This window comes from Soonwooa buanensis, from assembly GCF_900167905.1.
Classification (GTDB): Bacteria; Bacteroidota; Bacteroidia; order Flavobacteriales; family Weeksellaceae; genus Soonwooa; species Soonwooa buanensis.
On the sequence record NZ_FUYZ01000002.1, the window covers coordinates 115,344 to 346,029 of the forward strand.

Sequence of the window (230,686 nt, forward strand, 5' to 3'; positions counted from 1 at the left end):
TGCTACTTTGGTCTCAGATGGCATGGATGAAGAAACTGCTAAAAAGCAAGCACCGTCTATGTTGGCTGTTCAAAAAATGCTTTTAGATTGGGAAAACGGAAATCCAGATGTGAGAATGCTTTGGGGAATAATGAACTCTTGGGTTTATTCTGGATTTAATCAAACTTACCAAAGATTGGGTGTTGAATTTGACCAAGTTCAGTACGAAAGTAACACTTACATTTTAGGAAAAGATATTATTCAGGAAGGTCTTAAAAAGGGTGTTTTATTCCAAAAAGAAGACGGTTCTGTTTGGGCAGATTTAACGGACGAAGGTTTGGATCAAAAGTTACTTCTTCGTTCTGACGGAACTTCAGTTTATATGACGCAAGATTTAGGAACTGCGGTTGAGCGTTTCAAAGATAATGATATTCAGAAATTAATATATACTGTTGGTAACGAGCAAGATTATCATTTCCAAGTTTTATTTTTAATTCTTAAAAAATTGGGATACGAGTGGGCTGATCAACTTTATCATTTGTCTTACGGTATGGTTGAACTTCCGAATGGTAAAATGAAATCTCGCGAAGGGACGGTTGTGGACGCTGATGATTTGATGCAAGAGATGTATCAAACGGCAAAAGATAAATCTCAGGAACTAGGAAAATTAGAACATTTAACTGAGGAAGAAAAGGAAATTTCTTACGAAAAGGTTGGGATTGGAGCGCTTAAGTATTTTATGCTTAAGGTTGATCCAAAGAAAAAAATGTTGTTTAATCCAGAGGAAAGTATCGATTTTAATGGTAATACAGGACCGTTTATCCAATATACTTATGCCCGAATTCAATCGTTGTTAAATAAGGCGAATTTCGCTGAATCTGCTATTACAAAAGATTATGCGATTAATGATAGTGAGAAAGAGTTGGTGATGACTTTGTCAAATTTCAAAGAAGTAATTGCGCGAGCAGCCGAACAACTAAGTCCAGCATTGGTGGCGAATTATGTTTACGAATTGGTGAAAGTTTATAATTCGTTCTATCAAAACAATCCAATTTTGAATCAAGAGGATCAAAATACAATTCAATTTAGATTACAGGTTTCCAATTTAACAGCTAAAACTATCAAGAAGGCTTTGGCTTTAATGGGAATTGGTGTTGTTAATAGAATGTAATTTTAACAAAATAACTTTATGAAAGAGCTTTCAAATTTGATGGCTCTTTTTTTACGAATAAAAAAAACGGATTTCAGTTAAGAAATCCGTTTTACTGATTTTCTAATAGTTTAAAATTTCAGTTTAGTTTCGTCCGTTTTGTAATTTCAAATTTCTTAAAAATAAATAGGTTATGTTATATTTTGTAATCGACACTGTATTTACATTTGTAGATTTTTTGTCTACAAAATATATACGATACTTTATAATGTATTATTAATCAATTATTTATATTTTTGCAGGAGTTGTACGAAATTAACACTCAATTATGAATTTCGATTTTTTGTTTTTTGTTAAATTTTGTAATATTTAATTCATTGATTATAAGATGCTTTAAGGTTTTTTTATTTAAAAAAAGGTGTTTTATTCAATATAAAGAAGATAAGTTATAATGCTGAGATTGATATTTTCTAGGTTTTTGCTGTTAATGTTTTTAATTCCAATTTGTTATTTTGGACAAAGTGATTTGGATAAAAGTCAACAAACTGTATATGCGTATCTTTATGCAAAGGAGAACGAAAAGGCTAGAAGTCTTCTCGAAAAAGATTTTCTTCCTAGCCAAGATCTGCGTCGCAAAATAATTGGGCTTGTCTATTTGTCCGATTATTTTTCGGTGACTAAAGATGAGCAAGCGCAGGTTAATTCTTTAAAAAAAGCAAAAGATCTACTTGACGAGGCTAATGATAATCTGTCTAATGCTTATGTTGATTATGGATATGCGAGATATTATTTAAAACTTAATAAAAAAGATCAATTTGTAAAGGCTATTAATAGTAGTATTTCGGTTTTTGAAAAGGCAGATCGAGAGAATTTTATTTTAACCCAACTGTATTTTCTTAAATTTTCATATCAAGTCAAAAATGCAGCTGATGTCCAAGAGTATAAGGATTCGGCTTTCAAGGCTCTGGATTATGCTAAGAAATCTAAGAATAATTTGTTGTTAAATTTTACTTTTAATAATGTTGGTTTTTATTACAAAAATCTAAGTACGGCAACACGCGAAAAGAAATACTTGGATTCTGCGGATGTTAATTATCGTCGAGCTTTCGATGTTATTTCTAAAATCGAACCTAAAGTCGCACAAAAGCGTTCTCTCATTGCTTATTACATCAATTATGGAAGTTTAGTTCCGTTCATTCGTACAAGCAATGCGAGTAAGGAAAGTTTGGATTTAGCTTTCAAAGCTTTAGATTTAACAAGTAACGATGCTAATTACGGAGATCTTACCTCACTTATTTATAATAATATTGGATACAATTATGAGAATGAAGGTAATGTTAGTTTAGCAGAGAATTACTATCAAAAAGCCTACGATCTTGGTCGAGCAAATACAGAGATTATGTTAAGCTCAAAAATCTCTACAATCGACAATTTGTCTCGTGTTTATTCTAATTCTGGTCGTTTTGAAAAGGCCTTGGCCATCGAGCGTGAAGCTAAAGATATGATTCGTCAAGAAAGTAAAGAGCGCTTTGATAATAATACAAAGTCTTTGGAAATTTTTTATGACACAGAGAAAAAGAATGAACAAATCCATCAGCTAGAACAGATTAACAAAGGTCGAACTCGTCAATTATGGATGTTGTTGGCGATTGTTATTATTGCAGTTGCTGGATTTATCGTGCTTTTCAATAATCACCGATACAAACAAAAACTCATTAAACAACGTGCAGATCTATTAGAGTCAGAAAAAATTGAAACCGAGTTAAAACTCCAGCTAGAATCTGAGGAGAAAGCAAGATTGGAAGCTGAGCAAAGACTTTTGGAAATAGAACAGGAGCGTCTGCATAAACAGGCCTTGGCAAAATCGATCCAATTGGATCAGAAAAACTCTATTATTAATGAATTAACAGAAAAGATTAAAACCGATGCAGATGCTGATTTAGATAAGCTTCTTCGCGAAGACAAACTTGTAGATCGAGATTTGACGCGTGTCAAAGATATGCACGAGGAAGTACATCCACAGCTTTTCAAAAAGTTGAATGAAGCTTCCAAAGGAAAGCTAACGACACAAGATTTAAAATATGCATCCTATATTTATTTGAATATGGATAATCAACAGATTGCAAATCTTCTAAAGGTTGAGGTTAAAACTGTTAGAATGACGAAATATAGATTGAAAATAAAACTTGGTCTTGATAAAGAAATGGATTTACAAAGTTTTATTCAGAATTTGGTTTTATAAGAAAATAAAAAAACGCAACTTAATAAGTTGCGTTTTTTATTAATTAAATTATTTTTATTCCTCAGCGTTTTCGTCATCACTCCCAAAATAGAAATCAGTTAAGTTAGTAACTATTTCTTCATAGATATTTCCACTGTTGTAATATATTTTCCCTTTTTCTTTTAATTGGTACAAGCTAACTTGACGGTCAATACTTTCTTCTTTAGTCGCGTTGCTATAGGTGTTTTTAAGCGAAATTAAAAGTTGTTTAAGTTCGTCCGCTTTCAGTGTTTTAGGATTTTTATTTTTGTAGACAGATAGGATGTCGTCAGAAGCTTCGTTCGGCATTTTGAAAGTGACACGATAAGAAATTTCTGCTATTTTTTCGCCTTTTACATATTCGTTATCTACCAACTTTGCACTGCTTATTTTATAAGTAGCTTCATTGAAGTTTTTAATCATTGCAGCGAAATAGTCTTCTGCCTCTTTTTTGTTGGCTTTTGCAGCAGCAGGAGAAAAGATGCTTAAAAAGTTGTCAGACATATTGGCGATCATTTCCGAATTTCCTTCAGTAAAATCAATTGCGTACATATCTTTTCCTTCAACGGTTGGTCGCATGTAATCGTTAAGTGCTTTCAGCGCGTTTTCGTTTTTATTAACAAAAGCTTTGAAATAAAGGTCGAAAGCATCAGATGGCTTTTTAACTTCAGTCTGTGCCGAAAAGATTTGAATGGTTAAAACACAGAATAGTGTCCAGATAAGTTTGATTTTTGTCATTTAATTATTTTTAGCATGTTTCGCCAAAAATAAAGTCTTTGTTATTTGAATGCAATTATTTTATTGAAAATTTTAGTTAAATTTTCTTATTCTGTCGTCCTTGGCGCTGTTTTTATTAAATTAATAATCACAGCTTTAAGTTTTTATTTATTGTTGAATAATTTTCGGAGTTTGTCAGAATAAATCTTGCCACCATTTGGAAGACTAAGCTTAAGTATTACAAGGTGAAATTTAAATTTAGAATAAATTATTTTGAAATAAAGCATAAAAAAATAGCTTGCTAAATTTAGCAAGCTATTTGGATAATCGTAGACCCACAGGGATTCGAACCCCAACAGACGGTACCAAAAACCGGAGTGCTACCGTTACACCATGGGTCTGTCGTTTATTGTGATGCAAATGTAGGCCTTTTTTTCTAACTTCCAAAATATTTCGCAAAAAATTTCATAATTTTATACAAAATAATTTCATAAAAAAATCAATGTTAATCGACTGTTCTGATATTCAGCTAGATATAATGAAACCTAAAAATGACTTCGAAACAAAAGTTTTTGAATTTTTTCAAGAATGCCTTTCCGATAAGCTTACAACAAGCATAAAAAGTTCTGGTTCGACAGGAATTCCAAAGCTTTTTGATGTCGAAAAAAGCAGAATGTTTGCTTCGGCAAAGATGACTTGCGATTTTTTAGGTTTAAAAAAAGGAAATTCTGCTGCGTTGTGTCTTCCGATAGAATATATTTCTGGCAAAATGATGGTGATTCGCGCTATCGAACGTCAACTTATTCTTAATGTCTTAGAACCTAAGTCGGATGCGCTTGCTAATTTAGAGACAGAAGTCGATTTTTGTGCAATGACGCCTTTGCAAGTGGAGCATTCACTAGATAAGTTACATTTAATTAAAAAACTGATTATTGGCGGAGCAGCTGTTTCGGAAAGTTTAAAAAAGAAAATTTATGACAGTTTAAAAACTTCAAATCAAGAGATTTTTGAGACTTACGGCATGTCCGAAACCTTGTCTCATATCGCATTACGAAAGATTTATCCAATTACGGAAGATTATTTTACTTGTTTTGAAGGTGTTAATATTAGCATTAGTCCGAGCGGATGTCTTATTATAAATGCACCAAGTATTAGTCCGGATCTTATTGTAACCAACGATTTGGTCGAGATAATTGGGGAAAATCAATTCCGATTCTTAGGACGAATTGATAATGTGATTAATTCTGGTGGTGCCAAAATTTTTCCTGAAGAAGTTGAAGCTTTAATAAAGAAAGAAACACCTTATGAAGTTGTTGTTACTGCGATTCTTGATGACGTTTTGGGAGAAAAAATGATCGCTGTTGTTGAGGCTCCGCCGAGTGAAGATTTAAAACTAAAGATTTTAAATATAAATTACCGTCGTAAGCTTGATCGTCCAAAAGATGTTATCTTTATTGAAAATATCCCGAGAACTCCAAACGGAAAAGTGAACCGAATAGATTTGAAAGCGATAATTAATAGATACAAAGATGAATGATTTTTCTAAGGAACTTAGTTTTAAAACATCAAGAAGTGGTGGTGCTGGCGGTCAAAATGTAAATAAAGTTGAGACGGCGGTTACTGCGATGTGGAAAGTTTCGGAAACTAAATTTTTTTCTGATGAGCAAATTGAGTTGATTTTGGAAAAATTAAAAAATCGTATTAACAACGACGGAGTTTTGCAATTGACGTCTACCGAAGCAAGAACGCAACTTGAAAATAAAGCGATTGCTATCGAAAGAATTCTTAATATCGTTAATGCTTCTGTTGTTGTTCATAAACCCAGAAAACAGACAAAACCACGTAAAAGTCAGATTGAAAAACGATTGACAGCGAAGAAAATTTTGTCAGAGAAAAAAGATAATCGGAGATTTCGTTACTAAAGATTAAAAATAGTTTTGGGATAACTAAAAAAGGCGTACTTTTACCCTCCGATTTTTGAAAAATGGAAAAAGAAATCAAAATCAGTTTTCACGTGATTCCTTCATATAAGGATCTTGATGAAACTGAAAAGAAACTTTTTGACGCTGCAAAAGCAGTTCGAGAAAATGCCTATGCAAATTATTCTAACTTCTTGGTAGGTTGCGCACTTTTGCTTGATAATGGTGAGATTGTTACAGGAAGTAATCAAGAAAATGCAGCCTATCCTTCTGGTCTATGTGCTGAAAGAACAACCATCTACTGGACTTCTGCGAATTTTCCTAAAGCACAAATTACTAAAATGTTTGTGATTGGTGCACCTCGTAATATGCTTAGTTCTCAGCCAATTCCGCCTTGTGGCGCGTGTCGCCAAAGTATTTTGGAGTATGAGGCTAAACAAGATCAACCTATCGAAATCTATTTTGCTTCCTTAGAAGGTGAAATTTTTAAAACAAAATCAGTTCGAGATTTATTACCTTTCTCGTTTGATTCTAGTTTTTTATAGGCTTTAAATTACAAAATTATCTTCGTTATCGAACTTTTTACGAAGTCTTTGTTTAGACTTTTTAACACCATCAACGCTTAGTCCTAATAATTGAGCGATTTCTAAGTTGTTGAGATTTAGTCTATTAAGGAGAATGATTCTTAAGTTTGACTCTGTTAAGCCTGGGAATGAGGTGAGGATGTATTGATAATATTCTGGCTCTTCTCGAATAAAAACTTCTTTGAATTTGTTCCAGTTTTCATCAGTAACTAAATGCGAAATTTTTAATTCCTCCATAGCGGAAAGTGTTTTTGTTGCTTTTCCTATTTGACGGAGTTTATTAATTTCGTTATCAATATCATCGATATGTTTATTTCGGTCGACTAAATAGGCTTTGAAACTTGCTAGAGAGTTATTGGTGGTTTGCAGTCTTTTATCAGACTCAACTTGGTCTAATTTGAACTTTAAAATCTGCTTTTCGTAACTACTTTTCAGTAAACGAATTTTTCTTTTATTAAGTTGATAAATACTTGCAACAAGACCACAGAGCAAAAGACTGACCGCAAGTAAGGACCATTTGATAACTTTTGACTTTTCCGCTTTGTTTTGTTCGGCTTCTAATTGCCATTCTACACGCTCTTTTTGGCTTTGCCAGTTTGCCATTTTTACGGCTTCAACACCGTCTTGTAATATGATTTGATCACTCAGACTTTCAATTCTTCTTCTTGCAGCTAACTCTGCATTATCATTTTTTTCATATACTGCGATTTGCAAAAGTAGTTTTTGGATATCTAGCTCATTACTAGCTAAATAAGTTTTGGTTTTAATATAATCTAAAGCATCTAATAATAATGTTTTTGCGTTTTGATACTGTTTAGTTTCAACATAGATTGTAGCTAATCTTATTTGAGCAAACATAGTGTTTTTATCACTATTTTCAACCTGAGAAATTTCGATGTCTTCCTTTAATAAGCTAATTGCTTTGCTGTAGTTTTTTCTATGAGCTTCAATGTATGCAATGTCTCCTAAAGCTTTTGCATAACGGACTTTATCATTAATTGTTATAGACGCAGTTTTGGTCTTTTCTAGATATGTCAGTGCTTTTTGAAAATTATTTAACTTGATGTAATTAAGGGCAATGTTGTTAAGTATTGTCCCATAGTTTTGGTTATTAGTCGAGCATTGTTGTAAAGCGCGCTCAAGATATTCGTTACTTTTATTGTTATCTTCAATTGTCGACCAAAAGAAGCCATTTAATTTTAAAGTATTACAAGGATCGATAATGTCCTGGTCGCGATTGTTTTCTAATAGTTTTGATGTTTTTAAAAATAAAGGTAATGCGTTGGGATAATCATTGTAGGTGTAATAATAGAATCCAAAGCTTGTATAAAACCATATCAAAAAATTGTTGTCTTTGATATCTGACGATAATTTTAACGCATCTTTGTAAAGTTGAAGACTTTTAGGATTAGATCTGTCTAATTGTTTTGAATAAAAGTTTGCTAATACAACTTTGTTTATGATTTCTTTTTTGTTACTTATTATTTTGTAAGAATCTGAGTTTAGAAATGTAATTAGTTCTTTTTCGCTGTTTATTTCTGAGGCTTTTACAACATATTTTGTCTCGATTGTAGACAGATTTTCGAGTTGTTGTGCTTTGTAAGTGGCTCCGCAAAATGCAAAAAAGAAAAAAAAGAGGTATATTTTTACCATATTAACAAATATATCCAAAAAAAGTGTATCAAATTATTTTTTTTGAAAGTCTGTATGTAGTTGATAATCAGTATTGCTTATTTGTAAAATAATTTGTCCACCCCAATGTCCACCCCTAAATTTTGCATTTTTTGAATATTTTTTGAAATTTTGATGGAAATATTTAGACAAAGACTACTACTAAGCTTTTTTCAATTACCATGAATGTCTAAATGTGATTAATAACCATTCTATTATATGCGAAATGCCAGATATATTCTGGCATTTTTTATTTTTAGATTTCGTAGATGTTGATTGGTTCTTTTATGTCTTTCAAAATACTTTCTGTACGTTCTTTATGTGTGTCTGTAATAAAGATTTGTCCAAAATTTTCTTGATTAACAAGATCAATTAACTGTGTTACGCGTTTATCATCTAGTTTATCAAAGATGTCGTCCAATAAAAGGATTGGGGTTTTGCCTGTCAATTCTTTAATACGAATCATTTGTGCTAGTTTAAGAGCAACCAAAAAAGTTTTTTGTTGTCCTTGCGATCCTACTTTTTTGATGGGATAATGCATCATTTCAAAAAGCAAGTCATCTTTATGTATGCCTTTTGATGTATAGGTTAGCACACGATCCTTCTCTAAAGATTGACTAAGCAAATCAGAATAATCTTGCTCTAAGTCCGATTGATAAGTGATGTAAACTTCTTCTTTTCCGCCAGAAATACTTTGATAAAAGTTTTGCATAACTGGATTAAGAAGTTCAACAAAGTTTTTACGTTTTGCAAATATTTTTTCGCCGTGTTTTATCAAAGGTTCATCATAAATCTCGAGGCTATCTTTGTCGAAATATCTATTTTTTGCGAAATTTTTTAGAAGCGCATTTCGTTGTTGTAAGGTCTTTTGATATTGTATTAAAGCAAAAAGATAATCGCTGTCAGTTTGAGAAATCATCGCATCTAAAAATTTTCTGCGGCTTTCTCCAGAATCCGAAATTAAATTTTGATCATAAGGCGAAATAATAACAGATGGTAAATAACCAACATGATCTGCGAGTCGGTCATAAGATTTGTCATTTTTTTTAATAACTTTCTTACTTTCCTTACTAAGAATTATTTTGAGAATATCTTCTTTTTCCTCATTTTGAACTTCCGCTTCGATGCTAAAGAAATCGCAATCGTTTTTAATATTGTTAAAATCGGAGTTTCCGAGGAAGCTTTTACCAACAGAAAGATAATACAAAGCGTCTAGGATATTCGTTTTTCCCACGCCATTATTCCCGACAAAACAGTTGATTTGTGCAGAAAGATCTAGCTGTAGATGATCGTGATTTTTAAAATTATGAAGACTGAGTTTATTAATTCTCAAAATAGAAATTGATTTAGTCCTACAAAGATAAGTCAAATCGGATTCTTAAAAAAGAAGGTAATATTTAATCGCCAAGTAAATAATGAGCGGAAGTGCGGAACAACTTTCTATCCAAAAAGAAAAATAAGCATCAGTTTTGTTTTCAGATGCGAAAAATATCAAAATACAACTTACAAAAGATGTTAACAATAATGCAATAATGCTATCAATTCTAAAAAATAGAATACTTATGATATTTGCTAAAATAATCAAAAAATAGGCGAGTAATTTTGTGTTTTTGATACCAATTAATTTCGGAAAAGTCACGACTGTATCGTATTTCATATCACGAATATCAAAAGGTAAAACAAGTGCGGAGATGAAAAAAAAGCTAAAACCGATAATTGGCCAATTAACTTCTGGCAATCCTAAGAATCCAAAGGATAAGGCCCAAACAAGTCCAACGTAAAAAATCTTGACAAATGGTATGTTACGAATGGTATTCGCAAGAAAATTACTGTTGTACAAAAGTCCAAGAACAACTATTAATAACCATTTTAATAAGACAATTTCGTTATGATTTCTGATGATCAGGAGGACGCAAATAATACCAGTAAAAAAATTGAATATTAATATTTTTTTAAATATTCGACCTTGTCCTTGGTATTTTGTGTAAAGATAACCACTGAAAAATGTTAGAAAAATGAGGTACAGCTTGGGAAAACGGAATGTATTTTGTTCCAAAAAGAAAAAAGCAGCCAACATTGTTCCCATTAAGGAAACATAAATTTGGCTGTCTACAATATATTTTTTTGCTAATTTTAAAACTGACATTATATTACAAAGTAAACAAAATTATAGCTTTTGTAATGTGATTTTGATAAATAAAAGTTTATGAAAAAACTCATTCCTACTTTAGGATTGTTGTTCTTGACTAGTTTTTCGGCTCCAATTTTTGGACAGAATTACTACGAGCAACAATGGAAAATCATTAAAGAACAGGCGAAGAAAGGAAACTTTAAGTCCAACCAGACGATTTTTCAAAATATTCAAAAACAAGCCATGAAAGATAAAAATCTACCAGAGTTAATTAAAGCGCTGAAAGGTGATTTTAGCATTGTTAAAACCACTTTTGACGATACCGAAAATGATAATGCCAGTCGTTTTTTTAAAAAAATTGAAGAAACAAAGAATTCTTTTTCTGGGAAGGAAGCTTTGATTTTGGAAGTTTTGAAAGCCGAATTTATCAAAGATTATTACGATTCTGTACAATGGAAAATTAGAAGTCGTACCAATGTTGACAATCAAGATGTTTCTCAGATTGAGACTTGGACTAATCTCGGTTTCAAAAACTATTTATTAAAACAATATCAACTGGTTTTTGACAAAAAGGATGAACTTAAATCGATTAATCTGAGTTCCTATAAAAGCATTTTTGATGGCGCTTATGATGAAGAATATTTTCCGACGGTGTTAGATTGGGCGTCGACGCAATATGTTCGATTTTTAAATGATTCTAACTTGTTTACAAAGAATGAATTAGATGCGAATCAACCAAAAATTCTTCAAGTTTATAATGATTTAATAACGACAAATTCAGGGAATGCAAAATTGTATTTTAAGTCTGAAAAGTTAGCTTATCAAATCCAAAGAAATCCTAATGATAAAAGTTTAAAAGAGCAATGGCAAGTCTTGTATAATGATGAGACGGAAGGCGATTACAAAGTGATGATTGCGTCAAATCTTGCCTCGGATTTAATAACAAATAAAAAGCAAAAAGAAGCTTTAGAAATTATTAAAAATGCAAAATCAAAATATCCAAAATCTGGATTTTTAGGAAATCTTCAAAATGTAGAAAACAGCATTATTCAGCCTAACGCCAATCTTTATCTAGAACCGACAAGTTTAGCTAACAAACCAATTCATGTGGTTGTTGAAGCCAAAAATGTGAAAAACATTCAGTTGAAAATTTATCAAGTTAAAGACGATATTTTAGGATTTTTAAGCTTTGTTTCCGATCCGTATAATTCGAAGTTTTCAAGTGTTAAAAAAACATTAGTGAAAACTGAAAATTTTGAAGTTCCAACAAAAGATGATTTCCAAACGCATAAAACATCATTTGAAGTTAAAGCGCTTCCAGCAGGAATCTATATGCTGGAATATTTGGTTGATGGCGACAATCCAATTAATTACTATGGCAATTATTTTTTAGTGTCTGATGCGAAGTCGATTTATAAAAATATTTCGAATAAAAATCAAGATGCTTCTGAGTTGTTGTGGATTAATTCTGACAACGGAAGTTTAATAAAAAATCCAAGCTTAAAGGTTTTCGAATATCTTCCGAACGCAAAATCTATATCCAACAATGTGGTGACGATTAATAAAGATTCAAGCTTTCAATTGCCGATTACCACAAAGAAATCTTACTATCGTTATCATCTTTTGCAAGATACCAAAACTGGTGACGTTGAGTTGAGACAAACTTATGGCTCTAACAATGATTATCGAAACGAAAATAGAGCGAAAAAAGAATATCGCGCACAGATTTTCCTTGACAGACAAATCTATCGTCCTGGACAAATTGTTTATTTCAAAGTCATAAATACCAAGCTAGAGGCAAGTAAAGAATCTGTTGTAGCAAAGCTTTCGCAAGAAATTGTTTTGGAAGATGCGAATGGCGAAGAAATCGCAAAACAAAGTTTTACAACTAACGATTTTGGTTCTTATAACGGAAGTTTTACGCTGCCAAAGTCGAAGCTTAATGGAAATTTCACTTTAGTGATTGATGATGGAAAATTAGATATTTCGGAACAAAAAGATTTCTTGGTCGAAGAATACAAACGTCCAACTTTCGAACTAAATTTTGAACCTATAAAAGATGAATATAAATACGGTCAAAAGATTGAATTAAAAGGAAAAGCGACGATGTTTTCAGGCGTTCCGTTGTCAAATTCTAATATTCAGTACGAGATTAAAAAACAAAATATTCGTTGGCGATATTTCTCTTGGTATCCGAGAATTTATGATAACGAAAATTCGATTTTGGGAGAAACAAAAACCAATGACAAAGGCGAATTCACGATTGTATTGGATTTAAAAAAGGATGAAAAACTAGAAGGTGTCCAAGTTGATCAATACAACATAAATGCAAGTGCAACGGATATTGCTGGCGAAACGCAATCTGTAGATACAAGTTTGACGGTGTCGTCGGTTTCGCATTATATCGATGCAACGCCACTTAAAGACCAGTTTTCGGATGATGATATTAAATTAAATGTTGAAACGAAAAATTACAACAATCAAAATCTCAAAAAATCGTATCATGCAAAATTGACGAAGTTGGAAGAGCCACAACGCGTTTTCAGAAGTCAATTTAAAGATCAAATTCAGGATTTGCCGAAGATGTCGAAATCTGAATTTGTAAATCTTTTCCCAAATGATCGATTTGATAAATCTGATCTTCCAAAAAACTGGAATTCAGAACGTGTTTTATTTGATAAAACTGCGCAAGATTCGGTATTTAATATTGGTAAATTAAATGCTGGTTATTACCGATTAGATTTTTATAATATCGAAGGAAAAGATAGCATCAAAACAAGTCAGGATTTCCAAGTTTGGAGTAAATCGAGTTTGGATTCTAAACAAAAAACTTTCCTTAACACAAGTTTTGACAAGAAAGAATACAAAGTTGGGGAAACGGCTAATTTGATGATTTATTCGGCGGTTCCAGATGCGATTGCGAATATTTATGTTCAAAATGGTGATGGCAATACAGTTTTCGAAAGAAAAGATTTGAAAAATGGTTTCCTAAATTATCCAATAAAAATTTCTGAAAAATCGGAAGTCTTAAATGTACAAGTTGTTTTAGTAGGTTTTAATGATGTTCAAACTGAAACTTTGTATGTTCCGATAAAAGGAAAAGATGATGCTTTGAAAGTTGAAACCACAACGTTCCGTGATAAGTTACAACCAAATTCTAAAGAAAAATGGACGTTGAAAGTGTCAGGCGCAGAAAACGAAAAAGTGATGGCTGAGGTTTTAGCGAATATGTATGACATGTCTTTGGACAAATTTGCCGCGAACAGATACTCGTTTAATAATATATTTTATAGAAGCGACATCATCAACGATTATCGAATTAATACAGCTTTGAAGCAATTGTATTATAATAAACGTCTTAAATATTCGAATACTAAAAATATCCGTGAGCCGCAGTTTAATTGGATGAATTCTGATCTTTACTCAGTGTCATATGAAAGCATTAATGGTCTTGTTAATCAAGAAGGTGTTAAAGGTATGGCACCAGCACCATCAATGCGTAGTGCACCAAAAATGGATGTTGCCAATGATAAAATAGAAGTTGTACAAAACATGATTGCAGAACCTAAAAAAAATTCTGCTGATTATAAAACTGATAATGTAGAATCCGATACTTCATTAGAAAACATCAAAGTTCGTGAGAATCTTAACGAAACAGCTTTCTTCTATCCAAATTTAGTAACTGATGACAAAGGCAACGTAAGTTTCGAATTTACAACGCCTGAAGCTTTGACCAAATGGAAATTGATGTTGCTTGCACATACCAAAGATGCAAAATCTGCTTATATGGAAAAAACGGTGGTAACGCAAAAAGACTTTTCGGTGACGCCAAATTACCCGCGATTTTTGAGAGAAGGCGATGTGTTGACGTTCCAAACAAAAATCAACAGTTTGGTATCGAAAGCTTTGACTGGTTATGCAAAACTTCAGATTTTGGATGCATTTACCAATGAAGATATTTCGGAGAAGTTTAAACTTAGTAATTTGACGCAAGTTGCTGGTTATAATGTTGAACAAGCTTTTAGTTTAAAAGAAAATTCGAGTACCGCTTTGTCTTGGACTTTGACAACACCGAAAGATGTTTCGTCAATTATTATAAAAGTTGTTGCGAAAGCTGGCGAATATTCTGACGGTGAACAAAAAGCCATTGCAGTGCTTCCTAACAGAATGTTGGTGACAGATGCGACACCGATTTTTGTAAAAGAAGGCGAAACTAAAACTTTTGAAATTGAGAATTTAATTAATAACAATTCGACGACAGTTTCTAATGTAAGAAATACTTTGGAGTTGACGACCAATCCTATTTGGGAAGTGATATTTGCATTGCCAAGTCTTAAAAACGAAACTAAAAATTCGGCAGATGTTATCTTTAATAAATGGTTTGCTGATGTTATCGCTTCTGAGGTTTTCCGTGCTAATCCAAGAATGAAAACGATTTTTGACGAATACCAATCAAAAGGACTTTTAACATCTAACCTTGAAAAAAATCAAGAATTAAAACAACTTCTTTTGGACGAAACGCCTTGGATGTTGGAAAGCAAAACCGAGGAAGAACAAATGACTAAGTTGGCAAGATTGTTTGATGCGAACACAATGCGCAATTCGATTCTTGATGATTGGCAGGCTTTGTTACAACTTCAGAATCCTGATGGTGGTTTTAGTTGGTACGCAGGTTATCCGAGTTCTTACTATTCGTCGTTGTATATTCTTAAAAATTTAGGAAAATTAAACCTTTGGTTAAAAGACAATGTTAAAGATTATCAATCGGATTCTCAAAAACAAATGATTTCGAAATTGATTAATTATGTGGATAGCAATGTCAATCGTTATTGGGATGTTCGTAAGGAAAATCCGTGGAGCAATGCTTCGCTAGAATATTTGGATGCGAGACATTATTGGGAAAAAGATTATCCTTTGACTGCTAATACAAAAGCTTTGAAAAATCTTGTTATTAAAAAAGCGAAAACTGCAAAAATTTCGGAATTTACATTCTTTGGATTACATAGAGCCGCGATGTTGTTTGATCAATATGGATTAAAGGATGTGTCTACAAAATTGATGACTTATCTTAAAGAAACGTCTACAAATTCTAAAACGCAAGGTGTATACTGGAAACAAAATCTTGATGATTGGGGTTGGTATTCTTCAAAAGTTGTGAATCATGCAGGCGTTTTGGAAGCTTTTAATACTTTGAAACCAAATGATATTCAGTTTATAGAAGATTTAAAAATTTGGTTAATTACTCAAAAAGAAGTTAACTCGTGGGGAACTTCGAGAAGTACAGCTGAGGTTATTTTTACAATTTTAAACTCTGGTAAATCTTGGACAACGCCAGAAAGTGATAAAGCAACCATTGTTTGGGGAAATAAAGATATGAGCCAAGCGCAGCAAAAAGCGACTGGTTATATCAAAATGAGCGAAGCTTCTTCTAATGTTGATAAATCTTTAGGAAAAGTAACAGTAACCAAAACAGGCGCTGGAATTGTACAAGGTGGCTTGTTCTGGCAATATTATGAGGATTTGGATAAAATAAAATCTTCTGAGAATTATATTTCCATTAAAAAAGAGTACTTCAGAAAAATTAAAACTGAAAATGGTGAAGAATTAAAACCAATTACTGCAAATACGCCATTAAAAGTTGGTGATAAAATTACAGTAAGAATGATTCTTAACACCGACCGAAATATGGAATATGTTCAGTTAAAAGATATGCGTGCAGCAGGAACGGAGCCTTTGGATGTAATCTCTGGTTATCAATGGAAAAATAATCTTGGATATTATCAATCGACAAAAGATGCGTCAACTAATTTCTATATCGAATATATGCCGAAAGGAAAATATGTTTTTGAATATGATTTGGTGGCAAATGCTTCTGGTGTTTTCTCAACAGGGATTTCAACTTTGCAAAACTATTACGCACCTCAAATGAACAGCCACACAGCAGGTTCTAAAATGGAAATTAAGGAATAGGTTTTTAAGTTATGAATTATGAATTAATTTTGCTAAACGCTAAACGCTAAACGCTAAACGCTAAACGCTAAACGCTAAACGCTAAACATAAAACCAAATGAGCGACGGATTAATCTGTCGCTCATTTTATAACCTAAACTTAAAAAATATGATTTAACCTATTCTTTTACGATTTTATGTGTCGTTGTTGTAGTCGCATCAGTAACTCTTACAATGTAATTTCCTTTTGGAAGGTTAGACACATTAACTTGATTAGTTGTTGCAGAAGCAACTTTCTGTCCTGTCATATTAATAACTTCAACAGATTTAATGTTTTTAGCATTAGTGATGTTTAAGACATCTTTTACAGGGTTCGGGTAGATTTTGATATCAGATTTTGCGGATGTATTTCCAGTCGCAAGATAAGTTGTAAGATCGACCATAAAGCCATAAGTTTTAAAATCTGGAGTTCTTGCAACACCAACAATTTTGGTTCCGTCACCAGAAATGGCTAGTGGTAACGCTAAAGTGTAATTTCCTAAATCGATGCCAAAACTTGACACATAAGTATTAAGATTAACCAAGCCATTTGTCTGCGACCAGATGAATCCGTCACCACCGTATGGACTTCCTGGGAAGTTTCGGAAAAACCCAATAACTTTTTTCCCGTCAGCGGTTACGTCAGCTGCGCCACCTCGATAGAAATTGCTAGATAATTCGTGTGTAATAGATTGGTAACCTGACTCTTCTGTGTAGATAAAAGGGTAGATGCCATCAATGCCAACTATAACTTTTCCGTCTGCTGACACACGATTGGCTTCACCAAAAGTTGGTATTCCTTGCTCATTATTGATAACCGTTTGTACGCCATTTTTCCAATATGTTGCTGCACGTTGGCCAGATGCTAAATCTTGAAAACCAACAACAACAGATTTATCAGCACTTATGCCATTAGCTCTTGTACTTTTTTCAGGGAAGAGGCTTCCTAGATTTTCGATACCGTTTTCAGCAGTCCATTTTATAGCTCTGGTAACAGTATTCGATAAGATACCATAACCTACAAGTGTAGATCCATCCGCAGAAACACCCCAAGTCGAGCTATTAAGACCATCTTGACTTTGACCAAGACCTCCATGATAAGTCCAACTCGCACTATTTTTGTCATAGCTCGCCATTTCGTTAAGGTTATTTTGAGGATTGGTCATATAACCAGCGATTCTTGAACCATTATCAGAGACAACGACATTCCCGATTAGGTTACCAGTCGTTAATCCGCCCATATTAACTATTGACTGAGTTGGGCTCCACATCCATTGGGTTTTTCCGCCTTGGCTACCTACAACTGTTCCGTCAACGCTAACATCCATTGGTTGTAATCCTTCGCCAATGATATAAAATTGTCCATAAGACATTGTTCCGAATAACGAAATTGCCATCACTTGAAACAAACGCTTGTAACTCTTTTTCATATTTTTTCTTCTTTAAATTAAGTTTTACAATTTTAAAGGCTTTATTCATTTTTTCAAAATAGATGTGTTTTAAGATTCATGAAATTTTAAAGTATTAAATATTTAAATTGTTTAAAATCAGTGTTTTATGTATTTGTAAATTCTAAAATTTGAAAAAAATATTTTAAGAATATTAGTCAGCAATCACTTAAAAAGCTATTTTTGTTAGATGTTGCGTCCCCAGAATCTAATTCTTTTAATGTTTTTGATATTTTCGTTGTTAAACGGACAAAAGAATAATGACTTTTCGTCATTGGTGGATAAGAGCGTGCAAAAGATTTATCAGAATCCAGATGAGGCCATTAACTTTATACAAAGCTTTATAATAAGTGAGCAAAATCCGGAGCATCGTTTGGTTTTACAAAACCTAATGGCACAAGCCTACGCGATGAAGGGCGATTATGTGCAATCTGTGAGAATGTCTTTGGATAAAGAAAATAATATTCTGCACCAGAGCAATCAAGACTTTGCAAACCTTATTAGAGATTATGCTTTGGCAGAACAATATCAAAATTTAAAACTCTATAAACAATCTTCAAAATTAATTTCAGAATTGTTGAAAGATCAATCTTTATACAAATCGGACGAAAACTATAACATTACGATTGCGAAGATCTATCAACTACAAGCCATTAATTTTTCGGTGAATAAAAAAACGGATGAAGCTCTCAGTTCGTTTCAGAAAAGTAACACTTATCTTAAAAGTCAGACCGCTGAGAATTTTATTATTAAAACAGAAAATGACCTTTTACAAGCAAGTATTGACCTGAATCGCAAAAAAATTGACAAGGCAAAAACTGTATTATTTGCAACAAAGCAAGTTGTCGATAATAAGTCGGAGCAAGTGTTTTTATATAGTTTAACTTACGAAAGATTGGCGCGACTTAGCTTTTTGGATAAAAACTATTCGGAAGCGATTTCTTTGTTAGAAAAAGCTTTAGCAAATGTGGAAGGTGTCGATTATTTGGTTTTAAAATCTAGGATTTACGATCAGATGGCAAAGAGTTATCTCGCACTTCAAAACGAAGATAAGTACAGGTTTTACGAAAAACTTTTTGTCGATAGTAAAGCAAAAATTGATGCCAGTCAAAAAGAAGGCATCCGATATTTGTTAAAATTGACAGAACTTCGGGAGCAACAAAGTCTGGAGCAAGGTCGTAAAGATGCTAGTTTTTTAACAAGATTTTTATTAATTGGTTTTGCTGTTGCTGTTGCGGGATTAGCGATTTATTACTTTTTTGAATACAAAAGAAAAGAAGAACTTGCGAAACAATTAGACTTTTTTAGAAATCAAAAATCGTATTTTAAAAAATTGTCCGACGCAAAAGCAGATTTGTCCAAGCCAGCTGTGGAGCCTCAAATTGAAGACAACAACAATCTACAAGAGTCGGAAGTTAAACAACCGAAGAAGAGTATTTTAATTTCTAAAGAGAAAGAAGACGAGATTTTGCAAAAGTTGGACGAGCTAGAAAAGTCCGATCGATTCTTAAATAAAGAAATGTCGTTGGCAGTTCTGGCGGGACAATTAGAAACCAATACCAAGTATCTTTCAGAAATTATTAACAAATATAAAGGCAAGAATTTCAATCTTTATATTAATGAATTACGAGTTAATTATATAGCTTACATGTTGAAAACCAATCCGATATATCTTAATTATAAAGTAAGTTATTTGGCTGAGGTTTCGGGCTTTTCGTCGCACAGTGCCTTCACGACTGTTTTTAAATCCATTACAGGGATGTCACCCAATGCGTATATCCAACAGATTAATCAAAGCAACAAATGAAAAAATTATTAATATGTTTTATGCTTTGTAGTTTTGGGATTTTGACATTGGCATCTAATCCTCGCGAAGCCTTGTTTAATAAAGCTAAAGACAATCTTTTTAGAAATCCTGAAGAGACTATCAAAATCTCGAATCAGTTATTAAAAGATGAAACTGATGTTAACAAAAAGGCAGAACTTTATTTAACACTTTCCAAAGCATACATTGCAAAACGGGATTTTGATAAGTCATTAACTTACGTCACCAAAGTGCAGGATTTGTTGGGTGAGATTACCAACTCCGATACCAAAGCTCAGATTTTGATATCGATTGCGATTCAGTATCAACAGATGGAGGTTTTTAATAAAAGTCTAAGTTTTCTTGACGAAATTGACCAACATAGTCAAAAGATGCCTGATAGTTCTAGGATAAAATTTTCCGTTTTAGGAAAGGCTTATGCGGTGCGAGGTATGATTTATAAAAGTCAACTAAATCCGGAATTGGCGCTTTCTAAATTTACAATTGCTGTCAAAAATTTTGAAAAAATTGCACCAGCTTTGCAATCTAATGCTAATCTAAGTGTCGTTTTTTATAATATCGGATATTGTTATTTGGATCTAAATGATAAAAATAAGGCTGAAGAATCATTTCTCAATTCCATTAATTTTGCGCAGAAAGAAAAAGCCAGAAGCCTAGAAGCATTTGCTTACAAAGGACTTTCGGATGTATACATGAAGAATGCAAAACATCTAGAAGCGTTACAATTGCTGAGTAAAGCGGATAGTTTGGCTGCTAATATTGGCGATTTACTTTTGAATGAAGGGATCTACAAAGTGATTGCGGAAAATTATTTGGCTCTTAACGATATTAATAACTATAATATTTACAATCAAAAATACTTGCAAACGCGCTTTCTAAGAGAGCAAAACGAACTGCAATCTATTAATACGAGTATTGACAATATTCAAAAAGAAAACAAAAAAAATCTCGATGAGATAAGCCAAAGTCAAACAAAACTGGATAGTTTTATAATAATTTTTGGAGCAATTTTGGTCATTTTATTCTTGTTTTTAATTTGGAAAAAAAGACAAGCTAATCGTCTTCTTCAAGAGAAAATTAAAGTAATTTTAAATTCATAAAATTTTATCATGCGAAATATATTTAATGCTTCAGATGTTGAGGTTTACATCAAAGCGATTAATCAGTTAACACCAGAAACGTCGGCAAAATGGGGCAAAATGTCCGTTGACCAAATGTTAGCGCATTGCAATGTGACTTACGAGTTAATCTATGAGCCACAAAAACACAAAAAGCCTGGTTTTTTTGCAAGATGGATGATGAAAAAATTCGTGAAACCTAAAGTAACTAACGAGCTTCCGTACAAACAAAATTTGCCGACGGGACCAATGTTTGTAATCAAAGATCGCAAAGATTTTGAAACAGAAAAAAAACGATTAATTGGTTTTCTTCAAAAGACGCAACAACTTGGTGCAAGTGCTTTTGATGGTAAAGAAAGTGCGAGTTTTGGTACGCTCAATTCTCAAGAATGGAATAATATGATGGCCAAACATCTCGATCATCACTTAGCGCAATTTGGGGTATTATGAGATTAATTTATCTTTTTGTATTTCTATTTTCCACCTTGTTTTTTTCACAAACGAAAGAAGCTTTGGAAACTTATTTATTAAATGATAAAAATGCTTTTGTCGGAAAAATAAATAATGGAGCACCGATTTTAGTTAATATTACAGAAGTTGATGTTAAGGCTTTTCCAAACGAAATAAAAGTGAAAGGAAAATCTGATGTCGAAGGAACAGTTTGCGAATTTACAGGAACTCTAACGCTTGAACCTAATTCTCAAATGGGAAATTCTAAGATGTCAACTCTCTTTTATAAATTCGATTTTCAAGAACAAAAACTTCATGAGCATACAGGCATTTTTACTGGAAGTTTAGCGATGAAAGTGCTTACCGATAATTTGGCTTTGGTTGTTTTTGAAGGTAATTGGGAAAGTTATAGTAAGAAAATGCGCTTCCCTGTTTATTTTGATAACAACGAATTATTAAAAACTAAACTTTTAGAACTCTCGAAATAATGAAGTTGTATGAGCCAATAAGTTTTCGAAATGTCACGTTAGAAAACCGAATCGTTATGTCGCCGATGTGTATGTTTTCGGCGGAAGATGGTGTTGCTAATGATTTTCATTTTGTACATTACGCTAGTCGCGCGCAAGGTGGCGCTGGACTTATTATGATTGAGTCGACGGGCATTATTCCTGACGGTCGCATTACGTCAAAATGTCTAGGACTTTGGAACGATGAGCAACAAAAGTCGATAAAGAAGATTGTCGACTTTGTACATAAGTTTACGAAATCCAAAATTGGGATTCAGTTAGCGCATGCAGGACGGAAGTCCTCAACTTGGGGCGGAAAACAATTGTCTAAGGAAGATGGTGGTTGGGAAGTCGTTGCACCAAGTGCGATTCCGTTTCAGCCGAGCGATTGTGAGCCAACAGTTTTAAGTGTTGATGCTATAAAAGATTTAGTTCAAGATTTTAAAAAGTCAGCTAAACGTGCTGTAGAAGCGGGTTGCGATGTTATCGAAATTCATGCGGCGCACGGCTATTTGGTACATCAATTTTTGTCGCCTTTATCGAATGTGAGGACAGATGAATATGGCGGAAGTTTCGAGAATAGAATTCGCTTTCTTTTAGAAATAGTCGAGGCTATTAATGAAGTTATCGACGAAAATGTTGCTTTGTTTGTTCGCGTTTCGGGCTCCGATTATGCTGATGGCGGTTGGGATATTGATGAGAATGTCAAATTGGCGGAAGTCCTAAAAACCAAATCTGTGGACTTAATTGATGTTTCTTCAGGCGGAAATATTTTTGGTGCTAAAATTACGTTGTTCAATTCTTATCAAGTGCCGTTTTCGCAAAAGATAAAACAACAAACTGGTATTAAAACTGGCGCTGTTGGTTTGATTACCGATGTTAAATCTGCAGAAGAAATTCTTAAAAACAATGAAGCGGATTTAATTTTCCTTGCAAGAGAGCTTCTCAGAAATCCATATTTTCCAGTGCTTAATAGTTTTGAAAATAATGAAAATTGTTTCTTTCCAAAACAATATGATAAAGCAAAACCTGAAAATTAAAAACTATGAAAACTAAGGTAGAAAAAGAAATTATCATAAATGCGTCAATTGATAAAGTTTGGAAAGCTTTAACCAATAAAGACGACATGAAACATTGGTATTTTGATATTCCAGATTTTAGTTTAGAAAAAGCTGCAGTTTTTAATTTTTATGAACCTGGCGTCGAGAACAAATTTTGGCATCGTTGTCAAATTGAAGAAGTGATTCCTAATCATATTTTTAAACATACTTGGGAACATCCTGATTTTAGTAAAGCTGTAACACATTTAACTTGGACGCTTTCAGAAAAGGATGGTCAAACGGTTGTAAATCTAAATCACGACAATCTTGATGGTCTTGCTGAAGCTGGAGACGATTTTAAAACAGAAAATTACGATGCGGGTTGGACAGAAATTCTGAAAGGTTTAAAAGAATACTTAGAAAAGTAAATTATTTTTATTCTATCAATAACAAATAAAGAGCTTGTCATTTGACAAGCTTTTTTTATGTGGATAATTCTTTACTTAGTTTTAATTTCGTTTGTTTATGTGGAATTTGTGACGTTTTTGGGTTTATTTTTGTTTTGTATTTAAATATTTTCAATTATTTCGATTTATTTAATATTTATATCTTCGCTGGGACTAAAAATAAAATTTATATGAAGAAGTTTTTATCGACTCTCGGACTTTTATCGTTCGGGACTCTTATGCATGCGCAGATTACTGGTTGTACCATTGCTCCCAACGGAGCTTATCCTTCAGGAGTTGTAACACCTGTTTGTAATAATTCTAATGAAATTGTAGCAGAATGGGGTTTTACTGGTGAATATACGATGGTGAAGCTCACCAAAAATGTTAGTTACGAATTTGCTGCAGCCCTAGATAATGGTCCAGCTTTTATTACGATTTCAGAAAATACAGCTAATCCAACAATTCTAGCGTCGGGTAGTGGCAAAGTTGTTTTCAAACCAGCCGAAGATATTGTTATTAGATTCTATACACATCTTAATTCTAATTGCGGAAACAATGATTATGAATTTGTAGATAGAAAAGTAAAATGTTTCTTAGATGTTCGAGATGTTTACTGTGAGCCAACATTGGACTGTTCGGATGGGGCAGTTATAAAGAATGTGAAGTTTGCAGATCTAGTTAATGCTTCAGATTGTTCTACAAATGGTTTTAATGATTTTACTGCAAAAAAAGCCAATGTTAAAAAAGGCGAAACCTATAATTTTGAAGCTGAAATAGGTTACGGTTGGTACAATCAGTCGGTTTCGGTTTGGATCGATTATAATAAAAATTTCTTGTTTGAGCCACACGAGTTCACTTATATTGGTACGATTGACCAAGGTGTTTTATCAAAAGATATTACAATCCCAGACAATATAGTAAATGGAGAATACAGAATGCGTGTAAGATTAGCAACTGTGACGCAATCTGGAGCAACGGCGGATAAAGCTTGTGATATGAATGATGCTTACGGCGAAACTGAAGATTATACTTTGAATGTTGTTGATTATTTGTCAACACAAAATCACAAAGATTCCGAAATTAAATTGGCACCAAATCCTGTTGTAGATATTCTTAATATTTCGACAAGTGTAAAGGTATCAGAAATTAATATTGTTGATATAAGTGGTAAAGTCGTAAGTAGCGTAAAATCTAAAAATAGTATAGATTTCAAATCTCTGCCTTCTGGTATTTACATTGTTAATGTGACATTAGAAAATCAAAAAACGCTTAGTAGAAAAGTTGTTAAGAAATAACAAAGAAAAATCCCCAATAATCTTGGGGATTTTATTTTATCTAAAATTCGAATCTTCGAACCGCTTCTAGAGTTTTATCAATTTCTGCATCTTGGATCGCAGCGGAGATAAACCAAGTTTCGTAACCACTTGGTGGAAGATAAATTCCGTTTGCTAACATCTGTTGGAAGAAGTTATTGAAAATACAAGTGTAAACGGAATCGTAAGCCTCTTGGAAGTTAGAAACTTTGTTGGTTTCAAAGAAGATGGACATCATACTTCCTTTTCGGTTGATGCGATGTTTTAGACCTTTTTCGTTAAGGATTTTTCCAATTTCGAAATCTAAAGTTTCGGTCGTTTTATTGATTTTATTATAGAAATCTTTATCCGATTTAATCAATTCTAAAGTTGTTAAACCAGCGCGCATCGCCAGAGGATTTCCGCTCAAAGTTCCAGCTTGATAAACTGGACCATTTGGCGCCAGATAATCCATGATTTCTTGTCTAGCTGCAAATGCACCAACTGGCATTCCGCCACCGATAACTTTCCCGAAAGTGACAATATCAGCGTCAACACCAAAAGTTTCTTGTGCGCCACCAAAAGCCAAACGGAAACCTGTCATCACTTCATCAAAAATTAGTAAAGCGCCATTGTCTTGACAAACTTTTTTAAGATTTTGAAGAAAATTATTTTCTGGCAAAACACAACCCATATTTCCTGCAACGGGTTCTACAATAACGGCAGCGATTTCGCCTTGGTTATGACGGAAAATATCAGCAACATTTTCGATATCGTTATAAGTAGCAATCAAAGTATCTTGCGCGGTTCCTTTGGTAACACCAGGCGAATTTGGATTTCCGAAAGTTGCGGCGCCGCTTCCAGCTTTTATTAAAAACGAATCCGAATGTCCATGATAACAACCATCGAATTTGATGATTTTATCTCTTCCTGTAAAACCTCTAGCCAAACGAATCGCGCTCATACAAGCTTCAGTTCCCGAAGAAACCATACGGATTTGGTCGATATTTGGAACATTGTCGACGATAAGTTTCGCAATTTCAGTTTCTAATTCGGTTGGAGTTCCGTAAGAAAAACCATGTTCTGCTTGTTTCTGAATTGCTTCTAAAACAACAGGATGTGTGTGTCCCAAAATCGCAGGTCCCCAAGAGTTGATGTAGTCAACATAGTTGCGATCATCAGCATCTGTAAGGTAAGCGCCTTTTGCAGATTTCATGAAAACGGGAACGCCTCCAACAGATTTGAAAGCTCTTACAGGTGAGTTAACACCACCGGGAATATACTTTTGTGCCTCGTCAAATAAGGCTGAACTTCTTTGATATAACATGTTTTGTTATGAATTTATTATTGTCTGAAAAACAGTTTTTATTGAATTAAAATTTCGAATCTCGAATCTCAAATTACAATCAAAACTAGCTTCTCGGTTTTTTATTTTTAAGATAGATCACTTGCCCAACGCGCGGTTGTTGACCTTCATCCATTCTGTTTTTTGAATAAAGTTTGGAAAGTTTAATTCCAAATTTTTGAGAAATGTCGTGCATATCCTCACCAATCTCGGCTTTGTAAGTATCAACATTACCAGAAGATGACTTTTTGTCTAAGAAAACAATGTCATTTTTCTTCAAAGTATTGCTATTAAGTTCATTAAATTTAATGATTTTCTTTTCGCTAATTCCGAATTTTTTAGAAATCGTCGCAACATCCGTATCTACTGGAACTACGAAAAACTTCATACCACCATTTGGATGATTTTTCACCAAAATATTTTTAAGTAAAGCTGGAGCAGAAAGTGTCTCGCTCTGTTTGTTAACGTCTTTTTGATATTGTGCATACGAGGTTTGCTCGTAAGTTGCTTTAACAGTCGCAGGCGTTACTTTAGAGTTGGCTTTGTTTTGATCCATTTGCGCCATAAAAACCGCATCGTTATTAAGCGCAGGATATAATTTTAGAACTGCGTAATAGACTTGATCTGTCGACGTATTATCAAATTCGTAGAGTTTGTATTTTTCGATTTTATCAATCAAAATATAAGCATAGCGCGGATTGGTCGCATAACCAGCTTTTTTAAGACCATGTGCCCAAGCACGATAATCTTTCATGTCTAAATCAAAAAGCTTGGTATAATATTTACGAGTCGCCAAGAAAATAGAATGATCTTCATAAGATTGACGTGGATCATCATAAACACGGAAACACTCATTAGGTGCGTCATCCGTATGCTTCATGCTTTTACCAGTCCAGTCTTCTTTACATTTGATACCGAAATGGTTGTTACCTTGTTGAGCCAATCGACTTTGTCCGCCGCCAGTTTCCAAAAGGCCTTGCGCTAAAGTTATACTTGCTGGGATTTTATATTTTTCCATTTCTTCGACTGCGTATTTCGCAAATCGTTGGATGTATTGATCTTCTGTTTTCCAAGTTTGTGCTTTGGCAAATCCAAGCGTCATGATACAAACTAAAGCAAATATTCTCTTCATAATTGTTTTAAGTTTCAAAATTTTTAAAAGAATTAAAACTGAATCAATGTTTTATTCTTCTTTTGAAGTTGTTGGTTAGCACCCGCAATCGCTTGCAATCCTCCAGTATGAAATGCTAAAATTTTTGTCCCTTTTTCGAAATAATTATCATCGATAAGTTGTATTAATTTTTGCATCATTTTTCCTGTATAGATTGGATCCAGCGGAATCTGATATCGTTTATAAAAATCATTTATAAAACGAATATTATCGTCGGTTATTTTGCCATAACGAGCTTCTAAAGCATTTAATAATTCAAAATTTGATTGTCCTGACCAATTTTTAACAAGATTTTCGAGGCTGTCGTCTTGGACAACTTTTATCCCGATAACTTTTTGATGAGGTTCTGCAACTTTTGAAATCCCTGCAATCGTTCCGCCTGTGCCAACTGCAGTGCAAAGATAATCAAAATCTTTAGTATGCTCATTGAGCATCCATTGGACACCTTCAACCGCCAAATTGTTACTTCCTCCTTCTGGAATGATCAAAGCTTCGGGGAAGTTTTGTTTTAAAGTTTGGTTTAAAAAAGATTTGTCGCGGTAACTCTCCCTTGAAACAAAATTAAATTCCATTCCATTGTTAAAAGCTTGATGAAGAGTAGGATTGTCGTAGATTTTATCCTTTAATTCCTCACCTCGGATAATACCAAGATTTGATATGTTTAAAGATTTTCCTAAAGCTGCAACCGCTGCAATATGATTGGAAAAAGCACCACCAAAAGTGATGAGTTTTGCATTACTTGGATTTTGGTCCAAATAATATTTAACGTTATAAAAAAGCTTCCAATATTTATTGCCAGAAATATCAGGGTGGATGAGGTCTTCACGTTTTATCCAAAGTTCTACACCATTAAAGTTTCCGATCTTCTCAATCGGGATATTGTGCTCGGTTGTCAGCATATTGAAAAAAAATCCGCAACTAAGTGCGGATTTAATTTATTTGGTTTTGTTAATGATTGTCTTAACCGCTTCGATCACTGCGTCCGAATCAATTTTGTATTTCTTCATCAACTCAGCTGGCGTACCAGACTCACCGAAAGTATCGTGTACTGCAACAAATTCTTGAGGCGTTGGTCTTCTTCTCGCCAACATTCCTGCAACAGATTCGCCCAAACCACCTAGATAGTTGTGTTCTTCAGCAGTTACAATTTTACCAGTTTTTTCAACAGATTTAAGAATGATTTCTTCATCCAAAGGTTTGATGGTGTGGATGTTGATAATTTCACAAGAAATGCCTTCTTTCTCCAAAGCTTCAGCAGCCAAAAGACTTTCCCAAACCAAGTGACCAGTCGCAACAATCGTCACATCTGTACCTTCTTGCAAAAGAATACCTTTTCCGATTTCGAAAGGCATATCTTCAGGAATGAAAACTGGAACTACAGGACGTCCAAATCTTAGATAAACTGGACCTTCGTGTTTAGCCGCTGCCAAAGTCGCTGCTTTAGTTTGGTTGTAGTCACAAGGATTAATCACCGTCATACCAGGAAGCATTTTCATCATACCGATGTCTTCTAAAACTTGGTGCGTTGCGCCATCTTCACCCAAAGTAAGACCTGCGTGAGATGCTGCGATTTTTACATTTTTACCAGAGTAAGCGATAGATTGACGGATTTGGTCGTATACACGAGAGGTTGCGAAATTCGCGAAAGTTCCAGCAAAAGGGATTTTTCCGTTGATAGTAAGACCTGCAGCCATACCCATCATGTTAGCTTCTGCGATACCAACTTGGAAGAATCTTTCTGGTGCTTTCTCAATGAATTTTTCCATTTTAAGAGAACCAATAAGGTCGGCACAAAGTGCAACAACGTTAGGATTAGTATCTGCTAATTCTGCCAAACCTGCTCCAAAGCCAGATCTTGTATCTTTTTTTTCTGTATATGTATATTTCATGAGGATTTCTTTTTTGTTTCGATTATTAGATGTTTAGTAGTCTGTAATTTCGTCAAGTTGAAGTTGCTGAAGTGCACTTGCCAATTGCTCATCGTTTGGCGCTTTACCATGCCAAGCGTGAGAACCCATCATATAATCGATACCTTGTCCCATTTCTGTATGTAGAAGAATAGCAACAGGTTTTCCGTTTCCAGTTTCTGATTTTGCTTTTTCTAAAATTGCGATAACTGCTTCTAGGTCGTTTCCGTTTTTCTCTTCAAGAACCAACCAACCGAAAGCTTCTAGTTTTGCATGAAGATCACCAAGGCTTAATACATCATCTGTATCGCCATCGATTTGTCTTCCGTTGTAGTCAATAGTTGCGATGATGTTGTCAACTTTTTTAGCCGCTCCATACATCAAAGCTTCCCAGATTTGACCTTCTTGTAATTCGCCATCACCGTGAAGTGAATACACAATTGACTTGTCACCATCTAACTTTTTAGCTTGTGCAGCGCCTAAAGCGACAGAAAGTCCTTGTCCTAAAGATCCCGATGCTACACGAATACCAGGAAGTCCTTCGTGTGTCGTTGGGTGACCTTGTAATCTAGAATCAAGTTTTCTGAAAGTTGCTAATTCTGCTACTGGAAAGAAGTCAAATCTAGCTAGTGTACTGTAAAATACCGGAGAAATATGTCCGTTTGATAAGAAGAATAAATCTTCGTTTTTACCTTCCATTGTGAAAGGCAAGTTGTAGTTCATTACTTTTCCATAAAGGGCTGTGAAGTATTCTACACATCCTAAAGATCCGCCCGGATGTCCACTGTTAACTGCGTGAACCATTCTTACAATGTCTCTTCTGATTTGTGTACTCAAGCTTTTTAGCTCTTCGATATTTTTACTCATTTTTAAATTTTTTCGTGTTGCGAATTTACGATTTTAGTTTTTGTTTTCGAAACTTAACAGGTGTTAATTGCTTGTTAATTTAGACTTTAGCAACCTTCGTTCATTCCGACCATGATTTCAACAACAATATTGTTTTCCATCACAAAAGTTAAGTAAGTGCCAGCATCGTAATCATTTAATGTGAAAAAAGATTGTTTGTCATTTTTACCGTTTTCATCTTTATATTGATGAACTTCAAAATTTGCATAATTTCTATAAGTGTCGATAAGTTGATCTCTTGTATTACCAACGCCCATTCCGCTTTTTGTTTTGAATTTTGGACTTTTCGTTTTAAGTGAATAGACTTGCTTTTGCATTGGTTTGTTTTCGTCAACCCATTGATCCATCAGCGTCACATCAACATTTTCTCCATTAAGACTAACCTTATTTGTTTTTTCGTAATCTTCAAAAGTTTGAAGCGCTTTTTTCGCAATTTTATCAGCTTCACTTTTTGGCATAAAGACTTTAAAATCACCAATTCTTAAAGTAGAAACTTCAAAATTTTGAGCAAAAAATAATTGACAAAATCCTAAAAATAAAAAGATGCTAAGCTTTTTCATATTCGATAGTTTTATTGTTTTTAATTAAATATAATCCGATGAAAGTTAGTAGTCCGTTTAACACAATTAACTCAACGCCGATGCGGTAAGACGTATAATTGGTTACTAGATAATTGATAATATAAGTCAAAACTGGCGCGATTAAAGTCACCGCCAAAATGCTTCCTTTTTTTGAAATTTGATATTTAGTAAAGATTCCAAAAGCGAATAATCCTAGAAGTGGTCCATAAGTGTAACCAGCAACTTCCATGATGAGATATACGATGGATTTATCATTAATTGCTTTAAAAATCATAATTAAAATAAAGAAAACAATCGTGAAAATTAAATGCACCTTCATACGAAGACGTTTTTTCTGTTTTTCAGATTTTGTTTGATCTTCATTAATGTTAAGAATGTCGACACAATAAGAACTTGTAACGGCTGTTAAAGCGCCATCAGCAGAAGGAAACAATGCCGAAATAAGTCCAATAATAAAAATCACCGAAATAAAAATTGGAAAATAACCTTGCAATGACAAAGCAGGGAAGAGGTCGTCACCCATAATGTTGTTAACATTTCCTGCTGCATCTTTCATCCCGAAAAGGTTTTGTATCGTTTCTTGTCCGTTAACCAATTTGGTGATTTGCATATATTCAGCGCCATTTTGTAACGCAAATAGGTATAAAAGTCCACCAAGAAATAAGAATGCGAAATTGACAATCAACAATGTTCCTGCAAAAGTTAACATGTTCTTTTTTGAATTTTTAAGATTGTCAACAGAAATGTTTTTCTGCATCATTTCTTGGTCAAGTCCAGTCATCGCAATCGTGATAAACATACCGCCAATGATGGTTTTTAAGAAAAATGTTTTAGAATTAATATCCGTATTGATGAGGTGCGTGTAGTTTTGTTTTTCTAAAAGTGTATAAGCATCGCCAACAGAAATATTAAGATGATTAAGGATATAAATAATACAAGCTGCCAAACTGATAATCATAAAAGAAGTCTGCAAAGTATCAGTGATGACAATGGTTTTTACACCGCCTTCAAACGTATAAAGTAGCACCATTAAAAGTAAAACTAAAGCCGTTAACCAAAACGGAATTCCGATTTGCTCTAACAAGAAAATTTGCAACACATTAACTACCAAATATAATCTTGCAGTCGCACCAATTGCTCTCGAAATAATAAAAAATACAGAGCCAATTTTGTGTGCTTCAACATTGAATCTTTTACCCAGATAAGTATAAATCGAGGTCAAATTCATTCTGTAATAAAGCGGAAGCAAAATAGCTGCAACAATAAAGTAGCCTATGAAAAAGCCGACAACCATCATGTAATATTCGAAGCCACCAAACGGATAAGCGCCGTCCGTCATCTTGCCAACCGTCCCCGGAACCGAAATAAAAGTTACGCCCGAAAGACTCGTTCCAATCATCCCAAAAGCAACGAGCCACCATTTACTTTTTTTGTTCCCGATAAAGAAAGATTGATTGTCAGAATTACGACTTGTAAAATAAGAAATCACAAGTAATCCGATAAAATATGCGAATACGAATAGTAATAATAAAGTTGCAGAACTCATTCTTAAAATTTATTAAAAAACAAAAGTAAACTTTTGCCACGATTTATTATCATACATCAAGTAGCTTTTTTAGTTATATTACTAATTTTGCAGTTCATTTTAAAACTCAATTATTATGAAAAAATTATTCTTATCTTTTATGTTAATGTTTGCCGTGACAATGTCATTTGCGCAATCAACTTGGACAATTGATCCAATGCACTCTTCATTTAATTTTAATATCAAACATATGGGAATTAGCTTTGTACAAGGGCGCTTTGATAAGTTTGATGCTTCAATTTTAACAAGTGATGCAGATCTTAAAGATGCAAAATTTGATTTTACAATTGATACCAATTCTATTGATACCGATGTTGAACCTCGTGACAAACATTTGAAAAGTGCTGATTTTTTCGATGTTGAAAAATTCCCAACGATGACTTTTAAAAGCACATCGATCCACAAAGCAAAAAATAACGCTTATGTGTTGCAAGGTGATTTAACAATAAAAGGCGTGACCAAGCCAATTGTTGTGACTTTAACTTATGGTGGAAAAGCTAAAGATCAACAAGGGAATGAGAAGCTAGGTATCCAAACTAAGTTTAAAATTAATCGTTTCGATTATGGTGTAAGCTATGATCCATCAGGAGCAGCTGTCGGTAAAAATGTTGACATCACTGTTTTTGCAGAGTTTACAAAAAAATAAATTTATAGTTATGTGTGTGTGAATCCGTTTCTTGAAATTCTCGAGAAGCGGATTTTTTTTGAATTATAAACTTTGTTAAAAATTAGTTTTAAATAATTATTGATGTTAATTTTGCAATGATGAAGACTTCGATTTTACACCGACAATTCTTTAAAAGCTTGAGCATTTTATGTTTAAGCCTTGGTATTTTGGTGGCATCTTGCGGTATCAAAATCGCATTGACGCAAAGCCTTAATATCGAAAACTATTGCGGACAAAGTCTTAAATCGGTTAGTTCTTGTAGTTTTGCTGCTTTAGAAAATAAACAAGAAAAGTTTTCTATTCAACAGAAGAAATCGGAAGATTTAAGCTTCGGTTTTAATTCAAAAATTCTTTTTCAAGAACATCAACAATTAGAAAATGCTAATGTTGATTTTCCACTTTCGCGATCTATTCCGCTGTATATACTGTATCAGCAGCAGCGTGATGCACTCTTTTCATAATTTTTTATTCGTTTTTTCCTACTTAAAATTTGAATTGATATTCAAGTTAGAAACTCTTTTAAAATAAATTATTATGAATCCGAAAATTAAAAATATAATGAAAAAATCATTCAATATCATGTTGATTGGACTTGCATTGTCCATCGTTTTTGTCCCAGAAGTTAAAGCTTATGCCCAACAAGGCCTTATGAAGCTAGGCTTTTTTCAACCAAAATTAGAATTACCTGCCGAAATTACTGGAAATGCGAATGAGCCGAAACTTGTAAAAGAGTCTAATTTTAAAATGTCTTTTGTTGATGCAAAAGGAAAATCTTTAAGCCTTGAAGAACTAAAAGGAAAAGTTGTTTTTATGAATATTTGGGCAACTTGGTGTGGACCTTGTATTGCCGAAATGCCTTCTATCCAAAAGCTTTATGACAAATTTAAAGATAAAGAAGATGTCGCTTTTGTGATTTTGGAAGCAGAATCTAATAAAGACAAAGCGGTCAAATTTATGACTAATAAAAAGCTCGATTTACCAGTTTATTTCCCAATAGGGAATATCCCATCAGAGTTTTTCCGAGGAAGTCTCCCAACGACGGTTATCTTCGATAAAAATGGAAACGTTGCACACATCACTGAAGGAATGGCAGATTATTCTGGTGACGATATTGTTGACTTTCTTAACGAAGTCCGCAATATGAAATAAGAAGCGTATTTAAAAATAAAATCCGAGTTTAATGCTCGGATTTTTTATTTTGTAGCATGAGGTTGCTGATCCACCAAAGTCCTACAGCTGCAATTGCAAGGATAATTCCTGAGCCAATCCAAAGTGTATTAAAACCGAGTTCGCTGGCAACATTAGTTCCTAAAATCGGTGTGATAATAAATGAAAACGAAAATGCCATCCCGTTAAGTCCCATATATGCCCCTTTGTTACCGCCTTCGGATCGCATCGCAGTAACCGTTGACATAAATGGAAGTGCTAAAATTTCACCAACACTTAAGATCGTCATTGATAATAACAAGGTGAAAATATGATGATCAAATGCCAGTAACGAATACGAAATTCCGCATGCCAAAGCACCAACAAATAAGGTTTGTCCAATGGTAAAATGCTTTTCTGCAAAGTTGACAATCAACATTTCTAAAACAACGATGATAAAACCACTATAACCCAAAATGTATCCAATGCTGGTTTGGTCGAGATGCGCAACTTCTTTATAAAAAATCGGAATCGTATTAAAGAATTGGAAAAAACAAATTGAAAACAACATACACAGCAATGAAAATATAATGAATTTCACGTCTTTGTAAGGTGATTTTCCAACTGGTTTTATGATGTCCTCTTTTTTTCTAAGTTTTTGTTTAGCTTTAAAAATGATGTTTCTTTTTCTAAAAAATACAACGTACATAATGCCTGCAACAAGCGCAGCAACAGTATTTACACCAAATAAAAAGTTATAAGAAATTGCCGATAGAATTCCGCCCAAAGCTGGACCAATTGAGAAACCAAGATTAATCGCCATTCTGTTTAATGAAAAAGCACGTGTAATATTTTCTGGTCTAGCATATTTTGTGATCGCAACAGAATTGGCTGGACGAAAGGATTCGCTGATGATACTTTGTATTAATATAATGCTCATCATCCCTTCCAAAGTTGGAAAAAATGGAATGAACATAAATAGCGGCGCACTCAAAAACAAACTAAAACTCTGGACACGATATTCTCCAAGTTTATCTGTGAGATAACCGCCAATCCAAGAACCGATAACCGAACCAATGCCGTAAAACATCAATACCAATCCCGCTTCTTTTAATCCGAATCCTAATTTGTCTGTCATGTAAACACCTAAAAAAGGCAATACCATCGATCCTGATCTGTTGATTAACATGACAATCGATAGCATCCAAGCTTCTTTGGATAAGCCTTTGAAGGAGTCAACATATACTCTGAAAAGTCCCAATATTCTGTATTTTTTGCAAAGTTAGGACTTATACATTGGAAATAAAACCGAAAGCGACCTCAATTTTGAAGTCGCTTTTTTAATATTCGTTAATGTTGATTTAGTAGGCTGTTTCGTGGACTTTAACCGCACGACCACTCGGATCATTCATTTTTTTGAAAGCTTCGTCCCACTCTAAAGCGATTGGTGTAGAACATGCAACTGACGGAACAGACGGCACACAAGATGCAGCGCTATCACTCGGGAAATGTTCTTCGAAAATACTTCTGTAGCGGTATTCCTCCTTGCTCATTGGCGTGTTAATTGGGAAGCGGTATTTTGCGTTTGCCATCATGTCGTCACTGACAGTTTCTTCAGCAACTTGCTTCAATGTGTCGATCCATGAATAGCCAACGCCATCGCTGAACTGTTCTTTTTGACGCCAAGCGACACTTTCTGGTAAAAGATCTTCAAAAGCTTTTCGGAGTACCCATTTTTCCATACGATCAGGTGTAATCATTTTGTCTTTTGGATTGATGGTCATCGCAACATCCATAAATTCTTTATCCAAAAACGGAACACGACCTTCGATGCCCCAAGCCATTAAAGATTTGTTAGCGCGAAGGCAATCATAAAGATGAAGTTTTCCTAATTTTCTAACATTCTCTTCATGGAAAGCTTGTGCAGATGGCGCTTTGTGGAAGTATAGATATCCTCCAAATAATTCGTCGGAGCCTTCGCCAGAAAGAACCATTTTAATCCCCATCGATTTTATAGCTCTTGCCAAAAGATACATTGGCGTCGATGCACGAATCGTCGTGACGTCATAAGTTTCTAAATGATAAATTACATCTCGAATAGCATCCAATCCTTCTTGAACAGTATATTTAACCTCATGATGAACCGAGCCGATATGTTCTGCAACTTTTTTTGCCGCTACCAAATCGGGGGAGGTTTCTAGTCCAACTGCAAAACTGTGCAATCTTGGATACCACGCTTCTTGCGTATCTCCACTTTCGATGCGTTGACGCGCAAATTTTGCAGTAACTGCTGCAATAATGCTAGAATCTAAACCACCAGAAAGCAAAACACCATAAGGAACATCACTCATCAATTGTCGATGGACAGCTTCTTCTAAGCTTTTTCTAATTTTTGCAATGTCGGTTTCGTTATCTTTAACTTGCTCGAAAGTTTCCCAATCGCGAGCATAGTGTTTTTGCGGTTCGTGACCTTCTGGGCTAAATAATAAATGTCCAGCTGGGAATTCTTCAATCTTGTTGCAAAAGCCTTCCAAAGCTTTTAATTCCGAAGCGACATAATAATGACCTTGCTTATCCCAAGCTTGATAAAGTGGTACAATTCCCATATGATCGCGACCGATGAGGTATTCATCTTTTTCGATGTCGTAAAGAGCAAAGGCGAAAATACCATTAAGTTTTTCTAAAAAGTCTTTTCCATATTTTTGATAAAGAGGCAAAATAACTTCGCAGTCAGATTTTGTTAAAAATCCGTATTCTGGAAATTCTTTTCTAAGTTCTTGATGGTTGTAGATTTCGCCGTTGACTGCGAGAACCAGTTTTCCATCTGTTGAAAACAAAGGTTGTTTTCCAGAAGTTGGATCGACAATCGCTAATCTTTCGTGTGAGAATATTACTTTTTCGTTTTGGAATATTCCTGACCAGTCTGGTCCACGATGTCTGATTTTTTTGGACATTTCTAAGATTTGAGGTCTCAGTGTCTCTGTTTTTTGTTTTGCATCAAACAAACATACAATTCCGCACATATTTTAATAGTTTTTGAAGTTTTTATTAATAAATATGAGTCAAAATTATAAAAGTGATTATTTTTATACAATAAAAATTTCAATTACGTTAATGAAATAATTAAAATAAATTATTTTTTAGAATTTTATTCGTTTTTTTAATTGAAATCCTAATTAATTGTGAATTATATTTTTTCTCGCAAAAATTATTTATGCATAGCATGGTTTTAAAAAAATGGAAAAAAAAGTTTGCATTTAATAAAAAATACTTTAAATTCGCTGACGTTAAGATTCTCGAAAAATTCTTTTTTCATTTCTTAACATAGATCAATGAATTGGAGTTTAATTACTCTTAATTTAGGATCTCAATAATTTTTTTCATCATTTGTGTTTTTGCCTCCACCTCGTGTGGAGGTTTTTTTATGCCTAAATATTGATGAATAAAAGGATGTTAAGGATATACTTGTTTAATAATCCTTTGGAGTTCTTGTTGTTCTTGAGTGTTCATTTTTTTCCAAACAAATCCATTTTTTAAGTCTTGACCTATTTTTTGGGGAAAGATGCCCGCTTTTTGATAATCGAGAAGATAATCGGGCGAAATTGCGGGTAATGCAGTGTCAAACGAGAATGGATAATCTTTAACAATATCGAATTTCAGATTTCCGATTTGATAAGTTTTGTATTTATTTAAAGAAAAACTAGATGGACGCACTAATTGTTTTGTATCCCAACCTGTCATCATTTTTCCTAAACTGAAGCTTGGTATTGAATTTTGTAAAGTTTGCGGAATACTTAAAATGATAATGGCTACAATCGATAAACTGATGAAACCTAATTTCGCAAATGAAAACCAAGTTTTAGCAAAAATTAAAATCCCAGCGACTAAGAAAACGTCCAAAAACAAACGATATTGAGCGGAAAATATAAGCACTAAAATACTTTTCAATAAAATACATCCGACTAATAAACTGATTATTTTTTTCTTTTTTAAAACTGATAAAAAAACGAGTCCAACAAGTGTCAACACAAATAATTTGTGGATAATGCCTTTGATGCCGTCAAGATTTAGCCAATTAAAAACATAATCTTTAAAACTGAATTTTTGTATATCCTGATAACTGTATTGTAAATCGTAGCTTAGCTCTGTGCTGGTTTGTTTAGAAAGTTCTAAAAGTAGAGGATTTGCTTGCCAACTTAATCCTAAATCTGGAAAACCAACGGGGAAAAATGGATGTCCAAACGTCCAAATGTTTTTTAAAAAATAGAGTAGGATTAAACAAAAACCTGGTAATAATGAAATGATTTTGTTGCGCTTGATAAACCAAAAATAAACGAAGCAAAAGATTATTAACCAGAAGGATGTTGGTTTTATAATGAATGCTAAACATGACAATAGAAACAAAAACTTTGCATGTCGCGATTGGCTGAGAACTTCTTTTACAATGATAAAACTTAAAATCAAGGTTGGTAAATCTGGACTAGGCGATTGCGCAAAAACAAAAAATATTGGCGTGAAAACTAGACCGATCCAAGCTCGAGATTCGAAAATGTAGACTAAAAATACAATCAGTAAAAAAGTATTTAATCTTAAATAAGGATCGATAAAATTTGAAAATCCCGTTTGTAAAATATGCCAAGGCGAATATTGTCCCAAAAGCATATCAAGATTAGAAATACCTTTAACCAAACCAAATTCTTGCGTCCATTTAATTGTTGGAACATAATATCCAAAATGATCAAGAATGAAAGGGTAATAACTACCGACAAGCAATATTACTAACAAACAGAAATAGAAAAACTTTGACTGTCTTTTAAAAAAGATAAAAAACTTTTGATAGGCTTTAAAATAGATGAAAGAAATAATACCTACAATAGAAAAAACTATTTCTACTATATAATTAATAGGAATGAAAAATGCTGCTAATGTCCAAATTGCTGTCGTAATCGAAAGTCCAATAAAAATATTAGTCGAAATTCTTTCTTCATAAAAAGGCAACAACTTTTGATACAGATTTCCTAATCCGTAAAAGATAATAAGTAGTAAAGTCGTTGTCAGCAGTAGATACAGCATAAAAAAAGATTGCCTAAAAATAGACAATCTTTTCATAAAAATATATAACTAACTACTACTTTCTTTGTACACGACCAGACTTTCGGTCTTCGGATCTACCAATGGTATAACCAGTTGCGCCACCTACAACGCCGCCAATTACAGCGCCAAGTCCTGGATTTTTCTTAGAAATAATTGCCCCAGCTGCAGCACCACCAACTGTACCAATAATGGTACCTTTAGCAGCAGAACTCATACCTTTTTTCTGAGGCGCCGTGGTTGTTGTACCAGACGACGCTCCTGTGTTAGAGTTACCAGATGAGCTTGCATAACTATTATTGTTGTTATAGCTAGATGAGCCAGAACTTCTTTTCTTTTTAGTAGACGTTGACGTATTGCTAACAACGGCTTTTTTGTTATCTTCAGCTTTTGTAATGCTATCTTTCATTTTTGTTTTTTCAAACTCCATTTTTTCTTTTTCGATAGCTAGCTTTTGTTTTTCAATGTCCAATTGTCGAGCTTGATATTCAATTTTTTGTTGCTCTAAAGATTTTTCAACCTGCTTATCTTGTTTATTACAAGAAACAACCAACATTATCGTAGCGAATCCGCTTAAAAATATCTTTTTCATAACAATCTCCTTTTATAATTATATCGTTATGATGAATAACGAAATAATTTTGTTTATCGTGTTAGCTATGACAATTACAATTCCAAAGTTGTTAAAAAGAAATGTTAAAAAACTTAAATTTTCTTAAATTAAATAAAAAAGCTCCGAATAATTCGAAGCTTTTAAAAGGGTTTGTATTTTAGAATAACTCTTTTCTGATAATGTTTTGCGAACGTTCTGGTCCAACAGAAACTAAATATACGTTGATGCCTAGATAATTTTCGATAAACTCAATGTATTTTTTAGCATTAGCAGGAAGTTCATCATAAGATCTTGCCTTTGTGATGTCTTCTTCCCAACCTTCAAGCTCTTCATAGATAGGCTCGTAATTGTACAGTTTTGTTGTTGAAGATGTGAAGTAGTCGATAACTTTTCCGTCTTCAGTTTTGTAATGTGTAGCAATTTTTAGTTTTCCGATATTTGATAAAACATCCAATTTTGTAATCACAAGATTATTAATACCATTGATCATACAAGCGTGTTTTAGCGATACCAAATCTAACCAACCAGTTCTACGAGGACGACCTGTTGTCGCACCAAACTCACCTCCGATTTGACGAATATTTTCACCTAGTTCGTTGTCCAATTCTGTCGGGAAAGGTCCGTTACCAACTCTTGTTGTATAAGCTTTTGCAACACCAATTAAGTTTTGTAAAGCCGTTGGCGGCACACCAGCTCCTGTACAAACGCCACCTGTTGACGGCGAAGATGATGTTACGTATGGATAAGTTCCGAAATCGATGTCAAGCATTAGCGCTTGTGCACCTTCGAACAAGATATTCTTGTTGTCACGAATTGCTTCGTTAATTTCTAGCTCTGTATCAACGATTCTATCTTTTAATCTTTCACCTAAAGCAAGGAATTCATTATAAATTTCTTCAACATCTAAAGTTGGTTTTTCGAAATATTTTTCAAAAATTGAATTTTTTACTTTTAAGTTTTTTTCGATTTTTTCACGAAGAACTTCAGGGTTCAAAAGGTCAATCATTCGGATACCAATTCTAGCAATTTTATCCTCGTAGCAAGGGCCAATTCCTTTTTTTGTAGTTCCGATTTGTGTACCACCGTTTTCTTCTTCGCGGTAAGTGTCCATCAAGATATGATAAGGCATGATAACATGCGCTCTACGGCTGATGAATACGTGGTCAGTTTTTAGACCTTTAGATTCGATAGTTTCAATTTCTTTGATGAATGCTTTAGGATTAACAACCACACCATTCGCGATGATGCATTTTCCTTTACATTGTAATACGCCAGAAGGCAGAAGGTGAAGTACGAATTTTTCCTCGCCTACGTATACGGTGTGACCTGCGTTATCGCCACCTTGGAAGCGTACAACATAGTCAGATTTTGCAGACAGAACGTCGGTTATTTTACCTTTTCCTTCATCTCCATATTGAAGACCAACAACTACGTAAGTTGACATATATTTTTACTTTTTTTATTAGATTTCTACAAATTTACTTTTAATTCAGTGCTTTACAAAATTATATTAAACCTAATTTTTAATTTATTTTTTATTAGTCGCTTGCTAGGTTTTTTTTCCGAGGAGAAAATCTTATCTTTGAGTATCAACATTAATATTTTAACACAATGCCGGAGTTTCTTCATCCCGATAAAGACAATTATTCGCCTGAAGAGTTGATGAGTGAGGAGCAAATTCGTCCCCAGTCGTTTCAGGATTTTGCGGGACAACGTAAGACTTTAGAAAATCTAGAAGTTTTTGTCGCAGCAGCCAAAAACCGTGGTGCAGCCTTAGATCATGTTCTTTTGCATGGACCACCAGGTCTTGGGAAAACGACTTTGTCGCACATTATTGCAAATGAGTTGGGCGTCGGTTGCAAAATTACTTCTGGACCAGTTCTTGACAAACCTGGAAGCCTTGCTGGTTTGTTGACCAACCTTGAAGAAAACGATGTTTTGTTCATTGATGAGATCCATCGACTTTCACCTATTGTTGAAGAATATTTGTATTCTGCGATGGAGGATTTCAAGATCGATATTATGTTAGAAACTGGACCTAATGCTCGAAGCGTACAGATTGGATTAAATCCTTTCACTTTGGTTGGCGCTACGACAAGATCTGGTATGTTGACAAAACCTTTGTTGGCGAGATTTGGGATTCAGTCGCGATTAGAATATTATAATATCGAATTGCTGTCGACAATTATCGTTAGAAGTGCTCGAGTTTTGGGTATTAAAATCTACGAAGATGCTGCAATCGAAATTGCAAGACGTAGTCGTGGTACGCCGAGAATTGCTAATGCTTTGCTTCGTCGTGTACGCGATTTTGCAGAGATAAAAGGTAACGGCGAAATCGAAATTAATATTACTAAATACGCTTTGGATTCTCTTAACGTTGACGAATTTGGTTTGGACGAAATGGACAATAAGATTTTGTTGACGATGATTCAGAATTTTAAAGCAAAACCTGTTGGTATCAGTGCTTTGGCAACTTCGATTGGCGAAAATCCTGAAACTTTGGAAGAAGTTTATGAACCTTATTTAATTCAGGAAGGTTTTATTATTAGAACGCCGCGTGGTCGGGAAGTGACTGAGAAAGCTTATACGCATCTTAATTTAACCAAACCTAAAAGTCCAGGCGAATTATTTTAAATTTAAATCAAAGAAAAAAAATATATGAAATTATATCCCATACAATGTGGAAAATTCAAGCTAGATGGCGGTGCAATGTTTGGCGTCGTCCCAAAATCTATTTGGAACCAAACCAATCCTGCTGATGAGAAAAACCTTATCGAACTCGGCACGCGCTCTTTGTTAGTTGAAGATGGTAAAAAATTAATCTTAATCGATTGCGGACTTGGTAATAAACAAGATGATAAATTCTTTGGACATTATTCGCTTTGGGGTGATGACAGTTTGGACAAAAACTTGTCAAAGTATGGTTTCGTAAGAGAAGATATTACGGATGTATTTTTGACGCATTTGCATTTTGACCATTGTGGTGGCGCTATCGAATGGAATGATGACAGATCTGGTTATCGTCCTGCTTTCAAAAATGCACATTTTTGGACTAACGAAAACCATTGGGATTGGGCGGTTAACCCAAATCCTCGCGAGAAAGCAAGTTTCCTAAAGGAGAATATTTTGCCAATTCAAGAAAGTGGTCAACTTAACTTTTTGCCGATTCCTAAAACGGGTAATTATGGATTTGCACCAGAATTGAAAATGGATGTCATCTTTGTGGATGGCCATACAGAAAAACAAATGTTGCCTGTTATCCAATATCAAGAAAAAACGATTGTATTTGCAGCGGATCTTATTGCAACTGCAGGGCATATTCCGTTGGTGTATGTGATGGGTTATGATACAAGACCTTTGTTGACGGTAGCTGAGAAGGAAAAATTCTTAAAACAATGTGTGGATAACGAATATCTTATTTATTTTGAACATGATGCACACAACGAATTAGCAAGTCTAAAAATGACTGAAAAAGGTGTAAGACTGGATCAAACTTATTCTTTCAACGAAGTTTTTGGTTATTAAAATGGAAGAACAAAGGACAAGGAATATCGTTGGATTAACTGGTGGTATTGGCTCGGGAAAGACTAGTGTAGCTGAGATTCTTGAGAGCGAAGGTTTTGCGGTTTATTATTCTGATGATCGTGCGAAAGATATAGTTAATGAAGATGAAGTTTTAATTCAGAAAATAAAAGAATTACTAGGGGAGAAGGCTTATGTTGACGGTGTATATAACCGAAAATATGTGTCGGATATTGTTTTTAATGATAAGTCAAAACTAGAGCAACTTAATCATTTGATCCATCCTGCCGTGGCTATCGATTTTGAAAATTGGGTTAAAAATCATGATACAAGATTTTTGTTTAAAGAGACTGCTTTGTTGTTTGAACTTGGACTTCATAAAAAATGTTTTAAAAGCTTGTTAGTTACGGCGGACGAAAATACAAGGATAAAACGTGTCATGGATCGTGATGGGAAAACTTATCGTGAAGTTGAGAAAGTTATCGAAAAACAAATGCCAGAGCGTGAAAAAATTAAAAAAGCGGATTTCGTAATCTATAATAATTCGAGTTTTCAAGACTTAGAAATTGCAACCAAAGATTTTATCGAAAAGCTAAATTCACTTTAGTTTTATTTAAAAATTTAAAAAAATAAAAGCCCTTCCAAAATCTGGAAGGGCTTATTTATTACTAAGAATTTATGTATTAATATTAATTCTTGATGAATTTAGTTTGAGATTTTTGACCATTAGATTCAACAGTGATAATGTATACACCTTTATCTAATTTTGAAACCTGAACTTTACCGTCTGTCGCACCGTTTGCTACAACTTGACCAGCCATATTTACGATTTGGTAAGTAGACTTAGCTGCAATATTAGAAATGTTAATCATATCTGTTGCAGGGTTAGGATATACTTGTAACTTATTGTTAGTTTGTACATCATTAACTGCTAAAGTTCCGATATTAAGTGTGTAATCTTCAACCTGACCGTAATTGCTACTTCCACAAGGTGTTGCGTTAGGACCGAAAGAAGTATCTTGTAGACGAACTCTCATTCTTGTTGCTCCTGTAGCTGCGGTTGCTGGGATTGTAATACTACCAGTCCAAGGAGATTTCTTTTTAGCCGTTACTAATACTTGCTCACCTGCATCATCGAAGTCGCCATCTTTATTGTAATCAATCCAAACAAGTACTTGGTCAGTATCATAACTTGTACCAGTAAACTTAGCTGTGAAATCGTAAGAAGTACCTTTCGTCACATTACCTACCACACTTGTGAAATCTTCGTAACCAGCCGTAGAAGTAGAACTTTTGTTAATGTCTGCAAAAGTAACATTACTAATACTTTCGAATGTTGCATTTCCTGCTGTAGCAGTACAATATTCGACACCTTTTGTTGTAAAGTTATAGTTTGCAAATGCGCCAACCGTACCGTTACAAACTGCTGCTACACTAATGTCATAAGACGTATTAAGTGTCAACGAAGCTAGGTTGTATGAGTTTGTTGTTAAACCATTAGCTTCTGTCCAGTTACTATCAGCAGTTTTTTTGTATTTGAAGTTATAGGTTGCATTAGCAATAGGATCCCAAGTTGCTTGCGCAGATGTTTGGGTGATACCAGTTGCTGTAAGACCTGCAGGAGCAGTTCCATCGCATCCAACCATCGACGATACCGTTACATTAGAGACTGCGTAGAATACATTTCCAATTGCAGAAACTCTTAATATAATATTGCTTCCCGATGTTAAACTTGTTAAATCAGCATTTGCAGTTCCTGTATTTGGTGTTGAAGCAACTAATGTCGTCCAAGTTGTTCCATTGTCTTTTGTATAGTCAATTTTTACATTAGCAACATTATAAGGTGTTGCTGTTGTATTAACAACATCCCATTGGATTGGCGATGGTGCATTGGTATATACTTTAGTCGTGTTAACTTTAAAAGGACCGTCGTTACCTACAGTTACCTTTTGAGCTCCAAATTGTGTTTGTTGTTGCTTAACATCAGGGTTGTTGTCTCTAACAGTTACACGGAAGTTCATAGGTCTCGCAACATTAGATACAGCTTCCCATTCAGTAGCGCTACTTAGTGTACCAGCTAATACCATTGATTGTTTAGGGAAGAATCTTGTTGGATTTGAAGTTCCCATTATTGAGCGAAACTTTGGTCCTTGTGTATTATTGCCTGTAACTGTTGTAACCGCGGCGGTCGAACTATCATATTGTTCCCAAGTATAGGTTAGGGCATCGTTTTCCGCATCAGTTGCAGAAGCTGTTAGTACGAAAGCAGTTCCTTTAGGAATAGTTACGTCTGGCATTGCAGCAACTACAGGTGGGTTATTAGTAATAGGCGTGTTAACATCACAATTTTGCGTATTTGCATAGTCCTGAACTTGCTTTACACTTATAGCGTGGAAATAAGGATCAGAGTGTTGTTGTACATCATAGTTGGTTATCCCAGCATATCCCATAATTGTAGATCCTGATCCAGGTTCCATATGTGCTATGCTTCCTGCATGTAAACCATGTGAAAAGGTATGCCAAGCACCAAATTGGTGGCCCATCTCATGCGCTACATAATCGATATCAAAAGAATCTCCAGCAGGAGCTCCAGTACCAGGTGATGTAAATGCAGAACCTTTAGAAGTAGAATCATTAGATGCAGCTGCATCACGACAAACATTTCCAATATCTCCTGCAGAACCTCCACCTCCAGATCTACCGAAAAGATGGCCTATGTCATAGGCTGCATTTCCGATGGTATTGGTTAAAGTTGTTTGGATCTCTTTATTCCATGCGCCCGCTGCACCAGTTGAAGCTGGAGAATACGGGTCGGTATTAGGATTTGTATAGATAAGTTGTGGGAAATCTTGAAGATTTAAATGAATAGCAAAGTCTTTTTCAAAAACACCGTTAACACGAGTCATCGTTGCATTAATTGCAGTAATCGCTTGTTCTACACCTCCGAAATATTGTGTGTATTCGCCCGTTACAGAAATCGCAAGTCTGTAGGTACGATATTTTTTATCACTAGCTTTTGAGAAATCACTTGGTAGATTAGTGAAATCCGAGTTTTTAGCCAATTTTGCAAGATCTTGTTTAGATGCAAAAGTTTCATTCACCTTACATTCAAAAGCTTTTTCTGTAGAGTTTTTATTTGTTTTTGGGAAAACACCATATACAGTTTTTGCAGCATTTTGAGGCTCAATAAATTCGTACTTTCCATTTTGATAAAGCATCGATTGGAAGTCATTAGGAGCAGTGCTAAATCTAACATATTTCGTAGGATCATCGATACCTACACCAGAATATGAACCTAAGTCATATTTGTCAGCTAAAGATTTTACAACAACAGGTAAGCTGTATACCGCGAACTTTTCCATTTTACCATCCATTGTTGGTAAAGAGATAATCACAGCCTTTGCGCCATTGCCCATTTCTTGCGCATTTTTTAACTGAGAACGTAGCTGAGCTAGATCTAATGAGTAGTAGTGTTGAGAGTTAACTTCTGGACGTAACTTTTCACCTTGCATAGAAGTTGGACTCCATTGTGCAAAAGCTGTAGTAAATAATCCGCAAGCTAAAACACTTGTAAAGATTTTTTTCATATAAATTATTTTAGGTTGATGAGGCTAAAGTAACAAATAAATCTTATATAATCTTTACTGATATGAAAAAAACGTTTAGAATTTCTAAACGTTTTTATCTTTTAAGTGTATTAAAACTTATCTTTTAGTGGTAAGTTTACTATAAATGAAGAGTAGTAAAACAGCTCCTGCTATTGAGAAAACCCAATTCGAAAAGCTCCAAAAACTATCAGGTTTTGCAAAGCCAATAACGCCCGCGATAAAACCTCCTAGCATACTCCCTAGTATACCAATAATAATGGTGATTAACCATCCTGCAGGATCATTACCTGGTCTTAACATTTTTGCAATTGCTCCAGCAATTAATCCAAAAACTATCCATCCTAGCCAACTCATAATTTAATTTTTTTAAGTTAATATTTTGTGTGATTTTGTGTGTAATGAAAAAATATTATTTCTTCTTAAAAAATGAGTCAACAAATTCCATACCATTGAATAGCTGTAAATCTTCCATCTTTTCTCCCACACCAATATATTTTACAGGAATCTGGAATTGATCCGAAATGCCGATAACCACGCCACCTTTTGCTGTTCCGTCCAATTTGGTAACCGCTAAAGCATTAACTTCTGTTGCCGCTGTAAATTGTTTTGCTTGTTCAAAAGCATTCTGTCCAGTAGAACCATCAAGAACTAATAAAACCTCGTGTGGCGCATCTGGAATAACCTTTTGCATAACACGTTTAATTTTAGAAAGTTCGTTCATCAAATTAACTTTGTTATGAAGTCGACCTGCGGTATCAATAATCACAACATCCGCATTTTGTGCAACCGCCGATTGTACGGTGTCAAATGCAACCGAAGCAGGATCTGACCCCATGGCTTGTTTTACAATTGGTACACCAACACGTTCGCTCCAGATAACCAACTGGTCCACCGCAGCAGCACGGAAAGTATCGGCGGCACCAAGAACAACATTAAGACCTTGGGATTTGAACTGATGTGCCAGTTTCCCGATAGTCGTTGTTTTTCCAACGCCGTTAACGCCAACAACCATGATAACATAAGGTTTTTTGCTCATGTCAATATTCTCGGTTGAGGCATGAGGATTGTCTAACAACAAACCCGAAATTTCTTCTCTTAATATATTGTCAAGTTCGGATACGTTAACATATTTGTCTCTTGCAACACGGTCTTCAATTCTTTTGATGACTTTAATGGTTGTTTCTGCACCAACATCGGAAGCGATTAGCACTTCTTCTAGATCATCCAGAACCTCGTCATCTACAGTGCTTTTACCAACAACTGCACGAGAAATTTTATCAAAGAAACCTTCTCTAGATTTTTCGAGCCCTTTGTCAAGACTTTCTTTTTCTTCTTTTTTAAATATTTTTTTGAACCAACTCATTTCAGAGAATTTCGAATTTTAATTTTTGATTGTAGATTCTTCGGAAAGCAAATGTTTGATCTTTGTTTCAGAAAATCTTTCCTCAAAGATAATAAAAAAACTACCCAAAAATTGAGTAGTTAATTTATACAATTACAAATCTTGTAGAATTATTTTTTCAAATAAGACTCTACGTCGTCTGCATTCATTACTTTTTCTTCGAAAACGTAAGCTCCTGATTTTGGAGATTTTACCATTTTCACAACTTTAGTCATCTTTTTAGATGAACCATCTTTAAGGGTTGCTACAACTTTCTTTGCCATTTTTAAATATCTTTAATGGATTAGATTACTTGATTTCTTTGTGTAGAGTGTACTTCTTAAGAACTGGGTTAAATTTTTTAAGCTCCAATCTTTCAGTAGTGTTCTTTTTGTTTTTGGTAGTGATGTATCTTGACATCCCAGCCATACCTGTTTCTTTGTGCTCTGTGCACTCTAGAATTACTTGAACTCTGTTACCTTTTTTTGCCATTGCTTAAAATTATTTAATAAATCCGTTTCTTACAGCTCTTTCAATAGCTTCTTCGATTCCAATCTTGTTGATTACTCTTAATCCGTGAGCAGAAACTCTTAGAGTTACATGCTTACCATGCTCAGGAAGAAAAAATTTCTTCTCTAATAAGTTAATTTCAAAACGTCTTTTCGTTTTGTTATTTGCGTGAGAAACGTTGTTTCCTACCATTGCACGCTTACCTGTTATTTGGCAAATTCTTGACATATCTCGATGTTCTTTTTACTATATGATATTTGAGGTTGCAAAATAACGAATTTTTTTTCGTATTGACAAATCTTTTTAAAAATAAATAGAATATTCTATGTTAATTTTTTTCAAGTTTTTATCAAAGTCCTTTTGTTATGTGTTTTCAACAAAGAATTTGATGTTGTCAATCGGTGTTCCGAGCATTGCTACTTGTCCTTTTATTAGGATTGGACTTTCTATCAAATCTGGCGTTGTGTGTAGGATTTCATAGATGTTATCGTCGGTTAAAGCTTCTATTTTAGCCCCAATTTTTTCTTTCCATTTGTTGATTCTGTCTAAGAAATATTGTGGCTTAATATTTAGTTTTTTAACCAAATTTTTAAGTTCTAAAACAGATAATTGGTGCGTCTTTAGATCAATTAATTGGAACTTGATGTTGTGTTCGTCCAAGTATTCTAGAATAGCTCGGGATTTCGGGCAATTACTGTTGTATATAACCTCTAACATGATAAGGTTTTTTAGGATTTTTGTAATAATAAAGTGTCAATCTTCATTGTTGGCAGTTAGCCATATCCTTCAACTTGCCGAAATTTTGTCTAGAACAAACCGTTCAGTTCTCCGTCAATTCTTTCCAGAATGTAACCAAAATCTTCAGGTTTTTCAACGAAGTCTAAGTTGTCAACTTCTATAACTAGAAGTTTTCCTTCTTTGTAATTAGAAATCCAACTCTCGTATTTGTTATTAAGTTTTGATAAATAATCGATGCTGATACTTGTCTCGTAATCGCGTCCTCTTTTCGCAATTTGACGTACCAAAGTTGGTATTTCGGCTTTTAAATAAATTAGCAAATCTGGTGCCGAAACAAAGTCTTTCATCAAGTTAAAAACGGATAAATAATTCTTGTAATCGCGCTCCGAAAGTAGATTCATCTCTGCAAGATTTTCTGCAAAAATGTGTGCATCTTCGTAGATTGTACGATCTTGGATAACGTTTTTCCCACTGTCACGAATCTCTTTAACTTGACGGAATCTGCTTCCCAAAAAGTAGATTTGCAATGCAAAAGACCATTTTGACATATCACCATAAAAATCGTCCAAATAAGGGTTGTGATCAACGTCTTCGAACTGCGCTTCCCACTCATAATGTTTAGAAAGCATTCTTGTTAAAGTCGTTTTTCCTGCGCCAATATTTCCAGTTACAGCAATATGCATGATCTTATTTTGTTCTAAGTTATTGATTATTAAGCTTGAGTGTTTTACGACTCGGGCTTGTAAAGATATAGCTTGTTTTTGCTGCGAACCAAAAATCCTGACTTATTTTTATCCACAATTTCTGAGTCTTGTTTATAACTCAATTTTTTTACTTTTTTGTCGGTAGAATATTGGATGAGTTCGGGTTTTGTAAAAACTAAAATAGTCTCGTTTTCACGCTTTAGTTTTGTTGGTAGATTTAGTTCGATTTTATCAAGAATTTCGCCTCTTAAATTCAAAACTAAAAAAGAATTTTTCTTTAATAAGTAAACTTTATTTTCAAACACCAGCATGTCGAGAATGTCTTCCATGTTTTGATAAAAAGGGAAGCTGTTGACAATTTTGTTGTTTCTGTAATTGTATTGAATTAACTTTTTCGAGCTATCATCCAGTAACCAAAGGCTTTGTTGATCTTCAATATAAACGCTTTTAATAAAATTAAAATTCTCCGAAAGTCGTATGTTTTGGATATCATTAAGATTGGCGTCCGTTAGTTTAATCTCTTGTGTGTTCTCGGAAAAGAAAACGATGTTAAGCGGATTGTTAATCGCTTGTGCTCGGAAAGGTCTTGGCAGCATTTGTTGTGCGGTTTTTTGACCAAGTGTATCATATTTAGTAAAACTAAAACTTCTTGCATTGTATAAATAGATGTTATCATAGTCGTCAAAATAAATCCCTTGGCTGTCTTTTAAGTTAAGACTGTCGGATTTTATTTCGGTTTGACTAAACAACCAAAAAGGCAATAAGCAAAACAAAAACAATAAGTTTTTCATTTAATAAATAAGATTAGCGATTTCTGATTCAAAAATAAATAAAAAAGTCCAAGCATCAACTTGGACTTTCTGAATTCTTATTTCGAGAAATTATTTGAATTTTACTTCATAGATTTTTGGCCAATTTTTACCAGTAACTAGCATGTTTTCACCTTTGAAGGCGATGCCGTTAAGGACATTGTCTGTGCTTGTTGTATTTTCTTTTGCAATGTTTGTGAAATCCATTTTACCAACAACTTCACCGGTTTTTGGATCGATTTTCAAGATAATTGGTTTCATCCAAACATTCGCGTAGATGTAGCCTTTATAATATTCTAGTTCGTTGATTTGGTCGTAAGATTCTGTATTGCCAGCAACTGCGATTTCGCGAACGATTTTAGAAGGATTTTTCGGATCTAAGAAATAAATGCTTTTTGTTCCGTCTGATAAAATCAAATATTGTCCATCATAAGTTAAGCCCCAACCTTCGCCAATCTCGTCTGGATATGCAAATTCTGAAAGAAGTTTTAAACTTGCTTTGTCATAAATAAAACCTTTTTTATTCTTCCAAGTTAATTGATAAACTTTATCGCCGATAATTGTGCTGCCTTCAGCAAAAACATCTTCTGGATTTTTAGTTGCAACAATTGGCGTTGTTGATCCAAGCGTGTATTTTAAGATTTGTGAAGCACCATTTTGACCATCACTTTCGTAGATTGTGTTACCATCAATTTGGAAACCTTGTACAAAGTTTTGTGGGTTATGCGGATATTCTGCAATTATGTCGTAGGCGATTGTAGCTTCTGGATTTTTAGCAAAAACGTTGATGGTGGCATCTTGTGTCAAAACTTGACCATCTTTCTTCTTGATATTAAAAGTTACCGCATTGTCACCAAGTGTAAAGAATTTAGGATCGATAACTAAATTGCTCGTTTCTTTGTCGCCAAAATTAATACTAATACTTTCGGCGTTGTTAAGAACCTCTTGCGGAATATTAAGCTTGTCACCGAAGTGATAACCTTTGCTTTCCATAGAGATATTGTAGTCGTTGAGATTATTAAGAATTTCCTTGTCCTTATTACATGATACCAACATCATAAAAGCAACTGCGGAAAGGATGAAATATTTTTTCATAAATGATTTTTCTAAAATTTTAAACATCAAAATTACAAAAATTAAAAATCTAAGTTGTATAAATTTTTTTTAAAACTGTAGAAGATGTAGTTTTGTAAAATAAGCAATTTTTTCAACATGGTAAGTATTGTTGTAGCAATGGGGAAAAATAATGCCATTGGAAAAGATAATCAACTTTTGTGGCATCTTCCCGAAGATCTAAAACATTTTAAAAATCTAACATCTGGACATCCTATTATTATGGGGCGCAAAACCTACGAAAGTATTGGTCGTCCACTTCCTAATCGTACCAATATTGTGGTTAGTAGAAAGGAGAATTGGTTTGAGGAAGGGATTTTGATTGTGCCAAGTTTGAAAGAAGCTTTAAAGCATGCTAAAAAAATTGATAGCGAAGTTTTTGTAATCGGTGGCGGAAATATATACTCGCAAACGATAGATTTGGTGGATAGATTGGAAGTGACAATTGTTGATGGTGAAATGGATGCTGATGTTTTCTTTCCTAAAATTGATTCTAAAATTTGGGCAGAAACCAAAAGAGATTGTCATAGCAAAGACGAAAAAAATGCATTCGATTATTGTTTTGTAACCTACGAAAGAAAGGAAAGTCTTAAGAAGTAGATGGATTATCCAAGTAAAGTTTTGGCTAAAGCGGTTGATGAGATTTCTGGACTTCCTGGTATTGGGAAAAAGTCAGCATTGCGTTTGGCGTTGCATCTTCTTAGACAACCAGCGTCGCAAGGTGTGGCTTTAGGAACTGCGATTCAGAATTTAGTGATCGATATTAAATACTGCAAAGATTGTCATAATTTTTCGGATAATGATATTTGCGAGATCTGTGCGGATGACAAAAGAAATGCGGAAGTACTTTGCGTTGTCGAAGATGTTCGCGATGTTATGGCGATTGAGAATACGTCAAAATTCAAAGGAAAATATTTGGTGCTTGGTGGTAAAATTTCGCCAATGGAAGGTGTTGGTCCTGCACAATTGCATATTGATAGCATCGAAAAAAAGCTGGAAACTGGCGAGGTTAAAGAATTGATTTTTGCGCTAAGTGCTACGATGGAAGGCGACACGACGGCTTATTATATTTATAAAAAGTTTAAACAATTTAATGTTCAGTTTTCGAGTATTGCACGCGGAATTTCCGTTGGTGATGAGCTAGAATATGCCGACGAAATATCGTTAGGAAGATCGATTGTCAATCGTTTACCTTATAACGAAAAACTATAGAAGAAGGAATTTGATGGTAAAAATAAGTGTTGTTATTGTTCATTATAATGTTGCGGATTTGCTTCGCAACTGTATTGTGTCGATTAATAAATATTTTACTGATGTTAATTTCGAAATCCTTGTTGTTGATAATTTGTCTCCAAATGAAGATTGGAAGAATTTGATTCAAGAATTTCCGAAAGTTAATTTCATTGCTTCTCAAAAAAATCATGGTTTTTCGATCGCGAATAATATCGGTGTCGAACATGCAAAAGGCGAATATGTTTTAATCCTAAATCCTGATACAGAAATCGAAGGTTTTTATATTAAAGAACTTTTGGATTTTGCAGATTCTAAATCAAAATTTGGTTGTCTTGGTGTAAGAATGCATGATAAACAAGGTGTTTTTTTACCAGAAAGTAAAAGGTCTGTGCCTGATATGCGCAATTCTTTTGAGAAGTTGTTTACACCTTTTTCTAAAAAATCGGATGCTAAAACATATTACCGTAACGACATCGGAGAATTTGATGTCGCTGAATGTGAGGTTTTTACAGGTGCTTTTTTAATTGTTAAAAAATCTGTTTATCAAGAGGTTGGCGGTTTTGATGAAGCTTACTTTATGTACGGCGAAGACATCGATTTGTGTTATACTATTGCGCAACACGGCTATCAAAATTACTATTACGGAAAACATTCAATTCTGCATTATAAAGGGGAAAGCACGATGAAAGATGAAGTTTATCTTCAAAGATTTTATGGTGCGATGCAGATTTTTATTGGAAAATATTATAAAAAGCAAAAGCCGTTTCAGTATTTTATTTTGAATTTAGGTTTAAAATTGAGACATTTTTATGCTAAATCTAAACTTCCTCGTTAGGTTTCATTTCATGTGGAAGTGTCGATTCTTCCGCGAATTTTCTTAACTTTTTCATTTCTTCTTTAGAAAGTCGTTGTCCAATTTGTGCGGCAATATAAGTTCCTAAAACCAATGCCAAAGCCACAAATGACGCGCTTAATGCCCAAGGAAAATCATTAGAGTTGATTTGTTTTTCGACATAATACATGGTGAAAAATGTCATCCACAAAATCGAAAATATAAAGTACAAAAACATGAAAAACGTCCACACAGCCGAGCTTGGTCCAAAAATACCACGAATGTAGGTTTGTCCCTCTTCGATTTCGGTTCTCAAAGCGAGGTTAGGCTTCCAGTAATTATTATTGTCATTTTTTACAAAAATAGTAGCTACTTCACGGTTGATGTTTCCTGTGAATTCTTCGTTGTTTTCTTTTAAATAGTTTTTTATGTTTTCCGAATATTCATCGGGCGTCAAGCTTGTTTTTAGTTTGAATCTTACCCTTGTCCGGATGCTCGTAAGTGTATCTTCCATATTAGTGTTCTTCGTAAGGGATTGGGTCTTTTAAGGTGATGTTATATATGACAGTTGTGCCATTTCTTTCTGCTTCGATTTTAATAATCTTACCTTCTTGTGATTTTAGGATCTTATTAATTTTTGATAAGGTCATGTCTGATGTTTTTTTATCATCAATTTTCACTAAAATATCGCCTTTTTGTAATCCAGCAAGTTGAGCTGGAGAATTTTTCCGTGTTCCAGCAATAATGAATTTTGGCTTTAATGTAAATTTGTATTGAAAATCTTCTGTGTTAGTAAATGTGCTTCCTATTTCGAGGGAATTAATATTTTTGGTTTTTGTTTCTATTTTGACAAGGTCTTTTTCCCACGAAAGTCCATTTTGTCTTACTTCGAGTCCACTAAGGTCAAACAAAAATGGATCGTCATAATATTTATTTTTCTTGAAGTAAACTTTCTCATTTGGGTAATCAAAAACCATATTGAATCTTCGGAAAATCTCCGAGCCGATTGATCCTTTTCTGTCGGGTACTAGTTGTAGATGTGCAATCGATGTTGCGTCTGGCATTGCGACCAAGGGCGTAATAAATTCGAATCTTCCAAAATACAAACCGTGAATTCTACTTCGTTTTCCGTAAATATCACCACTAAAACCAGCGCCAAGATAATCGTCAATATTTGGACGATTGTAATTAAAACCAGGAATTAAAGTTGGGAAAAGCCAAATAGAATCTGTGTTCCCCGAATCCAAAAGTAGCTTGGAGCTTTTCTTTTCGCGCGTCATTTCAACATCAGCAAACATGTAAGGCTTGTTGAGTTCTAGACTTATATTAAAAACTTCATGTTTTTTTACTCGTTTTGATAATTTATTTTCGTTCTGATAGATTCTTAGCTTTTCGCTAACATAATCAACTTCGATTGGGTAGTTTTTAAAAAAAGAGTAACCAATTATGCCATTAACAGGATAACCAAGGCTTGTTGAGATGTTGAAACTTTCGTCAAGGATGATATTTAAACTTTGTGTTGAATCTACAAATTGGTTACTGATGCTAAGTCTATTGTTAATCGATCTTAAGGCTTCGATGTCAATGTTTTCGCCAAGTCCAGTGAATTTTAATTTCTCAACATTTTTAAAATTCACTTCTTTGTTTTCTAAACTAAATAACACGGTTTCTGATACGCCGGTGTCCAGAAGAAAATTAAGATCAACGCCATTGACATTAATCGGGATAATGATAAGGTTGTTGACATTAACGAATTTGATTTCAATTTTATCTAATTTTTTATCTACAAACTGAAATCCATCTTGCGCATTTAACAAAAAGTGAAATATTGTGAAAACTAAAATTAGTGTGGATTTCATGTTTTGAAAATACTAATTATTTTCATTAAATGTGGTTTTTATTTTAGTTAAGTTTTTAAAATAATGCATTATCGTTAAATTTTGATTGCAAAAATATATTATGAAGTATATAGTTAAAGTTTTAAATATTTAAAATTTTAACTATCAAATGGTATTCTTTTTGGTGAAGTGATAGTTAATATAAAATATTATTGAAGAGCGGATTTATTTTTAATGATTACTAACTATTAATTTTTATGAAATGGAAAATTTATTAAAGGAACTTCAAAAAAGAGGTTTAGGATTGGATGAAGTTGTTTTCGAACATCGTAACAAAGCTTATGGCGCTTATCAATTGAGACATGGTTACGGAAGTAATCTGTCAAAAGCAATGTTTATCGGTATAGGCTTATTCATTAGTGTTGCTGCTCTTCCTTTTATTATTAACTCTTTTAAGTCTGATGCTATTATTGAGGATGTTATAACAGGTCCTCCAACGATGGTTCATATCCAACAAGATATCGAGGAGCCAACGCCGCCACAGGCTACAACACCGCCACAACAGCAGCAAGTTGTTAATACTGTTGAATATATTATTCCTACACCAAGTCGTCATGTTGATAAAGAAAAACCAATTGCTTCAACAACTGAGATTAATGATGCTGCAATTGGGATACAGACTATCGATGCGCCAACAGCTCCTAATACATATGTGCCAATAACGCCGCCAGTGATTGGGACGGGTAATGTACCAACTGTACCAACAACAAGTACCGCTCCTCCAAAAGATCCTAACGCAATCCCATCACATGTAGATGTTGAAGCAAGTTTTAGAGGTGGAGTAGAGGCTTTCCGACGCGTAATTGGTGAGAATTTTGACACTTCGGAGGTTGATCAAAGTGGGGTAATTAGTACAGTTGTGACTTTTGTTGTAGAGAAAGACGGAAGTATTTCTAACGTCAAAGCAAAAGGTACTGATGCTGATTTTAACCGTGAAGCAGAGCGTACTATTAAAGATATCAGAACAAAATGGACGCCTGCTAAACTAGATGGCGAATCTGTAAGATCTTACTTTAGAATTCCGATTTCTATGAAAATTGAGTAAACCCTTCTTTTTTAAATATTTAAAATTTTATCCACATTAATTTAAAAATGTGGATAATTTTTTTCACATCTATTCCGTTGAATAATAATGCTTTATGTAATCTCTAAACATCCCTGTGGATATAGCATTTTAAAAAATTGTATTTTTGAGAATTAATTGAATTTTATGGCAAAGATTATAGGTGTAGCGAATCAAAAAGGTGGTGTGGGCAAAACGACAACTGCCGTTAACTTAGCATCGGCATTAGGTGTTTTAGAAAAAAGAATTCTTCTTATCGACGCCGATCCACAGGCGAATGCAACTTCGGGTTTAGGCATCGAAGAGGTTAACGCGTCAACTTATGATTTGTTAGAGCACAGTGCAGAAGCTAGAAAATGCATCTTGCCAACCAGTTCTCCTAATGTGGATATTATCCCATCGCATATCGATTTGGTTGCTGCCGAAATCGAATTGGTGGATCGTGAAAACCGCGAATACATGATGCGCAAAGCTTTAGAATCGGTTAAAAAAGATTATGATTACATTATTATCGATTGCGCGCCGAGTTTAGGTTTAATAACGATAAATGCTTTAACGGCTTCGGATTCTGTTATTATTCCGATTCAATGTGAGTATTTTGCATTGGAAGGTTTGGGCAAATTATTGAATACGATTAAAAATGTTCAAAAAATTCATAACCCAAATTTAGATATCGAAGGTCTTCTTTTAACAATGTATGACAGTCGTTTGAGATTGTCGAATCAAGTTGTGGAAGAGGTTAATTCGCACTTTCCAGAAATGGTTTTCGAAACAATTATCAGCCGAAATGTTAGATTGAGCGAAGCGCCAAGTTTTGGAGAAAGTATTCTTAAATATGATGCTGAAAGTAAAGGTGCTATCCAATATATTCAATTAGCGGAAGAAGTTTTATTGAAAAATGAAAAATTAGTAAAATCTTAATTATTGAAAGTTTTTACTAAATCAATTTAAAATATGAAAGATAAAAAAAGAGCAATGGGTAGAGGTTTGGGAGCTATCCTAAACGCCGAAAGCAAAAGTCTTATCAACACAGCTCAGGATGCTGGCGCAGAGGATTTGGTGGGGAATATTGTTGAGGTTGCTATCGAAGATATTTACCCAAATGCCAACCAACCAAGAACTTATTTTGACGAAAAAGCACTGAATGAGTTGGCGCAATCTATCACAAATCTTGGTGTTATTCAACCAATTACCTTGCGTAAAGATGGCGAAAAGTTCGAGATTATTTCTGGAGAACGTCGTTATCGTGCTTCAAAATTAGCTGGACTAAAAAGTATTCCGGCTTATATTCGTTTGGTTAATGACCAAGAGTTGCTAGAGATGGCGCTTGTGGAGAATATCCAACGTGAAAATCTAGACGCAATCGAGGTGGCTTTAACTTACCAAAGATTGTTAGAAGAAATTGGTTTAACACAAGAAAAATTAAGTCAACGTGTTGGTAAAGAACGTAGTACGATTACTAATGCAATTCGTCTTTTAAATTTGGCGCCTGATATTCAGAATGCAATTAGAAGTGGTCAAATTTCTGCTGGTCATGGTCGCGCAATTATCAGTCTTGAGTCTGAAGTTGATCGCAAGAATTTATTTGATAAAGTTTTAGCAGAAGGACTTAACGTTCGTCAAGCTGAGAAATTAGCAACGCTTCTTAAAAATCCTGAGAAAAAGGAGAAAGTTGAGAAAGTTGTTAATCTTCCGAATCATATTAAAAAAGCTCAGAAAACCTTATCCGATATTTTTGAAACAGAGGTAGAAATTAAATCTTCAGGTAATGGTAAAAAAGGTAAAATCGTTCTAGATTTTAAAAATGAAAACGAATTAGAATTCATTCTTTCTAGATTAAAAGTAGATGAAGTATAAAATTGTTTGGGTTTTGATGTTGATGCTTTCGGGTTTTAGCTTTGCGCAAATTACGACGGACACCATCAAAACTGATACTCTAAAAGTCAATTCAGGAATCACAAAAATCGACAAATCGGAGGTTCAAGTTCTTGATGAAATTAACAAAAAAAACGCTCCACAAGGCGTTGTCAAATACAGTCCTATGAAAGCAGGACTGTATTCTGCTGTTTTGCCAGGGCTTGGTCAATATTACAATAAAAAATATTGGAAAATCCCAATCGTTTGGGGAGCTGTGGGGACGGGTGTTGGTATCGCACTTTGGAATCAAAAAAATTACAATCGTTATCGAAATGCCTTTGTAGCCGAACTTAACGGACAACCGCATGAGTTTTCGAATATTCCTGGAGTTGACAAAACTGTTCTTGGTAATGCGCAAGATCAGTACAAAAGACAACGCGATTATGCAATTGGTATTGCTGGACTTATTTATATTTTAAATATTGTCGATGCTGTTGTGGACGCGCATTTGTATGAAGGTCGCAAGGATCCCGATTTGGCGATTTCGCCGACGGTAATTCCTGATCAATATAGTGTTCAGCCGACGAAAGCTGGACTTAGTTTTAACTATAGATTTTAAAAAATTAACATGAAGATAGCATTAGTTGGATACGGAAAAATGGGGCAAATTATTGATGAAATTGCTCAACAAAGAGGACATGAAGTTGTTGCAAGACTTAAAGAAACACCTACAGTTGAGTCTTTAAACAATGCAGATGTTGTCATCGAGTTTTCTAATCCAGAAGCGGCTTTTAACAATATTAAATTCTGTCTAGAACAACAGATTCCTGTCGTTTGTGGGACAACGGGTTGGCTGGATAAAAAACCTGAAATTGAGAAAATAGCGATCGACAACGAAACAGCTTTTATCTACGGATCCAATTTTAGTTTGGGTGTTAATCTGTTTTTTGCAATGAATGAAAAACTTGCACAATTGATGCAACCTTTCAAAAATGAATACAATTGTCAGTTAGAAGAGATTCATCATATTCATAAAAAAGATGCGCCGAGTGGTACAGCGATTTCAATCGCGGAAGGTATTATTAAGCATTCTGATTTTAATTCTTGGAAGTTGGAAGAAACACAAGGTTCCGAATTGGGAATTTTTGCAATCCGCGAAGACGAAGTTCCTGGGACGCACAGTGTTTTTTACAGATCCAACGTTGACGAAATCGAATTAAAGCACACCGCTTTCAACAGAAAAGGTTTTGCGCTTGGAGCAGTAATCGCTTCTGAATGGATTGTGGGCAAAAAAGGCATTTTCGGAATGAACGATGTTTTAGGTTTGTCCTAAAATTGTAACATTTTTTAAATTTGCTTACTAATCATTAAAAAATATCAAATCATAAAATAAATTTCTATGGATTATATATTACAATATAGCATTTATGTCTTGATTGTTAGCGTATTGATGGGGCTTTCGACTTGGAAGCTTTTCAAGATCATGGGTTACAATCCGCTATTTGCATTTGTTCCGTTTTATAACTATCTCATTATTCAAAAAGAAACAAAACATCCGAAGTGGTGGGTTGCTATTGCTTATTTTCCGATTGTTGGACCAATTATGATGTCGGTTTTTCATGTTTTTTTAATGAAAAAATTCGGGAAAACAGGACCAATTAATGCTTTGTTGACGGTGATTTTGCCATTTATTTTTATGGCAACTGTTAACTATTCCAAAAATCCAGAAATCGAAGAAGAAGATATTGATGAGGAAGGCAAAAAGAAAGAAACTTTTATTGGTTCGGTGACTTTTGCTGTGGTATTTGCGACGATTATTCACGTTTTTATCACGCAGCCTTTTGGGATTCCGACTGGATCGATGGAAAGAACGCTTCTTGTTGGAGATTTCTTGTTTGTAAATAAACTTAATTATGGTTACAGAATGCCAATGCGTCCTGTTGCATTACCATTTTTACAAGGAACTATTTTTGACACTGGACAAAAAGGGAATCCAAAAGATGATCCTAAATCTTATGTTGAAGCCGTTAAGTTACCATATTTAAGATTGCCAGGTTGGGAAAAACCTGAAAAAAATGATATTGTTGTTTTTAACTATCCAGACGATTCTGTGCATGTTGCGACTGACAGAAAAGATCCTTATGTTAAGCGTCTTGTAGCGGTTGGTGGTGATGTTGTAGAATTCCGTGCGGGAAGATTATTCATCAATGGAAAGCCAGAGTTTGTAAAAGGCGATCAAGAAGTTCAGCATAAATATATTGTAAGAAGTGCTTCGCAATTGGATATTCCGGGACTTTACAAGACTTTCGGATTTTTACCAGTTGTTGAAGGTCAAGATGATAAAGGCTTTGTGTATCAATTCCAAGGTTTGACGGATAAAATCAGAGATGAAATCAAGCAAATTCCTGGTGTTGAAAGTGTTGACGAAGATGTTATGAAACAAGGTTTGGCGTCATTAGCTTATTACAAATATGCGACTGATGCAACCGGAAATTATATGCGTGATGCAAATGGTTACCCAGTTCCTGCTTCAAGAATTGACTCAACTAACAGTATTTTCCCAGTTAATAAAGCTTGGAATCAAGATTGGTACGGACCTTTGACAATTCCTAAAAAAGGAGATGTTATCAATTTAACACAAGATAATTATCCTGAATATCAAAGATTAATTCATGTTTACGAACATAACAAACTAGAAAACAAAAACGGAAAATTCTTTATCAATGGTAAAGAAACTAGCCAATACACGGTTCAACAAGATTATTATTTTATGATTGGTGACAATCGTGATGCGTCGTTGGATGCACGTTTCTTTGGTTTCGTTCCTGAAGAAAATATCGTTGGAAAGCCGATGTTCACATGGATGAGCGTACAAGGGCTTTTCCCAGATGCTAACTCGAGTTACCAAGCGGACAAAAAAATCCGTTGGGACAGAATGTTCAAAGCAACCAATACTGGAGAAGCTAATAAAACATCCTATTGGTGGGTTGCAGCGCTTATTCTTGTCGTGTTCTTTGGGTGGGATTACATCATGAAATTATTTAGAAAGAAAAAAGAAGACGAATAAAATGTAATAAAGGTTCAATATTAAAGTGTAAAAACTAAGATTTTGAACCTTTACTTTAATATGAAGAATATGAAAGTTGTATTACCTCTGTTTTACTTTCCGCCGATTTCTTGGTTTAAAGAATTTCTAAAATCGGATAATGAAGTTGTTTTGGAACAATTTGAACATTTTCCGAAACAAACCTATCGTAACAGAACCAATATCTATGCGGCCAATGGGAAATTATCATTAATAATACCGACGCAGCATAAAGGTAAACAAGCCATGAAAGATGTTGAAATTTCTTATGCTGAAGATTGGCAAAAACAACATTGGAAGTCGATAACGTCAGCATATCAAGCCTCGCCATATTTTGAATATTATGAATTAAAATTGGCGAAAATCTTCAATAGCCAACCCAAAACTTTATTTGAATTAAATTTGAAATGTTTAGAAATTGTTCTGGATATTTTAAAAATTGAAAAAGAATTTTCTTTGTCAAGTGATTACGAAAGCTTGCCAGCGGAAGAGGATTTTAGAAATGAATTCTCTGCAAAGGTTGAGTCTGAAGAGGTTTTTCCAGAATATTATCAAACCTTTTCGGACAAAGATGGTTTTATTAAAAATCTTTCGGTCTTAGATTTGATATGTAATCTCGGGCCTGAAAGTAGAGCTTATATTAATAATTTATAAATCTTATTTAATATGAAAAAAATTGCAGTTGCAATCTGTTATTTAGCAGGATTTGGATGGGCGTTTGCTCAATCGACGCCAGCAGCAGATCAAGACAAAGATCTTATGACTTGGTATCATAAGGATTTTGCAAGTACAAAAGTATATGGTGTTAACACGCAAAATGCGTACAAATATTTGGAATCTAAAGGTCTTAAACCTAAAAGTGTTGTCGTTGCTGTATTGGATAGCGGTGTGCAAGTTGATCACCCAGGTTTAGCACCAAATATGTGGAAAAACCCAAACGAAATTCCTAATAACGGTATCGATGATGATAAAAATGGTTATGTTGATGATGTCTATGGTTGGAATTTTTTAGGAAATAAAACTAAAGACGTTGATGTTGACAATCTAGAAGTGACTAGAGTTGTTAAGAAATATAAACCGCTTTTTGAAGGTGCGGATTCTACACAGAATAAAGCCAATCAGGCGAAAATGCCAGAAGATTTCGCAATGTATATGAAGGCAAAAGCGGAGTTTTCAAAAAAAGGAACAGAAGCAAAGCAAGGTTACCAAACTTATTCGATGATCGAGCAAGTTATTCCGAACGCTGAAAAACTTCTTGAAGGTAAAACTTTATCTGGAGCGACTTTAGCTAGCATAACGCCAAGTACACAGCAAGATGCCATGGCATTGCAAGTTTTGGCTCAGGTAGCTCAAAATCCAGATATGCAAGGGAAGACATCGAAGGAAGTTGGTGATTTTTTAAGAAAAGATATTAAAGAAGCTTTAGATTATTTTAAAAATCAAGCAGAGAAGCAATATAATTTAGATTTTGATCCTCGTGCAGAAATGGTTGGTGATAATTACGACGACTATTCCGAAAAATATTATGGCAACAACCATTATCAAGGTCCAGATGCTTTACATGGAACACACGTTGCCGGGATTATCGCTGGTGTGCCACAAGGTAAAGAAATCCAATACGGTGTAGCCAGTAAAGTTGCTAAAATTATGACAGTTCGTACGGTGCCAGATGGTGATGAGCGTGACAAAGATGTTGCAAATGCAATTCGTTATGCTGTTGATAATGGCGCAAAAATTATGAATATGAGTTTCGGAAAACCAGTTTCTCCTGGTAAAACACATGTTTGGGATGCTATGAAGTATGCAGAAAGCAAAGGCGTTTTGATGGTGAAAGCTGCTGGTAACGACAACGAAAACTTGGGAGAACACGCTTATTATCCAACCAACTTTGCAACACAACAAGATGTTAAACCGTTTGTAAATAATATGATTGTTGTTGGTGCTAGTACTAATGATAATGCGGCTTTGCGTGCTGATTTTTCTAACTATAATCAATATATGGTTGATGTATTTGCGCCAGGTGATAAGATTTATTCTTCGATTCCAACATCGACTTATAAATATGAACAAGGAACATCTATGGCTTCACCAGTTGTAGCTGGTGCTTCGGCAGTGTTGCTGGCGTATATGCCAAACTTAACACCTGCTCAGGTTATAGAATCTTTAACAAAATCTGTTAACAAAAGTTCGGCAAATGATTTTGCTAAACAATCTGTTGCAGGAGGTGTTATTGATGTTAAAAAAGCTGCAGAATATGCTTATACTCATTTTTACAATGGAAAAAATGAAACGTCAAGCCAGAAAGCGCCTGTTAAAAAAGCAACTAAGAAAATAATAAAAAAAACTGTTAAAAAGTAAAACTTTTTGATAGATAAGTATTTAATTAAGAAAATGTCAAAATTATTTTGACATTTTTTTTTGTAATTCTATTTTGGCATAATTTTTAATACTTATAGAACATCTAATTGTTTTGACTATGAAAAATTTACTTTTATTAGGAGTTTTAGGAACGAGTTTGTTCTTAACTTCATGTAAGACAGCTAACACTGGAGATTCTAACACGGTTTCGGCTAAAGAAGCACAAACTAGAAGAGCAGAAGCTTTGAAAATGAAAGGTACTTGGGAAATAACAAGTGTGGACTATGACAAGTCTTTTAAGATTAAACCTTTTGACGAAGGTGCGGACGCACAATGTTTTGTTGGAAGTCAATGGAATTTAATTCCAAACAATTACACAGGTACTTATACGATTAACGGTGGGGGAGATTGTCCTACTGTAACGCAGCCAATATCTTTTGAAGTAACTAAGTTTAATGAATTTAAATTCAAAAAAGTTATGACAGGAGAAAAAGCTAAACACGTAACTGCTGGTTATGTTATGGAACTTCAAAACTTATCGCAAAGTAATTTTACTTTAGTACAGAATGTTAATTTTGAAGGTAATACAATTAAAGTATATTACAATTTCCAAAAAGTTCAATAATCAAAAAAATAAATTATGAAATATCTAAATAAAACAAATATTGCAGCGTTATTTATTAGTTCAACTTTAATGTTGACAAGTTGCGAAAGTGTGAAAAACGCTAATAACACACAAAAAGGTGCAGCAATTGGTACTGCAGCTGGTGCTATCCTAGGTGGTATCCTAGGTAATAACATTGGTAAAGGTGGTAATGCGCCTCTAGGAGCTGTTCTTGGTGGTGTTGTAGGTGGTGTTGCTGGTGGTGTTATTGGTAACAAAATGGATAAACAAGCTAAAGAAATTAAAGAAGTTCTTCCAGGTGCTGAAGTTGAAAGAGTTGGTGAAGGTATCAAAGTGACTTTGCACGAAAATACGGTTAACTTTGACTTTAACTCATCTAACCTAACGTCTGCTGCTAAAACTAATCTTGATAAATTGGTGACAGTTCTTAAAAATAATCCTGATACTAATATTAATATTTATGGTCACACAGATAATATTGGTACAGAAGCTGTTAACTTGAGAATTTCTCAACAAAGAGCGGCGGCTGTTAAAAATTATTTTGTGGCTCATGGTGTTGCAGGATCTAGAATGTTTACAGAAGGATTAGGTAAAGGAAGCCCAATCGCGTCTAACGATACAGATGCTGGTAGAGCACAAAACAGAAGAGTAGAGTTTGCAATTACAGCAAATGAAAAAATGATCGAAGATGCCTCTCAAGGTAAATAAGAATTAATACATAAAAGATAGAAAAACCGCAACTTGCGGTTTTTTTTATTATCAGATAATTCTTAATTTTGGGATCTAATAATACAAATGGGAAAATATCTAAAACTTATTCGGGTAGAACAATGGGTCAAGAATCTCTTTGTTTTTCTTCCGCTATTTTTCTCGGGCAATATTACCAACGTTGATTTATTCATCAAAAGTATATTTGCTTTCGTAGTGTTTTCGTTTACAGCAAGTTCCATCTACATCATTAATGATTATATGGATATTGAGTCAGACAAAAAACATCCAGAGAAAAAAAATCGACCTCTGGCAAGTGGAGCGATTTCGAAACCTACAGCAATTGCCATGTTCTTTGGGCTTTTGATTTCGGTCGTTTTAATAGTCATTTTTGGTGCTTCGTATTTTAATTACGATTTTACAAAATTTGCGATTATTATCGGCGGTTACTTCGTGATGAATCTTCTCTACACTTTTAAGCTAAAACATGTCGCTATCATTGATGTTTCAATTATAGCGGTTGGTTTTGTATTGAGAGTTTTGGCAGGTGGTTACGCGACAGGTTTAGCAATTTCTCAATGGGCAATTTTGTTGACTTTTGTGTTGGCATTGGTTTTGGCTGTTGGTAAAAGACGTGGAGAACTGATCAATGCGCAGGTTTCTGGAAGAACAAGAAAAGCTTTAGATGGTTATAATATTCAATTTGCAGATATTGCGTTATGTATTTGTGTGACATTAGCAATTGTTTGTTATTTGATGTTTACGTTGTCACCAGAAGTGCAGCACAAATTTCATCAAAGAGTATTTTACACTGTATTTTTTGTGATTTTTGCATTTTTAAGATATTTACAACAGACTTTAGTTTATAACAAAACAGAATCTCCCACCAAAATCGTTTACAAAGATCACTACATCCAAGTGACTTTGTTATTGTGGGTTCTTACTTTTTTATTACAGATTTATTATAAATAATTATGAAACCGAACTTTATTCAAAAAGTTTCCAATTGGGGAAATTATCCAATTGTGGAAGTTGAAATGAAATCTGAAGATTCGCTTTCACAAATTAAATCTTTTGTCGCAGAACGTAACGAAGTTATCGCACGTGGTAACGGTCGTTGTTATGGCGATGCCTCGCTTGGGCAACATGTTTTTTCAACAAAAAGATTAAATAAATTTTTATCATTCGATCGTCTTAATGGCGTTATCGAATGTGAATCTGGCGTGCTTCTATCAGATATTCTTGACGTTGTTGTATTACAAGGTTATTTCCTTTATGTGACGCCAGGTACAAAGTTTGTCAGTGTTGGAGGCGCAATAGCTTCTGACGTCCATGGTAAAAATCATCATGCTGAAGGTTGTTTTTCAGAATATGTTATTGAGTTTAAAATTTTAAATCAAAACTCACAGGTAATCACTTGTTCGCGAGAAGAAAATTCTGATTTATTTTGGGCAACTATTGGAGGAATGGGACTTACAGGTATTATTCTTTCTGCTAAAATCAAACTTAAAAATATTGAAACCGCTTACATTCGACAAGAAAGTATAAAAGCTGATAATCTTGATGAGATTTTCCAACTCTTTGACGAAAGCGAAGATTGGACATATAATGTCGCTTGGATCGATTGTTTACAAAAGGGGAAAAATATTGGACGTTCTATTCTTATGCGTGGCGAACATGCTTTGAAGGCTGAGGTTAGTAAGTCTAAAGGTCAAAATCCTTTACGTTTAAAATCAAAATTTAGCCCGAATGTTCCTTTTTATTTTCCAGGATTTGTCTTAAATACGTTGTCAATCAAGATTTTTAATTGGTTGTATTTTAACAAACAAAGAGCGAAGCAAGTTAACGGTTTTGTCGACTACGAGACATTTTTCTATCCTTTGGATGCTATCAAGAATTGGAACAGAATCTACGGCAAAAAAGGCTTTATTCAATACCAAATGGTCATCCCAAAAGAGAAGGGTAAAGAAGGTATGAAACGTATTTTGGAATGTATCGCGAAAAGTGGAAATGGTTCATTCTTGGCGGTTCTTAAATTGTTTGGGAAAGATAATCCACAAGCTTACAACTCCTTCCCACAAGAAGGTTACACGTTGGCTTTAGATTTTAAAGTTAATTCTAAACTTAAAAAATTGATTGCACAATTGGATGAAATTGTAGAAGAATTTGACGGAAGAATTTATCTTACCAAGGACAGCATGAGCAAAAGTAGCTTGACAGATTATCTCAAAAATGTTGAGAATTCCAAATTTGTGTCGCTACAACATCAACGTATCCATAATCCCTCTTAATTCTACAAAATGATAGTAATAGGTGCTAATTCGGAAGTGGCGCAAGCTTTTGTGGAATGCTGCTTAAAGAAAGGTGAAAAGTTCAAAACTTTATATTTATTAAGTTCGAATACTGCGACTTCGGAGAAGTTTGCGAATCATATCAATGTTAAATATCTTCAACATACAGAAGTTCTAGAATTGGACGTTCTTAAAGATATAGACTATAAAAATTTTGACCATATCGAGTCTGATTTGTTGTTTTGCGCAAGCGGATATCTTGGTTTAGGGACGGAAGAAGGTCTTTACGATGATAAAAATACAGAACGAATTTTAGATATTAATTTCTCTAAATTGGTTCCTGTTCTTAACCATTTTGCAAAAAAAATGGAATCCAAAAGACAAGGTAACATGATTGTTTTGTCGTCTGTTGCAGGCGATAGAGGTCGTCAAAGTAATTTTATCTACGGAAGTGCAAAGGCTGGTCTTACGGCTTATCTTAGCGGACTTAGAAATTATTTATTTGATAAAAAAGTTCATGTTATGACGGTTAAGCCCGGCTTTATGGCAACCAAAATGACCGAAGGTTTACCGCTTAATCCAGCTTTGACAGCAACGCCAGATCAAGCAGCTTTAGCTATTTTTAAAGCTTACAAAAGCAAAAAAAACACAGCTTATGTATTGCCAATTTGGAGTTTGATAATGATGATTATCAGAAATATTCCAGAATTTATTTTTAAGAAATTGAAACTTTAATTGTTTTAAAAAATGAAAAAATTGTATGTATTCGATTTTGATGGGACTTTAACTTACAAGGACACGATGTTTTTGTATCTTAAATATTTTAATCCATCGAAGTATAGATTTCAATTTTTGAAACATGCACCGCTTTTTGCTTTGGTTAAATTAAAACTTGCTGATGCAGAAACTGTCAAGAAGAGTTTTATAGCATCAATTCTTAAAGGTCAAACGGAAACAAAACTTAACCAAGTTGCCGATCAATTTTTTGAACATCAATATCCAAAACTTATTCGTGATAACGCTTTAGATTTTATTGATAAAATTAAAAAAGAACAAACGGATTCTTACATTGTCACGGCGTCTTTAGATATTTGGGTGCGACCATTTGCAGAAAAATTTGGGATGCAATTGTTAGCAACCAAAGCAGATTATCAAAATGGCGTTTTTACAGGTAAGTTTGCTACTAAAAATTGCAACGGCGAAGAAAAAGTAGTTAGAATAAAAGAAGCAATTAGTGGGCGAAAATTCGATAAAACCATAGCTTTTGGTGACACTTCGGGAGATAAACCAATGTTAAAATGGGCAAATGAAAGTTTTTATCAATTTTTTCACTAATTTCGTATCAACATAAATGAGGCACATCGCTTCATTTTTTTTTAAAATTTTTTAGTAAAAATGGAAAAGGTATATTTAGACAACGCAGCAACTACGCCGCTTAACGAAGAAGTTATTGACGCAATGGTGTCCGTTCTTCGTGATAATTATGGTAACCCGTCTTCTACGCACAGTTTTGGTCAAGAGGCAAAAACGCTTTTGGAAGAAGTTAGGCGAAAAATTGCAGAAGCGCTGCGTGTTACGCCAGGTGAGATTGTTTTCACGTCTTGCGGTACCGAATCCAACAACATGATTATCAAATCTTGTGTTAATTATTTAGGCGTTCAACGTATTATTACATCGCCGTTGGAGCACAAATGTGTTGCAGAGACTTGCTTAGAAATGAAACGCCTTAATGGTGTTGAGCTTGTCTATTTGCGTCCTGATAACAAAGCAAATTTAAGTTTAGAAAAACTTGAAGAGCTTCTTCAAAATTCTGAGAAAAAGACTTTAGTGACTTTAATGCACGCTAACAACGAAGTTGGTAATCTTCTAGATTTAGAAAAAGTTGCAGAACTTTGTAAAAAATATGACGCTTTATTCCATTCGGATACGGTGCAAACGATGGCGCATTTGGATTTAGATTTTTCTAAAATCCCAGTTGATTTCGCATCTTGCAGCGCGCACAAATTCCATGGTCCAAAAGGAAGTGGTTTTGCATTTGTGAGAAAAGCGTCTGGTCTTAAAGGTATTATTACTGGAGGTCCACAAGAAAGAAGTCTTCGCGCAGGTACAGAAAATGTTTGTGGTATCGTTGGACTTGGCAAAGCTTGGGAATTGTCGATTGACAATATGTCGGAGTACAGTTCTCATATTAAAGATATTAAAAACTATTGTAAATCTGAAATAGAAAAGAATTTCCCTGAAGCTAAATTTAATGGTGAATCAGCAACAGAAAACAGTCTTTATACGGTATTGAATATTTTGTTGCCATTCAAAAATCCGTTAATCGGATTGCAATTGGATATGCAAGGCGTTGCAATTTCGCAAGGAAGTGCTTGTAGTTCTGGTGCAGCGAAACCGTCAATGGTTTTGATGTCTATTTTGGATGAAGAAGAGTTGGAGAATTGTACACCACTTCGTGTATCTTTCAGTCATTATACGACTAAAGCTGATATTGATAAATTTATTTCGGCATTAAAAGAAGTTTCAAAAGATTTCATTATAGAAAAACAAAATACCGAGCATAGATAATAATTTATCCGATTAGGTATATTTTTTGTAATTTTGTAGAGTATTAAACAAAGAATAAAATTATGGCAGTAGAGATTACAGATCAGTCTTTTCAAGAAGTAGTATTAGCTTCGGATAAGCCTGTATTAGTAGATTTTTGGGCAGCATGGTGTGGTCCATGTAGAATGCTAGGTCCAATCGTAGAAGAATTAGCAAACGATTTTGATGGAAAAGCTGTTGTTGGGAAAGTGGATGTTGATAATAATCAAAATATATCAATGGAATATGGCATCAGAAATATTCCAACACTATTAATTTTCAAGAACGGAGAAGTGGTTGATAAGTTAGTTGGTGTTAGCCCGAAAGAGCTAATTGCTGAGAAACTTTCAGCACACATGTAAAAAAAATAATACTGAAAATGAACGCTTTCCTAATAGGAGAGCGTTTTTTTTGTAAAAAATTTGTAGGATTAAAATATTGTCGTATTTTTGCAACCACAATAATCAAGGCAATTATGCTGAGGTTGGTTGAGATCCGGTAGTTCAGCTGGTTAGAATGCCGCCCTGTCACGGCGGAGGTCGCGGGTTCGAGTCCCGTCCGGATCGCAATTACAAATACAAAGTAATATAATATGCTGTAAAATAGATGTTTTACAGCATATTTTGTTTTGTGGGTTATCCAAAGAATGTCATAATATCGCAAGATGTTAGTGACCTATTCAGTGACTTAAATTACATTGACAAAAAGGTCACTGAAAACTTAGGAGAAAGCTTGTTCAAAGGCTTTTTCAAAATTTGAATATCTTGTGGTAAGATCGAAATAGTAATAGTTTCAATTCTTAAAGACACCACGATATGAACAAGACTTTTAATCTTCTCTTCTATGTGAAGAAAGCCAAAGTTAACACAGTTGGTAAAGCACCAATCTATGTTCGCATGACATTGGATGGACAAATATCAGAGCTTAGCACCAAACGCACTATTTCACCTCAAAAATGGAATTCTACAGCACAACGAGCATCTGGTTCATCGGAGGAAATTAAAGCTCTTAATTTCTACCTTAAATCGTTTGAACAAAAGATTTACGATGCATATCATTGTTTATTGCGAGAGAAAAACCTCATCACTTCACAAGATTTGAAAAATCATTTGCTTGGCGTTAAGGAACGAAGCAGAATGTTGGTGTCAATCTTCGAAGATCACAACAATCGAATGGCGCAGCTTCTTGACAAAGAATTCTCAAAAGGAACCCTTCAACGTTACAAAACTTGTTTGTCACACCTTAAAGATTTCCTTAATTTAAAATTTCATGTTAATGATATTGCAATCACTAAAATTGATTTAGCATTTATTAATGATTTCGAATTTTATCTAAGAACAAAACCAATTAAACCTTGCGCCAATAATTCTGCAGTAAAGTACATCAAGAACTTTGGAAAGATTATTCGGATATGCTTGGTGAATAGATGGCTTAGTTTTGACCCTTTTATGGGATATAGTTCTAAATTATCCGAAGTTAATCGTGGTTTTTTAGATGAAGCAGAATTACTATGTTTGGAAAATAAAGAATTCTCAATCGAACGAATTGAACAAGTTCGAGATATCTTTGTTTTTAGTTGTTATACGGGGCTTGCATTTATAGATGTATGGAACTTAACTACTGATAATATTGGGATAGGTCTGGATGCAAATAAATGGATTTTTACTTCACGTCAAAAAACAAAAATAGCGTCTCATATTCCTCTTTTACCTAAGGCAGAGGCTATTATCCAAAAGTATCAGAACCACCCTCGTTGTGTTTCAAAGAGAAAGTTATTGCCTTTGTTAAGTAATCAGAAGATGAATGCCTATCTCAAAGAAATTGCAGATCTCTGTGGGATTTCTAAAGAATTGACGTTCCATATCGCTCGTCACACGTTTGCCACAACTGTTACTTTAGCCAATGGTGTTTCTATCGAAAGTGTTAGCAAGATGCTTGGGCATAAGAGCATAAAAACGACACAGCATTACGCTAAAATTCTTGATAAAAAAGTAGGTGAAGACATGTTAGCGCTTCAAGTGTTGTTACAAACGAAAAACGATGACGCAAAAATAGGATAAAACCACGGAAATATAAAGATTTTTATCTTTGAAGATTGTTAATTTTAGAATCTACTAATGGTTATGAACATTAATACTTGTTTAAAAGAGGAAAATGAAAATTTCCGAATGTTTAAAAGGAGAAATACAAAGATTGTAATTTAACACATTTGAAAATTATGATTTTACAAAAGTGAGATTTTAAGATGACTTTAAGATTTTTATATTTGTAGCCAAAGTAATTTTATAGGCATATAAATTGCAGGTCAAGTTCACACCATATTTTCTAAAAAACGTCTAATAATTATGATCAACTATCTTTGGACTAATATAGATAGCTTGTGAAAAAGTAATATTCAAGTGTGGCCTCAATTGGAACAAATGTTCAATTTAAAACCGAGCGAAGCCGATGCTTTTTCAGATTGTATAAATTAAAGAAAAAAACAATATGAAAAGCAGCGGCGGATAAATATTACAAATCTTTCTCTTAAATATATAATCCCGCATTTTGCCAATACCAAGTTAGCTGCATGCTTATTATTTTTTTAACATAAGCATTAATACTCTTGGAATTGAGGTTTCATTATCAAAGTATTCATTTATATCAAGTAATTTCAAGTTATTCTTCTTAGCTAAATTTGTATATTCAGAAATATGATGAATAAATGATGAAACTTCTTGTTCACCATTTTTTTTGATCCACTATATTGCTTGAATGGGTGAAATTCACCGATATAAATAATTCCATCTGATTTTAGGTAATCATTCATTAATTGAAAAATTCTTTCAATGTTTTCAATGTGTTCTTAAACTAAACTAAAAACAATTAAATTAAATATTTTTTCGGTGAAATTCCATTCTTGATTTATATCGAGGTTCAAAAATTTTACCTTCTTGTTGTCAATTTTCTGGTTTGCTATTTGTAACATTTCATCAGATAAGTCAATAACGAGAATATTTTCTCCCTTATTTATAAGCCATTCCGTATTTTTCCCACTTCCACAACCAATTTCTAAAAAGTTTTTAAAATTTATATTATTTAAATTTTCTCTTAAAACTTTGGTTTCTAAATCTCTAGTTTTATTTAAATTATCGTCATATTGATTTGCCCAATATTTATACGCCTCTTCTGCATGCATATTTGTTCACAATATATCTACTAGTATTGTGAAAAGCTTGCAGATAACTAAAAATTAGCACAACTTTAATTATTTAACCATTTTGAAAATCTTACACTTAATAGGGTGTTGATTTAATAAGTCTGCAATACCGACGTAGTCAAAGTCGTTTGTGCCATATCATTGGAAAGACTTATTTGATCCATAGCTTTACCTATACCTAATTTTGTTGATGGAACAGATGTTAAATTAAGGTTACGATTAGCGCATGCCGCTCTTACTGTATAGATTCCTGGTGAAAGTTCGTCTAAAGTAACATTAAGATTGTATACCTTGTACGCGCCAGATGGACCTCTTACTACATCATTTCTTACAGCTTTAAGCTGTTCGAGACCTCCGTCTTTGGAGACGAAGATACCACAGGCAAAGCTAGCTGAAGATGTTGTATTAGCAGTTATTTGTACCACGGTTTGCAAAGATAATATTGCCTTAGATTTATTATCTGATTTAGTAACGGTGAAAACATCTTTAGCATTTTTTATCCATGCCCAGTTTTTTTTGGTAGAATCATTATTAGGATTTGGTGCTGTAAAGCTTTCATTTAAGACATACTGGGCTGCAAGATTGTTTTTATCAAATTCAACTCCTTCAGTGTCTTTGACAGTATTTAAATAAAATAAAGATAAACTCCCTGTTCCTTTAGCTATTTGTACTGTTTTCCACGAGTCGGTCAATATCTGGTTAGGTAATACGGTTTTTACTTTGTAAAGTTGTCCCATCGAACCTGAGTTTCCTTTGATAAGATCCGTTCCCTCGACTCGCAATTCTTTGCGTATATTAAGATCTCCATTAACATCAAGCATTTTTTGAGGAGATGTTGTATTAATCCCTACTTGCGCTTTTAATGCTATATTTATAAAAATTCCTAATATGTACAGTTTATTTTTCATATTATGGGGTTATTATGGGACTGAAATTTTGAGGTATTTCATATACGTCAACTTTTAAGGAAGATTGAGTCATGAAGTTATTCATGTTTGTTACTCCAGATGCCGCTGGACTACCAATTCCAATTGTTCCCGACTGGTTAATAAAATTTAGTCTAGCACAAGCTACCTTTACGGTATGTGTACCTGTAGAGAGATTGTCTACAGCTCCTATCTGAGTATGGGTTACAAATCCTGAAGCATTAGAATTTGTAACGCCATTTATACGAAGACTTTTTAAAATATCATCTACAAAAATTCCACAAGCATATTTAGTCGTCGCTGTGGCACTACTACCTCCAGTATTCTGAACAACTGTCTCGAATAAAAAGTAAGTTGTGCTAGTAGTGCTATTAACAGTAAATTGTTTACGAAGACCACTGATCTCCTTATAACGATTTACACTATTGGTAAGAGTTGTAAAATTAGCGGTAGGAACTAAGTCTGTGCTTGCGATTGCTCCACTCACATCAGCATTACTTGCCGCGAAACTTATACCTTGGCCCGTAGTTCCACTTCCATTTGAGTTTGTTCCTACCGTGAAATCTCGAAAAGAATCATTAAAAATCAAGTAGTATTTATTTACCTCATAATCTGGCACTCTTAGCGTTTTCCATACTGGAGATAAACCTGGGCCTTGCGAAACTAGTATCTGCCCATCCTTCCCGGGACTAGGATTACCGCTCGCATCTGCTGTATACAATTTTTTGCGTATACTTACGTCCCCGTTAACATCTAATACAGATTGTGGAGATCGTGTTCCAATTCCTATTTTTCCCGTTTGAGCATAATTGGTAAAGATGCAGGCAATAAAAAATAAAAAGCCAGCAATTTTCTTTTTTTTAATCATTGTTAATTACTATAGATTACTAATTCGGCGACATCTACTTTTAAAATAGATCTTAACAAAAAAGCATTCGATTGATTATTTGCATTAGAAATATTTACTCCAATACTCATCGAATTATTACTATTACTTGTATATACTTTTCGGCACGCTACATCTATGGTATAATTTCCGACAGGTATATTTATCTCATTGTAATTCAGTGTGTAAATTCCTTGCATGGGAGTGCTGTTATCTATTGTTATTAGACCATCCGGGCGTAATGCTGCTAATACATTGTTTTTGAAAATACCACAGATATATCTAGTGGATTGTCCTGCTCCAGACGATGATGTATTTTGTATTTCAGCTCCTGTTTGCAATTGGTAAGTAATATTGTTGTTTGCATTTTTGATCTCAAGATTAAATGATAATCCTGCAATTTTATTCCATGATGCAGATAAGGTTTCACCCACCACACTTGTTTCAGGGGACAATACTGAGCTCGAGAAATTTGCTGCAGCAATTCCTGCTTGATCTGATTTTAAATAGGTGTTGACAAGCCTGTATTGTTTATCTTCCATAAAAGGTACAGAAACACCTTTCCAAGCAGGAGAAAAATTGTTGCCTTGTGAAACAAGTACCTGTCCCACGAGACCAGGGTCTCCATTTGTTGTATCCGTACCTCCAACTTTTAATTCTTTACGAACGAACAAATCACCATTAATGTCCAATGTTGACAATGGTTTAGGAGTACCTATCCCAACTTGTGCATTTAAACCAGTAGATAATTGCAAAAAAATAATAATAGAAAAATTTTTTCTGTTTAAAAAAAATCGCATTTTTTATTTTATAATAAATTAAATATTTGTTTTTTGAAGTATTTAAAAGCTTTTTGAATGAAAAAAAAACTTTAAAGTCTCGCCACATTAAAATCTTTATTTCATATTCTTGCAATAAACATTGTAGAGAATAAAATTCGAAATATATAAAGATGTTTTATAATGCAAATATAACAATATTTATTAATTTATATGTTAATATTAATTATTACAAATTTTAAGATATAAATACAGCCCTATAAAAATTAAATTTATTTTTTTAAAGTAATTAGTTAATTTATCCTTACCCGTTGTGCATTATGAATTAAGAAATGAAAAGTTGTTCATTTGATTGAAAATCAGTAAATTGGATTAGCTATAAAGCATTTGCAATGAACAACTTAACTGCAAATTACGAAAGAATTTTGGAAATTCTTCGAAAAATATCTTCAGAAACACTTTTATCCTATCAAAGACGGGCGCCGAAGCTGAGTGATTTACAGTTGATAAGCCTTTCTTTGACTGCCGAGTATATGGGAATAGATAGTCAAAATCACCTTTTCCGAAATATTCCCAGTTCACTAAAAAGCAAAATAGAGCGAAGTGTGTATAATCGTCGAAAACATAGACTATCGGGAAAAACTAATAATTTACGTCTACAATTAGTTCGAGTATTTAACGAGTTTGAAACTTACTTCATCATTGATAGCATGCCCTTGAAAGTTTGTAAACTTTCCAGAAGTAATAGCTCAAAAATATGTAAAGAATCAGAATATTGTTATCCAAACAGAGGTTTTTGTGCATCTCAACAAATGACTTTCTATGGTTATAAACTTCATGCGGTTTGCTCTATAGTAGGCGTTTTTCGAAGTATAGACATAAGTCTATCTTCTGTACATGACATCCATTATTTAAAAGATATTAAAGATCAATTATCTGATTGCACTTTACTAGGAGATAAGGGATATTTGTCGTCCAATATTCAAATTAACTTATTTAATTATGCAAATATAAAATTAGAAACACCTAAAAGAATTAATCAAAACGACTATCAACCCCAATTCTACCTTTTCAAAAAGCAACGAAAAAGAATCGAGACGTTATTTTCGCAATTGTGCGACCAATTTATGTAATACGCAATTATGCTAAAACATTCGAAAGCTTTAAAAAGAGGTTATTGGCTAAAATAACAGCTTTGACAGTTATTCAGTACATCAACAAAATCTACTTCAATCGAAATATAAATAATTTGAAAATTAATATTATTTAAAATGCACAACGGGTTTTATCCTTATGTTAATTTGCACTTTTTTTGATTTGTTATCTAAAAATGTAAAAAGTGTATTTTAGCAATGTTGTTACAAAGAATAGTATAAAACAATTAATCATACTAATAAAAAAAAACATTTTGGGTAATTATTTTGGAGTATACACTTATTATTATATAAAGTTACATTGTTAGTAATTAGCAAGTGCTACTAATCCTAATTTTATAGATAGATATCATCTTTACTAAGGAAATCAATTTTCTTTTTCCAAATTATAAATTATTAGCTATGATGTTTTGCAAAGTCTTTTTAGAAACTTATCCAGCTTTTATTTGAGATATCATGCCTTGTGTATATTTGATTAGAAATATGCTGCCGATATTTTTGGAAAAAGTTTAAAGTTTATTCGTTTTCTACAGGGTATATATATGTAAAAAAAATGAGACGGTGTTAGCTCTGCTTAATTTTGTTTCATTATAAAGCTCGATACAAAAAGAACTAATTGTTTTATAACGGTCGATCCCAAAGAGGGAGAGATGCACGTTAAAAATTTCTAATTAATAATTGTAATACGGAAGAGATAAAAAATGTTAAGTTTTTTTTTGGTGAACTTACAGAAAGTGAAGTGATTTTTTGAAAACCACAATTTTAACAAAATAGAGAAACAAGGGAAGAAATTTTTCTGACGGCTATATTTATATTTAATTTATGCAAATTAATATAAATTAATCGTGAAAATTTTAATTTGCTATAAAAGTATATAATGAAATTTTAATAAAATAGGATGAAAAATTAAACACAAATTATTAATAACGAAAACACTGCGGATAACAAATAAGTAAACTATTTCTCTATTTGAAAATAAATATTTTTTTCAAGATATATATGAAAATAAAAATACTCCTTACTGCTATAGATGTAAATTCCTTTTAAAACCTACACATTTAAAAATTATTTGAGAGACGTAATTATGGATTTAAAAAGTTTTTATTCGACGGTTATTAAATATGTTTTAGTAATGTGGATAATCATTAAATATAAGTTATTATAATAATGTAAGTAAATTATATACATTTAGTTTATATTAAATTTAAAAAAAATTGAACTAAACAAAAATTACTCTCTACATGTGAATGATTCTACTTTTTGAGAGAGTTTAAAAAAGATTAAAGATCTTTAATTTGATATCAAATTTTCTTAAATTCGGAATAGTTAATAACAGCCTTTAATGATCGGAAAAATGAAGCTTTGGATTTTAAAGAAAAGCTAGAGTTTAAAAAAGATTTTAACGGACATTCCGAGCAATTATTCAACTTTTTCAATTATGGTGAGATTTTCAATAATTCTTTTTCTACGGTAATTATTTTTTCTCAAATTAAGTATTTTTTTAATTAAAAATCCCACTAAAAAGATTGTCAGAATAATAGTAAGCCAGTTGTAGAGATTAAACTGTTTTTTTATTTTTTCGGCAATTGCTTTTTGATCTAGATCTTGTGCATTTGCATACCTATTGAATGATTTTAGTTCATCATTCTCTAATATTTTCAGAATCTGCGCGTATTTTTGGTTATAGTATTGAAATTGTTGAATATTGTTGATGGCTAAATTAGTATTGGCTAACAAATTATATATTTCACTATTCAGAACCAAATCGCTAAAAGGTTCAGCTCGTTTCTCAGCTAAATAAAGTGCTTTCAAAGCTTCTGAATGTTGATTGGTAAGAAAAAAAACTTCACCTTCACCTTTCAAGTTATATGCTATCAAAATAGCATCATCGTACTTTTGAGCATAATTTTTTGCTTCCGCAAAATAGGTCAACGCTTGTTGCAATTGTGATAAATCTAAGTAGCAACTAGCCATATTGTGGTATGCGATACTTAAGTTGGCTGCATTTTTTTTATCCAAGGGTAGCTTTTTAAAATTTTCTACCGCCATTTTTAGTTTTTGTAATGCCAAATTGGAATTCGCTTGATTGCGATAAATAATTCCTCGAGTATTGTTGATAAAGGCAGTATTGTAAAAAAAAAGCGGGATTTTATCGGATAATTTATCTGTTGTTACTTGAGCTTCATCCAAAATTTTAAGAGCTTCTTCATACAATTCCATCTGTTGATATTGCACCGCAATCGAATTTAGAATTTTTAATTTTGTAGAGGTAAGATTGGTTTTTGCAATAAGGTTTTTTGCCTTTAGATTATAAAAAAACGAGCTGTCGTTATTTTTTTTTGCTATGTAGGCATTAGAAATAATCATGTAAAGATCAGCCATATCATCTACTTTTTTTTCCGTTGTAAGTAGTTTTGAAGCTATTGCAATAGCTTCATCTGGTTGTTCATAGATCAACGAATTTGCTTTGTTTTTAGACAAATCTGCTTTTTTTTGAGCTGCAAAAAATGCAGTTCCAAGATATATGAACAAAAATAAAAATAGTGGTTTTTTCATCAGGTTGAACTTTTTATATTCTGGATAAATTCGAAGGGAGAAAATCCCGTAACGGATTTAAAAACTTTTGTAAAAACACTATGTGAAGTAAAACCACAAATTTCTGCGATATAACTAATTTTGTATTGATGATAGCTTTTATCTGCAGAGAGCAATTGAATTGCATAGGTAATTCTAAGCTCATTAATATACGAATTGAAATTTCTGTCTTTATACTTATTAATTATTTCCGAGAGGTACTTTGTATTTGTACCGAGTTGCGCGGATAAAGTTGCCAAAGACATATTGTTATCGAGAAATTTCTTGGACTCTTCGAATAGATTAAGATTATCCAAAATTTCCTTTTCTTTTTCTTTAGGAATAAAAAGGGTCTTTTTCGATAAGTCTTTTTCCTTAATTTCTGCATTTTTTTGATTGTATAAAACAACAATTGAACGTAAGAATTTAATTTGTTTTGCCAAAGCTTTTGCCTTCTGGATCTCTTTTATGTAAAAAATACCAGCAATACATATAAGCAGAAGCGAAATACTAATTGTAAGTACATATTGAGATTTCTTTTTTTGTGCGAGTCTGATGTTTTTTTCTACACCAAAGTTGGTATTCAATTCGATTAATTGTCTTCGTGCTTCCTTTATGTTTTCATCTAACAATTTGGAACTTTCTGTATATTTTTTCTTGTAAAAATCATATTGATTATTGTTGTTTACTACCAAATAATTTTTCATTAAATCGCCGTATATGTTTTTCTTTAGAGGTTCGAAAGAGATGTTTTCAATGGGCGTAATGGCAAGTTGCAAAAATTGGATTGCTTGATTGTACTGTTGTTGTTTAAATAACAAATTTCCCTGTAATTGATAGGTTGCAGAACGAATATAAGAAGCATGTGGTAGATTTTCTAAACTTTTCAAAAGCGATTTTGTTAAAAATAAAGCTTCTTTATCTTGCTTTGTCTCCGAAAGAATAACGGCAGAAAGTAATTGGTTTTCTTTACTGATGATGTCGGAAGATTTTTTTGCATATTCTGAACTAAGAAGTAAGCTTTTCTGTGCATTTTTCCATTGATGTAAAGCGATAAAATTTTTAGCTTCCAATTGATAAACGGCAGCATAGAAAACGTTTTTATCGGAATTTTTACTTGCGGTTTTTGAAGAGAGAAGCGGAGAAATGATAAAAGATGTTTGATTATAAAAGCCGAGTTGATAAAATTCTCGTGCGATCATAAAGGTTTGCAGCAAGGCTGGATCAGCGTTTTTAGCATCTGTTTTTTCGAAAGTGACGCGCACAGATTCCACATAATTCCCTTTTAGGAAGTTGGCTTTTGCTAAAATATTTTTTATCGCAAGATGGTTTTCAGTATTTCGAATTTCTTTTGCTGCTTGTATAGCTACGTCTGGATTTTCGTACAATTTGATAAAACTATTTTCCAATCGCATTTCAAAATCGGTACTGCTTTGAGCCGAAATAAAATGTATTCCTAAAAACATCACGAAAAGAAATTGAAAAAATAGCAGCATCTGACAAAAATACAGATTTTAGTACCGAAATCAATTCTTATTTTAAAAAGAAGAATAAGTAAATCAAGTATTTTATTGTTGAGGTATTTTCGAGCAAAAAACGCCGCCCAATGAAGAACGACGTTTCAGTTTAATAAAAAAGAGATTACTTTTTGATAAATTTTATTGATTTGCTTCCTTTTTCCGAATTTATATTTATTATATAATTTCCTTTTGATAACGAAGAAATATTTACTTCTTTTTGTGATCCTGCACTAATTCCTTTTTTAGAAATTTTGCCACTCATCTCATAAATTTCGTAAGACACTTTACCTTCTGGTGTGATTATTTTCAGATAAGAATCTGCATTTGTAGGTGCTACCACTACATCAATTACATTTGATTTTTCCGTATTCGCTACAGACAAAAGAGGTTGTGAATTTAGATAAGGATAGCCGTTATTAATATTCGGATTGATGGACCATGCTCCGGTGGCAGAACCTCCATTCATCGTATTTTTGAAGGTCTCTGTTTTCATATCAGCTGTTGAATGACCAGTAATGTCAAGCGTTATTGGTTCGCCCTGAAATCCACCAACAGCCTCCAAAGGTGCATTTGTAGCATCAAAATGAGCGTTTGCAATAGTGAGATTTCCTACTTTTCCTAAAAATCCACCTGCGTCAGTGACTACAGTAACTGTTCCTGTAGAATACACATTTTTAAAATCGCCCGTAGTTTGCGCCCATCCGTAAAATCCACCTACAGTGTCTGAAGTTGCAGTAACATTAGAACGGCTGTAAGAATCTTGTATTTTATTTACCGTTGGCGGGCCGAAAGCAAAAGTTACAAACCCAGAAAACCCACCAACAATGTATTGCCCTTCAACCGTACCTTCGCAATACGAATTTTTGATCAAGGAATTGCTCCAAGAAGTACCAGCAAATCCGCCTACTTGATTTACGCCGACTACGCTTCCTTTTGCAGAGCAGTTGTCGATTTCTGATCCTGTAAGAACACCACCCGTAAATCCACCAATGTTGTAAGAAGTGAATACCAAATCCACGTTTTTTACATGGCAATTGGTTGCTTTACTATTAATTGCCATGTTTGCGATAAAGCCACCAGATGTATCTTTACCATAAATTTTAGAACCATCTAGCGTAAGATCTTTTACGGTTGCAGTTACGAACTGACCAAATAATCCTAGCCAATCTCCATTAGCTCTGTTAATTTGGAGGTTGCTAATGGTTTTGTGATTACCATCGAAATTTCCAGAAAACGGATTATCGTTGTTGTATCCAATGGGATCCCAAAGATGTGCTTTGATATCTATGTTTTGCATCAATTTGAATGTTTTTCCAACCATTTTGTTGCCTGCTTTGGTTAATTTTGCCAAACCTGCCAATTGTTCTGGAGTAGAAATTTCAAAATTTGTATCCGTTGCATTGTACCAACTTACATCTGCATTATCGCTCCAGTTTGTTGTTGGGAATTCTGCTAGGAAGGCAGGTTTTTCTACTGGTTTGACTATAGCTCCTTTTGGTAATTCGTTAGGAGCTTTTCCTTCTTGAGCATTAAAAACTCCGACCGTGATGACGGAGATCATCAACATAGTAATTCTTTTTTTCATAAAATTATTTATAATTGTTCATAGGCAATATTACTGCTTATAAACAGTTTAGGGTCGAATAAAAACGTAGAACAATTGTGAATTTCATGAAAATGACAATTGTTTTCGATACAACATCGGTAAAAAATGCAATTTGAAGAATCTTTGTATATACATCAACTTTTAACATTAGTGATTTTAGTTTTTCGAGATAATTATTTCGAAATCTTGAACCTGAAGAAAATAATGGATTATAGCTGAATGAAATAATTCTAAAATTCAGCTATTTTTAGAATTGGAAACAAAAAATGGAAACTTTAAGTATTGACCTACTAAAAATGTAGATTTTTCAAATTACGAATTAGTATGTTGAAATTTTATTTTTTTGTTTTTCCTGACTACTATTTCAAATGTTGATTTAATTATGGGAAAATATAAAAACCATCTTGTCACAATTAATTCTAAAAAACGGCAGCCAGTCTATACCAATAAAAAAGTAAACGAATATCTAAAAACGATTGCGGAAAATTGCGAAATCACTAAAAAACTAACTTTTCATGTTGCGAGGCATAGCTTTGCCACAACAGGCACTTTAGCTAACGGCGTTTCTATCGAAAGTGTTAGCAAGATGCTGGGACACAAAAACATAAAAACCACTCAACATTACGCCAAGATTCTTGATAAAAAAGTAGGCGACGATATGTTGGCGCTTCACGCCTTGCTTCAAAAAAAAGAAGATCAGAAAAAGCAAGCCTAGCTAAGACAAGCTTTTTCTATTGTCATAGCAATATTGTTTGAAAGACAAAAGCTGTAATACAAAATTTACGGCGCAATCAATTACCTCAACTTTTTCATTAACCATGAGATTGTCAAAATGACTAGTTGATAGTTTTTTCTTCATATTAGCGCTAATAGAGTTTTGCTCCAATTCAAATGTAGTAGTATGTTTAAATGCTTTGGTTTCAACTAAAAAGCGATTAAAATTATGGTGTTCTAATCCAGAAATAATACCGTAGATATAGAACATGTTTCTTACTTTATCAATATTGAAAAAGAATTGATTTCCCGCATTTAAAGCAAAAGAACCACCATCCCATCGACAAGTAACATTTAGTTGTAACTCCTGTTGCAGTATGTTGATAAGTACGCTGGTAAATTTTTCCTTAGATAAGTACAACTCATCATCTGTAGGTAATTGTTTTTCAACATTTGGAGTAAGGTAAGATTTTACGAAAGATTTTAGCTCGTTTAGCTCGTCGATGCTATCATATATAGCCCCAAACTCAATACTGCTCAGATTAGAACTCAGTAATAGATTCATGGATGTTACCAAACCTCTGTTTTCATTGAAGTAAACCTTCGCATGTAGATTTTTGACCAAAAGGGGCTTTATACCAAGCGCTTCTAATTGCTCCCAACTTTTAAAGTTGTCACTTTCCAAGCGAGCATAAGCCTTTATTTTTACACCTCTATTTTTCGCTTTCACAAGCTCAGATTTTAGAACTTCCCATTTACCAATCTCCCAGTAAGGACTTACTAAAATTAAATACTCTCTTGATTGATGAATAATCTGTATGATTTCGCTGCTAATTTGATAAGGTGGTATAACTTTCATGGTGGATTAACACAAGAGCTTGATATACTATCGCGTTGGACAATATTTGATCTATTGAATGATTTTACTAGGGGCATTTCTTCCTCTGTTTCAACCATTTCTGATGTTCGACAAGAGTAACAAACGAAACCAATTACACTTAAGCTAAAAAATGAGATAATTTTTTTCATAATCTTAAAAATTTTAAAAATTATCCCGACGTCAGGTTTTATTATTCTTTCAGAATTCTTGAGCTAAAAGTATTTTAGGAATACTATCAAAAGCAAATACTTATTGTTTCAGATTATGAAATGATGCATTGTTTCATGAATCAGAGCATCACAGAAATATATGTAATACTCTCATTTCGTTTGATTTAATCTCATTTTTAATGAGTTGTTAATTTTCTAAATGTGTTTTGATAATATTTAGCTAAATTTGATTGTATTGCTAGCATTGTTTTTATCTTATGGTTAAGCTTTATTCAATATTTTTCGTTTTTGTTTCAATTTTCAGTTATTCTCAGCTGAAAGGACTAGCTTTTTATGAAAATTTGGAGAATAAACTGAATAACTTTCAAAAGAATGATGAGAAAGCTTTTGTATACATAAGCCCTTACCTCAATAGAGCAAAAAAAGAGAACAACTTAACGAAAATGGCTACAGGCTACAGAAATGCGTTGTTTTTTGTAGCGGCTCCTCAAAATAAATTGAGGTATGCGGATAGCACTATATATACAGCTTTGAAAACCAACGATCCAGATTTAATTGCTATCGCTTATTTAGGGAAAGGGATTGTCTATTACTCTACTTTTAGGAATTACAAAGCTGCTTTGAAAGAGTATCAGACAGCAAATCAGTATCTTAAAAATTCAAAAGATGAATACTTAAAGCATAAAGTTCTTTATCAGCTGGGTGTTATAAAAAGCTATCTAGGATATAATACCGATGCAATCGAAAATTTTAACAGATGCGCATCATATTTTAAACAGCAGATCGAGAATGATTTTAATCCCAACGCGTTGTTCAATAATAAAAAAGGTTATCTAAATAGTTTACACCAACTTGCGATCTGTTATGCAAGTCTTGAGAGAAAAACTAAGGTCGACAGTATTATTAATATTGGTTTGTTTGTAACGCATCAACAAAATGATTTTTTACTAGAAAGAGCTTATTTTAAAAAATGTAAAGGTATTCTCGAGTTTCAGAATGAAAACTTCACGACCGCTCAAATGGATTTAGGAGAAGCGATGAAAGAAATTTCTAAAGTGGATGACTTTGCTTGGTTGTCCGTGATATATTTTTATATGGGAAAGAATCAACTGATTCAAAAAAATGAGAAAAAGGCTATCAGTTACTTTAAAAAAGTTGATTCAATATATCAAGAAAGAAATTTCATTTTACCCGAGTTGGTTCAAAATTATAGGTTCTTAATAGATTATTTTAAAAATAACAATGATAAAGCGGAGCAGATACATTATTTGGAAGAATTGATTAAGGTTGATCAAAGAATAAATAAAGATTTCCATTTCTTGTCTTTAAAGGTTAACAAAGATTTTGATCGAAAGAGTCTTATTGACGAAAAAAATAAGCTCGAAAACAAATCGAAATTTAATCAATATGTAGGTGTCACATTTATTATTTTGTTTGTAATACTGCTATCTCTTTATATTAGACATATCAGAAATCAAAAAGATATTCAGCGCGCTTATGATGAGCTTCAAGTGAAACTTTTAAATTTTGAACAAGATACTAGTTTGAATAACCAACCTACGAAAAGCACCAAAAATGTAAGGTCATCTATTTCGCCAGATTTATTGAAAGAAATACTCTTGAAATTAGACAATTTCGAAGCAAATAATGAGTATTTGCATAAAAATCTAACGCTTGCTAAGCTAGCTGTTAAGTTTAAAACAAATCATCATTACCTCTCAACAATTATTAATGAACAGAAAGGGAAAAATTTCAATCAATATATCTCGGAACTTCGTATAAATTATATCACGCAACAACTATATTCTAACAAAAAATTTCTAAGCTATTCGACACAAGCTTTGGCAGATACATGTGGGATGGGATCGAGAAATAGCTTTACATCTTATTTTTATGAATATAATGGAATTAAAATTGTCGATTTTGTTCGTAAAAGAAAAGAAGAATTGGGTATAAAATAAAATGCATTTTCAATTTCCATTGCAGTAAATTTTGATACATCTAACTATGGAAGCAAAAATATTTTTTAGAAAAGTAGAAAACTTAATCTACACATTAAATCGTGATTTAGACCTTAATTCGGAAGGCAAGAAAGATACCATTGCAAAAGCTGAATATGCGTTAGTAATTATTGATGCTTGTATTTTGAAGTTGAAAGAACTATTGTCTACCTATGATTTTACTTGCATTGCGGATGAAATTGCTTTTTTTAAAGATTTAAAACCAAAAGTTATATCTCAATTTATATACTATTCTCAAACTTTACAAATTGAGAGTTCAAAGCCTAAAGGTGGGCATAAGACATTGTTGAAATATTATTCAAATGAGTTATTAAAACTGAGATATTTTTATAATGAGCATAAAGAGTTTTACAATTATTACCGTAGAAAAGCAACTTATCTTGATACCAAGTATTTTTTACGCAACAATTTTGATTTAAAAATGAGACTTTCTAGCCATCACTACAATTTTGATCAAAATTTCACGACACCTTATGACAATATATTGGCAACAATCATAGCTAATGATTTATTAGAGCTTGATCTCCACATCGCAATCACAAAGGCGGGTAAATTTGATGTCTTTGAAAATAAATCATCATTGTCGTGGACAGGCAGCAAATCGAGTTTGGTAGAATTAGTCTTCGCCCTACATCATTCTAAATGCATTAATTCAGGCAATATTGAGTTGGTCGAACTCATGTCTGCTTTTAGCCAACTTTTTAATATTAACGTGGGGAATTTTTATAAAACGATCACCGAAATTAAAAATCGTAAGACTGGCCGAAATAAATTTTTGCAGAATTTAAATGATAGTTTGAATCAATTATTTCTTGACGATATGTAATTTATTCAATTCTAGCGAATTTTCCTTCTTTTCTTGATTTTAGTATTATCCATTTTTACAGGAGTATTTTGTGGTTTATACAAATGTGGCTTTAGTTTTCGATTTTTACATAGCTTGATATCAGTTTGTTATAGAAAATCTTTCGGTAGTACGAAAAACTACCGAAAAGTATTCGATTGGATTTCTAAACTTTGAAAACACAAAATCACCACAAAATCCAACAATATGAACAACTCCTTACTACCAACAACCAACCCTATTTCTCGAATCGTAAATTTCATATCTCAAATCGTAAATTTTAACTCGTCATTTCGAGTGGGCATCGCCGTATCGAGAAATCATAACTTGTAATTAACAACACATAACTATATTACCCATGTCTGTATCAATCATCACCAAAGAAGATCTTCAAGAATTCAAAACCGAATTATTGGAAGACATCAGAAATCTATTCCAATTCCGCAGCACAGAGCAGAAGCTTTGGCTCAAGTCATCGGAAGTCAAAGAATTGTTAAATATCTCAGCAGGAACATTACAAACCTTACGAATCAATGGAACATTAACTTACTCAAAAGTGGGCGGTACGCTCTATTACAACTACAAAGACATCGAAAAACTATTAAATAAAACCTAAAACCAACCTTAAAAAATAACAAACATAGAAAACTAGACTAAAAGGAAAAAGGGCATTTATGTTTTAAACGTTAAGAAAATTCTTGTAGAGAACGTTAAGAAATTTCTCTTGTTTGAGCAAAGCGAGTTTTAGAAATTTTAGTGAAAGAAAAGAATTTTTAGTTTAAAATATACAGCCTTGATTTTTTGTAACTTTTGCATCAAGGCAAATCGACCAAGGAGATTCGCTGATTCCATAAAAGACAAATAAAAAATATAGAAGCAAAAGTTAATAGGCAAGGTTTTATTTTTTGGTTCTCTTGTTTCAAGAAACCTAACGAAGTTCGACATAGTCACGAAAGAACATTTCATAAACCTAAAAAAATGAATTACATCAGCCACCTCACAGCTTTTTTTGAGCGAGCATCAATGGATACTCGGCTCAATACCACTCATATCAGCATGTATATGTCCTTATTTCAATTCTGGAATTTCAACCGATTCAAAAATCCAATTAGCATTTCTCGAAGCGAAATAATGAAAGTCAGCAAAATCAGCGCAATTGCAACCTACCACAAATGCATTAAAGAATTAAATGCTTTCGGTTATATCATCTATGAACCAAGTTATAATCCTTTTAAAGGTAGTTTGGTTAAAATGCTGGATTTTGAAAAAGGCAAAGTCGCGCAATCACCGCAGCAGGCTATTCACCAGTCAAGTTCTGAACAAGCATTGAATCAAGCCTCACCAAAAAATAAACATGTTGAAGACAGCTTGCAGTCAGGTATTGAACAAGCATTAGTACCATATATAAACAATAACAAACATATTAAACCAAATAAAACATTATTTGTAGACACCCAAACATTTTTTTTAAATATTGAAAAATTAAAAAAAGTAAATTTTCAAAAAAGAAAAGTTGCGCCAAAAGAAAAAAGTACAAATTCAGAATCAAGAACTTCTATCATTCCAAATGCACCTGTCATTCCGAGCACAATTGTTATTCCGAGCGAAGCGAGGAATCTCCAAACCCCTCAATTCAAAATCCCACACATCTCGGAAGTTAAATTATACTTCGAAGAAAAAGACGCACCAATCGAAGAAGGCGAAAAATTCTATAACCACTATGAAAGCAACGGTTGGCTGGTAGGAGGGAAGTCTAAAATGAAAAACTGGCAAGCAGCCGCTCGTAATTGGCTTTTAAATTCCAAAAAATTCAATAATAGGCAAAATTTACCATTAACTGATAACCACCAACTACCAACTAAAACCAACCACCTCAGTGCCTCCATCAAAAAATCCTATCAAGATCCATTGTAAAGATTCGATCTTAAAGATTGTTGACTAATCGAAAATCCTACATCATTAATCGTACATCGTAAATCCTACAACCGTCATTTCGAGTAGGCATCGCCGTAGCGAGAAACCATAAATCGACGTTTGCACATCGTACATCACTCAATTCCTAACTCCTAATTCATCACTATTTAACATGCATCTCCCCACAAAAGAAATCCAAATGCGCTATGACTACTGCAAAATAGTTCCTTGGTTTTTAAAGAAAGCAAGTCTATTTCTAGGAAAAGAATATGTAGTTACCGAAGAAGAAAAACCCATTATATTCGCAATGATTGCTTATATGCTAAATGATGATTTAGTCGCAAAAGAAATGAACTTTAATCTTAATAAGGGTATTCTACTTTCGGGTCCAATAGGCTGTGGTAAAACAAGCTTATTTAAAATTCTAAGACATTGCAAATTTCCAAAAGCAAAATATAATATACCATCGACAAGAACTATTGTATCAGAATTTATGCGCGAAGGCTATCCAATTTTAGAAAAATACACGAATGGTATATTGATTGGAGATTTATCAAAGCCAAAGATTTACTGTTTTGATGATCTGGGCATAGAAACCTCATCAAAATTCTATGGCAACGATTGTAATGTCATGGCAGAAATACTCTTATCGCGTTATGATCTATTTGTTGAGAAAAATTTATTAACCCATCTAACTACCAATTTAACAGCTTCCGAGATTGAACACCAATACGGCAACCGTTTACGCTCCCGCATGCGCGAAATGTTTAACCTGTTTGGCTACGAAACTTTTACAGTAGATAAGCGAGCTTAATATAAGACACATTTCGCATTGTAATAATAAATATGTATAATATCTAAAATAGGTCCATACTCGAACAGTACAAATTAAACATTTTTTCAAACAACTTTGAAGTAAAGACCATATATAAAAAAAATCCATATATAATCTGTGTATATGGATTTTTTTTATTCAGTAATTTAAGGATTCTCCGCTGTAGCATTTCGTGCTAATTCAGCTTCATCTGGCATACTGCCCAAGGTTTTGTCCAAATTGAAAAGAGATTCGTCACTGGCTTGATCGCCTCCTGCGATTTTCAGTTTGTCGATTAAATCCATGGCAAGCGTTTCTTCTTCTATTTGTTCTTTCACAAACCACTGTAGGAAGTTCCATGTAGCCCAATCTTTTTCTTCGAAAGCCATATCAACTAAAGCATAAATTTTCTCTGTATTATCTACTTCGTGTTTAAAAACTAAATTAAAACAGTCGGTTAAATTTTTGGGATCTTTCCCAGGAGCGGGAAGCGATTCAATTTTTGGTTTTCCGCCACGATTCAGGATGTATTGCATAAATTTTATAGCATGATTGCGCTCTTCCTGAGCATGTCTAAATAAAAAATTTGAAATTCCTTCATAACCTTCATCGCTAGCCCAAATCCCATAAGAAAGATAAACATGTGATTGTAAATCTTCAACGTTCATTTGTGCACTAAGGGCTTTTTCTAATTGTGCAGATAATCTTTTAGTATTCATAATTTTTTCTTAATAGTGAAACAAAAATAATTCCAAAAAAAATAAGTGTATAAGTTTGTTAATATTAATCATCAAAACTTCATATTCTCCTTTTAAATCACTATATATGCAAATGGAGATGAAATTTTATTCTCCACAATACAAATGAAGATTTACAATCAGTGTTCTGATGAACCGATAAAAATTCCTGGAAAAATTCAAAACTTTAGTCTACTAATCGGTCTAGATGAAAATTTTTGCATACAATTTTATAGCCAAAATGTTCTCGATTTATTCCAAATTGATACAATTTCCTTAGGTTCTCCAATCCAAAATTATGAGGCAATTGTTGAATTTTTAGTAAATGCTGATGTATACAAAAAGTGTATGGCGAAAGATACTTCTGTAAGCTCACAACTTAGCCTTATTAATATACTAGAATCACAATACTACCTCACTATCAAGTTCCATGCACCTTATTATTTCTTAGAATTGGAAAAATCCTATAATGTGGATTACTCTACTGAAATGCAATTTATCGATTTTGAAAGTTATTCTCAGTTATCTGAAGAGTCACTCGTTTGGAATAAACTTGCAAAAGATATTTGCGAATACATCGATTATGACCGCGTAATGATTTACCAATTTCTAGAAGATGGTTCAGGTAAAGTAGTTGCTGAAAGTGTAAAGAATAATATGGAAGGTTTTCTCAACCTTCATTATCCCGAAGATGATATTCCGAAACAAGCAAGAGAATTATACTTAACGAAAACTAGAAGAATTTTTAGTGATGTAGATGCAGAGACAATTCCCATAATTTCTAACATCGAAAATTTGGATTTAAGTAATGCCGATGCGCGCGCAATGTCTCCTATTCATGGGCAATATTTAAGAAATGCAGGCGTAAAATCTAGTTTTTCCACTTCTATTATTGTCAACGGAAAATTGTGGGGTTTGGTAACGTGTCAAAATACACTGTCAAAACATGTTGATCTTCGAAATCGAATCAAGGCAGAAATTGTTACCAAATGGGCAGCAAAAGTGTACAGCAACATTTTGTCTGCGGAAATCGTTAATTTTAGTATAGAGATTGATCAAAAAATTTCTGAACTTAAAGAAAGATTGTCCATGTCATCGGTGCTTACAGAAGGAATTATTGAAAATCTAAATAATTTCGCGCAACTGGCCGATGCTGATGGAATCGCTTTCGTAATTGGCGACGAAGTTTTTGCTTACGGAAATACACCGCCCAAATCTTTAGCCTTAAAAATTGTTGAACACTACAAAACCAATGTACAGAATAATGACAAGGTAATTTACGACGAAAGTTTTGCGAAAAGTTACCCTGAAATGATGCAAGGAGATACGTCTTTTGCTGGTTTAGCGATAGCGCAAATTAATAAAGAATTGCAAAAACATATTATCTGGTTCAGAAAAGAATTTAAAGAAACGATACATTGGGCAGGAAATCCCCAGAAACATTACGATATTATCCTGAAAGATGGCCAGCAAGAAATGGAAATTTCGCCGCGAAAATCATTTAAAGTATTTATCGAAGAGAGCAAAGGAAAATCCAAAATATGGACAGAGAAATACCGAACCACCATTACCAAACTTCTTACACTGATTTTTGAAATTTCTTATGATCATTATACTAAAATTAAGCAGCTAAATGATGATTTAGTAGCTCTTAACGAGGAGCTAGACAGCTTTTCCTACACCATTTCACACGATTTAGGAACACCCTTAACCGTTATGAAGCTAAATCTTCAAATGTTAGGAAGAAAATTATTAGATGGTGGTACCAAAGAAAATGCTCAAAAAATCGATAATGTCCTTGAGCAGATTAATAATATGGAAAACCTAATGCGAGATGTCCTAAATTTGAGCCGTGCCAAATCTGTTGAATTAGGTCTAGTGAATGTAAAAATGAAACCTCTGATAGATCGTATTGTTGACGAAACCCAAATTGTGTACGGTAATAAAAATACTAGCATACAAATAAAAAATTGCATAGATATTACTGCCGACCAAACATTTGCTTACCAAGTTTTTCTAAATTTAATCAGCAATGCGATAAAATATTCTTCCAAAGAGGATTTTCCAATTATTAAAATTGATTCCGAAACGAATGATGATTATGTGATTTATAAAATTTCAGATAATGGAATTGGAATTCCTGAAACAGAAAAAAGCCAAATGTTCAAAATTTTTAAAAGGATGGACAATGCAAAATCATTTTATGGAAACGGTGTTGGACTGAATATTGTTTACCGAATTATGGAGCGTTTGCAAGGGAAAATAGATTACGAAAACCACTACGATTCCAAGGGCGTAACCTTCACAATTCAATTTAAAAAATAAAAATGCTCGCAGAATATTTAAAACAAAATACAAGACACCAACACGATCTTTTGGAGGAAAAATTCAATTCTAAAAAGATTTTTGAGAAATCCTATTTACTGGAAGATTACAAACGTTTAATAGCACTGAATTATCAGTTTTTATTGAATTATGAAGAGAAAATTAATGATGCAATTTCTGACAAGTTTAAGGCGAAAATCAGACAAAATCTTCGTTCAAAACTTCCGTTGATAAAGAAAGATGCAGAACTTCTAGGAATTGATTTAAAAACAAATTTGGAGTTAGAAAAAATAAATTCTGAAGCCCAAGCTATCGGAATGTTGTATGTTATTGAAGGTGCATCTTTGGGCGGAAATGTCATCAAAAAAAATCTGGAAAAAAATCCGAATTTTGAAGGAATTGATTTCCATTATTTCGGGATGTACAACCAAGCTATTTCCGAATTTTGGAAAGAATTTATCCTTGCCTTAAACACCTATTTTCCTGAAGAAAAATATCCTGAAGTTTTAAAAGGCGCTGAAAGAGCCTACGCAGAACTGATCAATTACAAAATCTAAATTTCATAAATCCCTTCTTCTGTAAAAAAATAATAGCGAGAATTTTTTGGGTGATTTTTTGTGTCCAAACCCGTGAACGAACTAAAAGCTGGTAAAATTAACTGAGAATTGGTAACAACAAAACTTGGAAATTTCACAAACCTTCCGACAGAAGTTTTCATCCGAATTCCAGGGTGAATGTGACCCAAGATAGTAAATTTTTCTTCCGATTCAACTTCTTCATGGGAGAAAATAAAATGAGCTTCGGCATGATATTCACAAATTTCCGTAACGCCAATTTCATATAATTTATCTTTTGAAATTCGGTCGTGATTGCCTTTCACTAAAATAATTTTTAACTCTGGAAACTGGCATTTCCATTCAGAAAATAAATTGAATTCCGAATTTTTTCCTGCATGAACAAAATCACCGACAATAATCAGTTTCTGAGGTTCAAAATGCTTGACTAAATCCGACAAACGTTGCAAGTCCTTCTCAATAATTTCGGATGGTAAAGCGATGCCATTTTTTCTGAAATGAGCGGTTTTGCCCAAATGCAAATCCGATAAAATTAAGCTTTTTGCTTCCTTCCAAAACAACGCTCGTTGGTTGGTTAATACAAAAGTATGTTGCTGTATGACAATCGTTTTCTCCGCTAAAATCATTTTCGCTTGGTTTTTTTCTTCAAATTTGCCTCTTGCATTTTTCTAATTCTCGTACCCAAATCTTCACTGGTAAGCGATTGGCGCAAACTGTCCACTTTTATCGGAAAACTCAGTGGTGTAAACTGATCCGAATCCACATAGATGATTTTACTTTTACTAATCCTTTCAAAAGCCGCTGTCAATCGTTGTTCTTCTAATTGTTGATTAAAAACTTCGGTATAGGCTTGTCGCAGCAACACATTTTGCGGGTCATAATCTTCCAAAACCGAAAAAATAATGCCCGATGAAGCCTGCAAAGATTTGTTATTAACTTGTCTTCCAGGCATCGTTTGCACCACCATTCCTGAAATTACGGCGATATCTCTAAATTTTCGGCGCGCCATTTCAGTCGCATTAACGCTGGCTACCACATCTTGCATTAAGTTGTCTTTCGATAAAATGTGGTATAATTCTGCTTCTTTCAATTTAATTTCTTTATCCGAAAAAAGTTCGAAACCATAATCGTTCATCGCCATAGAAAAACTAATCGGATATAATTTCGAAATCCGAAATGCCAATAACGCAGCCATCACTTCATGCACCAAACGCCCTTCAAATGGATAAAAAAACAAATGATAACCTTCTCTTGTTTTAATGCGTTCCACCAAAAATTCATCTTCTTTGGGAATGTGCGAATTTTCATTTTGATTGATTAATAAAGGATGTAAAAATCGCAGTTCCTTTTCTCGAGCGTTTGGCGAAAGCGATTCGGCTAATTTTTTCCTTAAAAAGAAACTTAAATTGGAGGACAAAGGCAATCTTCCACCTAGCCAACTGGGCGTAATGGCTTTTCCACTCGAAGATTTTACGTAGACCGTCATGTCTTTTAGCATCTTGTACTCTAACACGCGTCCTGCTAAAACAAATTTGTCGCCTTTATGCAATTTGGATATAAAATATTCTTCGATCATGCCGATATAACCGCCTGACAAAAATTTTACTCTCAACATCGAATCGCTGACTATGGCACCAATGTTCATACGGTGAAGCATGCCGATTTTTCGTTTTTCAACAACTAATTTTCCATCTTCTTGTTTCACCACTTTATGAAATTCTTCGTAGTTCTTACCCGTTTTTCCGCCTTGGGTGATGAAGAAAATACACCATTGCCATTCCTCGTCCGTTATTTCAGAAAAAGCATAGGTGTTTTTAATAATTGGATAAATTTCATCAGGATAAAACCCGCCGCCCAAAGCCAAAGTTACCAGAAATTGCACCAAAACATCATACGCCAAAACAAAAGGTTCTCTTTTTTCAATCACCTTATTTTTAACGGCTTCTTTTAAAGCTGAAGCTTCAATCAGTTCCAAGGAATGCGTGGGTACAAAATAGATGTTGGAGGTTTCAAACGGCGAATGTCCGCTTCGTCCTGCACGCTGCATAAAGCGCGCAACGCCTTTGCTGGAGCCAATTTGGATGACTGTATCTACAGGTTTAAAATCGACACCCAAATCCAAAGACGATGTGGAAACAACCGCTTTTAATAATCCCGAACTCAAATTCTCTTCTACCCATTGACGCAAATTCGCATCGATAGAACTGTGATGCAACGCAATTTGTCCCGCAAAATCGGGATGAGCCTCCAACAAAAGCTGATACCACATTTCGCTCTGACTTCGCGTATTCGTAAAGATTAATGTTGACTTACTTTTTAAAATGATAGGAACGACTTCCTGAACTAACTTTCCGCCCAAATGTCCTGCCCAAGGCAAAATCTCTACTTCTGGAGGATACACGGAAAGAATTTCTATTTTTTTTTGCTCTTTCGCGACAACTTTTGTTCTTTTTTTAGCATCGGGAATTAAAACCTCTAAAGCTTCATCCAAATTTCCGATGGTGGCAGTAATTCCCCAAATTTTTACTTTTGGTTGTTGAAATTTCAGTACCGCCAAAGCCAACTCTGTCATAACACCACGTTTGGTGCTCAACAATTCATGCCATTCATCCACAACAACAGATTGCAGATTTTTGAAGAATCTTTCGTGGTTTTTCTGAGCCAAAAGAAGGTGCAAACTTTCGGGCGTTACCAAAAGTACATCGGGCATATTTTTGGTTTGTCGGGTCTTCTGTTTTGCATCCGTATCGCCGTTGCGCACTTCTACCACCCAATCCAAGCCAATTTCGTCAATCGCTTCTTGCATGGCTCTCGCCAAATCTTTTGCCAGCGACCGAAGTGGTGTGATCCAAAGGAGTTTTAAGCCATTTCCGAATTTTTCGGGATGATTAAAAAAATCGATGACAACCGCTAAAAATAGGGAATAGGTTTTCCCAAATCCTGTTGGCGCAACAACCATCCCAGAATATCCGCTACCAAAGCGTTGCCAAGCTTCCTTCTGAAAAGAAAAAGCCGACATACCTTTGGCTTCCATCCAATTTTTGATGAGTTGATAGCCTTCGGATTGTTCAAATTTTTCGGTCATTTGATTAATTTTTTAATATCTTCAATATCGTCTATTTCATCCACTTTTTTATCCCGTCGCCAACGTAAAATTCTTGGAAAACGCAATGCCACACCCGATTTATGTCGGCTGCTAAAGCCGATTCCTTCAAAAGCCAACTCAAAAACCAATTGGGGTTTCACCGTTCGTACAGGACCAAATTTTTCAACGACGTTTTTAGAAATAAATTTGCTAACCTCCTGAATTTCTTTATCCGTCAATCCAGAATAGGCTTTGGCGATAGTGACTAATTGATCATCTTTTTTCACAGCAAAAGTGTAATCGGTGTAATAGCCGCTTCGTCGTCCGCTACCTTTTTGAGCGTAAATTAAAACAGCATCAATTGTTAAAGCATCGAGTTTCCATTTCCACCAGTCGCCCTTTTTGCGGCCGGTATGATAAGGTGAATGCGCATTTTTTAACATCAAACCTTCGCTGTTAATTTCTCTTGCGTTTTCTCGAATCGCAGGAAGTTGCCTCCAATCTTCAAAAACAATTTTTTCCGAAATTTGAATTCTTTCTGACGAATTATCCTCCAAAACTTCTTCTAACTTAAGACGTCTTTCCGCCATAGTTTTTTCTCGGAAATCTTCGTATTCATATTCTAAAACGTCGTACGCAAATACAACAATGGGAATTTCTTCCAACATTTTCTTCGTTAAATTTTTACGATTCAAGCGTTTTTGAAGTTCCGTAAAATTCAAAACTTGACCGTCTTTATATACTAATATTTCGCCATCTAAAACAAAATTGCCTTTCCATTGCAAAAGTTCATCTCGAATTTCGGGAAATTGATCCGTCACCAATTCTTCACCTCTGGACCAAATAAAAACTTCGCCATCGCGCTTGATAAGTTGTCCGCGAATGCCGTCCCACTTATATTCTACCAACCAATCTTCGGTTTCGCCCAAGTCTTCGATAGCCTTTTCCAATGCATAAGCCAAACAAAATGGATAAGGTTTGGACAAATGGGTTGCGGTATATTCTCCTTTAATTAGTTTTTCAAAATCGACTTCTTCTATCGTCCAAGTCCCCATAATGCTGTGCGTAACGGCATTTGGGTCTAAATTATAATATTTTGCAAGCGTATTGATTAAAGTTTTACTGGAAACACCAATTCTGAAACTTCCGCCCAAAAGTTTATTGAAAATAAACCGCTCCACATAATCCAAACCGCTCCAAGCTTCGAGAACAAAATCTTTCTTCTCAGTTTCGGTTTTATCTTTGAGATTGATGATGTTCTGCATCCATTCGGACAAAGAATAGTCAATCGTTTTGCTTGGTGGTGGTAAAATCAGGGAAATGGTTTCTCCTAAATCGCCCACGCTGGAATAACTTTCTACAAACAGCCATTCTGGTATTTGCGCAACTTCCATTGCCCATGTTTTCATTAAGGTGGAATTGACATTTCGCTTGGGTTTTCTACCAGTAAACAAAGCCAAAAACCACATCTTATCCTGCGAAGACGCCACTTTCAGAAACTCGATAATCGCCTCTTGTTTCAAAGAAGTTTTGTTGGTGCTATCAAGTGCATTGATTAATGTGGCGAAATCTTTCATTTATATTTTTACTTAAAAACTTACTTTGTAATCATTGCTTTTTTAAATTGATTCATCGATTTCCGTTTTTTCTTCATCATCGCCGTATTCGGTTTTTACTTCTTCGGATTGTATTCCGATTTCATTTAAATATTTAGAGAAAACAGCGGTCTGACCGTGAGTTACGTACACTTTTTCAGCTTCAGTCGCTTTTATTGCTGTTAATAAGCCTTGCCAATCGGCGTGATCGCTAATCGCAAAACCTGCATCGGCACTGCGCCATCTTCGAGCACCCCGAATTTGCATCCACCCTGAACAAATAGCGTACGCCATATTCGGGATTTTTTTCATTGCTGGATTGTCGACCAATGCGGGCGGTAACAGAATTATTTTTCCATCCAAATGTTTTTTATCGTCACGTAAATCAATGGTTGTGTAATCTGGAAGTTTTACACCCACACTTTCATAAGCTTCATTGAGTTTCGCGATAGAATAATGAACATTTAGCTCACCCAAATCTTCCAAAGCTTTCATAATTCGCTGAGATTTCCCTAATGAATAACCGATGAATACGGATGTTTTACCATTTTTACGGTTTTGCTCTACCCAGTTTTTCATTTGATTTTCTTGTTCCTCAACATAAAGCCAATTGTAAATAGGAAGTCCGAAAGTACTTTCAGTAACAAATTCATTGCATTTTACAGCTTCAAAAGGCGTTGAAAGTCCATCATCTTGAATTTTATAATCGCCAGAAATTACGGAGACATAGCCTTTGTATTCCATCCTAATTTGCGCAGAACCAATAATATGTCCTGCCGGATGCAAAGAAACTTTTACGCCGTTAATGTTTATCACTTCACCATAGGCTACACTTTCACATTCTATATTTCGACCAATTCGTGAATACAAAATAGGTTTTGTAAAATGATGACACAGATATTTCTTCATGCCACTTCTCGCATGATCGGCGTGACCATGCGTGATGACTGCTAAATCCACACGTCGCCAAGGATCGATATAAAATTTCCCTGGAACACAATAGATGCCTTTGGATGTGAATTTTAGCAGCTTCAACCTAATCGAGTTTTTTTGAATTGTTTTTCAAATGTTTGGCCACTAAAAATCCTGCGCCAATGGCGAGCGCGGTTCCCAAGATTGTTTTGGTTGCTTTAGACGGTTTTGGAAGTGCCGATTCGCCATACACTCGGTGTGGATTGTCTGACGGTTCTAATACATTGCCTTCATCATCTTTTCCTTTTTTTAATGTCATCATTAGCCTTAATGCACCTGTTGCCAAATTGGTGAAAGTTTCTGGAAAAGCACCATGAGCAAGCTTTAGCATAAAAGAAGTAGCGTCTGGAAAAGTGTCGTTTTTAGGTTTGCCCACCAAATTATAAATTACTTGAGCGGTATCTCGCGGATTTGCTGCAAATGGAGGAATTTTAAAATCTAAACCCGAAAATTTTGCCGAATGCATATTCCCTGTAGATTGTTGAACTTGCGGATAAATATTGCAAATATGAATTTGTGGATACACGCTGTACTCGCTCTGCAAACCACTCATCATGCCTTTAATACCTGTTTTTGTTGCCGAATATACCGAACTGAACGGAGCAGGCATATAGCCTCCAATAGATACATTATTAATTAAAACGCCTTGATTTTGTTCTTTAAAAACGGGCAAAACGTAATAAGCGCCATGCATATAACCCATTAAATTGGTTTTGATAACTTGCTCGTTAATGTCCATTGGGATTTCCTCGAATTTTCCGCTTGCCATAACACCTGCATTGTTCACCCAAACATCGATTCTACCAAATTCTTTCAATGCAAATTCTACCAAATCTTTCACGTCATTGGCGTTCGAAACATCGGTGGTTTTGTATACGGCTTTTCCACCTAAAGCATTGCACTCTGCAACCGCTTTCTCCAAACCTTCTTTTCCTCTTGCTGCTAAGACTATTTGGTAGCCATTTTCTGCAAACAATTGCGCCGTTGCCAATCCAACACCACTTGAAGCACCTGTAATAACCGCTGTTTTTGTAACTAAACTTGTAATTGTGTCTATAGAATCCATAATATTATATTTTTTCGTTGCTATGATTGCAAGTTTCGATGGACCGCTCGTATACTTTTTTTCTAATTTGTTGAATTTTTCCAACGGGTTGCAACTCTTTTTTACTATCAAAAGGATTGAATGAGAGCTGTTCTAATTCCAAATTTGTTTCTTCTAAAACTTCTTTACATTCAATAATACCAAAGTCCAAAAAGTCGGTTTTTCGCCAATCTTTGGTTAAATTACTAATCGGTTGATATTTCTCCTCGTAAGCAATTTGATATAAAATTTTATACTTCAAATCATTTTTTGAAATGTAAGATTTCACATCTTCCAAAACTGAAATTCCTGTTGAAAATTCGGGGTCGAATTGCAGCGGAATTGCTTTTATTTTAATGATTTTGTTACCTAAACGATATGCACCAACAGAATAATAACTTCTTGCTAGAATGAAATACTTGAAACTTTTAATCCAATTTCTAATGGCAGAAACGAAAGACCAATTCATTGTTTCGAAGGCCATTGGTACACCAGAAATTAAAATTTTAAATGCCTGAAATGGTTTTGTAACAATGGAACCCGCAAAAAAACGGTTAATTGCCATAAAAACTTTCAGAAAAACACTGACAGATTTTGTCATAAATAACGGAAAATTCACCAGTGGATAATTTGCAATCGTGGAAGAATCATCATCAATTTTTAAAGCAAAACCAAACAAAGGAAGTTGTCGATCAGACTTTGAAATTTTCAAATTGGCGTGTGATAATCGCACCAGAGCATTGTACTCATTTTCAGGAAAAAATTCTTTTAGATTTTCATCTTTTGAGGGAATAAATCGTCCTTTCAAATAAGAATACGATTTTGCGTGTGCATCTCTGGTAGAATATTTTACCGTGCTTATTTTTCCAGATTTATTTACAAATTTCGAAACTGTGGTCAAAGTTTGTTCCAACAAATCATTTTCACGAGGTGTTAATGAATCAAATTTTGGATGATGTGCTATGGGAAGCTTCATTAAATCTTAAGTTCGCCTTCTATTCCTCCGTCTTCAATTGGACTTCCCGTAACGGCAGCAAAAAGCATTTTCGACATGGCAATAAATTTATTGTCTTTGGTTTCGTAATAATAGCCATCATTAGGCGAAACTTTTATTAAACTGATATTGGGGTCATCTTTACCATCGAACCAAGCATTAGCAAAATTTGACCAATATTTTTCGATTAAGCTTTTGTCTTGCGAAGCACTGGCTTTTCCCTTAATAAAGATGTATTCGTATTTAGAATTATTCATAAAATACAGTTCTACATTAGGATTGGCTTCGATTTCATCATTTTTTAGTGAACGAACGTCGCTCAAAAACCATAAATTGCCCGTCTCATCCACTTCTTGCAGAGCCATGGGTCTGCTCGTGGTATTGCCGCCAATATTGGTGGTAAAAAAGCAAGTTCGGGCAGTTTCAGCAATAGCTTTAATTTTTTCGATGGCGGCATTCCCGCTCAAATTTTCTGTCGGTGATTGTGCATTTCCCATAATTTGGTGATTTTATATTTTATTAATTGGTATTTCGGGACTGTGAGGAAAGCAATTTCTTTCTTCATTAATATGAAAAGTGAAATTGGTACATACAATGACATCGTTACTATCAAAATGTTTTACAATACCATCTTTTTCCATGGCGACCACCCAGCAGGAGTTTTGATGCATGCCATAATCGATAATAAATATAGTGTGACCACGTCCCAAAGGCGTATCTACAAGTATAGTTGGACTTAGTTGTAAAATCATTTTGTGTATTTTATGGATTTATATTGTTTTGTGCAGTCTATATTATGAAGGCACTTTTCTTTGTTCTTCACGCTCCCAAATGCGATGCAGTTTCATAGTGTTAATAAAAGATTCTACCCAATTGGATTCTTTACTTTCCAGTTTAACCCCTTTGTCAACCTCTACAAAAGATCTATCCAATAAGCTTTCCGCTTCCTTAGCAAAAGCTAATACTTTACAATGTCTATAGGCATCGTTGATAAATTCATAGTAATCAGCATTCTTTTTTAGCGCGTCTACCGATTTGCCTCCTGGCGTAAAAACAGCGTCATAACAAACTGATGGATCGGTAAGATAAGTGTGTTCGATATTTTCGGTATAGCCTTCTTGATAAGTGAGAGGACCCACTTTAGACGAAATTAAAACGGCTTCGGCACCTTCTTTTTCTAAAGCTTTTTTAAATTCATCAACACTCGCTTTGGAAACGCCGTTATCCACCAAAAAGGCAACCTTTCTGGTTTTAATCGTTCCTTCTCCTGCTTTTACCTTCATGCTAAGTGCGTCGGAAGAGCTGATCTCATTTTTCTTTACTTTTAATGGGTAGTTCGGATGATTTTGTCTAGCAAATTTTAAAGTTAATTCATCCAATTCCTTTGGAGGTGTGATATTGAGATTGTCACCCACTTTTTTTGCTAAATCTGCATCAATTTGATTTAAAATAGCAACCTGACGTTCTCTGATTTTAGGATCGTTTACTTTGCTAAGTTCAAAACTTAATGCATTAATAATGTGCTGTTTTTCTGCCTCGCTTTGAGAATTAAAAAATAATGTAGCTTGGCTAAAATGGTCAGCAAACGAATCGGAACGCGCTCGCACTTTTTTGCCATCCACTTGTTGCTCGTGCGACTGGAATCCTTCTTCACCCTTCAACATGGCATGATAAGGGCATCCCGATGCTTTACTGTTGGGGAAATAGCTAACGCCACCTTTCAAAATATCAATTCTTCCTGTTCCATCTTTTTGGTTGTTATGTTTTTGATTAACAGGCCTGTTAATTGGGATTTCATGAAAATTAGCGCCGCCCAATCGATAATTTTGAGTATCCATATAGGAGAAAACTCTTCCTTGTAACAAAGGATCGTCGGTTAAATCAATACCAGGGATAATTCTTCCAGGGTCGAAAGCGACTTGTTCTGTTTCAGCGAAGAAATTTTCAGGATTGCGGTTCAGAGTCATCGTTCCGATGATTTTTACTGGAACCAATTCTTCTGGAACCAATTTGGTGGCATCTAAAATATCAAAAGAATATTTGAACTCATCTTCCTCAGGAATCAACTGTACGCCCAAATCCCATTGTGGATAGTTGCCCGCTTCAATAGCTTCGTACAAATCTTGACGGTGAAAATCTGAATTAAATCCAGACAACTTTTGAGCTTCGTTCCAAGCCACGGAATGTACTCCTAATTTTGGTTTCCAATGGAATTTCACAAAGGTGGCTTTACCATCTTTATTCACTAATTTGAAGGTATGCACCCCAAAACCTTCCATCATACGCAAACTTCGCGGAATGGCTCTATCAGACATCGCCCACATGATCATGTGTGCAGATTCGGGCATTAAGGAAATGAAATCCCAAAACGTATCGTGCGCCGAAGCGGCTTGCGGATACTCTTTATCAGGTTCAGGCTTTACAGAATGAATTAAATCTGGAAAATTCATCGCATCCTGAATAAAAAAAACAGGAATATTATTGCCTACCAAATCATAATTCCCGTCTTCTGTATAAAATTTAACCGAAAAACCACGCACATCTCTAGCCAAATCAGTCGAACCTTTAAAGCCCGCAACTGTAGAAAAACGTGTAAACAGCGGCGTTGTGGTTCCTTTCTGCAAAAATTTCGCACACGTATATTCGGAAATATCTTCATGGATTTCTAAAATGCCGTGCGCACCGCTACCTCGGGCATGTACGACACGCTCCGGAATTCTTTCACGGTCAAAATGCGCTAACTTGTCAAAATAAATGTGATCTTGCTGAAGAGAAGGGCCGCGATCTCCAACTTTCAAAGTGTTGTTGTTATCATAAATCGGGACACCATCATTGGTTGTCAATTTTTGATTAGAATTTTCCACCGTTGCCTGCTTCATTTGGTGGAATTTTGCATCGGATTGTTTGTTTTTGTTCATAAAATATTTTTTTGGATTAGGTGCAATATTTTTTTTCTTTTTAAAGTTAAATTCTAAAAAAAGTAAAGCCTACATCAAATCCTTTAAAAATGATGTATAAAAGTGTGGAAATTTCTTAACAAAAGTAGTGCCACAAAAGTTATCATTTTTTTAAATAAAAATATTATTTAGTAAAATTATCTCAACAAAATTTAAAAATCATTCACAAATTTTTAAATTACCATGTGGCAATTTTGATACGAATTGTATCAAAAATTGTTTTTCAACTTGATATACATTTTGTATTTTTAAAAATTAGAATTGCGGAATGGATAGAATTCAGGAAAAATTAATGATCTTGGCTGATGCTGCGAAGTATGATGTAAGTTGCAGTTCAAGCGGTAGTAAAAGGAAAAATACGGGCGGTATTGGCGATGCGTCATCTTCAGGAATTTGCCACACGTATACCGAGGACGGAAGATGCGTTTCTTTGCTCAAAATCTTACTCACCAACCATTGTATTTACGATTGCTCCTTTTGTGTAAGCAGAAAAAGTAACGATGTTAAAAGGGCAGCATTTACGGTTGATGAAGTGGTAGAATTAACCATGAATTTTTATCGCAGAAATTATATTGAAGGTCTTTTTTTAAGTTCTGGAATTTTCAAAAATGCTGATTTTACGATGGAACGCCTGATGCGTATTGTTAAAAAACTTCGTACAGAAGAACGCTATAACGGTTACATTCACCTGAAAACCATTCCTGGAGCTAGTGAAGAATTGATTAAAGAAGCGGGTTTATACGTTGATAGGATGAGCATTAATCTGGAAATGCCTACCGAAAAAGGACTGAAAATGGTGGCTCCCGAAAAAGATCATGACAGCGTAAGAAAACCTTTGGCTTTTGTTCAAAATCAAATTAGTGAGTTAAAAGCGCAATCCAAATTAATAAAATCTAAACCTCTATTTGTTCCAGCAGGTCAAAGTACGCAAATGGTAATCGGGGCAACGCCCGAAAACGACTTCGAAATTATGAGCGTTGCCAACGAGTTTTATCAGAATTACAAATTGAAAAGAGTCTATTATAGCGGCTATATTCCCATTAATAACGAAAATGCTTTGCTCCCTCAGATTGGCTCGCAACCACCATTAATTCGAGAAAATAGATTGTATCAAACAGATTGGCTTTTGCGTTTTTATGATTTTAAATTAGATGAAATTCTGAATCCGTTATTCAGCAATTTGGACATGGATATAGATCCGAAATTGGGTTGGGCACTGCGGAATCCGCATTTTTTTCCAATTGATGTTAACAAGGCGAGTTATCAAGAAATTATTAGAATTCCTGGAATTGGTCGACAATCAGCAATGAAAATTGTAAAGAGTAGAAAATTTGGAAAACTGCACGAATATCAAGTCAGGAAAATGGGGATAAGTTTTAACAGAGCACAGTATTTTATGACTTGCGCCGATACTGTAACACGTTTGGGGGAATTAGCACCTTTAAAAGTAAAATCTTTAATTACAAGTACTTCCCAAAGCAAATATAAATCTACAATTCCTAGTAATCAGCTCAGTTTATTTTAAATAACCAAAAAGGATGAACGATAACGTCATCCTTTTCCTACATTATTGGGAAAAATAACTATTTCTTATTTCCTCCCATAAATTTAGAAATAAGCCAAATGACTAATGCAACACCTCCAAAAATAAGGATAAAAGCCCACCACATTCCAGCCTTAAAAATGGTATTCACAGCTTCGCAACTCGTCAGTAAAGAAATGCCTAAAATGGCAAAAAAGCCTAGTGTAAATTTTTTCATACTAAATTGATTTATAATTATGATGTATTCAAGAAGTCTGCCATTAATCAGACGATGCTAAAATTTTTAATTTTTTAAGAGAGTGAATTTTGGCGGGAAAATTGTTGTGCTTTAACAAAAATTAAAATGAAAAATAAAAGTTTAAAAAAAGTAATGTTCGCCGTTGCTGGCGTTGGTGTTATTGCTGGGTTATTGGCTTGCTCGGGAAAAAAAGCAATGAGCAATAATTTGCAGGTGGTTCAAAATTTTGATGCCGACAAATATTTGGGAACCTGGTATGAGGTGGCACGTTTTGATTTTAAATTTGAAAAAGATTTAAAAAACGTGACCGCAAATTATTCCAAACGCGAGGATGGCAAAATTAAAGTGGTTAATAAAGGCTTCAATTTTGTAAAAAATAAATGGGAAGAAGCCACAGGAAAGGCCAAATTTGTAGGTTCTGAAAATGAAGCAGCATTGAAAGTCTCATTTTTCGGACCTTTTTATTCTGAATATAACGTCGTAATGATGGAACCCGATTATCAGACAGCCCTCATTTTTGGTGAAAGCACCGATTATATGTGGATGCTTTCTAGAACAAAATCAATTCCTGAAGCAACCAAACAGAGGTACATAGAATTTGCTCAAAAGCACGGCTACGACACTTCAAAATTGGTATGGACGCAGCAAGATTAAATAATGATTTATAGTTTTGATGGAAGTTACCAAGGTTTTCTAACCGCCTTATTCGAAAGTTTTGAACGCAAACATTTCGAGGTGAGCTTAGTGGTACAAGATGATTTTTTTGCGCCGCTCTTTGAGGAAGTTTTTGATGTAGTTACGGATTTCCAAAAAGCCCAACGTGTACAAAAAGGTTTACACAAAGTATGTTCACCAAAACACAAAACAGATATTTTTAAAGTCTTCTTGTCTGAAAAACCCGAAGCTTGGAAGGCTTTAATATATATCGTTCAGAAACAATTTTTAGGAAAAAAAGATATTTTAGATAATTATGGGGATGCACAGATATTGCTGTTTCACAAAACGTTAACCAGCGTCGATCGGGAGCGCCACCGCATGAAAGCTTTTGTTCGGTTTCAAAAGAGTGAAGATGGTATGTTTTATTGTATGATCGAGCCTGATTTCAATGTTTTACCTCTAATTTCAGATTTTTTTAGAAAGCGATATGCAGATCAAAAATGGCTTATTTATGACGTAAAACGAAAATACGGCGTTCTATATGATCAGCAAACACTCTCGGAAGTGTATTTAACACCCCATCAACAAAACGCATTAACAAATTCCGAAAACATCATAAGCTTTGATGAAACGGAAGAAAAATATCAAACCTTGTGGCAACAGTATTTCAAAAGCACCAATATTGAAGCCCGAAAAAACATGAAACTCCACCTGCAACACGTTCCAAGGCGGTATTGGAAGTATTTGGTGGAGAAACAAATGTGATTAATTTGACACTTTATACTTTGAAAAAATGAATTGATAATTTTTGATTGTTCTAAAAAAAATAAATGCTCTTTAATTTGCATTAGTTTATATTAATATCTTGCGTCTGCTAGAAAAATATAAAATAATATTTCTTCACTTGCCTCAGCAAATAACATAACAAACATTATAGTCAGCAGCCAACGCTACGGAGATTGCTTCCACCTGCCTGTTCTGAGTCTGTCGAAGGGCTACAGCAACTACCATCATATTGTGCCTATAATGTGGGGTTATGTTAAATGCTTCCCTAGTAACGGGCATAGCCCTTTTGCGCCTAGGCTTTGCCAACGCTTTTCTCCCAACCCACCCATTTTATAGGATGCACAAAAAAGATGCAGATAGAGTAGTCTTTTGCCAATCGTTACAGTCGCTTCTTGCGAGAAACTATTTTATAGATAATAAAAAAATAGTTCACGCAATCAGCCACTGTGCCTGTGCTGAGCCTGCCGAAGTACTCACGCGCATAGCAGTATTCATTCATTCCTATAGGAGCTTATGCCAACGCTTTGTTTCAATCCCAATTCAAAAATACGCTAGTTTCATAGGCAAATAGTTTCAGTGTATTTTTTCATCGGCCTTTACAATATCCAACAAAGCTCCTTCCGTCAATTAGTCATACAGCTATCTTTTCCAACGCTCATCATATTTAGTTCTTGTATCTAGATGCTCGGTTCTTGAATCTTTTCTCAAGCATCTTTTTTGTGCGAGCTTATCTACCCATTTTTACCAGAGATTCCCAAAGCTAAATCCAAGCTTCTCCAGTTCCTTCACAATAGGTATATGCAAGCATATCCCTACCAATACGTCACCGCATGCAGGAGTATATCGCCAAAGCAAATTTCAACTGCCATATACACCTGCCTTTTCCATTGCTCACCGTTCTTTGCCAAGCATCTTCCCACACCTTTTAATTATCGTTTACCCTAGAATATTAGTTTTTTTAGCATAATCATAAGAAGAAATGGAAGCCGAACTTCGGCCAAAAAATAAAAAAAGAAAAAAAGATAGGGGGCTTCCTAATCCAGCCGCTATATTGTGTAAAGGTCAAGCCCTACGGGTTTTTGCAAAAAGATTTTTGCATCTAAAATATATGCAAAAACTTTTAGCAAAAAACCTTGACACAATGCCACGCCCCCTTACAAGAGGGCTTTCTTTTTTTCTTTTTTTTTCGGTTTTTTTCTTCGTTTTCTTTTGAAAAATTTTCGGCGCAGCATAAAATTTTAAATCTCAAGCCATGACAAATTTTAAAGTACGTACGTACAATTCTGAAAAAGAAACGCCCGAAAATGCTCTATTTATCCTTTCAAGAGGACACAACGCAGGAAAACCATTGTTTGAACCTTGCCCCAACTGTTTTATCCTGTATTGCAACGACCAAGAAGAACGCGAAAACCTGTACTGGACATTTTTTACACTTTGGAAAAATGGCTTTTTTCATCCTTATTTATGCGGAAGTGTGATTGAAATGCTTCGTTTGTTTGAACTTAAGAAAATTATACAAAATTTCATCATTCCTAGTCTTAAGAAGATGGAGCAGAACGCCAAAATCCTTTTCGACATCAAAGCCGTTTATCAGTTAGAACAAAAGTTTACTGAGCAACTCAAGCAGCTTTCCGAACTTCGTTCTGTTCTAGTGCGAAAGTATTATTTTCAAATCTAATAAGATTTAAGAATTCAGTATTTAAAACAAAATATAGCCTCTCAAAATTCTGAGAGGCTATTTTGTTCTTAGTCACCACAACTTTTAGAACTTGTTTTTTAATAATTTAATAAGAAATTTTAGTAATAATGTCATCAAAAAACTGGAAGCACCTCCTAATCCTGCGAGTAAAATGGTTTTGATCAGGTCTTCGGTTTGTATATTGACAAATATCGTTAGTAGAGTACCAAATGCTGTACTTAGTTTAGTCGAATTATCTAAATAATTCATCGATAGTTGATGTTAATTCTAGGAACGAATTTTAATCATCCCTATAAACTGCTGTTTGACTGATCGCGGATGCGATTCCTCCAGCAACCGCAATATATCCAGCTATTGTTATTACAATTGCTGGCAGCGAAACGGGAGCTGTCGCAATAACACTTCCTACAGCTGTAAGCACTAAACCTAAATTTCTTATTGTTTTAAAGAATTTTGGAGTAGGCTCCTGCATTCTTTCCATTACTTTTTTCATGTCGTTGATTTTTTAATTGTTAGATTAATTACAAAGCCTTTTTCTAGATATGGAAAAAGTATATTTTTCAATCGCTCAAAGGCAATCCGTGAACGGATTCCTTTTCCTTCTCCAGTCAGCTCCGAAACTGGAGCAATGCAACCATTTAATTCCTTCAAAGCATTATTGGCAGGATGAAAGAGAATTAAATCTCTGTTTTTTACATTCCGTACTTCTAAATGCCATTTGAATTTTGGACTAAAACGCTTTTTAACTCGATACAAACCTTCTGGAATACATGAAATTCTTCTTTGGTTATTTTTCCAAGCTAATTCAATCGTCTTGCAGATCTCTTTGTCCTCAAAGTATAAAGTCCCATTAGTGCCTGATACATGATATTGACGTTCTAAAACTAATTTCATAATTAGAGCATTAAACAACTACATCAATGATCTTTAAAGCATTAAAAGCTCCGTTTTTTAACGAATATTTTTCACCATTCACTTCTTGAAAGAACTCAATGCCTAAAGCTAAAAATAGAGGGTGTGTCGACAATTCGGGTAGCACAAGAGGAATGTCAATTGCAGCAGTTAAGGTATTGTCCCAAGGTAAAATGATACTTTCTCCAATGGGAGCAACATAAACTTCCGCTTCGAAATCAATATCCATTGCAGCTGCAGTCAATTTAAAATGAGTTGTACCCCCAGGAGCGGCAATCATTTTCGCTGGAACGAACGGATCAAAATTTACACCTGCTTCACCTGTAGGTCGATCCAATGTTTTATTCCACGGAGCATAAACAGTGTTTCCTAATTTTCCATTAGCATTGAAATCGAAATTCATAAGAAGTTCCGCTTCACCATCAATAACATTTCTGAGTCCTCTAGGATTAACAGCATCTAGTTTGATAACTTCGACCATCTTTTTTGTCAAACGACTTACCATTCGACTATCATTGATGTTCTGAAGTAATTGACGTATAGAATTTCGTAGAACTTTTCCAGCTTTACCTGCACGCCCAAACTCTGCATTGTTTTCTCGCGTTCTTTGGAAAGCGGGATCATTGCGGATTCTTTCAGCAGATACGCCTCCTTTTTCTCGGGCTAAATAGCCTTCCTTAGACTTGTAAAAAGTGATGCCTCCAATAGTACCATCCAGTTTTACAATACTTTTTTGTCTTGCCATTGTAATAAGATTTAAGATTAATACGCATTTAATTACACTTCAATCTTAGGCTGTTGCAACATGATTTAGATTGATTTGAAGACAAATGTTGCATTATATAAAGTAAATTCAAAGAGAGCGCTATACCGTATGTCCTAATGTGAATACTTTGTCCATAACAATATCAAATGATCACTCCCAAAAAGACATAACTTGCATGTAGTTAAGTTATAAGTACGTCTAATCCCATTTAAGTTTAACCTATGAAATCGCCACGACCAAAATTATTGTACAAACAAACACCTAAGTAGAGTGTGATAACATATGGTACTAAAAAATAAGCATCTACATATGAAAAAGGATCTGACTAGAATATGCATATATGCTAAAGACATCCAGCGGATAACAGGGAAGAGTTACCGACAAAGTACACGGCTAGTCCATAAAATAAAAGCAGAACTGAACAAACAACCCAGTGAATATCTAACTATTGAAGAGTTTTGCGCTTATACTGGCATTAAGTATGAGCAATTAGCACACCTTATTATTGGATAGCCTCGATATATTAATAATGAAATACAAATATTTTGTTATGATACTGTGTGAGTTATATAAACCTATTCAAAAAATAAAGTAGTAAATTTGCAGATTGTTAAGAAATCTTTATCTTTGCATCAATAAAAAATGACATTCTTTATATCAATTTGTTAATGACCTATTCAGTGACCTAACAATTGAAGGAACAGTATAAAGCCTATGGATAGGATGTTTGTCAAAAAAGTACAAGTCCCGTCCGGATCGCAAAAAGTTTTCAGTTACTTTTCAAAAAACTGATCCGGTAGTTCAGCTGGTTAGAATGCCGCCCTGTCACGGCGGAGGTCGCGGGTTCGAGTCCCGTCCGGATCGCAAAAAGTTTTATCAATTACTTTTCAAAAAATTGATCCGGTAGTTCAGCTGGTTAGAATGCCGCCCTGTCACGGCGGAGGTCGCGGGTTCGAGTCCCGTCCGGATCGCAAAAAAGCTTTCAGATTTCTGAAAGCTTTTTTCGTTTTATATTTAAAGATAGTTCTATTACTATTCTTTCTTAGATTTGGGAATATTTAGCTCAAACGGAACTTTTTCTTCTACTCGTTTGTCTTTGTCTTTTTTGTATCGAACTATAATATAAGCAGGTTTCTTCACATATTGTAACAACGAATTTTCACTCGCATAATCGTAGTTTTCTATTCTTACAGTAGATAAAGCATGTTTTTTGTCTTCTTTGGTAAATGCATAGATCGCAGAAACATCTTCTAGACTTGGTTCGTTTTTAAGAATGGTTAATGTCACGCCATCTGGAGCAATACTCAAACCTTTTGGTAGTCGATTAATTGGATATTCTTTATCATAATAATTAGTGATTCCGAAATCGATGTCTCCAATTATTTTGGTCGGTTTCATAGCTTTTGGAGAAAATCGGACCGCTCGTAAGTTTCCAGAGCTATTAGAATTTCCTATATCGAAATAATCGTTTTCAGTAAATATATCATCAATTGCTACAGTGTCTTTTTTATCCCCAATTAATTTAACATGTTCAAAAGTCATGTTAGTGTTTTTGTTATTGTAACCGTATGGAACAGATGTGTATAAAATAAAATCTTCAGATTCATTTAATTTTACGGGAACTGTAAGATAATTAGTTTTTAAAGCTTTTTGAATGGATTCTCTTTCAATATTTGCTAAAGGAAGGAATTCAGTTTCATCTGTAATTGCTTTTGTAGGTTTGGCTTCTGGCTTCACGTTACCCAAATCGATTTCTACCACTTTCCCTTTTTGTGATCTTAAAAAGAACTCAACTTTGTTAATTTTTCCATTCGCTTGTAGATTGACGATATAAAGTGGATGGAATTTGTGTAATGGATCTTTATCCAATTCTTTATATTTTGCTTTTATATCCATGTATTCGGAAAGAAGTTCAGGATAAGGCATGTCATGATTTCGATACCACAAATAATGTCTAAAATCATTAATCCTGCCTTCGCTTGCTAGGGTTTTTCCATTTTCGTCAATCAGACTCATTTCTAGTCTTGCAAAGCTTGCACGAGTGAGACTATCTTTTGTTTCAACGGAAGTATAATTTGGTCTTTCTATACTTTCGCGATGGAATAAATAATCACCGTAACCAGGCTCTTTCGGTAAAACATATTCTTCCTTTTTGGAAGACGTATCTTTTCTTTCAAAAACATCATAGGTGTAATCATAACTCTGTCTCACTGCTTTGTTTTCGACTAATAATGTTGCGCTATCATTTGTCATATTTAAAAGGCTTACCTCAACAGAATCTTTTAATATCGATTTTCCAATGTCTTTTGCACTTAATGAAAATTTATAATAGGTTTCTGGAACAAAAACAGAAAGCTTAGTATGTATGCTGCCGTCCTTTTGAGGCGTTAAAACATATTGATAAGGAAATTGTAGTTCGTAACCAATATCGGTCTCTATATGATCGTCTTCAGTATATATTTTAAAATTCTTGACTACTGTTGCTTTAAAATTTTCAATATTAAATGCACTATCTTTATAGATGACAGGTTCAGTGTTTAGGTTGTACAAATCGAGATTTTTGTAAAAGCCTGTGTTGTGATAACGGTCTTCGAGTTTTGCATAATCTAAGAAGAGTTGCTGCCGCTCATCCAGTCCTTGCTTACAAGCTGTTATCAACAATGCTGAAAATATTAAGATGATATTAAAGCACCGTAAATTGTTCATTTTTTTCATTTTATAGATTGTTTTTTATAAATTTAAAATAAATAATCTATTAATAACAAGAAAATAATAGCTTATATCAAGTCTATGCAAAGACTATTTTTGACCACATTAATTCAAAAAATAAAAGGCTATCCAAAATCGGATAGCCTTTGTTGTAAGTTTTCTATTACCAGATTTTAATTCTGTCTTCTGGCTTTTTGTAAAGTTTATCACCTTCTTTGATGTCGAAAGCTTTGAAGAATGCATCAACATTAACTAAAGGTCCAACCGCGCGGTACATTCCCGGTGAATGCGGATCGGTTTTTACCTGATTTGTCAAGAATTTTTCTGTTGCCTTAGTTCTCCAAACGGTTGCCCAGCTCAAGAAGAATCTTTGATCTTGCGTATAACCACTTATTAAGCCTGGATTTCCTTTATCTTTAAGATACATTTGTAAAGCGTCATAAGCTACCGCAACACCTCCTAAATCGCCGATATTTTCCCCCATTGTGAAAGTTCCGTTAACTTTTGTTCCTGGTACTGGTTCGTAGCTAGAGTATTGCTCGCCTAATTTTTTAGTAGCTGCTTCGAAGTTTTTACGATCGTCATCTGTCCACCAATTATTTAGATTTCCATCACCATCAAATTTGGAACCGCTGTCATCAAAACCGTGTCCGATTTCGTGACCGATAACCGCTCCAATTCCACCAAAATTAACTGCAGGATCTGCTTTAAAGTTAAAGAAAGGCGGCTGAAGAATTCCCGCAGGGAAAACGATTTCGTTGTTAGATGGACTGTAATAAGCGTTAACCGTTTGTGGTGTCATGCCCCATTTTGTTTTGTCAACTGCTTTGCCAACTTTTTCTAAATTTTTAGAATAACGCCAAGCCGAAACATTTTTTAAATTTTCATAAAGAGAAATCTTGTTAGGACCTTCGATATTTAGTTTAGAATAATCTTCCCATTTGTCTGGATATGCCACTTTAACAGTGAATTTAGATAATTTTTCTAAAGCTTTTTGTTTGGTTGTTGCAGACATCCATTCTAGCTCAGAAATATGTTTTTGGTAGCTTTTTACAAGATAACCAATCAACTCTTCCATTTGTGTTTTTGCTTCTTCTGGAAAGTATTTTTCAACATACAACTTTCCGAAAGCTTCTCCCAAAACCCCATTGATCATTTGCAGACCACGCTTGTTAAGCGCACGTTGCTCTTCTTGACCTTGTAGATATTTGCTATAGAAATCGAAATTCAGTTTGTCCATGTTTTGATTCAGAACACCTGCGTTGCCAGAAAGCAATCTCACCTTCATATAATCTTTTAGTAAAGGCAGATTTTTCTCATTAATAAAACTATCCAACTTCTCATAATAAGCCAATTCTCCAATGATAACGCGGTCTGTGTTAACACCAACATTTTTTAAATATTGCGGTAAATTAACGTTCTTAACCATTGCTGATAATTCGGCAGTTGTCTTTGGGTTATAACGCTTGTTAGCATCGCGACCTTGTTCTAAAGTTAAATAAGTTTTAGCCAAAGATTTTTCGAGGTCAACGATATTTTTTGCAACTTCAGAACTGTTTTTATTTCCTAAAACATTTAATAAAGCAGTAATATGTTTTTGATATTCTGCTAAAGTTTTTGCGTTGGCTTCGTTTTCTTTTTGATAATAATCTTTTCCTAAACCAAGATCTGCAGCGCCAAGATAAATGGCGTTGTTTTTAGAATCTTTAAGGTCTGGACCAACGCGCCAATCGTATAAAGGATTGTCGCCATATTTGGTCGCTTGATCAAGATATGATTGCAAATCTTTAAGATTTTTGATGGCATCAATTTTCTTAAAATCTGCTTGTATAGGCTTGAGACCGTCAGCGTCTCTTTTCTTTAAATCCATATAAGATGCGTAAAGATCTTGGATTTTTTTACCTTCGGTACCAGCCGTGAATTTGTCTGTTAAAATATGATTGAGAATGTCTAACGATGCTTCGTCTGTTTTCTCACGAAGTTCGTTAAAAGAACCCCAACTAGCTTTATCCGCAGGTATTTTGGCAGTTTTTACCCAGTTACCATTAACGTAACTGAAAAAATCATCTTGAGGTCTTACAGATTTGTCCATCATCGACAAGTCGATGCCTGCTTCTTGATATTGTTTTGTACTATTAGAAACGGGAGTTTTTGCAGCTCCGTTTGTTTGCGCTACTGCATGATTACTAACTAGCAATCCGCAAAATGCGATTACACCAATCGTTACTTTCTTCATTTTTTGAAATTAATAGCATTAAAGATAAGTATTTATTTTTGGACAGACTTCGATTTTAAACATAAAAAAACCTCACTGTTGCTAGTGAGGTTTTATATTTTTAATAAAAATTACTTCTTTTTAGTAAGCGCATCTTTTATTTTGCAATCGTTGTATTTATCATCAATTGAAATAAAAATATTTGGGATTTTAGATTTCACCCATTTGTCAACAATTTCGCCTTTCTTTTTGTTAAGAGCATAGTCTTTAACTCTTTCGTAATCTGTGTTAAGGTCTAATGTATGTGCGTCGATAATGTCATTTACACTTACGATAGATACTGCTTGTTTTCTATTAACAGTTTCTTCGAAAGGCTCCGTAATATCGTCTTTGTTAAGACCTGCAATTTGATAAGAAATGGTTGGGTCTAGGTGAAGTTTTTCGATTTTGTCACCACCATCTTGAGATTGCATAACACCTGCGTTAAATTTAGTTGACTTATCGTCAGAATACTTGTAGGCTGCATCTTTGAAAGTTATTTTCTTATCCAAAATCTGCTGACGAATATCTTCCAACTGTTTTTTAGTAGCTGCAATTTCTTCTTTGGTTGGTGTTGCTTTTAACAAAATATGTCTCGCATCGTATTTGTTACCAGTTCTTTTAATCAATTGAATTAAATGGAAACCAAACTCTGATTCTACAGGATCTGACAGTTCGCCATCTTGTAGGTTAAGCGCAGCCGCTTCGAAAGGCTTTACCATTTGCCCTTTGTTAATGGCTTTGTAAAGTCCGCCGTTAGAAGCTGAGCCTTCATCTTCGGAGTAGATTCTTGCTTGCGTTTCGAAAGACTCACCAGCTTCGATATCTTTTTTAATTTTGTTAAGTTTATCAATTAACTCTTGCTTGTGAGCTTCCGTTAACTTCGGGAAAATACTGATTTTACCCAATACAACTTCGTCCTTAACTTGCGGTAATTGAAATTTGAATTGGTTGAAAAAATCCGTCACTTCGTTAGGTGTAACGTCTGTTTTGTCAGTAATTCTCGCATATTTTTGTTGTCCGTAATATTGGTCAGAGTCAATTTTTTCGATGGCGTTACGCATCTCATATCCTGTACGGAATTTGTACATGCCCAACATTGTCTTTTCATCTGGGAACTGAGACAAGATTTGGTTGTACTTTTGTAGTGCCATATCTTTGATCTGCGCCGAACGATTTTCGATAACAGTATCTCTTTTTGCCTCGTAGATAACGATTTTGTTATTAACGATGCTTGATAAAAACTCACACTTATCTGCAACTTTAGTCCCTTGTTGTTGTGCGTAGTTGGCTTGTTCTTCGATGTCGGATTCTAATACAATTTCGTCACCGATAACCGCAGCAATACCATCTAAGAACTGTCCAGGCTTTATTTGAGCATTAATTTTGGTGCTGAAAAGAACCAAGGCTAACAAAATAAAAACCGCTTTAAAATTATTTAACATTATTTTTTGTGTAAAATTTGTTTGCAAAAATAGTATTATAAATGGATTGTAGTCAATCTTTTATTATAATTATTTCTTAAAAGTCTTCTTTAAATCTTCAACAAAACCAGGTTGAATCTCCACTTTAACTTTCTTTTTTTGATTGGCAAGTGTCTCTTGCAACATAGCTTCTGTCATCGCATCTTTCACCGTGTCTTGCGCTTCTTCGAAGGTCATTGTTTCTTCTGGTAAAAGTTCATCCACTGCAACAATAACTTCGCGGTCTTTAACTTTAGTCTGATGAATTCCTTGTTCGTAAGGTACTTTATATTCTGTGAAAACTTCCGCTGTAGCAGGTACTTTTCCTTCTTCGAAGCTTACTAAGATTTTGTTCTTATCACTAAGTTTTTTATCATATTTAGCTTTAAGAGCTTCCCACTTTTTAGTATCGGACATTTCTTTTTTAACTTCCGAAACTAGCTTAGAATCCGAAATAATCGCTACACGACTTTTAGCACTTTTTTCCCATTTGTATTGGTCTTTATGGCTTTCGTAGTAAGCTTTTTGTTTTGCAACATCTTTGTTGATTTCAGCTTTTAGATAATCATCAAAAATCCATTGCGAATATAAGTTTTGACGAAGATCATCAAGTTCTTTTTTTATCTCAGGACGTTCTGTAAACTCTTCTGCAAAAGCGCTGTACACAGAATTGTCGATGTGATAATCGATTAATGCTGACCATTCTTTAGGCGTTATTTTATCAAGATCTTTGTAATTTTTCTCAATAAAATTCTTTAGGTCAGAGTATTTTTCTGTTTTAGTTTTGTATTGGAAAAGTGGCGCCGACTGGTTTTTAAAAGCTTTGAAATCTGCATAACTTTTCTTAATGGTGGCAAGATCTGCATATTCTTTATAGTTGGGTGCCACCATAATGCTTTTTAGGACTTCGTCAGTCACCTGATTGGCGTACGTACTGTTTTTAACTTCACGTATAAAAAACTCTTTATTGTCAGCCGTTAATTGATAAGGTTCAATATTATAAATGTTGAAAATAAAATATTTGTTATCAATTTTAACAGGTTCTGTTGTGTAGTAACCTTTTGTTTTCCCTTTGAACTGAGCATAAACTTCGTCCGGAAGAATAGGGGAGCCAAATACAAGTCCACCCGCTTTTCTTTCGTGGTCGGTAGAACCTAATTCTTTAGTAACATCTTCGAATTTTTTACCCGATTTTAAAGCTGAATATATTTTAGCTTTAGATTCATCGGTGTTAAAATCGTTTGGATAAGAAATAGTCCCAAAAGTAATATAACCAAGACTTGGTCTTTTGTCCAAAACTTTAGCAAAAACAACACTTCCGTTTGCGCTGAAAAGCTTTGTATAACTACCAACTGGTGTTTTTTCGATTTCGCCGAAAAGTTCGTTGTCAAGCGTACCAGCTTTTACAAAAGTCGCAGGAACTGGATTTTTAACATAAGTCAAAATCGCGTCTTCCATTTTGGTTGTACCCGCCTTTACGTCTTTATAAATTTGATCGTAATTGTTGGTGTCGCCTTCTTCTTTAATAACGTTGAAAACCAAAATTCGATATTCGTTTTGGTTTGCTTTAACATAGTTAGCAACGATTGGATCTAGAATAGCACTTGGGATCAATTTGGTCTCTTTAAGATCACGAACGCGCATCCCAACAGCATTACGGAAAGATGTAATTGTATCCGCTTTTTTCTCTTTTGCTAATTGTTGCAAAAGCATGAATTCTACTGTTGAGTTGATGGTTGCATCAACGCCAGTGTTTTCTAATCCGTATTTATACTTTTCTTTAAAATCTTTAAGTGTGATACTTTGGTCGCCAACAACAAGGCTTTGACCAAATACAGCATGTGTTGCCAATGCTGCTAATACAAAAAGGCTCTTCTTCATTATTAAATATTGTTTTGATGTTCGAAAACAATCATTCTACATTGTCAATTCAAAAGTTGTTAACTCACGGAATTGGTTGATACGACCTTTCAATTCTTCTTTAGTAACATCTTCTAGACGTACAGTTCCGAATTTTTCTACCGTGAAAGATGCCATTGCACTTCCTACGATAAGGGCGTTTTTAAGATTATCAAAACTGAAATCTCCAGTTTTTGTTATGTAAGCTGCAAGTCCACCTGCGAAAGTGTCACCAGCACCTGTTGGATCAAATACTTCTTCTAATGGTAAAGCAGGAATTGCAAATATTTTCCCTTCGTGGAACAATAATGCACCGTGCTCACCTTTTTTAATAATCACGAATTTTGGACCTAAAGCATGGATTTTTTGAGCTGCTTTTACTAAAGAATATTCACCAGAAAGTTGTCTAGCTTCTTCGTCGTTAATTGTGATAACGTCCGTTTTAGCGATAACTTCCATCAAAAGATCCCAAGTAAGATCCATCCAGAAATTCATGGTGTCAAGGATAACCATTTTTGGTCTTTGACTCATTCTTTCCAAAACTGCTAATTGTACAGCAGGATGAAGATTTCCTAACATTAAAACATCAGCGTCAGCAAAACTTGCAGGAATTTTTGGATCAAAATTTTCTAAAACATTAAGCTCTGTCACCAACGTATCACGAGAGTTAAGATCGTTATGGTATTTTCCACTCCAGAAGAAAGTTTTCCCTTCCTTAATGATTTCTACACCATCGATATTGATGTTTTTTGACGTTAACATATCCAAATAGCCTTGCGGAAAGTCGCCACCAATTACAGAAACCAATCCAACTTCTGCCTCCAAAGCTGAAGCTGCAAGTCCAATGTAAGTTGCTGCTCCTCCTAGGATTTTGTCTGTTTTTCCGAATGGTGTTTCGATGGCATCAAATGCTACTGTTCCTACTGCTAGTAATTTCATATCTATAGGTCTTTATTTTAAGTTAAATTTTATTTTTTCCACTCGAATGTGTCAATCAAATGGAGCATATCTTTTTTAATATAATCTACCGCTGGTGCCAAAGAATCTGGCTTTGGGCGGGTGTTGAAATATAAATTTCCTGTTAAAAAATGCTTCGTGCTATCCGTTACATAAAACTGAATGTTAGAGGCTGTCTGTCCTTGCAATTCGTAAAAATTACCATAGACTTTCTTTTCTGGATAAGCGAAACTTTTGGTGTCGATTGCCGTAGCTTTTATCGTATGCTCATACACCATTCTTTCTGCTTCCTTTAGATGAGTTTGGAAGTCGCTGGTTATCGGAAGATAAGTAATGAAGATTTTTGCCTTCATCCCTTTGTAGTTGATGTTGTACCAACAAGGTTTTTTAGCATCTTGTATCACCGCAAAATCCGAATAATCAAATTGAAATGGACATGCACTATTAAAGGTCTGATAGCGAGGTTTGGGATATTCTAACCTCAAATCGCCGCTTGGCTTGGGCATAACCTCTTTTCCACAAGAAGCGAGCGTTGCCAAAACAGTAAGTCCTAATAGCTTTTTTAACATCTGGCAAAAATAGTGATTAGATTTTAGATACTATACATTATAAAATATAAAAAATTCTTAATTGTTCGACTTTTAGTTGGTATTAAATCAAATTCTGGAAAATAAGGATAAATACGAGCTTTGATAAGTGCTTGATAATTTGTTGTTTAAACTTAAATAAAATTTTAAAAATACTATTGTGGGATTAATAAAAATTACTAATTTTGCAATCTGTTAACCAACCTCTGACGATAGACGTGAAAGTTGCTTGACTTTGAATTATTTTATTTTATAAATAATGGATTTAATTAAGTACGTACAAGAGAAGTACATTGACAAAAAAGATTTCCCAAGTTTCAAAGCTGGTGATACTATCACTGTTTATTACGAAATTAAGGAAGGTCAAAAAACAAGAACTCAGTTCTTCAAAGGTGTTGTTATCCAATTGAGAGGAACTGGTGCTACTAAAACATTTACTATCAGAAAAATGAGTGGAGATGTTGGTGTAGAAAGAGTTTTCCCAATCAACATGCCTGCACTTCAAAAAATTGAAGTTAACAGAGAAGGTAGAGTTAGAAGAGCTAGAATCTACTACTTCCGTAATCTTAGAGGTAAAAAAGCAAGAATTAAAGATAAGTCTTTCGGAGGTAAATAATCCGCAGATTATATCTAACAATAAAAGCCACGTCGCAAGATGTGGCTTTTTTGTTTTTAAATTTTAGTTATGAATTATGAATTATGAATTATGAATTATGAATTATGAATTATGAATTATGAATTATTTTTGTCTAAGGTCTAAGGTCTAAGGTCTCCAGTTTTAATCATAAAAAAAACTGCCCGAAAGCAGTTTTTAATTTAATATAAAGTCCGTAAATATTACATTGGACTTTGATCGTCACCACCATCGTAGTTGCTGTTGATGTCTTTTTTCTTTTTAGGTTGCTCAACTTTTTCACCTTGTTTGAAACGGTAAGTCAACGACAAGCTAAACTGTCTTGGTTGCCATTGCATTTCCATATCTCTTACGAAATCCTCCGTATTGGTGTAGTTTTTCATTCTTCTTGTATTGAAAATATCTCGAATGTTGAAGGCTAAAGTACCATTACCTTTCCAAAGCGTTTGTGTTGCACCAAAGTCAACGCCATACATCGCTTTACGATTGTTCATAGCCGTTTTTTCGGCACCTCTATAGAACGATTGTACTTGGAAACTGAACGTTTTGGTCGGTCTGAATGTCGTGTTTAATCTTAATCTATAAGAGAAACCATCACCTGAAAAGTCCATGTACTTTCCGTTAAGTGTCATGTTACCTGTGTTATTGTAACCATACAAATCTGCTGATAACATCATCTTCCACCATGAGAACGGATCGTAAGTTCCGTTAAGGTCTAGACCATATTGTGTTTCTGTACCAACGTTGAAAGGCATTGTGTTGATCGCACCTTTGTCATCTAAATATTGGAAACGGTTAACTTCATCCTCAGATTTTTTATAATACAAAGTGGGGTTAATCGTGAATTTCTTTTTAGTAATCGCATAACCTAGCTCGAAAGAGTTTTCGTAAGTTGGGTTAAGATTTGGGTTACCACGGAAGTAGTTTCTGTCATCATCAAACGACATGAACGGAATCATCGTAAAGGCTCTTGGTCTTTGGATTCTTCTAGAATAATTTAATAAAACCTGATTGCCTTTTGCGATATCATAACTTAAGAAAACACTTGGGAATAACTTCGTGTAATCTTTTTTAACCTCAGGATTTTGAATCGGCGCACCAGTTGCTAAATCATGACTTAAAAAGTTGATGTCGATTTTTGAAGTTTCACTTCTTAAACCTAATTGATAACCAAATTTTTCACCAATTTTACTCTTGAACTGTGCGTAAATTCCTAAAATATTTTCAGAGTAAATGGTATTGCTCGTGAAGTCGTATCTTGTGTAATAAGCGCCGCCATCATCACTTTGATTAACAAAATAATCGTAAGTGTTTTTGTTGTAATCATAACGGGCACCTGCTTCTAACTTCGAGTGATCCCCAATCGGAAGTTCGTAATCTAGCTTACCGATGAAGGTGTCAGATTTAGAATCTGTATCTACATTATTGATGGAGTTGCCAGTTGTTTGTAGAATTTGATTTTTAAAAGTGTTTTGTACAATTTGGTTTGTCCCGTCACTTTTGTTGGTTTGGTAACTAGCCGAAGCTGTTAATAATTGTCCGTTATCATCAAGTTTCTGATCAATTCCGAAATCTAACTGCGTTGCAAAATTTTTGTTATTTCCGAAGCTATTACGATTTCTTAAGAAGTTGTCAAAGTTAGCTGCTGATGAATAAGTTTTTTCAGCGTACGTATTTAATGTATTACTATCATTATTAAAACTTCTAATCATTCCAGAAAGGTTAATCGTCGTCTTATCTGATAAATCATGTACAACACCAGCTGTTAAATTGTAGTTGTCGCCCTCTCTTTTGGTTTCACCATCTTGGTTAGAAATTTGTGTGAAAGGGTTTTTAGTATAATCCCATGTTGAAGGATTATCTTTTCTAGTCATGTAATTCTTACTAGAACTTTCATTTTTTTGATAACCACCGCCACCATTAACGTACCAAGTCCAGTTGCCTTTTCTCCAGTTAAGGTTAGCATTAAGATTGGTTCTCGGCAAATAGCCTAATGTACCAGTTACAGTACCATTGAAGCCCATTTTTTTATCCTTTTTAAGAATGATATTCAAGATACCTGCAGTTCCCGAAGCTTCAAATTTTGAAGATGGGTTGGTGATCACTTCAATTTTCTCAATTTGATCGGCAGGGATAGATTGCAAAGCGTTGGCGCCATCATCAATTCCTAAAAGAGAAGAAGGTTTACCATTAATTAAAAACTTAACGTTAGAGTTTCCTCTCATCGACACCGTTCCGTCTGTATCTACAGAAACTGAAGGCACGTTAGATAACACATCTTGCAAGTTTCCTCCTTTGCTAACGATATCTTGCGACGGATCGTAAGTCTTTTTATCAAGCTCAACTTTGTAAGCTTTTGGCGCAGCAGCAGTAATAACAACACCTTGTATTTGCGTTGTTTTATCAAGATTTGCAACTTCATTTCCTTGGATTACAAAAGCAGGAATCGCACCTGATTTAGCAATCTGAATTGTCTGTGTTTTAGTTTTAAAATCAATAGCTTCAATCGTTACGTCGTAACTTCCAGCTGCTAATTCGATTTTAAAATTACCATTTACATCCGCCAAAGCAGCATCGCTTAGTTGCGCTGTTTGTTTGTTTTTGAATGTTAACGAGGCGTAGCCAATTCCGCTTTTCGCATTGTCTTGAACATTACCCGTGACAGAAAATTTTTGTTGCGTTGCGCTTGGTTGCTGTTGTGCAAATGCCATAGAGGCTGCTCCAAGGACAAACACAAGTCCTAAAGTTCTTCTCTGAATAATGTTTCTGATTTCTGTTTTTATCATAATTTCTTTTTTTCTGAATCAAATTTTGACTCAAGAAGGATTATTTTATCTGTTTTGCATTTAGCCAATCTTGGTAAGCTTTTGCATTTTTAGCGTGCTCTACATCATTATCTGTGAATTTGTGAAACCCAAACTTCGCTGGATCCGCACACATATAGATGTAATTATTTTGTTCTGCGTTAAGAACCGCATCCAAAGAGTTTTTGTCAACAATACAAATTGGCCCTGGCGGAATTCCCGCATTGGCGTATGTGTTGTAAGGCGATGGCGCTTTTAGATCTTTATAATAGATGCGTTTTATCTGTTTTGTAAAATTGCTCGCTTTGTTAATCGCGTAGATTACGGTTGGATCACTTTGCAATTTCATGCCTTTTTTGTAACGGTTAAGATAAAGTCCAGCAATTGTTTTTTGCTCATCTTTTTTACCGCCAGATTCTTTATAAACGATAGAAGCTAAAGCATAAATTTGGTCTCTTGACAATCCCGATTGTTTTTCTTTTGCAACACGTTCGGCATTCCAAAATTCGTTGTAATCTGTATTAAATTTGTCAAAAAACTCTTTAGGCGTCACTGTCCAAAAGAATTGATAAGTGTCATTAAAAAAGAATTTCTTAAGATCTTCAGCATTGTTAAAACCTTTCTCAATAGCGATGGCATTAAGGTCTTTTGCAAAACGCACAGAATCTAATTCAGTTTTTCTGCTAACGCGACCAATCATTTGATACACGTCATCAAAATCTTTAATTCTAAAATTATTTGGTGTCTGGTTGCCAGCTTTAATCATGTTAACAAGATCCGAGTTGTTGGTGCCAGATTTTATTTCGTAGCGACCAGCCTTGATGTTTTCTGCTAAAGCTTTGTCATTAGCAACCGCTTCAAAGCTTTCAACATTTGATAAATACGGACGAATAGAATCCATCACTTGCTTCATCGGCGCATTATGTGGGATTAAAACAAAACCTTCTTTAGCAACGTTGTTTCCGTAATTTTTGGAATAAAATCTAAACCCAAAATAAGCACCAATTGCAAGAATTGCGATGATAATGATTGCTACTATTTTTTTCATATACAATTTAGATTTCTATTGTTCCTATAAAAACTTGTTTTGCTGGACCTTCTAACCAAATATTTTTGAAAGTACCATTTTCTTCTTCGGCATAAATTTTCAAATTGCCACCAAGCACTTTAACAGGCACAGAGGTTAGATGTTTCTTTTTCATAAAAGTTAAAGCCGCTGCTGTAACACCTGTTCCACAACTGAAAGTTTCGTCTTCAACACCACGTTCGTAAGTTCTTACAAAGAGCTTGTTTTCAGGTAGTTCTGTCACAAAATTAACATTGATACCTTCTTTGTGATAAGTCTCATTATTTCTGATTTTGTTACCATTGTGATAAACATCATAGTTTTCAACATCGTCAACATATTTAATGTAATGCGGCGAGCCAGTGTTTAACACAAAATCCTCTTCGTCAGCAAAGATTTTTTCGACATCAATCATTTTTAGTTTGACAACACCGTTTTTTATTTCCGCTTCGTGCATGCCGTCGATGGCGTCAAATTTTGTTTTATCTTCAAAAATATCCAAGAAATGCGCGAATGCCACGATGCATCTTCCGCCGTTACCGCACATGGTGCTTTCGTTACCGTCAGAATTGTAATACACCATTTTGAAGTCGTATTGCTCATCATTTTCTAACAAAATAAGTCCGTCGCCACCGATCCCAAAACGTCTGTCACAGAGTTGTTTTACCAGTTTTGTATTTTCTTTTGGGAAACTCAGGTTACGGTTGTCTATCATGACAAAATCGTTTCCGGTTCCTTGATATTTATAAAATTTCATAAGTCGTTTATTAGTGATTTTAAAAAAGCCTACAAAATTAATGAAATTCGTGTCGATTTGGTGTTAAAGAAATGCTAATTAAATCATCGAAAAGTCCCATTCGAATTTATTATTGAGAATTGTGAAATTTTTGATTTAAAATAATTTATTTCGCACAGTTTTATTTTGTGTAATATATTGATTATTAAATAGTTGTTAATTTTAAAGCTTCTTATATTAAAATAGTATTAAAATTCATTTTCAAAAATAATTTTCATGATTGTTTCAAAGTTTTATTTAGAAATGAAAACTAAATTTGTTTATTAATTAATGCCTCCGATGATAAGAAGAATTAAGATTTTAATACTGATTTTTTGTTGTATTAATCTTGCTTTTGCACAACAAGTTGATAGTTTGGATTTTGCTAAAGAAACGAGCTTATTACCAAGTGATAGACAAGGTTTTAAAATCAAAAAACTATATGTGCCAGTTGGTTTGATGCTTGCTGGCGTTGCTTTTGGTAGTAAAAGTTTAGAATCGCTCAATAGTGAAATTGTTGAAGAACGGAATGAACATTTATTAAATTTCACCTCACACTTGGATGATTTTTTACAATTTTCGCCGATTGTTACAGCTTATGCTTTGGATGCTTTCGGTGTTAAATCTAAAACCGATTTGGGTAACCGAACAGCAATTCTTTTAAAAGGAGAAGTTCTCACTTTAGGTTCTGTTTTCGTGATGAAAAGCCTTATACACGAGAATCGACCTGACAGTTCTAATAGTCAATCTTTTCCGTCAGGCCATACAGCGCAAGCTTTCGCAGCAGCAACTTTTTTAAGCGAAGAGTACAAAGGTCGTTTTCCGTGGATGCCTTATGCAGCTTACGGTGTTGCAAGTACAGTTGGCGTTTTTAGAATGGTGAATAACAAACATTATATCTCGGATGTTTTGTTTGGTGCAGGATTGGGGATTTTATCCATGAAAGTGGCTTATTGGACGCATCAATACAAATGGAACAAAAAAGAACGCCACGAGCAAGCTTATCAACAATATATTAAAAACGAAAAAGTTATTTATTAAATTAAGCTAAATTCTGATTCCAAAACTCAATTAAAAACGTCGAATCATTGTCTCAATCTATCAATACGATATCATTTTTTTAGTAGTATTAATTCGTATCTTTGCTTATCTCTAAATGAAAAAAGAAGCATTAATAGAATTAGTAAAGAAAGCCAAAGATAAAGATCAAAAAGCGCAAACGCATTTGATTAATCTTTTTTGGGTGGATGTTTTTTCTTTCGTGATGAAGAAAGTTCAGGACGAAAATGATGCCGACGAAATTACCGTTCACGTTTTTTCGAAAGTCTTGTCAAAGTTGGATATGTACGATCCTAATTTTCAGTTTAAGACTTGGATTTTGACCATTGCTCAAAATACGGTTATTGATTTTTGGAGAAAGAAAAGCCGCGAAAATACGGATGCCAGCGATTCTTTGGATGAGGTTAAAAATCACTTTGCAAAATCGCCAGAAGAGCTTTTGATTTCGGAGGAAGAAAATGACGAGATTCTAAAAATTGTTGCCTCGATGGATGCCAATTATCAAGATATTATTAGACTTCGATTTTTTGAGGAGAAAAGTATTAAAGAGATAGCTGAAGAGCTTAACCTATCAGTTGCCAATACCAAAGTGCGCATTATGCGAGCAAAAAAAGTCTTGGCAGAATTATTAAAAAGTAACGAGTTGTATAATGAGTAACGAAGTATTAACGACAGATACCACAACACAAAAACCTAAATGGATTCGCGTAAAATTACCAACTGGTAAAAATTATCGCGAACTAAGAAACTTGGTTGATAAATATAAATTGAATACCATTTGTCAAAGTGGAAGTTGTCCAAATATGGGCGAATGTTGGGGCGAAGGGACAGCGACTTTTATGATTTTAGGAAATATCTGTACACGTTCTTGTGGTTTTTGCGGTGTTAAAACAGGGAAACCTTTGGATGTTAACTGGGACGAACCTGAGAAAGTTGCGCGTTCTATCAAATTGATGAAGATTAAACATGCGGTTTTGACGTCTGTTGATCGCGATGATCTTAAAGATATGGGATCGATTCTTTGGGGCGAAACGGTGAATGCTGTTCGTCGTATTTCTCCCGGAACTACTATGGAAACTTTGATTCCGGATTTTCAAGGGATTACAAAACATTTGGACAGATTGGTGGAGGTTGCGCCAGAAGTTATTTCTCACAATATGGAAACGGTGAAACGTCTAACCCGTGAAGTGCGTATCCAAGCGAAATACGAAAGAAGTTTGGATGTTTTGCGTTATCTGAAAGAAGCTGGACAACGCCGCACCAAAACTGGTGTGATGCTTGGTCTTGGCGAAACTAAGAATGAAGTTTTCCAAACCATTGAAGACATCAGAAACGCTAATGTTGATGTGATTACTTTGGGACAATATCTGCAACCTACTAAAAAGCATTTACCAGTAAAAAGATTTATCACGCCAGAAGAGTTTGATGAGTTTGGTGCTTTTGCAAAAGAATTAGGTTTCCGTCATGTAGAAAGTTCGCCGCTAGTACGTAGTTCTTACCACGCTGAAAAGCACATTCACTAGGTTTCACTTGTAATGCATTTTGAAATAAAATTCGTCAGTTCGAGTGATTTTTCGAAATTAAATGTAGAAAAATTGTAGCGAGAACAGGATTTTATCTTCAAAAACTTTTTCTCGATATAGAAATTATAGGCTTCAAATTTTAAACATATTAAAACACTCATCTCGAGTGTTTTTTTTATTTTAGTAAGACAAAGTTTAAGGATGAAAAAATATATTTTGCTTGTTGCTGTTTTGCAGTTTTCTGTTGTCAAATCTCAGATTGTTGATGCAAAGTTTTTTAATAAAGAGATTAAAAACTCTAGTATTCGTCAAGCAAAAGCGGATACCATCGTTAAGTCACCATTTTTAATTTCGTCAATAAAAGTTTATACTTCGGAGAAAACGAGTTATGTTTCAAACCTAGTTAAGAAAATTCAAAACAAAAATTTTCATCCAATTTTATTACTTAAATATCAACCTGACGGCAAAATATTTTTTAATGAAACTTACTATAATGGCACTATTTATCAATCCAGTTTTTATTACGAAACTAATGGGAATTTAATTCTTAAAACCAATAAGATGAGCAGTAATCCATCGATAGATTATTCTTGGCTTCGTTATGACAAAAAGAACTATTTAGATTACGAATTAACTTATGAAATTAAAGATGAAAATAAGCTTCAATTCCAACGTTTGATGAAGTATAAAAAAGAAATTCAACCAGATTCTCTTAAAGTTGATTTAATGAATTACAGCAGCGATTCTTTGCTTTCGACGGTGGATACCTATACTTTTTTTAAAGATAAATATATCGTTGATATGCCTGTTCGATATGCTCGAAAGTCTTACTACCGCGCTTTTGGTGATCAATATCTTCCTTATCAAATTGACGGTTATTATGTGGAAGGACGAACTGCTAATTTCAGTTATAATGACAAAGGTTTTCCGCTTTGGGAAAATTGGGTTAATGACAAAGGTTTAGAAAATAGAACAGAATACATCTATAATGCCGATTTTACAGAGCGTATCACACAACAATACCACATGTTGGGAACAGAAAAGTCGACCAAATTTGTGAATAAATTTAATAAAAAAGGCGATCCAGTTTTTAAGCAAACTATCGAATATACAGGAAATCCACTTGATATTTATACTTGGGATTATGTTTATGATGAAAAAGGAAATTGGATTGAATCTAAAAAATACTGGCAAGAAGTTGAAAAAGGAATCCCCAAAAAGAATAAACTTGTCGAACATATTATTAGAGAAATTAAATATTACAATTCTCCTTCCGAATTTTCTCCCGAAAAATCACCAACTTTTGATGAACGTGCGACCAAGTATTTAACGAGTGTTCCAACTTATGCAGAGAAGATTGAAAAAGAAAACAAAGAGCGTGACGAAGCTGTAAAAGCGGGAAATTATGCATTGGAAATTCCAGATGAGAAACATGATAAAATTGAAGATTTTACACCAAAATATTGGACGCTAAAAGAGATTGCTTATGGAAATCTGAATGAAGATGAGCAAGATGAAGCGGTTGCCGTCTACGAAACTCCTTCTAGTGATGGCGATGGCGATGGTCAACAGGTTTTAGCAATTTATAAAAAAGACAACGGAAAATGGAAATTGTGGCATCAGAATTTTTCCGCGATTATGTCCTCTGATAGTGGCGGAATGATGGGTAATCCGTTTGATGGAATCTCTATTAAAAATAAAGCCATCGTTGTGCAGCACTTTGGGGGAAGTCGAGATAAATGGTCTTACACGCATCGTTATCGTTTTCAGAATGGCGATTGGTATTTGATTGGGGCTTTGGTTGGTTTTGGTGCGCCACAAGATTATTTTGGAAAGTTCGATTACAACCTTTCGACAGGAGACATTGTTGCGTCTTATAAATCTGAACTTAGTTCTGATGAAAAATTGAACGCTTCAAAATCTTGGTCGCGAACTCTAAAAAAGAAAATTCCGTTACCGAAAATGGATGACTTTTATCCTGGTGGAACGGAAACCATAGTTAATGGACGAACTTTTTATTGGTAGGATTTGGGAGTTCCAGCGGCGGCGCATCGAAGATGCGCCGCCGCTGGAACTTTTTCACTTGGAATTTAAAAATTAATCAAACTAGGTTCAGGTTAAACTACTTTTTATTATATGAGGCGTCGCTTCGAGTGAAATTCTGAAAGAATTTTATATCGAGAAGTTCTGCGGATAAGAAAATCAACCTCTCGATAACGCCAAAATACAATCTTCGCGAATTTTCCAAATTTCGTCAATAGAATAGGGGATTTCGGGATGTTGGTCGAGCCAATCTTCCAAGAAGTTTTGGTGATATTTAACTTTAAAATCTGTGATTTGCTCAGGCTGAATTTCGATTTCTTTTAAAAGTTGAGATTCAAAATTTTCTTTGCGCCAAGTTCGACTTGTAAAGTCAAGAATTTGATGATTCCATTTTAGATAATTATGCGCTTCGGGAATGTAATCGAGTTGATGTTGCTCCAAGACTTCTTTAATTTGTGGCGCATTGTCGGCATTCATTTTAAAAATTCCTAAAATTAATTGAAAGTCGAATTTTTGATTTTCGTCCGCCAAACGTTTTAACAAAGCATGTTTGGTGCTACAAGTTCCAAAATTATCATTAAGAACTGCAAGCATATTATTTTTGTCAAGATTCCTTTTATAATCCATGTTTTGAACAAAATGTGCAGCTTCTAGAAAAGTCGTTTTTCCAGTATTAAGAAAGCTTTCGGAAATTATTTTGTCCGATTGGATGTCAAAATTCATCTTTTAAAATTTGTCGCTAAAGTAAGACATTACAAAGAGTCTGTTTAAATTTTATTGCTAAAATTTTCATAGCTATTTTGATATGAATTTTTTGATTCATATTTAAAGATTTAGCGGGCTAAATCAAAAATGTGAAATGAAAAATTAGCTTAAAAGAGCATCAAAATTTAGCAAAGACAGTTTAGCAGTAAGACTAAAAAACTTCGTTAAAATTTTTAAACTGACTCTAAAATTATTAAATATTTAAGAAGTCTAAAATTGCTTTTCTAGTCCGTATGCTTTAACTTTGCACAAACCTAATCTAATGAGTAAAAAAGAAACGAAGTACATCTTTGTAACAGGCGGTGTTACTTCTTCACTGGGTAAAGGAATTGTCTCTGCTTCTTTGGGACTTTTGTTGAAATCACGAGGTTTTAGCGTTACTATCCAAAAACTTGATCCTTACATTAATATAGATCCCGGAACACTTAATCCGTATGAGCATGGCGAATGTTATGTCACAGAAGATGGTGCTGAAACCGATCTTGACCTTGGTCACTACGAGCGTTTTCTTGATAGCCAAACAAGTCAAAACAATTCTGTAACAACTGGAAAAATCTATCAAACGGTTATCGAAAAAGAACGTCGTGGCGAATTTCTAGGCAAAACGGTACAAGTTATTCCGCACATCACTAACGAAATTAAGCGTCGTGTTAAAATTTTAGCAAAGAAAAATTACGACATCATCATCACCGAAATTGGTGGAACTGTTGGAGATATCGAGTCTTTGCCGTACATCGAAAGTGTAAGACAATTGCAATGGGAATTGGGCAAAAATAATTCGATGGTGATTCATTTAACACTGTTGCCATATTTGGCTGCAAGTGGTGAGTTAAAAACAAAACCGTCGCAGCACTCGGTTCGTCAATTGATGGAAAGCGGTATCCAAGCGGATGTTTTGGTATGTCGTACAGAGCACAAAATCCCGAAAGACTTGCGTGCAAAGTTGGCGCAATTCTGTAATGTTGCTTTAGAAAACGTGATCGAATGTAAAGATATGGACACGATTTATGAAGTGCCAGTTGATTTACAAAAGCAAAATTTCGATGAGGTTGTTCTTAAAGAATTAAACCTTCCTTATAATAAAGAAGCCGATCTTAAAGATTGGAAAACTTTCCTTAAAAAATACAAAAACCCGAAACGTAGCGTTAATATCGCTTTGGTTGGGAAGTATGTATCGCTTCAAGATTCTTACAAATCGATTGCAGAAGCTTTTATCCACGCAGGTGCAGATTTGGAAACCGATGTTAATGTGAAATGGGTTTACAGTGGCGATTTGACGGAAGATAATTTACAAGAAACGTTTAAGGATATCGATGGTATGTTAATTGCTCCAGGTTTTGGTGATCGCGGTATCGAGGGGAAAATCTTAGCAGCAGAATACGCACGTGTTAACAATATTCCGACTTTAGGAATTTGTTTGGGAATGCAAATTATGACTGTTGAATTTGCTCGTAACGTTCTTGGACACGTAAAAGCTAACAGTACCGAATTTGATACAGCGACAGTTGATCCAGTTATTTCGATTATGGAAGAACAGAAAAATGTTGTTGACAAAGGTGGAACAATGCGTCTTGGCGCTTGGAAATGTGCTTTGAAACCGAATTCTAAATTAGCGGAAATCTACGGTGTTAAAACAATTTCGGAAAGACATAGACATCGTTACGAATTCAATTCTGATTATAAAAAAGAATTCGAGGATAAAGACATGATGATTTCTGGTCAAAATCCTGAAACGGGACTTGCCGAAACCATCGAGTTAAAAGAGCATCCTTTCTATGTTGGTGTTCAATATCATCCAGAATATAAGTCGACGGTCGCAACACCGCATCCTTTGTTCAAAGCTTTGATAACAGCAGCTAGCAAGAAAAAGAAATAAAATTAATGAATGACCTAAAGTATTTTTTTAGGTCATTCGTCTTATTATCAGGATGATAAAGATTAGTCAGCTAAAAGTAGTTATCTGAAAAATAAATCTTATTTTTGTCCTCTTAAAATTTAATTAAAAAGAATTAGAAATTTTCGGATTTCGAATTCAGAATTTTCAAATTATTACGAATGCAACAGAACAACGGACTGGACAAAAATCAGTTAATTAGCTTCGGTGTACTATCTCTACTTTTGATAGGTTTTATGCTCTATTTCCAAAATAGACAAGCCTCAACAGAACAAGAGAATATCGCTAATCAAGCTAAAAAAACTGAGCAAACAACGGCGGCTAAAGCTAATGCTGCAACCGAGCTTAACGCAAATGTTACGCCCAACGCGATACAAAAAGTTAATCTTAAAAATGATGAGCTTAGCTTAGAGTTTTCTAGCCTTGGTGGACAAGTGTCTTCTGTGAGACTTAACCAGTACAACGCTTACGACGGTAAAAATAAAAACAAACCTCTTTACCTTTTCAGTAACAAAAATGCTGAATATGGTTTTGAGTTTAAAGATAAAGCTGGCAAAATCGTTAACACAAAAGATTTGGTGTTTACACCAAGTGTTGCTGGAAATACGGTGACGTTGACAAGCCAACTTAGTGGTGCGACCATCCAATTTATCTATACATTAAGTCCAAAATATACTTTAGATTTTAAAGTAAGAACACAAGGTTTAGCAAATTTAACTTCGGATAAAAATGCAACTTTCAAATGGAATTACAACGTTAGAGAATCTGAAAAAGGTCGTGCACAAGAGCAAACGCATACCGAATTTACTTATGCTTTTGACAATTATAAAGCTTACGATTACGATGCACGTTCTGAAATGGACGAAACTAAAGAAACGCTTAATTGGATTGGTGTTAAACAACAATTCTTCGCAGCGGTTATCGAAGCGCAACATGGTTTTACACAATCTAAAGGTTATCAAGACAACATCGAAACTGGAGAATATCTTAAAAAATTCAATTACGATGGACAAGTTGCCTTTACAGGTGGAGAATTTAACCAAGATTTCGCGTGGTACTTTATGCCATTAGATTTACCTTTATTAAAATCTTACAATAAAAACTTTGATGAAATTTTGCCGTTAGGTTGGTCATTTATTGGATCACTAAACAGACATGTTTTCATGCCGATGTATAACTTAATTTCATCTTGGGGAATTGCAGCTGGTTGGGCGATTTTCATCATGACGATTATTGTTAAATTAATACTTTCGCCCGTTATGTACAAGCAACATAAGTTGAGTGCAATGATGAAAGTGATTCGTCCAGAGATTGACGAGGTTAACAAAAAGTACAAAGATGCTGACCCAATGAAGAAGCAGCAAGAGACAATGGCGGTCTACCGAAAAGCCGGCGTTAACCAATTGGCAGGATGTCTTCCAGCATTGGTGCAGGTTCCGTTATTTTATGCTTTGTTCCGATTCTTCCCGAATATGATTGATCTTCGTGGGAAAAGTTTCTGGTTTGCTGAAGATTTAACAGCTTATGATGATTTAATTAAATTACCATTTAGCATTCCTTTCTTAGGAGATCATTTAAGTATTTTCGCATTGGCGTGTACAATCGTTATCTTAATTTATACGATGATGACGGCAGGTAACATGCAACAACCACAACAAGAAGGTATGCCGAATATGAAGGTGTTAATGTACATTTTCCCAGTTACATTCTTATTCTTCTTGAATACATCTGCATCTGGTCTTTCTTGGTATTATTTTGTATCGAATGCGATTAACATCATTATCATTTTGGTGATTAAATATGTGATTTTGGATGAGAAGAAAATTCATGCTCAAATCCAAGAGAACAAGCAAAAAGCACCAAAACCTGAAGGTCGTTTCCAAAAACGTATGAGAGAGATGATGGAGCAAGCGCAAGAGCAACAAAAGCAACAACAAAAAAATAAGAAATAGTCTTAACTATCCATATTAAAAGCGAAATCGAAAGGTTTCGCTTTTTTTTGTTTTAAACTAAATACAACTCATCATAAAATTTAGACATAAAAAAACCTGCGAGATTATCGCAGGCTTGGTTTTACATCATTTGTGTTTAACTTAAAACCAGTTTACCATGAATTTGTGCTTTTGAACAAAAGTTTGAAACTTGTTTTTCGTTTCTCTTTCGTTGATACAAATGTACGCTAGCTTTTAAGAGTTTAAAAATAAACATTGTCGATATTAGTCGCTAGTGATGTCGATATTTATCTACAAATTTTAGCTTTAGTTACTTTTGATGATTTCGATAAGTTCCACAATATTGTCAATGTTTAGCTTGTCAAAGATTCTTTTTTTAAGGGTGCTAACAGTGTTTTGTTTGATATCAAGTTTGTTGGCAATTTCCAGATTACCGAGACCTTTGACGTAGAGTTTTGCAATTTCTAATTCGCGTTCTGTAAGTTGTTGCAAAGGATTACTAAAACTAGGATTTCGTAAAGAGTCTAGTAATAGAGCTTGCGTAGTTGGCGAGAGATATTCGCCGTCGCTTATCATTTTAGAAATCGCATTTTCAATAACCTCTTCGTCGCTCATTTTGCTCAGAAAACCGTTAGCACCAGCATTGATGAATTTAAGAGCGTTTGCTTTCTCATCGATTCCAGTTAAGATTAAAATCTTGATATTGGGCTTTATTTTTTTTATTTCGGGGATAATCGACAGACTATTTCCATCAGGAAAATGCGCATCAATAATAGCGATATCGATAGGAGAGGATTCTATTTTCTCGATTACTTGCGATAGATTGATGGCGTATGTAATTTCAGAATTTAATTCTAAATCTTCAATTAAAAATGTAATAGCTTGTCTTATTAAACTATGATCATCTGCCAATAAAAAATTAGTTTTTTCCATTATTTTAGATTTAAATAAAGAGAAAATTTAACCTTAGTTCCTTTTGCAATTTTGCTTTCTACGGCAATAGTTCCGTCGTATAATTCGACCAATTCTTTACAAAGACTAAGGCCTAATCCTGCACCTAGATTTTCGACTTCGTTAGACAAAACGCCTTGATAATAAGGTTCGAAAATGTTTTTAAGATCCGACTCCGAAATTCCTGCGCCAGTATCCTTTATTTCCGTTGTTAATAAAATACAATTGTTGTCAACAGTTTGCGTTTTAGAAATTAAAGAAATTTTTCCATTTTCTGTAAACTTGTTGGCGTTTCCGAGGATGTTCATAAAAATTTGATTAATCTTTGTATTATCCGAGAAAACATCAAGCTTTGGGTCGATGTCAATTTGTGTATCAAATTTGTTGTTTCGCGTTTCTATATAGGCTTCCATCGACGTTGCGATGTTGCTAATTTCGTTTTTAAGATTGAAAATAACTGGTTGTAGTTTGTTTTCAACGTGTTGATTTTTGGTGTATTCCAAAATTTGATTGGCTTGTAGCAACAGACTATTGTTGGTGAAACTTATAGATTTAAGATAATCTTTAATACTTTCGTCGTTGGTTTTTTTGTTAATTCGGTTAATGAAAATCCCGATAATCTTTAACGGAGATCGCATTTCGTGGCTTAACATACCGAGAATTCTGTTTTTGAAATTCAGGTTTTCATTAATTAAAACATTGGCAGCTTTTAATTTTTTCTCGTAACCAAATGCAATTCTGGTCATGTACATCAAAAGTATCGAAGCGATAAACATGAGTGACATCGCCGCAATCGCAAAATACATTCTAACTTTATTATTCTCCGAATTTTGTTTAGCAATTTCTTTTTCTAAATCATGTTTTGCATTTTTTATAGAATTGTCGTAAAGTCCCATGACATCATTGCTGTATAGCAAAAGTTCGCTAAACAATTTGTTGTTTTGGTTGACGCTTTGGAGGTTGTTATTTGCGCTTTTGTCTTTGTTGTTTTGCGTTTCAATAATCTTTTTTTCAACACGTCGTACTTCAGTTGTGTAATGCTTTGTTGCTGAGTTTATAAGACTATCCATATCGTTTTTTAAGCGATCAGCTTCGCTTTGGCGTTGCTTCATGGTGATAACCGTGCTGTCTTTTCTCACGTTTTCGTTGCCAGATATTGCATCTTTAAGACGCCCAAAAAGTCCTTTTTTCTTGATCGTATCTTTGAAAACTTCGGTATGAACTTCAAAATTATCAGGGTTGTAATCGAATTTGTATTTTTTGATTTTTATTAAATCATTTTTTGACTTGTTCTGCGTCCAATCTTGGTTTGACGAGTTGGAAATCTGTGATGTTGAGTCAATAAGCACTTTAAATTTTTTAAGATTAAGCGCAGGTTTGGTTTTAAAATCTAAACTTTTGTTAAGTTCAGAATTTTTAAATTTAAAATTATTGACTTTGTCAAGTGTAATATTAAGATTGTTGATTGCAACAAAATAATTGTCCAAGTCCTTTTTATCGTCGGTAGTTAGATAATTTTGGAAATGCGTGTTGGCAGCAAAAAGTTCTTTTCGAGATTTGTTAGTTAGGTTTTCTAGATCATCGATTTCCTTGATCTGGTTTTCTATAAAATCTAGATTTTTACGATTTCTAAATTCATTATATATAAAAGTTGCGAGAGCTACTTGTATTAATAATATGCAGATAATTAGTGAGTAGTGCACTTTTTTCCTTAATCGAAAATTATTATCGGACGAGGTCATAATTTGATTACAGTATTGTTTTTTTTCTTCATTCAGTTTAACTAACAAAAATAAAGAAATCTGATGAATTATCACTTCTTTATAAGCCGAATCTGTTTATTGTAATTATTTTATTCTTTTGTATGATATTGTTTAGATTTTAAGGATATTGTGTGTTGTTTTTAAATAAAATCAATACGATGTGTGGTTATTTTGGTTTTGTTTTACCTTATATTGGTTTATGTCTTTTTTTTAGTCTTTTTAAACGTAGTTATTGTAATTGAGTATTTTTAACATAATCTATTGTAATATGTGGTATTGTAAAATATTGTAAATAAATCTTGTGTGATATTTATTAAATATATAGTTTTGTTAGACTAATGATTAATACTATTTAATATGAAAAAAATTCTATTTACTTGCCTTATGGCAGCAGCGCCAAGCTTTTTCCTTGCACAATCTGTTTATTCAGATAATTTCGAAGCTTTAACAATTGGTAACTTGGGAACTGATATTACGGGAGCAACTCCAGGTCAAGGAGGATGGTATACAACAGCGGCAACAGCAGCAGCTAATTCGGCGGCTAGTAATTTCCAGATTGTTGCTAATAATGCAACGCATGGTAAAGTTTTATCTATTTTGGGTTCTGCGGGAACAACGGGAACAAAACAAGTTAATCAGAACAGCAAATTGGTATCTGTTTGGGGATCAAGAACGGCTGGTAATGATGTTCTTCAATATGAGTTTGATGTTTTCAGTGGTGCAGCGACAGCGTCTCAAAATACTGGTAGAATTTATCTTTGGGATAGTGTGGCTAATAAATGTTTGATTGGTTTTGCATTTAATATGACAACTAAGCAACACACCTTAATTGCATACTCCAATCCTGCTGATGTTAATGGAAGTACTGGTGAAGATGGTAACTGGGGTTATACTTTTAACCAAGCTTTAAACGCAAATACTTGGTATAAAATTGGTTTCGCATGGGACTCTGTTTCTGGAGAAATTTCTTACAAAATTATTGATGAATCGACTGGTCAAACAGTATTAGATGAAGTTTATCAAGGTAAAGGTATGGGTGCTACACCTGATCTTGCGAACATTCAAGTTTTAGCTGTTCCTAATACGACTGTAACAAGTAATACTGTGGCTGCAAATGTATTGTTTGACAATATTAAACTTAAAGCAACTGATATGGTTGATCTTTTAGCGGTTAATGATGTTACTAATAGCAAGCTTAAAGTAAGTATGTATCCTAACCCAACTTCAGATTTTATTAAGTTTGATACAACTGCTAAAATTGATGCGGTTGAGTTATATGATCTTTCTGGAAAATCTGTTGATGTACAACTGAAAAACAATGAGGTTGATGTTAGAAAACTTCAAAAAGGTGTTTATCTTGTTAAGGTTAAAATGAATGATGGTTCAACAAGTACTAATAAGATAATCAAAGAATAATCTAATTAATTTCTTTAAATACTACAATCCGACTTCGTGAGAAGTCGGATTTTTTTGTTGAATTACGTTATGATTTAAATTCTTGAATTATTTTGTTTTCTGAAATTAACTGTAATATGACTAACAGAATTAATGTTTTATAATTATTTCAAGTAATTTAATTTGTTATAATTACTTTTAAGTGAAAAATTTATTTAAATAATTTGCTTAATCTAGATATTTTTTTAGTTTTGCATTAATTAACTAAATATATCAAAATGAAGAAAATTTTACTAAGTTGTTTCTTGGTTGCTTCTTGTTTTTCGCAAGCACAAGTTATGGCGCTAGAGAGTTTTGAAGGAACTATTAGTTCGGCTTACAGTTTATCAGGAGGTATTAATCCAAATGTTTATACTTTATCGCCGACATCGTGTGATGGGATAAAGGCTGTTGGAGGTTTTTTGGATGGTAGTAGTGATGCTGTCTCTAAAACGATGGACCTTGTGTATACCAAACCAGCAAATGTAACATCTAATGGTGATAATATTACCGTATCAATATCGTTGATTACGATTAAAGACCCTGAAGATACTACTGCTGCAATAGGTGGTGTTATTACGTTAGATTATAGTATTGATAATGGTGTAACTTACACTAATTTCACAACTAAAAATCTTAATCCAGCTGGCGATGGTTGTACAGAAGTCGCAGGTACGATTCCTGCTTTGCCTAATGTACAGAATCTTAAAATCAGAGTGAGAACTGTTGCAACATCAGGCGCGCAATATAAGTTTGCTAACTTCTTCGATAGTTTTAACATTATCCAAAACACAACCGTACCACCAACATGTACTAACGTCGATGTACCAGCAAATGGCGCAACAAATGTTTCTCTACGTCCAACTTTATCTTGGCCAGCTTCTCAAGGTGCTTTTGCTTATTTGTTGAGTTTAGGAACTACGCCAGGTGATGACGATATTTTATCAGAATCTGTTAATACCAACTATTTCAACGTAGGTAAAAAGATGACATTACCAGCTGATACTAAGATCTATGCACAGGTTATTTCTGTTAATAATGTTGGCGCAACACCTAGTTGTGAGGATATGTATTTTACAACAGGAGCTAATCAAGCAGCACCATATTGTGGTCCACTAATCGGAGAAGCGACTTACCCTATTACAAATGTTAATTTTGCAGGTATCAATAATTCTTCAAGTGCTAATATTAATACAGGTGAAGCTCATGAATTTTTCTTAAATACAAAAGCGACAGTTAAAAAAGGTAGTACTTACCCAATTACTTTAAGTGGAACAGGTGAAGGAAACAACAGATTTGGATATACAGTATACATAGACTGGAATCAAAATGGATCTTTCTTGGATGCTGGTGAAGCTTATTTTAAAACTTCTGATTTTGCAGGAGGTTCTGGTGCGACGGTTACTGTTAACAAAAATATTGCAGTTCCGGCAACCGCTAAATTAGGTGATACAAGAATGCGTGTTAAGTACAACTTTAATGCTTCTGCAACGGAAACAGGTGATGAGCTAAGTTCTTGTTTAGATATGACATACGGTCAAACGGAAGATTATACGGTAACAGTTATTAACGATCTAGCAACTAACGAAGCTAATAAAACGTTTGCAATTGTATACCCAAATCCTTTCTCTGACGTTCTTAAAATTTCTGATGCTAAAAATGTTGCGTCTATCATAATTACAGATATCTCTGGAAGAACAGTTAAGACTTTAGCACCGGCTTCAGAATTGAAATTGGATGATCTTAAAAAAGGAGTTTATTTAGTTACAGTTAAGTTAAATAACGGTACGTCAACAACAACGAAAGTTATTAAAGAATAACTCATTTGAGTTTTGTTTATTGTAGTAGGCCGACTTCGAAAGAAGTCGGTTTTTTTTTTTAGGTTTAAATTTTAAAAGTAAAATAAGCTCTAAGGCTTACGTGGAAATAAATCTTTTAATTCGATAGATGTGTCGCCACGAGAAATTTCGCAACGTGTAAAGTTGCTTTTATCGATTATGAACTTAATCGTGATTGGATAAGAACTATTAATTTCATTTAATTTTCGGAAAGCCTCTAAAATTTGTTGTGAGTTTAATTCATATGTAACGGAGTAATTTCTATCGTTTTTCCAACTGATATAAAAATCTTTGGGAATAGTACGAAGTTCTATTTTTCTATCTTTTTCGAGATCACTTATGGCATATTCTGCGTGCGAAATGGCATAGAAACTGGTGATGCTATCTTCAGGATCTACTTTTTCTATCTGTGCTCGCCACCAATATTTATTGCTTATAAGTTCTCCAAAGTCGAATACTTTAGTTACACCATCATAATCGTTATAATGGCTATCAAGAGATTCTTTATTAACTAATTCTTCAATAGTACCAATTGTTTCTTTGGCATTAAAGGAAGCGATTGTTGCATAATTTAGATTGTCATTCTTAGCCTGATTTAGTTTAAGTAAAACTTTTCCTTTATTTTGAATTTCAATGAAGAAAGCAGGACTCTGCTTATTTCTTAGGACTAATTTTCTAATCTTTTCGTAGGGCAATTTGGTTGTAAGTTGATAAAACTTACGTTCATTTCCAGAAAAGAATCTTACACTAAGTGAGTCGGGAAGTAAATCTCCATCATAGGTCGAAAATTTAATTTTAACACTATCAACAGTATTAACAATCTCGCCAGCCTCTTTTTTGGAATCGTAATTGAGGTTTTTTTGAGATTTATCAAAACGGTTAAAAAATGAGGCATCAATAATCTTGATCGCGTTGACATCATCTTTTGAAGAATCGGCATTGCTACTCAGGATATAGGCTTCCCAAAGGAGTTTGTCTTGCTCTTTATTTTTGTAACGAACAATGAGATTTAGTATTAAAATAAAACCTAATGCTATCGCTAAAAATATGTTGAAAAAATCGAGTTTAGAAGTCTTCATATTCCTAATGATTAATGTTGATAAGCACGCCCTAAAGCACCTAGATAGCTGATAACGGCAAAAGCGATAACCGCAACTATTATTAAAAATATACTGAATCTTTTAAAGCTTTTTTGGTAGCGATGATTGTCTAATGTTGCTGAAAGTCCAATCGAAATCACAGGAATAGTTAAAACGATTAAAACAAAAGCACCATCTTTTTTTAGAAAAGAAGAATCAATATAATCGAGATAATACAATGCGCCAATCTCTATACAAATGAGCAAAAATATTGTTATAAAAGGATTGTCTTTCATGATGCGTTGGTTGGCGAAATTTGTCTTTGATTGATATTATTGATTCTAATATAGAAAATAATAAAGTTTTGTTTTTAATATTTTTTGTTAAAATTTTTAATTTTAAGTATAACTGTTTCTTATATAAAAAAATCCCACTGTCAAAAGACAATGGGATCTCGGGTTAAAATAATTGATTAATAAAAACTAATCAGTATGTTTTGGCGTAAAGCCGTCTTCACTTAGTTCTTTGTGATCGTAGTCTGCAATCATTTCTGCTTCGTAATCGACTTTTTCATCTTTCCCGAATCTTCTCAACATCGAGTCAAATAAAGAATATACAACTGGTACGATAATCAAAGTCAAGAATAATGATGATGTCAAACCACCAATAATTACCCAAGCAAGACCGTTGTTCATCTCAGCACCTGCACCTTTTGCTAATGCAATCGGGATCATACCGAAGATCATCGCAATTGTCGTCATCAAGATCGGACGAAGACGTGCGTGGTTGGCTTGTATCAAAGCATCGTGAGTATTAGCTCCAGCTGCTTTTCTCATGTTAGCAAAGTCGACAATCATAATCGCGTTTTTCGCAACTAGACCAATCAACATAATCATACCTAACATGGTAAAGATGTTTAATGAATTTCCTGTTAGTGCAAGAATTACCATTACCCCAATTAACGCCAACGGAATTGAGAATAATACTACAAACGGATAAACAAAACTGTCATAAAGCGATACCATTACTAAGTAAACCAAAATAATAGCTGCTAATAAAGCGATACCTAAAGTACCAAAACCTTCTGACTGGTTTTCCATATCTCCACCCCATATGTAATCTACACCTGCAGGTTTTGTTTTTTCATTGTTCATGAACATTGCTGCCCATTCGTTTGCAACGTCTCCCGAAGGACGACCAACTACTTTAGACTGAACTTTAACAGCAGGTGATTTGTCACGACGTTGTAACAAACTCGGTCCAGAGCTCATCTCAACATTTGCAAACTGGCTTAATCTAATTTGCTCTCCATTACTGTTTGTGAAGATTAAGTTTTTAACATCATCAATAGATTTTCTACTGTTGTCAGCAAATCTAATGTTGATATCATATTCGTATTCACCGGCACGGAATTTACCATCAGTGTTACCGTTGAAAGCTGTCTGCATCGCTTGACCAACGCTAGAAAGATTTAATCCTAGAGCCGCCATTTTATCACGGTCGATGTTAACACGGATTTCTGGGTTACCAGTATCGGTTGACAATTCTGAACCAATAGCACCAGGCACTTTTTTCAACAAGGCTAAAATACGTTCTGCTTCTTTAGTTGCAGTCTGTACATCTGGCGCAGTTACTACCATTTCGATAGGTGCTCTTTCCGCACCCATAATACCGATTGGCGCAGTTTTAAACTCAACACCAGTGAATTTTTCTTCTAATTGTCTTTTAATTTTTGCAGATAAGATATCTGTACTTTCGCTTCTTTCTGCTTTATCCGTTAAAATAACCTGAATCTCAGATTGATAAGCTGTTGACTGAGCCGCACCCATACCACCAGACTGTTGACCAACGGTTGTAATCATATTGACAACTTCTGGATATTGTCTCAAGAATTTTTCAACATCTAAAGTAACTTGGTTGGTTTTCTCAACAGAAGCATCTTTTGGTAATTCCATTTGAACTAAGAATTCACCTTTATCTAATTTAGGGAAGAATTCTCCACCGATAAATCCAAGTCCAACTAAGCTGAATGATGCTATTAATACTAAGAATGTTACAATAACAGTCGTGATTCTTCGTAAAGTTGTTTTAAGACACCATTCTAGGATACCAGTAATCCAATGTGTGAAATTATCTAATTGTTTTTCGAACCAAAGGATGAATTTTTCGAACAAGTTTTTACCTGTTAAATGCTCTAATTTTCCGAATCTTGATGATAACCAAGGGATAATCGTAAATGACGCCAACAATGATAACAAAGTTGCAATAACTACCGTGACACAGAACTGTGCTAGGATGTTTGCTACTAGACCTGTACTCATCGCAATTGGTAAGAATACCACCACAATAACCAACGTAATCGCTGTTACAGTAAATCCAATTTCTGAAGCACCATCATAAGCTGCACGGATTTTAGATTTACCCATCTCCATGTGACGGTAGATGTTTTCCAAAACCACAATCGCGTCATCCACCAAGATACCAACAACCAATGAAAGTCCTAGTAAACTCATCAAGTTAAGGGTGTAACCCATCAAATTCATACCGATGAAAGCTGCAATTAATGACATTGGGATTGCAACCATTACGATAACTGCGTTACGGATACTGTGTAAGAATAATAACATTACTACCGCAACCAAGATAATCGCTAAGAATAAATCAAAGATTACGTGGTCCGCAGCCGCTAATGTAAATTCTGTTGAGTCGTTAACGATGTTCAGTTTAATGCCTTGAGCAGCGTAGTTTTTCTCAACTTCCTTCATTGTTTTCTGAATGCTTTCAGAAACCGCAACCGCGTTAGCATCCGATTGTTTTTTAACCTGAATTAAAATCGTAGGAAGCTGGTTATAACGTGCTAATTTTTCAACATCTTGTGTTGTATCAAATACTGTTGCAATGTCAGATAATCTAACCTGTGCACCATTGTTAGATACAACCAAGTTTCTCATGTCTTCGATAGACTTGTATTTACCAGCTAATCTAATTGTAGATTTTGAAGTTCTAGTTTTAACACTACCTGTTGGGAAGTCAAGGTTTGATGATAAAATCGCTTGTTGAACTTGCCCAATAGAAAGTCCATAACCTTGCAATTTTTTTTCATCAATATTAACTTGAATTTCTCTTTCTTGTCCACCAACAAGATCAATTTGCGCCACACCATTTACACGAGAAAATGTAGGCTCAATTTTTTTATCTAGTAAGTCGTAAAGCTCTTTATTATTAAGTTTATCACTTCCGATACTTAAAGTCATAATTGGTAAATCATCCAAAGAGAACTTATTAAGAGACGGTGCTTTTGCATCCTCTGGAAGGTCGGATATAATAGCGTTAACTTTACGTTGCGCGTCATTTAATGCAAAATCTACATCGGCTCCAGGATTCAATTGGACCATAATTACCGAAAGACTTTCATAAGATGAAGCTTCTACTTTTTTTACGTTTTCTAAAGAACCAACGGCATCTTCAATTTTACGAGTAACCGATGTCTCCACCTCACTTGGCGAAGCACCTGGATAAACCGTAGAAATGGTTACCATGTTGGTTTCAAATTTTGGGATTAGCTCGTATCCCATCATGGAATAACTCAGCAATCCGCCCAACGTTAGCAATGTAAATAATACAATGACTAAGGTTGGTCTTTTAATCGATATTTCTGCTAACTTCATGTTTAATCTACTTTACAATATTGACTTTTGAACCATCGTTAAGGTTGATTTGTCCGCTGGTAATAACTTGTTCGCCACCGTTTAATCCAGCTAAAATTTGGACTTTATCACCATAAACTTTTCCTGTTGTTACTTTGATCATTTTCGCAGCACCGTTGTCCACGATAAATAATTGACCAGAGCTAACACCATTAACAAAAGCGTCCGCAGGTACAGTTAACATATTTTGAGTTTCGGCACCATGATTAGTTTTAAAGATAGCAGTTGCGTACATACCTGCTTTCAATTGACCATTGTTGGCAACTTCGATCTCAACTGGGAAGTTAAGAGAAGCGTCAGCTTTAGGAGCGATAAAAGTAATTTTACCAGCGAAAGAATCTTCAGGAAGTACGTTAACATTGATTTTAACAACTTGACCTAATTGGATTCTTCCAACTTGGCTTTCGTCTACCAATACTGAAAGTTTAACCGTATTAATATTTACAATTTCGAACATTGGCGTACCTGGAGATACAACAGCGCCTGGCTCGATCAATCTTTTGTTAATCGTTCCGCTGATGCCTGCACGTACAGTTGCGTTGTTAACTCTTACACCTTGTGCACGAACTGCTGCCTGTGCATTTTTAAGTTGTAGTCTAGAGTTATCCACTTGTTGTTTTGTAACACCTCCAGTTTTGAAAGCATTTTCGTAACGTTGGTTATCGATAATTGCATTTTGAAGGTTGTTTTGAGCTTGTGTCATATCTACTTCAATAGCATCTTTTTTGATGGTTGCAACAACTTGTCCTGCACCAACGCGAGAACCTTCTTTTACAAGAACGCTAATAACACGACCTGCAATTTCTGAAGAAAGATTGGTTTCAGCTTTTGGAATGAAAGTACCGTTAGCCGAATAATCTGTATCGATGTCTGAGCGAGAAGCTGTAACAACATTTACGTTAATCTTGTCAACTTGTTTCGCTACTTCTGCAACAACTACTTTTTGTTCTTCTTTGTTACTTGTTATTTTGTAAACAAATAATCCTAAAAGGATTGCCGCAACGACGATATATATTAAAGTTTTTTTCATTTTCTGAATCGTTTATTTATTATGGTTGTGTTAATGTATTAAGTTCTCCTTTAGCTTTTATTAACTGGATTTCAGCTTGTTTGTAATCTAACAATGCGTTTGCATAATTTTGTCTTGCTTGCGTTAATGCATTTTCTGAATCTAAAAGTTCAGTTAGGTTTGCAAGTCCATATTGGTAGTTAGATTGCGTGTTTTTTTGTACTTTTTCTGCAAGTTCAACATTGTCTTTCATGCTGTTAAGATTAATTAAAGCATTTTCGATATTGGTTACAGAGTTTTTGTAATCTAAGTTCAAGCTTTGTTTTGTATTTTCGATATCTTGTTCTACATCTAGAATATCAATCTCCGCTTGTTGGATTCTTGCTTTTGTAGCACCACCAGTAAAGATTGGGATGTTCACATTTAATCCAATTGAAGCAAAGTCACTCCAATTAACACCATTGCTAGAACCATTGGTTAAAGGAAACTTGGTTCCCATACCGTAAAAACCATATTGTCCTTGTAGACCAACTGTTGGATAAAGTGCTGCTTCAGTAGCTTTTTTATTAAACTGAAGAAGTTCTTTCTGCTTTTCTAAAACTTTAACCTCCGAACGGTTGTCTATATTGGCTAAAGATTCGATAAGCTCAGGCTTTGGCTCGATGCTTTTCTCTTCTAAAGTAATTTCGGTCTCTACCGGAATTCCCATATAGAATTTTAAAGCATTTTTAGTTAATTCTACAGCGTTAATAATACGTTGCTTGTTAGATGCGATGTTAGTTAGTTGTACATTAGTTCGGTCTAAGTCAATTTGTTTTGCAAGACCATTATCAACAAGACTTTTGATGATATTTCTAACTTTCTCTGTATTACTATAACTAGCTTCTAGTGTTCTAAGATTTTCTTCTTGTACAAAAACATTATAGTAGGCAGTTGCTACATTGGTAATGATTTGTTCATTAGTCAACTGTGCGTTAAGAACATAAAATTCTCTAGTTGACTTTGCTGCTTTAAGACCAATAAAAACTTTTTGATCAAAAAGTGCTTGGTTAACTGTTGCAGCGATGTTAGACGTCCATGGTTGTCCCATCTTAACCACCAAAGTCTGATCTCCCATTTGTAAAACGGACTCTTGGATAACTGGGTTGTAAGTAAGGTTACCGCCAACTTTCACCTGTGGTAATGCACCAGCTCGAGCTTCGTCGATTTTGTACTCTGCTTTTTGCACTTGCAAAGCAGCTTTCTTGGCTTCGGCTTTGTTAGCTAATGCCTTCTGAATTGCTTCTTGTAAAGAAACAGATTCTTGCGCATAAGCTGAGAACATGCCGAACACTAACAATGCTCCAGATAAGAAAATCTTAGCTCTGGAAGTAGTGTAATGTTTCATAATATATAAATTCTACGTTATCTTAATTTTTAAAAATAGTACTCAAGATCACTTCGCGTCTTTCTGACAAAAGTTGATCAAATTCTTTATCCGAAATTTTCATCGTTTCTTTTAACAATGGACGCATACACGTCGGGAAAGAAACTAGAGAAGCTAAATTCAAAATAAATTGTTGTGTACTAATCGGGTTGATATTTCCTTTCGAAATCTCTTCTTCGATTTCGGTTCCCATTTTAGCAATATTTTCGTCAAAATTTTCGGTCTTGTGATAGACGCAACCTTGATTCATTTGTGTGACGATGTATATTTCTAAATAAGGATATTGCATTGATTTTGAAATCGAATCATCAATAAAATGTCCCAACTTATCACGAAAGCTCGAGTTAGAGTTAATAATTGCTTCCGATTTTTCTTTTTCTTTTCGTAAAGCTTCTTCAAAAACTGAATTGAAAAGATTATCTCGTGATCTGAAATAGTAATTAATCAAAGTACGGTTAACGCCAGCAGCATCGGCAATCTCCTGCGTTGTCGCATTGAATTTGCCTTCCCCGAAAAACAGCTTCTTTGCGGTTTTGCGGATAAGTGCTTCTGTATCGTCTTTTTTAATTTCTTGACTCATTTAATTATGTTTAACAAAAAAGTTTGACAAAATTATTAAATTTTCATATTTAACAAAAATGTCAACAATCAATTAACAGAAAATTAACAATTAAGTGCAGGTTATTACTATCTGTTGTTCACCAATACCTAAAACGTTATATTTGTTAATGCTTGATAATTAGTTTTTAAGACTTAACTTATTCGATTTCAATGGTATTAATAATTGTGCCACTTTTTGTTTTTAAATATAAAATATGTTAATAATCATGTTTTTATGTGATAAATAGCTTTTAAAATAAACATTATTCTTAGTTTTGTTAAAAATGTAATAATGTGGATAGAAATAATGTAATTTGGAAAGAATATTCCATTAATGGTACTGAAGATAAAAGTATGCGCTTTGAATTTTCTAATTACGGCGAAGTCAAATCTTTTAACGTAAATAATCCAAAAGGTAGATTGATAAATGGAGGATTACAAGGCGGTTATCCGATTATCCGTTTCAAGATTCTAGGTGAAATGGATGAGGTTTCTGCAAGTGTTTTAGAAAGTATACAAAAAGAAATTGATGCGTTACGGTCGGAAATAAAAGAAAAAAATGCACTTCTAAAAAAGAAATCCACAACCTACGATGAAAGTCGAAAGATTGAAAGAAGTCTGAATCCTAAAAAAGAATCTTTAGAGAAAATCCTAAAAAAGATGTCTAAAGAACGAGCCAAGATTAACAAAAAGCGATCTATCTATTACCAAATCTTAGTGCATAAAGCGGTTGCTGAATTGTTTATCCCGAATGATGATCCCGAAGACAAACAGTTTGTACTTCATCTTAATTTTGATAAACAAGATAATCGTGTGGAGAATCTAGCTTGGGCGACCAAAGAAGAAGTGCTAGAGCACGGTCGAAAAAGTCCAAAGTGGATCGAGCATAATCTGAAGCTAGAGCGTCGAGATAGACCTAAAAGAGATCATGCTAAACTAACATACAGCGATGTCGTGTTTATTAAAAGAAAGTTAGAAAAAGGCGAAACAATGGCTAGATTAGCTAGACGATTCGGGGTGTCATCAATGCAAATACATCGCATTAAAACTGGGGAAAACTGGGGCGATGTCAAGCTGACTTTTAGCAAAGAAGAAATAGAATTACCAGAAGTATTATCCGAAGTTCAGAATTAATTTCTGAACTTTTTTATTTTTCGTAAATTTGCAGTCTTCTATATTATAAGAAGTTTTACTTTATGGAATTAATACATCGCAATCTTCTCATAGGCATCCACGACGCTTTGCAAGAGACCTTTTTTCAAGATAAAAAATATGCTGACAAAGTTATCGAAAGACTTTTGAAAGCGAATAGAAAATGGGGAAGTCAAGACCGACAAGTTGTTTCGGAGATTTTTTACAACATTATCCGTTGGAAAAAACGTCTGGAATATTATATGGGCGAAGGTGTGAAACCAAATAATGTTTACAAATTAATTTTGGCATATTTGCTTTGGAGTAAGTCGCATTATAAAAAGTTTGAAGAATTTGATGGTGTTAAAACGGCTGATATTCTTAATAAACTTAAAAAAGGTTACATCCCAACAAAGGCTATTGAATATTCGATTCCAGATTGGTTGGCAGAAACTATGGAGAAAGAATTGGGACCAAAATGGGAGAAAGAGATGTTAGCGCTTAACGAGCAAGCACCGACAGTTCTTAGAACCAATACTTTGAAAACGTCGCCGAAAGAATTGGTGGCGGACCTTCAAGACGAGGGCGTTCCTGCTTTTACGATACATGGTTATCCAGATGCTGTTCAGTTGGAGGAAAAGAAAAATGTGTTTTTGACATCGGCTTTCAAAGATGGATTATTCGAGGTTCAAGACGCGTCTTCTCAAACGATTGGACAACTATTGGATCCGAAAGAAGGAATGCGCGTTGTTGATGCTTGTGCTGGCGCAGGTGGGAAGACTTTGCATTTAGCAGCTTTGATGAAGAACAAAGGTCAAATTATCGCATTAGATATTTTTGAATGGAAGTTGGCAGAATTAAAACGTCGTGCAAAACGTGCTGGCGCTCATAATATCGAAGCACGTTTTATTTCGGATTCTAAAGTTATTAAACGACTTCATAATACAGCGGATCGATTGTTAATCGACGCACCTTGTTCTGGACTTGGCGTGTTGAAACGTAATCCAGATTCTAAATGGAAAATCGACCAAGATTTTATTGATAGAATTAAAAAAGAGCAAGAGCAAATTCTTAAAGATTATTCTAAAATTATTAAAAAAGGAGGTCAAATGATCTATGCAACTTGTTCAATTTTGCCATCGGAAAATAACCTTCAAGTCGAAAAATTCTTAACCAACAATCCTGATTATTCTTTGGTTAAAGAAGAAAAAATTATGCCTAGCCAAGGCTACGACGGATTCTATATGGCTTTGATAAAGAGAGATAATTAAATTTAAATTAAATAAAACTAAGTAAAGTCATCATTTAGAATAATTCTAAAAGAAGTGAAAATGCTTAGCTTTGCATAATAAAATATTAAAGAAATGTTCGAAACAGATATCATTATTATAGGCGCAGGTCCAACAGGATTATTTGCAGTATTCGAAGCGGGATTATTAAAGTTGAGATGTCATCTTATCGATGCATTGCCGCAACCTGGCGGACAGTTGTCGGAGTTGTATCCCAAAAAACCGATTTTCGATATTCCTGGTTTTCCAAGTGTTGACGCTGGCGTTTTAGTTGATAATTTGATGGAACAAATCAAACAATTCGAACCTCAATTTTCTCTTTCAGAAAAAGCAATGAGCTATGAAAAAACTGAAGAAGGAGATTTTATCGTAACCACAAGTCGCGGTACCAAAATTAAAGGAAAAGCCATTGCAATTGCTGGTGGATTAGGAAGTTTTGATCCTCGTAAACCCGAATTAGAAAATCTTGAAAAATTTGAAGAAAACGGTGTTGAATATTTCGTGAGAAATCCAGAAATGTTCCGTGACAAAAAAATCGTCATTGCTGGTGGAGGAGATTCTGCGTTGGACTGGTCGATTTTCTTGGCAGATGTTGCGTCGGATGTAACCTTAATCCATAGAAGAAACGAGTTTCGTGGTGCTTTAGACTCAGTTGAGAAAGTGGCTGCGCTTAAGAAAGCTGGCAAAATCAATCTGATTACGCCTGCCGAAGTAACGGGCTTGATAGGAGAGGAGACACTTACGGCAATCGAAGTTACAAAAGGCGAAGAAAAAGAAATCATCGAAACCGATTATTTAATTCCTTTATTCGGATTAACACCGAAACTTGGTCCATTAGGCGACTGGGGATTAGATATTGAGAAAAATGCCATTAAAGTTAATAATGCTTTAGATTATCAAACCAATATCGATGGCATCTACGCGATTGGCGATGTTAATACGTATCCAGGGAAGTTGAAGTTGATTCTTTGCGGTTTCCATGAGGCGACTTTGATGTGTCAAAGTGTTTATAATAGACTTAATCCAGGAAAAAAATTCGTTCTTAAATATACAACGGTTTCGGGTATTGATGGATTCGACGGTACAAGAAAAGAAGCTGAAAAAGCAGTTGTAAAATCAATTGATTAATCAGATTTAAATACAAAATCAAAAGCCTAAGTTGAGTAGACTTAGGCTTTTTTGTGATAAATAAATGATAATATAACAATTACTTATTTTAAAAAATATTGTGTAATTGGACTGTTGAAAATGGTTTTTATTCATTTATCTTTTTCAAATTTAGATTAAGATTATCAACTACAAAATACCTATTTCTGGGTATATTTCATAATATTTGAATTTCCTTTAAACCTAATATTTATTAACTTTGTAGAAAAGATTTTAAAATGTCAGATGTTAATATTACGATAATAGATAGGGACGGTGTTTCTCATGATGTTGCCGCGCCAACAGACATGGCCATGAGTCTTATGGAGGTGATTCGCGCTTACGAATTGGTGCCAGAAGGGACTATTGGTATTTGTGGAGGTCTAGCGATGTGCGCTTCTTGCCAATGTTATGTTATTAGCGAGAATGTGGCTTTGCCAGAGATGCAAGTCGATGAGGAAGCTATGTTGGATGAAGCTTATAATGTAAAGCCAAACAGTCGACTAAGTTGCCAGATTCCTGCAACAGATGATCTAGAAGGACTTGTTATAGAGTTAGCCCCGGAAAGTTAATCCAGGGCTTTTTTATTTCTATTGATTGATAAATTTAGAACTCTTAATTGTTCCGTTGTTATTTTCGATGATGCACAAATAGTAAGATTCTTTCAAACTTTCTAAAGAGATTGAATTAGAATTTGGGTTCAATATTTCTTTTACAATACGTCCAGAGGCATCCATAATTTTCAAAGCTTTCACGTTTTTAAAATCGATATTTAAAAGTTTTAAAACTTTGCGTTCGACAGCAATTTTCAAATCATTTTTATTGATGTTTTGGTCTTGAACGGCTAAAAATGCTTGACTCGATTTTGCTGCTTCGATAACAAATTCTAGACCTAGTTTAGTAAATTTTGCGGCGTGATTCGCATTATTTCCGCTAACAGATAATTTGTCGTTCGAGCTATGGATGTATGGGTTAGAATCGTTAAAACTAGCTTCAAAAGGGAAGGCGGCGTTATAGCCATTTTGTGCCCAACTAAAGTGATCCGAGCAACCGTAATTACAAATTGTATTGCCATAAGTGAAAACATGAGAACCCGTTTTATTATAATGTTCCATGAGTTCTATTAAGAATAAATTAAGGTCGTTGCTGTTGTAAGAATCTGTGGTTAAATACACATCTTTGTTCGATCCTTTATAATTCGTCATGTCAAACTGAACATAAGCTACCACATTTTTATTGTTATTTGCATAATTAGTTGCCACATCATTAGACCCAACCAATCCCACTTCTTCCGCAGAAAAAGCCATCATTTCGATACTTTTTTGTGGTTTAAATTTAATGTCCAAAAGCACGCGAAGCATTTCTGTAATACTCGCAATTCCTGAGGCGTTGTCATCTGCGCCAGGTGCTTGCCCAGAAAACGAAATAGAATCTAGATGACCTCCAATAATCACAGATTCGTTAGGAGTTGTGTTACCATTTATCTTTAAAAGTACCGAAGGCATCGGCGTTGCAGTGTGGTTAAAAAGCACAACACTAATGTCTGTACGGCCAGCTGCTGCAATCATGGTTTCCCATTTTGCTTTCAGATCCAGTGCAGCTTGTTTTCCTTTTGCATTATCATGACGACGCGTGCCATAAGCTTCTAATGTGGAAATGTGATTTTTGATATTGTCAGCATTTACTTTCCCGATACTGTGGTTAACCCAATCATTTTCAGTAATTGTCAAATTGAGAAGCTGAGACGATTTGCTAACTTTTTTATTTAAAACATCTAGAGCTGTTTCAGCACTGTTTTGATAAACGAATCCAGGACCGTGCGTAAGGATGTTTCTGTGTAAATGATGCGCTGCCTCTTCAGTTAAAAGAACGGCAGATTGATTGTCAATCGTTTTTAAAATCGAAACTTCTTTCGGGAAAAGTTCTTGTAATGCTTGGGCACTTTTGCCATCCATTGTCGCATGGAAGCTTTGACTATCTTGACTGAATAAAGCGCCGTAAAGGAATACCGCTGCTAAAAGTGGTAATTGTTTTTTCATAAATTATTTTTAAGTTTGGTCTTGTAAAGATAAAATTTTAGTAAAAATAAATTGAATTTTATGTAATGTTTTTAAATTTTGATTGTTTCTGAAATAGATTTTTGTTTTTAAATGTTATTAAATTCGAGCTCGATGTAATATTTCTTGATTTTGAATTGTCTTCTTTTTATAAGTCTGAAATATGAACAGAATTTTTACATTTTCATTTATCATTTTATCTGGATTTTTCTTTGCGCAAGAGCAACAAGTCGCTCAAGATACAATAAAGCAATCTGCAGAAATACAAGAGGTTTTAATAAAAGCGCAACGCAAAAAACAATTTGTTGACAAGTCGGTGTATAGCTTTGATGAAGAAGCTTTGAAGAAAGCGCGCTATGCAAACGATCTATTAAAAACGCTTCCGGAATTACAATACGATCCTATTACGAAAAGTGTGGCTAGTACAAAAGGCGGAACTACCTTGATGCTCATTAACGGTATTGAAGCTACAGAATTGCAAATGCGATCGATACGTCCCGAAAATGTTGTACGTGTCGAATATTATGATAATCCACCAACGCGTTGGGCAACTAGAGCAGATCAAGTTGTCAATGTAATTACCAGAAACCCTGAGACTGGTTATGTTTTTGGAGCTGATGTTAGTTCGGCGGTAACGACAGGCTTTGTTGACGCTTCTGCTTATGCGGGTTATACGAAGGCAAAACATAATTTTGGTTTAGAATATAATCTTAATCTTAGAGATTATGACGATCGCCACGTTACCAAAATCTATGACTATCAACTTCTTGGAGAACATTATCGGTCAGAACTTAATAAAATTGACCATTTCGGCTATACAAGCCAAGATATTGCACTTCGGTATTCGAATTCGGAAATTGGAAAGTATGCTTTCCAAGCCAAGTTAAATATTAATTTGTTTAATTATTTTTCTAACGGAATTGGCGCAAGTCTTTTTTCTAAAGCTAATCTTATCGAAGATCATAGCATGAAACAACATGATGAGGAAGCTTATAATATTCCAAAATTAGATTTATACTATTCTAAAAATTTGGGTAAGAAAAGTGAAATTAGTTTTAATATTGTTGGATCGACTTATACAACGAGATCTTCGCAATTGGCTAACGAATGGGTGACAAACTCAGGAGAAAGTGTTTTTGAAAACGATATGAACTTAAAGGCGAAACAAAAAAGTATCGTCGGCGAGGTTGCTTATTCTTACGACTTAACAGTAGGTAAGCTTAGCGCGGGTTATCGTATTACTAATAACTCTGTTGATAACGAACTTCGAAATCTTCTAGGAAATTCTAATTACAAAGTCAATTATTTGACACAGTATATGTATTCCGAATTTGCTGGTAAAAAGAATAAATGGATGTATCGACTAGGTTTAGGTTTAACCAATATCCATAACAAAAGTGAGTTGTCGGTAGAAGATAATTGGACGATTACGCCAAAACTAATTTTAGGTTATCAAATTAAAAATAATCAAAGTCTGCGTTTTATAAGCAGTTATACGCCGACAAGTCCGTGGAGCGCTGCGCTAAGTAGTAATGTTAATCAGGTTGCTCCTAATATTGTGTCCCGCGGTAATCCGTATTTGAAATCGAAGCAGACTTTCCATACCAATATTCAATATACGTTCAATAATAAGTATTTTGATTTTACGTCGGTCGTTTTCTACAACCATATTAATAAAGATATTAACCAATATTATACAGAAGATATCGAAACTGGAGGTTACGCTTTGACTTATGAAAATTCAAATTATACAAGACAAATTGGAGCACAATTAATCGGTTCTGTTAAACCTTTCGGAAATGCATTGCTGGTTTTGAAAACTGTTATTTCGCCAACTTCTGTTAAGGTCGTAACCAATCAAAACAAAGTAATTAAAAATGATTATATCTCAAATAATTTTTTGATTTCTTCGGAGTATAAAAATTTTTCATTTCAATATAATTTCAACTTTCCGGTTTATACTTTAAGTGGTGCTTTTTTGTCTACCAACGAAAATAAAAGTCACTTTTTTGCAAGTTACAAACATGATAATTGGACATTTTCGTCTGGCTTTTATTGGTTAGGAATGCCGTCTCGTTATCTAACAAAAAGCCTGTCCGAAAGTCTTGTAAATTATACTGCTAAAACAGAAATAATGAATAACAAGTCGATGTTTGTTCTTGGTCTAAGTTATGATTTTGCGAAAGGTAAGAAGAACCAAATCGACAAAAAACTTAATAATGATACAGCGCCTCCAGCCACATTTTAAAATTTTAAATAAAAAGACTTTAGAATTTCTAAAGTCTTTTTTAATCTTTATTTTAATCTTTATTAAGGTTAAACGAAATGTTAATTTTTGTTCCTTCCGTTTCTTTACAGATATTAAAAGTGCCACCAACACTTTCGGCTCTAGACTTCATGGTGGTTAGTCCATAGCCATCAACACGTGCTTGTTGTATCCCGACACCATTGTCTTGGATGGAAATACGAATGAAATTTTGTCCTTCAACGGCATCAAAAATAACGCGTGTTGCTTGACTGTGTTTAACAATATTGTGACAAGCTTCTTTGATGATTAACAATACATTTCGACGTAACTCTGCACTAACGATTGTGTCAGGATTCTCGATATCTTGTTGCTGCGTAAATTGAATTTTTGTTTTAGATAGATAACTTTCGACGTAGTTTTTACAGTAATCAAGCATTTTTCTAACATTGTCGTTGGAGGAGTTGAGTGACCACAAAATCTCACGCATCGATAGATTAATCTCTTCAGAAATTCTTATAAGTTCATCAATTTCGGCTTTACTAATGCTTTTGTTATCGATGTTATGTTTCAGGATTTCCGATTGCAGTTTTATGGCGGAAAGTCCTGCGCCAATATCATCATGCATATCGTGAGAAATCCTTTCTCGTTCGGATTGTAAAGATTTATGTTTTTCTATTTCCTTTTGTAGGAGATTATTTTTATGTTCAATATCTTTAATTTGGCTTTCCTTGATGTGGTTGATTTGGTTTTTGTTATAAAGTAAAATCACAAAAATAATGAAGCCCAAAAAAAGTAGCAAAAGCGCAACAGCGAATGCAAACGTTAATTTTACTTCGTATGCGACAGTCAGAATCATATTTTACAAGTCGTAGCTTTCAATAGTAAAAGATAAGAAATAATTACTGCAATCATAAAACTTTTGGTTATTAATTGCAAAAATTCTACATCCATTACATTAAGTAAGTTGGTGGGTACAATTCTAAAAATAAACACAATACTAAAGAATAGTAAGCTAGTCGCTACCCAAAATTTTTGTTTTTTATAAATTGGTGTTACATCTGTGTTTTTAAGTTGTAAGAAAAACCATCGTAAACTTAAGAACGTGTAGGTAACGCACAAAATAACACTTAATATAATTTGATAATTGGCTTCTGTTCCGAAAAATATAGCACTTAGTATAATATTGATGATTGCTAAAATCCAGCTAAATTTTTTATTTTTTTCTTCTGTACCAAAGTAGTAAATGAAAAATAGGCTATATAGCGGAATTGTAAAAATGTAAAGACTATAAGGCATTAACTCAATTTTGTTTAGGTTTTCACAAGTAAAAACCGTCGCAAAATAAAGCCACAAAAAATGTTGCTCTGTTTTTCTATTGATGATAGAAGATACAAAACATAGGAAAACAACAAATAGATAAATGTACAGTATTAGCATTATCTACATTTACCAGGAGGGCATAATGTTGCCATGTCAAAATATGTCGGGTCTCCTGCAAGAGCTAGACGAGACTCAAAATGCATAACGAAAGTTAATTTGTGTAATCTTGTTATATCGCTAGTTTTGTTATCAATTCCCATTTGTAAAACAATGCCTGTATGTGTTTGTGGATCAAATGCATCAAAATTATTTTGGTAATGTATCGTTATTTGTCTCGTATTCTCATGCTTAGTACCATCATTAAACATTTTTGTAATACGTGTGTCAAACTTTGGACGTAATCCCTTAGTGGTATCATCAAAGTTTTTTCGCATGGCATCATCGCCACGACTATCTATTTCTACTGCAACATCTTGATCGATTAGAAGGTTTGTTTTCCCTGCTTCGTCGGTGTACAGAAGATTAAGTTCTTTATCTACTTGCGCGAATCTCAACACCAAATCTTTCTTTTGATCGATAAGTCCTTTTAGTAGGTTATAACTCATTTTATAAGTTTTGTCTACTAATATGTCTCCACCAAATTCGTTTTCAAAATTTTTCATCATTTCCAAAGCTAAGTCCTTTGGAATTGGTCCTGATTGGTTTTTTTCTTGATCCATGGTTTTTAGTTTTATTAATTGTTTTAGTGTTTATTAGTGTTTAGAAATATTAAGTTTATTAAGCGCTTCTACTTTGTTATTTACATTTAACTTTCTGTAGATACTTCCAACATGTTTTTTTACAGTTTCGGGTGAGATGCCTTTGTTGGCCGCTATTTCCTTATACTGTAATCCTTCGGATAGCCCATTTAAGATATACTTTTCCGTTGGCGTTAATTCATCAACTAGTTGATGATCTTGTTCTTGATTTTGGAAGTGTTTCAAAACTTTTTTTGCAATATTATTGCTCATTGGGCTTCCGCCGTTTTGTGCAGTAATAATTGCTTGTGTTATATTTTGTAGACTTTCACCTTTCACCAAGTAGCCGACAGCACCAGATCTTAGAGCGTCAAATACTTTGTCGTCGTCTTCGTGATTGGTACAAATGATGAATTGAGTTTTTGGGAGCTGGCTTTTGAGAGCTCGAATAATGTCAGTGCCCCAAGAATCGTATAGTTGTAAATCCATTAATACAACATCGGGATCGAGTTCTGCCAGATTATCCGAAGCTGCTTTGCCAGAAAAATATTGTCCCACACAACACATTTGATCATTATAATTAATAACCTTTTTCAACGTGTTGTTGTAGTTCTTATCATCTTCGACAATAGCAACTTGGATTTTCATGGTTATTAGTTTATACAAAGATTAATAATACAGAGGTAAATTCCAATACCGAATTTGGGGTATATGGGATTATAAATATACTTAAAATCTTCTTTACATTTACGAAATATTTGTTAAATTTTTATAAGTTGTAACGAATTACTAAACGATATGCAATATTGGGTTTATAAAATTGATATTATATAGGAATTATTTAATATGTACTGGTTGCGCCCCAGATGGAACGGCGTGTTTGAGCTCTTTTTTGAGGTGGCTTCGGTACTTCGACTCCGCTCAGTAACCTGAATTAGGCACCTCAAAAAAAGCGAGTAGTGACAGCTGGAAATGGCGCCCAAATAAAAACAAAAAAACCTCCACTCGAAAGTGAAGGTTTTATATATTGTGTCGGTCGCTGACCATTACATCATTCCTGGCATTCCGCCGCCCATTGGCATTGCTGGTTCGTCTTTTTTAACTTCAGTGATAACACATTCTGTTGTTAAAAGCATTCCTGAAACCGAAGCTGCGTTTTCTAAAGCTACTCTTGTTACTTTAGTTGGGTCGATAATACCTGCCTCAAGCATGTTAACATACTCGTCAGTTTTTGCGTTGTATCCGAAGTCGCCGTTACCTTCTGCAACTTTTGCTACGATAACTGATCCTTCTCCACCTGCGTTAGCAACGATTTGTCTAAGAGGTTCTTCGATTGCTCTTTTCACGATTTTGATACCTGTATTTTCGTCAGCATTTTCACCGTTAAGTGCGTTAAGAGAAGCGATTGCTCTTACCAAAGCAACACCACCACCAGCAACGATACCTTCTTCTACAGCAGCTCTTGTTGCGTGTAATGCATCGTCAACTCTGTCTTTTTTCTCTTTCATTTCTACTTCCGAAGCAGCACCAACGTAAAGAACTGCAACACCACCAGCCAATTTAGCTAGACGCTCTTGAAGTTTTTCTCTATCATAGTCAGAAGTTGTTGTTTCCATCTGAGCTTTGATTTGTGCAACTCTACCTTTGATTTTTGCTTCGTCACCACCACCGTTAACAATCGTTGTGTTGTCTTTATCGATTTGTACTTTTTCTGCAGTACCCAACATTTCTAAAGTTACATTGTCCATTGTGAAACCTTGCTCTTCAGAGATTACTGTACCACCAGTTAAAATCGCGATGTCTTCTAACATTGCTTTTCTTCTGTCACCAAATCCTGGCGCTTTAACAGCCGCAATCTTAAGAGAACCTCTCAATTTGTTAACTACTAAAGTTGCTAAAGCTTCACCTTCAACTTCTTCAGAGATGATTAGTAAAGATTTACCACCTTGTGCGATTGGCTCAAGAACTGGAAGTAATTCCTTCATAGAAGAGATTTTTTTCTCCACTAAAAGGATATATGGATTTTCTAGCTCTGCTAGCATTTTTTCTGGATTTGTCACGAAGTAAGGCGACTGGTATCCTCTGTCGAATTGCATACCTTCTACAACGTCAACAGTTGTATCTGTACCTTTTGCTTCTTCTACCGTAATAACACCTTCTTTACCAACTTTACCGAAAGCTTCAGCGATTAAAGAACCGATTGTGTCATCGTTGTTAGCTGAAATAGAAGCAACTTGTTTGATTTTTTCTGAAGAATCTCCAACCGCTTGAGATTGAGATTTTAGGTTAGTAACAACTGCAGTAACTGCTTTGTCGATACCTCTTTTTAGATCCATTGGATTTGCACCCGCTGCAACATTTTTAAGACCTTCTCTTACGATAGCCTGAGCCAAAACTGTAGCAGTAGTTGTACCATCACCAGCGATGTCATTGGTTTTAGAAGCAACTTCTTTTACCATTTGAGCACCCATGTTTTCTACTCTGTCTTCAAGTTCGATTTCTTTAGCTACAGAAACCCCGTCTTTAGTAACGTGAGGAGCACCGAAAGATTTTTCGATTACTACGTTTCTACCTTTTGGTCCTAAAGTTACTTTTACTGCATTTGCTAATGCATCAACACCTCTTTTTAGGGCGTCTCTAGATTCGATATCGAATTTTATTTCTTTTGCCATTTTTAAATGTATTATTGTATGATGTACAATGTAAAATGTACTTTTTTATGTTTAATTTTTATAATAGTAAGAAAATACATTGTACTTGGTACATTGTACTTTTTACAAAAATCCTATCCTAAGATTCCCAATAAATCAGCTTCTCTTACGATTAAGAAATCTTTTCCGTCAAGTTTTAATTCAGATCCTGAATACTTTCCGTAAAGCACTTTGTCACCAACTTTTACAGTCATTGGTTCGTCCTTTTTACCAGCGCCCACAGCTACAACCGTTCCTTCTTGAGGTTTTTCTTTTGCTGTGTCTGGGATAATAATACCTGAAGCAGTTTTAGTTTCTGCAGCAATTGGCTCGATAAGCACTCTGTCTGCTAATGGTGTGAAGTTTACTGACATAATTGTATTTATTTTTTAATTTTTATCTACCCTGTTGTTCTCCAAGAATATGCCACTTATAGTTACGAGTTGTAAGTTATAAGTTATAAGTTATAATTGTCAGATTAAAATTAAAAATGTGAAAATTTGTCAGTTTTTAATTTGATTTTAATAAAATCCAATCTTTTAGTGTCACAATTTTTCCCTCCGAATTTGTCCAAATGATAATATACCAATAAGTTCCTGTTTTTGATTTTAAACCATTGTGAGTGCCATTCCAAATGAATTGGTTGTTTTGGTTGCCTTCAAAATGCAGGGCACCATAACGATCGACAATCTGTAGCGTCGCATTTTTTTGATTTAGAAGGAATGAAAAATCAGCAACATCATTAATGCCATCATTATTTGGTGTGAAAACATTTGGGATTTTATACTCTTCTATTGTTTCTTTTTCAGTTGTAAATCGATGTTCCGCACAACCAGTGGCATCTCCCGCAGAATTAAACGGAATAATTCTCACAAAATAATTCGTGCTGTAATTCAAATTTGTTGGAAGTTCAAAACTTGTAACATTTCCTAAATTTTGATTTAAAACATCATTTCCACCAGCGGTTGTACCGATTCTGATTCTGTAATCCGTTGCGCCTGAACTTGCTGTCCAAGTGATTGTCGGATTGACGGAAACGTTGGTTGCATTATTTGTTGGAGAAACAATGGTCGTACAAGCAGGAACGCTTGGTGTTGTCAGGGTTCTAAAACTTGTTTGTGTACATCCTGACGCATTTCCAGTCGTGTTGTAAGGCGTAATTCGGATGTAATACAAGGTATTTTGAGCAAGTGTAGTTGTCAAAGTGTGATAAGTGACATTTCCGACATCTTGATTATTTAGAACATCAGAATTGGTTGGTGTTGTCCCAATTGTGATTCTGTAACCTGTCGCATTAGAAACCGAATTCCAAGTAATGATTGGTGTTAAAGAAATATTCGTCGCATTATTAGCTGGCGAAATAATCGCGGAGCAAGCCGGAATTGTTATGGGTTTAGCTTCAGTTGTAAATTGATGTTCCGAACAACCTGTCGCATCTCCCGCCGAATTAAATGGAATAATTTGTACAAAATAATTTGTGCTATAATCTAAATTAAACGGAAGTTCAAAACTTGTAACATTTCCTAAATCTTGATTTAAAACATCATTTCCGCCAGCTGTTGTACCGATTCTAATTCTGTAACCTGTCGCACCCGAACTTGCTGTCCAAGTAATTGTTGGATTGATGGAAATGCTGGTTGCATTATTTGTAGGAGAAGTAATCGTTGAACAAGCCGGAATTGTTATGGGTTTAGCTTCTGTTGTAAATCGATGTTCCGAACAGCCAGTCGCATCTCCCGCCGAATTAAACGGAATAATTTGTACAAAATAATTTGTGCTATAATTTAAGTTTGATGGAAATGTAAATGAAATTACATTTCCTAAATTCTGATCTAAAACATCATTTCCACCTGCATATGTCCCGATTCTAATTCTGTAACCTGTCGCGCCAGAACTTGCTATCCAAGTGATTGTTGGATTGACGGAAACGTTTGTCGCATTATTTGTAGGAGAAGTAATCGTTGAACAAGCAGGCACCGTTGGCGTAGTCAAAGTTCTAAAACTCGTTTGTGTACAACCTGACGCATTTCCAGTTGTGTTGTAAGGCGTAATTCGGATGTAATACAAGGTGTTTTGAGCAAGTGTAGTTGTCAAAGTGTGAGAAGTAACATTTCCGACATCTTGATTATTTATAACATCAGAATTGGTTGGTGTTGTCCCAATTGTGATTCTGTAGCCTGTCGCATTAGAAACCGAATTCCAAGTAATGATTGGCGTTAAAGAAATATTCGTCGCATTATTAGCTGGCGAAATAATCGTTGTACAAGCAGGCACCGTTGGCGTAGTCAAAGTTCTAAAACTCGTTTGTGTACAACCTGACGCATTTCCAGCCGTGTTATAAGGCGTAATTCGGATGTAATACAAGGTGTTTTGAGCAAGTGTAGTTGTCAAAGTGTGGGAAGTAAGATTTCCGACATCTTGATTATTTAGAATGTCGGCATTTGTTGGAGTTGTTCCAATTGTTAAACGATATCCAGTTGCGCCAGCACTAGGATTCCAAGAAATTGTAGGTCTTAAAGGAATATTAGTTGCGTTATTAGCTGGCGAAATAATCGATGTACAAGCAGGAATCGTTACCGTAGGATTTGCAGTGGTAAAAGAATATTCACTACAATTTGCCGTAGCCGAAACCGCATTAAAAGGCGTAATTCTCACATAGTATGTTGTTCCTGGCGATAAATCGGTCGGGTGATTATAAGTTGTTACATTTCCAACATTTAAATTATTCAAGATATTTGTTCCGCCTGCGGTTGTACCAATAGAAACTCGATAACCGGTTGCATTGGCGATGGCATTCCAAGAAATATTTGTTGTAATCGGAACATTGGTTGCGTTTGGTGTTGGTAAAATCATCGCAGGACACGCAAGTACAACCGGTTGTAATTCATAAGCGCCAAGATCTATGGATGAACCCACCAATCGCGGCTGATTTACTAAATCCGTTGAAGTTCCTGCCGGAGCCGTAGAAACTTGATTATACAAAGCATTCACACCATAATTAACGGCTGGACTTGTTTGTTGTAATCGGAAATTCGCCGAATTATTTATAAATAACGGATTTACGCTAACTAAATTCGCGGTACCCGCAGTGTAACTTTGCGTAATATTTCGTCGAATATCTTTCTCGCCACTATCTGCGTTGACCATTTCTGAATGAATATCTGGTCTAAAACCTCCCGTTCTTGCCGAATTTTGATAAAAAATAGAATTATAAATATGAGTAATATTCGGATTAGATGGTGTATTTGGGAAACGGGGAATTATAAAAGCAGTATTTGTATTGGCAACAAAAGTTGCATTAGCAACGTCGATATTTCGATAATTATAAATTGCGCCACCTTTGTCACTTGCTAAATTTTTGTGAAAAAGCGCGTTCGAAATTTTTAATCCTTCATCACTAAAATTATAAATGGCACCGCCTTGTTTTGCAGCATTATCATAAAATTCAGACTTGTTAATCGTGGATATTTCCGAAAATCGATGATTGTATATTGCTCCTCCTTTTTCGCTTGCTTTATTATTTCTGAAAACGGTATTCAGGAAATCCCACTTACCAAAACTGCTGTTAAGTGCACCTCCTTCTTGGGCTTCATTATTAGTAAATTGCGAGTTTTCAACCGAAAGTGATGTTCCAAAAATAAAAATTCCGCCACCTTCGTCTGCTTTGTTGCCAATAAATTGAGTGTTTTTTAATTTAACATCATAATAATTAATATAAATACCACCGCCTTGTGTTTCGGTAGTATTATTTTCAAACCGAGTATTTTCTAGGTGGAAATTTTCTCCCCAAGTATAAATGGCACCACCTTCATTTTCCGCATAATTATTTCGGAATACAGAATTTTTTATGGTGACATTATCCGACCAATTGTGGATTGCACCACCGCCATTGTCGCCCATTGGATAAACTTTGCGGTTGCTCCTATTATTCTCGAAAGTACAATTATCAATAAGAATTGCGCCGTTGAAACCATGCATGAGATAAAGTGCACCTGCACCACGACCACCTTCCGAAATATTGTTTCTAAAGGTTGAATTCCGGATCTCTCCAAAATTGGCTCTTAAGACAAGTCCCGCTCCGCCTTCATTAGCGCCTGTAACGAATCCATCAATGAAATTAACACCATCAATACTACAATCATCTTCTTGAATATACATGATTTGAGTTTTCTTTTGTCCATTAAGATTTGTTGGATACAAAGTGAAATTTCGGGTTGTTCCCGCACCGCTGTAACCACCAACAAGACGAACTTTTCTCCCCCAATCAATTCTTAAAGTTGAAGTTATAAGATAATTTCCTTGGCGTAATCTAAGTTCTGTTTGTCCAACATTTAAATTAGTGACGGCATTTTGTAGTGATTTTGCATTGGCCCAAGAACTTCCGTTTTGGGTTCCGGAACCGGTTGGTGAAACATACCAAATCGTTTGCCCCGAAAGAGCAATTGACAAAAAAGAACAAAAAAGAATAAAAAAGATAGAAATCCTTTGCATCAGTTGTGGTTGATATCAGCGAATTTCCATGATTATTTTTAGCGTTTAAGCAAAGATAAGCGACAGATTTTTTTTATAATTAACAGATGTTAAGTTGATTTATTTTTTCTTCTGTTTATCATTTCTAATTCGCGAAATTGTAATCGGCGTAACATTAAGGCGCGATGCAATATGTTTTAGTGGGACAATATCCAAAAATCGTGGATAATATTGCGCAATGAGCTGATAGTTAGAAGTCGCATCATTCGCAAACATCATATTCGTGATTTTAAAAACATAAATAAGATATTCCTCAGCAAGAGAAATTCCGAAAAGTGACCATTGGTGGTGCTTAGCATAGAGTTCGACCAAGTCTTCACGCTCGATGTACATAACGTCAGAATCTTCATAAAGTTGAACATTCATTTGGTTAGTTGTACCACGGCGAAAACTTTCCATATCGGTTAAGAAGCTCATTTCGGGCTCTATCCAAAGTGTTTGTTCTTCACCATTTTCTGAGATTCGATAAGCGCGCGAAATCGACTTTTCTGCTATGAAAAGTTCCGAGATAACATCTCCAGAATTAATAAGGTGATCGCCTGCATTTAATTTTATAGTTTTAAACTTTTGTAAACCAGCTTCTAAAACATCGTCGTCGAAGTAAGTTCCGTAGCTTAAAATTTTTTCTTTTAAAAGTTCTTTAAAGCTCATATTTTTCAGGTTGCAAATATAATGCAAAACATATTTTTATTTATGCTTTAAAGAAAAAAATCAACCGAAGTTGGCTGATTTTAAGAATATTTAAAGATAAGGTTTTGTTTTTATGCTCGAGTGTATGTTATACGATCAAATTCGTTCCCAAAGAATTGTAAAACAGTGTTTTCTTTGCTAAATCCGAATTTCGAAATATTGGCAGCAATCTCCAAAAGTGCATCTGGATCATTTTGTGAAGAAAAATTCGAAATTAAATTTCCGTTTCTATCAAAAATCTTCAAGGTGTTGAGTTTTTTGTCATTTACAATCATTGATCCAATTTCTGAAAAGGAAATGTTTTGTTGTTTTTTTCCAGTTTTAATGGAATGAAAATCTTGACTGACTTCAACTTTTAATTTAGGAGAAACAAATGTTAGCAGAATTACAAATGGTCCTAAAATTAGGATGCCAACTAAAAGTCCAGCCGCTTTTGCTCCCAAATTATTGACTCTATCCGCCATCCCATCAATGCCTCCAAAAACAAAATAACAGATGGAAAATACGACAACAAAATATACAATTGCAAAGATGATGGTTTTTGCACCTGGATTTTGTCGAAAATTATAGGTTTTCATTATTCTGTTTTTTTAGCATTTATAAAAAGTTCGTCGATGTCCGAACAGCCGCAACGTTCTTTGAAGATTGGATCGTCTTTTGTGATGCCAACATTAACTCGAATAACTTGTTTGCAATATTCTTCTTGTTTCAAGATATTACCAAAGTAGAATAAAGGAATAAAACATGCGATAAAACCGATAAGTCCTGGAAACGTGAAAAATAAAGTTTTCATCCCAATAATCGTTGACGAAATGACTTTATCTTTGTTTGCACTTTTCATAAGTCTTTTGCAAATGAAAATTGCCCAACCGATAAATATGGCGAGACCTACAATAAATCCTAAATACAAACTAATGTTGTAATAAAGTTCGACTTGGTCGTGTTTCATCTTGATGTTTGTTTTTTCATTTTTAAATATAAAAAAAACCAACCGAAAATCGATTGGTTTGTAGTTAAGTAAGTTTTAATTTTTCTTTCCTGCTGCTTGCATCGGGTTAAGTCTTCCGTTAGAAGCGCCTCGTATCGCAGCTTGTTTTTGTTTGAAAACTTCAAATTTGTTATCGAGATTTAATGCCGAACCACTAGCTGACCAAAAGTTATTAGAAGTATCAATATCTGCGGTCTGTTTAAGAGGATCGAGTTGTACCGATTTTAAAACTTTATCAAAATAATAAGTTTTAGAAACTTTTTGTTCGTTATGTCGCCAGATTTGTGCTGGGATATTATCAGTCAATTTGCTACCATCTTCAAAAGTGAATTCTAAAATAATAGGCATAACTAATCCGCCTTTATTTTCGAAATCTAGTTGATAAGCAGTCAGGTTTTTTAATCGGTTTTTATCTTCTTTAGAAAGAGCCTCGAAGTCGGACTCGTTGGTGGTGTAGTTTTTATTTTGATCAAGTTTTTCTTGTCCTCTTGCGTAACGATAATAGAAATCCTGTAAATCTTTATCTTGGTCTACAGCAAATTTTGTTTTGGCGTCACGCTCTCTCGTTTTCGAAATATCATTAAAATCATCTTCCGCTGGTGGATCGATTTTATAAGTGATTTCTTTACTTTTTGGTTGCGCATCGAGCTGAGGTTTTGCAGTAGTAACTTTGCTTAAAGCAATATCGACCGGATCTGTCCCGAAAAACCAACCTCTCCAAAACCAATCCAAATCTTCGCCACTTGCATCTTCCATTGTTCTGAAAAAATCCGCTGGCTCGGGATGACGAAACGCCCAACGTTTAGCATAAGTTTTAAAAGCTTGATCAAACAAGTCGCGCCCCATAATTGTCTCGCGCAAAATGTTAAGCCCAGTCGCAGGTTTTGCGTAAGCATTTGGCCCAAACTGCGCAATGTTTTCTGAGTTGCTCATGATTGGCTCCAACTGGTCTTTGGGCAACTTCATATAATCAACGATTTTGTCCGCTGGACCACGTCTAGAAGGGAATTTGTTATCCCACTTACTTTCTGTTAAAAACTGAACAAACGTATTAAGACCTTCATCCATCCAACTCCATTGTCTCTCGTCGGAGTTGATAATCATCGGAAAAAAGTTGTGTCCAACTTCATGGATAATAACGCCGATCATTCCATTTTTTGTGGCTTCAGAATAGGTTCCGTCCTTTTCTGTTCGTCCATAATTAAAACAAATCATTGGATATTCCATACCATTCGCGGCTTCTACAGATTGTGCCACTGGATATGGATAAGGAATTGTAAATTCCGAATATGTTTTGATGGTATGCGCTACCGCTTTCGTCGAATATTTTCTGTAAAGTCCGTAAGCTTCTTTACCATAAAGACTCATCGCCATGACGTTATTGTTGTTTTCAGGAATGTTGACATTCATCCCATCCCAAACAAATTTTCGCGAAGACGTCCATGCAAAATCTCTGACATCTTTCGCTTCAAAAATCCAAGTTTTGCGCTCTTTAGATTTTGATTTTTCGGCTTTTTTAGCTTCTTCAAGAGTTACAATTTCGATTGGCTCTTTCGCGGTTTTTGCTTGTTGATATCTAGAATATTGTGCAGATGTTAAAACTTTATCAAAGTTTTTCCCCTCACCAGTTGCGCCAACAACATGATCTGCAGGAACATTGATGTTTACTTTATAATTTCCGAAAACCAAAGCAAATTCGCCTCGCCCTGTGAATTGATGATTCTGCCAACCTTGATGATCGCTGTACACGCAAAGTCTCGGAAACCATTGCGTGATGGTGTATAGATCATTGCCATCTTCTGGGAAAAACTCGTAACCGCCACGACCGCCCATTGCGATTCGGTTAGGGATATTGTAATTCCAATCTATTTTAAAAGTGAATTTTTCTCCTTTTTTTAAAACCTTCGGAAGGTCAATTCTCATCATAGTTTTGTTAACCACATAGTTGAGATTTTTACCAGCCGCATCGGTTACTTTGGTCAAATTAACACCGTAATGATTGTCCTTTTCAGGGAGATTACTAACGTTTAATTTTTCCGTTGTCGTGGTCTTAGGAATTGTTGATGAAAATTGATAGTTCGCATTTTTAACTGTAGATTGTTGGTTTTCATCCAATTGCAACCAAATGTAATCTAGGTTGTCAGGTGAATTGTTAGTATAAGTTACTGTTTGTGAACCACGAAGATTTCTGTTTTCTTCATCTAAATAAGCGCTAATGTCGTAGTCTGCTTGGTTTTGCCAATAACCTTGCCCAGGCGCTCCAGAAGCGGCTCTGTAATAATTGGGCGTCGGAAGAATTGTACCAAGTTGTTCAAATTTATTTCCGTGGTTGCTGCCAGGATTATTTTGAATATTCTGTGCAAATAACGTAACGGACAAGCTTAGTGCTAATGCTGATATTTTGATTTTCATCTTTCTAAAGAAGATTATTTTTAAAATTAATTAAACGAAGTTAAGTAAAACTTAGTGTTTTATCAATATTAAAAAGGAATTCTTTCCAAAGTCATTTGTAACGCTAACGCAAAAACCCCTGATGAAACAAACATAATCCAGTCTTTTTTATTGACTTTAAAAATGTTTAATAATATAAAAAGAATGATTAAAATTGCAAAAACAACGACAATCTGCCCAAGTTCTAAACCAATATTAAAACCTAAAAGCGGCACAAAAATACTTTGCTCTTTTGCCAGCATCATTCGCGCTGTGTTTGCAAATCCCATCCCATGAATTAATCCAAAAAATAAAGCCAAATAATAATTCATTTTCATGAGGCTTTTTTGGTTGTTTCGCATCAAGATATTGTCCAAAGCTGTAATAGCGATAGTCAACGGAATTAAAAACTCAACCCAATTAGACGGTACTTTTAAAAGATTAAAAACACTTAAAGCCAAAGTCACCGAATGTCCAATGGTGAATGCTGTTACCAAGACTAAGATTTTTTTCCAGTCGTTGTAAGAATAGACGGCAACTAAAGCCAAAACGAAGAGTTGATGGTCGAGTGCGTCTAGCGAAATAATGTGCTCCCAGCCGAGATTGAGATAGAATAGAAAGTCTGACATTCTTTAATTTTTAACAAATGCGATAATACAATTTTTAATTAACTTTGAAAAGTTTTTACAATCTAAAAATTGGTTTAATCACTTTTAAATAAAGGCTTTTGAAAAGATTTTTTCTATTATTAATTGTTGTATGTGTGGCGTTTTCTTCGTTTAAAGAAAATTTGCATCCTTATCATGTTGGCTCGGTGGAGTTTAATTATAATCAAAAGACTAAAACTTTTCAGATTTCTGGGAAGTTCTTTTTGGATGATATGGAAAATGCGCTCAATAAAAAATATCCAAAATCTTTGAAATTTCAGGATGCGAAAGGTCGAGAAGCGATTAACGAAGCTTTTAAGAATTATTGCGCCGATTATATGAAACTGAAAGTTAATAATCAGTTCGTAAAAATCAATTATTTAGGATTTGAAGAAGATAGTGAAAGTGTTGATGTTTATTTAGAATCCGATGTTGTTAATCAACCTCAAAAAGTGGAAACTTCGGTAAGTATGTTGTATAATTTGTTTGACGATCAACTCAACATCATCCACATCATTGTTAACGGAACTCGGAAAAGCGAAAAACTCACTTTCCCGAATCGTTATTTGTATCAACAATTTTAAAGTTTGTTTTAACTAAAAAATCTTAGTTTTTAAACCAAAGTTGTTCGCCTTTTAGATCTAAATGTGACGTCGTATTATTGGTGAAAAGTCCACCAGTTCCGAGACCTTGTGGCATCGGATTTTGTTTTGGGTAGGTGTATTGCGCTATCGCATTGAGTCCGATATTGCTTTCTAAAGCTGAGGTAATCCACCAACCGATTTTTTGATTTTCTGCAAGTTCTATCCACTCATCACTGCCAGAAAAACCACCAATTAATGTAGGTTTTAAAATTATGAATTGCGGTTTTATTTCTTTTAATAAATCAACTTTGGATTCGTAATTGAGAATCCCAATTAGTTCTTCATCCAGAGCAATTGGTGTTGGCGTTTCGGCGCAAAGTTTAGCCATCGCTTTCCAGTTACCAGCTTCGATGGGTTGCTCGATAGAATGGATGTCAAGAGTTGCCAATTCTTCGAGAACAGTTTTTGCTTTCTCAGGAGAAAAAGCGCCATTCGCATCCACGCGAAGTTCTAAAACATCTTTCGGAAATTTTTTACGAAGCTCGGCAATCACTTGTTTTTCGTTGCCCCAATCGACACCGATTTTTAGTTTAATACAATGAAAATTTTGAGCAAGCTTTTCCTCGATTTGCTCTTTCATATAATTAACATCGCCCATCCAAATCAGCCCATTAATTTGGATTGAATCTTTTGCTTCTGTAAAATCACTAGGGAAATAAATATTTCCGCCATGTTCAAGATTTAGAAATGCTTGTTCGAGACCAAAAATAATCGATGGATGATTAACCATTTCTTCGCGAAGATGATCTAGTCCGAGATTCACATTTTGACAAGCCCAAGTTAACGCATCTTCATATTCGTCATCGTCGTCAAAGCTTAAACCTTTAAAAAGGTTAGCCTCGCCAACTCCTATTTTGTTGTCTTCTTCAATATAGATGAAGTAGGTCTCTTTAACATTCAAAACGCCGCGAGATGTTCCACTCGGGCGTTTGAAGTTTAATGTATATTTTTCGAAACGTGCTGTTTTCAAAATAATTTTTAATGTTTATCAACTGCTTTTGACATGAATTCCTCAGCTTTAGTCACCATTGCTGCGCTACCTGCAAAGAATGGTACACGTTGGTGAAGTTCTGTAGGCTCGATGTCCAAGATTCTTTTGAAACCGTCGCTTGCCTTACCACCAGCTTGTTCTGCCAACATCGCCATTGGATTACATTCGTAAAGTAGACGGAGTTTTCCTTTTGGAGATTGCGATGTAGAAGGGTAGATGTAGATGCCACCTTTCAACATGTTTCTGTGGAAATCCGATACCAAAGATCCGATGTAACGCGATGTGTAAGGTCTGTCGCCGTCCTCTTCTTGACAATATTTGATGTAATCTTTAACGCCTTGTGGGAATTTTGCGTAGTTACCTTCGTTAATCGAGTAGATTTTTCCGCTAGTTGGGATTTTAACATCTTTATGAGAAAGATAATAAGTTCCGATTGCGGGATCTAGCGTGAAACCATTAACACCGTTACCAGTTGTATAAACGATCATCGTCGATGAACCATAAACGACATAACCTGCAGCAACTTGTTTAGAACCTTTTTGTAAAAAGTCTTTTAGCTCTACTGGATCTCCAGGATTTGTAATTCTTCTATAAATAGAGAAAATTGTCCCAACAGAAACGTTAACGTCGATGTTAGAAGAACCATCCAAAGGATCGATTAATACAACATATTTGCTAAGGTGTGCATTGCCTTTGCAAGAGATTTCGATGAAGTCATCATTCTCTTCCGATGCAATTCCGCAGACTACTTCTCTTTGAGAAAGCGCCGTGATAAAGATTTCGTTAGCGAGAACGTCCAACTTTTGTTGTTGTTCGCCTTGTATGTTTTCGTTGCCTGCAATCCCGATAATATCGGCGATACCAGCTTTGTTAACTTCGCGGTTTACCAATTTGGAAGCCATACGAATACAACTTAATAATCGAGATAATTCTCCAGAAGAATATCTAAAATCGTCCTGTTTCTCGATGATAAATTCGCCTAGGGTTTGTAAAGGTTCTTTACTCATTTTAATTTTTATTAGAAAATTGACCAAATTTAATAGATTTTTTTTGATAAATCTAAAGTCTTAGAAAGTTAAGGAAAAATATGGATTTTATTGTTTTTATTTTAATGAAAATTTAATTTTATTAAAGATAATTTCGGAAATTAAATTGTTTTTTAGCATTGTAGATTTTATTGATTATCTTTTGTGTTTACAATCTTAACCATAATTGAGGATTAGACTTCAGTTTTAAAAGAAGAAGTTGTTAAACTTGATTTTTGTCTTAATCTTAATATTTGTTAACAAGTCTATTTCGTAAATCAGTCATTATTAATAATTTTGGAGATTGTAATAAAAAATAAAGGATAAACTAAGTAAAGTGAAAGTATTCAAATTCGGTGGTGCGTCTGTGAAAGATGCGGAAAGTGTGAAAAATGTAGCCTTGGTGTTAGAGAATCAAGGTTTTAAAAACTGTCTAATGGTCGTTTCGGCGATGGGTAAAACGACTAACGCTTTAGAAAAAGTGGTCGCAAATTACTTCGCGAAGGTCGACTATCAACAAGAAATTGAAAATATTAAACAGTTCCATATCGATATTGCAAAAGGACTTTTTCAAGAAAAACATCCTGTATTTGCAGAAATTAATTTGTTTTTTGACGATATCGATTCATTTTTGAGACGTAATAAATCTCCGAATTATAACTTCGTGTACGACCAAGTTGTAAGTTGTGGCGAGATGATTTCTTCCAAAATCGTTAGCGAATTTTTGAACGAATCTCAGTTTGAAAATAATTGGCTTGACGCGCGCGACTACATCAAAACGGATAATACATATCGCGAAGGTGTTGTTAACTGGATAGAAACCGAAGAAAATATCCAAAAACTTAGCAAAGAAAAAAACTATGTAACGCAAGGTTTTATCGCTTCGGACGAACATAATTTTACGGTGACTTTGGGTCGAGAAGGTTCCGATTATACCGCTGCGATTTTTGCTTTTGGATTTGATGCTTCCGAAATGACGATTTGGAAGGACGTTCCGGGTGTTATGACGGGAGATCCACGTATTTTTGAAAATGTAGAATTGTTGGATAGCATTTCTTACGAAGAAGCCATTGAAATGGCTTATTACGGCGCGTCGGTTATTCACCCGAAGACTTTGCAACCGCTTAAGCAGAAGAATATTCCATTTTTTGTAAAATCATTTATTGATCCATCGAAAGCAGGAACTAAAGTTGGAAATGCGAGTGATAATCAATATTTGGAGTCGTATATTCTTAAAAAAGAACAATATTATTTGACAGTAGATACACGAGATTTTTCTTTTATTGCAGAAAACCACATGAAAGAAATTTTTTCGCTACTTTTAAAATATAATATCAAAGTATCGTTGATGCAAAATTCTGCGATTTCGTTAGAGTTATGTTTGGAGGATAAATTCGGTCACATCGATGAGTTTGTACAAGATTTGCAAAACGGATTTAGTACAAATTTATTAAAAGATGTGTCTTTATTTACGGTGAGAAATGCTAAAATTGACGAACTAGATAAGTTTTATAAAGATAAAAAAGTGCTATTGGAACAGTTATCCAAGAATACTTTACAAATGGTAATTCAATAACATGAGTTTAATTTCTAAAGAAGATTTAATAAAGGCAGCAGGTCTTAACAAATTCGGATTTTTAAAGAATCCAATCGCTTCTTCTGTACTTCGTTTAACCAAGATTAATGAAGTTAATGCGCTTTACGACAAATTAAAAGACAAAGAAGGCGAAGATTTTTTCAATGGATTTGTGAAAGAACTTGACTTAAAATATGTAGTCTTCGAAGAAGATTTAGCAAAAATTCCGAAAACGGGACCATTTATTTTGGTTTCTAATCATCCACTTGGCGCGATAGATGGCGTATTGATGTGTAAAATCTTGTCAAGCGTTCGCCCTGATTTCAAAGTGATGGGCAATTTTCTTTTAGAAAAGATAAAACCGATGGCGCCTTATGTTATTGCGGTTAATCCTTTCGAAGGACGCAAAGAAGCTTACAGCAGCAGTTCTGGTATGCGCGAAACTCTAAAGCATTTGCAAGAAGGTGGTTGTATCGGGATTTTCCCAGCGGGAGAAGTTTCTAATAAAAATAACGAGTACAACGAGGTGATGGACAAAGTTTGGGAAACACCAGCTTTAAAACTGATTAAAAAAGCGAAAGTCCCCGTTGTGCCGATGTATTTCCATGCTCGTAATAGCCGAATGTTTTATAATTTGGCGAAGCTTCACCCAGATTTGCAAACGATGTTACTGCCATCAGAAATGATGAAAAAAAGGGACAATCCAATTAGAATAAGAATTGGGAAACCTATTTCTGTAAAGCAAATGGACGAGGAAGAAAACATCGAAGAATTGGGTGATTTCTTAAAAAAGAAAGTCTACATGCTGAAGTCTTATTATGACAAAAGAAAAAGCATTGCTGAGACTTTGATGATCCCAAATTTGTCGATTAAACTTCCGTTGACAAAGCAGCAAAATATTGTTCAGAATATTATCGATGAAACGCCTGAGGAAGATATTTTAGCTGAAATAGAATTATTAAAAAAAGACGATAAAAAGCATTTGTTTTCGTATAGTGATTACGATATGTTTTTTACAAAATATGAGGAAATCCCCAATATCATGCGTGAGATCGGGCGTCAGCGTGAGTTGACTTTCCGAAAAATAGGAGAGGGAACGAATCTTCCTTTTGACTTGGACGAATATGATAAACATTATCACCATTTGTTTTTGTGGGATAATGCCAACAAAAAATTAGTTGGAGCTTATCGTATGGCTTTGGGTGTTGAAGTGATGAAAAAGTACGGTATAGACGGCTTCTACACAAGTTCTTTATTTGAGTATGACCAAGAGTTGCAGCCTTTCTTCCGTAAAGTTATCGAAATGGGACGCGCATATATCTCTTCGGAATATCAGCAAAAACCGTTTCCGTTGTTCTTGCTTTGGAGAGGAATTGTACATGTATGTTTGAGAAATCCTGAGCATAAATTTTTGATGGGCGGCGTAAGTATCAGTAATAAGTTTTCGGAGTTTTCGAAATCTTTGATGATTGAGTTTATGCGTTCGCATTATTTCGACTCTGCAGTAGCGCAATATGTTCATCCTAAAAATGATTATAAAGTAATCCTTAGAGAGCGCGATAAGGCTTTGTTTTTTGAAGATATGGATTCTGACCTTAATAAGTTGGATAAAATTATAGATGATTTAGAGCCTGAGCTTCGTTTACCTGTTTTAATTAAAAAATATATCAAGCAGAATGCAAAAGTTATCGCTTTTAATGTTGATCCTAACTTTAATGATGCGATCGATGGTTTGATGTATATTAGAATTAGTGAACTTCCAGAAGATACTATTCGACCAGTTTTAGAAGAAATGAGTGCTTTTCTAAAAAGTGAAACTGAAAAAAAATCGCCTGATAATCAGTAATGTCGGTGTTTTCAGTAAAAAAAGTTTAAAAAAGACTTGCGCCGTATAGTAAAACATTATACCTTTGCACCACTGAAAACAACGAAACAGTTGCTCTTAGTAAAAAAGGTTTCTTAGCTCAGTTGGTAGAGCAATGGATTGAAAATCCATGTGTCCCTGGTTCGATTCCTGGAGAAACCACAAAACCACCTCAAACGAGGTGGTTTTTTGTTTTATGTATGTTTTTGGGGATTTTGTTTTTTACTTTTTTTCAAGAAGCGATGATTAAACCAAATCCTGTAAAAACAATTGCAGGTCTTGCGTCTTGTCTAGACCAAGCTTTTGCTTAAGACGATATTTAGTCACCCGAACTGTCTGCGGATCGACTTTTAATATGTGTGAAATCTTTTGGTTGTCCATATTGATATAGATGTAGGCTGCATATTTTTGATCAAGATTCGTAAGTTTGGTTTTCGAAATACTGTTTAGCTTTTTAAAAAAGTTTGGATGAACTTCTTGGACAACATCTTTTATTTCTGCAAAATCATTTTCTGTGATTCTTTCATCACGTAATATACGATCGAGATTAACGTCGTTGTTTTTTAGTTTTTCTTTTATTTCTTTAATAAAGGTGTTTTTGTGATTTAACTGCAACGAAACTGCTAATGCTTGCTTCTGTAGCTGCTCTTGTTGTAAAGAGAGAAGGTCTTGTTCTGTTTTTAACCTTATTTTTTCTTCTTTTTCTAGTTTAAGAACCAATTCCGATTCCTTTATTTCGGCTTGGAGTATATTTGTTTTTTGTTTGTTTAATTTTTGTTTGTATCGGAAAGTATAGATCATAAATACTAAACCTATTAATGCGAAAATCAACATTCCTAAAAACATAAACTTCAAAATATTGCTAGATTTATTAGCAGCTTGCAACTGGTTGATTTGTTGCTTTTTTTGTTCGACCTCATAATAGGCTTCAATTAGTTTTTTTCTGTTGTTATTGAGTTTTTCTGCCGATGTTTTTGTAAATTTTAACTCATCCTCGCTGTATTCTAATGCTTTACTGAAGTTGTTTTCGCTTTTATAAATATTTTTAAGCGAACTGGCAAGTAGTATCTTAATATTATCTTTTTTATTGAATTTTTTATTAACGGCAATATTATATGCTTTTTCTAAATACATTTTTTCACACGATTTGTCTTGGCAAAGCTCCGAGTAAGTTGTGTAGCATATCATTAGAAGTTCGCCTATTTTTATTTGGTTTGCAATCTGCATCGCTTTAGACAAATAGTTTTCGGCTATTATGCGTCTTTTCTCCTTACTATAGTTTTTATATGGAAACTGATTTATGATGGATGCATAATTATTATAAGTTGTTGCTTTCGCTTGTTCTGAGTATTGTAGTATTGGCTTGTAATTAACGAGATTTAGTGATTTTTCACCATATTCAAATGCTTTGTCCAGATCGGCTTGTTGTTTTGTCTTATTGTAAGCGGATAGATACATGACCATAACATCCGTATAAGTTGCGTTAATGTCGAAGTCAAGTTTTGTTTTTTCTATATAATACAATTGTTTTAGAACATAGCTTTTGTATTCTTCATTGTATTCTCCCTGTCTGTTGTATGATAGTGTTATAATTCTATATAATTCGCTTTTTAGATAATTATCAGTAGTAGTTTTTTCTAGTGTTTTTAAGCCTTCGTTAGCAAAGTAAATTGTTTTTTCATATAAATTATTGATGAGATATATTCGTCCGAAACAATAGCTTGCGTAGGCGTCATCTAGTTTGTCTGGTGTTTGTACGGCAATTTTCTTTATAAGATTGGCATATTCTAATGCTTTGTCAAAATTGTTGTCATACAAGTAAAGCATAACAAAATTGCTATACAATTTTACTTGATAGAGTTGATCAGTCGGATATGCTTCAAGTTCTTTGTTTATTGCTTTTTGGGCTTCTTCGAACTTGTTGTCAACAATCAGTATTCTTGTTTTTTCTAAAAATTCATCTTTCTTATCGAGTTGTCCAAATATTTGCGAACTGCATAATATTAGAAAGAGTGTTATTAAGGTTGAAGCTATATTTTTAATCATGTTTTGTGTGGTCTTAGGATTGCGTTCTGGTTTTATTTTTTTTCTTAAATTTTCACAAACCTGACATTAGTCATGTTTTTGTGAGGCTGATACTTTTTTTATTTTATAGTTTGACTTGTTTCAATTGTATACAGTGTATGTACTTGTTGTATATGGTGTTTTGGTTTTGTGTGTGCTAAAGTATTGATTATTATACATATATTACAATATGTAGGCGTATACAATTCGTAGACAAAGACTAATTGTATATAAGGTAAACGGTATTGAGGTTGTATTAATGTTAATTTTAGATCAAATAATTGTAAGATTAAAATGAGAAAGAATTACATACTACTTTTAGCATTAGTAGCAAGTGGTCTACATGCCCAGTCTTCTGTACAGGTTGTAGATAGTTATTTGAAAAATCAAACTGTCGATGTTAATAATAAGAAAGCATCAAGTCAGTTTTCAAATCTTGAATATGCGGTCGTTAACGAAAACGTAATTGGAGATAATGTTGCAGATTATGTCAAGATCCAACAAGTTGTTAATAATATACCTGTGTATCAAAGCTTCGGTACTTTTCAAGTTAAAGACAAGAAAGTGCTTAGTTTTAATAATAACTTTAAGTTAGATAATGCAAATAGTCCCAAAGCAGGTCTCACTGCGAAACAGGCTATGGAAAAATATGCAGGAAAAGTTGCGAAGAAACTTGTAGTTGTTAAAGATCTTGAAAATTATAAGCATTATTCACAAACAAGTAAGTCGGATAATAATAGCATTCTTTTCGCTGATAAAGATGAACTTCTTAATTATTATCAATCCGAAAATGGTTTAAAATTAGCATGGATAATGCTTGCGGCGATGCCAGATGTTAATAGCAAAGCCGAAAAAATTCCATTATATGAAGTTGTTATTGATGCAAATACTGGTGACTTATTGTCAAGAGCATCTGTTGTTAGTGACTGTAGTTTCGATGCGGTAGCAAGAAAAAATAATACAGTTATTAAAAACAATCCCGAAGATTATAAATGGATTTATGATGGTTATAAAGAGTCTAGTGTTGCTTCAAATTCGGGGACATATAGAGTAATTCCTGCAAATTATGAAAGTCCCTTAAAACATAGTTTTGAGTTGGTTACCAATGCTGATGATCCTGTTGCATCGAAGGAAGGTTGGCATAAGTTATTAAACGTACCTAGAAGTGCTCAGGCACCTATGCCATTAACAGCTTATCATACTGTTGGTAATAATGCTCGCGTGAGCTCGGATACAGATGGTACTGCTAGTGATTTGATTATTGGAAGTAACGGTTTATTAGCTGACCTTGCTTTAGGTCAATTAAAAGAAGAAGCATATGGGGGAGAGAATTTGTTGTTTGATTTTCCAAATCCTGGAGCGTCGATTAATTATAATCCAGTAGCTTATGCCAATGCTTCTACAACGCAAATGTTTTATTCCATTAATTCGATACATGACATTTTACACTATCATGGTTTTAATCCTAAAGCAGGAAGTTTTCAAGCTAATAGCGGCGAAGGATTTCATACAACGGGGATAACTGTTGCGGGGCTTGGAGAGGAGCATAGAACCATAAATAATGCATTTATGATTTATAATATTAGACTTTTTAAGGCGCCAATTACTTGTTTTTTCACTTTTGAAACAACGAAGGAAGGTGCTGGTGTGTTTGATATTAATACTGGAATATATCAAGGTACATATCACGGATCTTATGGTAATAATTCGGCTTATAATTATGGAGTTGATCCTGTAGTTACCGGTGATATAGCGTTATTGGATGATGGTACTGGTGCTAATGTACACGATGGTTGCGAACCAGTAATTAACGGAGCCGCTTTACAAGATAAAATTGTTTTAATTGATAGAGGAAACTGTCTTTTCAATGATAAAATTGTTAATGTTTTACCTTATCATCCTAAAGGTATTGTTTTCCTCAATAATTCAACAAATCCTCTTCCACTTAGTATAGCAGTTGAAGGTACTGGAGACAATAGTAATTTGAATTTTCCAGCGGTCGCTATCGAGCTCGATATAGCGAATAAGTTAAAACAATCTATAGTAGACGGAACGGCTCCACAAGTTACATTACCGTCTGAAGAATTTGGAATTAACAAAAGAGATAGTGGTTTTGATAGTCAAGTTATCTTACACGAGTACACACATGCTGTATCTGGACGTATAACTGGTAGTGCTATGGGAGGCGAAGAAGGTATGAATGAGGGTTGGAGCGATTATGTTGCACTTAACCTAACACAACAAGCTAACCAAGTAGACACAGATCAAATTGATATGGGTAGCTACGCTTTCGGTGGCGGCGGTCTACGTGTGAAGCCTTATACAACCGATATGAGTGTTAATCCTCATACTTACGACTACCTTAAAGTTATTGGCCCTGGTGAAAATCTAGAGCATCCTACAGGTTATTTATGGGCAGTTATGCTTTGGGAAATGCATTGGAAGTTTGTTAACAAATATGGTTTTAATCCTGATCATAAATCTAACCAAGGTGGTAACAATATGGCTTTAGATCTTGTTTTGCAAGGACAAAAAATGCAAGTTCCTAATCCTGGTTTTGTGGAAGGACGTGATGCAATTTTACAAGCCGATCAAGCTATGTTTAATGGTGATAACAAATGTATCATTTGGGAAGCTTTTGCAAAAAGAGGTTTAGGTTTTAGTGCTAAACAAGGCACATCTGCTTCCAGAATTGATGGTACAGAAGCTTTTGATCTTCCAGAGGACTGTAAAGTTCTTTCTTCGAATGAAGTTAATACATCTAATATCAGTATTTATCCTAACCCAGCTAAAGATGTAGTCTATGTAATGACTAATGAAAATGTTCTAAAAGCTGAAATATTTGATATGCTTGGTAATCTAGTTTCTTCACAGACTATTAACGCTTCATTGCAAAAAAGAAGTGTAGATACTTCCAACCTAACAAAAGGTGTTTACATCTTAAAATTACATTCGACCGAAGGCGTTGTAACTAAAAAAATTATCAAAAACTAATCATTATATATTATGAAAAAATCTCTAATCATTTTTTGTTTGTTTTTATCAGCAATGTCATTATTTGCAAATAAAACAAACAACAATCCGAAAAAGGCCAAACCTATAGCAAACTATTGTACACCAAACGTTAGCGATCCCGAAGCCTTGACTTGGGTTTCGATCGGTACCATTAACAATAGAACAGCCGCAACATCGGCTGTAGGATATGAAGATTTTACAAGTATGAGTACAGATCTAGGTCGTTATAAAACATACGAAATTAAGCTTCAAGGTAATACCGAAGGTAACTATAAGGCTAGTTTTACAGTTTTTATCGATTTTAATCATGATGGCATTTTGGGCCCCCAAAGATATGATGATCTAGAAGGGAAAAAAGAACGTTTTGAAATTGGGACAATTACAAACTCAACAGGAACTGATGATAAAATTCTGACAGCAACAATAACTATTCCTGGTAGTGCACTAGAGGGTGTTACAAGGATGAGAGTTATGAAAAGACAAACTACAGCAACACCTGTTGTTTATGCGACCTCTGGTTGTGATCTTGGTAATACTTATGGGCAAGTGGAAGACTACACTATTAATATCATTAATCCGCAAGGTTGTGACTCTGCTGTTAATGGTTCTAATTTAACCAATGCTTTTGTACCTAAAAATGTTAATGATTATCAAACGATTACAACTTCAGCAAAAACTGGTGCCTATACAGATGTTTTTGTTATGGAAGGCGTGACTTACGATTTTAAAATTAGTAAAACAGGTGTGTTTTCAACTATTAAAGATGCGAGTACAGGATCTACTTATCGTACTGCAACAGAACAAGATTTTTCTTGGTTATCATCAGTAACGGGTTATATAAGATGGTACACGCATGCGGGTGAAGATTGTTCTGCCGATAGTTCTACTTTTACCGAAAGTGTAAAGCCAAGTTTACAAACTAATCCACTTGATATTGATTGCGCTACAGGTATACCAGCTATCAAGGGTTTCTTTAACCTCGAAAATGCTGGATCAAATGCTCAAGAACTAGCTTTTGACATTCAGATGTTACAAGGTAAAACTTCTACTATTAAAGGTATTAACCTTACTATGGCTGACACTACAGGTAGTATTAATTTTGAAGAATTGAATGATCAAAATGGATTACCAGGTTCTTTAATTTCAACAATTAATGGTACAGTAGAAAGTAAAACTTTGGCTTATGTACGTGACGGTAAGTCTTTCTATAATTATAAAATTATTTTTGACAAACCAGTTATTGCAGATATTACTTTAGGAACAAGAAAATGGCTGAAATTAATAACAGATGCAGCTTACGTAGAGGTTAATCCAATTTTCCAAAACGATAAGAAGATTGCTTACAAAAATACTGTTACCACAGACTGGCAAATTAACAATGATTTTGAGCTTGTGTACCAATTAATTGCACAATGTCAGCAGGATATGTGTACGCAGGTTGTTTTATCAGGAGATGATCCTACAGATGGTGCTCTTACAGGAGATATGTTAGCGTTTTCACTAGGCTTAATAACACAATCTTTAGATATCATTGTTGAACCTAATAAACAATTAAAAGTAAATGGTATAGAACTTGGTTTAACCTTGCTAGGCACGAGCGCAGATCTAAACACTCCTCGAGTTTTAGATTTGAATCTAAGATCACATGACGCAACTTTACAAGAACCTAGCAACATTTTAAAAGCAAAATTACCTTATACTTTTACAAGAGAGTTAGTCGAAGAAATACCATTAGATGAAACCTCTTCATTCTATATATTTAAAGTTAAAGTATTATTTGACGAAACATTAGTTTTGGATGGAAGCCAATCCACAACTTATTGGTTAGAGTTAGCAACAAATTACTATGCAACAATGGCTAGTGCCGAAATAAGTAGTTACATAGGTATGCCTGCTTTCACAAGATATATGGATGCTGTTTGGGTAAAACAAGATTTTGAAGTCGCTTATAATTTATTAACAGACTGTTCTACATTAGAAACACAAAACCCTATAAAGCAAGAGAAAACAAAGGTGTATCCAGTGCCTTTTGTTAATACTTTGACAGTTAACTCTGCAACACAGATTAGAACTATTGAAATTTTCAACTTAGCTGGTGCTAAAACTTTACAAAAAGAAGTTAATCAGTCGAAAATTGATTTAGAACTTAGTACACTTCCTGTTGGTATTTACGTTGTTAAAATAACAGATGTTAACGGAAAAGTAGATGTACAAAAAGTAATTAAAAAGTAGTAATTTCTGCGAAAGTAATTGTTTGGGAGGACCGACTCGAAAGAGCGGTCTTCTCTTTTATTAAAGTTTAAAACAAAAACCTCTAGGATTTCTAGAGGTTTTTTATTTTTTGCTATTGTTATTAAAGCATGACAACGCCTTCAATTTCTGCAACTTTTTTGTAAATATCGATAACTTGGTCAGCATCTAACACAAAACATTGTATTGTACATGCAGTGTATTTACCATTTTTACTATCTCTACTGGTGAAAGTGTGTTGAAGTCCGTCGAATACCTTCATGATTTCTGTAATCTTTCCAGAGTCGCTTGGTACGATAAATTTGTATAAATATTCTTCTGGAAAATTGTGATGTTCGGTCAATTTTTCATGAAGCGATTTATAAAATTCTTCTGGATTTTTATGATCACTATTAATAATTTCTGCCATAATTTTAGGTTTAAAAAAAGTTTCCGAAACAGTTCGGAAACTCAAAGGTAATGATATTTTATTTTTATTCCGCTATGGATTGTCAGCCGTTGCTTCTTGCGGTAGCGGTTCATCGTCTGGCGTTTGTGCCAGGGTTTTATCCAAGTTGAAAAGTGACTCGTCGGTTGCTTTATCACCACCAGCGATTTTCAATTTGTCGATAAGTCCAAGTGCTAATTTTTCTTCTTCAATTTGTTCTTTTACAAACCATTGCATAAAATTCCAAGTGGCCCAATCTTTTTCTTCAAAGGCTAAATCTACCAATTTGTAGATTGCAGAGGTGTTGTCTACTTCGCTTTCAAAGACTTTATTAAAACAATCGGTAAGTGTTTTTGGATTAGCAGGTGGCGCTGCAATAGCTTCAACTTTAGGTTTTCCACCACGATCCAAAATATACCTCATAAATTTTATCATATGATTGCGTTCTTCTTGCGAATGTCGGTATAAGAAATTCGCAATTCCAGCATAACCTTCCGTATCAGCCCAAACCCCAAGTGACAAAAATATCTGCGACGCATGCGCTTCCTTTGTCATCTGTTTGATAAGAGCTTCTTGCATTTTTTTTGATAATCTGTTGGTGTTCATAATAACTGTGTTTGGTTAATATTTATTTTTTCAATGCATTGGTTAATACATCTGTGTTTTGTTTTTCATAATTTGTAATAAGTGCAAACATACCATTTACAAGTTGCTGAGAAGCCAAATTGCTCAACATACTTGCGCTAGTGCTGTTATTGTTTTGACCTAATAAACTTCCCAAAATATTGTTGCCTTTTAATGCTGTATTAATGGTTTTTACGATTCCAAATTCATTTAATTTTTTATCAACTTCTGGCGCCAAAGCAGCAACCAATTGAGATTCTGTTTTTTCGCGAAGAATTTGCGATGCAATACCAGATCCACCTTGGGCAATTCTAGCAGCATCATCAGTCGTTAAGCTGTTAACACCATTTATTAAAATAGGTTCTGCAAATTTTGATGTAAAAGCCGCTGCTTCGGCGATGTATTCTTTTTCTTTGTTAACTAAATTCGAAAGGCCAAGACTTGTTAAAGTTGAATTGATACTTCGTAGTTGTGAGGGCATCGCTTGGTCAATTAAACTATTCGACATAAAAGCTTCTTTGTTTTGAAATGTCGAAACGCCACTTGTAATACCGCCAATTAGTATTTTTTTAATAATTGAAAGTCCAATACTAGAGGTTGCTAAAGCGACACAAGAGTGGGATACTCCCGCTACTGCCACTGTTGCTATTGTTGCTGTGATTATAAATCTTGGTCTCATGTTCTATTTTAAATTTTGTTTGTTTTTAAGTTTCAAAAATTAAGCCATCTGTTTTTTTAACAATTGACTTTGCTAGCTTTTTTATAACTTTAAAAATAAAATATGTCCATCGAAATTAACAGAAATATTGTCCTTACCAATCCCGAAACCAAATCATTTTTAGCCGACGCTTATTATAAAAAAAATGATAATAAATTGCCGTTGGTCATTTTAGTGCATGGTTATAAAGGTTTTAAAGATTGGGGTGCTTGGCATTATCTTGCTGAAGCATTTGCTGAGGCAGGTTTTTATTTTGTGAAATTTAATTTTTCTCACAACGGGACGACTTTGGATGATACTTCTAATTTTGCAGATTTGGAGGCTTTTGGTCATAATAACTATTCTAAAGAGATGAGCGATTTAACATTTGTAATCGATTATTTTTCTAAATTACCAGAGGTTGATGCTTCCAAAATTGCTTTAATTGGTCATAGTCGTGGCAACGGAAATGTCATTATACAAGCTGCCGAAGATCATCGTATTAAAGCTTTGGTGGATTTTGCAGGGATTTCGGATTATGCATCGCGTTTTCCTCCAAAAGAAATGTTGCCCGAAATTAAAAAAGCTGGCGTTCTCTATATCGAGAATAAACGAACCAAACAACAGATGCCACATTATTTTCAGTTTTTTGAAGATTTTAAAGCCAATGAAGAACGTTTTACGATCGAGAATGCTGTTAAAAAATTATTGATTCCTTATTTAATAATTCATGGTTCGGCGGACGAAACGGTTAATTTACGAGAGGCAGAATTGCTTCATCAATGGGCAAAAAACTCGGAATTATTGGTTATTGAAAACGGTGATCACGGTTTTGGAAGTTTTGAACCTTGGTCAGAAAAACAAATGCCAAAAGATTTAAAATTTGTTACCGAGAAAACCATAGACTTTTTAAAAGAAAAATTGTAAATATTTCATATGTCTATCGAAAATATAATTGTTGATAGATTTTGTCTTTTTGTTGTTTTCCCTTTTTGAATTAATAAAAGTCTTATTGGTAGGCTATTTGCTTTAGTTTTGTCAAATAAAATTGAATTAATTTAAAAATAAAATAGTATGAAAATTTCAATCGGATTAGATGCAAAACAAATTAAGGATAATGTAAAAGCGCTTTCTGTACTTTTAGCAGATGAACATATTCTTTATACGAAAACTCGAAATGCACATTGGAATGTTGAAGGAGCAGATTTTCACGCAATGCATGTCTTTTTTGAAAGTCAATATGACGAGCTCGAAGAGATTATCGATGAGGTTGCAGAACGTATTCGTCAGTTAGGACAAATGGCGCCAGGAAGCCTAAAAGACTTTGTACAGTTAACAAGGTTGTCAGAGAGAAAACTTAGTAAAAATGACAGTCAGTCGTTCATCAAAGCTTTGTTAGAAGATCAAGAATCTGTGATATCTTACATTCGTGAAGTTGTTGCAAAAATGGATGATTCTAAAGATTTCGGTACAGAAGATTTCTTGGTAGGACTTCTCGAAAAACACGAAAAAATGGCTTGGATGCTAAGAGCGCATTTATAAAAGTAATGTGATTAAAAAAGTATAATAAAAAAACGCCGCATAAGTAATGTGGCGTTTTTTGTTATCATTGAAAAAATTCAGTTGTAATTTAATGGAAAATTATTTCACAAACAAGGCAAAAGAGCTTCCTGTCCACATTTGGTCGGCTTTATTAAAATCAACATTCGCCATGTCGGACTTGGTCATTCTCACCAAATTATTAAGATAAGTTGGGAATTCGTCGCCAGGTTTCCAAATGAAAAGCATTCGGATTTCACCTTTTGCATAGTCGCCATTTGGATCACGGAAAACTTCCGCATACTCTACTTTTTTCTGTAAAATATATTGAGAAGGATCATCGAGTTGTGCTAAAGTCTCTTTAGTTGGATGTAAGTTAATACCACCACCAGCAAAGGAATATAAAGGTTTTAAGACATATTCTTCAATATTTTCATCACTCGGAAATTCGTTGGCGTAATAGCTTTCTGGGATGTAAGTATGTTCCAAAAGAGGCAATACATATTTCGAAATTTTATAAAACCAATTTGGGTGTGTTACCCATTCTACATCGACATCTTCACGAATATTAAACTCCGATTCAAAACCTTCGATTTTATCCAATTCGTCCAAGATAATACGGTTGTAGATACGTTTAATTCTAACTAATTCGCCATTATCGTTTTCATAAAAAATCTCGCGACCTCTTTTTTTAACCTTGCTAAGACAAACGGTTTTTATGTGTAAAAGATCTTCTGTGATTTTAAAATCAATTTTTGTTTTTTGACGTTCAGGATAGACTTCGAGAAGAATGACATTTTCTGGATTTTCGTCACCTACGATAACTTCCTTCATAATCTCGATAAGTTGATCGTACGGAATACGCTGCGATAACTCTGACAAAAATGGAAAAACTTCAAAAACAACATCTCGATGCAATTCTTCAAAAGCATAAAGAGATGGGAAAGCTTGTAACTCGATTAACTGAGGCATTGGCTTGCCATCGGCGCCACGACAAATACCAAAATCGATGCACAAAAAGTGCGGCTTGTCTGTATCATTTGGCACGAAACAGTTTGCTGGAATAGCTTTATCAAAAACCTCTTTTGGAATTTTATTAATTTGTTCCAAAATAGATTCGGCAGCGTACAATAATTTTTCTCTAAAAGAATAGGGCAGAAAAACTGGCGTTTCGCAAAGGCGAAAACCTGTGTATTGTCCAGTTTTTTCGTGTATCATCTCCTTCATCAACTCGTATTTTTCGTTGGTGAATTCTTGATTGAATTGATCTCTATATTTAGGTACCATTTGTGTTTTGTTTTTAAAAGTTAATTAATCCAAACTATGAGCTAGTGCTTGCAAAATTTTGTCTTGAGCCATTTTTAAGAAACTCGGCAAAATTTCTTTTTGTGTCAAAATAATTTTGTCTTCATCATCAATTCTATCCACGGTTTCCAAATATTTTTCCATACCGAAGTTGTTGATCATCGCTTGTTTGTTAGATTCATCTTTTAGATTTTCTAACATGCCTGCAGGATTAGCTTCTGGATGGAATTGAGTCCCGAAAATCTCATCCGAAAAACGAATCGCCATCAATGCTCTTTCTAATTGGATATTCGGACGCATCTTTTCGATTGCGACAACCTTCATTCCCATTTCGTTTAACTTATCATCGTTTGGTTCGATGCATTGGTATGAGCGCGAATCCACGGCGTAGAAAGGTTCTGGCAGATTTTTAAATAAAACTTCTTGCTCGCCTTCCTCTGTTTTATGGATTGGCATCACACCAAACGAGTAAGATTTTCTTTTACAAACATTCGCCAACTTCCAATTGATAACCGCTAATTGGAATGAGTGACAAATCAAAAACAAGTATTTTTTGTCTTCGTTATTTTTGTTGTAATCCCAAATTCCGTTTAAGAAATTAGCGTAAGGTGCTTCCCATGCAAAACCTTCTTTGTGGGGATTTCCGGGACCACCTGACGAAATGAAAACATCAAAATCTTCAATATTTGGCATTTCGTTTTTATAACGAACATCGAAAACTTTGATGCTGATTTGCTCTGAGTTTGTATTTTTAAAATTTTCAGAAATCTGAATAATATTCGCCAATCCTTGGTTGGGGAAATTGTTATTCATATCCAAAATTGCGATTCTAACTGCTTGATTCATACTGCAAAAAATTTATGCAAAGTTAAGCAAATATTAACAAATGGCTTTTCAAACGTCTTTAAAGACTGGCTAAATGACATTTTTTTCGGTTTCGAAAATCATGTAATCAACAACCGCTTTTAGGTCGCCGCCACTTTCATTAAAGACTTGTAGCTGTCGATCTGCGCCAGTTCCCATTTTTAAAATTTCTCGCGAATATTCAACTTCTTGACGACAATCTAGCTCGTCCACCACATCGTCGATAAACAGTAAAAGTTCGTCCAATAAATCGGAATACGGAACACTGGTTTCTTTTCCAAAATCGATTAAGTTAGCGTGGATTCCATCTTTAGAAGCACGCCATTTATTTTCAGAAATCATCAATCTTCGATAAGATCGGAAGCTGATATTTTGTTGATGCATTTTGTAGATTTTCGCCACCAAACATTGCATAATAGCTGCCATACAAACGGTTTCGTCAATCGTTAATGGCATGTCGCAAATCCTAAATTCTATCGTTGGATAGAATGGATGGACACGCAGATCCCACCAGATTTTCTTAGCATTGTCTATCGTTCCTGTTTTAATCATCAAATTAACATAAGCATCAAACTCTGCAACACTACTGAAGTAACTCGGAATCCCGGTTCTCGGAAACTTTGCAAAAACTTCTTGACGATAAGATTTGAAACCGGTCAAACGACCAACCCAAAACGGCGAATTGGTAGACAAAGCGTAAACGTGAGGCAAAAAGTAACGCATCACATTTTGGATTCGGATGCCTTCTTCTCGATCAGGAATGCCGATGTGTACGTGTAATCCGAAAATAAGATTAGAACGTGCAACATCGCCCATGTCGTTTACCAACTTGTCATAACGAGCATCTTTGGTGATGACATTATTCTTCCAATGCGAAAATGGATGTGTGCCACCTCCCGAAACGCGAAGTCCTTGCTCATGCGCCACTTTTACAAGATGACGACGAAGATTGGTAAGCTCTTCTCTGGCTTCTTTAACGTTTTGACAAATGCCAGTTTCCATTTCGACAACGGATTCGTGCATCTCGTGTTTTAGGTTTTCGCTGAGAAGTGTTTTTCCGCCTTCAATGATCTTGGAAACATGTGAAACCAAATCGCGTGTTTCGGCATCGATGATCTGGTATTCTTCTTCAACTCCTATCGTAAATCTGTGCATAGTTTGTGTTTTTGATGTTAGAAAAGCTCTATTTTTTAACAGAATCTTTCACGAAATCGCCCCAAGAAATATTAGGTTTTCCAGAAACAAATTCTTTGGCTTTTTCGATGGCTAATTTCGCAGAATGTTCCACAATCCACTGGAAGTTATCTTCACCAACGGAGTTGCGATCGGCGTCTGGCGCAGGATTACAGAAATCGATTGCATAAGGAATTCCGTCTCTTACAGCGAATTCAACTGTGTTAAAATCATATCCTAAAGCTTCATTAATTTTTAAAGTATAATCATGAATGGTTTTTAGAATTTTTTCTAATTGTTCGCCTTCGTATTTAGACTCGGTTACGTAACGCAAATGATGTGGATTACGTGGATCGTAAGGCATAATGTGAACATACTTTTTGCCCAAACAATAAACACGATAATAATCTTCGAAGACAATTTCTTCTTGAACCATCATCACTAGTTGTTCAGTTTCTGACAATTTATTCCAAAGATCATCTGGATTTTCAACTCTGTAAACATTACGCCAACCGCCACCATCATGAGGTTTCATATAAGCAGGGAAGCCAACATAGTTAAAAATATAATCCCAATCGTGCGGGAATTTTAAGTTTCTAAATGAAGTTTCTGACGTGTTAGTCGGTCTTTCGTGTGATGGAAGAAGAACTGTTTTCGGAACTGGAATTCCGATTTTTGTCATCAAGGCATTATTGAAAAACTTTTCGTCAGCGCTCCACCAAAAAGGATTGTTGATGACATAAGTTCCATTAACAGCGGCATTCTTAAGATAAGCACGATAAAAAGGAACATCCTGAGAAATTCTGTCAATAATCACAGCATATTCGTAATCTGCACCTTGCTCTAGTTTGTCAATCATAACGGGTTCTGCGATAATTTCGCCGTTACCTAATTCGTTTACTTTATCTATAAATGCCCATGGAAACGTGTCTTCCATACCAAATAATATTCCTACTTTCTTAGCCATAATTGTACTTTTTTTATGTGTTTTTAAAATGATTTAATTAAAATAATTTGAGATAAATTTTGGGAAAACCATGCGCCAAAGTGGCCAATCGTGGTTAATCCATTTGGCTTCGTCGTACCAAAAATTAATAGATTTTGTTGCTAAAATAGCCGCCATTTTTCGAGTCTTATCAAGACAAATATCTTGGTCAGAAGTACTTAATACTATGTGCATATGTCGATATTTCCAAGCTTCATCATTTGGCATAAATTCTTCTGGACAATTGAAATACACCAAATTATCTTGATAATTATCCATAAAACTTCTAATCGAAAAAGCGCCAGACAAACAAAATAAATGCGATACCAAATCTGGATATCTAAATGCAAAGTTAGAAGCATGATAACCACCAAAACTGCAACCAGCAACAGCTACACGATGTGTCTGATGTAATTTTTGGATCGAAGGCACAAATTCTTGCACCAAAAACTGAATGTATCTTTCGTAGTTTCGGATGCGTTCTGCGGGTGATAAATGGTCCGCATAAAAAGTGTCTTTGTCAATGGTTTCGACATTGTATAACTTAACTTTTCCATCATCTATAAAACTGGAAATGCTTCCATTGAGATGAAAATCAGCATTCTGAGTGTAAGAACCTTGCGAGGTCGGAAACATAATGATAGGATATCCAAAATGTCCTGTAATTTCGATTTTTAAGTTTCTCCCCAAAATGTGAGAATAATATTCTGTATGTTCGATTTGCATTTTTGTGAGTTTAAGAGGTTGGTTTTTCTGTAGGTGGTAAAATATTGAGGATGCTTTCTGCGATAATTTCTGAGGCGCAGTCGAGATCTTCAATAATTTGTTGTTCAGATTCGGATTTAAAAACGATTCCGATGTGATTGTCAATGGATAAAAATTTGAAAATCTGTGGACATTTAAAAATCGAAGTGTCAGGATTTTTTTCCTTTGCTAAAGCAATTAAAAGTCCAGCAAAAAGATTGGATTTAATCTCTACTGAATAATCATTTTTGCGTAATAAAGCATCTTCCAATCTTGCCCATTCTCTCCAAATATTAACACCAGTTGCGGCTTCTATCATATCCGGAATGTGCGCACCACCAACTCGTGATGAGGTTTCTAGGAAGTAAAATTGTCCATCATCGCCGAAGATAAATTCGCTATGAGTTGCGCCGTTTTTAATTCCAAATTTTTCTAAAACTTGTTGGTTGATTTTTAAAAGTGCTTTTGTAAAATCCGAATTTTGATCCAAAGTCCTTGTTGCAAAAACTCCACCTTCGTGCGACACTTTCATCGGTGGTGATGTATATTGCGAACAACATGCAAAAACAATTTGATGTTTATAAACGAGACAATCGACATGATAAACTTTCCCTGGTTTAAAACTTTCTAGGAGAAATTTGTAACGTTCTTCTTTTAGATTTTCGATGGCAGTCCATAGTTGCTCACGATCTTTTATTTTTTTAATCCCACTTGCAGATGCTTCAGATCGAGGTTTCAAAACCCACGGACCTGGATGTTCTTCAATAAACTTGTTTAGTTTAGCATCATTAAATATCGATGAAAATTCAGGTACATTAATATCGTTATCCAAAGCTTGTTGACGCATCGCCAACTTGTCACGGAAATAACGATGTGTCGTCTGTCCCATGCCTGGGATTCTGTATGTTTCGCGAATCATTGCTGCTTTTTCGACATCGTAATCGTCCAAAGCAACAACTGCATCCACCTGATGAATTTTCATTAAATAAGAAAATCCTTGTACAAGATGTTCGAGATTCCAAGTTGAAGGTGCAATCTCCGACATATAATAGACTTCGTCGATCGCATGCCAAGGCCAGTCTTTGGTTTTTAAAGACTCAGAGGTAATCAAAATGACTTTGTTGCCAAGTTTTTTAGCTTCATCAATAAAGTCAAATCCTTTGTAGTAACAGGATATACAGACAATAGTTTTTTCCATCATATTGTAATTTGTATCATCAATTATAAGTTTTGAAAAGTTGTGCTAGCAAGTGTACGCCATAGCCAGTTGCCGCTTTATCTTTCGCATATTCGACATTTCCGTAGGCGACACCAGCGATGTCAAGATGTGCCCACGATGGATGATCATTGATAAATTGTTCCAAAAATTTTGCAGCAACAATACAGTCGCCAACAGGTTTTAATGAAATGTTTTTAAAATCGGCAACATCCGAAGTTATTTCAGATTTCCAAACGTCCCAAAGTGGAAGATTCCAAATTCTATTTTGACTTTTTTCGCTTGAAGATTGTAGTTTTTGATTAAGTTGCTCGTCGTTACAAAAATAGGCGCCACAAGTGTTTCCGAACATTCGTACGCTGCTTCCTGTTAAAGTCGCAAGGTCAATAAGATGGTCCAATTTGTAATTTTTGGTGATGTAAGAAAGACCGTCGGCTAATGTTAATCGGCCTTCGGCATCGGTATCAATAATTTCGATGGTTTTTCCGTTGTAGGCTTTTACGACATCACTTGGTAAATAAGCTTTTTCCGAAACTGCATTATCCGTTATTGGTAAAACCGCAACGATATTAATTGGAAGTTGCATTTCCGCAGCATAGATTAATGCGCCAATTACCGCTGAAGCGCCTCCCATATCGCTTTTCATGTAGTGAAGATTTGCAGAAGGTTTAATAGAAATTCCACCTGTATCAAACAATACGCATTTCCCAACAAGTCCAATCGTCGGAGCAGATTTTTTAGAACTTTGATATTCTAAAATCGTGAACGCCGCGTCCATCGCACTTCCCTGATTAACCGCTACAAAAGCACCCAAGCCTTTTTTAATCGATTCTTCGCGATTGTAAGCTTTGTATTTGAGTTTATATTTTTTTGAAATCTCTTTTAAAAATGAAGAAATATCATCAACCTTCTTTTGATTGGCGGGTTTGTTAAGCCAATCCATTCCAGCGAATTGTCCTACACAAAGGGCTTTCGCATCTTTTATAATGGCATTAATCGTTTTTTTGTCTTGTTTTGATGTCTCAATTTCAAAATCAGAACTCCAAAAAGGATGTTCATTTTTGAATGGATATTGATAAGTCCCTTGGAAAAGTCCAATGATAAAGGCTTCTAACTCGTCGTCTGTTAACTCATTTTTAATAACAAGTTTTTGCGCAAGAAGAGATTTTCGGTATTTGTAAGAAAAACTTTTTCCGATGTCTAAAAGATTGGCAGTTGATATTTTCTTTCCAAAACCAATAAAATATTGAACGGAATTTTCCTCTGCACTCACGAAAAATTCTTTCTCTTCCGCAGAAAAAAATAGTTGAATATTTTTTGGAAAATCAGCTTTAGAAATTGACCAATCTTCGGTTGTATAAAGTTGTATTGTTTGTTGTATGCTATCTTTTTTAGCCATTTTTTTCAGTTGTAGAGGTTTGTTTTTTTATTGTAGTTGGATCTTCAAGCGTATCATAATACAGCCATTCTATCGCTCGTGGAAATTCTTGCGACCAATAGAATTCTTGATGTGTTCCTTCATCATTAATGCTTGTTTTAGTTTCAAAATTAAAATAATCTTGCAGTTCCCAAGTTTGTAAAGCGGTTTCGAATTTTTCTATTCTTTCAACCATTTGCGAACCTTCTTTTGCGCCGCCGTAGAGATAAACTTTGGTGTAAAAAGCTTTGCTAAATTTCATCAACGGAAAATCATTATTCGGCTCTACCCAAAGCGATGGCGAAAAAATCATCAATTTGGAATAGACTTCAGGATAAAGAAATCCCGCATAGATGCTGATGAGTGCACCTAACGAACTTCCTCCAATACCTGTATTATCGCGATCTTTTTTGGTTCTATAATTTTTGTCAACAAATGGTTTAAGAGTATCCGTTATAAATCTTAAATATTTTTTGCCTTCTGCACCTTCGGTAACTTCTTCGTTGTCAAAAATATATTCTTTTATTCTGTCATTATTACCGTGTTCTACGGCAATCACGATGAGATTTCCTCGTCCGTATTCTGCTAACAAAGCTAGTTTTTTGTCGATTTCCCAATTTCCAAAAGCTGAACTTTCATTAAAAAGATTTTGTGCGTCTTGCAAGTACAAAACGGGATAATCTTGTTCGGTTTCGTGATAATTGTAGGGAAGAAGCGCCCAAACTTTGCGTGTTTTGTCCAATTGTGGACTGTAGAAAGCTTCATCTATTAATTCTACGTTTGGGAAAAATTCTTTTTTGAAAGGTCCCCAATTGATACGCCATTTTTCGACTTTATTATTTGATTCTTTATCTGTTTTTTTTACTTTTTTGTTGGCTGTAATGTTGTCGTATTTGTCGATTTCAACGTTCCCCCAACCTCCTTTTGTGAATTTATACTCTATGATATCAGGCAATTTTTCATCGGCGATATCTATGAAATAATGTGCATTGTCAATTTTTGTCATTTTAAAATTTGGATCTTTCGGATTCCAAGCGTTAAAATTTCCTGTTATGTAGACATCGCGATCATCTTCATCCAGCGTCATCAGGTTAAACTTCATCTTTTCGTTCGTGTTAATGACTTCTAATTTATGAAATATTTCAACATCTTTAACATTTGTGTAATAATTAATTGTAAAATAATTGTTTTGTTGTTTAATGTTAAGTGAATGTGATTAAATGTTTAAAAACTCTAAATATTGATTTGTGTTAAAATTTAACTTGTCAGTTTCTAATTAATGATTAACTTGCTATAGTTGTTAACGACTTCTAATAGCTTATTTATGTCAAATCACGATGCATTTTCTTTGTGGACAGAACTGGATGTTTACTTGTTTCGAGCGGGTAAACATTTTAAGCTTTATGAAAAATTTGGTGCGCACGAAGCTGTTGTTGATGGCGAAAATGGAATTTATTTTTCTGTATGGGCACCCAATGCAAAAGAAGTTTCGGTTATTGGTAATTTTAACAATTGGAAACACAGTAAGAATTTTTTGACTGGACGCTGGGATCAGTCGGGGATTTGGGAGACTTTTATTCCTAAACTTAAGATTTCGGATGTTTATAAATACAGCATCAAAACTCAAAAAAACGAATTTTTAGAAAAAAGTGATCCTTTTGCAGTTAAGATGGAACAAGCGATGCAGGCAGGATCGGTGATTGCATCGACTTGGTATGCTTGGCACGATGAAAAATGGTTGCTAAAACGCCAACATATTCCTGTGATGAAAACGCCGATTTCCGTCTACGAAATGCACCTCGGATCTTGGCGAAAAAATAAAAATAATCCTGACGAGTTTTTAACTTATCGTGAAATTGCTAGCGAATTAATTCCTTATGTTAAAGAAATGGGGTTTTCGCATGTCGAATTTATGCCTGTGATGGAATATCCTTATGATCCAAGTTGGGGTTATCAGATTACTGGCTTTTATGCGGCTTCGTCGCGATTTGGAGCACCGACGGATTTAATGTTTTTAATCGATCAACTTCATCAAAATGACATTGGCGTTATTCTCGATTGGGTGCCTTCGCATTTTCCTGGCGATGCTAACGGTTTGCATAGATTTGATAGTAGTTTTCTTTATGAACACGAAGATCCACGCAAGGGATTTCATCCAGATTGGAAGTCGTATATTTTCAATTATGGACGACCAGAAGTCAAATCTTTTTTGATAAGTAATGCGATGTTTTGGTTGGATCGATATCATGCGGACGGACTTCGTGTTGACGCGGTAACTTCGATGTTGCATCTTGATTATTCCAGAAACGATGGCGAATGGGAGCCTAATATCCATGGTGGAAATGTGAATTTGGAAGCCAAATCTTTTCTTCAAGATTTTAATTTAGCAGTTCATAAAAATTTTCCTGATGTGGTGACTATTGCTGAAGAAAGTTCGGATTTTCCAAAGTTAACGAAATCGGTTAGCGAAGACGGAATTGGTTTTGACATGAAATGGATGATGGGTTGGATGCACGACACTTTGGATTATTTCAAAAAAGATCCTGTTTATCGTAAATTTCATCAAGACTTGGTGACTTTTACGAGCCTTTATATGTTTAATGAAAACTATATGATGCCGCTTTCGCATGACGAAGTTGTGCATGGTAAAAGTAGTTTAATTTATAAAATGGCTGGCGACGAATGGCAGAAATACGCCAATCTGCGAGCCTTGTATCTTTATATGTTTACAAATCCAGGCGCCAAACTTCTCTTTATGGGAAGCGAATTTGCGCAAACTAATGAATGGAATTTTGAAACGCAACTCGATTGGGATTTATTAAAATATCCGATTCATGCACAGTTGCAATTATTTGTTAAAGAATTAAATAAAATTTATTCCCGCGAAAAAGCTTTATTTGAATTAAATTTTGACAAACATGGTTTCGAATGGGTTAATGGAGACGATCGCGATCACTCGATTTTTATCTATTTAAGGAAAGGAAAATCTAAGTCGGAGAAATTAATGATTATTCTTAATTTAACACCGAATAGCATGGATTATCAAGTTGGTGTTGATGATAAAAAATGGAAAATATTACTAAATTCTGACGATAAAAAATTTGGAGGAAGTGGCATTATTCCAAATATTAATAAAATACTTTCTAAAAAACTAATGGGAAGAGCTTATACAATGGATTTGCGATTGCCGCCTTTGTCTGGTTTAATCCTAAAAAATGAACATTAAACATATCAAAAACTTTATGAAAATTTTTCACCTTTCTATGGAGTGTTATCCTGTTGCAAAAGTTGGCGGACTGGCTGATGTGGTGGGCGCTTTACCGAAATATCAAAATCAAATGGGTTTGGATGCCAGTGTTGTGATGCCTTGGTACAATAATGCTTTTGTATACGATAACCAGTTAGAAGTTGTTTTTGATGGTTTTATTCATCAGGCTGAGCGGATGTATCAAGTTATCGTTCATAAAGAAATAAATAGAAAACTCGGTTTTGACTTATATTTAGTTAAAATTCCGGGACTTCTGGATCGCGAAAAAGTCTATGGTTATGATGATGAATCCGAGCAATTCATCGCTTTTCAGCACGGTGTTTTGCATTGGTTGTCCGCGATGGGGATTCGCCCTGATATTTTGCATTGTCACGATTATCACACAGGTTTGGTGCCTTTTATGATTGAAAATTGTCCAAGTTTTAAATTTATGAAAGGTGTTAAAACCATTGGCACGATTCATAATGGCGAATATCAAGGCAGTATGAGTTGGGAAATGTCCAAGTATCTGCCTTTTTTTGATGCCAGTAAATTTGGACTTCTAGACTGGAATTCGAGGATTAATCCGATGGCTGCGATGATAAAATCTAGCCACGCTTTTAATACCGTTTCTAAAGGTTATTTGGAAGAATTATTTTCAAGTTTTCAAGGTTTAGAAAGTCTCATGCATCAAGAAGCGCAGAAAGCCTTTGGAATTATTAACGGCATCGATACCGAAGTTTGGAATCCTAAAACCGATCCGATGATTGAAGCGCATTTCGATCTTAAAAATGCCGAAATAGGAAAATGGAAAAATAAAGTTCAGATTTGTGAAGCTTATGATCTTGATCCCAATTTGGCTTTGTTCGGATTTATTGGAAGATTTGCTGGTGAAAAAGGTGCAGATCTGCTGCCAGAAATAATTTCTCAAGCTATTAAAGAAAGCGATGGCAAGCTTAATATTATTGTTTTAGGTTCTGGAAATCCATATTTAGAGGCTTCACTACGAGAGCTTAAGAAAGTTTATCAGTTTAATTTTGCGCTAGATTTGGGGTATAAAGAATATTTGTCGCACCAGATTTATGCTTCGGCAGATTTTCTTTTGATGCCTTCGCGCGTGGAGCCTTGCGGACTTAATCAAATGTACGCCATGCGATATGGTACGATTCCTATTGTGAGATATACAGGCGGTTTGAAGGATACTGTAGAAGATATTTCGAGTGGCGGAAGTGGTTTTAATTTTACCGATGCTAATGCCGAAAGTGTTGTCCATGCGATGCAAAGAGCTTTAACAATTTTCGAAAATAAAAAAATGATGAAAATGTTAATAGAAAATAATATGAATTTTAATTTTTCTTGGGAGAAATCCGCTGAAAATTACTTATATTTATACAAGTACTGATTTGAAAATCAGACATCAAATCCAAATTAAGAAATCCAATTTCTTGACATCAAAAACACGACTTATAATATGAAAGCAAATGTAATCTCCATAGTGTTGGGTGGTGGACGAGGATCGAGATTGTTTCCTTTGACCGATTCTAGATCCAAGCCAGCTGTGCCAATTGCGGGAAAATACCGCCTTGTTGATATTCCGATTTCTAATTGTCTCAATTCTGGCTACAATAGGATTTTGGTTTTAACGCAGTTCAACTCGGCGTCGCTTAACTCACACATCAAGAATACATATCATTTCGATACATTTAGCAAAGGTTTTGTCGATATTTTGGCAGCTGAACAAAATGTTGAAAATGACCAATGGTACCAAGGGACGGCTGATGCGGTGCGCCAATCTATGAAACATTTGACTAAATATGAGTACGATTATATTTTGATTTTGTCAGGCGATCAATTATACCAAATGAACTTCCGTGAGATGATTGATTTTCACGAAAAAAATAATGGTGACATTACGATTGCGACAATCCCAGTTAATGCGAAAGATGCAACAGGATTTGGGATTTTAAAATCTGATGAAGACGGAAATATCACCGACTTTACAGAAAAACCAAGTGCAGATATTTTACCAGAATGGAAGTCGGAAGTTAGCGAAACTAATAAACGCCAAGGCAAAGATTATCTTGCATCGATGGGGATTTATGTGTTTTCAAAAAATGTGTTAAGAAAACTTTTCGCTGAAGGTGAAGGTGACGATTTTGGAAAAGATTTTATTCCTCAGGCGATTGGTCAGTATAAAACTTTGAGCTTTCAATACGATGGTTATTGGACAGACATCGGTACGATCGAGTCTTTTTATGAAGCCAATTTAGATTTAGCTCAAGATTTACCGCAATTTAATTTGTTCAGTTCTTCTCCGATTTACACAAGAGCAAGGATGTTACCGCCATCAAAAATTAATGGATCTTATGTCAGTAAAGCGGTTTTTGGGGACGGTTGCATTATTTTGGCAGCAAAGATTGAGAATTCGATTATTGGTAACAGAACCCGTATTGATAAAGGAACTACTGTTGTCAGTTCATACATTATGGGTGCCGATTATTATCAAACAACCAACGAAATTGTTGAAAATGAACATCAACAATCACCCAATATTGGGATCGGGAAATTCTGTTATATTGAGCGCGCAATCTTAGATAAAAACTGCCAGATAGGCGATAATGTCCGTATTATTGGAAGTAAAAATCTTCCTGATGGCGATTATGATACTTATTCGGTAAAAGACGGAATTGTCGTCGTTAAGAAAAATGCGGTCATCAAAAGCGGAACTCAAATTTCTTAAATTATCAATTTTACATCATTTTTGAATTTATTTTTCAAGAGTTTAAATTAGATTTTCCTGCGAAATAACAGGTGTTATTCATTGCATATAAATGTGAGATGCAATAAATTTGTGAAAATTAAATAAAAGACTTATTTGTATTTTATTTAAAACAAATTAAAAAATCTAATAAATAACAATTGATTAATGAGTAACAAATTAGTGCATAATTTTCACATTCCTGTAATGGGATTGGCTTATACCATCGATAGTCCAATACGTGTTGCGCAATACGGGATTTCTTCGGTCGTGTCGATAATTGATGACGAAATTATCGAAAAGATGAGAGCGTTTTATAGTAAAAAATTCAATTTTAATTATGAAACAATTACCAAAAAAGTTGAAGATTACAGAGCCGAAAGAATCACGGCTTATCTTGACATGATGGACGAAATCGTCACCAAAAAATTTAATGCTTTTAAAGATGATTTACAAAAAAATAAAGAATCACTAAAAAGCTTTACGGACATGTTACCAAGCTCTTCTGATCTTAAAACTGGTCTGCAGAATATCCTTAACAAAAAAGGAGATTGGGCAGATGCTATAAAAAATCTTTTGGAAACAAAATTGTCACCTGGCGAAATTGATGTTAACATTATGACAAAAGTGGACAAAGATAATTTTCTAAAAAACGAAGCTTTACCAACGATGTTTAATGATGCGCATGCGTCTTTGCGAGGTTTTGCAAAAAGTAAATTATCATCTTCTGTTGTTTTTTCGGCGGGGATGAATCCAAGGCTTTACAGCTATCTTGAGGAGTTTGAAGATTTTTATCCAGATGAAAATGGACACTTAAAAAAGAAAATTATTCTTAAAGTTAGCGATTTTCGTTCGGCGATGATTCAAGGGAATTTTTTAGCAAAAAAAGGACTTTGGGTTTCAGAATATCGTATAGAATCTGGACTTAACTGTGGTGGACATGCTTTTGCAACAGAAGGGATTTTGTTGGGACCAATTATGGAAGAATTCAAACAAAAAAAGAATGAACTACAAGCTTCTTCTCATGCTTTAATGCAAAATGCGCTACAGCAAAAATCGAGACCGACTTTGGCAGAAGCTTTAGATATCAAAATTTCTGTACAAGGTGGTATTGGGACGGCAGAAGAACATGAGTTTTTATTGTCCAATTATAATGTCGATACAACAGGTTGGGGTTCTCCGTTTTTGTTGGTTCCCGAAGCAACATCTGTGGATGAAGAAACTAGAACATTACTTGCTAATGCGAAAGAAGCGGATTTTTATTTAAGTAATATTTCACCTTTGGGTGTTCCTTTTAATTCTGTTAAAGGGACAACAAATGAATTGATTAAAGAAAAAAATAGTTTAAGAAATCGATTTGGAAGTTCGTGTCCAAAAAAGCTATTGGCGTTAAGTAAAGAGTTTTCACCAGAAGGAGTTTGTACAGCTTCTAAAAAATATCAAGACATAAAATTAGCAGATCTCGAAGCACAAAAAGACAGCCTTTCTGAGCAACAATATCAGAAAAAACGAAATGCGATTACAGATAAATCTTGTCTGTGTGTCGGTCTTGTAAATTCTGCTTATTTAGAACAAAACATCGAAATAAAAGGCGAGAAGCAAGGTGTTGTGGTGTGTCCAGGTCCTAATCTTAGTTATTTTGATAAGGAAGTGTCTTTATCGCAGATGATTAAACATATCTATGGTTATGACAATATTTTGGCGGATACCGAGCGACCAAATATTTTTGTTAATGAACTTAGATTATACGTGGAATATTTAAGAAACGAAATCTTTGATTTTTCGGAAGATATTACCAAATCTCAAATTAAAAAATGGGAAAACTTTAGAGATAATCTATTGAAAGGGATTTCGTACTATGAAAATTTGTTTGACGAGACTAATTTTTTCAAAAGCAATGTTTCGAAAATTAAATCGCAACTAGCTGATTACAAGTTAGCAATATGTTCTATCGCAATACCAAAGTTAGAACTAGCTTAAAGATTTTGTCTCTTTTTTATAAAGCCTTTAGATTTTCAAATTTAAAGGCTTTATTATTTGTCTTATATTTGGCAACGTTTTTGTCTATTAACTAAGCAAATATAAAAGGATGAAAAAATTATTGCTATTATTTTCTATGGTAGTTTTTGCGCTATCGTCGGCTCAATACGATAATATTAATGCCGGAGAAAGTCTTACGTATCGTATCCATTACGGTTTTTTAACGGCTGGATCAGCAACTTTGACGACTTCTAATGCGACGCTTAACAACAAGCCTTACTTCTATGTAAAAGGTGTTGGGCAGACAAGTGGCGCGGTTAAAGCTTTTTTTAAAGTAAACGACGTCTACGAGAGTTATATTAATCTTTATGGTCAGCCTTATTTTTATGTGAGAAATGTTGCAGAAGGTAGCTATCGTCAACATTTGCAGAGTACTTTTAATCACGTTAATCAAACCGTTTATTTGGTTGATAAAAAAAATACCGATCGTCCCGCAAAGACGATTAACACAGCAAAAGGTGTTCAAGATATGTTATCTAGTTTCTATTATTTAAGAAATTTGGATGACGATCAATTAAAGGTGGGGAATGTTATCAAAATGAATGTTTGGATTGATGACGAGATGTTTCCGTTTCAGTTGAGAATTGCGGGTACAGAAAACGTTTCGACAAAATTTGGAAAAATTAATTGTCTTAAAATCATTCCATCTGTAATGAGTGGGCGTGTTTTTAAAGAAAAAGAAGGTGTAACACTTTGGGTGTCAAATGACAAAAATAGAGTTCCGATTCTTATTAAAGCGGAATTAACTGTTGGTGCGATTAAGGCAAGTATTGATAAGATTGCAGGGACAAAATATCCAGTTAATTTTCAGAAATAAAAATTTAATCTAAATATTTTAAAAATTAAAAGTCGAAGTAATTCGACTTTTTTTATTTGTAAATCAGTGTGTTAGTGTTTTGTTTTAAAAGTGATGTAATAAAATTATCACTTCGATAGTCTAATTGTTATAACTAACACACAACTATGAAACGTCATTTTTCATTAGGATTTTGTCTTTTGATTTCCGCGCTGTATTTTGGACAAGAAACTAACAATACTGACAATATCATTCGGAAAAAAATGTCCACTATCAAATCTGATGTGACGCCGAAAATTGATGGCGATATTTCGGATGAGGTTTGGGCAAAAGTGCCAATAGCAACGGATTTTATCGAACGCAGTCCGAATAACGGAAAACCCTCGGAACAAGCTTTTAAAACCGAAGTTAAAATGCTTTACAACGATTTGGGATTGTACGTTATGATGAAAATGTACGATCCTGAACCTTCTAAAATCGCAAAAGAATTAACTGAACGCGACGGGATTTCCAACGATGATTTTGTAGGTTTGACGCTTAACGGTTACAATGACAAGCAGCAAAGTCTCGAGTTTGTAGTAACTGCGGCGGGTGTACAATATGATGCTAAATTAACAACAGATGGCGAGGATGATTCTTGGAACGGCATTTGGCATTCGGAGGCTAAAATTACGGAAGACGGCTGGACTGCGGAATTTATGATTCCGTTTTCGGAATTGCGTTTTCCTAAAAAAGATGTGCAAGAGTGGGGGATTAATCTTTTCCGAAAAGTACAACGTACGAATGTTTTTTATGACTGGAATTTTGTGGATAACAAAAAGAATTCTTACACGTTATTTGATGGTGTTTTAACAGGCATTGAAAACATAAAACCACTAACCAGACTTAGTTTTATGCCTTATTTTTCGACTTATGTTAACCGTTTTGATGGTGAAACAACGACCAACTTTAATGGTGGAATGGATGTTAAATACGGGATCAACGATGCCTTTACGTTCGACATGACTTTAATTCCGGATTTTGGTCAAGCTAATTTTGACAATTCAATTCTTAATTTAACACCGTTTGAACAACAATTTACAGAACAACGACCTTTTTTTACCGAAGGAACGGAATTGTTTAGTAAAGGAAATTTGTTTTATTCAAGAAGAATTGGAGGCTCGCCTTCAGGAGAAATTGAATTAAAAGATGATGAAAAAATCACTGAATTTCCTGCAAAAGTGAAACTTTTTAATGCTTTTAAGATTTCTGGTCGTACCAACAAAGGCTTAGGAATTGGGTTTTTCAACGCGGTGACGCAAAAGATGTTTGCAACAATAGAAAATGAAACAACTGGAGAAATTCGTAAAGAAGTTGTGGAACCTTGGGCAAATTATAATGTGTTAGTTTTAGACCAAAGATTTAACGAAAATTCTTCTGTAAGTTTGATTAATACGAGCACTGTGCGTGACGGAAGTTTCCGAGATGCGAACGCGACAGGTTTGCTTTGGTCGATTAACAACAAAAAAAATACGTATAATTTTTACGGAAATCTGCGTGGAAGTTGGGTGATGACTGAAGAAACAAAATTTGGGACTAAAAATCAATTCGGATTCGGAAAAATTGATGGTAAACACCGCTTTGACATCAATGCTGGGATTACGACGAAAGATTGGGATATTAATGATTTGGGATTTTCGACCATGACCAATTTCGCCAATTACAATGCGTGGTACGGTTACCGATTGTTGCAGCCGTCGAAGCGATTTAATAAAATATTTTTGAATTTTAATGCACAATACTATCAACGATTATCACCTTTTTTGTATAACAATTTTGTGTTAAATCATAATAATCAGTTTCAAAATAAAAAGTTTGAAAATTATGGTTTTGGGGTTGAAGCAACGCCTTTTGGACAAAAAGATATCTACGAACCTCGTGCAGAAGGACGATTCTTAAATGTTCCATCGTATTTTGATTCTTGGATTTGGTTCGAAAGTGATAGTCGTAAAAAATTTCAGTTTAATATTAATGTGGATTATTACGCTTATAATGAGAAAGCTCGGAATCTGGTGTCAACAAGTTTGATTATGCGTTATCGTTTCTCTGATAAATTCAATGTGTTTTGGCAGATTCAACCGAGTTTTAGTAATAATGAAAAAGGTTATGTGGGCAAGGATGATTCTGGAATCTACATTGGACGACGTCAAAGAAACACCTTGGAAAATAGTCTTAATTCTAAGTATACATTTAATAACAAAATGGCTCTAAGTCTAGCATTCCGACATTATTTTTCGGATGTTACTTACAAGCAATTTTATACACTCGACAACGATGGCGATGTGACGCCGACTAATAATTTCATTAAAAACCTGAACGGAACGTACAACGCTTGGAACATCGATCTGCGTTACAGTTGGTGGTTTGCGCCAGGAAGTCAGTTGACTTTTTTGTATAGAAACGCCATTCAGAATTATCTTAACGAATCGCGATTGGGTATGAAGAATAATTACAATCAGTTATTTGCAGAACCTGCTGTTCACAATTTTTCGTTAAAGCTGACTTACTATTTAGATTATAATCGTGCTAAAAATTGGTTTTAAATTTTAAAATAAAACAAAATAAAAAATCCACCAACTTGGTGGATTTTAATTTTATAAAGATTTAAACTGATTCAGCATTCTTACATCATTTTCGAAGAACATTCGGATGTCACTCATTTGATAAAGTAACATAACAATTCTTTCGATTCCCATTCCGAAGGCAAAACCACTATATTTATCAGCGTCGATATTAACGTTTTTAAGAACGGCAGGATCCACCATTCCGCAACCCATAATCTCTAACCAACCTGTACCTTTTGTAATTCTGTAATCGGTCTCAGAGTTAAGTCCCCAATACACGTCAACCTCTGCACTTGGCTCTGTGAAAGGGAAGTACGACGGACGCATTCTTATTTTTGATTTTCCAAATAACTCTGTTGTAAAGTATTGGATGGTTTGTTTAAGATCTGCAAAGCTTACATTTTCGTCGATGTATAAACCTTCAATTTGGTGGAAAATACAATGCGAACGAGACGAGATTGCTTCATTTCTGAAAACTCTACCCGGTGACAAAATACGAATCGGTGGTTGATTTTCTTCCATGTAACGCACTTGTACAGACGATGTATGCGTACGAAGCAAAGTGTCAGGATTGGTATCGATGAAGAAAGTATCTTGCATATCTCTCGCTGGATGATACTCTGGCAAGTTAAGCGCCGTAAAGTTATGCCAGTCGTCCTCAATTTCTGGACCATCAGCAATGGCAAAACCGATAGAACGGAAGATTTCGATAATTCTGTTTTTAACAAGGTTAATCGGATGTCTCGTTCCTAATTCTAAAGGAAAAGCAGGTTTTGTAAGGTCGTCTTTTATGATGTTAGATTGGCCTTCAGAAGCATTTTTAAGATCTTCCAACTTCGCAGCAACGGCTTGTTTTAGGCTGTTGATTTTTTGACCAAAATCTTTTTTCTGATCGTTAGGGACTTCTTTGAATTTTTCAAAAAAGTCGTTCAATACGCCTTTTTTTCCGTTGAATTTGATGCGGAATTGTTCGATTTCTTCTTTTGCCGAAGAACTGAATTGTTCTACTTCAACCAATAATTCATCAATTCTTTCTATCATCTTTTAGGTATAATTATAAGTTGCAAAATTACAAATTTTATCCTTATTTAAAACAAAAAAATCTGCCAACTATGGGCAGATTTTATATTATTTTTAAATAAAATTTATTTCTTTTCGATGGCTTTCATCAACATTTGGATGTTGATTTCATCTTTTATTAAACCATTAGCTGCAGGAATTTGGAATTTGATACCAAACTCTTCACGACTAATATCTTTAGGTTCTGTCGCAATTTGCAATTCGCCTTCGCCAGTTTTTACGTTAGCATTAAAACTCATTGGTTTTGTAATCCCTTTTATCGTTAGATTACCATCCAAAACTGTGTTGTAATCGCCTCCAGCTGGTGCTTCGCTCACTTTTGTAATTTCGTATGATGCCGTCGGGAATTTTTCTACATCGAAGAAGTCAGCACTTTTAAGGTGACCATTTAGTTTTGCAGATTCTTCAGCATCTTTGATGTCGCTATTAGTAAGCGTGTTAAGCGCTACCACAAATTTTCCGCTTTCTAATTTGTTTTCGTTAATTGTAACTTCACCATTTTCAAATTTAATAGAACCAAAATGGCTGGTATTATCCGTTTTGAAAACTTTAAAACCTTTCCACTCAATCTTACTATTCATCGTATCAACAACATAGACTTGTCCTTTTTTTGTAGTTAGGACTTCATTGCTTTCACTCGTTACAGGCTTATCTTTTCCACAAGAGATAAGCGTTAAAGTAATCGCCAACGCAGCTAAGCCGCCAAAAAACAAATTCTTTTTCATTTTAAATTACAATTAAGACATTATTTTGCTAATATAACAAATTTAATCAGTATTTTAAAATCTGTAATTTTGCACAATGCTTTTAGAGATAAACAATTTAGAATTCAGTTATTTACCAGATCAAAAGTTATTTCAGGACTTTAATTTTTCTATGGAAGAAGGACAAGTTATTGCTTTGGCTGGCGAAAGTGGATGCGGAAAATCAACATTATTAAGTTTGATTTACGGACTTCACGATTGGAGAAAAGGCGAAATTATTTTCAATGGAAAAAAATTAAAAGGTCCAAAAGGAAATCTTGTACCAGGAGAAGCAGATATGAAGTTAGTAGCGCAACAATATGATTTGATGCCTTATGCCACGGTTTTTGATAATGTCGGAAAATTTATCTCAAACATTAATTTAAAAGCTAAAAACGAAAAGGTTACAGAACTTCTAGAAGCGGTTGGGATGGAAGATTTTGCAAAAGTTCTTCCTAAAAACCTGAGTGGCGGACAGCAACAACGTGTTGCGATTGCGCGTGCTTTGTCTGTAACTCCGAAATTGCTTTTACTGGACGAACCTTTTAGCAATCTAGATACATCGCGTAAGTTTGAGCTACGAGATAAGTTTTTTTCTTTGGTTAAAAATTTGGGACTTTCGGTTATTATTTCGACACACAATTTAGAAGAAATTATACCTTGGGTTGACAAAGTAGCGATTCTTAAAAATGCAGAAATTTTGCAATATGACAGTCCAGAATTGATTTATCAACAGCCTACGAATGAATATGTTGCTAAACTTTTGGGTGAAGTTAATGTCTTTGAAGATTCAGAGAAAATTAGGTTGAATTTGGATAAGAATTTCTATTTTCCACAACAGATAAAAGTCGCTGATCAAGGTCTGGAAGCGGAAGTACAAGAAAGTCGCTTTGCAGGTTCTTTCTTTTGGAATAAAGTTAAGCTAGATGATAAAGTCTTGATTATTCATACTTTAGAAAAACTCGAAGGTAAAATATTGCTAAGTTTCTGTGGATAAAATGTTGATAACTTAATCTACGGGAAATGAGAGGATTACAAAAATTAATTCTAATTTTGATGTAAGAATCAAGGAAATTTTTGGTTAATTCTCTTTCTGCCTTTTTAGGACGATATTAGCTTTCTCTAGGCAATTAAGTCCTTCGAAAGTTGACCCTGCCAAACTTTTCCTTTTTTATTTAAACTTCGTTAAACTTCTAAAGAAATCTTTGTTAAGATATTTATCCAAAGGATAGATTTTCAAAAAGTGATTACCAATCATTAAAATTACAAGAACGATACTCGGTTTTAAAAATAAATTCAAAAGACTGTTTGAAAAATTTGGTGTAATAATCGCTACTGTAATCGCTATAAAACTTAAAACCAAAGCGTAAAGCATCTCCATACTTAAAGGAAAAACTTTGAATTTTTGATAATTAAAAATGATTTTGATAAGGTTGAAGATCGTTAACGAAATTGCTGTTGCTATTGCTACTCCTATTAGGTTTAAGTTAGTGTATTTTATGAAAACTAGATTTAATCCAATTGTCAACGCAGCTAGAATGAGCATAACAATAATATTAAAACGGTAATATTTTGACAAAGAAATTATATGGCTGTTGAATCCTGTTGCTAAATCAAAAATAAATGCGGAACCTAAAATCCAAACCACGGGTTCTGCTTCTTTTAGTAAAGCACCATTTTTGATCAAATCTGTTAAATATGGAAAGCCAACTAAAATACATGAGAATAAAACGAGCCCAAGAAAGAATAAAGTTAAGGATGTTTTCTTATAAAAACGATCAAGTTCTTTGTAATCCCCTTCTGCAATGGTTTTATTGATAATTGGTGCCGAAATATTGAATAATCCCATTTGAGGAATATTAATAATGGTAACGATGGACAGAACGGTACTATAGATTCCGTTGGCTTCATAACCAATATATTCTGCTATCATTATATTGTCAATTCTTGTAGCTAAAAAATTTCCAATATTACCTAAAAATCCAAAAAAACTATAACTAATTATTAACTTCCAGAATTGGTCTTGTTTAATATAATCTAAACTGAAATCTGGTTTTATTTTTTCAAGTTTATTGGCATAAATTAAGTATCCAAAAAAAGTTAAAATAAACATTCCTAAGAAGAAGCTATAAGCAACTCTCTGAGAAAACATGAAATAAAAAAATAGGCAAAAAGCACCAATATTGGCTATTTTTGGAACAATGTTTTCGAATATATTTGGTATAACAATACGTTTGTAATTACTAATATATTTGTTAAGAACTGCAGAAAGTGCCAATACTAAAATAAGTGGTAATATGATGGATTTCATTTCCCATGATTTAGAATCTTTAAGGCTAGGAAAGATTTCACATACTAGAAAAAATGCTGCGACAAATATTATGAAATTTAAGATAATACCAACTAAGGATAAACTTAATAGGTTATGATGTTTTCCGTCTTGATTAGCCTGATGGAAAAATTTGACATTAGAAAAAGATAAACCAAACACAACAATCGGAAGAAGCATTTCTGCTGCAGGAAGAATTAGACGTAGCTTACCATAAAAAGCCATGTCATTGGTGAAAATAAAAAAAGTAGAAAAGATCCCTAGTAAGGTTCCCAAATAGCCAATAATGGAATATTTTATTCCTTGTCGTGCGACAACACTCATGTTTTAGTTATTAATTCGGTATGAAAATAATATTATTGATGTAAAATTGATAATTTTTGACATTATCAGCGTTTTGCAAAAGTATGAATTCTTCAGTTAGTCTTTTTAAAGTCAAAGTTTCGCGATCAAGATAATTAGCAGAAAAACCCCAACTTTCAATTTCTGAAATCAATGACCAAATCGGTTCGTTATGATGGCGTTGTTCCATCTCAACCATCAATGTAGGTCGATGTTTTAGGATGGTTTGTTTTGCGCCTCGTAAAGTTTTCATCTCGTTGCCTTCAACATCGATTTTAATAAAATCAATTTTAGGTGTGTTAAGATTAAGGTCGTCCATTTTCACAACTTGCACTTTTTGAAGAATCGTATTTTCCTCATCTTTTTCTTTAAGTTGCGTTTGCAACGTGCCGCGACTGTGTACTTTTTGACCTTTTATAACAGGGATTTTAAATTCTGCGGTTACGTTTTCATCAGACAATGCTGAGGAGAAAACATGCATTTTAGGAAAAAGTCTTTTCAGACGATCATTAAGTTCGGGATTTGGCTCGAATGCGAAAATGTTTTTCGGTTTAAGATGATTTTCCAAAACATAAAGATAAGCACCAACATTAGCTCCAATATCAACAAATACGGCGTCTTTGTTAAGAAAACTTTTAATCCAAAGAAACTCTGGTTCTACTTTTCTTTCGATAATATTGGTTGGATTGAGATTTTTGAGTTTTTTAAAATAACGGGATTTATAAAAACTAGGAGACAAATATTGCAGATATTCTGCGAGGTTGCTGTATGCACTCATGGATGTTCAAAACATTTTGAAAGTATCAAAGATGATACTTTTATAGCATATATTGGTTAAATATTTTTAGTTTTTCTTTAATTAAATTTTTAAAAATTGATTTTAGAAGCTTGAGGGTCAATATATTTTTGTTAACAAAAGTTTATAAAAATTGTCAAAAATAAAATCGTATCTTTGCAAAAATTTTATACAACTTAATGAAGTTATTTTCCGAGTCCAGTTTAAGTCCTGATATCTTGAAGGCAATTGGCGAGATGGGTTATGAAAGCCCTACAGAAATCCAAAAACAGACTATCCCTTTTATCTTATCAGATATACGCGATCTAATCGCACTTGCGCAGACAGGGACAGGCAAAACAGCAGCGTTTTCGCTTCCGATTTTGGATATGATTGACGAAACGAGTCGCAAAATCCAATTTTTGGTGCTTTGTCCGACGCGAGAATTATGTCTTCAAATTACGAAAGACATAAAAAACTACACCAAGTATTTACCAAACATCAAAACGACTGCGGTATACGGTGGTAGTAGTATTATGGAACAAATCCGTTCATTAAGAGATAAACCACAAATTATTGTTGGTACTCCAGGACGTGTTATTGATCTTATTAACAGAAAAGCTTTAGACTTTTCTAGCATCCATTGGTTGGTGTTGGATGAGGCTGACGAAATGTTGTCTATGGGTTTCAAAGATGATTTGGAAACAATTATCAGCGAAACGCCAGAAACAAAACAAACTTTCTTGTTCTCTGCTACGATGAACAAAGAGGTTGAAAGAATTTCTAAAAACTATTTAACCAATCCTCATCGTATTTCGGTGGGGTCGATTAACGAGGTTAAAAAGAACATCAAACACGAATATTTCGTAGTTGGTTACCGTCAAAAGAAAGAAGCGCTAAAGCGTATGATTGATGCTAACCCTAACCAATATTCGATTATTTTCTGTCGTACAAGAATGGAAACTCAGGAGGTTGCAGACTTCTTGATGCAAAATGGTTACGCAGCAGATGCTCTTCATGGTGACTTATCACAAGCGCAACGTGACACAGTTATGAAGAAATTCCGTTTAAAAAATATCGATATTCTTGTAGCGACGGATGTTGCAGCAAGAGGTTTGGATGTTGATTCATTAACGCACGTTATCCATTTCTCATTACCAGATGATCCAGAAGTTTTTGTACACAGAAGTGGTCGTACAGGACGTGCTGGTAAAGACGGTATTTCTTTAGCTTTGATTAAACCTGAAGAAAGTAGAAAACTTAAGCAAATAAAAGCATCTACAAAAATCGAAATTAACGAAGGTAAAATCCCAACTGGTGACGATATTATGAAAGCGCAAGTTAACGGTGTTTTCGAAAAATTGTTAAATGAAGGTGCAGCAGAAGATGTTTTTGCGTTTGATGATGCATTGATTCCAGATTTGTCTCAATTCTCAAAAGAAGAGTTGGTGCACAAGTTACTTCAATTCCAATTGAAAGAATTAGGAACTTACTACAAAGACAGAAACGACTTGGTAGAAGCTAGATTCAATGGAGGTGATGACAGAGGAAGTCGTCGCGAAAGAGGTAGAGAGCGCGAAAGAAGAGGCGAACCTCGTGAGAGAAGAGAAGGCGGACGTGACGGTGGTAGAGATCGTAAACCTAGACGTAACTCTGAAAACATGGTAAGATTTTTCTTTAATCTTGGTAAAAGAGATCAATTGAAAAAAATGGACATGTTAGAAATCCTTAACAAAGCAACTTCGAAATCTAAAAAACGTGCCGACATCGGTGATATCGAGATTCTTGAGAAGTTTTCGTTCTTCGAAATCGAGAAATCTTTCAAAGATGAAGTGCTTAGAGGTCTTGAAACTCAGAAATTTAAAGGAAAAGATATGCGTGCGGAAGTCGCTAACTAATCCTGAAATTATAGCTTAATATTAACCTACATCAGTCGATGTAGGTTTTTTATTGTTAATGATTTATTAACATTGGCTTATTATTGAGGTTAAGCTAGTTTTCGATATTTGTGGATTCAAAAATTGTAAATAAATATAAAATGGGAATTGGTAATATTTTCAGAGCATTCCAGCCAAAAGACAAGATTTTCTTTGATCTTTTCGAAAGAATTGCAGACACATTAATCGATATGTCGAAAACTTTTCACGAAGGATTGCTAGAGTTTGATGTTAATGATGAGTCTATGCTTAACCAAATGAGCGATTATGAGCACAAAATGGATGACTTGACGCATGAGGTTTTTGTACAATTAGGAGAAAATTTTATTACACCATTTGACAGAGAAGATATCAGCCAATTAGCTGCTGGTCTTGATGATATTGCAGATTATATTTACGCTTCTGCAAAATACATCTACCTTTACAAAACACCAGAAAACAAAGTATATTCTGAGTTTTCATTGTTAATTTATAAATCTTGTGTAGAGCTTAAAAAAGCTATCGAAAATCTTAAAGATTTCAAAAATCCTAACGAGGTTAAAGAATCTTGTATCAAGATTAACTCTTACGAGAACATCGCGGATGATGTATTAAGCCAAGCAACAGTTAAGTTATTCGAAACTAACGACGCGATCCTTATCATCAAACAAAAATCGATTCTTGATTATCTAGAAGTAGTAACTGACAAGGCAGAAGATGTTGCTAACATCATGGAAAGTATTGTTATTAAATACGCTTAAGTCTGTTCAACTATCAAAATAAAAAAGAATGGATTTTCCAATTTTACTAATTGTTATTATTGCACTAGCATTAATATTTGACTATATCAACGGTTTTCACGATGCAGCTAACTCGATTGCAACCATCGTTTCAACCAAAGTTTTAACACCGTTCCAAGCAGTTTTATGGGCTGCCGTTTGGAACTTTGCAGCCTTCTTTATTGCTGCTTACATCATTGGCGAATTCAAGATTGGTAACACGATTGCGAAAACTGTCAACGAAAACTATATTAATCTCGAAGTGATATTTGCAGGTCTTATCGCTGCAATTGCTTGGAATCTTTTAACATGGTGGTTTGGTATTCCGTCATCATCGTCACATACTTTGATTGGTGGATTTATCGGAGCTGCGTTGATGCATGCTTTGTATTTGGATTATCATGCTATAAGTGTAGCGCATCCAGATCTTGGGTTTTTCCAAACTTTGGGACAGGCTTTCAAGCAACTCTTTACACAAGATGTTGTTAAATTTAAAGTCGTTATTCCTATTTTCTTATTCATATTCATGGCGCCGTTAATCGGTATGATTATTTCGATTATTATCACGTTGATTATTATTCAACTTTATAAAAGATCAAATCCTCATAAAGCCGAAAGACAGTTTAAGAAAATGCAGTTGGTTTCTTCAGCTTTATTCAGTCTTGGTCACGGTCTTAATGATGCTCAAAAAGTAATGGGTATTATTGGAGCAGCGGTTATCTATTACCACGTTAATATGTTGCAAGATCAATATGCATTAATGGATGCTGGCGAAAGATTTAACTTCTTTACAGAACATTATATTTGGGTGCCTTTGGTATCTTTCTTAGCAATCGCATTGGGAACGATGAGTGGTGGCTGGAAGATTATCAAGACAATGGGTACACGTATTACAAAGGTAACGCCTTTAGAAGGTGTATCTGCTGAGACTGCTGGTGCGATTACGTTGTTCATTACAGATCACTTTGGTATTCCGGTATCAACAACGCATACTGTTACAGGATCTATCATCGGTGTAGGTTTAACAAAACGTATCTCTGCAGTTAGATGGGGTGTTACTGTAAGTTTACTTTGGGCTTGGATTCTTACAATCCCGATTAGTGCGCTTGTTGCAGGGATTACATATCTTATTGTTATCGCATTTTAAGTTTTTTTAAACTTTAAATTAAAATACAAACTTTGTCTTCTCTTGAGGGCAAAGTTTTTTGTTTTTGAGCGTTTTCATAATGCTTTTGATTGACTTAAACCGTTTTAAAATTGTATTTTTGTGTCAAATTAAATACGACTATGAGTTTTTTAGATAAATACCAAAATATCGTTTCTGAAGCCGTTGAAAAGCATGTGTTCTTGGATAAACCAGAAGAACTTTATGCCCCAATGAATTACATTATGTCACACGGTGGCAAGCGTATGAGACCTATTATGGTTCTTATGGCGTGTGATCTTTTTGGTGGTAAGTTAGAAGACGCGATTAAGCCAGCTTTGGCGATTGAGTATTTTCATAACTTCACGTTGATACATGACGACATTATGGACGAGGCACCACTTCGTCGTAATAAGGCGACAATACATACGCTTTATGGTCTTAATATCGGAATTTTGTCAGGCGATAATTTGTTGTTTAAAGCTTATCAATATTTTTTAGATTTAGAACCTGTTTTATTTAAAAAATGTTTAAAAATATTTACAGATACTGGAATTGTCGTTTGCGAAGGGCAACAATATGATGTTAATTTTGAAAGTATGAACGATGTTAGTCATGACGATTACATCAAGATGATTACTTACAAAACAGGCTCCCTTAGTGCTGCCTCGTTGCAGATTGGTGCACTTATCGCTGGTGCGAGTGATGAAGATGCGGAGTCTATTTACAACTTCGGAAAACATTTAGGCATCGCTTTCCAGATTATGGATGATTATCTAGATGTGTATGGTGACCAAGCTGCAGTTGGTAAAAAACATGCTGGTGACATCTACGAAAACAAAAAAACAATTCTTTATCTAACGGCTTTACAAAATGCAAATGAAGAAGAGCGTAAAGAATTAGATTATTGGTACACCAAAAAAACTGATAATGTTGACAAAATCTACGGTGTCGAAAAGATTTTCCGTATGACAAAGGTTGAGGAGAAAGTACTTCGTTTGGTGCATCAACACAGCGAAATCGCTTTAGAATATTTAAATAAAATCGATGTTCCTGCGGAAAATAAAAAACCGCTTTTGGAACTTGCAGAATATCTATTAAAAAGAGAAAAGTAAATCATGATTTTCAGAACAGAAGTTGACATTAATGCCGTTGAAGAAAAAATCCAAATCGAAGATTCTATATTTTCGATAGGTTCATGTTTCGCCTCCGAGATTAGTTCCAAATTAGCGGATGGACAGCTCAAAACTTTTCACAATCCGTTTGGGACTTTGTTCAATCCGTTTGCGATTAATAAAGCATTTCAAAAGATTTATGCAGGGAAAGATTACACCGAGGCGGATCTTATTTTAGCCAATGATTTGTTCATGAGTCTCGATCATCATTCGTCGTTTGACTCGCGTTATGCGCACAAAACTTTGGAGCAAATCAACTCAAAACTTCAATCTGCCAACGATTTTTTGCAAACTTCAAAATGGGTGATTGTCACTTACGGAAGCGCATTTATTTATGAATTTTTACCGAAGAATAAAATCGCTGCCAATTGTCACAAGATTCCGCAAAAATTCTTTAATAAAAGATTGCTTTCCAATGATGAGCTTCGTCAAAATATTGCAGAAAGCATCGAGTGTGTCAAAGACATTTGTCCTGACGATGTGCAGATTTTGTTCAGCTTGTCACCTGTTCGTCACACCAAAGATGGCATGACCGAAAATAGCCTTAGCAAAGCGAAATTATTGACTGCAATCCACGATGTAATCCCGAATTATAGCAACTGTCATTATCTTCCGATTTATGAAATTTTGATGGACGATTTACGCGATTATCGCTTTTACAAAGACGATATGTTGCATCCTAATTCGCAAGCGGTTCAATATGTTTGGGAGAAATTTGGAAACGCATTTTTCGATGACGAAACCAAAATTTTCATTAACGAAAACAGTAAAATCCAATCTGCGCTTCAACATAAATCTTCTGATGAAGAAGGTCCAAAACATCAAAAGTTTTTAGAAAGTTTAAAACAGAAAATCAATACGCAACGTCAAAAAGTTAAACATCCGATTTTCTCAGATTTAGATTTTTAGGGCAGCTATTTCCGCCTGAGCCTGTACTGAGCTTGTCGAAGTGCTCCCGCTATTTTTTTGCCTTGGCTTTTTCCATTCAAAAAAATGAGCTCCGCTTAGGTCGGGCTGCGGATTACGGATAATTAGAGAGTTTGGATTCAAGAGTTAATATTCACGAAATAATATTCACGATTTAGGAATTACGACTTAGGAATTACGATTTAGGAATTACGATTTAGGAATTACGATTTAGGAATTACGATTTACGAATTAAGATTTTTAAATACACAAAAATCCAACAACCAACAACTGACAACCAACAACTAAAAACCAAAAACTAAAAACCGCGAACCAACAACCAACCAAAAAATGATTGATACACATACGCATTTATATTCAGAACAATTCGATGAGGATCGAGCAGAGATGATTCAGCGGGCTTTAGATAAAGGCGTGGAAAAGTTTATGTTACCCGCTATCGATTCCGAAACGCATGAAAAAATGCTCAGTTTAGAAGCCGATTATCCCAACCAAATGTTTGCGATGATGGGACTTCATCCTTGTTCGGTACAACCAGAATCTTGGGAAAAAGAACTCGACCTTGTAAAAAACTATATCGGCCAAAGAGATTTTGTTGCCATCGGAGAAATCGGAATCGATCTTTATTGGGACAAGTCAACTTTGGACATTCAAGTAAAAGCTTTTGAACAACAAATAGATTGGGCGATAGAAAAAGATTGGCCAATTGTTATCCATACTCGTGAAAGTTTTGACGAAACTTTCGAAGTTCTAGACCGTAAAAAACATCCAAAACTTCGTGGTATTTTCCATTGTTTTTCAGGTGATTTGGAGCAAGCAAAACGTGCTATAGATTTAGGATTTATCCTTGGTATTGGAGGTGTTGTGACTTTTAAAAACGGTAAAATTGATCAATTTCTTAACGAAATTCCGTTGGATAAAATAGTTTTAGAAACAGATTCGCCTTATCTTGCGCCTGTTCCGCATCGTGGGAAGCGCAACGAAAGTTCTTATGTAGAATTGGTTGCTGGGAAGTTGGTAGACATTTATGGACTTTCGTTTGAAGAAATTAACCAAAAGACGACCGAGAACGCATTAAAAATATTTGGAATTAAATAATTATGGATTCTTGTTTAGATTCAATTCGATTTTATAATAAAGAAGAGGTACAACCAGCGTTGCAATCGATGGCAAAACATCCGATGATGTTGGCTTTGTTGCAGTTCACGTTTCCGAATAAATCGGAGGACGACATTGCAGAAATTTTAGTATCAATTGATAGTATCGAAGATTTTCAGGATAAAGTGATTAGCCATTGTATTCGCAATATTTTGAAGCAATCTTCGGAAGGTTTAACAGTTTCTGGTTTAGAAAATTTAGATAAAAATAAAACTTATCTTTTCATTTCGAATCACCGCGATATCGTTCTAGATACGAGTTTAATCAATTTAGCTTTACTCGAAAATGGCTTTCAATTAACGGCTTCTGCCATTGGTGATAACTTGGTGCAACGCGATATTTTTATGGTTTTAGCAAAGCTGAATCGTAACTTTTTGGTGAAACGTGATGTTTCGCCGCGCGAGTTATTAAAGAGTAGCCAGTTAATGTCCGATTATATCAAAGATTTAATCCTAAATCAGCATCAATCGGTTTGGATTGCGCAACGTGAAGGCCGTACCAAAGATGGCAACGATGTGACGCATCCAGGCGTGCTTAAGATGATTGCGATGACCAACGGAAAAGATGAAGTTTGCGATTATTTTAAAAGCTTAAACATTGTCCCAGTGAGCATTTCTTATGAATATGATCCAACGGATAAATTAAAAACTTACAAGGCAATTCAGGCGCAAAAATCAGAAGTTGTTGTTAAATCTAAAAACGAGGATTTCGAAAATGTAATGGCGGGTGTTTTAGGACAGAAAAAACGAATTCACATTCATTTTGGAGAAGTTCTTAACGATACTTTGGAAGTTATTAAAGCGAATGCCGAAAACAATAACCAGAAAATCCAAATGTTTTCAGAGTCGATTGATAAAGCCATTATCGGTAATTATCATTTGTTCCCGAATAATTTTATTGCTTTGGATATTTTGAAAGAAAGTAGTGATTTCGCAAAATATTATAATCAGGAAGAAAAGGATTTGTTTAACAGAAGAATGGCGTGGAGTATTGATACGAATGATATGGCGATTAAAACACATTTTTTAAGCCATTACGCCAATCCTGTGATCAACAAAATAAAACTTGGTTTCGAATTTTAAAATTTAAGTTTAAACCAAAAAATAAAACGTCATAAGTTAATTGCTTATGACGTTTTTTTGTTATCTGTTGCCTTGTCTAGAACTTTTTTTGTAATAATTCTTTTTCGCAGCTTTTTGTTTTTCTTGCGTGTTGGATGGTCGTGACGATCTTGCTGCAACGGGTTTGTTATTACTATCACGCTTTTGCTCAACCAAATTATCCGTGTGGTAAGGATGATCTTTTTCCACAGGAATTTTTTTACCGATTAATTTTTCGGTGTTTCGCAGGTTGACAAGATCCAATCCGTCAACAAAAGAGAAAGATGTACCTTCGTTACCTGCGCGTCCTGTACGACCAATTCTGTGTACATAAGTTTCGGAAACGTCGGACAATTCGAAGTTTAAAACATATTTTAGTTCGTCGATATCGATACCACGTGCTGCAATGTCTGTCGCTACAAGAACACGCGTTTTTTTCGATTTAAAATTGCTAAGCGCATTTTGTCTTTGATTTTGGGATTTGTTGCCATGGATGGCTTCTGCAGAGATTTTCGCTTTGTGAAGACTTCTTGCAATTTTGTCCGCCCCATGTTTTGTTCTCGAAAATACCAAAAGTTGATCGATTTTTTGATCCTTTAAAATATGAATTAAAAGATCTAATTTGTCGTTTTTCTCTACCAAAAATACACTCTGCTGAATCGTATCTGCGGTTGACGAAACTGGCGTTACTTCAACTTTTACAGGATTGTGAAGAATGCTGTTGGCAAGTGCGCTAATCTCTTTTGGCATCGTTGCTGAGAAGAAAAGTGTTTGTCTTTTTTGCGGGATAAGTTTGATAACTTTTTTAACATCGTGAACAAATCCCATGTCCAACATTCTGTCCGCTTCATCCAATACGAAAATCTCTAAATCTTTAAGACTGATGATTCTTTGATTGATGAAATCTAGCAATCGACCAGGCGTTGCGATAAGTACATCGACACCTTTTCTAAGGCTCGCTTCTTGAGCACCTTGCTTAACACCACCAAAAATTACTAAAGATTTTAAAGGTAAATCACTACCATAATCTTTGAAGTTTTCTTCAATTTGTATCGCTAATTCTCGCGTTGGTGTAAGGATTAGAGCTTTTATTTTTTTGTTGTTAGGCGAATACCTAGACATTAAATTTTGTAAAATCGGAATCGCAAAAGCTGCGGTTTTTCCTGTTCCCGTTTGGGCGCAACCCAAAAAGTCTTGTCCTTTAAGAATGGTCGGAATCGCTTTTTCCTGAATCGGCGTTGGCGTTTCGTATCCTATTTTTTGAACAGCTTTAATGATGGGTTCTATAAGGTTGAGGTCTGTGAAATTCAAATGAAAATATTTAATTTTAAAAAAAAGAAATTCCTTCGCGATGAAGGAATTTGATTGTGCAAAGTTAAGTTAAATAAAATAAAGACTTATTCTACTTTTTTCCAATCTTGATTTTTTCGAAGATCAGCTATAAATTTATAAACTTCGGCAAGTTCTTTAGTTCCATTTTTACCATAATCTTCGATGTTTTTTGATGAGCCATCTTTATAATTAAGTCGAAGAAAACTTGTTGGTAAATCCGAAATATTGTGATTTCCATACTTATCATTAAGGCTTTTTGCATTAAGATTATCAAGCATTATAACTAATTTTACGTAATCTTCAGCCTTGATAGTTGTTTTAAAAGTACCTTCTCTTGGTTTTGAAAAATCATCTTTAGAATGTCCTTCTCCAAAATTAAAACGTTCAGCTTCGAAAACGGCCGTTCTATCAGGATTAATTGTCATTTTAAAAACAGAACAAAAACCAAAGCAAGGCGTCGTCTCGTATTCTATTTTAGAATAATTTGATGTGCTTTTTTGTGTCTGACAAGACATTAAAACCACAAATGCGAACAAACTTAATAGATATTTCATAACTTTTATTTTGAAAGGAAGTTTCAATTTTCGTTCCAAAAAATTATTTAAATCGATAACCTAAACCAACTTGGAAAAAGCCAACTTTTGTTGATCCGCCTTCTTTATTAATTTTAAAAAAGTTGAAGTTATATCGAGCATCAAAAAATAAATTATTTGGTAATTTATATTCTGTTCCTAAAAATGGAAAGATATTTAAAGTGCTAATGTTGTCGATTTTTCCGTCTTGATAAAATCCTCCTTGGTGTAAATATTTAACATTCGGATTAAGATTAATACCAAAATTAAGTCCGGCAGAAATAGAGAAAGGTTCGGCTACATAATACTTCGCAGAAATCGGAATTTGTAATTGCGGTAAATGTATATTAGCAGTTTGAGTGCCCAAATTAATAATTTCGTTTCCGACCATTCCAGTTACGTCATAACTGAATTTTCCTCCAAGTTCTGTATACAAAAGTTCGCCTTGTACAGAAAATTTGTCGTTAATTTTGTGCTCGGCAACACCACCAACATAGAAGTAAGATTTGCTGTCGATATTCTCTTTAAGGAGACTAATTGTGGACAAATTGTAACCAGCTTTTACACCGAAAGTTGTTTGCGCATAAGATGTCGCTAAAAATCCTAAAGCAAGAATTGATAGTAATTTTTTCATAATTTATTGTGATGTGATTGTTATCCGTGTAGTTTTTTCCAGATAGCGTCTTTCAGCTCCATCAATCCTTCACCAGTAACACCAGAGAAGAAAATTGGTTTTTTGCCTTCTGGGAATTCTGCTGAGATTTCAGCTTTTAATTCGTCATCCAACAAATCCGCTTTAGAAACCGAAATGATATAATCTTTTTCTAAAAGTTCAGGATTATATTCTTTCAATTCGTTTTCTAAAATCTCAAATTCCTTATAATGATTTTCAGAATCTGCAGGAATTAAAAAGAGTAGGATAGAGTTACGCTCGATATGACGTAGGAAGCGGTGACCAAGACCTTTTCCTTCCGCCGCACCTTCGATAATACCCGGAATATCTGCCATTACAAAAGATTTGTAATTTCTGTAATCAACAATTCCTAAGTTAGGTGTAAGCGTTGTAAAAGCGTAGTTCGCAATTTTTGGTTTAGCAGCAGAAACTGAAGCTAGAAGTGTCGATTTACCAGCATTTGGAAAACCAACAAGACCAACATCCGCAAGGATTTTTAATTCGAAAACAACAAAACCTTCTTCACCTGGAAGTCCAGGTTGTGCGTATCTCGGCGTTTGGTTGGTAGATGATTTGAAATGTTCGTTACCAAGTCCACCTTTACCACCTTTCATGATGATGATTTCTTGGCCATCTTCTAGGATTTCGCCAAGTATTTCACCGTCTTCATTTTTTGCAATCGTACCGATTGGGACGTTGATGTAGATATCTTCGCCGGCTGCACCAGTTAACTGATTTTTAGCACCGTTTTCGCCACGACCAGCTTTCACGTGACGTGTGTAACGAAGCGGAAGAAGCGTCCATTCGTGACCGTTACCTCTCATGATGATATCGCCACCACGACCACCATCGCCACCGTCAGGACCACCTTTCGGGATGTATTTTTCGCGACGAAGATGCGCTGATCCAGCACCGCCGTGACCTGATGTACAATGAATTTTAACGTAATCTACAAAATTGGACATTTGTTTTCTTTTTTAATTATATATGATAAATTATGAGTTATAAATTTAGAAATAAGTACAAACCTAACTCATAATTTATAACTCATAACTCAAAAATTACTTTGTAATTTTTTCAACTTCAGCAAAAAGTTTTTCTGCGATTTCTGATATTTCTCCAATACCATTAACCTCTACATATTTGCCTTGTTGTTTGTATAGTTCTGCAACTTCTGCCGTTTTCGCATAATATTCTTTGATGCGGTTACGGATAATTTCTTCGTTGCTATCGTCAGTTCTTCCACTTGTTTCGCCTCTTTTCAAAAGACGTTGCACAAGCGTTTCGTCTTCTACAACTAGGGCAAGACAAATCGTGATGTCAGCATTTAGTTCTTCTTTTACAATTTGTTCTAAAGCTTCCGTTTGTTTTGCTGTTCTTGGGAAACCATCAAAAATGTAGCCAGCAGCGTCAGACGGTTTTCTTAGTTCGTCCACCAACATATCAATGGTCACTTGGTCTGGTACTAACTCGCCTTTGTCGATATAAGACTTTGCAAGTTTTCCTAGTTCTGTTTCATTTTTGATATTGAATCTGAAAAGGTCGCCAGTCGAAACTTGTTTTAGATTAAATTTTTCAATCAAATGTTGCGCTTGCGTTCCTTTTCCGCTTCCCGGAGGGCCGAATAATACTAAGTTAATCATTTCTTATTTAGATTTATTTGGAATACGATGCGAGACCGTATAGAAATTTAATGGTTGATACTTCCGTCTTCTAGTTGATAAAGATCCTTTAGGTTTCTTCCCAACTCATCATAATCCAATCCGTAGCCTAAAACAAATTTGTTTGGGATTTCTTTCCCAACATAATCGATCTTGAATTCTTTTTTGTAAACATCCGGTTTTAGTAACAATGATGCTACTTTGATAGACTTCGGACGTTGCGTTTCTTTAAAATATGTGAAAAGATTTTCGATCGTGTTACCTGTATCCACAATATCTTCCATCAAGATGATGTGGCGGTCTTTGATGTCTTTTGTTAGTTCCATTTCTTTGAAGACAATCCCCGAAGATTCTGTCCCAACATAAGAACTCATTTTGATAAAACCAAGTTCGCACTCGCCAGGATAAGCTTTGATAAAATCAGAGAAAAACTGAATAACACCGCTTAAAACCCCGATGAAAACTGGACGTTCATCTTTGTATTCTTCATAGACTTCTTTCGCCATTCTATCGACGATTGTAAGGATTTCTTCGTGCTTTAGATAAGGGACAAAGGATTTGTCGTGAACTTTTATACTTTCCATAATTTTTTAAGAAAGCACAAAATTAAGCATTTTAATTTATTATTAATAATTAGAAATATGACTTATGTAAGAATATTAAAATTTTTGAGTCTGTTTGAAAACTTTATTTATTTTTGCAGCCCTTTAACTATTAATATGAATAAAAAATTACTTATTTCTACACTTTCGATATTGTTGTTTAGCAATACACTTTCGGCACAAGAAACCAAAATTTCTTTTGAAACTTCGGAAGGCTTTAACCTAGGAAACTTCCATGGACAAAAAGGTTGGAGCAATTGGGGTTATGTTGATGAGACACATTCGCAAGTTGTTAATACGATTGCAACGGACGGCGTAAACTCGGTTTCTGTTATCGCGGATGAGGCTCAAGAAGAGAATTGGGGTGGCATTTTCCACGATGCGCCGGCTTATAGTAGAATGTCAATTTCGGCAGATATTTATCTGGATAATCTCAATTCTGCTGATTACGATATGTTGTCGCTATACAGTATGGATGTTGATGAATACGAGCGTCTTGGAGGATTTTATTATAGTTATGATGCGACTTTGGAAGTTGGTGACGACACGACAATTGTTACTAAAACTTGGCAAGCTAAAAAATGGTATAACCTAAAAGTAAATATCGATTTTACTACCAAAAAGATTGAGTATTATATTGACAATGTTAAGATTACAACATCGACTTTTAATTCTCAAATTAATTCGATTAAAGAGTTTGATTTTGAGTTCGATAACTATAAATCGGGTTTCAAAGTGGATAATGTAAAAATCCAAAATCTTGACAATCTGGCAACTTCGGAAATTGATAAAAATGTGATTCAAATTTATCCAAATCCAAGTTCTGATTTTATCAATTTTAAAGGCATAAAAGATGTAGAGCAAATTTCGATTTTCGATGGAAGCGGAACTTTAATTTATCAATCAAATTCTTTTGCGCCGATCGATGTCAAAACATGGAAATCTGGTTTGTATTTAATTAAGATTAAAACTAAAAATACAGAAGCTACAACTAAATTTATCAAACAATAAATTTCATTAGTAAATTTTAAATTTCAGAAATATTATCTTTTAAACTGAAAATTTTTAGAAAAATATTTTGTCGGTTAAAAATTATTTCTAAATTTGCTTCATCAAAATAACAGAAATGTATAACAATCAATTACATCATTATTATCATCATACTTGCACTCAGGCGAGCTGATAATGATATGTAGTTGACAAAAAATATCAAAATCCCGTTTGAGTAAATCGAACGGGATTTTTTATTTTTAATCGGCAGAATCCGCGATTTACTCAGGCTTTAATTCAAAAATAAAATGAGTAAACTAAAAATTGCCATTCAAAAAAGCGGACGACTTTACGAAGATTCCATCAAGCTTTTGCGCGACTGCGGCATTTCTTACAATGACGGAAAAGACCAACTGAAGGTTTCTGTAGACAATTTTCCGCTTGAGATTTTCTATCTGCGCAACTCCGATATTCCGCAATATCTCGAAGATGGCGTCGTAGATGTCGCGATTGTTGGCGAAAATCTTTTGATTGAAACTTCTAAGAAAATTGATGTTGTCGAATATCTAGGATTTTCGAAATGTCGTGTATCGATGGCAGTTCCCAAAGATATTGATACAGATGATTTGTCTTATTTTAATTCAAAGAAAATTGCTACATCTTACCCGAATACGCTTCGTCGCTTTCTGAACGAGAATAACATTAAAGCCGACATTCACGTTATTTCTGGTTCGGTGGAAATTGCTCCAAATATTGGTCTTGCGGACGGCATTTGTGATATTGTTAGTTCGGGCTCAACTTTGTTTAAAAATGGACTTCGCGAGACAAAAGTGATTCTAAAATCTGAAGCTGTTTTAGCAAAAAATCAAAATCTTTCAGAAGATAAAGAGGCGATTTTAGGGAAATTGTTATTCCGAATTCAAGCGGTTCTGAAAGCTAAAAATTCAAAATATATTTTGCTAAATGTCCCGAACTCTAAGATTGAATCGATTTCTAAAATCTTGCCCGTTCTTAAAAGTCCGACTGTTATTCCTTTAGCGGAAGAAGGTTGGAGCAGCATACATTCTGTTATTGACGACAATCGTTTTTGGGAAGTTATTGACGAGCTAAAACAGGCTGGTGCGCAGGATATTTTGATTATTCCAATTGATAAAATGGTGATTTAAATTTTTTATTATGATAATTACTAAATACCCACAAAAAAGCGATTGGAAAAATCTTGTGCAAAGACCAACGCTGGAAAAACAAAACTTAAAATCCTTAATTGCTGAAGTTTTTGACAATGTTTCTAAAAATGGAGATGAAGCTCTGAGATTTTATTCTAAAAAATTTGATAGCGCCGAAATTGCAGATTTTAGAGTTTCAAGAAATGAAATTGAAACAGTGAAAAGTTTAATTTCCAATGATTTGAAAAAAGCGATTCAACAAGCGAAATCCAATATCGAAATTTTTCATGCGTCACAAAAAGAACCCATTAATAAAATCGAAACAACTTCTGGTGTGACTTGTTGGCGAGAATCTCGTGGTATCGAGAAAGTCGGAATTTATATTCCTAGCGGGACGGCACCTTTGTTTTCGACGGTTCTTATGTTGGCGATTCCTGCGAAATTGGCTGGTTGCAAAGAGATTATTTTGTGCTCGCCGCCAAATGAGAAAGGTGAAATTAATCCTACGATTTTGTACGTGGCAGAACTTTGTGGTGTAACGGAAATTTTTAAAGTTGGTGGTTCGCAAGCGATTGCTGCAATGACTTTCGGGACGGAAACAATTTCTCAAGTTTATAAAATTTTTGGTCCAGGAAATCAATTTGTAACCACTGCGAAAGAGATGGCAACCGAATTTGGTGTTGCGATCGATATGCCTGCTGGTCCGAGCGAAGTTTTGGTAATCGCCGATGAGCAGGCGATTCCAGCATTTTGTGCAGCGGATTTGTTATCGCAAGCAGAACACGGAGCGGATAGCCAAGTTGTTTTTATTTCTGACAACCAAAAGTTTTTTGAAGAAACTTTAAACGAGTTAAAATCGCAATTGCAGAATTTACCTCGCAAAGATTTAGCAGAAAAAGCCATTGAAAATAGTCAATTTATTTTGGTCGAAAATTTATCCGAAGCTTTTGAAATCTCCAATCTTTATGCGCCAGAGCATTTGATTTTAGCGATTGAAAATTCAGAGGACTGGACTTCTAAAATTGCCAATGCTGGTTCGGTTTTTTTAGGAAATTATTCTTGCGAAAGTGCTGGCGATTACGCGTCGGGAACCAATCATACTTTGCCGACTAATTCGTTTTCGAGAAGTTATTCTGGGGTTTCTTTGGATTCTTTTTTAAAGAAAATTACTTTTCAAAATATTACAAAACAAGGTATCCAAAAGCTTGGAAAAACCATCGAAATCATGGCAGAAGCAGAAGGACTTTTTGCGCATAAAAATGCTGTGACACTTCGATTAAATCAAATTAATCAAAACAATTAAATCTTAAAAAATGGAAAATCCGATGCAAAAATTTGTTCGACCAAATATTCTTGCGCTTCAACCTTATATTAGTTTTAGAGATACTTTGTCAGACGGCGATTACACGCTTTTGGATGCTAACGAAAATCCGTTTGGGACTTTTAATCGTTATCCAGATTCGACTCAGAAAAAATTAAAGCAAAAACTTTCCGAAATCAAAAATGTACCAAGTTCACAAATTGCTCTAGGAAATGGAAGTGATGAGCTGATTGACCTTATTATTAAAATTTTTTGTGAGCCTAAAAAAGATGCAATTGTTGTGATGAATCCGTCTTTTGCGATGTATAGTTTCTATGCAACAATTAATGAAAACAAGATTGTCACACTTGATTTAGATTCTAATTTTCAATTGCAAAAAGATGAATTTTTAAATAAAACGAAAGATTCAAAAGCGAAAGTTTTGTTCTTGTGTTCGCCCAACAATCCAACAGGAAATTCAATTGACGATTTAGAATTTTATATTAAAAACTTTAATGGAATTGTCGTGGTTGATGAAGCTTATATTGAGTTTTCAAATCAAAAATCGATTGTAGAAAAATTAAATGAATTTGAAAACCTAATTGTTTTACAAACCCTTTCAAAAGCTCGTGCTTTAGCGGGTTTGCGTATTGGAATGGCATTGTCTTCGGAGTTTATTATTTCTTTAATTAACAAAACAAAAGCGCCTTACAATATTAGTGAAGTCAATATGAGAACTGCGCTTCAAGAATTGGAAAAAGTCGATGAATACGAAAAGCGTTTACAAGAAGTTTTGATTCAGAAAAATATTTTAAAACAAGCTTTTGAAAATTCTTCAAGTATTAAAAAAGTTTATAATTCTGAAGCTAATTTTTTCTTGGTGGAAGTTGACAATTGTGAAGCTTTTTACGAAGATTTAATTCAAGCAAAAATATTGTGTAGCAAACGTTTTCCTGCGATTCCAAATGCGTTAAGAATCAATGTTGGAAGTGCCGAAGAAAATCAAAAATTGATAAAAATTTTAAGTTAAGATTTTAGAAGTACGATTGACGATTTCTATCATTCGTAAATTAAAAATTGTAAATCATACATAAAAAAATGAAAAAAATATTGTTCATAGATCGAGACGGAACCTTGATTTTGGAACCCGAAGATTACCAAGTTGACAGTTTCGAAAAGTTAGAATTTTATCCTGAAGTTTTTACTTATTTGGGGAAAATAGCGAAAGAATTGGATTTCGAATTGGTGATGGTAACTAACCAAGATGGATTGGGAACCGAAGCGCATCCAGAGGAAAAATTTTGGCCGATCCAGAATTTCGTTATTAAAGCTTTTGAAAATGAATCTGTGAAATTCGATGCCATATATATTGATAAAACTTTTGCTCATGAAAATGCACCAACGCGAAAACCAGAAACAGGTTTGTTGACAAATTATATTAATAATCCAAATTATGATTTAACGAATTCTTTTGTGATTGGCGATCGAATTACTGATGTTAAATTGGCGCAGAATCTTGGTTCAAAAGCATTTTTTATTGCAAATGACGAAACTTTAGGCGCAAACGAAATCGAGCAA

General features: G+C 34.5%; 197 protein-coding genes, 5 tRNA genes and 1 pseudogene (2 of these 203 only partly in view). 96 read left to right on the forward strand and 107 right to left on the reverse strand.

Translation table 11 applies throughout. From position 1 onward, the window contains the following. Together argS and B5X62_RS03730 are read left to right on the forward strand one after the other, a co-directional pair. On the forward strand, positions 1-1,150 hold the 3' portion of the coding sequence (gene argS, locus B5X62_RS03725; RefSeq protein ID WP_079666054.1) for an arginine--tRNA ligase. It extends 614 nt beyond the left edge of the window; the window shows 1,150 of its 1,764 coding nt (coding positions 615-1,764); its start codon lies beyond the left edge, outside the window; the stop codon is at positions 1,148-1,150. Positions 1,151-1,616: 466 nt separating this feature from the next. Continuing rightward, entirely contained in the window at positions 1,617-3,371 is a 1,755-nt protein-coding gene (locus B5X62_RS03730; RefSeq protein WP_079666055.1) for a transcriptional regulator, read from the forward strand. A gap of 54 nt (positions 3,372-3,425) precedes the next feature. Here B5X62_RS03730 and B5X62_RS03735 read toward each other — a convergent pair whose 3' ends face one another. Next, on the reverse strand, positions 3,426-4,127 hold the full coding sequence (locus B5X62_RS03735) for a hypothetical protein (protein ID WP_079666056.1): 702 nt from the start codon (positions 4,125-4,127) through the stop codon (positions 3,426-3,428). A 309-nt stretch (positions 4,128-4,436) separates the two neighbouring features. Further along, positions 4,437-4,507, reverse strand: a tRNA-Gln gene (locus tag B5X62_RS03740). A 101-nt stretch (positions 4,508-4,608) separates the two neighbouring features. Between B5X62_RS03740 and B5X62_RS03745 the strand changes: the two genes are divergently transcribed. The 3 genes from B5X62_RS03745 (at position 4,609) to B5X62_RS03755 (ending at position 6,570) form a co-directional block, all read left to right on the forward strand. Beyond that, entirely contained in the window at positions 4,609-5,643 is a 1,035-nt protein-coding gene (locus tag B5X62_RS03745) for an AMP-binding protein (protein WP_079666057.1), read from the forward strand. After that, positions 5,636-6,028 (forward strand): alternative ribosome rescue aminoacyl-tRNA hydrolase ArfB, encoded by a 393-nt coding sequence (arfB, locus tag B5X62_RS03750; RefSeq protein WP_079666058.1) that lies wholly within the window; start codon positions 5,636-5,638, stop codon positions 6,026-6,028. The genes B5X62_RS03745 and arfB overlap by 8 nt, the downstream gene beginning before the upstream one ends. A gap of 62 nt (positions 6,029-6,090) precedes the next feature. Continuing rightward, complete coding sequence (locus tag B5X62_RS03755) at positions 6,091-6,570, forward strand: cytidine deaminase (protein ID WP_079666059.1); 480 nt, start codon at positions 6,091-6,093, stop codon at positions 6,568-6,570. Between the two features lie 3 nt (positions 6,571-6,573). Here B5X62_RS03755 and B5X62_RS03760 read toward each other — a convergent pair whose 3' ends face one another. The 3 genes from B5X62_RS03760 to B5X62_RS03770 form a co-directional block, all read right to left on the reverse strand. Beyond that, entirely contained in the window at positions 6,574-8,262 is a 1,689-nt protein-coding gene (locus B5X62_RS03760; RefSeq protein WP_079666060.1) for a tetratricopeptide repeat protein, read from the reverse strand. Positions 8,263-8,536: 274 nt separating this feature from the next. Next, positions 8,537-9,613, reverse strand: a complete 1,077-nt coding sequence (recF, locus tag B5X62_RS03765) for a DNA replication/repair protein RecF (RefSeq protein ID WP_079666061.1) — start codon at positions 9,611-9,613, stop codon at positions 8,537-8,539. A 45-nt stretch (positions 9,614-9,658) separates the two neighbouring features. Further along, a complete protein-coding gene (locus B5X62_RS03770; protein WP_079666062.1) occupies positions 9,659-10,426 on the reverse strand; it encodes a UbiA prenyltransferase family protein in 768 nt (255 codons plus the stop codon). A gap of 60 nt (positions 10,427-10,486) precedes the next feature. On the opposite strand from B5X62_RS03770, the gene B5X62_RS03775 reads away from it, so the two are divergent. Then, entirely contained in the window at positions 10,487-16,381 is a 5,895-nt protein-coding gene (locus tag B5X62_RS03775; protein ID WP_079666063.1) for an alpha-2-macroglobulin family protein, read from the forward strand. Between the two features lie 158 nt (positions 16,382-16,539). On the opposite strand, the gene B5X62_RS03780 is transcribed toward B5X62_RS03775, so the two are convergent. Then, a complete protein-coding gene (locus B5X62_RS03780) occupies positions 16,540-17,829 on the reverse strand; it encodes a T9SS type A sorting domain-containing protein (RefSeq protein ID WP_079666064.1) in 1,290 nt (429 codons plus the stop codon). Between the two features lie 238 nt (positions 17,830-18,067). Here B5X62_RS03780 and B5X62_RS03785 point away from each other — a divergent pair, with 238 nt between their 5' ends. From B5X62_RS03785 to B5X62_RS03815, 7 genes are all read left to right on the forward strand, one after another. Next, complete coding sequence (locus B5X62_RS03785) at positions 18,068-19,654, forward strand: helix-turn-helix domain-containing protein (RefSeq protein WP_159447623.1); 1,587 nt, start codon at positions 18,068-18,070, stop codon at positions 19,652-19,654. Beyond that, positions 19,651-20,772, forward strand: coding sequence for a tetratricopeptide repeat protein (locus tag B5X62_RS03790; protein ID WP_079666066.1), 1,122 nt, complete (start codon positions 19,651-19,653; stop codon positions 20,770-20,772). The genes B5X62_RS03785 and B5X62_RS03790 overlap by 4 nt, the downstream gene beginning before the upstream one ends. A gap of 9 nt (positions 20,773-20,781) precedes the next feature. After that, positions 20,782-21,240 (forward strand): DUF1569 domain-containing protein, encoded by a 459-nt coding sequence (locus B5X62_RS03795; RefSeq protein WP_079666067.1) that lies wholly within the window; start codon positions 20,782-20,784, stop codon positions 21,238-21,240. After that, complete coding sequence (locus B5X62_RS03800) at positions 21,237-21,728, forward strand: hypothetical protein (protein WP_079666068.1); 492 nt, start codon at positions 21,237-21,239, stop codon at positions 21,726-21,728. Before B5X62_RS03795 ends, B5X62_RS03800 begins: the two co-directional genes overlap by 4 nt. Next, positions 21,728-22,786, forward strand: coding sequence for an NADPH dehydrogenase NamA (namA, locus tag B5X62_RS03805; RefSeq protein ID WP_079666069.1), 1,059 nt, complete (start codon positions 21,728-21,730; stop codon positions 22,784-22,786). Before B5X62_RS03800 ends, namA begins: the two co-directional genes overlap by 1 nt. A gap of 5 nt (positions 22,787-22,791) precedes the next feature. Then, positions 22,792-23,214, forward strand: a complete 423-nt coding sequence (locus tag B5X62_RS03810; protein WP_079666070.1) for an SRPBCC family protein — start codon at positions 22,792-22,794, stop codon at positions 23,212-23,214. Positions 23,215-23,423: 209 nt separating this feature from the next. Then, positions 23,424-24,530, forward strand: coding sequence for a GEVED domain-containing protein (locus B5X62_RS03815; protein WP_144038288.1), 1,107 nt, complete (start codon positions 23,424-23,426; stop codon positions 24,528-24,530). Positions 24,531-24,570: 40 nt separating this feature from the next. On the opposite strand, the gene hemL is transcribed toward B5X62_RS03815, so the two are convergent. From hemL to B5X62_RS03850, 7 genes are all read right to left on the reverse strand, one after another. Continuing rightward, the gene (gene hemL / locus B5X62_RS03820; protein ID WP_079666072.1) at positions 24,571-25,854 is read right to left on the reverse strand and encodes a glutamate-1-semialdehyde 2,1-aminomutase; all 1,284 of its coding nucleotides are present in this window, start codon (positions 25,852-25,854) and stop codon (positions 24,571-24,573) included. A gap of 85 nt (positions 25,855-25,939) precedes the next feature. After that, complete coding sequence (locus B5X62_RS03825) at positions 25,940-27,004, reverse strand: glucosaminidase domain-containing protein (RefSeq protein ID WP_079666073.1); 1,065 nt, start codon at positions 27,002-27,004, stop codon at positions 25,940-25,942. A gap of 32 nt (positions 27,005-27,036) precedes the next feature. Next, on the reverse strand, positions 27,037-27,942 hold the full coding sequence (locus B5X62_RS03830) for a 1-aminocyclopropane-1-carboxylate deaminase/D-cysteine desulfhydrase (protein ID WP_079666074.1): 906 nt from the start codon (positions 27,940-27,942) through the stop codon (positions 27,037-27,039). A 36-nt stretch (positions 27,943-27,978) separates the two neighbouring features. Continuing rightward, positions 27,979-28,932: a transketolase family protein gene (locus B5X62_RS03835; protein WP_079666075.1), complete on the reverse strand. Its 954-nt coding sequence runs from the start codon at positions 28,930-28,932 to the stop codon at positions 27,979-27,981. A 33-nt stretch (positions 28,933-28,965) separates the two neighbouring features. Continuing rightward, a complete protein-coding gene (locus B5X62_RS03840; RefSeq protein ID WP_079666076.1) occupies positions 28,966-29,817 on the reverse strand; it encodes a transketolase in 852 nt (283 codons plus the stop codon). A gap of 86 nt (positions 29,818-29,903) precedes the next feature. Next, positions 29,904-30,416, reverse strand: a complete 513-nt coding sequence (locus B5X62_RS03845) for a hypothetical protein (RefSeq protein WP_079666077.1) — start codon at positions 30,414-30,416, stop codon at positions 29,904-29,906. After that, positions 30,403-31,983: a sodium:solute symporter gene (locus B5X62_RS03850; protein WP_079666078.1), complete on the reverse strand. Its 1,581-nt coding sequence runs from the start codon at positions 31,981-31,983 to the stop codon at positions 30,403-30,405. The genes B5X62_RS03845 and B5X62_RS03850 overlap by 14 nt, the downstream gene beginning before the upstream one ends. A 115-nt stretch (positions 31,984-32,098) precedes the next feature. Here B5X62_RS03850 and B5X62_RS03855 point away from each other — a divergent pair, with 115 nt between their 5' ends. The 3 genes from B5X62_RS03855 (at position 32,099) to B5X62_RS03865 (ending at position 33,838) form a co-directional block, all read left to right on the forward strand. Next, the gene (locus B5X62_RS03855) at positions 32,099-32,668 is read left to right on the forward strand and encodes a YceI family protein (protein WP_079666079.1); all 570 of its coding nucleotides are present in this window, start codon (positions 32,099-32,101) and stop codon (positions 32,666-32,668) included. 116 nt (positions 32,669-32,784) lie between these two features. After that, positions 32,785-33,150 (forward strand): hypothetical protein, encoded by a 366-nt coding sequence (locus B5X62_RS03860; protein ID WP_144038289.1) that lies wholly within the window; start codon positions 32,785-32,787, stop codon positions 33,148-33,150. Positions 33,151-33,247: 97 nt separating this feature from the next. Next, positions 33,248-33,838 (forward strand): TlpA family protein disulfide reductase, encoded by a 591-nt coding sequence (locus tag B5X62_RS03865; protein WP_079666363.1) that lies wholly within the window; start codon positions 33,248-33,250, stop codon positions 33,836-33,838. A 28-nt stretch (positions 33,839-33,866) separates the two neighbouring features. Here the strand turns inward: B5X62_RS03865 and B5X62_RS03870 are convergent, their stop codons facing one another. The 5 genes from B5X62_RS03870 to B5X62_RS03890 form a co-directional block, all read right to left on the reverse strand. After that, complete coding sequence (locus tag B5X62_RS03870; RefSeq protein ID WP_079666364.1) at positions 33,867-35,039, reverse strand: MFS transporter; 1,173 nt, start codon at positions 35,037-35,039, stop codon at positions 33,867-33,869. A gap of 157 nt (positions 35,040-35,196) precedes the next feature. Beyond that, entirely contained in the window at positions 35,197-36,858 is a 1,662-nt protein-coding gene (gene asnB / locus B5X62_RS03875; protein WP_079666081.1) for an asparagine synthase B, read from the reverse strand. Positions 36,859-37,288: 430 nt separating this feature from the next. Continuing rightward, positions 37,289-38,908 carry an LIC_10190 family membrane protein gene (locus B5X62_RS03880; RefSeq protein WP_079666082.1) on the reverse strand — a complete coding sequence of 540 codons (1,620 nt, stop codon included), beginning with the start codon at positions 38,906-38,908 and terminating at the stop codon, positions 37,289-37,291. A gap of 55 nt (positions 38,909-38,963) precedes the next feature. Further along, the gene (locus tag B5X62_RS03885; RefSeq protein ID WP_079666083.1) at positions 38,964-39,518 is read right to left on the reverse strand and encodes a YMGG-like glycine zipper-containing protein; all 555 of its coding nucleotides are present in this window, start codon (positions 39,516-39,518) and stop codon (positions 38,964-38,966) included. Between the two features lie 178 nt (positions 39,519-39,696). After that, complete coding sequence (locus tag B5X62_RS03890) at positions 39,697-40,983, reverse strand: adenylosuccinate synthase (protein WP_079666084.1); 1,287 nt, start codon at positions 40,981-40,983, stop codon at positions 39,697-39,699. Positions 40,984-41,150: 167 nt separating this feature from the next. Between B5X62_RS03890 and ruvB the strand changes: the two genes are divergently transcribed. The 3 genes from ruvB to coaE are packed head-to-tail and all read left to right on the forward strand — an operon-like array spanning position 41,151 to position 43,668. Beyond that, positions 41,151-42,173 (forward strand): Holliday junction branch migration DNA helicase RuvB, encoded by a 1,023-nt coding sequence (ruvB, locus tag B5X62_RS03895; RefSeq protein WP_079666085.1) that lies wholly within the window; start codon positions 41,151-41,153, stop codon positions 42,171-42,173. A 24-nt stretch (positions 42,174-42,197) separates the two neighbouring features. After that, complete coding sequence (locus B5X62_RS03900; protein ID WP_079666086.1) at positions 42,198-43,064, forward strand: MBL fold metallo-hydrolase; 867 nt, start codon at positions 42,198-42,200, stop codon at positions 43,062-43,064. Position 43,065: 1 nt separating this feature from the next. Then, a complete protein-coding gene (coaE, locus tag B5X62_RS03905) occupies positions 43,066-43,668 on the forward strand; it encodes a dephospho-CoA kinase (RefSeq protein ID WP_079666087.1) in 603 nt (200 codons plus the stop codon). Positions 43,669-43,750: 82 nt separating this feature from the next. Here coaE and B5X62_RS03910 read toward each other — a convergent pair whose 3' ends face one another. The 10 genes from B5X62_RS03910 to B5X62_RS03955 all read right to left on the reverse strand — a co-directional run bounded on the left by B5X62_RS03910 (position 43,751) and on the right by B5X62_RS03955 (position 51,906). After that, entirely contained in the window at positions 43,751-46,648 is a 2,898-nt protein-coding gene (locus B5X62_RS03910) for a reprolysin-like metallopeptidase (RefSeq protein ID WP_079666088.1), read from the reverse strand. A 117-nt stretch (positions 46,649-46,765) separates the two neighbouring features. Continuing rightward, positions 46,766-47,023, reverse strand: coding sequence for a GlsB/YeaQ/YmgE family stress response membrane protein (locus tag B5X62_RS03915; RefSeq protein ID WP_079666089.1), 258 nt, complete (start codon positions 47,021-47,023; stop codon positions 46,766-46,768). A 55-nt stretch (positions 47,024-47,078) separates the two neighbouring features. Beyond that, positions 47,079-48,032: a signal recognition particle-docking protein FtsY gene (ftsY, locus tag B5X62_RS03920; protein ID WP_079666090.1), complete on the reverse strand. Its 954-nt coding sequence runs from the start codon at positions 48,030-48,032 to the stop codon at positions 47,079-47,081. A gap of 149 nt (positions 48,033-48,181) precedes the next feature. Continuing rightward, positions 48,182-48,334: a DUF4295 domain-containing protein gene (locus B5X62_RS03925; RefSeq protein ID WP_079666091.1), complete on the reverse strand. Its 153-nt coding sequence runs from the start codon at positions 48,332-48,334 to the stop codon at positions 48,182-48,184. A gap of 25 nt (positions 48,335-48,359) precedes the next feature. Then, on the reverse strand, positions 48,360-48,542 hold the full coding sequence (rpmG, locus tag B5X62_RS03930; RefSeq protein ID WP_079666092.1) for a 50S ribosomal protein L33: 183 nt from the start codon (positions 48,540-48,542) through the stop codon (positions 48,360-48,362). Between the two features lie 9 nt (positions 48,543-48,551). Next, positions 48,552-48,788 (reverse strand): 50S ribosomal protein L28, encoded by a 237-nt coding sequence (gene rpmB, locus B5X62_RS03935; RefSeq protein WP_079666093.1) that lies wholly within the window; start codon positions 48,786-48,788, stop codon positions 48,552-48,554. A 135-nt stretch (positions 48,789-48,923) separates the two neighbouring features. Next, positions 48,924-49,277: an arsenate reductase family protein gene (locus B5X62_RS03940; protein WP_144038290.1), complete on the reverse strand. Its 354-nt coding sequence runs from the start codon at positions 49,275-49,277 to the stop codon at positions 48,924-48,926. A gap of 89 nt (positions 49,278-49,366) precedes the next feature. Then, positions 49,367-49,981: a deoxynucleoside kinase gene (locus tag B5X62_RS03945; RefSeq protein ID WP_079666095.1), complete on the reverse strand. Its 615-nt coding sequence runs from the start codon at positions 49,979-49,981 to the stop codon at positions 49,367-49,369. A gap of 44 nt (positions 49,982-50,025) precedes the next feature. Beyond that, positions 50,026-50,793, reverse strand: a complete 768-nt coding sequence (locus tag B5X62_RS03950; RefSeq protein ID WP_079666096.1) for a hypothetical protein — start codon at positions 50,791-50,793, stop codon at positions 50,026-50,028. A gap of 90 nt (positions 50,794-50,883) precedes the next feature. Continuing rightward, positions 50,884-51,906, reverse strand: a complete 1,023-nt coding sequence (locus B5X62_RS03955; RefSeq protein WP_079666365.1) for a glutaminyl-peptide cyclotransferase — start codon at positions 51,904-51,906, stop codon at positions 50,884-50,886. A gap of 117 nt (positions 51,907-52,023) precedes the next feature. Between B5X62_RS03955 and B5X62_RS03960 the strand changes: the two genes are divergently transcribed. Genes B5X62_RS03960 through B5X62_RS03970 form a run of 3 tightly spaced genes read left to right on the forward strand, consistent with a single transcriptional unit; the run spans position 52,024 to position 53,992 of the window. Then, positions 52,024-52,524, forward strand: a complete 501-nt coding sequence (locus B5X62_RS03960) for a dihydrofolate reductase (RefSeq protein WP_079666097.1) — start codon at positions 52,024-52,026, stop codon at positions 52,522-52,524. Then, positions 52,525-53,136, forward strand: coding sequence for a recombination mediator RecR (gene recR / locus B5X62_RS03965; protein WP_079666098.1), 612 nt, complete (start codon positions 52,525-52,527; stop codon positions 53,134-53,136). Between the two features lie 10 nt (positions 53,137-53,146). Beyond that, entirely contained in the window at positions 53,147-53,992 is an 846-nt protein-coding gene (locus tag B5X62_RS03970; protein WP_144038291.1) for a glycosyltransferase family 2 protein, read from the forward strand. Here B5X62_RS03970 and B5X62_RS03975 read toward each other — a convergent pair. Together B5X62_RS03975 and B5X62_RS03980 are read right to left on the reverse strand one after the other, a co-directional pair. Continuing rightward, positions 53,976-54,503: a hypothetical protein gene (locus tag B5X62_RS03975; RefSeq protein WP_079666100.1), complete on the reverse strand. Its 528-nt coding sequence runs from the start codon at positions 54,501-54,503 to the stop codon at positions 53,976-53,978. The two genes, B5X62_RS03970 and B5X62_RS03975, sit on opposite strands and share 17 nt — an antisense overlap. Position 54,504: 1 nt before the next feature. Then, positions 54,505-55,848 carry a PDZ domain-containing protein gene (locus B5X62_RS03980; RefSeq protein ID WP_079666101.1) on the reverse strand — a complete coding sequence of 448 codons (1,344 nt, stop codon included), beginning with the start codon at positions 55,846-55,848 and terminating at the stop codon, positions 54,505-54,507. 241 nt (positions 55,849-56,089) lie between these two features. Here B5X62_RS03980 and B5X62_RS03985 point away from each other — a divergent pair, with 241 nt between their 5' ends. The 18 genes from B5X62_RS03985 (at position 56,090) to B5X62_RS04070 (ending at position 72,520) form a co-directional block, all read left to right on the forward strand. Continuing rightward, a complete protein-coding gene (locus B5X62_RS03985; RefSeq protein ID WP_079666102.1) occupies positions 56,090-56,932 on the forward strand; it encodes an energy transducer TonB in 843 nt (280 codons plus the stop codon). 165 nt (positions 56,933-57,097) lie between these two features. Further along, positions 57,098-57,871: a ParA family protein gene (locus B5X62_RS03990; protein ID WP_079666103.1), complete on the forward strand. Its 774-nt coding sequence runs from the start codon at positions 57,098-57,100 to the stop codon at positions 57,869-57,871. Between the two features lie 33 nt (positions 57,872-57,904). Next, positions 57,905-58,807: a ParB/RepB/Spo0J family partition protein gene (locus B5X62_RS03995; protein WP_079666104.1), complete on the forward strand. Its 903-nt coding sequence runs from the start codon at positions 57,905-57,907 to the stop codon at positions 58,805-58,807. Further along, positions 58,797-59,426 (forward strand): DUF5683 domain-containing protein, encoded by a 630-nt coding sequence (locus B5X62_RS04000; RefSeq protein ID WP_185116711.1) that lies wholly within the window; start codon positions 58,797-58,799, stop codon positions 59,424-59,426. Before B5X62_RS03995 ends, B5X62_RS04000 begins: the two co-directional genes overlap by 11 nt. Before the next feature lie 9 nt (positions 59,427-59,435). After that, positions 59,436-60,140 (forward strand): 4-hydroxy-tetrahydrodipicolinate reductase, encoded by a 705-nt coding sequence (dapB, locus tag B5X62_RS04005; RefSeq protein WP_079666105.1) that lies wholly within the window; start codon positions 59,436-59,438, stop codon positions 60,138-60,140. A gap of 66 nt (positions 60,141-60,206) precedes the next feature. After that, positions 60,207-61,874 carry a signal peptidase I gene (gene lepB, locus B5X62_RS04010; protein ID WP_079666106.1) on the forward strand — a complete coding sequence of 556 codons (1,668 nt, stop codon included), beginning with the start codon at positions 60,207-60,209 and terminating at the stop codon, positions 61,872-61,874. Positions 61,875-61,934: 60 nt separating this feature from the next. Next, positions 61,935-62,546: a WbqC family protein gene (locus B5X62_RS04015; RefSeq protein ID WP_394333301.1), complete on the forward strand. Its 612-nt coding sequence runs from the start codon at positions 61,935-61,937 to the stop codon at positions 62,544-62,546. 12 nt (positions 62,547-62,558) lie between these two features. Next, positions 62,559-64,250, forward strand: coding sequence for a S8 family serine peptidase (locus B5X62_RS04020; protein WP_079666108.1), 1,692 nt, complete (start codon positions 62,559-62,561; stop codon positions 64,248-64,250). Positions 64,251-64,368: 118 nt separating this feature from the next. After that, positions 64,369-64,875: a lipocalin family protein gene (locus tag B5X62_RS04025; protein ID WP_079666109.1), complete on the forward strand. Its 507-nt coding sequence runs from the start codon at positions 64,369-64,371 to the stop codon at positions 64,873-64,875. Positions 64,876-64,890: 15 nt separating this feature from the next. Then, the gene (locus B5X62_RS04030; RefSeq protein WP_079666110.1) at positions 64,891-65,583 is read left to right on the forward strand and encodes an OmpA family protein; all 693 of its coding nucleotides are present in this window, start codon (positions 64,891-64,893) and stop codon (positions 65,581-65,583) included. Positions 65,584-65,670: 87 nt separating this feature from the next. Continuing rightward, positions 65,671-66,555 (forward strand): decaprenyl-phosphate phosphoribosyltransferase, encoded by an 885-nt coding sequence (locus tag B5X62_RS04035; RefSeq protein WP_079666111.1) that lies wholly within the window; start codon positions 65,671-65,673, stop codon positions 66,553-66,555. 2 nt (positions 66,556-66,557) lie between these two features. Next, the gene (locus B5X62_RS04040; protein ID WP_079666112.1) at positions 66,558-67,874 is read left to right on the forward strand and encodes an FAD-binding oxidoreductase; all 1,317 of its coding nucleotides are present in this window, start codon (positions 66,558-66,560) and stop codon (positions 67,872-67,874) included. 9 nt (positions 67,875-67,883) lie between these two features. Continuing rightward, on the forward strand, positions 67,884-68,609 hold the full coding sequence (locus B5X62_RS04045) for an SDR family NAD(P)-dependent oxidoreductase (RefSeq protein ID WP_079666113.1): 726 nt from the start codon (positions 67,884-67,886) through the stop codon (positions 68,607-68,609). A 12-nt stretch (positions 68,610-68,621) separates the two neighbouring features. Continuing rightward, entirely contained in the window at positions 68,622-69,209 is a 588-nt protein-coding gene (locus B5X62_RS04050) for an HAD-IB family hydrolase (RefSeq protein WP_079666114.1), read from the forward strand. Positions 69,210-69,269: 60 nt separating this feature from the next. After that, entirely contained in the window at positions 69,270-70,442 is a 1,173-nt protein-coding gene (locus tag B5X62_RS04055; RefSeq protein WP_079666115.1) for a cysteine desulfurase family protein, read from the forward strand. A gap of 62 nt (positions 70,443-70,504) precedes the next feature. Continuing rightward, complete coding sequence (gene trxA / locus B5X62_RS04060; protein ID WP_079666116.1) at positions 70,505-70,822, forward strand: thioredoxin; 318 nt, start codon at positions 70,505-70,507, stop codon at positions 70,820-70,822. 130 nt (positions 70,823-70,952) lie between these two features. After that, a tRNA-Asp gene (locus B5X62_RS04065) sits at positions 70,953-71,026 on the forward strand. A gap of 249 nt (positions 71,027-71,275) precedes the next feature. Further along, positions 71,276-72,520, forward strand: a complete 1,245-nt coding sequence (locus B5X62_RS04070) for a site-specific integrase (protein WP_079666117.1) — start codon at positions 71,276-71,278, stop codon at positions 72,518-72,520. A gap of 785 nt (positions 72,521-73,305) precedes the next feature. Here the strand turns inward: B5X62_RS04070 and B5X62_RS15625 are convergent. From B5X62_RS15625 to B5X62_RS04090, 4 genes are all read right to left on the reverse strand, one after another. Next, positions 73,306-73,638, reverse strand: coding sequence for a class I SAM-dependent methyltransferase (locus B5X62_RS15625; protein WP_221405215.1), 333 nt, complete (start codon positions 73,636-73,638; stop codon positions 73,306-73,308). A gap of 113 nt (positions 73,639-73,751) precedes the next feature. Further along, positions 73,752-74,567 carry a hypothetical protein gene (locus B5X62_RS04080; protein WP_079666118.1) on the reverse strand — a complete coding sequence of 272 codons (816 nt, stop codon included), beginning with the start codon at positions 74,565-74,567 and terminating at the stop codon, positions 73,752-73,754. A 1-nt stretch (position 74,568) separates the two neighbouring features. Further along, entirely contained in the window at positions 74,569-75,453 is an 885-nt protein-coding gene (locus tag B5X62_RS04085; protein ID WP_245797147.1) for a hypothetical protein, read from the reverse strand. A 2-nt stretch (positions 75,454-75,455) separates the two neighbouring features. After that, a complete protein-coding gene (locus B5X62_RS04090; protein ID WP_079666119.1) occupies positions 75,456-76,271 on the reverse strand; it encodes a hypothetical protein in 816 nt (271 codons plus the stop codon). 371 nt (positions 76,272-76,642) lie between these two features. Here B5X62_RS04090 and B5X62_RS04095 point away from each other — a divergent pair. Further along, positions 76,643-77,520, forward strand: a pseudogene (locus B5X62_RS04095) (IS982 family transposase). A 1,303-nt stretch (positions 77,521-78,823) separates the two neighbouring features. Here the strand turns inward: B5X62_RS04095 and B5X62_RS04100 are convergent. The 3 genes from B5X62_RS04100 to B5X62_RS04110 form a co-directional block, all read right to left on the reverse strand. Continuing rightward, positions 78,824-79,885: a tetratricopeptide repeat protein gene (locus tag B5X62_RS04100; RefSeq protein ID WP_159447624.1), complete on the reverse strand. Its 1,062-nt coding sequence runs from the start codon at positions 79,883-79,885 to the stop codon at positions 78,824-78,826. A gap of 74 nt (positions 79,886-79,959) precedes the next feature. After that, positions 79,960-81,444, reverse strand: a complete 1,485-nt coding sequence (locus tag B5X62_RS04105; RefSeq protein ID WP_159447625.1) for a helix-turn-helix domain-containing protein — start codon at positions 81,442-81,444, stop codon at positions 79,960-79,962. Positions 81,445-81,619: 175 nt separating this feature from the next. Continuing rightward, a complete protein-coding gene (locus B5X62_RS04110; protein WP_079666122.1) occupies positions 81,620-83,083 on the reverse strand; it encodes a GLUG motif-containing protein in 1,464 nt (487 codons plus the stop codon). A gap of 403 nt (positions 83,084-83,486) precedes the next feature. Between B5X62_RS04110 and B5X62_RS04115 the strand changes: the two genes are divergently transcribed. Further along, a complete protein-coding gene (locus tag B5X62_RS04115) occupies positions 83,487-83,819 on the forward strand; it encodes a tyrosine-type recombinase/integrase (protein ID WP_079666123.1) in 333 nt (110 codons plus the stop codon). On the opposite strand, the gene B5X62_RS04120 is transcribed toward B5X62_RS04115, so the two are convergent. After that, positions 83,820-84,677, reverse strand: a complete 858-nt coding sequence (locus tag B5X62_RS04120) for a phospholipase D-like domain-containing protein (protein ID WP_079666124.1) — start codon at positions 84,675-84,677, stop codon at positions 83,820-83,822. Between the two features lie 532 nt (positions 84,678-85,209). On the opposite strand from B5X62_RS04120, the gene B5X62_RS04125 reads away from it, so the two are divergent. The 5 genes from B5X62_RS04125 (at position 85,210) to B5X62_RS04150 (ending at position 90,461) form a co-directional block, all read left to right on the forward strand. Next, positions 85,210-86,829, forward strand: coding sequence for a helix-turn-helix domain-containing protein (locus tag B5X62_RS04125; protein ID WP_144038292.1), 1,620 nt, complete (start codon positions 85,210-85,212; stop codon positions 86,827-86,829). Positions 86,830-86,875: 46 nt separating this feature from the next. Beyond that, positions 86,876-87,715 carry an RteC domain-containing protein gene (locus tag B5X62_RS04130; protein ID WP_079666127.1) on the forward strand — a complete coding sequence of 280 codons (840 nt, stop codon included), beginning with the start codon at positions 86,876-86,878 and terminating at the stop codon, positions 87,713-87,715. A 376-nt stretch (positions 87,716-88,091) separates the two neighbouring features. After that, complete coding sequence (locus tag B5X62_RS04135; protein WP_079666128.1) at positions 88,092-88,349, forward strand: helix-turn-helix domain-containing protein; 258 nt, start codon at positions 88,092-88,094, stop codon at positions 88,347-88,349. A 362-nt stretch (positions 88,350-88,711) separates the two neighbouring features. Beyond that, positions 88,712-89,647, forward strand: a complete 936-nt coding sequence (locus tag B5X62_RS04145; protein WP_144038293.1) for a transcriptional regulator — start codon at positions 88,712-88,714, stop codon at positions 89,645-89,647. 199 nt (positions 89,648-89,846) lie between these two features. Beyond that, positions 89,847-90,461 carry a P-loop NTPase family protein gene (locus B5X62_RS04150; protein ID WP_245797148.1) on the forward strand — a complete coding sequence of 205 codons (615 nt, stop codon included), beginning with the start codon at positions 89,847-89,849 and terminating at the stop codon, positions 90,459-90,461. 167 nt (positions 90,462-90,628) lie between these two features. Here the strand turns inward: B5X62_RS04150 and B5X62_RS04155 are convergent, their stop codons facing one another. Continuing rightward, a complete protein-coding gene (locus B5X62_RS04155; protein WP_079666132.1) occupies positions 90,629-91,180 on the reverse strand; it encodes a ferritin in 552 nt (183 codons plus the stop codon). Positions 91,181-91,324: 144 nt separating this feature from the next. Here B5X62_RS04155 and B5X62_RS04160 point away from each other — a divergent pair, with 144 nt between their 5' ends. Continuing rightward, positions 91,325-93,523 (forward strand): ATP-binding protein, encoded by a 2,199-nt coding sequence (locus B5X62_RS04160; protein WP_079666133.1) that lies wholly within the window; start codon positions 91,325-91,327, stop codon positions 93,521-93,523. Between the two features lie 2 nt (positions 93,524-93,525). Beyond that, positions 93,526-94,080, forward strand: coding sequence for a biliverdin-producing heme oxygenase (locus tag B5X62_RS04165; RefSeq protein WP_079666134.1), 555 nt, complete (start codon positions 93,526-93,528; stop codon positions 94,078-94,080). Here the strand turns inward: B5X62_RS04165 and pdeM are convergent. Genes pdeM through B5X62_RS04210 form a run of 9 tightly spaced genes read right to left on the reverse strand, consistent with a single transcriptional unit; the run spans position 94,077 to position 104,746 of the window. Beyond that, positions 94,077-94,724: a ligase-associated DNA damage response endonuclease PdeM gene (gene pdeM / locus B5X62_RS04170; protein ID WP_079666135.1), complete on the reverse strand. Its 648-nt coding sequence runs from the start codon at positions 94,722-94,724 to the stop codon at positions 94,077-94,079. The two genes, B5X62_RS04165 and pdeM, sit on opposite strands and share 4 nt — an antisense overlap. Next, on the reverse strand, positions 94,721-97,183 hold the full coding sequence (locus B5X62_RS04175) for a ligase-associated DNA damage response DEXH box helicase (protein ID WP_245797150.1): 2,463 nt from the start codon (positions 97,181-97,183) through the stop codon (positions 94,721-94,723). Before B5X62_RS04175 ends, pdeM begins: the two co-directional genes overlap by 4 nt. Then, positions 97,180-98,760, reverse strand: a complete 1,581-nt coding sequence (locus tag B5X62_RS04180; RefSeq protein WP_079666136.1) for an ATP-dependent DNA ligase — start codon at positions 98,758-98,760, stop codon at positions 97,180-97,182. Before B5X62_RS04180 ends, B5X62_RS04175 begins: the two co-directional genes overlap by 4 nt. 42 nt (positions 98,761-98,802) lie before the next feature. Continuing rightward, complete coding sequence (locus tag B5X62_RS04185; RefSeq protein WP_079666137.1) at positions 98,803-99,813, reverse strand: ligase-associated DNA damage response exonuclease; 1,011 nt, start codon at positions 99,811-99,813, stop codon at positions 98,803-98,805. A gap of 1 nt (position 99,814) precedes the next feature. Next, a complete protein-coding gene (locus B5X62_RS04190; protein WP_079666369.1) occupies positions 99,815-100,816 on the reverse strand; it encodes an SDR family NAD(P)-dependent oxidoreductase in 1,002 nt (333 codons plus the stop codon). A 4-nt stretch (positions 100,817-100,820) separates the two neighbouring features. After that, complete coding sequence (locus B5X62_RS04195; RefSeq protein ID WP_079666138.1) at positions 100,821-101,810, reverse strand: catalase family protein; 990 nt, start codon at positions 101,808-101,810, stop codon at positions 100,821-100,823. Next, positions 101,810-102,325 (reverse strand): pyridoxamine 5'-phosphate oxidase family protein, encoded by a 516-nt coding sequence (locus tag B5X62_RS04200; RefSeq protein ID WP_079666139.1) that lies wholly within the window; start codon positions 102,323-102,325, stop codon positions 101,810-101,812. Before B5X62_RS04200 ends, B5X62_RS04195 begins: the two co-directional genes overlap by 1 nt. Positions 102,326-102,337: 12 nt before the next feature. Then, positions 102,338-102,580, reverse strand: coding sequence for a hypothetical protein (locus B5X62_RS04205; RefSeq protein WP_079666140.1), 243 nt, complete (start codon positions 102,578-102,580; stop codon positions 102,338-102,340). 42 nt (positions 102,581-102,622) lie between these two features. Next, positions 102,623-104,746 carry a catalase gene (locus B5X62_RS04210; RefSeq protein ID WP_079666141.1) on the reverse strand — a complete coding sequence of 708 codons (2,124 nt, stop codon included), beginning with the start codon at positions 104,744-104,746 and terminating at the stop codon, positions 102,623-102,625. Positions 104,747-105,053: 307 nt separating this feature from the next. Between B5X62_RS04210 and B5X62_RS04215 the strand changes: the two genes are divergently transcribed. Further along, a complete protein-coding gene (locus B5X62_RS04215; RefSeq protein ID WP_079666142.1) occupies positions 105,054-106,310 on the forward strand; it encodes a putative DNA modification/repair radical SAM protein in 1,257 nt (418 codons plus the stop codon). 58 nt (positions 106,311-106,368) lie between these two features. Here B5X62_RS04215 and B5X62_RS15430 read toward each other — a convergent pair whose 3' ends face one another. Then, entirely contained in the window at positions 106,369-106,545 is a 177-nt protein-coding gene (locus tag B5X62_RS15430; protein WP_144038294.1) for a phosphatidate cytidylyltransferase, read from the reverse strand. Positions 106,546-106,671: 126 nt separating this feature from the next. Here B5X62_RS15430 and B5X62_RS04220 point away from each other — a divergent pair, with 126 nt between their 5' ends. The 3 genes from B5X62_RS04220 to B5X62_RS04235 all read left to right on the forward strand — a co-directional run bounded on the left by B5X62_RS04220 (position 106,672) and on the right by B5X62_RS04235 (position 109,687). Further along, entirely contained in the window at positions 106,672-107,220 is a 549-nt protein-coding gene (locus B5X62_RS04220; RefSeq protein WP_079666143.1) for a lipocalin family protein, read from the forward strand. Between the two features lie 3 nt (positions 107,221-107,223). Then, positions 107,224-107,988, forward strand: coding sequence for a TIGR03915 family putative DNA repair protein (locus tag B5X62_RS04225; protein ID WP_079666145.1), 765 nt, complete (start codon positions 107,224-107,226; stop codon positions 107,986-107,988). Positions 107,989-109,261: 1,273 nt separating this feature from the next. Beyond that, positions 109,262-109,687 (forward strand): DUF6943 family protein, encoded by a 426-nt coding sequence (locus B5X62_RS04235; protein ID WP_079666147.1) that lies wholly within the window; start codon positions 109,262-109,264, stop codon positions 109,685-109,687. A 301-nt stretch (positions 109,688-109,988) separates the two neighbouring features. Here the strand turns inward: B5X62_RS04235 and B5X62_RS04245 are convergent, their stop codons facing one another. Genes B5X62_RS04245 through B5X62_RS04255 form a run of 3 tightly spaced genes read right to left on the reverse strand, consistent with a single transcriptional unit; the run spans position 109,989 to position 111,365 of the window. Next, positions 109,989-110,201: a hypothetical protein gene (locus B5X62_RS04245; protein WP_079666149.1), complete on the reverse strand. Its 213-nt coding sequence runs from the start codon at positions 110,199-110,201 to the stop codon at positions 109,989-109,991. Further along, entirely contained in the window at positions 110,198-110,602 is a 405-nt protein-coding gene (locus B5X62_RS04250) for a DUF5675 family protein (RefSeq protein ID WP_079666370.1), read from the reverse strand. Before B5X62_RS04250 ends, B5X62_RS04245 begins: the two co-directional genes overlap by 4 nt. Positions 110,603-110,612: 10 nt before the next feature. Next, entirely contained in the window at positions 110,613-111,365 is a 753-nt protein-coding gene (locus B5X62_RS04255; protein WP_079666151.1) for a hypothetical protein, read from the reverse strand. A gap of 811 nt (positions 111,366-112,176) precedes the next feature. On the opposite strand from B5X62_RS04255, the gene B5X62_RS04265 reads away from it, so the two are divergent. After that, positions 112,177-112,250: transfer RNA gene (locus tag B5X62_RS04265), tRNA-Asp, on the forward strand. Positions 112,251-112,283: 33 nt separating this feature from the next. After that, a tRNA-Asp gene (locus B5X62_RS04270) sits at positions 112,284-112,357 on the forward strand. Between the two features lie 61 nt (positions 112,358-112,418). Here the strand turns inward: B5X62_RS04270 and B5X62_RS04275 are convergent. From B5X62_RS04275 to gldD, 6 genes are all read right to left on the reverse strand, one after another. Then, a complete protein-coding gene (locus B5X62_RS04275; RefSeq protein WP_144038295.1) occupies positions 112,419-114,092 on the reverse strand; it encodes a hypothetical protein in 1,674 nt (557 codons plus the stop codon). A 166-nt stretch (positions 114,093-114,258) separates the two neighbouring features. Beyond that, positions 114,259-116,331 (reverse strand): M13 family metallopeptidase, encoded by a 2,073-nt coding sequence (locus B5X62_RS04280; RefSeq protein WP_079666153.1) that lies wholly within the window; start codon positions 116,329-116,331, stop codon positions 114,259-114,261. Positions 116,332-116,441: 110 nt separating this feature from the next. Then, the gene (locus B5X62_RS04285; RefSeq protein ID WP_079666155.1) at positions 116,442-117,794 is read right to left on the reverse strand and encodes a peptidylprolyl isomerase; all 1,353 of its coding nucleotides are present in this window, start codon (positions 117,792-117,794) and stop codon (positions 116,442-116,444) included. Between the two features lie 69 nt (positions 117,795-117,863). Continuing rightward, a complete protein-coding gene (locus B5X62_RS04290) occupies positions 117,864-119,693 on the reverse strand; it encodes a hypothetical protein (RefSeq protein WP_079666156.1) in 1,830 nt (609 codons plus the stop codon). A gap of 36 nt (positions 119,694-119,729) precedes the next feature. Further along, positions 119,730-120,650 (reverse strand): PfkB family carbohydrate kinase, encoded by a 921-nt coding sequence (locus B5X62_RS04295; protein WP_079666157.1) that lies wholly within the window; start codon positions 120,648-120,650, stop codon positions 119,730-119,732. Positions 120,651-120,679: 29 nt separating this feature from the next. Further along, complete coding sequence (gene gldD / locus B5X62_RS04300; RefSeq protein WP_079666159.1) at positions 120,680-121,237, reverse strand: gliding motility lipoprotein GldD; 558 nt, start codon at positions 121,235-121,237, stop codon at positions 120,680-120,682. 277 nt (positions 121,238-121,514) lie between these two features. On the opposite strand from gldD, the gene rplS reads away from it, so the two are divergent. Beyond that, on the forward strand, positions 121,515-121,871 hold the full coding sequence (gene rplS, locus B5X62_RS04305; protein ID WP_079666161.1) for a 50S ribosomal protein L19: 357 nt from the start codon (positions 121,515-121,517) through the stop codon (positions 121,869-121,871). A gap of 221 nt (positions 121,872-122,092) precedes the next feature. Here the strand turns inward: rplS and B5X62_RS04310 are convergent, their stop codons facing one another. The 3 genes from B5X62_RS04310 to dapF are packed head-to-tail and all read right to left on the reverse strand — an operon-like array spanning position 122,093 to position 126,516. After that, positions 122,093-124,675 (reverse strand): TonB-dependent receptor domain-containing protein, encoded by a 2,583-nt coding sequence (locus tag B5X62_RS04310; RefSeq protein ID WP_079666162.1) that lies wholly within the window; start codon positions 124,673-124,675, stop codon positions 122,093-122,095. Between the two features lie 40 nt (positions 124,676-124,715). After that, entirely contained in the window at positions 124,716-125,741 is a 1,026-nt protein-coding gene (mltG, locus tag B5X62_RS04315) for an endolytic transglycosylase MltG (protein ID WP_079666164.1), read from the reverse strand. 7 nt (positions 125,742-125,748) lie between these two features. Beyond that, complete coding sequence (gene dapF, locus B5X62_RS04320) at positions 125,749-126,516, reverse strand: diaminopimelate epimerase (RefSeq protein ID WP_079666165.1); 768 nt, start codon at positions 126,514-126,516, stop codon at positions 125,749-125,751. Between the two features lie 318 nt (positions 126,517-126,834). Between dapF and B5X62_RS04325 the strand changes: the two genes are divergently transcribed. From B5X62_RS04325 to B5X62_RS04340, 4 genes are all read left to right on the forward strand, one after another. Further along, positions 126,835-127,575, forward strand: coding sequence for a phosphatase PAP2 family protein (locus B5X62_RS04325; RefSeq protein ID WP_079666372.1), 741 nt, complete (start codon positions 126,835-126,837; stop codon positions 127,573-127,575). Between the two features lie 115 nt (positions 127,576-127,690). Next, the gene (locus B5X62_RS04330; RefSeq protein ID WP_079666166.1) at positions 127,691-128,251 is read left to right on the forward strand and encodes an RNA polymerase sigma factor; all 561 of its coding nucleotides are present in this window, start codon (positions 127,691-127,693) and stop codon (positions 128,249-128,251) included. Continuing rightward, positions 128,244-129,116 carry a lipoyl synthase gene (gene lipA / locus B5X62_RS04335; RefSeq protein WP_079666167.1) on the forward strand — a complete coding sequence of 291 codons (873 nt, stop codon included), beginning with the start codon at positions 128,244-128,246 and terminating at the stop codon, positions 129,114-129,116. Before B5X62_RS04330 ends, lipA begins: the two co-directional genes overlap by 8 nt. Positions 129,117-129,317: 201 nt before the next feature. Then, positions 129,318-131,141 (forward strand): hypothetical protein, encoded by a 1,824-nt coding sequence (locus B5X62_RS04340; protein ID WP_079666169.1) that lies wholly within the window; start codon positions 129,318-129,320, stop codon positions 131,139-131,141. Positions 131,142-131,318: 177 nt separating this feature from the next. Here the strand turns inward: B5X62_RS04340 and B5X62_RS04345 are convergent, their stop codons facing one another. Further along, complete coding sequence (locus B5X62_RS04345; protein ID WP_079666170.1) at positions 131,319-131,882, reverse strand: hypothetical protein; 564 nt, start codon at positions 131,880-131,882, stop codon at positions 131,319-131,321. Positions 131,883-132,186: 304 nt separating this feature from the next. Between B5X62_RS04345 and B5X62_RS04350 the strand changes: the two genes are divergently transcribed. Next, positions 132,187-133,800 (forward strand): CTP synthase, encoded by a 1,614-nt coding sequence (locus B5X62_RS04350; protein WP_079666171.1) that lies wholly within the window; start codon positions 132,187-132,189, stop codon positions 133,798-133,800. A gap of 179 nt (positions 133,801-133,979) precedes the next feature. Beyond that, a complete protein-coding gene (gene yidC, locus B5X62_RS04355) occupies positions 133,980-135,770 on the forward strand; it encodes a membrane protein insertase YidC (protein ID WP_079666173.1) in 1,791 nt (596 codons plus the stop codon). A gap of 306 nt (positions 135,771-136,076) precedes the next feature. Here yidC and B5X62_RS04360 read toward each other — a convergent pair whose 3' ends face one another. Together B5X62_RS04360 and B5X62_RS04365 are read right to left on the reverse strand one after the other, a co-directional pair. Further along, positions 136,077-136,703, reverse strand: coding sequence for a response regulator transcription factor (locus B5X62_RS04360; protein WP_079666174.1), 627 nt, complete (start codon positions 136,701-136,703; stop codon positions 136,077-136,079). Further along, complete coding sequence (locus B5X62_RS04365) at positions 136,703-138,424, reverse strand: sensor histidine kinase (protein ID WP_245797151.1); 1,722 nt, start codon at positions 138,422-138,424, stop codon at positions 136,703-136,705. Before B5X62_RS04365 ends, B5X62_RS04360 begins: the two co-directional genes overlap by 1 nt. A 417-nt stretch (positions 138,425-138,841) precedes the next feature. Here B5X62_RS04365 and B5X62_RS04370 point away from each other — a divergent pair, with 417 nt between their 5' ends. Further along, positions 138,842-139,900 carry a T9SS type A sorting domain-containing protein gene (locus tag B5X62_RS04370; protein ID WP_079666176.1) on the forward strand — a complete coding sequence of 353 codons (1,059 nt, stop codon included), beginning with the start codon at positions 138,842-138,844 and terminating at the stop codon, positions 139,898-139,900. A 257-nt stretch (positions 139,901-140,157) separates the two neighbouring features. Next, positions 140,158-141,738 (forward strand): GEVED domain-containing protein, encoded by a 1,581-nt coding sequence (locus B5X62_RS04375; protein WP_079666178.1) that lies wholly within the window; start codon positions 140,158-140,160, stop codon positions 141,736-141,738. 89 nt (positions 141,739-141,827) lie between these two features. Here B5X62_RS04375 and B5X62_RS04380 read toward each other — a convergent pair whose 3' ends face one another. The 6 genes from B5X62_RS04380 to B5X62_RS04405 form a co-directional block, all read right to left on the reverse strand. Next, positions 141,828-142,835 (reverse strand): hypothetical protein, encoded by a 1,008-nt coding sequence (locus tag B5X62_RS04380; RefSeq protein WP_079666179.1) that lies wholly within the window; start codon positions 142,833-142,835, stop codon positions 141,828-141,830. Positions 142,836-142,846: 11 nt separating this feature from the next. Continuing rightward, positions 142,847-143,131, reverse strand: a complete 285-nt coding sequence (locus B5X62_RS04385; RefSeq protein WP_079666180.1) for a hypothetical protein — start codon at positions 143,129-143,131, stop codon at positions 142,847-142,849. A gap of 186 nt (positions 143,132-143,317) precedes the next feature. After that, positions 143,318-146,503: an efflux RND transporter permease subunit gene (locus B5X62_RS04390; RefSeq protein WP_079666181.1), complete on the reverse strand. Its 3,186-nt coding sequence runs from the start codon at positions 146,501-146,503 to the stop codon at positions 143,318-143,320. A gap of 7 nt (positions 146,504-146,510) precedes the next feature. After that, positions 146,511-147,572 carry an efflux RND transporter periplasmic adaptor subunit gene (locus B5X62_RS04395; RefSeq protein ID WP_079666182.1) on the reverse strand — a complete coding sequence of 354 codons (1,062 nt, stop codon included), beginning with the start codon at positions 147,570-147,572 and terminating at the stop codon, positions 146,511-146,513. A gap of 19 nt (positions 147,573-147,591) precedes the next feature. After that, the gene (locus B5X62_RS04400) at positions 147,592-148,938 is read right to left on the reverse strand and encodes a TolC family protein (protein WP_079666183.1); all 1,347 of its coding nucleotides are present in this window, start codon (positions 148,936-148,938) and stop codon (positions 147,592-147,594) included. 22 nt (positions 148,939-148,960) lie between these two features. Next, positions 148,961-149,557, reverse strand: a complete 597-nt coding sequence (locus B5X62_RS04405) for a TetR/AcrR family transcriptional regulator (protein ID WP_079666184.1) — start codon at positions 149,555-149,557, stop codon at positions 148,961-148,963. A 314-nt stretch (positions 149,558-149,871) separates the two neighbouring features. On the opposite strand from B5X62_RS04405, the gene B5X62_RS04410 reads away from it, so the two are divergent. From B5X62_RS04410 to B5X62_RS04425, 4 genes are all read left to right on the forward strand, one after another. Then, positions 149,872-150,711: an HNH endonuclease gene (locus tag B5X62_RS04410; RefSeq protein WP_079666185.1), complete on the forward strand. Its 840-nt coding sequence runs from the start codon at positions 149,872-149,874 to the stop codon at positions 150,709-150,711. A gap of 62 nt (positions 150,712-150,773) precedes the next feature. Continuing rightward, complete coding sequence (locus tag B5X62_RS04415; protein WP_079666186.1) at positions 150,774-151,979, forward strand: RsmB/NOP family class I SAM-dependent RNA methyltransferase; 1,206 nt, start codon at positions 150,774-150,776, stop codon at positions 151,977-151,979. A 93-nt stretch (positions 151,980-152,072) separates the two neighbouring features. After that, the gene (locus B5X62_RS04420; RefSeq protein ID WP_079666187.1) at positions 152,073-153,125 is read left to right on the forward strand and encodes an NAD(P)/FAD-dependent oxidoreductase; all 1,053 of its coding nucleotides are present in this window, start codon (positions 152,073-152,075) and stop codon (positions 153,123-153,125) included. Positions 153,126-153,382: 257 nt separating this feature from the next. Beyond that, the gene (locus B5X62_RS04425; protein ID WP_079666188.1) at positions 153,383-153,715 is read left to right on the forward strand and encodes a 2Fe-2S iron-sulfur cluster-binding protein; all 333 of its coding nucleotides are present in this window, start codon (positions 153,383-153,385) and stop codon (positions 153,713-153,715) included. An 18-nt stretch (positions 153,716-153,733) separates the two neighbouring features. Here the strand turns inward: B5X62_RS04425 and B5X62_RS04430 are convergent, their stop codons facing one another. Beyond that, complete coding sequence (locus B5X62_RS04430; RefSeq protein ID WP_079666189.1) at positions 153,734-155,182, reverse strand: M28 family peptidase; 1,449 nt, start codon at positions 155,180-155,182, stop codon at positions 153,734-153,736. A 181-nt stretch (positions 155,183-155,363) separates the two neighbouring features. Between B5X62_RS04430 and B5X62_RS04435 the strand changes: the two genes are divergently transcribed. Beyond that, positions 155,364-157,448 carry an outer membrane beta-barrel protein gene (locus B5X62_RS04435; protein ID WP_079666190.1) on the forward strand — a complete coding sequence of 695 codons (2,085 nt, stop codon included), beginning with the start codon at positions 155,364-155,366 and terminating at the stop codon, positions 157,446-157,448. A 52-nt stretch (positions 157,449-157,500) separates the two neighbouring features. Here B5X62_RS04435 and B5X62_RS04440 read toward each other — a convergent pair whose 3' ends face one another. The 12 genes from B5X62_RS04440 to B5X62_RS04495 all read right to left on the reverse strand — a co-directional run bounded on the left by B5X62_RS04440 (position 157,501) and on the right by B5X62_RS04495 (position 171,462). Beyond that, positions 157,501-158,304, reverse strand: a complete 804-nt coding sequence (locus B5X62_RS04440) for a sensor histidine kinase (RefSeq protein WP_079666191.1) — start codon at positions 158,302-158,304, stop codon at positions 157,501-157,503. Beyond that, on the reverse strand, positions 158,301-158,885 hold the full coding sequence (locus tag B5X62_RS04445) for a hypothetical protein (RefSeq protein ID WP_079666192.1): 585 nt from the start codon (positions 158,883-158,885) through the stop codon (positions 158,301-158,303). The genes B5X62_RS04440 and B5X62_RS04445 overlap by 4 nt, the downstream gene beginning before the upstream one ends. Next, positions 158,885-159,487, reverse strand: a complete 603-nt coding sequence (locus B5X62_RS04450; protein WP_079666193.1) for a hypothetical protein — start codon at positions 159,485-159,487, stop codon at positions 158,885-158,887. Before B5X62_RS04450 ends, B5X62_RS04445 begins: the two co-directional genes overlap by 1 nt. Positions 159,488-159,520: 33 nt before the next feature. Continuing rightward, positions 159,521-160,153 (reverse strand): response regulator, encoded by a 633-nt coding sequence (locus B5X62_RS04455; protein WP_079666194.1) that lies wholly within the window; start codon positions 160,151-160,153, stop codon positions 159,521-159,523. Between the two features lie 398 nt (positions 160,154-160,551). Then, positions 160,552-162,177: a chaperonin GroEL gene (gene groL / locus B5X62_RS04460; protein WP_079666195.1), complete on the reverse strand. Its 1,626-nt coding sequence runs from the start codon at positions 162,175-162,177 to the stop codon at positions 160,552-160,554. Between the two features lie 113 nt (positions 162,178-162,290). Further along, complete coding sequence (locus B5X62_RS04465; protein WP_079666196.1) at positions 162,291-162,569, reverse strand: co-chaperone GroES; 279 nt, start codon at positions 162,567-162,569, stop codon at positions 162,291-162,293. A gap of 136 nt (positions 162,570-162,705) precedes the next feature. Beyond that, positions 162,706-166,686 carry a T9SS type B sorting domain-containing protein gene (locus B5X62_RS04470; protein WP_079666197.1) on the reverse strand — a complete coding sequence of 1,327 codons (3,981 nt, stop codon included), beginning with the start codon at positions 166,684-166,686 and terminating at the stop codon, positions 162,706-162,708. A gap of 99 nt (positions 166,687-166,785) precedes the next feature. Further along, positions 166,786-167,376, reverse strand: a complete 591-nt coding sequence (locus B5X62_RS04475; protein ID WP_079666198.1) for a Crp/Fnr family transcriptional regulator — start codon at positions 167,374-167,376, stop codon at positions 166,786-166,788. 110 nt (positions 167,377-167,486) lie between these two features. Next, positions 167,487-167,993: a hypothetical protein gene (locus B5X62_RS04480; RefSeq protein WP_079666199.1), complete on the reverse strand. Its 507-nt coding sequence runs from the start codon at positions 167,991-167,993 to the stop codon at positions 167,487-167,489. Further along, on the reverse strand, positions 167,993-168,364 hold the full coding sequence (locus tag B5X62_RS04485; protein ID WP_144038296.1) for a hypothetical protein: 372 nt from the start codon (positions 168,362-168,364) through the stop codon (positions 167,993-167,995). The genes B5X62_RS04480 and B5X62_RS04485 overlap by 1 nt, the downstream gene beginning before the upstream one ends. Positions 168,365-168,439: 75 nt before the next feature. Further along, positions 168,440-170,815 carry a M1 family metallopeptidase gene (locus tag B5X62_RS04490; protein WP_079666201.1) on the reverse strand — a complete coding sequence of 792 codons (2,376 nt, stop codon included), beginning with the start codon at positions 170,813-170,815 and terminating at the stop codon, positions 168,440-168,442. Positions 170,816-170,883: 68 nt separating this feature from the next. Continuing rightward, positions 170,884-171,462 carry a HupE/UreJ family protein gene (locus tag B5X62_RS04495; protein WP_079666202.1) on the reverse strand — a complete coding sequence of 193 codons (579 nt, stop codon included), beginning with the start codon at positions 171,460-171,462 and terminating at the stop codon, positions 170,884-170,886. Positions 171,463-171,560: 98 nt separating this feature from the next. Here B5X62_RS04495 and B5X62_RS04500 point away from each other — a divergent pair, with 98 nt between their 5' ends. Beyond that, complete coding sequence (locus B5X62_RS04500) at positions 171,561-172,064, forward strand: DUF6702 family protein (protein WP_079666203.1); 504 nt, start codon at positions 171,561-171,563, stop codon at positions 172,062-172,064. A 22-nt stretch (positions 172,065-172,086) separates the two neighbouring features. Here B5X62_RS04500 and B5X62_RS04505 read toward each other — a convergent pair whose 3' ends face one another. Next, positions 172,087-173,094 (reverse strand): o-succinylbenzoate synthase, encoded by a 1,008-nt coding sequence (locus B5X62_RS04505; RefSeq protein WP_079666204.1) that lies wholly within the window; start codon positions 173,092-173,094, stop codon positions 172,087-172,089. An 8-nt stretch (positions 173,095-173,102) separates the two neighbouring features. Then, positions 173,103-174,122 (reverse strand): class 1 fructose-bisphosphatase, encoded by a 1,020-nt coding sequence (fbp, locus tag B5X62_RS04510; protein ID WP_079666205.1) that lies wholly within the window; start codon positions 174,120-174,122, stop codon positions 173,103-173,105. 355 nt (positions 174,123-174,477) lie between these two features. Here fbp and B5X62_RS04515 point away from each other — a divergent pair, with 355 nt between their 5' ends. The 3 genes from B5X62_RS04515 (at position 174,478) to B5X62_RS04525 (ending at position 177,742) form a co-directional block, all read left to right on the forward strand. After that, positions 174,478-175,716 carry an aspartate kinase gene (locus tag B5X62_RS04515; RefSeq protein WP_079666206.1) on the forward strand — a complete coding sequence of 413 codons (1,239 nt, stop codon included), beginning with the start codon at positions 174,478-174,480 and terminating at the stop codon, positions 175,714-175,716. 1 nt (position 175,717) lies between these two features. Next, the gene (locus B5X62_RS04520) at positions 175,718-177,562 is read left to right on the forward strand and encodes a lysophospholipid acyltransferase family protein (RefSeq protein WP_079666207.1); all 1,845 of its coding nucleotides are present in this window, start codon (positions 175,718-175,720) and stop codon (positions 177,560-177,562) included. Positions 177,563-177,669: 107 nt separating this feature from the next. Continuing rightward, positions 177,670-177,742, forward strand: a tRNA-Phe gene (locus tag B5X62_RS04525). 84 nt (positions 177,743-177,826) lie between these two features. On the opposite strand, the gene B5X62_RS04530 is transcribed toward B5X62_RS04525, so the two are convergent. Then, positions 177,827-179,626, reverse strand: a complete 1,800-nt coding sequence (locus tag B5X62_RS04530) for a hypothetical protein (protein ID WP_079666208.1) — start codon at positions 179,624-179,626, stop codon at positions 177,827-177,829. Positions 179,627-179,938: 312 nt separating this feature from the next. On the opposite strand from B5X62_RS04530, the gene B5X62_RS04535 reads away from it, so the two are divergent. Further along, positions 179,939-182,638 (forward strand): M36 family metallopeptidase, encoded by a 2,700-nt coding sequence (locus B5X62_RS04535; RefSeq protein ID WP_079666209.1) that lies wholly within the window; start codon positions 179,939-179,941, stop codon positions 182,636-182,638. 54 nt (positions 182,639-182,692) lie between these two features. After that, on the forward strand, positions 182,693-184,891 hold the full coding sequence (locus B5X62_RS04540; protein WP_159447626.1) for a T9SS type A sorting domain-containing protein: 2,199 nt from the start codon (positions 182,693-182,695) through the stop codon (positions 184,889-184,891). A gap of 121 nt (positions 184,892-185,012) precedes the next feature. Here the strand turns inward: B5X62_RS04540 and B5X62_RS04545 are convergent, their stop codons facing one another. From B5X62_RS04545 to B5X62_RS04555, 3 genes are all read right to left on the reverse strand, one after another. Continuing rightward, positions 185,013-185,318, reverse strand: coding sequence for a DUF493 family protein (locus B5X62_RS04545; protein ID WP_079666211.1), 306 nt, complete (start codon positions 185,316-185,318; stop codon positions 185,013-185,015). A 72-nt stretch (positions 185,319-185,390) separates the two neighbouring features. Next, positions 185,391-185,942 carry a ferritin gene (locus B5X62_RS04550; protein ID WP_079666212.1) on the reverse strand — a complete coding sequence of 184 codons (552 nt, stop codon included), beginning with the start codon at positions 185,940-185,942 and terminating at the stop codon, positions 185,391-185,393. Between the two features lie 22 nt (positions 185,943-185,964). Continuing rightward, positions 185,965-186,639 (reverse strand): DUF4197 family protein, encoded by a 675-nt coding sequence (locus B5X62_RS04555; RefSeq protein WP_079666213.1) that lies wholly within the window; start codon positions 186,637-186,639, stop codon positions 185,965-185,967. 102 nt (positions 186,640-186,741) lie between these two features. Between B5X62_RS04555 and B5X62_RS04560 the strand changes: the two genes are divergently transcribed. Together B5X62_RS04560 and B5X62_RS04565 are read left to right on the forward strand one after the other, a co-directional pair. After that, positions 186,742-187,584: an alpha/beta hydrolase family protein gene (locus B5X62_RS04560; RefSeq protein ID WP_079666214.1), complete on the forward strand. Its 843-nt coding sequence runs from the start codon at positions 186,742-186,744 to the stop codon at positions 187,582-187,584. 147 nt (positions 187,585-187,731) lie between these two features. After that, on the forward strand, positions 187,732-188,199 hold the full coding sequence (locus B5X62_RS04565) for a Dps family protein (protein ID WP_079666215.1): 468 nt from the start codon (positions 187,732-187,734) through the stop codon (positions 188,197-188,199). 99 nt (positions 188,200-188,298) lie between these two features. Here B5X62_RS04565 and B5X62_RS04570 read toward each other — a convergent pair whose 3' ends face one another. The 8 genes from B5X62_RS04570 to B5X62_RS04605 form a co-directional block, all read right to left on the reverse strand. Then, on the reverse strand, positions 188,299-189,483 hold the full coding sequence (locus B5X62_RS04570; protein ID WP_079666216.1) for a hypothetical protein: 1,185 nt from the start codon (positions 189,481-189,483) through the stop codon (positions 188,299-188,301). A gap of 24 nt (positions 189,484-189,507) precedes the next feature. Beyond that, a complete protein-coding gene (locus tag B5X62_RS04575) occupies positions 189,508-190,347 on the reverse strand; it encodes a type 1 glutamine amidotransferase (RefSeq protein WP_079666217.1) in 840 nt (279 codons plus the stop codon). 69 nt (positions 190,348-190,416) lie between these two features. Further along, positions 190,417-191,520, reverse strand: coding sequence for a carboxylate-amine ligase (locus B5X62_RS04580; RefSeq protein ID WP_079666218.1), 1,104 nt, complete (start codon positions 191,518-191,520; stop codon positions 190,417-190,419). 28 nt (positions 191,521-191,548) lie between these two features. Next, on the reverse strand, positions 191,549-192,505 hold the full coding sequence (locus B5X62_RS04585) for an ATP-grasp domain-containing protein (RefSeq protein WP_079666219.1): 957 nt from the start codon (positions 192,503-192,505) through the stop codon (positions 191,549-191,551). A 33-nt stretch (positions 192,506-192,538) separates the two neighbouring features. Next, entirely contained in the window at positions 192,539-193,249 is a 711-nt protein-coding gene (locus B5X62_RS04590; protein WP_079666220.1) for an alpha/beta fold hydrolase, read from the reverse strand. 10 nt (positions 193,250-193,259) lie between these two features. Continuing rightward, complete coding sequence (locus tag B5X62_RS04595; protein ID WP_317041888.1) at positions 193,260-194,465, reverse strand: ATP-grasp domain-containing protein; 1,206 nt, start codon at positions 194,463-194,465, stop codon at positions 193,260-193,262. A gap of 19 nt (positions 194,466-194,484) precedes the next feature. Then, entirely contained in the window at positions 194,485-195,882 is a 1,398-nt protein-coding gene (locus B5X62_RS04600) for a M17 family metallopeptidase (protein WP_079666222.1), read from the reverse strand. Beyond that, a complete protein-coding gene (locus B5X62_RS04605) occupies positions 195,875-197,002 on the reverse strand; it encodes an alpha/beta hydrolase (protein WP_079666223.1) in 1,128 nt (375 codons plus the stop codon). The genes B5X62_RS04600 and B5X62_RS04605 overlap by 8 nt, the downstream gene beginning before the upstream one ends. Before the next feature lie 222 nt (positions 197,003-197,224). Between B5X62_RS04605 and glgB the strand changes: the two genes are divergently transcribed. The 6 genes from glgB (at position 197,225) to B5X62_RS04635 (ending at position 207,323) form a co-directional block, all read left to right on the forward strand. Then, positions 197,225-199,126: a 1,4-alpha-glucan branching protein GlgB gene (gene glgB / locus B5X62_RS04610; RefSeq protein ID WP_079666224.1), complete on the forward strand. Its 1,902-nt coding sequence runs from the start codon at positions 197,225-197,227 to the stop codon at positions 199,124-199,126. Then, positions 199,116-200,549 (forward strand): glycogen synthase, encoded by a 1,434-nt coding sequence (locus B5X62_RS04615; protein ID WP_245797153.1) that lies wholly within the window; start codon positions 199,116-199,118, stop codon positions 200,547-200,549. The genes glgB and B5X62_RS04615 overlap by 11 nt, the downstream gene beginning before the upstream one ends. Before the next feature lie 69 nt (positions 200,550-200,618). After that, complete coding sequence (locus B5X62_RS04620) at positions 200,619-201,887, forward strand: glucose-1-phosphate adenylyltransferase (protein ID WP_079666225.1); 1,269 nt, start codon at positions 200,619-200,621, stop codon at positions 201,885-201,887. A gap of 186 nt (positions 201,888-202,073) precedes the next feature. After that, a complete protein-coding gene (locus B5X62_RS04625; protein WP_079666226.1) occupies positions 202,074-203,885 on the forward strand; it encodes a hypothetical protein in 1,812 nt (603 codons plus the stop codon). Positions 203,886-203,994: 109 nt separating this feature from the next. Then, positions 203,995-204,762 (forward strand): DUF3108 domain-containing protein, encoded by a 768-nt coding sequence (locus tag B5X62_RS04630; RefSeq protein WP_079666227.1) that lies wholly within the window; start codon positions 203,995-203,997, stop codon positions 204,760-204,762. A gap of 146 nt (positions 204,763-204,908) precedes the next feature. Further along, complete coding sequence (locus B5X62_RS04635) at positions 204,909-207,323, forward strand: DUF5916 domain-containing protein (RefSeq protein ID WP_079666228.1); 2,415 nt, start codon at positions 204,909-204,911, stop codon at positions 207,321-207,323. A gap of 51 nt (positions 207,324-207,374) precedes the next feature. Here the strand turns inward: B5X62_RS04635 and pheS are convergent, their stop codons facing one another. Continuing rightward, positions 207,375-208,385, reverse strand: a complete 1,011-nt coding sequence (gene pheS, locus B5X62_RS04640) for a phenylalanine--tRNA ligase subunit alpha (protein ID WP_079666229.1) — start codon at positions 208,383-208,385, stop codon at positions 207,375-207,377. 104 nt (positions 208,386-208,489) lie between these two features. Next, complete coding sequence (locus B5X62_RS04645) at positions 208,490-209,149, reverse strand: YceI family protein (RefSeq protein ID WP_079666230.1); 660 nt, start codon at positions 209,147-209,149, stop codon at positions 208,490-208,492. Positions 209,150-209,225: 76 nt separating this feature from the next. Here B5X62_RS04645 and B5X62_RS04650 point away from each other — a divergent pair, with 76 nt between their 5' ends. Next, positions 209,226-210,164, forward strand: a complete 939-nt coding sequence (locus tag B5X62_RS04650) for a sulfate/molybdate ABC transporter ATP-binding protein (RefSeq protein WP_079666231.1) — start codon at positions 209,226-209,228, stop codon at positions 210,162-210,164. A 174-nt stretch (positions 210,165-210,338) separates the two neighbouring features. Here the strand turns inward: B5X62_RS04650 and B5X62_RS04655 are convergent, their stop codons facing one another. Beyond that, positions 210,339-211,820, reverse strand: coding sequence for a lipopolysaccharide biosynthesis protein (locus B5X62_RS04655; protein ID WP_079666232.1), 1,482 nt, complete (start codon positions 211,818-211,820; stop codon positions 210,339-210,341). Between the two features lie 10 nt (positions 211,821-211,830). Beyond that, positions 211,831-212,616 (reverse strand): FkbM family methyltransferase, encoded by a 786-nt coding sequence (locus B5X62_RS04660; protein ID WP_079666233.1) that lies wholly within the window; start codon positions 212,614-212,616, stop codon positions 211,831-211,833. Positions 212,617-212,813: 197 nt separating this feature from the next. Between B5X62_RS04660 and B5X62_RS04665 the strand changes: the two genes are divergently transcribed. The 7 genes from B5X62_RS04665 (at position 212,814) to B5X62_RS04695 (ending at position 220,794) form a co-directional block, all read left to right on the forward strand. After that, positions 212,814-214,511 carry a DEAD/DEAH box helicase gene (locus tag B5X62_RS04665; RefSeq protein WP_079666234.1) on the forward strand — a complete coding sequence of 566 codons (1,698 nt, stop codon included), beginning with the start codon at positions 212,814-212,816 and terminating at the stop codon, positions 214,509-214,511. A gap of 140 nt (positions 214,512-214,651) precedes the next feature. Beyond that, positions 214,652-215,290 carry a DUF47 domain-containing protein gene (locus B5X62_RS04670; RefSeq protein ID WP_079666235.1) on the forward strand — a complete coding sequence of 213 codons (639 nt, stop codon included), beginning with the start codon at positions 214,652-214,654 and terminating at the stop codon, positions 215,288-215,290. A gap of 28 nt (positions 215,291-215,318) precedes the next feature. Beyond that, positions 215,319-216,455, forward strand: a complete 1,137-nt coding sequence (locus B5X62_RS04675) for an inorganic phosphate transporter (RefSeq protein WP_079666236.1) — start codon at positions 215,319-215,321, stop codon at positions 216,453-216,455. 140 nt (positions 216,456-216,595) lie between these two features. After that, on the forward strand, positions 216,596-217,567 hold the full coding sequence (locus B5X62_RS04680) for a polyprenyl synthetase family protein (protein WP_079666237.1): 972 nt from the start codon (positions 216,596-216,598) through the stop codon (positions 217,565-217,567). Positions 217,568-217,570: 3 nt separating this feature from the next. After that, positions 217,571-218,536, forward strand: a complete 966-nt coding sequence (locus B5X62_RS04685; protein ID WP_079666238.1) for a GSCFA domain-containing protein — start codon at positions 217,571-217,573, stop codon at positions 218,534-218,536. Positions 218,537-218,884: 348 nt separating this feature from the next. Further along, the gene (locus B5X62_RS04690; RefSeq protein ID WP_079666239.1) at positions 218,885-219,652 is read left to right on the forward strand and encodes a TatD family hydrolase; all 768 of its coding nucleotides are present in this window, start codon (positions 218,885-218,887) and stop codon (positions 219,650-219,652) included. A 2-nt stretch (positions 219,653-219,654) separates the two neighbouring features. Beyond that, positions 219,655-220,794 carry a 1-acyl-sn-glycerol-3-phosphate acyltransferase gene (locus tag B5X62_RS04695; RefSeq protein ID WP_079666240.1) on the forward strand — a complete coding sequence of 380 codons (1,140 nt, stop codon included), beginning with the start codon at positions 219,655-219,657 and terminating at the stop codon, positions 220,792-220,794. A 60-nt stretch (positions 220,795-220,854) separates the two neighbouring features. Here B5X62_RS04695 and B5X62_RS04700 read toward each other — a convergent pair whose 3' ends face one another. The 6 genes from B5X62_RS04700 to B5X62_RS04725 form a co-directional block, all read right to left on the reverse strand. Continuing rightward, on the reverse strand, positions 220,855-222,123 hold the full coding sequence (locus tag B5X62_RS04700; RefSeq protein ID WP_079666241.1) for a DEAD/DEAH box helicase: 1,269 nt from the start codon (positions 222,121-222,123) through the stop codon (positions 220,855-220,857). Between the two features lie 86 nt (positions 222,124-222,209). Then, positions 222,210-222,698, reverse strand: coding sequence for a DUF6438 domain-containing protein (locus tag B5X62_RS04705; protein WP_079666375.1), 489 nt, complete (start codon positions 222,696-222,698; stop codon positions 222,210-222,212). A gap of 43 nt (positions 222,699-222,741) precedes the next feature. Beyond that, entirely contained in the window at positions 222,742-223,350 is a 609-nt protein-coding gene (locus B5X62_RS04710) for a porin family protein (RefSeq protein WP_079666242.1), read from the reverse strand. A gap of 20 nt (positions 223,351-223,370) precedes the next feature. After that, a complete protein-coding gene (gene obgE / locus B5X62_RS04715) occupies positions 223,371-224,354 on the reverse strand; it encodes a GTPase ObgE (protein WP_079666243.1) in 984 nt (327 codons plus the stop codon). Positions 224,355-224,450: 96 nt separating this feature from the next. Continuing rightward, complete coding sequence (locus B5X62_RS04720; protein ID WP_079666244.1) at positions 224,451-225,032, reverse strand: adenylate kinase; 582 nt, start codon at positions 225,030-225,032, stop codon at positions 224,451-224,453. A gap of 47 nt (positions 225,033-225,079) precedes the next feature. Then, the gene (locus B5X62_RS04725; RefSeq protein ID WP_079666245.1) at positions 225,080-225,634 is read right to left on the reverse strand and encodes a phosphoribosyltransferase; all 555 of its coding nucleotides are present in this window, start codon (positions 225,632-225,634) and stop codon (positions 225,080-225,082) included. 135 nt (positions 225,635-225,769) lie between these two features. Here B5X62_RS04725 and B5X62_RS04730 point away from each other — a divergent pair, with 135 nt between their 5' ends. From B5X62_RS04730 to hisB, 5 genes are all read left to right on the forward strand, one after another. Continuing rightward, entirely contained in the window at positions 225,770-226,663 is an 894-nt protein-coding gene (locus B5X62_RS04730; protein WP_159447627.1) for a T9SS type A sorting domain-containing protein, read from the forward strand. A gap of 287 nt (positions 226,664-226,950) precedes the next feature. Then, positions 226,951-227,808 (forward strand): ATP phosphoribosyltransferase, encoded by an 858-nt coding sequence (gene hisG / locus B5X62_RS04735; protein ID WP_079666247.1) that lies wholly within the window; start codon positions 226,951-226,953, stop codon positions 227,806-227,808. Between the two features lie 10 nt (positions 227,809-227,818). After that, on the forward strand, positions 227,819-229,111 hold the full coding sequence (gene hisD / locus B5X62_RS04740) for a histidinol dehydrogenase (RefSeq protein ID WP_079666248.1): 1,293 nt from the start codon (positions 227,819-227,821) through the stop codon (positions 229,109-229,111). A 10-nt stretch (positions 229,112-229,121) separates the two neighbouring features. Continuing rightward, on the forward strand, positions 229,122-230,138 hold the full coding sequence (hisC, locus tag B5X62_RS04745; protein ID WP_079666249.1) for a histidinol-phosphate transaminase: 1,017 nt from the start codon (positions 229,122-229,124) through the stop codon (positions 230,136-230,138). A gap of 68 nt (positions 230,139-230,206) precedes the next feature. Continuing rightward, positions 230,207-230,686, forward strand: the start of a protein-coding gene (gene hisB / locus B5X62_RS04750) for a bifunctional histidinol-phosphatase/imidazoleglycerol-phosphate dehydratase HisB (protein ID WP_079666250.1). 654 nt of this gene lie beyond the right edge of the window; only the first 480 of its 1,134 coding nucleotides appear in the window; it begins with the start codon at positions 230,207-230,209; the stop codon falls past the right edge of the window.

Excerpts from the sequence above, each read along its gene's own strand:
- B5X62_RS03730 (WP_079666055.1), top strand. The coding sequence starts at position 1,617 with ATGTTTTTAATTCCAATTTGTTATTTTGGACAAAGTGATTTGGATAAA.
- B5X62_RS03735 (WP_079666056.1), bottom strand. The coding sequence starts at position 4,127 with ATGACAAAAATCAAACTTATCTGGACACTATTCTGTGTTTTAACCATT.
- B5X62_RS03745 (WP_079666057.1), top strand. The coding sequence starts at position 4,609 with ATGTTAATCGACTGTTCTGATATTCAGCTAGATATAATGAAACCTAAA.
- arfB (WP_079666058.1), top strand. The coding sequence starts at position 5,636 with ATGAATGATTTTTCTAAGGAACTTAGTTTTAAAACATCAAGAAGTGGT.
- B5X62_RS03755 (WP_079666059.1), top strand. The coding sequence starts at position 6,091 with ATGGAAAAAGAAATCAAAATCAGTTTTCACGTGATTCCTTCATATAAG.
- B5X62_RS03760 (WP_079666060.1), bottom strand. The coding sequence starts at position 8,262 with ATGGTAAAAATATACCTCTTTTTTTTCTTTTTTGCATTTTGCGGAGCC.
- B5X62_RS03770 (WP_079666062.1), bottom strand. The coding sequence starts at position 10,426 with ATGTCAGTTTTAAAATTAGCAAAAAAATATATTGTAGACAGCCAAATT.
- B5X62_RS03775 (WP_079666063.1), top strand. The coding sequence starts at position 10,487 with ATGAAAAAACTCATTCCTACTTTAGGATTGTTGTTCTTGACTAGTTTT.
- B5X62_RS03780 (WP_079666064.1), bottom strand. The coding sequence starts at position 17,829 with ATGAAAAAGAGTTACAAGCGTTTGTTTCAAGTGATGGCAATTTCGTTA.
- B5X62_RS03785 (WP_159447623.1), top strand. The coding sequence starts at position 18,068 with ATGTTTTTGATATTTTCGTTGTTAAACGGACAAAAGAATAATGACTTT.
- B5X62_RS03790 (WP_079666066.1), top strand. The coding sequence starts at position 19,651 with ATGAAAAAATTATTAATATGTTTTATGCTTTGTAGTTTTGGGATTTTG.
- B5X62_RS03795 (WP_079666067.1), top strand. The coding sequence starts at position 20,782 with ATGCGAAATATATTTAATGCTTCAGATGTTGAGGTTTACATCAAAGCG.
- B5X62_RS03800 (WP_079666068.1), top strand. The coding sequence starts at position 21,237 with ATGAGATTAATTTATCTTTTTGTATTTCTATTTTCCACCTTGTTTTTT.
- namA (WP_079666069.1), top strand. The coding sequence starts at position 21,728 with ATGAAGTTGTATGAGCCAATAAGTTTTCGAAATGTCACGTTAGAAAAC.
- B5X62_RS03810 (WP_079666070.1), top strand. The coding sequence starts at position 22,792 with ATGAAAACTAAGGTAGAAAAAGAAATTATCATAAATGCGTCAATTGAT.
- B5X62_RS03815 (WP_144038288.1), top strand. The coding sequence starts at position 23,424 with ATGAAGAAGTTTTTATCGACTCTCGGACTTTTATCGTTCGGGACTCTT.
- hemL (WP_079666072.1), bottom strand. The coding sequence starts at position 25,854 with ATGTTATATCAAAGAAGTTCAGCCTTATTTGACGAGGCACAAAAGTAT.
- B5X62_RS03825 (WP_079666073.1), bottom strand. The coding sequence starts at position 27,004 with ATGAAGAGAATATTTGCTTTAGTTTGTATCATGACGCTTGGATTTGCC.
- B5X62_RS03830 (WP_079666074.1), bottom strand. The coding sequence starts at position 27,942 with ATGCTGACAACCGAGCACAATATCCCGATTGAGAAGATCGGAAACTTT.
- B5X62_RS03835 (WP_079666075.1), bottom strand. The coding sequence starts at position 28,932 with ATGAAATATACATATACAGAAAAAAAAGATACAAGATCTGGCTTTGGA.
- B5X62_RS03840 (WP_079666076.1), bottom strand. The coding sequence starts at position 29,817 with ATGAGTAAAAATATCGAAGAGCTAAAAAGCTTGAGTACACAAATCAGA.
- B5X62_RS03845 (WP_079666077.1), bottom strand. The coding sequence starts at position 30,416 with ATGAAAAAGCTTAGCATCTTTTTATTTTTAGGATTTTGTCAATTATTT.
- B5X62_RS03850 (WP_079666078.1), bottom strand. The coding sequence starts at position 31,983 with ATGAGTTCTGCAACTTTATTATTACTATTCGTATTCGCATATTTTATC.
- B5X62_RS03855 (WP_079666079.1), top strand. The coding sequence starts at position 32,099 with ATGAAAAAATTATTCTTATCTTTTATGTTAATGTTTGCCGTGACAATG.
- B5X62_RS03860 (WP_144038289.1), top strand. The coding sequence starts at position 32,785 with ATGATGAAGACTTCGATTTTACACCGACAATTCTTTAAAAGCTTGAGC.
- B5X62_RS03865 (WP_079666363.1), top strand. The coding sequence starts at position 33,248 with ATGAAAAAATCATTCAATATCATGTTGATTGGACTTGCATTGTCCATC.
- B5X62_RS03870 (WP_079666364.1), bottom strand. The coding sequence starts at position 35,039 with ATGCTATCGATTGTCATGTTAATCAACAGATCAGGATCGATGGTATTG.
- asnB (WP_079666081.1), bottom strand. The coding sequence starts at position 36,858 with ATGTGCGGAATTGTATGTTTGTTTGATGCAAAACAAAAAACAGAGACA.
- B5X62_RS03880 (WP_079666082.1), bottom strand. The coding sequence starts at position 38,908 with ATGCTGTATCTACTGCTGACAACGACTTTACTACTTATTATCTTTTAC.
- B5X62_RS03885 (WP_079666083.1), bottom strand. The coding sequence starts at position 39,518 with ATGAAAAAGATATTTTTAAGCGGATTCGCTACGATAATGTTGGTTGTT.
- B5X62_RS03890 (WP_079666084.1), bottom strand. The coding sequence starts at position 40,983 with ATGTCAACTTACGTAGTTGTTGGTCTTCAATATGGAGATGAAGGAAAA.
- ruvB (WP_079666085.1), top strand. The coding sequence starts at position 41,151 with ATGCCGGAGTTTCTTCATCCCGATAAAGACAATTATTCGCCTGAAGAG.
- B5X62_RS03900 (WP_079666086.1), top strand. The coding sequence starts at position 42,198 with ATGAAATTATATCCCATACAATGTGGAAAATTCAAGCTAGATGGCGGT.
- coaE (WP_079666087.1), top strand. The coding sequence starts at position 43,066 with ATGGAAGAACAAAGGACAAGGAATATCGTTGGATTAACTGGTGGTATT.
- B5X62_RS03910 (WP_079666088.1), bottom strand. The coding sequence starts at position 46,648 with ATGAAAAAAATCTTTACAAGTGTTTTAGCTTGCGGATTATTTACTACA.
- B5X62_RS03915 (WP_079666089.1), bottom strand. The coding sequence starts at position 47,023 with ATGAGTTGGCTAGGATGGATAGTTTTTGGATTAATTGCTGGAGCAATT.
- ftsY (WP_079666090.1), bottom strand. The coding sequence starts at position 48,032 with ATGAGTTGGTTCAAAAAAATATTTAAAAAAGAAGAAAAAGAAAGTCTT.
- B5X62_RS03925 (WP_079666091.1), bottom strand. The coding sequence starts at position 48,334 with ATGGCAAAGAAAGTTGTAGCAACCCTTAAAGATGGTTCATCTAAAAAG.
- rpmG (WP_079666092.1), bottom strand. The coding sequence starts at position 48,542 with ATGGCAAAAAAAGGTAACAGAGTTCAAGTAATTCTAGAGTGCACAGAG.
- rpmB (WP_079666093.1), bottom strand. The coding sequence starts at position 48,788 with ATGTCAAGAATTTGCCAAATAACAGGTAAGCGTGCAATGGTAGGAAAC.
- B5X62_RS03940 (WP_144038290.1), bottom strand. The coding sequence starts at position 49,277 with ATGTTAGAGGTTATATACAACAGTAATTGCCCGAAATCCCGAGCTATT.
- B5X62_RS03945 (WP_079666095.1), bottom strand. The coding sequence starts at position 49,981 with ATGCATATTGCTGTAACTGGAAATATTGGCGCAGGAAAAACGACTTTA.
- B5X62_RS03950 (WP_079666096.1), bottom strand. The coding sequence starts at position 50,793 with ATGAAAAACTTATTGTTTTTGTTTTGCTTATTGCCTTTTTGGTTGTTT.
- B5X62_RS03955 (WP_079666365.1), bottom strand. The coding sequence starts at position 51,906 with ATGAAAAAATATTTCATCCTTTCCGCAGTTGCTTTTATGATGTTGGTA.
- B5X62_RS03960 (WP_079666097.1), top strand. The coding sequence starts at position 52,024 with ATGGTAAGTATTGTTGTAGCAATGGGGAAAAATAATGCCATTGGAAAA.
- recR (WP_079666098.1), top strand. The coding sequence starts at position 52,525 with ATGGATTATCCAAGTAAAGTTTTGGCTAAAGCGGTTGATGAGATTTCT.
- B5X62_RS03975 (WP_079666100.1), bottom strand. The coding sequence starts at position 54,503 with ATGGAAGATACACTTACGAGCATCCGGACAAGGGTAAGATTCAAACTA.
- B5X62_RS03980 (WP_079666101.1), bottom strand. The coding sequence starts at position 55,848 with ATGAAATCCACACTAATTTTAGTTTTCACAATATTTCACTTTTTGTTA.
- B5X62_RS03985 (WP_079666102.1), top strand. The coding sequence starts at position 56,090 with ATGGAAAATTTATTAAAGGAACTTCAAAAAAGAGGTTTAGGATTGGAT.
- B5X62_RS03990 (WP_079666103.1), top strand. The coding sequence starts at position 57,098 with ATGGCAAAGATTATAGGTGTAGCGAATCAAAAAGGTGGTGTGGGCAAA.
- B5X62_RS03995 (WP_079666104.1), top strand. The coding sequence starts at position 57,905 with ATGAAAGATAAAAAAAGAGCAATGGGTAGAGGTTTGGGAGCTATCCTA.
- B5X62_RS04000 (WP_185116711.1), top strand. The coding sequence starts at position 58,797 with ATGAAGTATAAAATTGTTTGGGTTTTGATGTTGATGCTTTCGGGTTTT.
- dapB (WP_079666105.1), top strand. The coding sequence starts at position 59,436 with ATGAAGATAGCATTAGTTGGATACGGAAAAATGGGGCAAATTATTGAT.
- lepB (WP_079666106.1), top strand. The coding sequence starts at position 60,207 with ATGGATTATATATTACAATATAGCATTTATGTCTTGATTGTTAGCGTA.
- B5X62_RS04015 (WP_394333301.1), top strand. The coding sequence starts at position 61,935 with ATGAAGAATATGAAAGTTGTATTACCTCTGTTTTACTTTCCGCCGATT.
- B5X62_RS04020 (WP_079666108.1), top strand. The coding sequence starts at position 62,559 with ATGAAAAAAATTGCAGTTGCAATCTGTTATTTAGCAGGATTTGGATGG.
- B5X62_RS04025 (WP_079666109.1), top strand. The coding sequence starts at position 64,369 with ATGAAAAATTTACTTTTATTAGGAGTTTTAGGAACGAGTTTGTTCTTA.
- B5X62_RS04030 (WP_079666110.1), top strand. The coding sequence starts at position 64,891 with ATGAAATATCTAAATAAAACAAATATTGCAGCGTTATTTATTAGTTCA.
- B5X62_RS04035 (WP_079666111.1), top strand. The coding sequence starts at position 65,671 with ATGGGAAAATATCTAAAACTTATTCGGGTAGAACAATGGGTCAAGAAT.
- B5X62_RS04040 (WP_079666112.1), top strand. The coding sequence starts at position 66,558 with ATGAAACCGAACTTTATTCAAAAAGTTTCCAATTGGGGAAATTATCCA.
- B5X62_RS04045 (WP_079666113.1), top strand. The coding sequence starts at position 67,884 with ATGATAGTAATAGGTGCTAATTCGGAAGTGGCGCAAGCTTTTGTGGAA.
- B5X62_RS04050 (WP_079666114.1), top strand. The coding sequence starts at position 68,622 with ATGAAAAAATTGTATGTATTCGATTTTGATGGGACTTTAACTTACAAG.
- B5X62_RS04055 (WP_079666115.1), top strand. The coding sequence starts at position 69,270 with ATGGAAAAGGTATATTTAGACAACGCAGCAACTACGCCGCTTAACGAA.
- trxA (WP_079666116.1), top strand. The coding sequence starts at position 70,505 with ATGGCAGTAGAGATTACAGATCAGTCTTTTCAAGAAGTAGTATTAGCT.
- B5X62_RS04070 (WP_079666117.1), top strand. The coding sequence starts at position 71,276 with ATGAACAAGACTTTTAATCTTCTCTTCTATGTGAAGAAAGCCAAAGTT.
- B5X62_RS15625 (WP_221405215.1), bottom strand. The coding sequence starts at position 73,638 with ATGCATGCAGAAGAGGCGTATAAATATTGGGCAAATCAATATGACGAT.
- B5X62_RS04080 (WP_079666118.1), bottom strand. The coding sequence starts at position 74,567 with ATGAAAAATAAACTGTACATATTAGGAATTTTTATAAATATAGCATTA.
- B5X62_RS04085 (WP_245797147.1), bottom strand. The coding sequence starts at position 75,453 with ATGATTAAAAAAAAGAAAATTGCTGGCTTTTTATTTTTTATTGCCTGC.
- B5X62_RS04090 (WP_079666119.1), bottom strand. The coding sequence starts at position 76,271 with ATGCGATTTTTTTTAAACAGAAAAAATTTTTCTATTATTATTTTTTTG.
- B5X62_RS04105 (WP_159447625.1), bottom strand. The coding sequence starts at position 81,444 with ATGTTTTTAGGAATACATTTTATTTCGGCTCAAAGCAGTACCGATTTT.
- B5X62_RS04110 (WP_079666122.1), bottom strand. The coding sequence starts at position 83,083 with ATGAAAAAAAGAATTACTATGTTGATGATCTCCGTCATCACGGTCGGA.
- B5X62_RS04115 (WP_079666123.1), top strand. The coding sequence starts at position 83,487 with ATGGGAAAATATAAAAACCATCTTGTCACAATTAATTCTAAAAAACGG.
- B5X62_RS04120 (WP_079666124.1), bottom strand. The coding sequence starts at position 84,677 with ATGAAAGTTATACCACCTTATCAAATTAGCAGCGAAATCATACAGATT.
- B5X62_RS04130 (WP_079666127.1), top strand. The coding sequence starts at position 86,876 with ATGGAAGCAAAAATATTTTTTAGAAAAGTAGAAAACTTAATCTACACA.
- B5X62_RS04135 (WP_079666128.1), top strand. The coding sequence starts at position 88,092 with ATGTCTGTATCAATCATCACCAAAGAAGATCTTCAAGAATTCAAAACC.
- B5X62_RS04145 (WP_144038293.1), top strand. The coding sequence starts at position 88,712 with ATGAATTACATCAGCCACCTCACAGCTTTTTTTGAGCGAGCATCAATG.
- B5X62_RS04150 (WP_245797148.1), top strand. The coding sequence starts at position 89,847 with ATGCGCTATGACTACTGCAAAATAGTTCCTTGGTTTTTAAAGAAAGCA.
- B5X62_RS04155 (WP_079666132.1), bottom strand. The coding sequence starts at position 91,180 with ATGAATACTAAAAGATTATCTGCACAATTAGAAAAAGCCCTTAGTGCA.
- B5X62_RS04160 (WP_079666133.1), top strand. The coding sequence starts at position 91,325 with ATGAAGATTTACAATCAGTGTTCTGATGAACCGATAAAAATTCCTGGA.
- B5X62_RS04165 (WP_079666134.1), top strand. The coding sequence starts at position 93,526 with ATGCTCGCAGAATATTTAAAACAAAATACAAGACACCAACACGATCTT.
- pdeM (WP_079666135.1), bottom strand. The coding sequence starts at position 94,724 with ATGATTTTAGCGGAGAAAACGATTGTCATACAGCAACATACTTTTGTA.
- B5X62_RS04175 (WP_245797150.1), bottom strand. The coding sequence starts at position 97,183 with ATGACCGAAAAATTTGAACAATCCGAAGGCTATCAACTCATCAAAAAT.
- B5X62_RS04180 (WP_079666136.1), bottom strand. The coding sequence starts at position 98,760 with ATGAAAGATTTCGCCACATTAATCAATGCACTTGATAGCACCAACAAA.
- B5X62_RS04190 (WP_079666369.1), bottom strand. The coding sequence starts at position 100,816 with ATGGATTCTATAGACACAATTACAAGTTTAGTTACAAAAACAGCGGTT.
- B5X62_RS04195 (WP_079666138.1), bottom strand. The coding sequence starts at position 101,810 with ATGAAGCTTCCCATAGCACATCATCCAAAATTTGATTCATTAACACCT.
- B5X62_RS04200 (WP_079666139.1), bottom strand. The coding sequence starts at position 102,325 with ATGGGAAATGCACAATCACCGACAGAAAATTTGAGCGGGAATGCCGCC.
- B5X62_RS04205 (WP_079666140.1), bottom strand. The coding sequence starts at position 102,580 with ATGATTTTACAACTAAGTCCAACTATACTTGTAGATACGCCTTTGGGA.
- B5X62_RS04210 (WP_079666141.1), bottom strand. The coding sequence starts at position 104,746 with ATGAACAAAAACAAACAATCCGATGCAAAATTCCACCAAATGAAGCAG.
- B5X62_RS04215 (WP_079666142.1), top strand. The coding sequence starts at position 105,054 with ATGGATAGAATTCAGGAAAAATTAATGATCTTGGCTGATGCTGCGAAG.
- B5X62_RS15430 (WP_144038294.1), bottom strand. The coding sequence starts at position 106,545 with ATGAAAAAATTTACACTAGGCTTTTTTGCCATTTTAGGCATTTCTTTA.
- B5X62_RS04220 (WP_079666143.1), top strand. The coding sequence starts at position 106,672 with ATGAAAAATAAAAGTTTAAAAAAAGTAATGTTCGCCGTTGCTGGCGTT.
- B5X62_RS04225 (WP_079666145.1), top strand. The coding sequence starts at position 107,224 with ATGATTTATAGTTTTGATGGAAGTTACCAAGGTTTTCTAACCGCCTTA.
- B5X62_RS04235 (WP_079666147.1), top strand. The coding sequence starts at position 109,262 with ATGACAAATTTTAAAGTACGTACGTACAATTCTGAAAAAGAAACGCCC.
- B5X62_RS04245 (WP_079666149.1), bottom strand. The coding sequence starts at position 110,201 with ATGAAAAAAGTAATGGAAAGAATGCAGGAGCCTACTCCAAAATTCTTT.
- B5X62_RS04250 (WP_079666370.1), bottom strand. The coding sequence starts at position 110,602 with ATGAAATTAGTTTTAGAACGTCAATATCATGTATCAGGCACTAATGGG.
- B5X62_RS04255 (WP_079666151.1), bottom strand. The coding sequence starts at position 111,365 with ATGGCAAGACAAAAAAGTATTGTAAAACTGGATGGTACTATTGGAGGC.
- B5X62_RS04275 (WP_144038295.1), bottom strand. The coding sequence starts at position 114,092 with ATGAACAATTTACGGTGCTTTAATATCATCTTAATATTTTCAGCATTG.
- B5X62_RS04280 (WP_079666153.1), bottom strand. The coding sequence starts at position 116,331 with ATGAAGAAAGTAACGATTGGTGTAATCGCATTTTGCGGATTGCTAGTT.
- B5X62_RS04285 (WP_079666155.1), bottom strand. The coding sequence starts at position 117,794 with ATGTTAAATAATTTTAAAGCGGTTTTTATTTTGTTAGCCTTGGTTCTT.
- B5X62_RS04290 (WP_079666156.1), bottom strand. The coding sequence starts at position 119,693 with ATGAAGAAGAGCCTTTTTGTATTAGCAGCATTGGCAACACATGCTGTA.
- B5X62_RS04295 (WP_079666157.1), bottom strand. The coding sequence starts at position 120,650 with ATGAAATTACTAGCAGTAGGAACAGTAGCATTTGATGCCATCGAAACA.
- gldD (WP_079666159.1), bottom strand. The coding sequence starts at position 121,237 with ATGTTAAAAAAGCTATTAGGACTTACTGTTTTGGCAACGCTCGCTTCT.
- rplS (WP_079666161.1), top strand. The coding sequence starts at position 121,515 with ATGGATTTAATTAAGTACGTACAAGAGAAGTACATTGACAAAAAAGAT.
- B5X62_RS04310 (WP_079666162.1), bottom strand. The coding sequence starts at position 124,675 with ATGATAAAAACAGAAATCAGAAACATTATTCAGAGAAGAACTTTAGGA.
- mltG (WP_079666164.1), bottom strand. The coding sequence starts at position 125,741 with ATGAAAAAAATAGTAGCAATCATTATCATCGCAATTCTTGCAATTGGT.
- dapF (WP_079666165.1), bottom strand. The coding sequence starts at position 126,516 with ATGAAATTTTATAAATATCAAGGAACCGGAAACGATTTTGTCATGATA.
- B5X62_RS04325 (WP_079666372.1), top strand. The coding sequence starts at position 126,835 with ATGATAAGAAGAATTAAGATTTTAATACTGATTTTTTGTTGTATTAAT.
- B5X62_RS04330 (WP_079666166.1), top strand. The coding sequence starts at position 127,691 with ATGAAAAAAGAAGCATTAATAGAATTAGTAAAGAAAGCCAAAGATAAA.
- lipA (WP_079666167.1), top strand. The coding sequence starts at position 128,244 with ATGAGTAACGAAGTATTAACGACAGATACCACAACACAAAAACCTAAA.
- B5X62_RS04340 (WP_079666169.1), top strand. The coding sequence starts at position 129,318 with ATGAAAAAATATATTTTGCTTGTTGCTGTTTTGCAGTTTTCTGTTGTC.
- B5X62_RS04345 (WP_079666170.1), bottom strand. The coding sequence starts at position 131,882 with ATGAATTTTGACATCCAATCGGACAAAATAATTTCCGAAAGCTTTCTT.
- B5X62_RS04350 (WP_079666171.1), top strand. The coding sequence starts at position 132,187 with ATGAGTAAAAAAGAAACGAAGTACATCTTTGTAACAGGCGGTGTTACT.
- yidC (WP_079666173.1), top strand. The coding sequence starts at position 133,980 with ATGCAACAGAACAACGGACTGGACAAAAATCAGTTAATTAGCTTCGGT.
- B5X62_RS04360 (WP_079666174.1), bottom strand. The coding sequence starts at position 136,703 with ATGGAAAAAACTAATTTTTTATTGGCAGATGATCATAGTTTAATAAGA.
- B5X62_RS04370 (WP_079666176.1), top strand. The coding sequence starts at position 138,842 with ATGAAAAAAATTCTATTTACTTGCCTTATGGCAGCAGCGCCAAGCTTT.
- B5X62_RS04375 (WP_079666178.1), top strand. The coding sequence starts at position 140,158 with ATGAAGAAAATTTTACTAAGTTGTTTCTTGGTTGCTTCTTGTTTTTCG.
- B5X62_RS04380 (WP_079666179.1), bottom strand. The coding sequence starts at position 142,835 with ATGAAGACTTCTAAACTCGATTTTTTCAACATATTTTTAGCGATAGCA.
- B5X62_RS04385 (WP_079666180.1), bottom strand. The coding sequence starts at position 143,131 with ATGAAAGACAATCCTTTTATAACAATATTTTTGCTCATTTGTATAGAG.
- B5X62_RS04390 (WP_079666181.1), bottom strand. The coding sequence starts at position 146,503 with ATGAAGTTAGCAGAAATATCGATTAAAAGACCAACCTTAGTCATTGTA.
- B5X62_RS04395 (WP_079666182.1), bottom strand. The coding sequence starts at position 147,572 with ATGAAAAAAACTTTAATATATATCGTCGTTGCGGCAATCCTTTTAGGA.
- B5X62_RS04400 (WP_079666183.1), bottom strand. The coding sequence starts at position 148,938 with ATGAAACATTACACTACTTCCAGAGCTAAGATTTTCTTATCTGGAGCA.
- B5X62_RS04405 (WP_079666184.1), bottom strand. The coding sequence starts at position 149,557 with ATGAGTCAAGAAATTAAAAAAGACGATACAGAAGCACTTATCCGCAAA.
- B5X62_RS04415 (WP_079666186.1), top strand. The coding sequence starts at position 150,774 with ATGGAATTAATACATCGCAATCTTCTCATAGGCATCCACGACGCTTTG.
- B5X62_RS04420 (WP_079666187.1), top strand. The coding sequence starts at position 152,073 with ATGTTCGAAACAGATATCATTATTATAGGCGCAGGTCCAACAGGATTA.
- B5X62_RS04425 (WP_079666188.1), top strand. The coding sequence starts at position 153,383 with ATGTCAGATGTTAATATTACGATAATAGATAGGGACGGTGTTTCTCAT.
- B5X62_RS04430 (WP_079666189.1), bottom strand. The coding sequence starts at position 155,182 with ATGAAAAAACAATTACCACTTTTAGCAGCGGTATTCCTTTACGGCGCT.
- B5X62_RS04435 (WP_079666190.1), top strand. The coding sequence starts at position 155,364 with ATGAACAGAATTTTTACATTTTCATTTATCATTTTATCTGGATTTTTC.
- B5X62_RS04440 (WP_079666191.1), bottom strand. The coding sequence starts at position 158,304 with ATGATTCTGACTGTCGCATACGAAGTAAAATTAACGTTTGCATTCGCT.
- B5X62_RS04445 (WP_079666192.1), bottom strand. The coding sequence starts at position 158,885 with ATGCTAATACTGTACATTTATCTATTTGTTGTTTTCCTATGTTTTGTA.
- B5X62_RS04450 (WP_079666193.1), bottom strand. The coding sequence starts at position 159,487 with ATGGATCAAGAAAAAAACCAATCAGGACCAATTCCAAAGGACTTAGCT.
- B5X62_RS04455 (WP_079666194.1), bottom strand. The coding sequence starts at position 160,153 with ATGAAAATCCAAGTTGCTATTGTCGAAGATGATAAGAACTACAACAAC.
- groL (WP_079666195.1), bottom strand. The coding sequence starts at position 162,177 with ATGGCAAAAGAAATAAAATTCGATATCGAATCTAGAGACGCCCTAAAA.
- B5X62_RS04465 (WP_079666196.1), bottom strand. The coding sequence starts at position 162,569 with ATGTCAGTAAACTTCACACCATTAGCAGACAGAGTGCTTATCGAGCCA.
- B5X62_RS04470 (WP_079666197.1), bottom strand. The coding sequence starts at position 166,686 with ATGCAAAGGATTTCTATCTTTTTTATTCTTTTTTGTTCTTTTTTGTCA.
- B5X62_RS04475 (WP_079666198.1), bottom strand. The coding sequence starts at position 167,376 with ATGAGCTTTAAAGAACTTTTAAAAGAAAAAATTTTAAGCTACGGAACT.
- B5X62_RS04480 (WP_079666199.1), bottom strand. The coding sequence starts at position 167,993 with ATGAAAACCTATAATTTTCGACAAAATCCAGGTGCAAAAACCATCATC.
- B5X62_RS04485 (WP_144038296.1), bottom strand. The coding sequence starts at position 168,364 with ATGAAACACGACCAAGTCGAACTTTATTACAACATTAGTTTGTATTTA.
- B5X62_RS04490 (WP_079666201.1), bottom strand. The coding sequence starts at position 170,815 with ATGAAAATCAAAATATCAGCATTAGCACTAAGCTTGTCCGTTACGTTA.
- B5X62_RS04495 (WP_079666202.1), bottom strand. The coding sequence starts at position 171,462 with ATGTCAGACTTTCTATTCTATCTCAATCTCGGCTGGGAGCACATTATT.
- fbp (WP_079666205.1), bottom strand. The coding sequence starts at position 174,122 with ATGAGTAAAGAACCTTTACAAACCCTAGGCGAATTTATCATCGAGAAA.
- B5X62_RS04520 (WP_079666207.1), top strand. The coding sequence starts at position 175,718 with ATGAGTTTAATTTCTAAAGAAGATTTAATAAAGGCAGCAGGTCTTAAC.
- B5X62_RS04530 (WP_079666208.1), bottom strand. The coding sequence starts at position 179,626 with ATGATTAAAAATATAGCTTCAACCTTAATAACACTCTTTCTAATATTA.
- B5X62_RS04535 (WP_079666209.1), top strand. The coding sequence starts at position 179,939 with ATGAGAAAGAATTACATACTACTTTTAGCATTAGTAGCAAGTGGTCTA.
- B5X62_RS04540 (WP_159447626.1), top strand. The coding sequence starts at position 182,693 with ATGTCATTATTTGCAAATAAAACAAACAACAATCCGAAAAAGGCCAAA.
- B5X62_RS04545 (WP_079666211.1), bottom strand. The coding sequence starts at position 185,318 with ATGGCAGAAATTATTAATAGTGATCATAAAAATCCAGAAGAATTTTAT.
- B5X62_RS04550 (WP_079666212.1), bottom strand. The coding sequence starts at position 185,942 with ATGAACACCAACAGATTATCAAAAAAAATGCAAGAAGCTCTTATCAAA.
- B5X62_RS04555 (WP_079666213.1), bottom strand. The coding sequence starts at position 186,639 with ATGAGACCAAGATTTATAATCACAGCAACAATAGCAACAGTGGCAGTA.
- B5X62_RS04560 (WP_079666214.1), top strand. The coding sequence starts at position 186,742 with ATGTCCATCGAAATTAACAGAAATATTGTCCTTACCAATCCCGAAACC.
- B5X62_RS04565 (WP_079666215.1), top strand. The coding sequence starts at position 187,732 with ATGAAAATTTCAATCGGATTAGATGCAAAACAAATTAAGGATAATGTA.
- B5X62_RS04570 (WP_079666216.1), bottom strand. The coding sequence starts at position 189,483 with ATGGTACCTAAATATAGAGATCAATTCAATCAAGAATTCACCAACGAA.
- B5X62_RS04575 (WP_079666217.1), bottom strand. The coding sequence starts at position 190,347 with ATGAATCAAGCAGTTAGAATCGCAATTTTGGATATGAATAACAATTTC.
- B5X62_RS04580 (WP_079666218.1), bottom strand. The coding sequence starts at position 191,520 with ATGCACAGATTTACGATAGGAGTTGAAGAAGAATACCAGATCATCGAT.
- B5X62_RS04585 (WP_079666219.1), bottom strand. The coding sequence starts at position 192,505 with ATGGCTAAGAAAGTAGGAATATTATTTGGTATGGAAGACACGTTTCCA.
- B5X62_RS04590 (WP_079666220.1), bottom strand. The coding sequence starts at position 193,249 with ATGCAAATCGAACATACAGAATATTATTCTCACATTTTGGGGAGAAAC.
- B5X62_RS04595 (WP_317041888.1), bottom strand. The coding sequence starts at position 194,465 with ATGGAAAAAACTATTGTCTGTATATCCTGTTACTACAAAGGATTTGAC.
- B5X62_RS04600 (WP_079666222.1), bottom strand. The coding sequence starts at position 195,882 with ATGGCTAAAAAAGATAGCATACAACAAACAATACAACTTTATACAACC.
- B5X62_RS04605 (WP_079666223.1), bottom strand. The coding sequence starts at position 197,002 with ATGAAGTTTAACCTGATGACGCTGGATGAAGATGATCGCGATGTCTAC.
- glgB (WP_079666224.1), top strand. The coding sequence starts at position 197,225 with ATGTCAAATCACGATGCATTTTCTTTGTGGACAGAACTGGATGTTTAC.
- B5X62_RS04615 (WP_245797153.1), top strand. The coding sequence starts at position 199,116 with ATGAACATTAAACATATCAAAAACTTTATGAAAATTTTTCACCTTTCT.
- B5X62_RS04620 (WP_079666225.1), top strand. The coding sequence starts at position 200,619 with ATGAAAGCAAATGTAATCTCCATAGTGTTGGGTGGTGGACGAGGATCG.
- B5X62_RS04625 (WP_079666226.1), top strand. The coding sequence starts at position 202,074 with ATGAGTAACAAATTAGTGCATAATTTTCACATTCCTGTAATGGGATTG.
- B5X62_RS04630 (WP_079666227.1), top strand. The coding sequence starts at position 203,995 with ATGAAAAAATTATTGCTATTATTTTCTATGGTAGTTTTTGCGCTATCG.
- B5X62_RS04635 (WP_079666228.1), top strand. The coding sequence starts at position 204,909 with ATGAAACGTCATTTTTCATTAGGATTTTGTCTTTTGATTTCCGCGCTG.
- pheS (WP_079666229.1), bottom strand. The coding sequence starts at position 208,385 with ATGATAGAAAGAATTGATGAATTATTGGTTGAAGTAGAACAATTCAGT.
- B5X62_RS04645 (WP_079666230.1), bottom strand. The coding sequence starts at position 209,149 with ATGAAAAAGAATTTGTTTTTTGGCGGCTTAGCTGCGTTGGCGATTACT.
- B5X62_RS04650 (WP_079666231.1), top strand. The coding sequence starts at position 209,226 with ATGCTTTTAGAGATAAACAATTTAGAATTCAGTTATTTACCAGATCAA.
- B5X62_RS04655 (WP_079666232.1), bottom strand. The coding sequence starts at position 211,820 with ATGAGTGTTGTCGCACGACAAGGAATAAAATATTCCATTATTGGCTAT.
- B5X62_RS04660 (WP_079666233.1), bottom strand. The coding sequence starts at position 212,616 with ATGAGTGCATACAGCAACCTCGCAGAATATCTGCAATATTTGTCTCCT.
- B5X62_RS04665 (WP_079666234.1), top strand. The coding sequence starts at position 212,814 with ATGAAGTTATTTTCCGAGTCCAGTTTAAGTCCTGATATCTTGAAGGCA.
- B5X62_RS04670 (WP_079666235.1), top strand. The coding sequence starts at position 214,652 with ATGGGAATTGGTAATATTTTCAGAGCATTCCAGCCAAAAGACAAGATT.
- B5X62_RS04675 (WP_079666236.1), top strand. The coding sequence starts at position 215,319 with ATGGATTTTCCAATTTTACTAATTGTTATTATTGCACTAGCATTAATA.
- B5X62_RS04680 (WP_079666237.1), top strand. The coding sequence starts at position 216,596 with ATGAGTTTTTTAGATAAATACCAAAATATCGTTTCTGAAGCCGTTGAA.
- B5X62_RS04685 (WP_079666238.1), top strand. The coding sequence starts at position 217,571 with ATGATTTTCAGAACAGAAGTTGACATTAATGCCGTTGAAGAAAAAATC.
- B5X62_RS04690 (WP_079666239.1), top strand. The coding sequence starts at position 218,885 with ATGATTGATACACATACGCATTTATATTCAGAACAATTCGATGAGGAT.
- B5X62_RS04695 (WP_079666240.1), top strand. The coding sequence starts at position 219,655 with ATGGATTCTTGTTTAGATTCAATTCGATTTTATAATAAAGAAGAGGTA.
- B5X62_RS04705 (WP_079666375.1), bottom strand. The coding sequence starts at position 222,698 with ATGAAATATCTATTAAGTTTGTTCGCATTTGTGGTTTTAATGTCTTGT.
- B5X62_RS04710 (WP_079666242.1), bottom strand. The coding sequence starts at position 223,350 with ATGAAAAAATTACTATCAATTCTTGCTTTAGGATTTTTAGCGACATCT.
- obgE (WP_079666243.1), bottom strand. The coding sequence starts at position 224,354 with ATGTCCAATTTTGTAGATTACGTTAAAATTCATTGTACATCAGGTCAC.
- B5X62_RS04720 (WP_079666244.1), bottom strand. The coding sequence starts at position 225,032 with ATGATTAACTTAGTATTATTCGGCCCTCCGGGAAGCGGAAAAGGAACG.
- B5X62_RS04725 (WP_079666245.1), bottom strand. The coding sequence starts at position 225,634 with ATGGAAAGTATAAAAGTTCACGACAAATCCTTTGTCCCTTATCTAAAG.
- B5X62_RS04730 (WP_159447627.1), top strand. The coding sequence starts at position 225,770 with ATGAATAAAAAATTACTTATTTCTACACTTTCGATATTGTTGTTTAGC.
- hisG (WP_079666247.1), top strand. The coding sequence starts at position 226,951 with ATGAGTAAACTAAAAATTGCCATTCAAAAAAGCGGACGACTTTACGAA.
- hisD (WP_079666248.1), top strand. The coding sequence starts at position 227,819 with ATGATAATTACTAAATACCCACAAAAAAGCGATTGGAAAAATCTTGTG.
- hisC (WP_079666249.1), top strand. The coding sequence starts at position 229,122 with ATGGAAAATCCGATGCAAAAATTTGTTCGACCAAATATTCTTGCGCTT.